Here is a 230,686-nt window from a genome sequence, read left to right as displayed (position 1 = left end):
ACTGCAGCATCCGGTGCACTGTTTGCGCGGTATGCCCAGTCGCCTCAGACATGCGCTTGGCTGCTCGACCTGTTGGTGCTGCTTGAAGGATTTTAAGCCCAAGCTCCTTGAGTGTCAGCATGATTGCCTTGGTAATAGTCGTCTTACCTGTTCCAGGCCCACCGGTGATGATAAAGGCCTTGTTGCTACAGGCATCGAAAACCGCTTCTCTCTGCTCATCCGAAAGAGTGAACCCAAGCTTGTCTTCCACACGAGGCAAGGTTTTATCGATCTTTTTACGGCTGACAGACGAAGGATGGCTGACAAGCTGGTAGAGGCGCTGCGTGATCTCGTTTTCGTAGTGAAAGAAATGCATCAGATACACGGCATCGGAAAGATGCTGTTCCGGCAAATCCTCTATTCGGACCCGCTTCTTTTCTTCAAGTGAATACAGAGCAAGTTCCAACTTGTTGAAATCATGGGCGTCCAGCATACGAGCGACTTCGGCCAACAGTTTATCCTTGAGGATGAACATGTGCCCGCCTCGCTCACAATATGTGAACATATAATACACGATGGAAGCTTCCAACCGCTGGGCGCAATCAGGCTCAAACCCGAGCTTCATAGCCATCTGGTCAGCAGTTTTGAACCCAACTCCACGGATTTCATATGCCAGATCATAGGGATTATCGCGGAGCTTTTTCTCAGCCTGCGCGCCATATAAGTGGAAAATTTTACCAGCGAAAGTAGTCGGAACGTTGTGTGTCTGAAGAAACACAAGGAGATTCTTAATCTCCCGTTGCTTCGTCCAGGACTCAATAATGTCTTTCAACTTGTTCTTGGAGATGCCTTTGATGGATAGTAACTCTTCCGGGTTGTCATCAAGAACATCAAGAACACCAACACCATACTCCTCGACCATGATCGAAGCGGTCTTCTCTCCCACGCCCTTGATGGAGGATTGGAGGAACTTTATCACCCCATTTTCCGTTGCCGGGCGCGATTCTTCAAAAGATCGCACTTCCATTTGGCGTCCGAATTTCGGATGAACAGTCCACACACCTGCAATATCAAGAGTAGAGCCAGCCGAAAGCTCTCCCATGGTCCCAACAATGGAAACGGTCCCGGGTTCGTCAGGAACGCGCACCCGAGCAATGGTGTATCCATTTTCCTTGTTGTAATAGACAACGGACTGAACTTCCGCACCGGTAAGGCGCGACAACTGATCTTCATTCATGGCAACTGCACCGCAATTTATACTTTCTGGCGATGAACCAGAGACTGCTTCAAGGTTTCCTTGTCCATGAACTTCACCTCACCGCCAATCGGTATACCCTGAGCAAGGCGACTGACGTTGATGTCGGGATAATCGGACTCAACAAGATTCTTGATGTAGGAAGCTGTTGATTCGGCATCAAGAGTTGCCCCAAGCGCCAAAATCAATTCAGAAATATCTCCAGACGCAAGACGCCTGCGAAGGCGCTCGATCTCAAGTTGGCCCGGGTCGATACCTTCGAGCGGCGAGAGCAAACCACCGAGGACGAGGTATTTCCCCTTGAACACGCCCATCTCTTCCATAGCTAGAAGAGCGTCCCATTCAGGGACAAGGCATAACTGATCAGAGTCGCGTCCGGGATCAGAACAAATCGAACATGGGCTGCTTTCGGCCAGACAAGCACACTCGTCGCACAAGCACAGCTTTTCTCTGAGTTCCAGTATGGACTGACCGACTCCCCCCGCCTTCTCCTTGGGCATTTTCAGCAAAGTAAGCGCAATACGAAGTGCGGACTTGGGTCCAATACCTGGCAAAGATGAGAGTTGTTCAACAACCTCTCTCATCGGACCGGGAAGATTATTCAACGAAATCTCCTTGTACCAATGAACAAAAAATAAGGGGCAGAAAACAAGTCCTTGTACTTACGGCTCAACGTACGCACCGGTACCGTTTCATGCCCCACACCTCAACGGCAGGTTCCAATCTAGAACATGCCAGGTATGTTCAATCCACCAGTGATGGAGGACAATTCCTTTTCCATGTGCTCTTTGGACTTCTTGAGGGCTTCGTTGGCGGCCGTCAAAACGAGATCCTGCAACATGTCTTTATCACCGGACTCCATGACGGAATCTTCAATCAGGACCTCGGTGATTTCCTGACCACAGGTAGCCTTGACTGTCACCATACCGCCACCGCTGGTGGCCTCGACGATGGTGGATTTCAACTCTTCCTGCTTCTCGCTCATTTTGCGCTGCATAACCTGCGCCTGGCGAATCATTTCGTTCATACCTTTCATTATTCTCTCCTGGTCGTTATCGTTACTGACTTATTGTTTTCGATGGCTGACGGAAATCAACTGCGCACTGAACGTGTCCATTATCATTTTCACGCCGGGATGCGCTTCCGCCTCCTCTCGAAGCTGCTTGTCCGTCTTGTGGACGGCAATATCACCTGTTTCAACCTTAACTTCAACCAAAGGGCCGAAATATTCTCTCGTCAAAGAATCCAATGCGTTGAATGTCTGTTTTTCAGAAAGCTGGGCGCACTGCATCCTGGTACCGCATGTAATCACCAATTCGTCGCCGCGCAACTCCCCTTTATTCAAACGAAGTTTGGCGGCTTTAACCGGAATTTTGCCATTCTTTTCATTGACGAACTCAAGAAAACCTTCCCAGTTCCTTGGCCCCTTCGGCGCAAATGTTTTCGAGTCAGAAAGCGGTTGGTTCACTCTGTTTGAGTCCACGGGGGAGCTTGCAGGTGCAGTCTTAGTGTGGCTTTCCTGAACTTCGGAGCCATGAGCAACCTGCTTTCTTACAACTTCAGCTTGCTGCTGCACAGGAGCGGCCTGCTGGCGCGATGCAGTTGGCATTGTGGAGTTAGCAACATGGTTCTGCTGCGCATGGGGAGAGGGAGCGGCAGGCTGGGCCGGGACACTCGATTGTTTAGGTGGAGGAGCAAAACGCTGGCCGGACTGTTGTCCGAATCCGCCTCCCTGCTGACCATATCCTCCGCCTTGAGGGCCTTGCTGACCACCTCCGAAATTACCACCTTGTTGCCCTGGAGGCGGTGGTGGAGTTCCACCAGTTGGAGCAGAGCCTACAGACTCAAGATTAATCAAGTCCGGAAGGCTCGTGAGGTTCAGCAGCAACAACTCAAGAGCCAGAGCAGGCTCAAGGCTAGTCATGACTTTTCGCTGCCCATCGAGGGTCATCTGCCAGCAGGCGTGAATATGGGATGGATCAAACTTGCCAGCCCACTCAAGCCAGGCCCGGGCTTCTTCGCCCGACATACCAAGCAACGGCAAAGCTTTTTCACCGGCCTGTCGCAGTAAAAACATGTTTCGCCAGCAGTTTGTCAGTTCGCGCAGGAAAAAGCCCAGGTCAAGTCCCTGATCAAGCACCTGACGCAAGACCATACCCACTGCCACCAGATCACGGGAGTGCATGGCTTCCATCAACTGGAAAAATACATCCTGTCCGGCAAGACCAAGAAAGTTTCGGACTTCTTCTTCCCGCAGAACATCGGATCCCATGGCAAGGGCCTGCCCCAGCAATGACATGGAGTCGCGCACACTACCAGCGCCGCGCTTGGCAATAATTTCCAAAGCCCCCGGCTCGAACGGAAGCTCTTCCATGTTCATGATACTTTCGAGGTGATTGACCAACTCCTGCTGCGTCAGCATTTTATAGATATAATGCTGACAACGACTGATGATGGTCGGGGGAAATTTATGTGGTTCGGTGGTCGCCATGATGAACGTAGCTCGCGGTGGCGGCTCCTCAAGGGTTTTGAGGAGCGCGTTGAACGCCTCTTTCGTCAACATATGGGCTTCATCAATGATGAACACTTTGTACCGGCACTCAACAGGTGCGTAGCCGATATCCTCTTTCAAGCGCCGGGCATCATCAATTCCGCGGTTGGATGCACCATCAATTTCAATGACGTCAACAGCCACACCAGCTGTGATCTGCTTGCAATTGGAGCACTCGTTACACGGCTCTGCCGTTGGTGCATTCACACAGTTGAGCGCTTTGGCAAAGATACGGGCAATGGTCGTTTTACCAACACCACGCGTTCCGGAAAAAAGATATGCCGGGGCAATCTTATCCGATGCTGCCGCTCTTGAGAGAATGGACTTGATGGCTTCCTGTCCGGCGACATCGCCGAAGGTCTGGGGACGGTATTTTGCAGTCAGGTTCGATGTACTCATGAAACTACCCGGAAGTGTGACGCGGTAACAGGTTACATTCTGGCTTTCCCAAAAAAGGGGAAAAACGACTTCTCGCGTCGAGTTTCCCCTTACCTACCAGATCGCGTACTGGTTTTCTAGACTTTCTATCAACTCTCGATGACGGAACCTCTAGATGGAATAGCGATGCAACCAGTGTTCGTAATCAGAGTTTTCACCCTTGACGATTTTGAAGTATTCAGTCTGCAGCAGCTTGGCTACCGGACCAGCAATGCCGGAACCGATCTGTCGACGGTCAATGGAGCTGATGGGAGTCAACTCTGCGGCAGTACCAGTGAAGAAAACCTCATCCGCGACATAGAGCATGTCACGAGTCAGCGGCTCTTCACGTACTTCATATCCAAGATCATTCGCCAGAGTGATGATGGAATTACGGGTCAAACCGCCGAGCACGCCGTCGGCATGCGGGGTGTAGATGACATCATCCTGAACCATGAAGATATTCTCGCCAGAGCCCTCGGAAACATGACCGGTGGTGTCGAGCAGAATCGCTTCATGATACCCGTCGGCGACAGCTTCGGTTTTGGCCAGAACAGAGTTGACGTAGTTGCCGCAAGCCTTGGACTTGGTCATCATGACATTGACATGGTGACGATTGAATGTGGAACACTTGACGGCAATACCCTTTTCAAGGGCTTCCTCGCCGAGGTAAGCGCCCCAGGGCCATGTGGCGATGATGGTGCGAATGGGGTTGTCGCCGGGATGGACACCCATGGCGCCGTCACCGATGAAAACCAGAGGACGGATATAAGCACCTGCCAGCTTATTGAGCTTGAGGGTCTCAACTGCAGCCTCGGTCAACTCTTCTGCTGTATACGGAACGGTGATTCCGAGAATCTTAGCAGAGTTAATCAGACGAACCATGTGCTCTTCGAGGCGAAACACCTCGGACGAACCATCTGCGCATTCGTATGCACGAATACCTTCAAAAACGCCTGCACCATAATGCAGAGTGTGAGTCAGGACGTGAACATTTGCCTCGTCCCAGGGAACCTGTTTGCCGTCGAACCAGATGGTTTCGGATTTCTGGACCATTAATATCTCCTTAAGGAATTTTTCGTCTCGAGGACGTAGAATACAGCATTGAAATAAGGACGCTATGAAAAAGTCTTTCCGAGGTCAAGATACACCTTGCATTATCAGTGCAATTTCATTTTGACAGCTACAGATTTAAGCGAGTATGTAATCTAACTTGCATTAATAAAATTGAGGAGTTTTTCAACATGTCCAAGTTTGCGAGAGTCGACAGACTGCCCCCCTATGTTTTTGCTCAGGTTAATGAATTAAAGATGAAAATGCGCCACGCGGGCGCGGATATCATCGACCTGGGCATGGGCAATCCCGATGTGCCCACACCAAAGCCCATTCTCGACAAGCTGACAGAGGCGGCGTACAAGCCAGGAAACTCCAAGTACTCAGCGTCCAAAGGTATCAAAGGCCTTCGTAAAGCCATCCGTGATTGGTACTACCGTCGTTACGACGTTTCTTTGGATCGCAATCAGGAAGTGTGTGTCACCATGGGCGCCAAGGAAGGTTTGGCCCACTTGGCGCTGGCCATGCTCAGCCCGGGCGATGTCGTGCTGGCACCGGACCCGGCCTACCCTATCCATCCTTATGCTTCGATCATTGCAGGCGCTGATGTACGACGTGTGCCCATCGGACCGGGTCAGGATTTCTTCGAAAACCTTGAAACAGCCGTCACTCATACTTGGCCCAAGCCCAAGTTGCTGATTATCAACTTCCCGCACAACCCGACAACACAGTGTGTGGAAATTGAGTTCTTTCAGCGTATCGTTGATTTTGCCAAAGAGCATGAACTGTTTGTCATTCACGATCTGGCATATGCAGATTTCGTCTTCGACGGTTATCAGGCCCCCAGCTTCATGCAGGCGGATGGAGCCAAGGAAGTCGGCGTCGAGTTCTTCTCCCTGACCAAGAGTTATTCCATGGCCGGTATGCGCGTAGGCTTCTGCGTAGGCAACCCGGACATGGTGCAGGCACTGACCCGCATCAAAAGTTATCTCGACTACGGCATTTATCAGCCAATCCAGATTGCTGCGACATGTGCACTCAACGGCGATCTGGGCGAGAACCCGCAATTCAGCCGCGAAGACATGGACAAGGCCGTAATAGACATTATGGATGTATACAAGGATCGCCGCGACGCCTTGTGTGCAGGATTGAACCGCATCGGTTGGGAAGTCACCCCGCCAAAGGCTACCATGTTCCTCTGGGCACCGATCCCTGAGCAATTCAAGCACATGGGGTCTGTCGAGTTCTCCAAGTTACTGCTCAAAGAAGCAGAAGTCGCAGTATCTCCAGGTCTCGGATTTGGCCAATATGGCGATGACCACGTACGTTTCAGCTTCGTTGAAAACCGTCATCGCACGAATCAGGCTGTTCGCAACCTGCGTAAATTTTTCTCTAAGGGGTAAATAATGGAAAGTATTAAACTTGGTTTGGGCGGTTTTGGAACCGTAGGTTCCGGCTTGGCCAAAATTCTTGATATGAACGCCGAGCGCATTGAAAAACGCCTGGGCAAACGTATAGAAATCAAAAAGGTTCTTGTTCGCGATCTCAACAAAAAACGCGCCTTTGATCCAGGTCCAGGGGTCTCTTTTACGGATGATCCGCATGCACTGGTCAGTGATCCTGATATCGACATTGTCGTCGAACTCATGGGCGGACTGGATACTGCCAAGAACCTCATCCTTGATGCATTTGAACAAAAGAAACATGTTGTGACAGCCAACAAGCACCTGCTGGCTGAACATGGACTGGAACTTTTTCAGGCAGCCATTGATAACAATGTCGGCCTGATGTTCGAATCCAGTTGCGCTGGCGGTATTCCCATCGTTCAAACTTTGAAAGAAAGCCTCGCCGGTGACGAAATCAACAAGATGCTCGGCATCATGAATGGCACAGCCAACTATATTTTATCTGAAATGACCACCAAGGGTATGGATTTCGAGACTGCCCTTGCCGAGGCCCAGGATCTTGGATACGCCGAAGCAGACCCGTCCTTTGACATCGAAGGATTCGATACTGCTCACAAGCTTTGCGTGCTCATACGCATGGCATACGGCGTGGACTACCCTCTCAATGAAATCCCGGTACAGGGAATCACCAGCGTCACCCCGATGGATATCCAGTTTGCTCGCGAATTCGGTTATCGCATCAAGCTGCTGGCCCATGTAATGGATGTGGAAGGTAAACTGGAGGCAGGCGTACACCCTGCCCTGGTTCCGTACACCTATCTGCTGGCCCGTGTAGGCGGTAATTACAACGCTGTCCGTATCGAAGGCAATGCCGTTGGCCCTGTGATGCTCCACGGTCAGGGAGCTGGCGACCTGCCCACCGGAAGCGCCGTATTGGCAGACATTATGAACCTGACCCGCCAGATGAAGGGCTCCTGCGAGTTGCCTGACAACACCGGGTTCGACAACAAGCCTATTGAGCGTGCAACCATTCTGCCGCCGGAACAGTCCGTATCCAAATACTATTTCCGCTTCACAGTGGCGGACAAGACTGGTGTCATGGCGGCCATAACTCAATCTATGGCGCAACATGGTGTTTCTATTGCGCAGGCCGTTCAGAAAGGTGAAGCAGGAATGGAAGGCGTTCCGCTGGTCATCATCAGCCACGAAACGGCTGCTAAAAACGTAGACGCCGTAATCAATGAAATCGATGCAATGGACTTCACGGTAGAACCGTGTGTGAAGTTCCGAATCCTCTAGTAGGAAGTTATAATGAAAGTACTCTACCTCATCGCCGATGGCATGGGAGGTTGGCCTCTGGAGGAGCTAGGCGGCAAGACGACCATGGAAGCTGCCGATACTCCCAATATGGATGAACTGGCAAAAGACGGTATAGTCGGTGTTGCCCAGACCGTTCCTGAAGGAATGCAGCCTGGATCCGATGTTGCCAACATGGCTCTGCTCGGCTTTGATCCTGCCCGCTACCATACTGGACGCGGCCCCATCGAAGCCGCGGCTCAAGGGCTTGAACTGAGTGAAGACGACCTTGTATGGCGCCTGAACCTCGTGACCGTTTCGCAGCTCAATATTGACGGGTACATGCGTGATTACTCTTCCGGTCACATTGATACGGAAGTTTCGCGCCCTGTAGTTGAAGCGCTTCAGGAAAAGCTTGGTAACGAGACCTATACCTTTATCCCAGGCATTCAGTATCGACATCTGCTGGTTCAGAAAGATGGCGCGAAGAGTGATGATGCTCAGATAGCAATCAATCCCCCGCACGACATCACAGATAAACCAATTAAGCTTGACCTACGGGCTTTTTCCAAGAGCCCACATCTTTGGGACCTTGTTTTTGAGGCTAAGGAAATCCTCGAAAACAGAGATATCAATATGTCGATGGCCAACTCCATTTGGCCGTGGGGACAAGGGCGCCCTCTTTCCCTTCCGAACTTCACTGAAACCTTCGGACTTAAAGGTGGCGTCATCTCAGCAGTTGATCTCATCAAGGGCCTCGGTTTTGCTTCCGGCATGGATGTGATTGAAGTTGAAGGGGCTACAGGACTCCTTGATACCAATTACCAAGGTAAAGTTGATGCAGCACTTGAGTTTCTGAAGGAGAACGATTTTGTTTTCGTTCATCTGGAAGGACCTGATGAATGCGGCCATGGCGGCAATGCACAGGACAAAGTCGAAGCCATCAACCGTTTTGATGCTCAAGTTGTTGCTCCGCTGAGGGAAGCGCTTAAGGATGAAGACGTTGCCTGGATCGTCACATGTGATCACTTCACCCCGATTGCCGAACGGACACACACAATGGATGCTGTGCCCTTCCTCATAAACGGTTCAGGGTGCGCTCCATCCAACGTGCCAAGCTTCTCCGAAGCACAGGCCAACCAGACAGGGGTAAAACTTGAAGAGGGCCACACATTGCTCTCTTACGCACTTGACCAGTTGGGGCTCAAATAATGGCTACGCCGGATTTCCCATCAAATCATAGCTGGTATAAGCACTTTGTTTCTTATGGCGAAACAGACACCATGGGCGTTCTCTATTATGCAGAATATCTGCATATATATGAACGAGCTCGAAGCTTCTTCATACGGGAGCACGGAATGAGTTACGCCGAAGTTGAAAGGCGAGGCATTATCCTTCCGGTACGTGAAGCGCAGAGCCGCTACCGTGCGCCTGTGCGCTTCGATGATGAAATTCATGTTCGGGTCGGTATCAGTCTGTGGAAACGTGCATCCATGAAATTCGCATATGAAGTTTGGGATAAAGACAGGGAAACTTTACACGCTACAGGATTCACGGAGCATGCAGCTGTCAACAAGGAAGGAAAACCCACCAGGGTACCGGAATGGTTGAAATCCTTGTTCGGTTAAAAAATATCCCATAGCACTAAAACAGCCGTTTACATGGCCGCGTTGATCTGGCATCTTCGCGGCCATGCTTATTGATTTCCATACTCACGTATTCCATCCGAAAATTGCCGATAAAGTTCTGCACCAACTGGAAAATCACTATTCAATTCATCCGGTCGGAACGGGCACAGCTGACGATCTACTTCAGCGCATGTCCACTTCAGGCATCGATAAATCCGTGGTCCTGACAGCCGCTACAGCTCCAGCACAAGTCATTCCGGCCAACAACTGGGCCATACAGACCAGCAAGGAATATGATCAATTCATTCCTTTCGGGACTGTACACCCCAGATTCGACCAGATGGAAAGAGAATTGGATCGTCTGGAAAGCAATGGGATAAAAGGATTGAAATTTCACCCGGACTTCCAAGGGTTTCGGATGGATGATCCTGCCTTATTTGATGTCATGGAAATGATTCAGGACAGATTCATCTGTCTTTTTCACGTAGGAGACACACTCCCGCCGGATGAGAATCCATCATGCCCTCGCAAGCTTGCCGCAATCAAAGCAGCTTTCCCTGAAACGACTATTGTTGCTGCTCATATGGGCGGATACCGTCACTGGAAAGAGGCCATAGAACACCTGGCTGGAAAAGGCATCTTAGTTGATACATCGAGTTCGCTCGACTTCATTGATGACAGTATGCTGAAGGAACTATTCGATGCTTTTAGTATCGAGAGCCTGCTTTTCGGCAGCGATTATCCCCTATTTGACGCAGGTATTGAACTTAACCAACTCAAAAAACGCCTCTCGCTCAATGAAGCCGCAATAGACCAAATCATGAGCAATGCATCTACCCTACTCAATTTATAGGAAATCGATACATTGTTGAATGCCATCAAATAAGTGTTGAAATCCGGAATCAATGCGATATAACGTATGGCAACTCTTGATCACAGGGGAGATTCAATGAGACAGCTTTTTTTTCTATTTATTTTCACCAGCACCCTTCTTCTTGCCGGGTGCGGTTCCAAGCAATACGAAGTAACCACCAAAGGTGGAGACATATATACAGCCAAGGGCGCTCTCAATTACGATGTTCAATCAGAGACATACTCTTTTGAGAACGAACAAGGTCTGGGAGTACGCTTGAATCAGGAAGACATAGAAGTCATCCAGGAAAAAAAATAAGGGGCTGTACCAGATAACTAGCCCATATGTCTTCTAACCCACTGTTTCAGTTGTTTAAACTGGCTTCGCGGATTGCTGTTATTAAAACGCCACTCGCATTCCTTTAAAAACAGAGAAAAATGCTTGGTTGGAATGCCGTTGAATTTCCTCATATGGCGTTTGGCCTGGTTCCAAAAATTCTCGATTCCATTGATGTGGTTGTGGCTATCTGCAAACAGCTTCGAGTGGTTGATTCGGAAGTGTTTGAACGCTGACACATCAAGGACATTGTAGCCATACCAGCAGTCCGAGTAAACCACACTGTCTGGCTGGATTCTTTCCTGAATAATGGGAAGCAAGGTTTTACCTTTCGCATCAGGAATCACCTGTGTATAGACCTTCCCGCCCCTTTTAAGGATTCCAAAAACAGGAACCTTACCAGCCGCCCCACGTCCTCTTTTGCCCTTTCGCTTGCCACCGAAGTAGCTCTCATCGACCTCAAATTCGCCAAAATCCATCCCTTCACAGGACTCTTCTACCGCTATGATTTCCCGGAGCCGGTGAAAGTAATAGGCGGCTGTTTTGACGTTCACACCAACCAGATCGGCAGCGCAACGAGCTGTCGTGCCAGCCACAAAATGTTCGATTAAACGAAGCTGCTTGTCCTTGCTCAAACGACTTTTTCGCATTGCCATACCGATAACCCAAAGGAGTTATCTGGTACAGCCCCAAAAATAAAACTTAATTCCCATCTAGATCAGATCGATAATCGATCCAAAATCAGGATCGAACATACGCTTGTATGTTCTGACGACAAATCCATCAGTCATTCCTGAAAGATAATCACACAACAATCTACGCCTATGATGGACATCACCATTGTTCATTGCATTGTGATAATGTGCCGGTAGCAGGTTGTAATTAGCCCTGCCATTCAAATACTCCTGCTCCATCACTTCAAATAATCCCTTCAGGATTCGCCCACCCTTGAACTCCAACTGGTGCACCTGCGGGGTATGAAAAACGAGCGAGATGGCAAGTCGCTTGAGCAGTGTGCATAGCTCAAGGCAATCTTCTGAAATATGTATATCGTAATTATAGCGGTTGGTACTCTCTGAAAGAGGAGTTTCTCTTTCAACCAAAGTCGTGCCATGAATGAAAGTACCTATTAGCCTGGCAAGAAAAGAGCTGAAGGAATCATCAGCAATAGCCAGACATAAGTCATCCAAAAAACCGTGCTGATCCTTCGATAAATCGTCGTTGTGTTCATCCATCCAGTTGCGGATGTTTTTCATTGAGATAAAACCAGCTCGGATTCCATCATCAATATCATGAATGGAATAAGCGATGTCATCCGCCCAATCCATGATCCGACACTCCAGCGACTTGAAACTGTTGCGTTCCTTTTCAGTATCAAAAAGACTGGTAAAGAGCTGATCAGGACTCACGAATTCCAAAATGTCAGATTGAAAATCGTAAATGAAATGGTGCTTTTTCTTCTCTGATTCAGAAAACAAGGTCTTATACTTGAGCATCCCATCAAGAAATGCCCGCGTAGGCTTCATCCCAGACCAACAGGTTTTATCTCGGTAAAACAGGTCCACAAGAATTCGTAAATTTTGCGCGTTTCCCTCAAAACCACCAGACTCCTGCATCATGGTATTCAATACCTGTTCGCCTGCGTGGCCAAAGGAAGGATGCCCAATGTCATGAGCCAAACATATGGATTCAACCAAATCCTGATCGATATGATGGTCATCAGATAGTGCTGTCGAGGTCCGATTCAGGTGGTTCACTATGGAACGCCCGATTTGTGACACCTCCATGGAATGAGTGAGGCGTGTGCGATAGAAATCAAATTCACCGGACAAAAACACCTGGGTTTTATTCTGCAAGCGACGAAATGCTGGAGAATAGATAATGCGATCGCGGTCCTGCTCAAAAGGCGTCCGCCCTTTATCATTCTTAGACTGCCCCCGGCCAATGCATTCCGTATCAAAACTGGTATAAAAACTATTCTTCACAGCAAATCCTTTGGTGAAATCCAATCTATTCCGCCTGCTCTGCTTCGCCAATTTCTGATGAGCGAACTCATTGTAAGCTAATGAATTCCAGAATAAATAGCCAGTAGCTCAACACAGCGATAATATTTATCAGACATAAAAAAGCCCCCTGCAATGAGCAGGAGGCTTTTTTGATTTTTCGGTGTGTTATCCGAGGTCGGGAACAGCTCCAGAGTTTTCTCTGGACCCGCTACCTGCTGATAGCTTTCGCTCCATGAGATTGAAAATACGCGAGAACGTAAACGTCAATATCAGGTAGATACAACCGGCTCCAACAAGGAACGGGACGTACGTGTAGTATTTTGCTCCAAGTACTTTTGCAGAATACATCAATTCAGCAACACCAATAGTTGAGATCAACGATGAATCCTTAAGCAGCACGATCAATTCGTTACCCAGGGGCGGAATCATACGTTTCAAGGCCTGGGGTAGTATGATGTAAATCATGGCCTGTGTGTGACCAAGACCAGTACTGCGAGCAGCTTCCATTTGTCCTCTGTTGATGGACTGGATACCGGCTCGAATGATCTCCGCATTATAGGCGCCACTATTGATTCCAAGGGCAACAATACCAGTAATCAATGGGTCAGGAGATATTCCTTGCCCTGTCACCATCATGTAAATCTGAGGAAAACCGAGGTAGAAGAAGAATATCTGCAACAGCATCGGTGTTCCACGAATAACCTGAATGTAGGTATCCGCAATTATTCTGACGTAGAAACGGCGACTGATACGACAGGTACCTGCGATTACGCCAAGCACAAGGCCCATTGCCAATGCGCCAAAGGTAACCTGTATGGTGGCAGCCGCTCCATTCAGGAGCATGTCAAAATGTTTGAAAACGAGAGAGAAATCCATAGCCAACTCCTGAAATTAATGCCGGAAGGGGTTACTCCCCTTCCGGCTAATCAATGCTAGAGATTCCACTTTTTGACGATAGCGTCGTATGTACCGTCAGCTTTTACAGCTTCAAGGGCTTTGTTCAGGGCGTCCAGAAGCGGCTCGTTGCCTTTCTTGGAGATGATAGCAAACTCCTCAAAAGAAAGCGGCTCGCCGGCGCGCTTGAAGGTACCCTGCTTCATGTACTCATCTGCAACGGACAGATCAGCGATGACAGCATCGGCTGCGCGGTTGTGCAGCATCATGAAAGCGATGTTGTAGCTCTCGGGCTTGACGACTTCAGCACCTTCGATCTTGTCAGCCTGCTGTTCACCGGTGGTGCCCAACTGGACGGCAATCTTTTTGCCTTTCAGGTCAGCAACAGATGCAATGTCGGAATCAGGACGAGTAACGATGACCTGACCGCTTGCAATGTACGGAGCGGAAAAGCTCACCTGCTCTGCGCGCTCGGGAGTGATGCTGAAACCGGACATGCCAACATTGACCTGACCGCTCTGAACAGCAGTTACGATTGCAGCAAATTCCATGGTGACCCATTTGATTTCAAGGTCCATTTTTTTGGCCATTGCGTTAAGCAGGTCAATGTCGAAGCCAATACGCTCACCATTGTCACCAATGGACTCGAACGGAGGATAGTCAGGGCTGTTGCCAACAGTGATAACACCGGCCTTTTTCACATCGTCCAACACGGCACCAGCAAAAGCAGGAACAGCAAGAGCGACAGTCAGTATAGCTGCCACGACAATAGTAAACATCTTATTGCTTTTCATGGTAAACTCCTTTGAGCAGTAAGTATTAATTCAAGCCAGATGACTTGACGTTATCTCAATACAGCGATTCAGGGGAATTATTCTACGACACCGGCCATCAATGGTCCGATCTTACTTGTGGTTTCAGGATCGGAGGTCGGCAAAATACCCAATATTTCACCCCGATAAATAACAGCGATTTTATCAGCAAGCTGGAGGGCTTCATTCAAGTCACCGGTAACCAGCATAATACCAGCCATATCACGAGCCTGAAGCAAACGTCCCCAAACTTCTTCTGTGGCTGAGACATCAAGCCCCTGCGTTGGCTGCTCGGCAACAATCAGCCGTGGCTGCCTGTAAAGTTCACGGGCAAGCACTGCTTTTTGTAGATTGCCACCGGACAACTGCCATGCAAGTGCATGGATTCTTCCGGGCCTGATATCAAATTTTTCTATGAGATCGATGGTATCTTTTTCTGCCTGCTTTTTATCAAGCCACCACCCTTTGGCAAACCCTTTGCGAGTAGTCAGCAACAGGTTGTCCACCAGGTTCTGGTTACGCAAAGTAGCAAGGCCCAGTCGGTCTTCAGGGATGTAGCACATGGATCTGTTCCATGTGGACTCAGCAAAAAACTTGCGCCAGGGCTGTCCCATGATGAACACGGTATCGATGGGCGGTTTGACAAGGCCGGTTACAGCTTCGACGAGGGCTTTTTGTCCATTACCGGCAACGCCGACAATAGCTACAACCTCACCTTTTTTGACCTCAAGATCGATGTTGCGCAGGCCCAGGCCATTCATGTTCCTGATTTCCAGAACCGGCTCACCTATCTCGACTTCACTTCTGTCGACTTCCAGCAGAACATCCTTGCCAACCATTTTTGAAGCGAGGTCGGCTTTCGACTCGATCGCTGCCGGGTCCAACTCGCCCTCAATGCGGCCACGACGGAGAATTGCTATCTCGTCGGCCAAGGCGATGACTTCTTCCAGCTTGTGACTGATGAAAATAATTGATTTTCCCTGCTCAGTCATTCGCCAGAGTGCCTCAAAAAGACTGTTGGTCTCTTCGGGGGTAAGAACGGCTGTCGGCTCATCAAAAATGAGAATCTGGCTCTCGCGATACAGCAGCTTCAAAATCTCGACAACCTGACGCTCTCCCATCGACAAATCAGTGATGTGCGCCGCTGGATCAATAGCCAAACCGTACTGTTTGGCCAACTCTCCAACACGTTTTTCCATCTCGCGTGGATTGACGATAAAGCTGCCTTCCTGACCAAGGAGGACATTTTCGGCAACAGTCATCGAATCAACCAACATGAAATTCTGGTACACCATACCAATGCCAGCAGCGATGGCATCCTTGGAGGTCTGAAAACGAACAGGTTTGCCTTTGACCTCGATATGCCCTTCATCCGGTTGGTAACGCCCAGCAAGCATGGACATCATGGTCGACTTGCCTGCTCCGTTCTCACCGAGCAACGCCTTGATGCGTCCGGGGTATATATCGAGAATGATACCGTCATTCGCGACAACCTTTCCGAAGCGCTTGGTCAATCCCTTAAGACTGACAACAGGTTTGGTGTCTTCGGGTAATTGCCTGAAACCAGCAGGTCGGACGAAATTAAAACCGCTCATACGTCTAGCCTTCCGGTTCGATGTTAGTTCCAAGCGCTGCAGGAGCATCGATACGACGCCCGCGAGCAGCAGAAATGATCAGAACTATAATGGTAAGAAGATATGGGAGCATCAGAAGCAGTGAAGAAGGAAGATTGGTTCCCATTGCCTGAAGACGAAGCTGGAACGCCATGACACCACCGAAAAGATACGCTCCGATAACAGCCCTTCCAGGACGCCAGAAGGCGAAAATGACAAGAGCTACCGCGATCCAACCACGACCGCCTGACAGACCGTTAGTCCACAGGTGGGTATAAGCGAGAGAAAGATAGGCCCCGCCAAGGCCGATCAGGAAGCCACCGACAACAACGGCAAGATACCGTAACTTGATGGGTTTCAAACCAACTGCAGCTGCAGCAGCAGGCATTTCTCCAGTAGCTGACACATGCATTCCGAGGCTGGTTCTTTTCAGGAAAAACCAAAAAATGACAGGGACGACAAAAGAAACATACACCAGCGCGTCATGCTTGAAAAAGATATCTCCGATGATCGGAATCTGGGAAAGGACAGGGAACGGGAACGGATCAAAGCCTGGTGCAGGAAGCCCTACATAGGGAACGCCAATGAAATCGGCAAGGCCAAGTCCGAGTATGGTAATTGCGAGCCCTGACACAACCTGATTGCCCAAGCAGGTAATACACACAAACCCATGAAGAGCAGCCATGGCGAAACCGGCAAATCCGCCAGCAAAGAAAGCCAGCCAAGGCGACCCTGTGTACATGCTCGTAACAAAAGCAGCCAGTGCGGAAACAGCCAGCATGCCTTCCACGCCCAGATTGAGCACACCACCCTTCTCGGTCATCATCTCACCAAGTGTGGCAAAAAGAATAGGAGTGCCAGATTGAACCGTGGCCGCCAAAAGGGGTATCATTAATTCCCACATACTTTTACCCCTGCGAAGATTTCTTACGTTCCAGTTTATACAAAATGAAGAACTGTCCAGCCAAAACCATCAGCAAGATCATACCTTCCATAATCACGCCAAAGGCTGCTGGAATCTGTAACTCCAACTGCATATTTTCAACACCCACACGAAGAGCGGCGAGAAGGAAGGAGGCGAAAGCAATGTTGAGGGGTTCAAGGCGTGCAAGCCAGGCAACTACAATGGCTGTATATCCGTAGCCAACCATCAGGCTGGGCTGCAGCCTGTTAAGGACTGCGGAAGTTTCTATGCAGCCGGCCCATCCAGCAAAACCACCGGAAAGAGCCATTACGAAAACAACCAAAAAGCCATATCGAATCTTGGCATACTTGGCCACGCGAGCACCTTGCCCACTTGCCTTGAGTTCGTAACCAAGACGAGTGAAACTCATGAACGCCCACAATCCAATGCCGACGATCATGCAAAATAAAAGACCCCAGTGCACCCGGCTGTCCCCTATTCCAGAGATAACAGCACCAGAGGTGAATTCCGGGGTCATCGGAAAGCCGAAGCTGGTCGGATCTTTCCAAACGCCGAAAACAAGGTAATCCAATAAGAGGATCGCAATATAGTTCAGCATCAGAGTCGAAATGATTTCATTGACTCTGAGCTTCATTTTAAGAAGAGCCGGAATAACCGCCCACAGACCTCCCAGGATGAATGCCATAATAAACATCATGGGGAGCAGAAGGTAACCTGGCAGATTCGGAAATCCGAGCGCAACCCAAGTGGCTCCAATAGCTCCCAATGCAAACTGACCTTCTGCGCCGATATTCCAGATTTGCATCCGAAAAGCGACGGCAACGCCCAGTGAGCAGAGGAAAAGCGGTATGGCCTTGAGCAGCGCCCCTTCCAGGGCCCACAGATTACCAAAACTGCCCTGCCACAGAATATCCATTCCATAGACGGGGTCTTTGCCCTGCCATGCGAGCAGCAAAGCGCTCACGACAAGGGAAAAGAGCAGGGCGCCCAGGAATACAACCAGGGCGCCCCACTTCCAGGGTTCTTCTCTTTTTCTTACTTTCAGCACGTATTGTCCACGTAGTTACTCGGTAGTACCGACAACACCCTCAACGAACCAGGTCATGCCGAGCAAATCGCCGTCAGCAGCAACTGTGCCTTCGGGAATAGCCACTTCACCCTTCTGGTTCTTGATAGGACCAGCGAAGATGGTGTCATTGCCAGCAACCAGTTCAGCCTTGGCAGCCAGAACTTTGGTCTTCACGTCTTCAGGAACCATCGGTCCCATCGGGGCGATATCAACAACACCGTCAGCCATGGACCACCACATGGACTGGTTGCCCTGCCAGGTGCCGTTCTTCACAGCTTCAACAGTCTTGATGTAAGCCGGACCCCAGTTCCACACAGCAGAAGTGAGGTGCGCCTTGGGAGCGAAAGAGGACATGTCGGAGTTGTAACCGACAGAGTAAACGCCAGCTTCCTGAGCAGCTTCCTGCGGAGCCGGAGAATCCTGATGCTGGGCGATTACGTCGCAACCTGCATCCAGAAGGGACTTGGCAGCGTCTTTTTCCAGAGCCGGATCGTACCAGGTCTTGGTCCAAACAACGCGTACTTCAACCTCGGGGTTCATCAAACGTGCACCCAGGGTGTAGGCGTTGATGCCGCGAATAACTTCAGGAATCGGGAAAGCAGCAACATAGCCGAGCTTGTTGGTCTTGCTCATGGCACCAGCAACCATACCGGTCAGGTAACGGGACTGGTAGATGCGACCGAAGTAGTTGGAAACGTTCTCGGACTTCTTGAAGCCGGAGCAATGCATGAATGCGATTTCGGGGAACTCTTTACCAACCTTGATGGTGGGGTCCATGTATCCGAAGCTGGTGGTGAAAATCAGATCGAAGTCCTTGCGGGCCATGTTGCGGATGACGCGCTCGGAGTCAGCACCTTCAGGAACGGACTCAACATACTTGGTATCAACGTAACCAAGCTCAACAACAGCCTGACGGCCGAGGTCGTGGGAATAGGAGTAACCGGCATCACCGACGGGAGAAACGTAGACGAAACCTACTTTCATCTTTTCGTTCTCAGCAGTCGCTTCAGCCTTTTCCTCTACCTGAGGAGCAGCTTCAGGCTCAGCTTTCTTTTCCTGCGGGGCTTCGCCACAGGCAAACAGGGTAAGCATCATGGCCATAGCAGCCATGACTACAAACATTCTCATTACTTTTTTCATGGGACTTCTCCGTTAGCGTTAAGATCAGAATCCATTATCCCAGCACGCGTTTCAGGGCAAGGCCCTTTGAACTGCGACCACATCCATTACTATTATCAATATATTAATGGATCGACTAATCCACTGTCTGAATGATCGGCTCGACAAACTGTGATCCTGCGTCCCATGGGAACAGAATCCACGTATCCTGACTGACTTCGGTAATGTATGTTTCTACCATTGGGCGTCCCTCTGGCTTGGCATACACTGTAGCAAAGTGAGCGTTTGGAACCATGTCACGAGCTATTTTGGCGGTTTTGCCTGTGTCAACGAGATCATCAATAAGAATCCAGCCTTCTCCATCGTTCTCAATGGGCTTCAGGACTGTGGCATCTCCTTGCTCTTTCCAGTTGTAACTGGACAGACAAATCGTATCAATAAGATGAATATCGAGTTCACGAGCGAGGATGGCAGCAGGGACCAAGCCTCCACGGGTAATTGCGATAATTCCTTTCCAGGGCCCCTTGTCCATCAAGCGCCATGAAAGTGCGCGGCAATCACGCTGCAGTTGTTCCCACGATACCGGAAACATTTTGCGATAACGGCTCTTATCACCCATATGTGCATCTCCTCAATTTAATCTCGCGAAATGAAAGAAGGTGGTCACTTACCCATGTTTGACCGATTAATCAAGAGTACAAGCCCTCCCCTTGTAATCAAAAATGAAACTAAGCGTCTTTCGCACCTTGTCCGAGAAGAGCTTGGAGGACAGAACCTTTCCAGCTACCCGTTTGTTTATCTCGCTTACGGTGGGATATGCATGCATGGCAGAAGCAACTGTTGTAAGATTGGTTTTCGAATTGAGAACAGCCACCCATTCGGCTGCGAGTTCTCCGGCATGAACACCTACCATTTGCACGCCTAGCGGCTTCCCTTTTTTATCAAGTAAGAGTTTAATTTTCCCTTCAGGGTACCCTTCAGCCTGAGCACGGTCGTTAACGGAAAAGGATTCCTCCCAAACAGTATACTCGATTCCCGCGTCTGTGGCTGCCATCTCGTTGAGGCCCAAGCTCGCCAGTTCCGGTTCAGTGTAAGTACACCAGGGCATCCACGTATAATCCACTTTACGAGGGAGCTTGAAGACAGCATTGGAAATAACAATACCGCCTTCATATCCGGCGGCATGAGTGAATTGGTATTTTCCAATGACATCTCCGGCTGCAAAGATATGCTTTTGCGAAGTACGCAAACGGTCATCAACCTTCACTCCTCTAGCGTCATACTCCACACCTGCGTTTTCAAGCTGTAGCGTACTGATACTGGGCTGTCTTCCAACGGCCACCAGTATCTTGTCCGCACTGATTGTGTGCGTTTCGCCGTGAGCTTCATAGGTCAATTCAACACCAGCAGCAGTCTTTCTGACCTCCTGAGTCTCAGCGCACAGGTCCAATCCGATCCCTTCCCGTCGGAAAGCATCCTGAACCATCTCAGCCATATCCTGATCATCGGCGGCTAAAATCTGACAGTTTCGCTGCAGTATCCTGACATCAGTCCCCAAACGAGAAAAAGCCTGAGCCAATTCGCATCCTATAGGCCCACCACCGATGACGATCATTGATTTGGGTAAATCCCGCAGGGAGAAAATATCCATGTTGGTCCAGTACCCAGCCTCTGCAAGCCCGGGGATGGGCAACTCGACCGGTTCCGAGCCTGTTGCCAACACCCAGTATTTGGCAGAGACCCGTTTTCCGTCATACTCAACCTGATGATCATCAACAAAAGAAGCATCGCCAAACACAACCTTGGCGCCCAGTTGGCAAAAACGCTCTTCGGAATCATGAACCTGAATTTTATCGATAATGCCTTGAATCCTGTCGTTGACTTTCCCAAGGTCAACTGGTGGCAAATCTACCGGGGGCAATCCATAGTGCTCTGCTGTTCGCATTTTTTGGTAGACTGATGCTGATTTAATCAGCGCTTTACTTGGCACACACCCATAGTGCAGGCAGTCACCACCCAACTTCGAATCTTTTTCAATCAGAATGGTTTTAACACCAAGCTGGGCAGCACCAGCGGCAACAGTAAGTCCGGCCGCTCCTCCACCGATTATCCCTATGTCATAATCATACTTTGCCATCTGCCCGCCTTTTGCTCTTGTACAAACTCAGAAGTTTTTTCATGACCAGTGGAAAAACACCAATGACTGCAAACGATAGTATCAAACTTGGAGAAAGCAGTCCCGACAATGATTCCAGTTGCCCAAGTTCTTTCCCTGCGTTGATGTAAACAACTGTCGCAGGGAACATGCCAAGCTGTGAAACCCAGTAGAAAGTCCGCAAACGCATTGGGGTCAAAGCAATCACTGTATTGATAACGAAAAATGGGAAGATGGGGATGAGTCGAAGCGTAAACAGATAGAAAGCCCCTTCTTTCTCAATCCCTTCATTAACTTTAGCCAACTTATCGCCAAATCGATCCTGAACCCAGTCCCGCAGGACGTATCTGGAAATCACAAAGGCGACAGCAGCACCTATACTGCTTGCAAAGGATACAACGATAACACCGGTGACCAAGCCAAACATCGCACCACCAGCTAGCGAAATAATAGTCGCTGCGGGAAGAGCGAGCGCTGTGACTGCTACATAAATGCAAAAATATACAGCTATGAAGGTGAACGTGTGCTGATTGTATAGTTCAATAAAACGCTCTTTGGATTCCTTGAAATATTCCAATGAAAAGAAATGCCCCAAATCGAAAACGAAATAAGACGCAATCAGCGCACCAATGACACACAACACCAAAAGACGTTTTGTTGAAGACTGCACAGCTATCACCTGCTCTTACGCAACTGCGAGGCGTAAAAAGCTGCTCCATACAGCCCACTTTCCTCGTTAACATTCAATATCACCGGAACAGTATGGAGAAAGGATTCATAGACATGAGAATTATGAAATTCAGCAAGGAAATCCGGAGAATCGACAAACAGTTTATTCTTTGAAGCAATTCCTCCGGCAATGTAGATTCCCCCATAGCACATGGTGGATAAAGCCCAGTCGCGACAGGCTCTGCCATAAAAACGAGCGTACCATTTGGTGGTCTCGCTTTCCGGGGTTACTACCTCTGAGATTTCTTTGGGAGAAAGGTCGTTGCCCGTCAGGTACTTATGAAGAAGCCGCAACCCAAGGCCGGTTACAACACTGTCGCCCTCGGGCCAGTTCCGCTTACTTTCCCGCCTGTTGAACTCTGCATAGGCGAACTCTTCCTGCCCATTGAACGGGAAAGCCATATGACCGCCTTCTGATGCAAGAGCGGTCCATTCCGACTTGCTCGGCAACAAAGCTGAATACCCCAGACCGGTCCCAGCGCCGATTACTGCAATAACAGAGTCTGGCTCTGCCTCCCCTTTCTGAATTGTGTGGGAATCATTAATGGCTGAAGTTCTGCATGCATACGCCTGCGCTGCGAAATCATTTATCAAGGCAGCATTGGATGTACCAAAATCGACTTCATCCAAATCTATCTCCCATGGAATGTTTGGGAGGTAGCGACTTTTCCTTTCGTGTGAGACTGCTCCCGCAACAGCCAGAGTGATACTGTCAAAAGAGCCTGGAGTCCCAGAGAAGTCACTATCCCAAAGCTGCTCAAGCAACAGGGGAAACGATTCGACGTCATGTGTTTGGAGCCAGATGGAATCTTCCATCTTCAACTCTCCGTCAGTGCTTTCAAATACTGCGAACCGGCTGTTAGTTCCGCCTATATCCGCAGCCAATATTTTTACCATCGTTACGCATCCTCCGTGGGCGGAACGATAGCATATATCATCAAAAAAAAAAGGAGTCATAGGACTCCTTTTTCTCATCAAACTAGATACTAGGCAGCATCTGGAGCCTTTATCTGTGGCTCCTTGTCGACCAAATCGACCGGCTCAACAGGTGCTTTCTTTTTTTCTACATATTTTCGAGTGATTCTACGGAGCGTTTCCGTCTTACCAGCTCGCTCACTGGGGCTCAGGAATGATGCTAGTTTCCGCTCAAGTTTGTAGGAATTCTGCTCCTTACCAATGGCAATAACCCCTTCCAATACCAACTTCTGGTTGAGCAATTCTTCTCGGGTAGAATAATTGATGTTCTCTGCAATCGGGGAAAAAACAAGATTACTTAGTACAAGCCCGTACAGTGTGGAAATAAATGCTACCGGGATGTTCTTCAAGATAACCGCTGTATCATTTATACCCATCAACAATCCGATGAGGCCAATTACACTGCCTGCGACACCAAAAGCAGGAGACATTCTGGCCATGGTTTGGAAAAAACGCTCACTTTGCTGACGGCGAAGGTTGAAGAAAGCCATTTCAGTGTTCAAGGTATCCCTGATTTCATCCTCCTTGTAATTATCAACAAGCAAGGCCAGGGCAGTCTTCAAGAATGAACAGGTATCCTTAGCTTCAGCACGTTCAAGGGAAAGAACGCCATCTACTTTTGACTTCACTGACAGATCAAGCAGTGTCGTTACGATCTCGCCTGATGTGGCTCGACCATTGCGATACGCATTTCTGGCTACCATGAACGCATTTTTGACATGCTCAACCGGATAGCTGATCAACATGGCAGCCGTCAGTCCTGAGACAACCACCAGTAGCGCGGCGAGGTTCCAATATGCAGCCGCTGCGCCAGTCAGCAAAAAGCTTCCAACAAATATCAACAGGCTCACAATGACGCCAAGCAGATTTTTTTTATTCATAACAACCTCGTATAATCATTTGGCGTTGGTAATGACGATTTCAACACGTCTGTTCAGCGAGTTATTGGTCGCGGATGTTTCCGGCAATTCGGGCTGGTAAGGTCCACGGCCCGTAATGACCATTCGTTTTTCTGAAACATCAAAACGTGTCATGAGTAACTCGGCAACCTCGGCGGCACGATCTGTGGAAAGAGTGAATGCACCTTTTCCTGTAGCCTCATCTTCAGATGAAAAGCCTATTACGTGCACGGTACCAATTCGAAGCTGCACGATTTCGGCTATTTCTCGGATATACTGACCTGCATCAGGGTTCAGAGCGGCACTGCCCGGCTGAAAGAACAAAGCTCCACGCAATGTGATTCGTATTTGATCACCATTTTCGCGGACAACGGTTACGCCATCTGCCCGAGAGCGATACAGCACATCCTTGTCTCCCACTTGAACGACATCGCCATTACCATTGATATCCGCCCTACTGGAAAGCTGACCAATAAGACCAATGAGTGGATCGAGCGTACTTGTCGATCGTGCTTCATCTGCGCTCTGCTGGCTAAACAGAATCTTAACATCCTGGTGAGTGCTGGCGTAAATAAACAGAACAACAAACAGGACAAACATCACCATCATCAAATCTGCCCAGGGTACAGCCCAGTCATTCATGCCACGAGCAGGCGAGCTGCTTTCAAATTGATTGAAAGAAGTAAAGTTCATATTTGGTCCTTGCCTATTATCCTGCATTATCGCTCCATGAGATTTCGATACTTCGTTCGAAGCAATAACTCTGCCAACACGACAAGAATCTGTAATAATTGAGTATTTTAATCATAAAACATAGATATAGATCAATGCGACAAAAAACCGTCACCATTTGACGCTTCATTACTTTTGAGCCATGAATCGAAACCATGAACAATACAGCTACCGGACCATTTCAATCAGAAAAAGAAATCGTTTTGGCCTCTGGGTCACCCAGACGAAAAGAACTGCTCCAAGGGCTTGGGCTGGATTTAACAATTCAGCCAAGCACATTGGATGAGCCATTGCCTGAAGATGATGAGTCCCCACAAGAATATGCTTTGCGTATGGCGGAGATGAAAACCCGTGATGTGGCAAACCAGCATCCAGATGCAACAGTAATTGGTGCCGATACCATCGTTGTTTTGAATGACAGGATAATGGGCAAGCCACACAATGAAGAAGATGCGTTGAACATGCTCAAGGCATTAGCGGGTGAAAAACATCAGGTAATTACAGCATTCTGCATTATTCTCGACAACAGCAAGGCCGTAACACAGGCTGTGGTGACAGATGTTTACATGCGGGAATCAAGTGATAAGGAGTTGCTCGGATATATCGCCACAGGGGAACCCGTGGATAAAGCCGGAGCATATGCCATTCAGGGGATTGGAACCTTTCTCGTTAAGGATATCAAAGGATCCTATACGAATGTTGTTGGATTACCTCTTACAGAGGTGATTGAGACCCTGGTTCAGTGGAGAGTGATTGCAGCCAGATAGCTCCCGGCTTCTATTATACGTATTCCAAAGGTAGTGACATGACTCTTGATGACCCAATCCTCGAAACCTGGTCATCCGTAACAGACACCGATCAAGTTTTTCCCATCATGCCTGATGGTTGCCGAGACTTGATCATCAAGCAGGCTCCCGGAAAACCACAGCACCTATTCATCTCAAGCCTCATGTCCTCACCCAAGAAAGTATTTGCGCAAGAAGGTACGACATTCATTGGGGTTCGACTCAAGCCTGGAGCGACGATTTGTCCTCAGGTACTCGAAAGTCACCCCTTGCCTGACTCCATGGATGCCCTGACCCAATTGACATATAATGCTGCCTCGTTGTCATCAAGAGTCTCGGACATGATGCACTGCTTGGCATTTGCAGCGTCCCCCTCTGAGGCAGCCAACAATTTGGGCGTAAGTCTGCGAACGCTCCAGCGCCATACCCTGAAAACCACAGGGAGAAATCCAGGCTTTTGGCGCCGATTGGCCAGAGCGAGAAAGGCTGTCCGCTGTATCTTGTCTGGATGCAAACTACATGAAGCAGCCCATGAATGTAATTTTTCTGACCAAGCCCATATGACACGAGAGTTAAAAAACTGGTTCGCCATGACTCCCGGAGAACTCGCCTCCAGCCGGATAGATTCTCACCATCCGGCATGGAGTATTTGCGACAGTGGCTATGACGCGCCTTGGACCGGCGAACATATTTCGACCAGATAACCGTTGTTGTCGAGAACATAGGCTGTGGTCTGCCCCCACTCTTCCTCACGCACTTCTTGCACCACCTTAGCTCCAGCAGATCGAGCCTTCTCAAGGGCGGCAGGCACATCATCCGTTTCAAAAGCGATTTCAAAAATGGGAGATGTCGGGTCGGGAACTCCAGGTGACTTACCGAGCTCAGTCATTAGGCGACGTGATGAAAAAGACAGTGTCGTGGCCCCGGTATCCAACTCACCATAGTCACCAGACTCATGGATCATGGTACGTTTCAGACCAAAGACCTGCTCATAAAACTCAATACTCCGGGCGACATCTTCAACGTAGAAAATGGCATATTTTAAATGCACAACTTGCTCCTTTGATGTTTTTTAGAATGTAATAGCACCCTAAGAGCCAGTCTTGAATAATCACGACAAGATCAAAACAACATACTCTTATGACACTTGATGACTCACCGGGACGCGTCTAAGAGTAGCTCCAACCCATCATCATTCATACACTAATCAGACTGGTAGCCGATACCCAAATCAACCCTCAACCTGTTTTATTTCTTCATGTACTTAATCAGATAAGTAAACTCTCCCAAATCCACGACGTTCTTTTTCGTAAATCCGTGAGGAAGAACTAGTTCATCTGCATCTGATTCTCCAATGCGCTCATCTATGTCCGGGCCAGGGCCATAATTGACCTTTTTGAACTCGATCAGAATAAAAAAGCCACCAGGAGAGATAACTCGTGATACTTCTTCAACAACCCCACTTCTCGTTGATTCTGGCAAATCGTGTAGAGCAGTTGCCATCAGGCACACATCAATAGTTGAGTCCTGCAAAGGGAGTTGTGCCGTTATATCGACAAGCTTGGCCTTTATCGATTTCAAATCATGCTGCTTTGCATAATTCGTCAATTCAGCAATGCCTTCTTCCCATAAATCAAAGGCATGTACCGTGGCATCGGCATTGAGTTGCCCTGCAAGCTCCACAGTATACCTACCGACACCACAAGCCATATCCAAATATGTTCCGTCAGGATCGACAATGACTTCACTAAAAACCAAATCGTTATCAACGAGGTCCAGGCTGCTCTTCCCGGCGGCAACAGGCTTTTCATTCATACGTTCCCCTAAAATTATTATTTGGAATTTATGTGTCCAACTACACTGGCAAAACCAAACCAACTGCAAGCCAACCGTACGCAATCATGGACAACGTAAACAAGATTTTTTCACCAATTGATTTTGATCCGTGATCCATATGATCGTGTCCGCCCATTCTTTTCCAAATGACGAATACGCCTGAAAGAATGATGAAAACAAGATTAAGGCCAAACGTATGATCCACCGCAAAAAAGCTTCTATCCGTGAGCACCCGTGCCGATTCGCTTGTGGGCAGCATGTCGAGTGCGGCAAATCCATAATGCATGGCTACTGCTGCAGCTACGAGTACGGTCAACAATATGCCCAACAAATAGAAGGCCATTTTCCTGCCGTAGTATTGAGCCTGAATCCTTAGAACCGGGAAGACGACCAAGTCACTGAAAATAAAGGCCATGACTCCAGCAAAACTGACCCCGTTACTAAAGAGAACAGCAGCCAACGGGATATTGCCCATCGAGCCTATGAAGGTGAAAAAAGCGGCAACCGGGCCGATGACAGCCTGCGACAAGACCTGCCAAAAAGTCGGATCCGCAACATCCGAACTGATGAAGAGCGCCTGAAAAAATGACCGGGGTACAAAGGCTGCAATAATACCAGCAACGGTGAAACCGATGGTCACATCTTTCCAGACCATCGACCACTCCATTGCATAGCGTTGCGCTACTTTGAACCATCCCTCTCGTGAAACAATCAATTCCCGCCAGTCTTGGCTGCCGTCACCATCATTGTCATCTGTTTGCTCTCTCGCATGTTTGAGGGCTTCTTTCTCCAGACCGGCAGGAAGAGTTACTCGGACCAGAGCCCACATGAAGAGGATCAGAAGAATACCTCCAACATACTCACCTACTACAAACTGCCATGACAAGAACACGGCAATGATAATTCCAAGCTCAACAACAAGGTTGGTCGAGGCGAGCATAAAGGCCAAGGCTGGAATCAGCCCCGCCCCTTTTGCAAACAGAGACCGAGTGGTAGAAAGTGCCGCAAAGCTGCACGAGCTAGAAATAAAGCCGAAAAATGTAGCTAGAAAGACACTCCGGCCAGAGCTGCCTCCCATCCCTTTTTTCATTCGTTCTCGAGTAACGAAAACCTGGATCATGCTGCTGATAAGATATCCCAAGCCAAAGGCCCAGAAAGCCATCCAAAACAATCCAACAGTCGTTATTGCCGCTTCGTTCCAAAGTTGAAAGAATGATTGCATGCTACTCCTGTAAATCAGGTTACTCAAAAATCATCAAATACAACCTCAAACTGTACCTGAAAAACATGTTGAGAACAACTCAACGAACTAATTATGCATATGGTATGGTGTAGGAAATAAGAAAGGACCATCTCTGGACGAGTCTAAAAATAAAGATGGTTCAATAAATTGGGCAGATAAAAAGCACACCGACAGCCATCTATGGATTATCCCGCGAACCATGCACCAGAGGCTTTGACATAGTCACGGTGCGAAGCGTATCAAGTGCATCCAATATCTATTAAGTGAGACATGATTGCATATGAAAACGACCTTACCTTCTGACAAGCTGGCCCTAGCAGTAGCAACACTTGGCCCTGTTGGTCACTTCCCCAAAGCACCGGGGACATGGGGATCACTGGCTGCAACCGTTGCCGCTCCATGGCTCTTTCTCCCTTTTCCATTGTGGGGACGAATCGCCATTCTCGCCTTTGTGTTCTTTGTCGGCGTCTGGGCATGTAATCGTGCAGAAGCCGTTATGGGCCGTAAAGACCCCGGTTGCGTCATCGTGGATGAACTGTTCGGCCAATGGCTTGCCCTTCTCTTCTTTACGGCAATGCCGCTGTGGAGCCTTGGCCTCGCTTTCCTGTTCTTTCGCCTGTTCGACATTGCCAAGCCATGGCCCGTCAAATGGGCTGAGACAGCTTTTCCCGGCGGTTACGGTGTAATGATAGATGATGGTGTTGCAGGAATTTACGCATTAATCTGCTTACATCTGCTCATGGCGCTATTGTAAAAACTGGCACGCCAACCAATAGAATAACCAACAACTTCTGCACCCAAAAAAACGCCGTTTCCAATTTGGGAACGGCGTTTTTTTATTCTCTGGAAGATACCTTATTGAACAACAAACTCGGCGCGTCGATTCTTGGCCCACGCTGTTTCATTGTGCCCGGGATCGACCGGCTGTTCTTCACCGAAGCTCACCAGAGACATACGCTCCGGAGCAACGCCAAGAATGACGAGATGCTCGTAAGCTGCACGAGCACGTCGTTCGCCAAGAGCCAGGTTGTATTCTTCTGTGCCGCGTTCGTCGCAATGCCCTTCGATTACAACACGAACGTCATCATACTGACGCATGATGTTAGCTTTCAGGGCAAGCATTGAACGAGCTTCTTCGCTCAATTCATACGAATCAAAATCGAAAAGGATCGTCACACTGGTCAATTCTTCAACAGCTTCAGCCTTTGCACGGGCTTCACGCTCTGCGGCCTCTGCTGCAAGAGCAGCCTCATCCACCTTTTTTTCTTCAGGAGCAGGAGGTGGTGTCCAGGATGAATCATCTGTCACCTCAACCTGAGAATCAGGCGGTGTGCTTGAGGTTGTTTTCTTGGCACAACCAGCGCCTACCATCAGCGCCATTGCCAGAACGACCAATACAGCAAGGTTCCATCTCGATTTCATGCCAACTCCTTAGCTAGAGCCGTTGCCCGGCCTTCATGTTTCATGCTTTTCACGCACTTAGTCCGACTACCCATTACGTGTACCCTTTCTCAAACAAAAATCAACCCTATAAACGTAACAAATCACCACTGTAACGAAGTATCCCAAGCAGGAGCGTACGCCTGTCCGTTCCCGGTCAGAATCTTACGCGGCATGTCTCCATGCCGTGTCGTCAGGTATAACTGATAGTTACCTGTACGACTTGAAGCAAAGGCAATGAAATACCCATCCGGTCCAAAAGCAGGATATTCATCATTGCCCGGACCAAACGTCAATTGCTTTTCACGACCTGTGGTCAGGTCATGCAGGAATATACGGTGTCCGTTCGCAGTCCGATGGGTGTATGCGACATACCGTCCATCAGGACTGAGACATGGATGTGTATTGTATTTACCCGCAACAGTTACCCGTCGTACCTGCCCACTCTTCATATCCATCAAGAAAATATGCGGATTACCAGCACGCCCGGAGGTAAAAACCATCTTTGATCCAGTACGGTCAAAGCTGGGAGAAACATCAATATACGCGCTTCGAGCCAACGTCTTTGTCGGTTTGAACGAAGGATCAAGCTCGTGGATATTGGTAGCACCATTACGGTTCAAGGACAAAATGAGCTGCCCATTAGGCCCAAACACCGGACTGATAACAGTGTTACCCAATCCTTTGGTGTACATTCTGATATTCCCAGCCTTACCATCATATATACCCAACTCGTGACGCGTCTTTCCAATGTGGGTAAATGCTATCTTTTCACCGTTCTCCGACCATGCGGGGCTCAGATTGTACCCGCCCAGTTTGGTGATCTGCTTCAAATTCCGGCCCTGAGGCAAAACCGTAAAGATTTCTTTTGCTTCACCAGTCTGCTTGACGAAAGCAATCGGAGAATCAAAGAACCCCTTCTTGCCAGTCAACGCTTCAAGAAATGCGGAGCAGAACCGGTCTGCAGCTTGAGCAAGGGTGTCTTCATCCACATCCTTGTAAAGCTTGCCCACGACTCGTCTTCCGCTGAACGTTTCAAAGACACGCGCCTCAATATAATTTCCATTCCAGCCAGTGGTCATGCACAGGTCAATCCTGGCAAGCTGCATGGGTTTGAAGTCGACTTCACTTCCCTTCACCCCTGTGCTCGGGTCGCCGCCCAGAATACTGTTCACAGGGATGATCTTTAAAAATGGAATGTAGCTCAGGTTATTAACGACCAAGTCCTGAAAAGCCTTGGAAGCTGCCTCAGGAACAGGCTTGCCATCCAAACCCTTTGGCGGCAACAGCGTGATATTGACCAAGCGCTGCCCTGGACCATGGATATCAACGGTGAGGGGGCCTGCCGCCTCAGCTTGTGGGGTGAAGGACAATGCGAAAACTAAGCAAATACAAATGAATAATAATCTTTTCATACCGTTACTCTGAGAGTTCCTGGCTGTTGAAATTGATCCGTAATAATTGGTCTCGCTCCGTTCGGGGACGTTCCACATATTCTGTTTCCTTGATAGCTCTAAGCGTCGAATTGTCAAACTCTGGATTTCCAGACGTCACCAGTATTTTCGATGACAAAATTTTACCTTGCATATCCAGTGTGATCTCAACAGTTGCCATCAGATTGGCTTCTCCAGCAAAGCTGGGATAACGCCAGTTTTTCTTGATGGCAGTCCCAACAATCAGCGCATACACTTCAGACAGACCGGACCCGACACCACCACGCGTTCCTCCGGCAACACCGCCCTCTTCGCCGCCTTCCTGTCCACCATGGGCATAAACCTGCTCACCCTCACGCTTCTTGAGTGCGGCCAATTCGTCTTTAAGCGCCTGCACCTTCTTGGCTTCCTGTTTTTTGACAGAAGCCTTGGCTGCAGCCAATGCTTCGGAGCGAAGTTGCGCAGCAGTTTTCTTGGGTTTTGGTTTGGGCTTAGGTTGAGGTTTGGGTTTCGGTTCTGGTTTTTTCTTTTTTACAACGGTCTTTTTTTCAACCTTTTTAGGGCTGATCTCTTCCGGTTTTGGCTCTGGTTCCGGTTTTGGTTTAGGTGTTGGCTTAACCTCGGGCTTCGCCTCAACAACAGGTGCAGCCTCAACCTCAACAGCCGGTTCCTGAGCAGCCTCTACGACAGGCACCTCAGGCTCAGGAGTGGACGCAGCCTCTACTTCCACCACCGGCTTTGGAGCAGGCGGCGGAGGCGGCGCTAATGAGAGCAGATCAACGGTATACACCGGACGATCCATATTCACACGCACATCAGTGCCCCCTGTCCAAAACAAAGCGTAGGCAAGGAAACCAACGTGGAATATAACGGATAAGGCTAGGCCCAGACTCAGTCGCATATTGTATTAATCCTTACGGATTACTTCTTATCATCTTTTGTTTGCTCGGCAACGATACCAAGCCGATCAATTCCGGCACTCTTGATTTCCCCCATCACCTGCACAACCTTTCCGTATGCGACTTCTTTGTCTGCGCGGAGGAAAAGCTGCTTTTTCTGTTTGGAAACAAGTCGCTTCAAGTGATCTTCAAGCTCTTCAATTCCGACCTCATACTCATCCAAAAATAATTTCCCATCTTTCTTGATGGAAAGCACAAGATGCTCGGAATCCTGAGGAAGATTCGTGACGGTCTTCGTCGTGGGAAGATCAACCTCAACTCCCTGAGTCATGAGTGGTGCCGTGACCATAAAAATGATCAGCAACACCAACATGACATCAACAAAGGGCGTCACGTTGATTTCGTTTAGGAAACCGCCTCCGGTTTTAATAGCCATACCTGACTCCTAGTTGGACTTTTCGCCCTTGGAGGACCATGCGATTTCCCGTTCTGCACGGTTGAGGAATGCACCGGCAAAATCGACCATTCCAGATTCAACCTCGTTCAATTTCCCAAGAAAATAGTTGTAGAAAATAGTTGCCGGGATAGCCACGAGGAGCCCAATAGCTGTAGCAATCAAGGCTTCTGAAATACCAGGAGCGACAGTTGCCAGCGCGGCAGACTGTGCCAGCCCAATTGAATGGAACGAGTGCATGATTCCCCATACCGTCCCGAAAAGGCCGATGAACGGTGCTGCATTGGCGCATGTGGCGAGGAAAGGCAGGTTGCGGGTCATGAGGCGCATTTCCTTGGAAATACCTTGCTTGAGAACACGTCGCAGGGTGTCTTTCACCAATAACCGCTTGCGTTCGCGATTGACATCAGCCTTTTCCAGAAGGCGGAATTCCTTGACTGCCAGATTGGACACTCTCCCCAGGGGCGAATCATCTTTTCTACCCAAAGCTTTCAGCCCGTTGGTCAAATCTTCGGCTTCAACAAAGGCTTCGTATCCCTTTATGACTTTCTTTCGAGCCGCACCGATGGTGATGAATTTATAGAATATGATTGTCCAACTCCAAATGGACATGAGAGCGAGAAAAATCATGACCATCTTTACGGCCAACGTGGCTCCCATCAACAACGTGAGGATATCGCTTTCCGGCATAACACCCATACTGCCACCTATTCTTTATTTGAACTCATTCGAGTCCGCTTCATGCGAAGAAAGCCGTGCCATACAGGGCTACGGCTTTCTGATTCAACTTAGTAATATAACGAAAAACCATTAATTATTTCATACATCGCTGTACGATCTCCCAGGCGTTGGATTCCGTTTGACGATATTCATCCAAAGTCAAACCAGCACCAAGCGCGATGGTTTTGCGAAGAGCTTCATCAACCAGATCTCGGGGAGCATGTGCATCATTATTGATAACCAGCTTGGCCCCATGCTTTCTGGCCATGGCAGCCACGTGCCCGTTTGTGTAGCTATGTCCCCCGCGGGTGGTAATCTCCAAGGCAACACCGTTTTCGGCAGCGAGCTCAACTTCCTGATCAGTGATCAATCCCGGGTGAGCCAGTACATCGACTTTCGCCTCGATCGCAGCCAGGTTCGTACCCTGAGCCACCGGCTCGACCGGTGTCTCCCCGTGCATAACGACAATCTGTGCGCCTGCGGCACGGGCTTTCTCCACCATCTCGCTGATCAGCGCAGGTGGGATGTGGGTCAACTCAACTCCGGCCATCACATTGATATCGTAGAAATGCCCATGCTTCTTTACGAAACGGAGAACATTTTCCAAGGTGGCATACATATTGGACTCATCGGCATGATCGGTCATGCACAATGCTTTGTAGCCTGCCACCTCGGCTCGTCGAACCAGCTCTGCCGGGATAAGCTCTCCATCACTGAAAACCGTATGGGTATGTAAATCGATCACAACAACCTACATCTTGTATTTTGTTTCATCTTCGGAAAATTGTTCCAACTCATCCAGCCACTTATCTGAATCCTGAGTGCGTAACACCTTGTCGCTCCCCTCTTCAGGAATGGGGGCGCCAGCTGTTGTGATAACTTCTTCATCAACGTAAATATTGCACTCGGCCCGAACTGCAAGGGCGATGGCATCAGAGGGGCGGCTGTCGATTTTCACCAAACCATCAGCAGTATCGACAATGATATCAGCGTAAAAGGTGCCCTCTTCAACTTTCGTCACCTCTATCCGGTTAATGGTTCCTTTCAGTTCGGTAATGACGTTCAGTAACAGGTCGTGAGTCATTGGACGGGGAAATGGAACTTTGTTCAACGCCATGGAGATGGCCATGGCTTCCATGGCACCGATCCAAATAGGTACTGCAAGCCCTTCCTCATTCTTCAGGACAAGAATGGGAGACTTGCTGTGCTCATCAAGCGCTAAACCGAAAATTTCCATTTTTACCATGGATCGCCAATCCTTTCGCCAACCAGAGAATGCTTCTTGGCCTCGATCAAACGTACCGGGACCATCTTCCCAATGAGACCTTCTGATACAGGCATGGGGAAATTTACAATCCTGCCAGCAGGATCACGTCCTTTCCACCATGTTTGTGAACCGTCTTGCATGCGGCTTTTGCCTTCGACAAAAGCCACGGTCTCTTGAGACTCCAGTTTCTTTAGACAATTTCTAGTAATATTATTTTGCAATGTCTGCAACCGCATCAACCGCTCTGAAGCTTCTACCGGATCAACTTTCGGCTCCATATTAACGGCAGCAACTCCCGGCCTATCGGAATATTTGAACGAAAAACTGGATTCAAAGCCGACTCTTTCGACCATTTCCAATGTCTGCTGGAAGTCTTCCTCGGTTTCGCCGGGGAAACCGACAATTAAATCTGTAGTCAATGCGATGTCAGGACGGGCTGCTTTCAATTGCTCGACAATAGACAAATACCGCTCTCGATCATACTTGCGCTTCATAGCCTTCAGCACAGAGTCAGAGCCAGCCTGTAAGGGCAAATGAAGCGACGGACAAAGATTCTCAAGTTCTCCAAATGCTTGAATAACCTCTGGCGCGATATCTTTGGGATGTGAGGTGGTAAAGCGGAGTCGCTCCAAGCCTTCCAATGCAGAGACACGGTACAGCAAATCGGCAAAGCTGACACCGACGCCACCTTTGTCCATTCCAAAGCTGTTCACGTTCTGACCGAGCAGAGTTACTTCTCGAACACCGGACTCGGTCAGAGCGAGACATTCCTCCAAAACAGCGTCGGGGTGGCGAGATTTTTGCCTGCCACGAGTGTAGGGAACAATGCAATACGAGCAGAAATTGTCGCACCCCTGCATGATGTTGACGAAGGCCTGCCTGTTTTCGGGCAACGTCACGGTCCGCTCTTCGGCATTCTCGCGCTCTTCGTATATTGAAACGAAGTCCAGCAGAGCCACACGCTCTTCGTTACCTTCAGCAATTCTCTCCAGCGCATTGGGCGCATTGGCGATGCCGTCAGAGCCAAACACCAGCTTGACGAATGGGAAGCGCTCAAAGAAACCTCTGCCCACCTGCTGAGCGACACAGCCTCCGACCGCAGCAAAAACGGATTCATCACGCTTCAAATGGCTGGCAATACGCCCCAGCTCGCTATATACCTTCTGTTCAGGCTTATCTCGCACGCTGCAAGTGTTGAGTATGTAGACCTGCGCTTCATCCTCGTCAGCGGCAACCCAGCCGCGACTCTCCAAAGCACGAGTCAACCACTCGGAATCATGGACGTTCATCTGACAGCCAAACGTAGTGATATGAAATTTCATGTATGTATCCTACCCTATCACAGGTAGTTTGAAGTTATCTGCAAATAATTAATCGCTGTTGCCATGTAAGTATTATCAACACAGGTGTCCAGATTGTGCAACGCGCTTTCACAAATCCCCAAAAAAAGCCGCACCACCAACCAGGATGGTACGGCTATCAACACTTTGTAGAGCCGGGATTAGCTGTTCAAATCACCGAAGCTGGACTCGAAGCGCTGCGTGAACTCTTCCATGGTGAAGCTGTGCTCCTGCGTTCCGCTATGTTCAACAGCGTATGCTGCACAGACAGAGCCCAGTTTGCATGCATCAACAACGGTCTTGTCCATGGACAGTCCTTTCAGCAAACCGGAACGGAAAGCATCACCGGCACCAGTCGGATCGACAACCTTTTCTACCGGAACAGCATCAACGCGAGTTTCCTCGCCCTTGCAGTTCACGACCGAGCCTTTCTCACCAAGCGTGGTGATAAGGTAGGAGACTTTATCCACAACCTGCTCTTTCGTCAGGCCGGTTGAGTTCAGAATCATCTCCAACTCATAGTCATTGGTGATCAGGATTTCTGCACCATCAAAAGCATCCACGAGCTGCTCACCGGAAAAAGCAGGAATCTGCTGGCCCGGATCAAAAATGAACGGGATATTATTTTCGCGGTAGTATTTCGGATGATCCATCATGTCATTCAGGTTGCCGGGAGAAATAATTCCAAGCGCTTCCTTGGGATCGATGGTTTTCATATCGAACTGAGAAGGATGCTTCATTGCCCCGGGATTGAAACCGGTAATCTGGTTATCCGACATGTCAGTGGTGATGTAGGCACCCGCTGTAAATTCCGAATCAATAGTGCAAATGCCTTCAATCGAGATTCCATACTTTTGCAACCATTCGGCGTACTTGTCGAAGTCTTTACCCACCTGACTGAGAATCGTGGGCTTCTCACCCAACAGAGCGAGGCTGTACGCAATGTTTCCACCGGTACCGCCGAAACGTTCATCAAGTCCATCAACGAGGAAGCAAACGTTCAAGATATGGATCTTGTCGGGTAAAATATGATTGGAAAATTTGTCTGGGAAGGTCATAATCCTGTCAAAGGCAAGTGACCCGGTGATATAAATCTGCATTCTTCCTCCTGAAGTTCCGTTTGAATGGGCGGAAGAGTAAAGAGTTGTTGAAGAGGAGTCAAATCACCCTTCAGACTGTGTCTCCTCATGAATCCATCGAAGGAAATCCGTATTTCCGCCAGTTATAGGTAAAGTGACGACACATGGGACATCGTATTCGTGCAGACGCTTGACTTCTTCAGTCAGTTCTTCCACCAAATTCGCTGTCGTTTTCGCAAGCAGAACGACTTCACTCCCTTGCTCCACCTTGCCTTCCCACCAATACAGGGAGCGCATCCCGTCAAACATATTTATACAGGCAGCCAGCCGCTTCTCAACCAAAGCCCGTCCAATTTTTTCGGCTTCTTCAGTGGAGCCGCAGGTCATGTACACCAATGTTTCCGACATAAATCCTCCAGATAAATTTATGGTCACATTACACGCTTCATATTCCAATGCAACCGCCACTACATTTCTTGCTTGAGCCGATGTAAGACTGGTGCTAACCAATGACGCTCAACATCTATGGAGATTATCAATGAGAAAGGCAGAACGCGCCAAAGTAATATATGACCGACTGGCCAAACGTTACCCTTCGCCGGAACCGGCACTGGACTGGACCAATCCATGGGAACTGCTGGTAGCCACAGCGCTTTCCGCCCAGTGTACCGATGAACGGGTCAACAAGGTTACCCCGGTCTTTTTTGAACGCTGGCCTGAAATCAAGGACGCGGCAGCAGCCGACGTTACTGAAATCGAAGCAGTGGTACGATCCACAGGTTTTTTTCGAAACAAGGCGAAGAACATCAAAGCAGCGGCCAACCGCATCCTTGATGTCTATAACGGCGAAGTGCCCAAAAGCATGGCTGAGCTTATCACCCTTGGTGGTGTTGCCAGAAAGACGGCCAGCATCGTCTTGTCCAACGCATTTGGAATCAACGAAGGCATCGCGGTGGACACCCATGTCAAACGACTTGCCTTTCGGCTGGGCCTGACAACCAAAACAGATCCTAACCAAGTCGAAAAAGACCTCATGCCGCTGTACCCCAAAGATCAATGGGGTGAAATCAATCATTTTCTGGTCTTTTTCGGTCGGGAAGTCTGCCCTGCCAGAAAGCCCAAGTGTGACATTTGCGAACTAAACGATATCTGCCCGAAAAAGGGAGTTAAATAATGAGTACCCCCGGTGATTTCAAAGTACACGCCACAGACGGAGAAGCTCGCAGAGCAACCCTTTCCACCGCACATGGCGAGATCCAGACACCCATTTTCATGCCTGTCGGCACTCAGGGAACAGTCAAATCGCTGACCCCGCTTGATTTGGAAGAGATGGACGCCCAGATTATCCTTGGCAATACCTATCACCTCTATCTCAGGCCCGGAGATGATCTCGTCGCCCGCAGAGGCGGATTGCATAAATTTGCGAACTGGAAGCGTCCCATCCTGACGGATAGTGGCGGCTTTCAGGTTTTCAGCTTGCAGGAAATACGCAAACTGACCGAGGAAGGAGTCGAGTTCCGCTCGTACATTGATGGCTCCAAACACTTCTTCTCCCCAGAAAAAGCCATCGACATTCAAAAGAACCTTGGCTCCGATATCATGATGGTTCTGGATGAATGTGTCGGGTACGGCGAAGACAAGGACTACACCAACAAATCTCTTGAGATGACCACCCGTTGGGCCAAACGCTGCCGTGAACATTACCCCAAGGGAAGCGGTGACCAACTCATGTTCGGCATTGTCCAGGGTGGATTCTTCAAGGACTTGCGCGAAAAGAGCCTGGAGCAGCTTCGCAAAATCGACTTTGAAGGCTTCGCCATTGGCGGTTTGTCTGTGGGTGAATCAACAGAAGAAATGTACGACATTCTTCACCACATCGCTCCATTGATGCCCAAGGAAAAGCCGCGCTATCTCATGGGAGTAGGCACTCCGCTGGATATTCTTGAGGGAGTCGCTTCTGGTGTGGATATGTTCGATTGTGTTTTGCCATCGCGCAATGCGCGAAACGGCACCCTGTTCACCTCACAGGGCAAGGTCAACATCAAACGGGCTGAGTATGCGGAAGATGACTCTCCGCTTGATCCTGAGTGCGGTTGCTACACCTGCCGCAACTTCACAAAGGCATATCTTCGTCATTTGTACCAGGCCAAGGAGCTTCTGTCCTACCGCCTCAACACCTATCATAACCTGTACTTCTATTTGGACATGATGAAGCAAGTCAGAGCAGCTATTGAAAATGGAACTTTCCAGGAACTCAAGCAGCGCTACGAAGCGGCATATGCCCCGAAATAGCAAGTTTACCAATCCCAAGAAAGAACAGGAAAAGGGGGGCGCCATCACAATGGCACCCCCCTTTCGTTCATTCTCTGCTTATTTATCGTCAGAATCCGAGTGACATACATGTTGTTCGAGTGTTTCACCGAGGTCCAGAACGTACGATGGATACTTCTCGGCACATTCCAACAACGTCATATTGGCATCACTTGCCTTGGTTGCTTCACCAAGCTGAACAAACAACGTATCAAGAAAACTGAATTTCTTTGCAAAATCCTGATAAATCCGATTCTGCCCATCCATGTTGATGACTTTAATAACATCAAGCACACGCACGTTATCCAGCGCTCGGGCCGGCGCATACACCTCACATCCTTCCATATCAACCAGGACAGTATAACCGGCATCCTGCAGCCGTTTGAACAAATCCGAGATCAGGTCCACTGGCGCCATAAGCGAGTCGGATAGAGCATTCACTGAAGGCAACGGTTGACCATCATGAAATCGCTTAGCCAGGAAGATCATGATCAACACTGCCAGTTTTTGTCGCTCAAAAGGCGTAGCATCACCAAAAAAACGTTGCTTGAGAAATGAATTCATATTCTGCCATGCATAACTCACTTCTCCGCCAATAAGCACGATGATCCAGCTAATGTAAATCCATATAAGCAAAACGGGAAACTGAGCAAAGCTGCCATAAATGGCATTGTATTTCGATGCCCCGATTTGCCAATTGATGTAACCCCATTGAGCCAACTGCCATAGGATTCCTCCCATGACACCACCGGCCACGGCCGCACTCGTCTTCACCCGAATGTTGGGAATAAATGCATACATCATCGTGAAGGCGATAATAATGAGCATGTACGGGGTCATTTTCAGAAAGACGCTTTCCAGCCACCCAATAGCTTGCAGACTCAACAACGTTGTCACAATTTCCTGTTTTTGCAGGCTGACATTAAAGCTGGATGCGACAAGCAGAATTATCGGACCGAAAACAATCACCGGGAAGAAGTCTGTCACCTTTCGCCATGTGGTCCGCCCTTTTCGGACATTCCATATGGTATTGAAGGCCTTCTCAATGGTTCCAACCAAAGACAAAACCGTTATCAGCAAGGTAGCGACACCGACCCAACCAAGAGCCTGGACGTTTGTCCGGTCAATATACTCAATGATTTTATCTGCAACCTCTGGCCTCCCCGTAGTCAGGCGAAGAACCCAATCTCGCATGACTTCCGAGTTCTGAAGCCCGAAACCTTTGGAAATGGAAAATGCTACTGCCAGGAATGGCACAAAAGAAAGGATCGTGGTGAAGGTCAATGCTGCTGCACGGATAATGCATTGATCCTTAATAACTCCTTGCCCAATAAGATACATCAATCGGGAAAAGGATCTCCAAAGCCGTATGTAGGAAGGGGTGTCAGGAGAATTGCGAACCCAAATCGACTGAGAGAAATGGTTCTTAACCCTTTTAGACGTTCGCTCAATACGCGGTGTCATATTAACTCCAGGCGAATCTCGTCCTTCATGAGGACGGTAGCCGTTTGTTATTCAACAGAGTAACTATTTAAAAATATCAAGCAAAAAATTGAAAGACTTTTCAGGTAACCCCAGTACGTTGCGGACTGTATCGTTGACAATATTTCCCTTGGGAAAACTTATCTGGGGATTGGACAACGCACCTTTAATGCTAACAGTAACACTTGGAACAGCCACAAAGTCGTTACGAATGGAAACATCAATTTTGTTCGAAGCCAGACTGATCCACCCCTGCCCGTATGCCTGAAGAATGGGAGGCGCTTCCATCCGGAACCGGTCCAGGTTGATAACACCTTTTTTAATGGTCATCTCTGAAGTCGTTTTACTAAATGATGTTCTCTGATCGTTTTTATTGTTTTTATAAAAATCAAAATCCGAGGACTTGGTCTTTTGCTTGCTCGCGCTATCATCATAGCCAATGAACTTGTACGAACCATTGGTCATTCGAATCCATGCAGTACCTGCAAGATTATCAACGATATCCTCATCTGTCTTACCCGTACTGGTCAAATCGAACATGGCATCTGTCTGGCCTCTCAAGTATTGACGCTGGAATTGATTATCCATGAATCCGCCCATGTCCATACCACTCAACCGTACCTTCAAACGTGTCAACAGTTCAGATTGACCTATTTTCCCGCTCCAGTGACCTGTGGCAGTCCCTTTGTTTACGACAGCCTCCAGGCTGGAAATCAAAATTTTGCCTTTATCAGCTTCAATGGAACCATTCAGATTTTCCAAATACACATCAAACATTTTAAATAAATCAAAATGGGCTTTACCACTGACATTCAGCATTCGAAGGAATGTCAAAGGCAAGTCCACAGCATCATCTGCACCGGATGATGCTGTTTCATCATCAGAGGGAGGGAGGTATCTATCCAAATCAAACTCACCAGCAGAGAGAGAAAAATTGATCTTTGGATCTACATAGCTGTTACCGGAAGCCTCTCCTTTGATAGGCATACCATCAAGATTTCCTTTCAAAGCCCTCAAGGTAAATCCTTTGGAGTTGAAAGTTATGTTCCCTTGCAGGCTGGCTTTGGTCAACGCTTCAGGATCTTCAGATTGGTAGGAAAATTTGGTTAGCTCATAGATGATATGCCGAACGTTTGCATTTGGAATATTGAATGAGCCCTTGCCCGAAAAAGACTTATTGAGGTCCTTGATATTCAAGTCAGCATTCAATGTAGTCCCAAGAGTACGAAGACTGAGTTTTCTTACGTTGAGGGTTCCTTTGTTTGAATCAAATGCGATAGTGCCAGACGATTGTACCCGTGCGGCTACATCTTGGATCGTGCCATTGGCTCCAACCTTCACATTAAGTCCCGGACTCTTCACAGCCCCCTCTTTCAAATTCAGACCAACCTCACCAGCAGCGGCTAATGACATTGAATGAATAGTCCCAATCTTTTTTAGGTGGAGATTGCCATCAATGCCAAATCGATAATCATCATTGGCCACCTCGTTAAACTGGAGGCTGGATTGCAATTGTGCTTCAGCAAAAGCAAAGGCTTGCTTGTCTTTGGACTGGCTAATTCGTAATTGTCCCTCACGCGCCTTCCAAAAAATATTTCCCTTTATCGCACTCAGCAATGAGGTGATAGGATCCACAGGATTACAAACGAATGGCCCACCATCAAAAGAGATGGATATGGTCTGTTGGCCGGTGACCCCGGCATCAGCAGTCTGAATAAAGCTGAATCCGTCTGATGAACTGGATGCATCTACTTTCCCATTCAACGATAAAACCGGGAGCCGTGTATCATTTTCATTAATCAACACCTTGGCACTTGCTGCGAAGCTACTCTCATTAACCACAGTCGAAGTAGCCAGAGTCAAAGCTCCTTTATCCGCGTTCAACCCAATACTTACTTTGGAAAAAGAATGCCCCTCAATCTGGGCGCTTCCAACATTGAGCGTCAAGTCTCCAGAGAGCTTTCCAAACAGCTCCAGAGGGATATCACCCCACTTAACGATGTCATGACTCTTTGAGCCTGAAGAAATGATATAATTATCCAAAACAATTGAATCGACATCAAGCGCCGCAGAAACAACCGGTGAGGAGAAGCCGGTTATGGACCCACGGCCGGAGAATTGAGTTTGATCAATACGGCCAATCAAATTCGAAAAAGCGAAACCAGACTGGTCAACGTTGAACGAAGTAGACAGTTGCCCACTATGCAGTGCATTTTCTCCAGAGTCATATTCCGGATTAAACCGACGGATGATTTTGAGGGGAGAGAAAGGCTTTATTGTTATTTTACCGGTTGCGGCAGTGGACTCAGTCAAGTTCCCACTTTTCAGGTGGCCTTCTGCCCGCAATCCGAGAAATCCCAAACGTAAATTATCTAAAGATATTGATTTACCTTCCCAATCCAATGAAATTGCAGAAGTCAACTCACCCGGCGCTGCACCTTCAGGCAAAAAGGAGCCGCCAACAGAGGCGTTCAAAGAAGCATCATGAACTTGGAGTGCCCCTGATTCGGCATTGAATTGCACCATCCCTTTAAAGACGATACTTGACTCCACTTCTCCTTCATTCCAGGCAAAAGCACTGTCTGCGGTAAATGACACCGGTTTTCCTGACTGTATTGCTCCAGTCCTGATGTCTATGCCATCAAAACTCATCGAATTACCACCTGCAAGATCATTGTATGTGATGTTTGCATTGGATATTTCAATTCCGTTCAATGTCATGATCTGAAAAGCATCAGAAACAGCAGGTTCCGAGGATGCAGAGTCATCAGAAAAGGATGAAAACCTTTGGATGAGTTGGGTCAGGTTGTTCTCATCACTGGTGCGCTGAATGATATTGACACGCATTCCTTCGACATCGATACGATGCAGCTCTACTCGTTTAGAATATAATGGCAACAGCCGAACACCAACGCCAACGGTCTCGAATGAAACCAATACGTCGTTCTCGTACTCAGGAGGGTTGTGTAAAATAAGGCCAACGACCTCAAGCGATGGATTGGGGAATAAGGCAATATTCAGTTCACCCTCAAGTGAGACAGGCAAACCAACAAATTGTTCAAGAGTATGAGTAAAATCGTGACGAAATTCATCGGTATCGACATAAAACGATGCCCATAGCAAAACACCAGTCACTATTACGATAATAGCAAACAGTATCTCCACTACTATGACCGTTGAACGCCTAATCATATCTTCCTTTTACAATTGTCACCGTATTCTAATCAGACATTTTGGTAATGACAAACGCTGAACTTCCCAAAGGGAGTCCTGAATCACGAGCGACTCGTTTGCATTTAACCTTAAAAGCACAGAAAACTCCTGCTTTCCGCCCTTCAAGTGATTCAAAATTTCCTTGCCCTTTACTGAGAATAACATCAGCCCTCTCGAGTTGCCCAATAAAATCAGCAGAACATCTCTCAAGCACGGTTCCTGGCGTATCGACCCCGCTTTCAACTACACGACAAAGCTGTGTCATGCCCACATACTCTGCATCGTCCATGGTGGCATCATTAATAACAGGGAACGATCGGACTGCATACGTCACATCCTTCCCCAAACGCTGCAACTCTTTGACCAACAAAGTATCAAGGACGATTTCTCCCGTATTATCGCCAAGAACGAGGATTTGAGTTGTGTCCCTGATCTGCTGACGGAACACATCGAGGACAGCTTCATCGATTCCAAGTGAAACATTGTGCAGTTCGGTTTCCCAATCCACTTCAATATCTACACCCCGATCTATATAATTACCGATGATGGCCAACTCCAATGCAAGTGCTAAAGGATCTCCATGCTTTTTGGCACGCTCTTCCTCCAGCATATCCTGAAGTCTGGGCAGGATCTGCATTACTTTATCATTGGCTTGTCGCTTATCCGCTGCATACAGATCACCACACCCTGTTTTAGCACGGATTAACTCGGCAAGATGTCTTGCTATTTCTGGTGGGGGAACTTGTAAATCGAGATTGCCAATTTTATGGCCCCAAGCCATTACAATTTCATTTTGCAAGGCTTCATTATCCGGGCATGCCAAGCGCGCCTCACGAATAACCATTTTCATGAAACACGGCATACAATCCAAAGAAGTATTCATTTCTTACACCTTAGAGCAAGATAAATGTCAGGTTATTATGGATATTACCACAATCAAATGACACATAGCCCCTCTTAAAGCAAGGCGCTGAAAAGGAACATTTAGAAAAAAATATCTTTATGATGTGAACTGATCGGAAGAAAGACCTACTATGGCGATATTATGCTTATCAGCCAAGGCGATGGCGGTATCCCTGTCAAAAAAAAGACTTTTCCCAGCTTCGACTCCAAGACAGGAAGCTTTGCCATCAATCATCTTCTGGATGGTTTCAGCGCCCAAACTGGGTAGGTCAATCTGTTCTTGTTGACCAGGCTTGAATATCTTCACGACGACACACCCTTCGCCGCCCAGCTGACAACCGCGTTCGATGGCGACATCTGTCCCTTCCAACGCTTCGACTGCTGAGACAATGCCTTCTCTCACTACAAGGCATTGTCCGATGTCCATTCGGCCTAATTCCTTGGCTATATTCCAACCAAAACGGAGGTCGCTCCACTCTCGTTCGTCTGGCTCGCGACGAGTAAGCACACCTGTAGGAGTTACAAGATCAGGAAGATAGGAATGAGCAGGGATTACGGGCATCCCCTCTTTCTCAAGTTCTTTCGCAAGAATACCGAGAATCGCGGAGTCACCTTTATTCTTCTGTGTGAACAACAACTTGACGGCACGCATATCGAGATGTCTGAGGTCCATGGCTTTGGGCTTGTTGATCGTGCCAGCCATGATGATTTTCTCAACACCATTCGACTTGAAAAAACTGATAAGCTTATTGAGCTTACCAAGTTTCAACTCGGCCCAAACATCGGCATACGGGACAACATCCATATTGGTGTGCCCCGTAAAACCGGCTACAACTAGTTTATCCCCTTTCTCTTTAGCGCCTTTTGCCACGAGAACGGGAAACTGCATGCCGCCTGAAATCAGGCCGATAGTAGTTGGTGTATCAGACATTATTGAAGATTAGGATTCGGAGTTGCCGTTACGCTGCTTATGATCGGGAGTAACTCCGTTTTTACTTTCACGTATGAAACGGACCAGATTATCTACTTCAGGAATTCCTTGAATTTCCTGTTCGACCTGATCAAGTCCAGCTTCCCGCTTCAAGCCGGAACGGAAAATGATTTTATAGGCTTTCTTCAGTCCTTTGCAGGCCTCAGTAGTAAAGCCATTTCTGCGCAATCCGATGAGATTCGGACCAAACAGCATCCCTCGTACGCCATGGGCCAACATATACGGAGGAACATCAAGCTTGTAACCGCTCGCTCCTCCCAGGAAAGCATAGTCACCAATACGGATGAACTGCTGGACAGCAGAAAGCCCGCTAATGATGACATTACGACCGATCTCGACATGACCAGCAAGCTGCACTGCATTGGCAAGTATTACATTATCTGAAACGCGACAATCGTGGGCTACGTGCGCATATGCCATCAGCATACAGTTCGAGCCAAGAACAGTCTCCCCTTCCCCTTGAATGGTCCCTCTGTGAATAGTGACACATTCACGAATATGATTATTGTCGCCGAGTCGGGTAAAGGTTTTTTCACCTTTGTATGCGAGGTGCTGAGGTTCTCCACCAATAACTGCCTGGGGATGTATATGGTTGTTGCATCCCAGTTCAGTATAGTCCTTCAGGACAACATGGGATTCAAGAATGGTCCCATCACCGACTTTACATTCGGCACCGACAACCACAAATGGTCCAACTGTGACGTTATCACCCAATTCTGCTGTCGGATCAATAACAGCACTGGGATGAATCATATTTGCCACTACATATCCCCTTTATTCGCTACAGCAGCGGAAAACTCACCCTGCGCAGTGACCTGTCCATCGACTTCGGCAACACCGCGCATTTTATAAATATTCAACTTACTTTTCTCAAAGAAAACATTGAGTACCAACTGGTCTCCGGGAACTACCGGACGACGAAATTTGACTTTATTCAAGCCGGTGAAAAGAAACACCTTATCACCTAACGGCTCTTTGAGAGAGTTCATGACCATGATCCCGCCAGCTTGAGCAAGAGCCTCCAATTGGAGCACTCCGGGCATAACAGGCAATCCCGGGAAGTGACCCTGGAAAAAGTTCTCATTCATGGTCACGTTTTTCATGGCTTTGAGTCGTTGTCCAGGTTCAAACTCAAGGACACGATCCACGAGAAGGAAAGGGTACCTATGCGGTAACATTTCCATTATTCGGCGAATGTCGAGGATTTGATCATCATGCATCATTGTCACCATTCTCAGCGGCCAACTTCACAGCCGCGAGTTCTTTCTCTAATTTTTTAACCCGCTTGAACAAATCCGGAAGTTTGGGCAAGCAGACAGACGAAGCACGCAGGAACGTTCCCGCAGGCATGGCAGGGCTACCGGCAAGCTTGCTTCCAGGCTCGACATTGCCAGCAATACCACTTTGCGCGCCGATCATTGCACCGTCACCAATTTCGGCATTGTCAGCTACGCCAACCTGCCCGGCAAGAACAACACCATTGCCAACCTTGGTGCTTCCACCAATGCCGACCTGCCCAATGATAAGGCAATGTTCTCCAACCTCAACATTATGGCCAATCTGTACCAAGTTGTCGATTTTGGTACCATTTCCAATCTTGGTTGTATCAAGAGCCGCTCTATCAATCGCGGTATTTGATCCAATTTCGACATTATCGCCTATTGCCACATTACCGATCTGAGGGATTTTTTGATGTCCCATGGGAGTTTGAGCATAGCCGTAGCCATCCCCACCAATTACGGCACCAGGCTGGAGAATGGCGTTATCTCCAATTGAAAGGCCCCCCATTACGACTGCATTGGGATAAAAAAGGCAATTGGAGCCAATGGAAGTCTTTTCTCCGATATAAACACCCGGGAAAAGAACAGTACCTTCGCCTATTGTTGCATTGGCACCAATAAAAACGAACGGATACACGGTGACGGAATCTGGTACAACGGCTTCAGGATGAACAAAAGCCATGTCACTGATGCCGGTGAGACACCCTTGTGGCTCAGCAAACATCTCAACGATCTTTGCCAGGTCCATGTACACATTGGAGCTGATCAAGGCCCGTTTGGTCTTATCGGCGTGCGGGCCGGAAGTGAGAACACATCCGGCCCGGGTCGATTCCATTAAATCTGCGTACTTGGGGTTTACAAGAAAGGAAATTTGATCATTTCCGGCCTTCTCCAGAGTGTTGACGCCAGTAATTTCAATATCATCACCGGTGTACTCCAGCCCAAGCTTCTCGGCCAAAGCCGATAACAGAATTTTCATTTGTCTTACTTGCCTGCTTTCTTCATCTTGTTCAATTCAGCAATGATTGCATCAGTCAAATCGATTTTCTCACCAACATACACAGCGATATTGGTACCTTCGAGGATGAGAGAATAGCCATTCTTTTTGCCGTATTCACCGAGCACAACAGAAACTTTTTCAATGATGGGCTTCTGCAGCTTTTGAGTTTCACTCTGCAGCTTCTGACGGTAAGCAGCTACGCTATCCTGGTGATCACGAACTTTACGACGAAAATCGCGCTGGCGATCCTGTTGAGCCTCGAGCTTCAATGCGAGATCCTGATTCTTGATCTCACTTTCCAGCTGTCTGATCTCTTCGGCTTCCCGTTCGATGTCATTCTGCAAGGGCTCGAATTTGGCCTTTAACTTAGTCGCCACCTCTTTACCGTAATCACATGTCTTTACAATGCGCTGAAGGCTAACGACTCCAATTTTGGTCTCAGCAAAAGCTGATACCTGAAAAGCCAAAGAGAAAACCAGAACAAGAAACAATACTTTCTTCATATCAAAACTCCTTGAGATTGCTTCGCTAAACATTAGAACTGTTGGCCCATGGTGAACTCAAACTTATGACGTCCACTGGAGCCGATCTGGTCGAGACCGTATCCGTAAACGAGAGCAAGTGGTCCCATGGGGGAATACCAGTTGATACCGGCGCCAACACTTTTGTACAAGCCCCCTACAGGACTTTCACCGTGTCTGGTCGGAGATGAGAACATTGTTTCTTCCTCTTTCCAGACGTTACCAGCATCGAAGAAAACGAGTCCGCTGATCCCGTATTCCTTATTGATTACCCTCGTCAACTCAAGGTTGGTGTAAAAAGCCTTGGTACCACCAAGTTCATCACCAGAACTGTCAAGCGGAGTAATCTTGTCTCGGGAGTAGCCGCGCACATCTCCGATGCCACCCAAATCAAAACGCTGGTCAGTGGGAATTTCATCCCCGTTGAAGTTCTTGTGAACAAATCCTGCCCAGAATTTTGAATGGAAAACCACCTCTTCGAATACCGGAGTCCACCAGTTATACTCGCCCATGTACTTTACAAAGTTATCTGTACCACCAATGGCACCACCACCGTAAAGAACGGTCAGAGCGGTCCTGGTGCCTGTGCGAGTGGCCCTGTTTGAATCTCGGGTATCACGGACAAATCGACCGTTCAGCTGACTGAGGAAGTGAGAACCTTCATCTTCCTTAACGTCATCTGAGGCTTCAGAGTCAACGTTTTTGATTTCATAAGATTCTGCCAGATATCCCCAGGAAAGATTGGTGTATTCGCCTATGGGATAAGAGAAGTTGATACTTCCACCGGTCGAATCCTTGTCATAACGGTTATATTCATCTTCTCGATTATGGATTTCAGCGGTAAAACCAACATCCGTATCGTTAATATGCGGGTTGCGGAAAGTTAAAGCATACTTGGTACTTACTCCACTGAATGAAGCATTTAAAGCCAGGTGATACCCTTTACCAAACAAGTTGGTCTCCGTGATATTACCGCCAATATATACATTCTCGTATGTGGAATAACCGATACCACCACCGATGTTGCCGGTTGGTTTATCCTTAACCTTAACAATAAGGTCCATTTCTTCAGGATTACCTGTCGGTGCGGGGGTGATGTCAACCTTTTCGAAATAGTTCAAATTCCCCAGACGAGCGTAAGAGCGTTTGAGCTTCTTACCGCTGAAAAGGTCACCATCAGCAAGTCGCATCTCACGAAGAATAACGTTGTCACGGGTTCGAGTATTACCTTCGATCAGTACGCGGCGAATATGCACACGCTGGTGCTTGCTGATCGTATAAACGACCCCAACCGATTTGGTTGCAGCATCGTCTTGGAGATGCACTTTTACATCGGCGTAGGCGTAGCCATAATCATTATAATAAGAAGTGAGTTTCGCCACGTCGCCCTGAATCACGGAACGGTCAAAGTACTCGTCTTCCGTCTGCAACTCATCAATGGAAACAACTTCAAGCAATTTGGAAGTATCTTCAATCAGATCGCCCTTGAAGGCAGTCGCCCCCATTTTGTAGCGATCACCTTCCCAGACTCGGTAGATGACTGTAATTCCGTCTTCTTTGATCTCTACTTCAGGACGGCCAACCTTGATATTCAGGAAGCCTTTACTCTGATAGAAAGCCTGAATGGCAGAAGTATCACGCTCAAGCAGCTCTTCTTTCAAGACGCCAGTATCAGTAATGAAAGAGAACATGCCTCTTTCCTGCAAAGCAAGAACGTCCTTTACGTCATCCGGGTCGACCTGCTCTGCACCGTCAATGACAACATTTTCAATATAAAGCTTGCGTCCTTCATCGACAATCAGTGTCAATCTGGCCGTACCGTTTCCGGCATCCTCAATCTCATGAGTGACTTTGGCTTTATAGTATCCGTCTTTCCTGTACATCTCGCGGATCACGCGAATATCTTCAGCCAAGACTTTCGGGTTAACTACACCACCCTTCTTGGTGGACATGGCTTCAACAATATCTTCCGAATCGATATTGTCTGAGCCTGTTACTCCGACTGCAAGAATTCGTGGCTTTTCTTCGACTACAAACGTAACACGTTTGCCTTCGTCAGCAGGTGTAACCTTGACGCGAACATCGTCAAAGTACCCCAAATCATAAATATTCTTCAACGCCGTGTTGACGGTTTTCGCAGTCAGCAGATCACCTTTCTGCAAAGTCAACCGCATCAGCACAACATCTTTATCCAGAACTTTGGTGCCTTCTACATCGACTTCGCCAATGACGTCCAAACGCAACAAATCCATGCGCATGCGTTCAACAAGAGCATCTACGGCAGGCAGAAGGTTGATTAACCCTTCTTTTGTAACAGATATCTTTTTTGCCGGATCATCGGAATAAGCATCGATCAAGCGTGCATCAAGTGACAGGTTTTCACCGATTTGGTTGAGGTCACCATAAATTGAAAATGCGGCTCCAGATTGCAAGGCCAACTCCTTTGCAATGCCGGAATCAATACTGGTAATTCCTTTGTCGGCGATGAGCTTGTCAACAACATCACTGCTCACGACTTGAAAGCCAGCTTCACCGAGCCGATCAGCTATCAGCTCCGGCAGACTGTCCTGAAGATAAGCTAAATCTTCACCTGCATTAATAGTAAAAGGCAGGACAGCAACCTTGACGTCCTGGGAGACATTTTGAGCAGCTTGCGAAGTACTGGCAGTAAACAGTAATACAGCGGCTAAGAATCCGATCAAATAGCTGCGAAAAAGACTAAAGCGCATAGAGTTCTCCTAAACGCAATTCAACCCGACGGTGCATCATACCCGCGAGTTCAGGATTATGCGTAACAACGACAAATGTCATTCCCAATTCTTTATTCAAGGAAACCAAAAGATTACCAATCATAGCACCGTTTTCCTCATCAAGGTTTCCTGTCGGCTCATCAGCGAGAAGCACTTTTGGCTTCAACAATATCGCCCTGGCAATAGCTGCTCTTTGTCGCTCACCACCGGACAACGTGGTGACTTTATGGTCCAGCCTGTGTCCTAGCCCGACCATTTCCAGGGCTTCTTTGGCTAAACGAATCCCTTCAGAGCGCCCCATCTTTCCAATGAAAGCAGGCATGGCAACATTCTCCAGCGTGGAGAATTCAGGCAAAAGGTGGTGAAATTGAAATACAAAACCAATATCTCGGTTTCGTAACCGAGCCTTTTGCCTATTGTCCAACGTGGTTAAATCAACCCCATCCAAAAAAACCTGCCCACTTGAGGCTGTATCCAATGTGCCAAGCAAGTGCAATAGGGTTGTCTTACCTGAGCCGGAAGCACCAACAACCGCCAAGGACTCTCCTTGCGGTATATCCAAATCGATTTTGCGCAAAATTCGAAGGGTTTCAGAAGGCCCTTCAAATTCCTTTTCGACGGCAACCAAGCGATATAATAGTTCTCTACTCATAACGCAAGGCATCGCTCGGACTTAGTGCGGCAGCACGTCGAGCCGGATATATGGTTGCCAAAAAACACAACATGAACGCTGCAACACCAATAGCAGCCATATCCATGAATTCAAGCCTGACCGGCAGGTAGTCAACTGGGTACACGTTGCTTGGTAATTTTATAAACTGATACTTCTTCAAAAGCAGACTCAAAGGAACCCCTATGAGGAATCCGATGGCTGTACCCGTCGCACCAATAAAGGTTCCCTGGAGCATGAATATTCTGCGAATACTGGCAGTATCTGCTCCAACCGACATCAGCACAGCGATATCTTTCGTCTTCTGAATCACCAGCATCACCAGGGTCGTCACGATGGAAAAGGAACCAACAAGGACTATCATCGCCAGGATGATAAACATGGCTGTTTTTTCCAGCTCCAATGCAGCGAAAAGATTCGCATTCATTTCCTGCCAATGGCGAACATAGACAGTAAAAGAACCGACCTTTTGCTTTATCGCCTCAGAAATAGCGCTAACATTGTAGACATCATCAACACTTATTTCCAACCCGGAAACAATGTCGCCCTTGAATCCCAACAACTTCCTTGCAGCGGGTATGGTCACGTATCCTAACGTCGAGTCATACTCGAACATACCTGTTCGGAATACGCCTGCCACAACGAAGCGACGAATTTTAGGAGTAAATCCCGCAGAACCGGATCGCCCTGAAGGTGAAAGCAGATTTACCTCTGATCCTTGCGAGAGACCAAGCCGTCGTGCGAGCTCAGCTCCAACAATAATACCCGGCACATCGCCATTAACCTCAAGATTCGCGACATCCCCGCTGATCATGTCTTTCGAAAGACTTAAAACGGAATCAGATGTTCCAGGGTCGATCCCTCTCAGAACAACGCCTTTCACCCCATTTCGAGTGGAAAGCATGACCTCGGAATAAATGAAGGGAGTAACACCAGTTACTCCTTTCACACTACTGGCAGCGCCAGCCATTTCTCTGTAATCGTTGATTCCACCACGAATGGAGGTCACAAGTATATGGGAGTTCACACCAAGAATCTTTTCTCGAAGATCATGGGAAAAACCATTCATTACGCCAATGACGACAATGAGTGCTCCGACTCCAATTGCAACGCCGCAAATTGCGAATAAGGAAATGATAGAGATGAACGACTGCTTTCGCAGTGCGAACAAATACCTTAATGCTACAAAAGTCTCGAATCGCATATACGGATTCTACCTGGGTGACCCCGTGGCCTTACCCAACCTCCGGCCTGAGCAGCGGAAACAGAATGACTTCCCTGATGGAAGCACTATCTGTTAACAGCATAACCAGGCGATCAATTCCGACACCCTGCCCTGCAGCCGGTGGCATTCCGTATTCCAGGGCACGTACATAGTCATCATCCATGAAGTGGGCTTCTTCGTCGCCAGCTTCCTTTTCCGCAACCTGATCTTCAAATCGACCACGCTGATCCACTGGATCGTTCAACTCGGAAAAGGCATTTGCCATCTCGCGCCCCGTCATGAACAGCTCAAAGCGGTCAGTGATATCAGGATTATCCTCATTGCGACGAGAAAGCGGAGAGATATCTGTCGGGTAATGATAGATGAAGTGCGGCTGAACCAACTTAGGCTCTACGAGAACGTCAAACAGCTTGGCCTGAAGCTTACCGAGTTTTTCTCCCTCGATAACCTTTTCGCCCTTCTCCTTAACGAAGTCTCTACACTTATCATAATCAGCATAAATTTCGGGAGGCACACCACCGATCTTTTCCAGAGACTCATGGAATGCCATGCGAGTCCAGGCACCGACGGAAAGATCGACATCCACGCCCTGATAAGGGACTACGGAAGAGCCGGTGACCTTTTTGGCGATACGAGAAAACATCTCTTCAGTAAGATCCATGAGATCTTCGAAGTTTGCATACGCCCAGTAGAACTCCAGCATGGTGAACTCTGGATTGTGCTGTGTTGAAATACCTTCGTTTCGGAAATTTCGGTTGATTTCGTATACTCGCTCAAAGCCACCAACCAGCAGACGCTTGAGGTAAAGCTCGGGAGCAATACGCATGTACAACTTCATGTCGAGAGCGTTATGATGCGTTTCAAAAGGCTTGGCAGTAGCTCCACCTGGAATGGCCTGCATCATAGGGGTTTCAACTTCCATGAACCCTTTCTCGTCAAGAAAATCACGCAATTCACGAACAATTGCAGTTCGCATTTCAAAGATTTCCTTGGTCCGAGGAGTAACGATAAGATCGACATATCGTTGACGATACCGTGTCTCAACATCTTTAAGCCCATGGTATTTCTCCGGTAACGGACGCATGGACTTGCTGACAAGCTGGAACGATTTGGTTTTGAGGGTGAGTTCACCAGTTTTAGTGCGGAACAACCCACCGACGACGCCTACTATATCTCCGACATCTGTCTTCTTGAAGAGCTTGTACGGATCGGCGCCGAGTTCATCACGGGCAGCATAAACCTGAATCTTCGAGCTGCGGTCCTGCACATGAAAGAATGTCACCTTACCAAAGGAACGATAGGAAACGACGCGACCCGCGATAGCGAATTCACGGTCGACGGCTTCCAACTCCTCTCCTTCAACTTCAATATACTGATCCCAGATTTCCTGAATCTCAGTATCACGCTTGAAGTCATTAGGATAAAGATGAACATTTTCATCCAACAGGCCACATGCCTTCTCGACACGGGTCTTGATAACAGGATTGAGCTCGTCCCTGGACTGCAGGGCTTCGAGCATGGGCATAAACCGTTCCGCGTGAGCGGACTTGGTCGCAAGCTTGATTTTCTTTGCTTTTTTCTTATTCTTTGACAATTTATTTATCCCTAACTCTTGCTAAGTCTAGAAAAATACAAGAGACGTCAAATGCGTATGCCAAATAACGCTTCCCGTCAAGAAAATGGACCCTTTAACATGTAACTGGACATTTAAACTTTTTTTAAAAAAATTTAAATTTATGCTTGACGCCCTGCGCTGATTTATTTAAACCCTCTTTCGCTTCGACGGCAAATGTTCCCCAGTAGCTCAATCGGCAGAGCGGGTGACTGTTAATCACTAGGTTCGCGGTTCAAGTCCGTGCTGGGGAGCCACCGAAAGACCAAGCCCTTACGAGAAATCGTAAGGGCTTTTTTTTTTATTAAATAAAACAGTACGATTGGTAGCGGCTTGCTCCACCTACGATCTAATTTTTATAAAAAAAGGGAGCAGCAAGCTCTACTCCCCACACACCAGTAACAATCAATTGGCTTGTGCCAAAGTTGGTTACTAACTTTTTATAATTACCTAAACATACCTACAAGTCCTTCCAAAAATCCCTAATTCACAAAAAAAGAAGGGCAAGAGTTGGCATAGGAGGTGCCTTCGGAATACTTAACTCCTCAACAATTTCTAAGACAACTTTGTCGATGTGGCATCCTGACGCTGGATAGCCCGCTAGTAATGTTAATTCAACAAAGCTCGACAGGCATAGCATAGTGGGAAGTCAATGTTGTCCGCTTCTATTAGCCCACAAGTGGATGTGAGAGCCTATGTGTCCAAGAGAAAGTCCAACCAATAACATTTCGCAGAATCGAAAGCCAACTCGCCCTGCAAACACCTTTTATCTCCGGCATATTAAGTGCCTACTTGGAGTACAGCACAATAATAGGACTACCCCTTCCGTATACTTTCTCAATCCTTTGAACGTGCTTACGAATGATTGGAGAGTGCTCGCGCTGATTCTTAGCTCACAACACCAAACACAATTGATTAAGTGGGTAACAATTTATATTCAATAAGTAATCTTACCGCCCCCTCCACCGCTTGCACACTCTATCTTAATGTTTTTTATGGAATAAACATACTAAGATATAATAATTACTGGCATCATTCATACGTTTAACCATTTCATGATTTAGCCCCCCTTGCTTACAGTTAAATCTTAACGGACAATCAAGACTCCATTTGACAAGAACATTATTCACCCTTAATTAAATTATTAAAGGTGCTTATAAAGATAAAGCTCCGTCCTAAAAACTATCAAGCCTACTAATTGAGGAAGCAATGGGGAAAAGTTCTGATTTAGATTTTGAAGAATTCTTTTCAAGAATCCAAGAAACTTCAGGCATTACTCAACAAACTGAGTTAGCTGATCTACTTGGACTGTCGAGGGCAGCTGTTTCTTATGTCAAGAGAACTGGCAAAGTCCCTCACTCATGGCTTCGCACCCTTGAGGAGCAACATAAAATTAGCAAGGAGTTCCTTAAGACAGGTAAGGGGGCTATCTACCCAAGGCTTGTGAGGAAAAACTCAAAAACGTCACCACGTTCACGAATAGGTATTGAATTGCCGGTTGTATCTCATGAGGATAATGAGATAGTTGATTACATTGTCTTAAGTCCTGACTGGTTGGAAAGGTACGGGAAGCTTGAAAACTTAGTAGGTATGTATGCTCCTGACAACTCAATATACAAGTCTATAAGACAGGGTGATCTAGTCATTTTTAATAAGCAAGACAGGCCCCCTGTTCCTGATAAGATTTATGCTATTGAACTTGGTGGATGTATATGTTTTAAACGCTGCAGTTATGGCCCCCATGGATTAATATTTATGGACAATCAAAGCTGGCAAAGTCCTGCTAAACTTATAAAGGTCATTGGACAGGCGGTATGGGTAAGCCGAGACTTATAGACTCACCAAACACTGTATAACAAAAGACTGAAATTGTATAATTTTGGTTTTTTATACCGCTGAGTTAGATGGGGCCTAAGCTCTCTTCCTGGCAAAATATCAGACATATTTGCTTTAATTGTAAGACTTTACCTTGCCATACCTAATGCTGTTTGGGAGTGCAGCTATCCTTAACAGGCATCCTCTTTGACTACTTAACCAAGCTGGTTGTCTCCATCTCGATTGTCACGTTTGGGGATATCCGTCCCCTTTCGTAAATCTGGTCCATGTAGACACAGCCCAGAGGAAACGACATAGACTTTAGTATCGCTAGACTGAATGGATGGTTATTTTCAAATGCGCTATATTTTCTCCTTCTGCTGCTCCTATTAACTTCTAACTTCGCCGACACTCTCACCTCCTGTAGCAATCACTTGACGTAGTACATTCCTTAGAGATTTCCGTAATAGGGATATAAATTTACTAAGGGGCTGTACCAGATAACTAGCCCATATGTCTTCTAACCCACTGTTTCAGTTGTTTAAACTGGCTTCGCGGATTGCTGTTATTAAAACGCCACTCGCATTCCTTTAAAAACAGAGAAAAATGCTTGGTTGGAATGCCGTTGAATTTCCTCATATGGCGTTTGGCCTGGTTCCAAAAATTCTCGATTCCATTGATGTGGTTGTGGCTATCTGCAAACAGCTTCGAGTGGTTGATTCGGAAGTGTTTGAACGCTGACACATCAAGGACATTGTAGCCATACCAGCAGTCCGAGTAAACCACACTGTCTGGCTGGATTCTTTCCTGAATAATGGGAAGCAAGGTTTTACCTTTCGCATCAGGAATCACCTGTGTATAGACCTTCCCGCCCCTTTTAAGGATTCCAAAAACAGGAACCTTACCAGCCGCCCCACGTCCTCTTTTGCCCTTTCGCTTGCCACCGAAGTAGCTCTCATCGACCTCAAATTCGCCAAAATCCATCCCTTCACAGGACTCTTCTACCGCTATGATTTCCCGGAGCCGGTGAAAGTAATAGGCGGCTGTTTTGACGTTCACACCAACCAGATCGGCAGCGCAACGAGCTGTCGTGCCAGCCACAAAATGTTCGATTAAACGAAGCTGCTTGTCCTTGCTCAAACGACTTTTTCGCATTGCCATACCGATAACCCAAAGGAGTTATCTGGTACAGCCCCTTTACTAAAACAATATCTCGGGTTGACCTATTGTAGAAATACTCAAGCGCCATGCCGTATTTGAAAACCCACTAAGGTAAATTTATACATGTACAACCATTGATATTGAGCCACGTTCACATCCCCCAAGTAGTGCGCTTTTTAACATCTTAACTTATGATATCCACAGCCTGCGATTGCCCCCCCAAATCGTCCACCACGGTGGATTGTTAGTAATACAGACTCTATCACTTAATATGCCCCCCTCCACATACATCTTAAATCATCAATATATCTTGACAAAGCTGCCCTATGACGCCGCATTCTGACCGCATTTGCTCTTGAACTTTAAGCTCGAGCAATCCTCATAAGCTATTGTTAGGCTCCAAATTAATTTGTAACGCTTCCAGATGAGGAACCCATTTAAATCAGACTTCTACGAGTGACAATCGCCCTGTCCCAATTGATAAAAATAATCCTATGAAAGCATTCATAGATGGTCAAAGCCAACAAAAGGCACAAGATCATGACTGTTAATCACTAGGTTCGCGGTTCAAGTCCGTGCTGGGGAGCCACCGAATGACCAAGCCCTTACGAGAAATCGTAAGGGCTTTTTCTTTACCCGTTCATTTTTTTGATTTATCGAAGCCGCAGTTGATGGTTCAGGAACATTCAATCTACCAACAAATACAACAGAGGCCAGCTCAAAACCGCTTGCCTGAGAGTAGTGATTGGGATAAAAGTGATCATATGGAAACAATTCTCATTTCATCGATTATCGTTGGAGCAGTAGCTGTTTTCGGCGTAATACTCTATGCAGTAAAAGCCAAAAACAAGCCAAATGAACGTCCTGGGATTAATATTGATTTTGATACAGCAAAAGAACGCGAGGACAAAAATCGCTACTTTAGTTAGCATGAACTCTTTACCGCCAAAAGACCGCGCCCAAGCGCGGTTTTTTTTTTGCTGAATACGGCGCCTGCTCCGCGCTGTCGCTATGCTTTCCAAGAACGTATGACATATGATTCATTTTCCATGATAATTACTTTTTTCGAATCATATATTATTGTGTTAACAGTAAAAGCAAAGACTAACGATTAACGTAAACTCCTTTGAAATGTGTTTACTTTGTAATTCTGGCTCCTTACAGTGAATACAAATAAAACAAGGAAACACTGTAGAAATGACTGTTGAACTTATATCCGGATTAATTGGAGGCGTGGGCCTCTTTCTATTGGGCATGCGCCTGATGACGAACGGCCTCCGAAATGCCGCAGGCCCTGCACTGAGAAGTATACTGGGAAAGTGGACAAAAACGCCTATTCGCGGGCTGTTTTCCGGCTTCATGATAACAGCACTGGTTCAGTCTTCCAGCGCCATCACTGTCGCAGTCATTGGATTTGTAAATGCCGGGCTGATGTCCCTTGCGCAATCAATTGGTGTCATTTACGGCAGTAACGTAGGAACCACAGTAACAGGTTGGATTGTTGCTGCCGTCGGCATGAGTGTAAAAGTCAAGGCTCTTGCTCTCCCACTCATCGGACTAGGTGCGGCACTCCGATTAACAACCGGAACTTCGCGCCGAAAGCATCTTGGCGATGCTTTTGCCGGATTCGGTATCTTTTTCCTTGGAATTGAAACGCTGCAATCATCTTTTCACATTATTCAGGGCAGTATAGACCTATCCACTTTCAATGTTGCGGGTATCCCCGGGATACTTTTGTTCGTTGGTATTGGAACAATGCTTACGCTCGTCATGCAAAGCTCCAGCGCAGCCATGGCCCTTGTCCTAACGGCAGCGATGTCCAATGTCATCACCCTTGAAAGCGCAGCGGCAGCCGTCATTGGAACCAACATCGGCACTACTACCACAGCCGCCCTCTCAGTTATTGGCGCCACCTATAATGCCAAAAAGGTTGCTGCGGCACATATTGTTTTCAACTTTGCGACAGGGGTTGTCGCATTGATGCTGATCCCTTTTTTCATACATGCAATTTCACTCATCCCCATTGCAGGCCAAGCAGCCAACGTCGCAGCGACGCTTGCTGTTTTTCATACGTTTTTCAACGTATTGGGTGTAATACTCTTTCTCCCCTTCACAAAACGATTTGTCACACTTCTTAACAAACACATCGGGAAAGAATTCGCCGATCTTGGTAAACCCAAGTACATTGACAGCAACGTCCTATCCACACCTTCCTTGGCTATGGATGCACTTTTCATGGAGCTTGGGCGGCTGGGGGAACTGACACGATCCATGGGACAGAAGGCACTGACCTCGAAATTTCGAGATAAAGACTTCATCAAAGACCGGGCTCAATTCGACGGGCTTGTCAGAGCCATCAGAAAGTTCTGCGTAAAACTCCAACATGTGAATCTACCGGAGACAGTCGCCTCAAGACTCCCACTGAGCTTACGCGTAATTCAATATTTTAGAAAATCCGTAAACATCATTGATGAAGTTTCACAGGAACACGCCCTGTTGAACCACCAACTGCCAGACTACTCGCATGAGTGTGCCAGAAACTTTCAACACGAAGTCAAAAACATTTTGAATATTGCGCACACTCCATGCTCATCGGAGTTCAACCAATTAAAGCAGTCCGTTCACGAACTGCATGATCAGTATCAAGAATTAAAAGAAGCACTTCTTGAAGATGGGGCCAACGGAAAGATCGAACTCGACCGTATGGTTGCCCTGCTCGATTATTACTCGCACATGCGCATGATGTGCGATCAAGCCATCAAGGGGACAGATTACTGGGCAGACTTGCGAAACAGGGATATCACCTGCGCAAACGCTGACAAGGAAAATGATTTCACCTGGAAACCATCAGAATAACCTGATATTCAATGCCCAATGGAGGCATACTTATGAACCGTCAGAAACTTGCGATTATATTGATTGGGTGCGCGTTGGTTCTGGCCCTCGGCGCTTATCTGCTGATTCCCAAGCAGGAAGAAAACAGTACATCACTACGTCAGGAAGTTTCCCCTCCTGAAGAGACTGCTCAGGCTCCTGCCTGGGTTGAAAAAGGTCAGGAGGCTGAACCTGACTACACTCCTCCCCAAAAAAAAGAACAGGAAGAAGAGTCTCCGTCTGAACAAACGGATACAACTGCGAAAGTTGAAAAGGAAGACAAACAGCCTGCCCCTCAAGTAACTGAAGTGGAAGAAGACAGCATCGTCACTTTCAGCTTTGTCGAATCCCTTGCAGAGTATCTTCTTAAAAATTTCCAACCTCAGGATGTAAACGGCAAGCCTGCAACAAAGGTTTCTCCGAAATCCCTGAATATGTATTTCGGTTTGGAACTCAAGGGATTTGCTGTTCAAGTTCAAAATATCAGGACTGCTCGTTCGAGTGTTCTCGACTATGCGTTCACTCCCGATATGGTGAGAACACTTCATCAAATCTACGCACCGGCCTTTTTAGCGCACCTCAAAGAGACTGCGACCAATGAACAGCGAGAGTATTTGGTTTCCGGCGAAAAACAGCTTCGGATTCTGGAAAACATTGAAGTGGCTTCGATGCTCCGACTCAATGCTGTTCGACTGGACCAGACCGCCAGTGTCTTTCGCACTCTTGCAAGCGACCCTTCATTGATGGATGACGCAGCTTCTTACTTACAGGCAGCTAAAGCGGTTGAGCGCTATAACAGCCAACTGCAGATGGCCATTGCTGACAACAAGGACGTTTCCAATGCAAGCGATCGCTTGAAGTCTGCCATCATTCAGCGCGAAAGGATCAAAAACTCCATTATTACCAAGCTTGGTAATACATGCGGAGGCTGTTCTCCCTCCGACCTTTTCTACCTTGCTCAGTGGAGTTACCGACGCACACTGCCGCAACAGTCTGACAAAACAGCAACCTTTGATGCTGTGGCAGAGACACTTGAAGACATGGCAGAAAGATTTCGCCAGGAGGCCAAAAAACTGGCTGCAAGTTAAATGCTGACGGACGATTGAAACATACATGATTGCATCGTACCCTGAACGGTAATTTGTTCTACTCATTTCATTAGGAGTTACTATGTATTTTAAGCAAATAACGACCCCGGGACTTGGCTGCTTTTCATATATTATCGGCTGTCCAGCCGCTCGGGAGATGATAGTTATCGACCCTAAACGAGATGTTCAGGATTATCTTGATATCTCTCGTGAAGAAGGCATGAAGATCGTGCACACCATCGATACGCACGTACATGCAGATCACATCTCCGGCACCCAGGAGCTTAAATCCCACACAGGGTGCGATATCATGATGTACGAGAGTTCACCGGTTAATTATGATTTTACTCCCCTTATCGAGAACCAGGAACTGACTGTCGGCGATACGGTTCTGAAAGTCATTCACAGCCCGGGACATACACCTGATGCTCTCTCCCTACTGGTCACCGACCGATCACGAGGTGATGAGCCTTGGATGCTTCTTACCGGAGATGTGCTTTTCGTCGGCGATATAGGCAGACCAGACCTGGTTGGAGACGCTAAACTGGATGAGCAGATAGACAACCTCTACAACACGCTCTACGTCAAATTCAAAGAAAACCCCGACAGCCTGGAAGTTTTCCCGGCACATGGAGCTGGTTCATTGTGCGGTCGCGGCATGAGTTCCAAACCGAACTCCACTCTGGGGTTTGAAAGACGGCATAATCCGATGCTCGGCTTTGATTCCTATGAATCATTTCATCTAGCCATGAGCCAGGACTTCCCTGCTCGACCGAAGAGTTTTACTCATATCATCTCGACAAACGCCAACGGCACCCCGCTACTGGAACGGTGCCCGGTGGACCTGGCTATGGAGCCCATGCGCTTTGAAGAAAAAATGATCGACGGCGCAACAGTCATCGACGTCAGAGATGCAGCATCCTACGCCGGATACCATGTCCCGGGATCGCTCAACATCGGGTTTGAACCCAGCTTGGCCAACTGGGTAGGTATGGTGGTTGAACCGAATGCCGATCTCCTGCTTATTGTGGATTCCAAAAACGACTATGACCGGATGCGGACCGAACTGCACCGAATCGGTTACGACAATATTCTCGGCTACCTTTCCGGTGGGATCCAATCCTGGGTCTACAGTGGCAAACCTGTGGACAAACTCTCCATCGAGTCTGCTCAGGACATCCAGCATAACCTTGAAAGCAATACTCCGCTCAGCCTTATCGACGTGCGAACACCTGGTGAGGTCGGCAAAGGCATCATCCCCGGTGCCAAAACCATTCCGCTGGCCGATATCCTTGATGGCAAATTCGGACTGGCAGAAGATGAACACCATATCCTCTACTGCGCCTCGGGATATCGCTCCAATATCGCAGCATCCTATCTGCAACGACACGGATACTGGGATGTAAAAGCGCTTGCAGGCGGCTTTCTGGCCTGGTCACGAGCAGGATACAACATCGAAAAATAGCACACACATGCAGGGCCTTGAATTTCAAGGCCCTGTCTTTTTGGACTCCACCAAGAGTTTGCCCCCTTCTTTCCTCCGCCGTCTTTACTGTCTAACTGTTGAAACGATCATCAGTTATTATACGGCTATAAAAGTATTACGCACAAAGTTATCCCCATGCGGAAGTGCAGCTTGTGCAACCTCTCTCTCCCGTCCTTAACAGAACATCAAATTGCCTAAAATTCGGCCAGCGGCACACATCGCTCGGCCAACGGTATTCAAACCGCTTGACCCTCTTTCTTGAAAAAGGGACAAATTCATACAGGAATGAATAGCCTCCTCATGCGGTCCAACCGACGATAGCCAACAATGATTTCATTCAAAGGCTTTTTCGAGAGGGAGAGGAGGCGTTCATTCCGTTGCTGAATACGGAACCGGAAATTATTTCTAGTTCAAGATCTAATCCGTAACTCTTGGAGTATCAGACATGCCCAAAAAGATGAAAACCATGGACGGCAACACCGCCGCAGCTCACGTGGCTTACGCCATGTCGGAAACTGCCGCCATCTACCCCATCACACCTTCAACTCCCATGGGTGAAATAGCAGATGAATGGGCGGCCCAGGGACGAAAGAACATTTTCGGCCAAACCGTACAAATCCGCCAGATGCAATCCGAAGCGGGCGCAGCCGGAGCTGTGCACGGCTCTTTGGCCGGTGGCGCCTTGACCACGACCTTCACGGCATCCCAAGGCCTGCTGTTGATGATCCCGAACATGTACAAGATTTCCGGAGAACTTCTCCCCGGGGTATTCCATGTATCTGCGCGTGCAGTGGCAGCTCACGCCCTTTCCATTTTTGGCGACCATCAGGATGTCATGGCCTGTCGCCAAACCGGATTCGCCATGCTGTTTTCCAACTCCGTACAGGAAGTCATGGACCTATCGCTGGTTGCCCACCTAGCCAGCATAGAATCCTCCATACCGTTTGTATCCTCTTTTGACGGTTTCAGGACATCCCATGAAATCCAGAAAATCGAAGTGATCGACTACGATGACATGAAGCCTCTCTTGAATAAAGAGAAGCTGGCACAGTTCAGAGCCAAGGCGATGAACCCGGAGCACCCGGACATTCGTGGCACAGCACAAAACCCTGATATCTACTTCCAGGGAAGAGAGACAATCAACAAGTACTACGATGCCATTCCCGACATCGTTGAACAGTACATGAAGAAGGTAAGTGATCTCACAGGCCGTCAGTACAACCTTTTCGACTACGTTGGTCATCCAGAAGCGGAACGCTTGATCATCGCCATGGGTTCCTCCTGCGAATGCATCGAGGAAACAGTCAACTATCTCAACACTACCGGCGAGAAGGTCGGCCTGCTGAAAGTCCGGCTTTACCGCCCGTTTTCCGTCAAGCACATGGTCCAGGCCATCCCCAAAACAGTTCAGTCCATAGCCGTTCTTGATCGAACCAAAGAGCCAGGGTCACTAGGAGAACCTCTGTATCTGGATGTGTGCGCTGCGTATTCCGGTGTGGATAATGCTCCTGTCATAGTTGGCGGCCGATACGGCCTCGGTTCCAAGGAGTTTACACCGGCCATGACAAAATCGGTGTTCGACTCACTGAACAATCCCAAGCACAACTTCACGGTCGGCATCACTGATGATGTATCCAACCTGTCTCTGTTTGATTGTGACTGTGTCGACACGACACCGGAAGGCACTGTGCAGTGTAAATTCTGGGGACTCGGCTCAGATGGCACGGTCGGAGCCAACAAACAGGCCATTAAGATTATCGGCGACAATACAGATATGTATGCTCAGGGCTATTTTGCCTACGACTCGAAAAAATCGGGTGGTATCACCATCTCCCACCTTCGTTTCGGCAACAAGCCATTGCAGTCGACCTATCTTGTCAAAGACGCCGACTACATTGCCTGTCACAACCCAAGCTACGTCAATCTCTATGACGTTCTGGAAGGTATCAAAGAAGGCGGCACGTTTGTCCTGAACAGCCCGTGGACAGCTGAAGAAATGGATGAAAAACTCCCAGCGGAGATGAGACAGACGCTGGCAGAGAAAAACATCAAATTCTACACGGTGGATGCCGTGAAGATTGCCAGTGAAGTTGGCCTTGGTGGTCGTATCAATATGGTGATGCAGACTGCATTCTTCAAACTTGCCGATGTCATTCCCTTTGACCAGGCAGTTTCTCTTCTCAAGGAAGGCATCGAAGCTGCGTATGGCAAGAAAGGACCCAAGATTGTCGAAATGAACAATGCTGCGGTGGACCAAGCCACTGATGCCATTGTTGAAATCCCTGTTCTGGAAGCATGGAAAGACCTAGAGCCGACCTCTGCCGACCAATCTGATGAACCGGACTACGTTAAAAATGTCATGCGCCCGGTACTCGCTCAAAAAGGCGACACGCTTCCTGTTTCTGCATTCACTCCAGACGGAACCATGCCGGCAGCCACCTCAAAATATGAAAAACGCGGTGTGGCGATACTGGTCCCTCAATGGATCAAGGACAACTGCATCCAATGCAACCAATGCGCCTTCGTGTGCCCCCACTCGGCCTTGCGCCCGGTACTCGCAACCGAAGAGGAGCTTTCAGGCGCTCCTGATACATTTGAAATGCTTGATGCGATCGGTAAAGACGTCAAGGGCATGAAGTACAGAATGCAGGTGAACAGCTTGGACTGTCTCGGATGTGGCAACTGCGCCGACATTTGTCCTGCCAAGGAAAAAGCACTCGTCATGCATCCCATCGCGACACAAAAGCCCGAGCAGATTCCCAACTTCAACTTCTCGGACACCATCAGCTACAAAGACGCCTTTGGCCGTGACACCCTCAAGGGCAGCCAGTTCCGTCAATCTCTGATGGAATTCTCCGGTGCGTGTGCCGGTTGCGGTGAAACGCCCTATGTAAAGGTCATTACCCAACTCTTTGGCGAGCGCATGGTCATAGCCAATGCGACCGGTTGTTCATCAATCTGGGGGGCCTCGGCACCAACTACACCTTATACTGTCAACAAGGATGGTCATGGGCCAGCCTGGGGCAACTCTCTCTTTGAAGATGCTGCCGAGTTCGGCTTCGGCATTGAGATGGCTACTGACCAACGCAGAGCCCATTTGACGCAGTTGATCACAGATTACGCACAATCAGCCACGGGAGAACTCAAGGAAAGCATGCAACAATGGTTGGATGTTAAAGATGACGCCGAAGCATCCAAACCAGCAGGCAATGCACTGAAGGCACAACTTGCTGGTGCAACAGATGAAACACTGCAGGAAATAGCATCCATGTCCGACCTGTTAACCAAGCAATCCATATGGGTGTTTGGTGGCGATGGATGGGCCTATGATATTGGTTTCGGTGGCTTGGATCACGTCATCGCCTCGGGCAAGGATATCAACCTGCTCGTAATGGATACTGAAGTGTATTCCAACACAGGCGGACAATCCTCGAAGGCAACACCTCTGGGGTCGATCGCCAAGTTCGCTGCGGCTGGTAAAGGAACCGGCAAAAAGGACCTTGGCCGAATCGCCATGACCTACGGATATGTGTACGTCGCATCTGTAGCCATGGGAGCCAACAAGCAGCAGTTCCTCAAGGCCATCAAAGAAGCTGAAGCATACGATGGCCCTTCTGTGATTATTGCCTATGCTCCTTGCATCAACCAGGGAATTAAAAAAGGCATGGGCAAAACACAGTATGAGCAAAAACTCGCAGTGGAATCAGGATACTGGCCGCTTTACCGCTATAACCCGTCCCTGATTGATGAAGGGAAGAATCCCCTGACCCTGGACTCCAAGGCACCAGATGGTACTTTGCAGGACTTCCTTTCAGGTGAAAACCGCTATGCAATGCTCGAAAGATTCCATCCGGAACTCTCCAAGGCGTTCAGAGAGAGTATCGAAAAAGACTACCAGCGCCGCTACGACATTCTTGAGCGTATGGCCTCCGATGCCTGTGGCGACAAATAAAACACCCTAACTCGCAATAAAAAAGCCCGCATTCAATGCGGGCTTTTTTAGGGGCTGTACCAGATAACTAGCCCATATGTCTTCTAACCCACTGTTTCAGTTGTTTAAACTGGCTTCGCGGATTGCTGTTATTAAAACGCCACTCGCATTCCTTTAAAAACAGAGAAAAATGCTTGGTTGGAATGCCGTTGAATTTCCTCATATGGCGTTTGGCCTGGTTCCAAAAATTCTCGATTCCATTGATGTGGTTGTGGCTATCTGCAAACAGCTTCGAGTGGTTGATTCGGAAGTGTTTGAACGCTGACACATCAAGGACATTGTAGCCATACCAGCAGTCCGAGTAAACCACACTGTCTGGCTGGATTCTTTCCTGAATAATGGGAAGCAAGGTTTTACCTTTCGCATCAGGAATCACCTGTGTATAGACCTTCCCGCCCCTTTTAAGGATTCCAAAAACAGGAACCTTACCAGCCGCCCCACGTCCTCTTTTGCCCTTTCGCTTGCCACCGAAGTAGCTCTCATCGACCTCAAATTCGCCAAAATCCATCCCTTCACAGGACTCTTCTACCGCTATGATTTCCCGGAGCCGGTGAAAGTAATAGGCGGCTGTTTTGACGTTCACACCAACCAGATCGGCAGCGCAACGAGCTGTCGTGCCAGCCACAAAATGTTCGATTAAACGAAGCTGCTTGTCCTTGCTCAAACGACTTTTTCGCATTGCCATACCGATAACCCAAAGGAGTTATCTGGTACAGCCCCCTTTTTTATTGCTGATCAATCTTGTGCCAAATCAAACTATACTCTTTAACGACATTAGATGAGAGTAAACTACATTTTACTCCCACATGACACTACCTCTGTCCCAGGCTATAAACAGTAACGACCTGCGTCTAATGCAACAGGACTAGTGTTATATCATGGAATAGCAGACTTTAGATTTACCATTGAATTACCCTCTGCTAATATCCCTGATGCGAGCTTTTTCTCAGCAGAGAAAAGCCATCTTTAATGAACTCAATGGAGAGATAAGAATGAATAATTGGAATGCACAAAAAGAAAAAGCCCGGCTTGAACCGGGCTTTGAGTTTCAGAGTGGTGGGTCACCAAGGAATCGAACCTTGAACCTCCGGATTAAGAGTCCGCTGCTCTGCCAATTGAGCTAGTGACCCACTCAGTGCCGCGGGTTGCCCTCGCGACGGAGTGAATAACTATAAGTAAGGCTTTCATTTGTCAACAAACTTTTTCATTTTTTTTCTCGTAAGGATGACATGCAGCTAAACAAATCGATTCGCACGCTGTTTCTCGCTTTTTTATTCCTGACACTTACTACCTTTGCATATGCTCAGGATGCAGCCGCCCCTGCCCAACTGGAAACGTCCATTGAGGCTTACGAAACCGAGAATGGAAAACTTGTACTGACTCTTACCATCGACATGGATGAAGAGTGGTACACGTATGGAAATGACCCTGGAGGCATGGGAAAACCCACACAATTGATAGCGACAGCTGCTGACGGCACTGTAGCGACAGTGTTCTATCCCAAAGGGGTAAGCAAGCCTGACGCTTTTGACCCAACCGTCATGGTCAACAAGTACTTTGGCGGCACCAAAATCTATGCTGTCTTCCCTAAAGGAACACCGCTCCCCATACAACTCAGATTGGACTTGCTGCTTTGCCATCCAACCAAATGCGTACCGGCTAGAAAGGACCTCAGCTACACGAGCGATACACCTTTCCCATCCGCTGAAGCGCAGGAGTGGTGGAAGTCCTTTTCAGCGCTTGCCCCAGGAGAAAAAGGTGCAGAGAAATCTCTCAGTGCCTCTAACGATTTTTCTGAGTGGGACTTTTCCCCCAGATACCTTCAGCCATCACTGGAAGTCACCAGTCTGTTCAAAGCCATTGCCATGGGACTGTTGGCAGGTCTCATTCTCAACATCATGCCTTGTGTGCTCCCTGTGGTCAGTCTGAAACTGACTGCGCTGCTCAACTCATCCCACATGAAAGACGAGAAGGAACGTATTTCGGCATTTCGAGAGCACAATATTTATTTCGCACTTGGCGCCATTTGCTTTTTCGTTTTTCTCGCGATCATTCTTGGTGCAACAGGTCAAGCCTGGGGAGCGTTGTTCCAAAAGCAATGGCTTGTCATGGGCATTGCCATGGTAATCCTTGCCTTATCGCTCAGCCTGTTTGGATTTTTCCATCTCCCCATAGTTGATCTCAAGTTCGGCTCGGAAAGCGACAGCCCGCGTGTACAGGCATTTTTTACAGGTAACCTAACCACATTACTGGCAACGCCATGTAGTGGGCCATTCCTTGGCGGAGTTCTAAGCTGGGCACTGGTACAAGGGCCTGTGGTTATTGCTACCGTGTTCATATCAATTGGCGTGGGCATGTCATCGCCTTACCTGCTTATGGCTATCAATCCCCGCCTGTCCCGCTTTCTGCCCAAATCCGGCCCATGGATCGCATACGTGGAAAAAGGGATTGCCTTCTTCCTTGTCGCTACTTCATTTTATCTTATCTCAATCGCGCTGGGGAGTGAAACGCTGCGCATACTCGCACCCCTGTGGGCGATCCTTTTCGGCGTATGGGTATGGAAGCAGACCAAAACATCAATCTTCATTCGACAGTGGTCAGCGCGACTTGTTTGCATACTCATACTAATAGGCGCGATCATCTGGACTACCCCACCCAAGGTAGATGAACAGCTGTGGGTGGAATTCTCCCCCGCAGTATTTAATCAGCGCGTGGGTAAGGAAGCACTGCTTCTCGATTTCACTGCTGACTGGTGTCCGACATGCAAAGTACTTGAAGCAACAGTTCTTACTCCTGAAAATATTACTCGTTGGAAAAATGACTACAATGTGACATTCGTTCGTGTCGATATGACTGAACGGAATGTAGAAGCAGAAACACTGCTCAAAAAGCTCGGTTCAGTTTCTCTGCCAACCGCTGCATTCTTCATCCCCGGAGATGAAGCGTCACGACCATGGGTATTGCGTGATTTATTCACGGAATCTCAGCTTGAAAACTTACTGCAATCATGGAAAAAGTAGCAAAAAATAAGGAGCCGACATGTTGAATTTCCAATATTTCATGCCCACCAGAGTCCTATTCGGTCCTGATATGATCGACCAACTGGGCGAGACATCACACCTTCCCAAAGGAAGCAAAGCCATGATCGTCATTGGCGAATCAGGAGCTATGATAAAGCACGGGTACCTTTCCAAAGTACAAAGCCAGCTCGCCAAACAGGATGTTCAAAGCATCGTATTTGATAAAGTCATGCCCAACCCTGAGTCAGCTCAGGTTGACGAAGCTGCTGCCATATGCCGCGAAAAAGAAGTCGAATTCATTGTCGGTCTTGGCGGAGGATCAACTATTGATTCTGCAAAGGCCATCGCTTTGATGGCAACCAACAGTGGCAACTACTGGGATTATATGCAGTCCGGCTCTGGCGGCGGTGTAGAACCTGAAAATGACGCCTTGCCCATTGTGGCAATTCCCACAACTGCAGGAACCGGGACCGAAGCTGACCCGTGGACGGTCATCACCAAGAGTGATTCTGCTGAGAAGATCGGCTGGGGCAACGACTCCACTTTCCCAGTGCTTTCCATCGTTGATCCCAAACTCATGCTTTCCGTTCCTCCCAAACAGACGGCTTACACCGGCATGGATGCCTTTTTCCACGCAGTTGAAGCATATCTGGCAACATGCAGGCAGCCGGCCAGTGACATGCTCGCATTGGAAGCTGTCCACCTCATTGCGCACACGCTGCCTGAGGCCGTAGCCAATGGTGACGACCTTGAAGCACGGACCGTGATGGCCTGGGCAAGTACCGCTGCCGGGATGTGCGAGTCATATTCCTCATGCATCTCCCACCACTCGCTTGAGCATGCCCTTTCAGCATTCCATCCGGACCTGCCCCACGGCGCTGGACTGGTAATGCTATCCAAGGCCTATTTCGGATTTCTTGCCTCTCGCGGTGAGGAGCGACTCGGAGACCTCGCCCTTGCAATGGGTGACACATTGCAAGAGGACCTTGAAGAAGAAGTCCCGGGAGTTGCCTTCCTTGATGCTCTTGACCGGCTTATTACCCAAGTCGGCCTAGCCGATGAAAAGCTGTCCGACTACGGGGTCACGCGAGAAGAAATTCCCGATTTGGCAGAAAACGCCCTGACCACCATGGGAGCACTCTTCGACATTACTCCCGTGCCCATGTCTCAAGACGATGTTATTGCCATCTTTGAGGCGGCATACGAATAAAAAAAGAAAAGGCGCACGATGGATCGTGCGCCTTTTTTCATAGCTATGAATCAAACTAAAATAAAAGATCATCCTGAACTTTTAAATCTGTATACTGGTGCTGACTACACCGAAAGCAAATCAACCGAATCAACGAATACTCTTCGTCGGTTCATGGTCGGTTTTCTCTTCTACTCTCCCCGCTGGTTGACCTATCTCTTCAGGCTACGCTCCGTTGTAGCCAAGGTGTTGCGCATCGATGACGTCAAATTCGACACAAAACCACAGGATGAAGAATCCATCTGCTTTGCTCCGGGAGACAAATGCTCCGTCTTCACCGTATTACATGGCAAGGAAGACGACTACCTAGCCCTGAGATATGAAGCAAACCATCTTCGAGCCGACATACTTACCATGATGACACCGCTCCCCAATGGCATGAACCACTTTGAAATAGACACAATAGTCAATTACAAACACTGGACCGGCCGTTTCTACTTCTTCCTGGTCAGACCGTTTCACCATCTGATTTTTTCCCGAATGATCCATGCCGGGAAAACGAGATAGCTACTCAACCGGCACCATTTCGTAAGAATCGCCAGTAATACACCGGCAACCATCTGCGGTGATCTCAAAGGTGTTTTCAACGCCAACCATACCAACACCACGAATCCCTTGCTTTGGTTCGATGGCGATGACCATTCCCTGTTGAAGCGGCGAATCAAACCCTTTGGCAATGGGAGGGAATTCATCGATGGTCAACCCGATTCCATGACCTATGAAGGGTACCTGATTCTCATCAAGTCCCATGAACCCTTCTGCATATCCACGCTTTTCGGCCTGCTCTATGCAATACGCATACAAGTCGCTGGGCAGCACGCCGGGTGCAGCATTTTCACAGACCCAATCCTGCATTTCGATACAGAAATCATGCGCCTGTCTGACTTCATCCGGTATGGATGATTCCTCTCCTGCGAAATATGCCTGCGTTTTATCTGTATGGTACCCTTCAATCTGGAAACCAATATCAAGCATGAGCGGTTCACCCGGCTCCCATACCTTGCTTGCGCTCCCCATGAGCGCCGACCCCGGATGCTCTCCGCGCAAACCAAGTGGGCCATTGAAAGAACTGGGGTAATTGCCCGAGTCACCTGCGGCCACATGTCCTAAAAAGGCTTCTTCGCCGTGGGCCTGCATCCGTAGTATGCCCATGTGTCCTTCAGCAAAGAACACCTCCCACGCCAAATGGGATATCTCGCGTTCCGTCATGCCAGGCTGAATTTTTTCAGGCAGGATGTCGTACAAACACTTGTGATGAATGGCGCCGCATCGGCGCATGATGTCCAGTTCGTATTCGGACTTTACCATTTTAGCCAATGCTATTGCATGGTCACCAGAGACAATTGTATGCTCTTTCAGCTTTGAGGCGAGCATATTTCCAAGCTGCCATGTCAACCCACTCATCACGGCCGCAACCACCTTGGTCAGCGGGCTGTTTACATTGGCGCAAAGAGGACCAAGCTCAGAGTAGGACTTGAACTGATAGATGTGTTTCAGAGGTGATTCGAGTCGGGCCCTGTTGACACCCTTGCGAATCATCAGTACCGGTTCGCCTTCCATGGGAAGCCACAGGACGCCCTGGCCAAATGTTCCTGTTAAATAATAGATATTGAGACGCGAAAAAACCAGAATCCCGCCAGCCTTTTCTGCTACGGTTTTCAAATGAGAACGAACACTGTCGTGTCGCAACCTGAGTTCATCTGCCGAAATATGTCGAGTGGGTTCAAACAAAACCTTCTCCTTGCTATATAAGGCCTAGGCAACCAAAATGGATTCCTGTAAGAGAATCCCCTTAATTAACGAGGTGAATAATGCTGTACAACGATAAAGAGCTAGCTGCCATGCTGGCTGAGGTCAAGACAATAGCCGTAATCGGTGCTGTCGATAAGCCAGGACGCCCTGTAGATGGTGTTGGCAGGGAAATGATTGATATGGGTTTTGATGTCATTCCCGTCCACCCTATTCGCAAAGACGTATGGGGACTGGAAACGTATGCTTCCGTAAAAGATATCGACCGCCCTGTTGACGTTGTTGATCTGTTTCGAAACGCCCAGTTTTGTCCGGATCATGCCCGTGAAGTGCTTGCCATGGAACACAAGCCCAAGTGTTTTTGGATGCAGTCCGGTATTATCAGCCCGGAAGCACGTGAAATCCTGGCTGACAGCGGTATCGTCGTCATTGAAGACCGCTGCCTGAAGGTTGAACTCCAGCGCTTTGGAATCACTCGATGACCGTATCCGCATTTGATTGCCGCATGTGCGGTCACTGTTGCCATGGCGAAGGCGGTATTGTCATGACCGCCAAGGACAGACAACGCCTTTCCGCCTTTCTAGGAATCACCGAAGCTGAGCTTGTAGAAAAGTATACGGAAGAACGAGGTGGAAAACTGCACCTCATCACTAAAGAAGACGGATACTGCTTCTTTTTCAAAGAAGGCTGTGGTGTTCATCCCGGCAGGCCCGATATATGTCGTGCCTGGCCGTACTTCCGCGGCAACCTTATTGATTCAATGAGTTGGGAGATGATTCAGGAGTACTGTCCGGGAGTTAATCCAGAGGCGGGACATGCTGAATTTGTGAAACAGGGAAAGCAGTATTTGCGCGACGAAGACCTTTTGCGCTATGATCCCGACTCTCCCAATGCCCTGATTTCAGACGACTAAACAAATAAAGGACAATGATATGACCCTCCAAGAGTGCTACCGGATACTACAGCTTGATTCTGGAGCTAGTCTGGATGAGGTCAAATCCGCCTTTCGCAAGCTCGCTTTCAAATATCACCCGGATCTGAATTCAGATCCGGGTGCCAGTTCCCGATTTCGGGAAGTGAATGAAGCGTATGTCTTTGCCAAAGAACAGTTGCAAGACACCCAGGGCAAGCAAAAGCAATCTCCACGGGCAGACAAAGGGCCCAAGGCCAGCCGAAACGAGGGAGCAAAGGCGTATCAACGTCAACAACCCGGCCCCGGCGCCCAAAAGAAAGCTCAACGCAAAGCGCACAGCACAGCCCGTTCCCGCCAGCAAAATTTCTACTACAAAGAAGAAGAGGTTCTCAAAACCATCCTTGGGGACCCGTTCGCCAAAAAGGTTTTTGAAGACATATACAGCCAGATTCGTAAAGAGCAACCGGGCTACAAAGGTCCGCTTGAACTGAAAAAACGAAGTCTGCAACTGCACTGGGGTGAGCGCACACTCAACCTTGATTTCTCCAAGGGTATTCGCGGCTCAATCAAATCATGGTTGAAACATCAGATGGACCATGAACAGACTGTTTACTTTCCCGCGATACATCTGGTTCCCGGACGCAAGATACGAATCTCGGTTGAGCAAAAATTCACGGACGGACCCAAGTCTATCGAAGTCACACTCCCCAGAGACTTTGTAGTTGGAAGACCTATCCGACTGAAAGGACTAGGAAAAAAACTTGGCCCTATCAAAGGGGATCTGCTGCTGAAGATCTTGGCAAAGTGACAAATTTCTCTGCTTCCCATACTCACGGAATACAATAGACCTTTGCAGTCAAGGAGCGAGCAAACGCAATTCTGAAAGTACTACAGAGAGGCGTTTTTCGTCCCATGTCTCACCCAAACGGCACTCAACCATGCTCATTTTAATTCAAGAACGGATCAGTCAAAAATGAACTAGTTACATTATGGTTCAGACCCGTTCTGGATTTAACCATTTTTGACAAATCAAAAAAACCCCTTGTTTTCCCCCATTTTTTTTACTAGTTGGCTAATTATAAAGAAATCCATAGCGGAGGGACCATGCTCGCCATATTCGATTACAAAGCGGGAAATCAGACAAGTGTTCACAGAGCATTGGAGCACTTAGGTGTTCCAAATAAAATAACTAATGCTCCAGAAGACCTGGACAATGCCGTCGGTATCATCTTTCCCGGTGTCGGCGCAGCCGGTCAAGCCATGGAAGAGCTCCATTCAGCCGGCCTCGACGATGTCATTAAAGAACTCATCAAAAAGAAAAAACCCGTCCTGGGCATCTGTGTAGGGTGTCAAATACTACTGGACTATAGTGAAGAAAACGACACCAAGGCACTGGAAGTCATCCCTGGAGAATGTCGACTCTTCAATCCTTCATGGGTCGATTACGAGAACATTCCAATTCGTGTCCCTCACATGGGCTGGAATCAGGTTGCAGTCAAAAAAGAATGCGAACTTTTCAAGAATATTGATGAAAAAGCCGACTTCTATTTTGTGCACAGTTACTACCCTGCCCCCTCGGACGAATTTGTAATCGCCACGACCCGATATGGAATCGACTTTTGCTCCGTGCATGGAAAGCAAGGTTTGTGGGCTGTACAGTTCCACCCGGAAAAAAGCGGCAGGCCTGGACTTCAACTTCTTCAAAATTTCTACAACTACTGTCAGGAGGCCGCCGATGCTGAGTAAGCGCATTATCCCCTGCCTCGACGTGCGGAATGGACGTCTGACCAAGGGGATCAAGTTCAAAGGCAACGTGGATATCGGCGACCCGGTTGAAACGGCTAAAAAATACTATGAAGAAGGTGCAGACGAGATCGTCTTTTACGACATCACCGCCTCGCATGAAGATCGTGGTATTTTCCTTGATGTCGTAGAACAGGTTGCCTCACAAATATTCATCCCATTCTCTGTTGGTGGCGGAATCAATTCCGTAGACGACATGCGAGATGTTCTCCTTGCCGGAGCCGAAAAAGTTTCAGTCAACTCCGGAGCAGTTAAAAATCCCGACATCATCAGCGAGGGAGCTGCCCGTTTTGGCTCACAATGTGTCGTCCTCGGCATGGACGTCAAACGTGTAGACAAGTCTGAAGACATTCCCTCCGGATTTGAAATCGTCATTCACGGCGGTCGAAAATACATGGGTCTAGATGCCTTGGAGTGGGCAAAGACTGGCGAAGCCCTTGGCGCAGGTGAAATTTGCCTGAACTCAATTGACGCGGACGGCGTTAAAAATGGATATGATATCGAGTTAACCCGTCTTGTTTCTGAGTCCGTCACCATTCCAGTAATTGCATCTGGTGGTGCAGGAAACCCGCAGCACATGGTAGAAGCCGTAACCGATGGTCGGGCAACAGCAGCGCTTATCGCATCTATTGTCCATTATGGAGAGTATACGATACCGGAGCTGAAAAAATACATGAAGGATGCAGGAGTGCAGATACGATCTGTTTGGTAGCAGTCTTCCTTGTTAGCAATAAAGAAGGCCACAATCGATTGTGGCCTTCTTTATTGCCTTGCAGACAGTCCTGTTTTGTTTGAGACTCCATAGACCAACTGGTTTATAAGCCTTCAGTACCAGAATAAGAACTCGAGCTTCTTTGACAAAGCCTCTTTTTCATGTACCCTTACAGTAATGTTATCGAATGCTGGAAATTGATAATAGCAAACATGAAGGAGTACACTCATGTCGAACCGTGAAGAAATTGTACAGAAGATAAAAGCTAAGGTGGACGAACTCAATGCCGAGGTCTCTCGCCTGGAAGCCAAAGCAAAAGGAACTGAAGCCGATCTTCGAATCAAGTACAAAGACGAAATTGCCAAGTTGAAAGAGCGTCGGGAAGAGGCCAAAGCCAAAATCGAAGAGTTCCAACAGGCTGGAGATAGCGCTTGGCAAGATTTGAAAGTTGGACTCCAGGGAGCTTGGGACTACCTTGATGAGGCCATCAAATCAGCCAAATCTCGTTTCTAACAAACGCGATACAAGCAGAACCATAACAAAACAAGACCAGTACCCATGATCATGGGTACTGGTCTTTCATTCTCTTCGCGGAGTACCAAAGCACCCCAGCAAGAATCAGACAGTGGCAGGCAGTCTATTCGCTAACGAATGTACCGCTTTTACCGCCACTTTTGTATACTAGGCGACAAGCATCAATAACAATGTCCTTTTGAACGGCTTTGCACATATCGTAGATGGTTGCAGCAGCCATCTGGGCAGCAACCAAAGCCTCCATTTCTACACCCGTCTTGTAACTGGTGCGAACCTCGGCCTCCAACTCAATGACAGACTCGCTATCAACCACATTAAAGCGAATATCTACATAAGAGATTGGCAACGGATGGCACATGGGAATCAAATCAGACGTGCGTTTCGCAGCCTGAATCCCGGCAATTTTGGCAGTTGTCAATACATCACCTTTGGGCAATGCATTTTCCTTGAGCAATTGCAAAGTTTCTGGAGCAAGACGTATCAAACACCGGACAATGGCAGTACGTGCGCTGTCCTTTTTGCTTGAAACGTCAACCATCCTGGCATTGCCATCATCATCCATGTGCGAAAAGCCGTCAGACACGTTATTCACCCATTACCTTGTCTTTCGCTTTCTTGAAAAAGCCTTTGGCCTTGTTGGTCAGTTTACCGGCCTCGATCTCCGCAAACTCTTTGAGCAACTCTTCCTGACGACTATTGATGCTCGTCGGGGTCTTAACCGTGACCTCTACAAGCAGATCGCCTTTATGCGTGCTCCCCAAGTGTGGCAGCCCAAGACCGCGCAAACGGAAAACCTCACCGCTTTGCGTTCCCTTGGGAATATCGAGATCAACAGGCTCTTCCAACGTGGGAACTTCCAATCGATGCCCAAGGGCTGCTTCAACAAAAGTTATTTCGCGGCTGATAATAAGGTTCTGGCCTTGTCGCTGAAACACCTTATCCGGTTCAACATGTATCACAACATAAAGATCACCGGGAGGGCCACCATTGAAGCCAGCCTCACCTTCGCCTCGAAGACGAAGTCGGGAATTGTTATCCACACCAGCCGGAATACGAACTTTGAGGTCCTTTTCCCGTATAACCGAGCCACGTCCCATACAATCGTCACATGGATCAGTTATGATCTGACCTGCTCCACGACAGTTGGGACAGGTTACAGAAATACGGAAGAAACCTTGAGCCTGCTGAACACTACCTGCCCCACCACATTGCGGGCATGTATCAGGCTGTGTACCCGGTGAAGAACCTGAGCCATCACAGGTGTCACATTTCTGCTCGACAGGAAGCTGGATATCAACTTCAGCACCCTGTGCAGCTTCGCGGAAAGTAATGTCCAGATTGTACCGCAAATCCGCCCCGGGACGCGGCCTGTTTGCACCACCTCGTCCACCTGCAGCGGAAAACCCAAACATTTCCCCAAAGATGTCACTGAAAGCACCGAAAACATCTTCATTACTGGAAAATCCGGAGAAACCGTTGCCACTGACCCCTTCATGTCCGAAGCGGTCGTATGTCTGACGCTTTTCCGCATTCCCCAAGACTTCATATGCTTCCGCAGCTTCTTTGAACTTGGCTTCAGCCTCGGGATCATCCTGATTGCGATCAGGGTGATATTTAAAGGCAAGCTTACGGTACGCTGTCTTTATTTCAGACTCTGAAGCATCCTGAGAAACACCGAGAAGCTCGTAGTAATCGCGTTTTGCCATGACTACTTGTCAGCATCCTCAGAAGGAATATCAATGTTGGCCTCAGCAATGGGACGATCCGGAAGGATTTTGCCCGCAGCAATTTCACGCAAGGAGCTTACGATCTCCTTGTTCTTGCTTTCAACAAGAGGCTCGTAACCTTCGCGATACTGCTTGACGCGTTTAATGCCCATCTGCGTAATGAGAAAGCGGTTGCTGACCTGAGCCAGACAATCTTCAACTGTAATGCGTGCCATAATTATTCTCCTTAAGAATAGATCCTTTACAGGCGTTTCTCAACCGTCGGCCGATGAAACGTTGGCAGGAAACATTCCCTGCAAATCCTTGAGTAGTCTACTTGAGACAGGATAATACATCCCGTCACCGTTTTTCATCCAACATTGCCCCTGGGGCAACTTGGGGTCAGCATAAAACGTAATCTCCGCCAATGCTCCACCCTTTTCGTCAACCAGCTTGCAGTAAAGCAAGGGCATGGCTGTAGCGGGAAGATTGTTGAGCGGTAATGCTTCAAACTGTAACTCTGTAAATCGCCAGAGGAACATGTCAATGCCGGGTATATCTTTTTCTACCCCGAGAAGCCGCCAACTCTTTTCACCACGCTGCATTTCATATTCAGCTCTACCATGCATGACAATAAAACGTGCGACCTTTCCGATATCCAGCTTGAGAACGGAACGTCCCTGAATATCAAAAGCACTACGGGTTAACTGTGCAACACTTTGTCCGTCCAAGATAAACGGCACCGTTAGCCATGAGGATTTCCCCATGTAAATATCAGGTGCTCCTTCAACGGCATAAAAAGCAACCGTCGAAGGCGCTTCTTTTTCGCCGGACCATACACGAAGGGTCAGCGACGGTATTTTATTATCAAAACTAACCGGCTCCATCACAAGACTATTTGCCCTGAGCAAAGCCAGCGAGTGAATATAAAGATTCAATTGGGAGTTTGATGCAGGCTCGTCTTTCAGGTAGCCCGGCAAATTGAAAAAGTATCCATCTTTGCGCTTTTCTACCAACCAACTGGAACCAAAAGGCTGAAGAAGTTGCAACCGTGTTATTGCCTTCTCGTCAAACTGGAAAACACGCTTATCTAAAAACCAACCAGTTTCAACATCCAACAATCCCAAAACGTCTTTATCGAACTCATACACAAGTGAGGGGCTTCGAGAACTCCAAGCATATACGCTGCCGTTATCCGCCGGAGCCATTTTAATAGTCAGATTCTCGCTATTGGCCTTGGCAAAAGACAACGTCACAACCAACTGTGGCGACTCCAGCCCATACGCTTCAGGGCCACCTCGATCAAAGCCAACAACGGAACGATATGGTGCGATCTCCGTTATACGCTGCACATATTCAGCAACCCTGTCCGGCAGGGCGTGAGCAGTAATATCATCCGAGGTACTTGGGACTCGCGCCTTCCACCCGCCCTTGACAGTTTCAAGCAGAATTGAACCCTTTGCGCCTTGGACTTGAATTGAACGCACATCATCGCCAGGACTCGACAACCAGGAAGAATTGTCAAAATCCCTTTTTTCTATTGTATTGAACCAATACCCCACACCGGCGACAACCGCCAGGATGACTATACTGACCACAAACGAAATCCGTTTCAAATCATCCCTCCGACGGAAAAGCAGAAACTCTTTGGCCTATTAGCCAAGTGACGTTGAGGAAGCTTGATAAAATGCCTCAAAGAGCGCTTGCAAGTCAAGCGGGAATAATCTATCTGGCTCCACTGGCGGGTATCACAGACGACAAGCACCATCGGGGAGGAAGAAAACTAATGGCATCTTGGGGCAAACTTACCTTTGCGCAGAAGAAGTGTGTTTCGGCAACCGGCAAACTCATGCAACAAACCGAAATGGTTAATCATGGGGCGAGAATTGGCGTAGCCGCGTCCGGAGGTGTCGACAGCTTTCTCATGCTCAAGGTCTTAACTATTCGTAAAGCCATAATGCCGTTCCCGGTAGAGTTGATGGCGCTGCACATCAATGCAGGCTTTGACAACGAATCACATGCTCCATTGGTGGATTGGTGCGCTGACCACGGTGTATCGCTCCACGTAGAGCTTACGGATTATGGCCCCCGTGCTCACTCTGAAGAGAATCGCAAGAACTCCCCCTGCTTTTACTGCAGCATGCTTCGAAGGAAGCGACTGTTCGAACTATGCAGAGACTATGGCCTTACCCACTTGGCCTTCGGTCACAATGCCGACGACAATGTTGTCACGTTCTTCATGAATATCCTGCAAAATGGACGGGCCGACGGCATGTCGGCAAGTGAATCGTTCTTTGGCGGCAACCTGCAGGTCATTCGCCCCACCATGCTTCTGGATAAAAAAACGGTAATCAAAGCTGCCAATCAGTGGGAACTTCCCGTCTGGGAAAACACCTGCCCTTCCAATGGCGTTACAAAACGCGACGAAGTACATGACTGGCTCCGGTCAGCGTGGAAAAACGACAAGCGAATAAAGAACAATATCTTCAATGCCATAACGCGACAACAGGTTGACTTGACACGTGAAAAACCCTAGATTAGGTTTGTTTCAGCCTTGCTCCTGGCTGGCCACAACTCTATAACCAACTGCAAAGGCTATGCTTTTCAGAAAATACCAAATAGTTGTCTTCAAAGACAAACAGGGTACTTGTAAGAAATTTCAAGTGCGTGGATGGTTTATTGCCTCCTTATTCCTCCTCATGATTGGGCTTACCGCAGGCAATGTTTTGCTGTGGGAGAAGTACTCCAACCATGCAAGACTGGAGAAAGGACTCACTCTGGCCGAAAAGACTGTACAAGAACAAAAGACACAACTTCTCAGCCTGTCACAAAAAATATCTTCCCTCCAAAGCAACCTGGACAGAATCAGAGACTTTGATTCCAAGTTGCGTGTCATGATCAACTTGGATCAGGACGGCAGCCAGGCCACCGCTCCTCAGGGCGGCCCAGCCAATGAAAACTTTTCCAAAGGATATCTGCCTCTGTACAGACAAGAACTGCTTGCCCGAAAGATGCATGAATTCCTTCGTCAACTAAATGTTGAAGCTCGACTGGAAGAAGTAAAGCAACAAGAAATCATGCACACCTTGAGGAGCAACCAGAACATCCTTGAGGCGACTCCTTCCATCTGGCCAACATCCGGCTGGGTTACTTCCGGCTTTGCATGGAGAACCTCACCTTTCACCGGCAAACGTGAGTTCCACAAAGGCATAGACATTTCCTCCCCACGCGGAACACCCGTCTATGCTCCAGCCCGGGGTAGCGTCAGCTTCACCGGTCGGGATGGTGCTTACGGCTTGAGTATCCGACTCAAGCACAACACAAGCCTCACAACCCGTTTTGCTCACCTGCATAGAATTGCCGTAAAATCCGGAAAAACAGTGACTCGTGGCGAGCTCATTGGCTACGTCGGCAATACAGGACGAAGCACTGGACCTCACCTGCACTATGAAGTCCGACTTAACGGCGTTCCGGTGAACCCCAAACGATACATACTGAACTAACCTGTTTATACATGTTCAATACAGTAACCCTCTTGGATTACATCCTTCCAAGAGGGTTATTTATTTGACGAGAGATTATTTCCTGTTACGCTTCGACCAACCGAAACGGTAAGAGTACCAGGCTCTGGTTCAGCTTTTGCAGAGATCGACACTATGGACATATTTGGATTTAGCCCCGGGGATATGCTCAGCTACATGCTAACCCTATTCAGAATTAGCATCGTGCTTTTTCTGATGCCTTTTTTTGGTGGTAAATCCATTCCAAAGCCAGTTAAGGCGGCACTTGTCCTTGTGTTGTCTGCCGCACTTTGGCCTCAATTATCTTTCCCTGGTGAAATGTTCCCTTCTACGGGGCTCGGCATCCTGCTCATGGTACTTGGAGAATTCATCCTTGGCTTGATGCTTGGCATGCTGGTTCATTTTCTTTTCTCTGCCGTTCAGTTTGGTGGCCAGATAATCGGTTTCCAAATGGGATTTGCCATGGTCAACGTTGTTGATCCAATTACAGGTGTATCCAATGCGATCACTGCTCATTTTCTGTATATGTGCACCATGCTCACCTTCCTGGTGCTCAACGGCCATCTGGCATTATTGAATGCCCTGGGTCTCAGCTTTGAGTACATTCCCCCAGGTGGCCTATTGCTTACGCCTGCTGTCTCAAACAGCGTTCTGGAATTCTCAAACCTCATGTTTGTTCTTGCCATTAAGATCGCAGCCCCCATTATGGCCGCCTTATTTCTGGTTGACCTTTCGCTGGCCTTAATATCAAGAGCAGCTCCTCAAATGCATGTTTTGGTACTTGGATTTCCTATCAAAATTTCTGTCGGATTCTTTTTTCTCGCGTTCATTTTCACGATCATGTCTATCTATGTAACGGACTTCCTCAGGGAGATCGAACTCCTCTTCCGCACAATCATGAAAGCCGGATCCCCTGGAGACTTTTAGGAACTCGTCATGGCGCAAAAAGATCCGAGTAAAACAGAAAAAGCCACTGACAAAAGGCGAAACAAACAGCGCAAGGAAGGCAGTGTTCCCAAAAGTCAGGAGCTTTCAAAAACGATCATCCTGCTGGCAGGAATATTGGCACTACGCTTTCTGATTGGCTTTTATTACGAACAGTTTACTGAAATCTATGAGTGGACATTCCGAGAAGCCATCGATCTGGAAGTCAACAAACAGGTTGCCTACAACCTCTTTACGTGGGGACTACAGAAGATATCCATCATGACTCTTCCATTCCTGTTGGTCCTCTTTGTTGTCTCCTTCGTTACAATGCGCATGCAGGTCGGAAAACTTTGGACCCTGAAACCCCTGAAACCTAAATTTAGCAAACTCTTCAATATTATCGGAGGGCTTAAACGCCTGTTCCTCAGCCCGAAAACGTTGGTCAATCTAGGAAAAAGCCTCGGGCAGGCGATTGCCGTTGGCATTGCTCCATATATTGTAATCAAGCAGGAGCTTCCGAACCTCCTTCCGCTATTTTATGCTAACGCTCATGGCATAGCCACCTACCTGCTGGCTGTCGGTTATAAAATGGCCTACTACGCCCTCATTCCCATGATGATTATCGCATTGTTTGACCTGTGGTATACGCGCTGGAATTACGAGGAAGAGTTGAAAATGACCAAAGATGAGATCAAGGACGAACGCAAACAGGCAGAAGGTAACCCAGAAATAAAGCAACGCCAAAAGCAGAAAATGATGGAGATGATGACAAGCAGGATGTTCCAGGACATCCCCAAGGCCGACGTTGTTATCACCAACCCCACTCACTTTGCAGTTGCCTTGCAATACGATGCCATGGTTGCTCCTGCCCCGTTGATTCTCGCCAAAGGTGTAAACCGAGTTGCTGAGCGAATTAAAGAAGTTGCAAAAGAAAACAACATTCCAATTGAAGCCAACCCACCCTTGGCACGCGCTTTGTATAAACAAGTGGAAATCGGGGAAACAATCCCGGAGGAACTCTTTCAGGCAGTAGCCGCCATCCTAGCGAAACTGGAAAAATTCAAAAGACGCTAAGGACTTACAGACAAGACACTTCCTCCAGGCAACGATAATCTACAGTGCCCAAGAGGTGTCAAAAACATGTCTCAATCTTCCAACGCTCCTCTGTCATCAAAAATCGACTACTCCAAGTTCGCCAAGCAAGGCGACTTACTTCTCGCTGGCGGTGTTGTGGTCATCCTGTTTGTGATGCTCATTCCACTACCAACGTTTTTTATCGATTTCATGCTGACTGTCAGTATTTCGCTGGGACTCGTTGTTCTGGTCACATCAATGTTCATGGAATCCCCTCTTGAGTTCTCGATTTTCCCCACACTCCTCTTGGTCACCACCTTGCTGAGACTGGCTTTGAACGTTGCAACGACACGAGCTATCCTGCTCCATGGTGACGAAGGTACTGACGCAGCCGGTTCCGTCATTCAAAGTTTCGGTGAATTTGTTGTTGGTGGTAACTATGTCATCGGTATCGTCATTTTCCTGATCCTTTTTCTGTTGAATAAGCAGGTCATTGTTACTGGTACGACACGAATCGCAGAGGTCGCAGCCCGATTCACCTTGGATGCCATGCCCGGTAAGCAGATGGCCGTTGAGGCCGATCTTAACGCAGGGCTGATCACTGAGGAAGAGGCCAACGAGAAGCGCCAGTACATGCGCAGAGAAGCAGACTTCTACGGTGCAATGGACGGTGCTGGTAAGTTCGTTTCTGGAGATGTTAATGCCGGCTTCATGATTACCTGCATCAATATCATTGGTGGATTCCTTATTGGAATTATCCAAAAAGACATGGAGTGGATGGATGCAGCGCAAACATACACATTGCTGACTATCGGTGATGGTCTTGTTGCCACGATCCCTTCACTGATCATTTCCACATCAGCAGGTATCATCGTATCTCGCGCTGCTGCCGAAGCAAAGATGGGTGAGGAATTCATCGGGCAGCTGTCCTTCCACTACCGCGCACTCAAGCTTGTCTCCGGCATCCTTCTTATTTTCGCAATAGTACCTGGAATGCCCACTCTGCCTTTCTTGTTGCTTGCTGCTATCACCTTCGGTGTTGGACATCTTTCTCAAAAGCGATTTGCTCACCTTGAAGTCCAGGCAGATGACTCAGCTTCATCCGGGTCAGAACAGGCAACTCTCGACACTCCTGAAGAAGTACAGGCTCTCCTGCCTCTGGATCAGCTGGAACTGGAAGTCGGATATGGACTTATTCCCCTCGTCGACGAAGAACAAAGCGGCAACCTGCTGTCTCGCATTCGCTCCATACGCCGTCAGTTCGCTCTGGACATGGGTGTGGTCGTTCCTTCTCTCCACCTCAGAGACAATCTTCAGCTCAAGCCCGGAGAGTACCGGGTGGTCATCAAGGGCAACCCTGTAGCCCAGGCCGAACTGCTGATCGATCACTATCTCGCCATGGATCCGGGCGATGCCAAACACCGTATCGAAGGTGTGGAAACCGTGGAGCCTGCATTCAACCTTCCTGCAGTCTGGATTCCAGAAGCGCAAAAGGAAGAAGCGATGCTGGCCGGATATACTGTGGTTGATCCTTCCACAGTTATCGCGACTCACCTTACCGAAGTCTTTCGCCGCAATCTGCATGAGTTCCTCGGTCGTCAGGAAGTCCAGGAACTGCTGGATAACCTCTCCAAGCGTGCTCCAAAGGCCGTGGAAAGCCTCGTACCGGGCGTACTCAGCCTTGGTGGAGTCCAAAAGGTTCTTCAATCACTGGTTGAAGAGAACGTTTCGATTCGCGACCTGCTGACCATTGTCGAAACTCTGGCTGACTACGGTGTTGCGACACAAGATCCGCCTCAGTTGACAGAGTTTGTCCGTGCCAAGATGGGTAGAACCATCATCAAGCCGTATGTTGGTGAAGATGGTACTCTTTCCATCATCACGATGAGCCCGCAAATTGATGAAATTCTTGCTGGAGCCATGCGTCCCGCTGAACAAGGTGGTTATCTTGCCCTCGAACCCGGCGTCGCCCAGCAGATCATCCAGGCAATCAACAGATCTACGGAGGATGCAATGGTTGCTGATGGCACACCGGTTCTCCTGGTTTCACCTCAAATCAGAAGCCAATTTGCACAACTTCTGACTCGTTTCATACCGACACTTCCAGTCATCTCCCAGGCCGAAATACCTGCGGATGTGAAGATTCAATCAGCAGCAACCGTTGAACTGTAGGATTTAACTCATGAGAATGAAAACGTACCGTGCCGCCAACTCCACTGCGGCATTCGCAAAAGTTAAGGCCGACCTGGGTGAAGATGCTGTCATTTTGTCCAACACGACTGTGACAGACAATGGCACCAAGTGCTGCGAAATTGTTGCTGCAGTGGACTCCACGCCGACCGTATCCTCTTCATCCCAACAGACAGGCCTTCAAACCAAGGCTGAAGTCGTTGAAGATGCGCTGCAAAACACCGTTGGGTGGCAACAGGAATGGAGCCAGATCAAAGGTCAGATAATGCAGCTCATGAAGCCGCAGATGGACCCGGCCCAACTGACTCCCAAGCAGAATCTGGCGATGCAGTACATGGAACGGGAAGAGGTCAACGATAAGGTCCTCGCAAAGATCTTTTGTGACCTGCGGAGTGACAAGAATCGATCCATTGTCACGGTTCTGGACACCCTCCTTGGCACCAAGAAGTTCAGCGCCAAAAACATGACGAAAACTTTCCATGCTTTTGCCGGTCCCGGTGGCTCCGGAAAAACCTCCACCTTAGTACGGCTCGCCCTGAAGGAAAAAAAGGAAAACCCCAAGGCTCGAATCTGTCTTGCAACAGCAGACGGAGGAAGAGGCAAAGGTCGACTGATTCTGAAGCATTATGCCGAGTTGTCCGGGCTCGCTTTTCGCGAAATCATAACTCGCGAAGATTTCCTTCATCTCAAGAAAGAGGCCAACCAATTTGATCGTATATTCATAGATCTTCCTGGCTTGTCGGGCACTACGACCCTTGAGGAATGGGGCGCATTATACGGCTTTTCCGGCTCTGAAGATCTCGAATATCACCTGGTCCTGAATCCATACTATTCACAGGTTCAGTTCGAAAAGTTCCTTGAAAAGTACAAAAGTGAACAACTTGCAAGCGTTATCTGGACGAAACTCGATGAAGCCTGTACATTTGGCTCAATATTGAACATGGCGTTCGCAAGCGGGCTGCCTGTATCCGCACTGTCCTATGGATCCGGATTGAAAAACAGCTTGGCTCCGGCAACAAATGAAATGATTTGGCGGCTGTTGTTTATGCGTAAACTGCCCGGTGGCGACATTCAACAATAAGGAGAAGACTCTACGCCATGACGACAAATTTCCCAATGGTGCTTTCGGTCACTTCAGGTAAAGGGGGTGTTGGAAAAACCAACATGTCCGTCAACCTGGCCTACTCCCTCAGCATGGCAGGCAAGAATGTTGTCCTGCTTGATGCCGACCTGGGTCTTGCCAATGTCGATGTTATTCTCGGTCTTGCGCCGGAACACAACCTGTTCCACCTTTTCCATGAGGATGTGACACTGGACAAAATCCTGTACGAAACCCCATACGGTTTCCGCATTCTTCCGGCATCATCCGGTGTGAGCGATATGGTCGACCTTGACAAGGGGCAGAAGCTTGATTTGCTGGATGCCATGGACACCCTCGACGACAATGTCGACTACCTCATTGTTGATACCGGGGCCGGGATCAATGACAACGTTCTGTATTTCAACCTTGCGGTTCAGGAACGTCTGCTTGTCATAACTCCCGAACCCACCTCCCTAACGGATGCTTACGCGCTGATTAAAGTTCTCAAGCTCCAGCACGGCGTTGAACGCTTCAGGGTTGTGGTGAACATGGTCAAAGACCAGAAATCGGCAAAAGATGTTTATATAAAGCTACTTCAGGCTTGCGACCATTTCTTGGACGGTATATCTCTGGATCTTGTCGGCTTCATACCCTTTGATCCGAATGTACGAAACTCGGTCATTGCGCAAACGCCGTTTTGTCATAAATACCCAAAATCTCCGGCCAGCATTGCTGTTCGGCAAACTGCTAAGACAATTAACAATTGGAATGTAACACCCAATACTGATGGCAATATTAAATTCTTCTGGAAAAAACTCCTCTTCCAGGAACGATCCGTGGCGTAAGCTGGAACAGGGAGATAAAAGCTGGAACGATTTCTCGGCTCGAGACCGTGAGGAAATCGTTCGCTTCTACTCGCCCAAAATCCGGATTCTAGCGCTGCGACTCAAAGCCAAGCTCCCCCAAAGCGTTGAACTCAACGAGTTGATCAGCGCAGGCAGCCTGGGACTTCTTGATGCACTCGGAAAGTTCAATCCCGAACTTGGAATCAAGTTTGACACATACTCCGAGAACCGCATCAAAGGGGCAATGCTTGATGAATTGCGTCGGATGGATTGGTTTTCCAGAGGGTTACGTCAAAAGGTCAAAGTCATCGAAGATGCGCAACGACATATTGAGCATGAAACAGGCGCCCCGGCCACGACAGAACAGCTACAAGAGCACACCGGAATGTCTGAAAAAGAGGTCCAGCAGGGACTGGAAGCCTTGCACAATCAAATATGCCTTAGCCTGGACAGTTTTCATGAAAACGTGATTGGCCGAAAACACATGACCGAAGATGAGCCATTTCAGTCTACAGCCTTTCAAGAGATTGTTGACAAAGTAGCGAATCTCATTGAGGAATTGACGCCACGGGAAAAATTGGTCATATCTTTATACTACGGCGAGGAACTGAATATGAAAGAGACTGCTGAGGTTATGGACATAACCGAAGGACGAGTCTCACAACTTCACTCCCAAGCCCTTAAAAAATTAAGAAAAACATTCAGAGCTCGCTATGAAAGCGAGTAAGCAATGAAAGGAGACCCTGATGAGCTACGATAAAAACATGCGCGTCCTTGTTGTTGACGACTTTTCCACCATGCGCAAGATCGTTAAGAACATTTTGCGCCAGCTCGGTTTCACCAACATAGTTGAAGCCGATGACGGCTCCACAGCCTGGGAAACTCTCAACAAGGACAACATTGATTTCATCGTTTCTGACTGGAACATGCCCACCATGTCCGGTATTGAACTGCTCCGCAAGGTCCGCGCCAGCGAAGAGTATGCAGACATCCCCTTCCTGATGGTTACTGCTGAAGCACAGCAGGAAAACATCATTGAGGCCGTGCAGGCCAAGGTGTCTAACTACATCGTCAAGCCGTTCACTCCGGAAACACTGGGCCAGAAGATCGACAAAATCTTTGGCTAAAGACAGCCTTTCAGGCGTAGAATATGGTCTTGCTTGTACCTGACGACTCAGATGCTTTAGAGGCAACAGAAAAGCCCAAAGCACAGCTTGACGACAGCGAAGCTGGCAAGGCAACGCAAAAGGTTGATCTTGACCTCGACGATGCGCCTTTCCTCGAAGATGAAGACGAGGAAGAGGAAGATGTCGTTTTTGAAGAGGAAGAAACTCCTCTACTGGCAGAAGAAGAAAAAAAGGGCTTTGACCTCAAAGCCCTTTTCAAAAATAAACTTGTCATAATTTTTATTGGCATAATACTGCTTCTGATTGGCGTAATCGGTTTTCTCATTATGCGAGAACCAGAAACGCTGCCCCCTCCCCCGCCTCAACAGGAACAGGAAATTGTTGAAGAAGCTGTTCCAGCTGAACCAATCGTGGAAGAGATACCTGAGACTCTCATCAGACTTGAACCTTTCCTCATAGAGCAAAGAGACAAAGAGAATACCATCCGCTTTTTGGAGGTACGAATTGTCATCAGCACTCCTGATGAAGGATTGGCAAAGCAATTCAAGCAGGAAACTTTCACGGTACGAAATGCACTTTATTATTACATGAAGAATAAGGATCTTCAGTTTTTGTCCGATAAAGAGAATAGTGATAAGCTCAAAAAAGAATTACTGGCCATTATCAATCAGTATATGGGTTTTGGCCAATTTGAGACACTGCTCTTCGAACAATACCTTGTGAGGTAGGCTATGAGCTCTACTCCGCTGGATCTTCCGGTCTTGATATCGCAAATGCATCATGTTGCGAAGATTGCCCATGCAGAACGTGCAAAGCCTGAAGCTGAAAAGCAGCTTTTTGGCCCCCTGCTACAGCAGCGCTTACGTGATAAGGAAGGCAAGGTTCAACAGGTCAACAAGAAGGAACAGACTTCAGCGGTTGATCGTGATGGTAGACACGCCTCACAACACGATGCACCGCAAAAGGAACGCACAAAGAAGCAAGAAGAATCCGACAAGGAAACCACTTCAGCTAACCCTTCCCCTTGGTCGGGCAATATAGTTAACGTAAAGATTTGAATTTCAAAATCATTACCGTTATGCTTCCTATAGGCTTAAACTTTTTTTCAACATATTAATCCCTAGCAAACCATGTCTGATCTTCTTCTTATTCTCTTTACTGTCAGCGAAGTAATCCTTCTCGGCATTGTCATTGTCTTCTTTCTTCGTCTGAAAAAATCAGAGACCCTGCTCTCCGGACTTCAGGTAAAACAGGAAGAGTTCATCAAAAGACTGCAATTCAATACGCAATTGGAAAATGAACTGGTTTCCACCTTTGAGCAGCGACAGATGGAACTCATCACTCTAAACAATGACCTGGAGAAGAAAGCTGCCGAATTGAAAAAACTCATCGACCTGGCCAATGATTATTGCAAATCGCCCCAATTCATGCGCGAAATCATTTTGAATGGTCGAAAAAGTGGTAAAAGCCCTGTTCAATTGGCAAAGTCCACAGGATTGAGCCTCGAAGAAGTTGAGTTAATACTCGATCAGGCATAGGCATGGGGTTCCACAACTCAGGTCCAGGCTTCTTTGGCTTGTTCAGCCGTGGAGGCAGTCGCTCGGATACGTTCAAGAAAGGTCGAAAAGTTGATGATAAAGTCAGAGGAACCCTACTGAAATGGGTCTCAGGCGATATGGCATGGGTCAATATTGAAGGCCATAAACTATTGGCTCAACTCAACTCCAAGCCGCTTGTTGGCGCAACACTCACCTTTGTCATCAAGCAACTCAACCCCGATATTGTCTTGAAAGAGCTCTTCGCCCCAACGGGTGGAAATTCTGGAGCACTCTCTCTTGCGAGGAACTTTGAAACCGCTCGCACCCTATTTCAAACAAGATTTCATCAGCAAAAGCCTACGGTTGGCTTCGGTCAATCTGCTGATAAAAGACACTTCCTGGATGCGCTTTCATCAAACGATCAATTGTTCGCCGCATATGTCGATACAATCAATTGTATAAAAACTATCAATTCAACAATTGATCAGCATAAAAATGGTATACTGTTTTATACTCCTTGGATCGTCGCAGGAGCACGCAACCACATCGGATTGATGAAACTAGACCCAGTAGGGATCTCAGAGGTACGTTACGAACTAGAGCTACCGAGTCTTGGACTCATCCGAGCAGACTTTTTGTACAAGCCATCAGCGGTCAGCTACCGCTTACGCCTTGAACACCCCAGCTACGCCAACCAAATCAAGAGAGTACTTGGTACTTGCCATATTGAAGGGTTTGACAACTTTCACTGCTTGGGTGTTGGCCCTCTTCCCAAACATCAGCATGGTGGCATTTTAGCTGAAATACTATTCAAGCAATAAGCCGTTACCAGCCCAAAAAAGAAACCCCGCTTTTGGCGGGGTTTCTTTTGAAATCTAAAAATGCTGATCTATGCTGGGACCGGAGCAGCCTCAACAACACCCTCATGTACGGTTTCCTCAACACGAAGAGAGTCAGCCAATGTTTTCGTTTCAAGATACATCTCTCTATTTTCATCGATATGACGCAGGAAAGCATTGTTCATTGCATGTCCAGAAGCAAAGACAGTGAAATGTCCTTGAAGCGGAGCACCCAGAACTGCCATATCTCCAACAAAGTCTAAGATCTTGTGGCGAACAAACTCATCCTGGAAACGGAGTCCCTCCGCATTCAGGACACCATATTCATCAAGGACGATTGCGTTATCCAAAGAGCCGCCAAGAGCAAGCCCATTGGCATGGAGATAGTCTACTTCCTTGAGAAAACCGAAAGTTCTTGCTTTTGCGATTTCAGCCACAAAATTCTCAGGAGTCACCTCAAGAGACATATTTTGGACACCAATGAGAGGGTGTGCAAACTCGATGGTGTAATCAACTCGGAAACCATCATATGGGCGAGCCTTGATGGACTTGCCATCCTGCTCAAATTCAATAGCTTTTTTGATTGCCATCACGGTACGTGGCTTGCCCAGTTCACGAACGCCAGCCTGCTTCAGCAGATAAACAAAAGAAGCAGCACTTCCATCCATAATGGGAAGCTCACGTCCAGTCACTTCGATATGTATATTGTCGATACCCATTCCCGACACGGCTGCGAGCAAGTGCTCTACCGTTGCAACGGTCTCGCGCCCATTGCCCAACACAGTCGCCAAGCCAGTTTCAACAACAAGGTTTGGGGCTGGTGTAAGGAAAGTGGAACCATCCCCATTGTGCAATGAGAAAAGAATTCCTGTATCTTCAGCTGCGGGACGCAAAACCATCTCCACCTGCTTTCCGCTGTGGAGTCCGACTCCGGTACACCGAACTGTTTTATGTATAGTGGTTTGTAGCATTATTCCTCCGGTTGATAACCACACATAATAAAGCAATTAATGTGCCACAAACCCTGATTCATATAAAACACTGAAGAAACTGACTTTATCTTAACTATCGATGATTTTCAGCATGTGGTGATTTAGCGACTTCTTGTATTTTTACAACAACATTGGTGAAAAACTGTTGTTTTTTTGAGATTAGCGTCGCTGTGAAATTATAATACGATCATGTCCAGAAAGGTCTTTTCTAATTAATACATCATAAAATTCAGGCCAGTTATCAGTAAACATTCTCACCAACTGATCGCCGTGCTGGTATCCGATTTCTGACAGGAAAGAACCATTTGAGCGCAGCGCCTTCTCGACATGAGGTAACAGCAGTCGCATATGATCAAGCCCATCAATTCCACTCACCAAAGCGGTACGAGGCTCAAAGGATACAACCTCATGGCTCGCGCTTTCATATTCGTAAAGCGGAACATAGGGCGGATTGGTAACGATGAGATCAAAAGACTGAGGCTGAAACAAAGGGCAGGTAAAATCTGCCTGAACAAATGAAACCCTATCGCTTACACCGTGTGTAACACTGTTGCGAGAAGCAATCTTCAAAGCTTCAGGACTCAAATCAACAGCGACTCCTTTTGCGTTGGGAAACAAGGTCGCAATCGTTACGGCCAGTATTCCAGATCCAGTCCCCAAATCCGCAAAAAGGAATTCAGCATCTGGGCTGAATCGCTCCTGAACGGCCTCAACTAGATGTTCGGTTTCTGGACGGGGAATAAGCACTCCCTGGGCAACTTCAAAATCCAGCCCAAAGAATTCTTTACTCCCCAAAATATAGGCAATTGGTTCCCCACCTTCACGTCGTGCAACCAGCTCTTCAATCTGACTCAATTCAGCAGATGCAAGCATCCGATCCTTGTTCAGAACAAGGTCCAAACGAGAACACTCAAGTACATGAGCAATCAACAACTCAGCACTCAATCGTGGTGAATCGACAGCAAACAACCGCTGTTCGCAGACTTGCAGCAGTTCAATTATGGATTGCGACATCAATCGACGGGGGCTAACGAGCTACTGCCCCTGCCCTTTCATGGCTTCGGCCTGGAAATGACTGATCAACGCATCGGTCATTTCATCAATCTCGCCTTCCATTACTTTATGAAGCGAATGTAGAGTCAAGTTGATTCGATGATCCGATACGCGTCCCTGCGGGAAGTTGTATGTCCGAATACGCTCGGAACGATCACCGCTACCGACTTGGCTACGGCGCGTAGCATCTTCTTCGGCTTTTGCCTTCTCCTGCTCCAGCTGCAACAATCTTGAACGCAGGACCTTGAGGGCTTTGGCTTTATTCTTATGCTGGGACTTTTCATCCTGGCAAATAACGACCAACCCAGTAGGTACATGAGTTACACGAATAGCCGAGTCAGTGGTATTAACAGACTGTCCGCCTGGCCCGGAAGCTCTGAAAACATCGATTCGCAAATCCTCGTTGCGAAGATCCACGTCAACCTCTTCAGCTTCAGGCATAATGGCAACAGTTACAGCGGAAGTGTGAATACGTCCCTGCGATTCTGTCGCCGGCACACGTTGGACACGATGGGTACCGGATTCAAATTTCAGTTTACTGTAAACCATGTCACCGGAAATGGTGGCAATGACTTCTTTCAGGCCCCCTGATCCAGTAGAGTTGGAGCTCATCTCCTCGACTTTCCAGCCGTTGTTCTCAGCATACCGACTATACATTCTGTAAAGATCAGCAGCGAACAAAGCAGCCTCATCGCCGCCGGTACCAGCTCGGATTTCAAGAATGATATTCTTCTCATCCATGGGGTCTTTGGGCAGAAGCAAAACCTTGAGTCGGTCTTCAAGGGAAGGGATCTGTGGCTCAAGCTCGTCGATCTCCATTTTAGCCATTTCCTGAATGTCAGGATCTGAGTCATGGAGCATCTCGCGATTATCCTGCAAATCCTGAACAACTTGCCGATAATCACGAAAAACAGCTACGATTTCACCAAGATCAGCGTGCGCTTTAGAAACCTTCTTGTAGCGCTCCTGGTCATTAAAGATATCCGGCTGGGCAAGCTCCTGCTCCAGTTCCTCGTATTTCGCTTCAATTTCTTCAAGCTTGCCAAACATGGTCTATGACTCCTTGGTATTGACGGCGCACTCCAAAGCGGCAATAGCCACTTCAATCTGACTGTCATCAGGTTCTTTGGTGGTAAGCATCTGCATCATCATGCCAGGCCAACACATGATCTTGCACAACATGGACTTGCTGTATTTGCCCGAAAATTTGATCATCTCATACGCAATATTGCTGACAGGGATCATGAGAAACAACTTCAGGCCTACAATGTACAGATGTTTGAAAACAAAATATTCAGGAGAATAAAAGGTCAAAAGATACGGCACAAGCACTGCATAGAGTAAAATAGAAATAACAAGAACAAAAAGAAGAAAAGCAGTGCCGCAACGTGGATGAAGGCGACTGTAAAGACGAGTGGAGACAGGCGACAATTCCTTGCCCTCTTCCCAGGTCCATATCACTTTATGCTCGGCTCCGTGGTACTGAAAGACTCTCTTGATGTCGGGGATGTACGAAATGGCAAGGATGTACCCGACAAAGACGACCATTTTAATGATACCATCCCAGATGTGAAAACTCAAAGAATCGACATCACCAGCAAGGCCAAGATACTCCATGCCAACAGAAAGAAAGTGCGGAAGAACAACGAAAAGTCCGAGCGCTGCACCCAGAGCAAGTACCATTGTTAAAATCAGATGCCAGCTAGTCAGCTCTGTATCATCGTCATCATCTTCTGCCGCTTGGACAGCTGAATAATTGAGGGCTTTGATGCCATTTACCATGGTTTCCATGAGAATTGGAAATCCGCGGAGAAACGGTTTTTTCAACCAAGGATGAATGGAAAGAGAGAACCAGGGACGAACCTCGGTAACAATTTCTCCGTCAGCCTTACGAATGGCAATGGCAAGTGTATCCTTGGCGCGCATCATGACACCTTCGATTACAGCCTGCCCGCCAACAGACTGCGGTGCGGCCAAAGCAAACAATCCTCTCAAATTCAACCAGTCACCCTCCGATAAGAAGAAAAGGTATGTGGCACGTCGTGCGCAAACCTCTTGCGCTGTGCACTGTACAAACCACAATTATGAATTAATCGTCGTTTGTAAAGATCGACTGACAGTATTTTTCAATTGCCAGATAAAGCAATATGCCTCCGAAGGGCGAGCTCTAAAGCTACCCCAACGAAGGCATATACAGCGGCTTTACGCCGTGAAAAGAAGTTACTTGGAATCTTTGTTTTTGCCGAAGGCTGCGTACTTCTTACGGAAGCGATCAATACGACCGGCAGTATCAACAAAACGCTGCTTTCCAGTGTAGAAAGGATGGCAGTTGGAGCAGATTTCGACTTCAAGCTGCTCGCCTTTGGTGGTCAGCAATTCGGCTTCGTAGCCACAGTGGCAACGGAAGTTAGCCTTGTAGGTCTTCGGATGAATATCGGCTTTCATGACGTACTCCTGTCATTAATTTCGTTCGGAACTCGGTCTTATACGCACTGTACCATCGCTTGGCAAGAAAAAAAATACTTCAAAAACACTAGCCCATGAAACCGGCATGAGCAACATAGTTTCGAGAAAATAGCTTACAGCCAAAAGCCTGCGATAGCGTCGACACCAAGACAACCGACGTAGGGAAAAATGAAAAAGGGTGGAAGGTTAACTTCCACCCTTTGAATATCAAGCTCGATTGCGAACTATACGCAGCCGGTGGGCTTGGGCAGGCCAGCCATCTTACAGGCTCCCTTACCAGGTCCGGAGGGGAACAGCTCGTAGATCTGCTTCAGTTTGAAGCCAGTGACCTTGGAGAGGATACGGACCATCGGTGCGATGCCGTTCTTCTTGTAGTAGTCCTGCAGGAAGTCGATGACTTTCTGGTGATCTTCGGTGATTTCCTTGATGCCTTCAGACTCTTTTACGTACTCAACCCAATCAGGGGTCCAGTCTTCGAATTTCTGCAGGAAACCGTCCTCATCAACCTCAAAAGAAGTACCCTGGTATTCAACAACAGCCATTTTATCCTCCTAAGTGGATAGTTTTTCAAGATGGACTCCGACACAATTCGGAGCAACCATATCCATGTAAACAGCGATCCGCTGTTTGATACCTATATAAAGATACGGCCAAAACCGTGGGGGGACATTACTTCTCCCCTTTTGTCTTGTCAAGCATCCTTAGCATTTCAAAACAACAATCACGGGGCCTGGAAACACGATCCAACCCACTAGGATTGCTTTATTTCATCATAGTGAGCCCGAGCATATTCCAACTCTGGGTCCAACTTAAGCGCTGCTCCAAGATAGTCAAGAGCTTCAGACTCATTTCCCATGAATTTATGACAAAGACCGAGATTGGCAAGATCATGAGCCGTGCCACTGTCGATAGTCAGTGAAGCTTGGAAATCCTGTGCAGCCTCCGCGTATCGCTCGGCCTTGAAGTGTGCAACCCCTCGAAGATTGAAGAATTCCTTACAATCGTTGTCCAACTGAATGGCTCGATCAAGAGGCTTGACGGTCTCTTCCCAACGTTCCAACTGAGACAGCGCATAAGCCTGATAGAAAGCTGCAAGTGCTCGTTCCTCGTTGGCTGGCTGGAGGGGCTCGGCAGCGTCAAACTGCTCGATTGCGTATTCTACATCTCCCATCCGCAAAGCCAACAGACCTCTGAAGAACGGAAGGAAGTATGAATCAGGATATATATCTTCTATTACATCAAGCCCTTCCAAGGCATCTCCAAAGTCTGCGTCTTCAGCCAGAATACGACCGACAAAAAGACCTATGCTGCGATTTGGTGTCCTTTCACGAAAATCAAACCCTGGAACAAAATTGTAGTTCGTTGTTACCATCAGGTCCGGATGACGGGTGTCTACCGAATAAAGCGGGGTACCGCCCGACTCAAGGCCCTTGGCCAGGGTCATCAATTCCACGTAGATATTGCCGTCTTCTACGGAAGGAAGCGAATCTAGAGGGACAATCTCCCCTTCCTGAAGCCATTTCACCTGCTCAAGATCAGTGAACTTGGGCAACCCGGAAGCTTCGTAAACGCGACTGGTTTCAAAATCACCGGCCAACTGAGCAACCTCGGTAATTGCACGCACGGCTGCCTTCAGAGGCGATGCAGCAGTACCAGCAGTGAAAACAATTTCACTCAATGCAGGAAACGTTTTGCCATCCCATGCAATGGCGCCAACTGTCGGCACCGGGTAATCCATGGAAAAGTCCTTGAGGATCAGCGTAATACCATTCTTCTCAAAGCACTGGACAAGGCGTTTGAAGACTGGATCATCCGAAGAATTCAAATCAATGGTCGGCAGTGTCGGACGCGTCCGATCAATGACAGCACAAACATGCCGTTCAACCAGCTCGCAACCACCTTGGGATATCGACTCTTCAAACGTGTTACCCGCAGAGGAACCGTTGAATTCATTTAATTTCTTGAACCAATCCAAAGGAACGTACTCGTGTTCACCGGTCGCAATATTCATTGCAGGATGGAAACGCCACTTATGCAGGTCCATCAGCCGGACGGCATCATCGTCAGCGATGTCTTCGTCCACAGAACAAGAAATCCTGGAAATATCCATCACCTGGCCAGGCCACTTCTCAATAGCTTCAGACCACGTCAACTTAACGAAATTCTCTTCGTTGGACCAAAAGCTGAAATACGAAAAGCGTTCAACAAGTTCCATGAGAGCGGAAGCTTCCGCCTGTTCCGGTGAAGCCCCTTTACCCATCTGCTTTCGAGTCGGCATGACAGCTTTTGCAGCCGGCCCACATTTGGAGACAAAGACAGGAATACCCAAACGTCCGGTGTCCACCTGATCGGTTTCAGCCAACACACCTTCACATTTCTTTGCCAACAGGTCTCTGACCCGGGCTACAGTTTCCTGCGGGGAGCAAGCCTTGTCCTGATCGGTTGTATACTGCTTATTGCAGTCCTTAAGAACGATCACGTCTATTTCCTTTTGAAACGGAACAGATTTACAGGTTTGGCTTCACCTGTATCTTGCTCCTTGAACGTTGCAGTCGATTTCATGATTTTGAAAACCTCGCTGCTCTCTTTAAAGAAATTCTGAGCAACGCGCTTAAGATCCAAAGAAAGAAATACTTCTCCGGACTCAGCTTGAACGAGGTTCTTATCAATAAATGAAGCCAGCAGATCGAACTGCTTTTCTTCATAAAGCAACTCGCAAGCAACTATACAGTCATAGTGTTTGCCCAAGCCATTCTGGAAATCACTGCTGACAACCGTAAAGCGCTCTCCCACATCATTCTTCAAGGCATTGATGCGGCTGAACAGCAACGCGTCCTGGTCTATATCTGTCACGGTGACCGAGAACCCTCTGCGCGCCAGCACAAGAGCTGAAAGCGCTGCGCCGCCGCCAATTTCCAAAACCTCTGCATCATCGCTTAAAGAGAATTTGGAAAGAGAGTGTCCCATCACCATGCTGGCAGGCCACAGTTTTGCCCAAAGCGGCAAAACCACACTCTTTCCAGCACGAGTTTTATCCATGAGTTTGTCAATATACTGCTGCATATTTTTAATCTGCAACACCTTGAAAGACTCTCCCCCCACGGCCACATCCTGAAATTCAACATCACCGAATTTATTCACGGCAATATCGATCAGCTTGTCCATGGGCAGAGTCAGATCGTATGACTTTTCAGCCATCGTACCTCCCCAAAGCCTAACGCTATTGGTCTACTTTATTGATTTTTTCCAGAGTCCACAGACCGTTATCCACGGAATCATCACGAGAAAATTCCCAAACGCTCCGCAAATGTTGCGACTGACCGCCGGGCCCGCCTTTACGAACCTGAGCGTCATAAAAAACTGTAGCAAACGTTTTGTTGTCTTCCTGCTTCATCTCCATCATGCGAGCATTGAGCAACATGATTTCGGTAACATCCCCTGGATTGTTTTGAGCATTCAGAACAGCGTCTGCGTACACTTCATCAGACAAAAATACTTTCAATTGTTCGAAATCGCGATCGTCTGCCGCCTGCTGGAAACGAGAAAAGAACAGCTTAGCTCCTTCCAGAAACTCAGCTTCATTGAATCCCCCCGTTTCGACAGGTGAACTGACATGAGAATCGACATCTGCTGAATCACTGTCAGAACGCAAGTGGTCCCATGCGCTTCGGGCAGCTTCATGGCGGTCCATTGGACGAATGACCCGCCCTTTCTTTTCTTCAGAATCGTTTTGTGTCCAATTCCCGGGGCGGGAATCATCACCGCCGGATCGGCGACGAAACATGCGTACGAGAAAATACGCAATAAGCGCAAGCAACAAAATATTGAGCACACTGCCACCCGTCGCCGGGGCCTGTTGATTGGCAAGGGCAGGAGTCGCAGCTACAAGCAGCATCAGGACAGATGCTACGGTAGCAGAGAAGACTTGCGTACCGATACTCCGCAACAAAAATATAGTTTTAATCATATGATGTGTGTAAACTGGTCCCGTTTATCAGTCAATAAATCCCAGATCTCTGAGAATGGCGCGTAAGCTTTCCACTTCGATGGGTTTTGGCAGATAAGCTGCCGCCCCCCCTTTGTAGTACGCCTTGACCACGGTTTGAGGGTCGTTGAGCGCGGTGACCATCATCACCTTTACGTCGTCCGGCGAGAAAATCCCTCGCTCAAACTCAATTGCTCGAATCTCCTTGAGTGCCTGGTGTCCGTCCTTGTTGGGCATCATTATGTCAAGACACAACAAGTCATATGGTCGACCTTCATCCAATGCTTTTTTAAACATGTCGACGCACTCGACACCATCGGCGGCAGTATCACACTCGCCGACATCCTTTAAAAAAGCCGTCAACAACTTGCGACTTGTAAATTCATCTTCCACAATCAGGATACGCATCACACCTCCCGGAGCCATTGAACTCCTACACCAAGCCGAATGCAAACTCAACGGAAAGATAATCACAACCGAGAGCAAGCACAAGCTGATGATAATCTGACTTGCACAACCGCGCTAAAAGTCTTGCAAGGCAGCGTATAGCAACGTAGAAACCCCTCTGTACAGAACATGTTTGATTAGCGGAGAATTCAATGCTTTCTTATAAGTTGCCTCAGATGGTCACCGAGTTTTTTGATTTTCTGGATAGCCCCATATGGCGAGCCTGGCCCTTTAATGCAGGCTATGGCGAACATATAGGCCCTGCAATCGCCAGAATGGTCTTTGTTGCACTCATTTTTGCTGTTATTATAGGATTTTTACGCGTTCTTTTTGGACCAAACGGCTATTTCCGGGATGAGGAAATGGACAGAGAAGCAGAAGAAGAACGTCGTCAGGAAAGAGCCGAACTGGAAGCCCTGCTCGAACGCGGCGAGATTTCCGAAATTGAATTCAAAATCAAAATGAAAGCACTCAGAGATTGATGTGTCACTTGCCGAACATGTAGAAACACTCACCGCCTTCGCAGAGTCTCACTACACCGGCACGGACGAGCAGGATGCGATGCTGCGGCTCAAACTCGGCCATTCCATGAGGGTGTTGGAATGCGCAGAGAGTATTATGGCCGGAGAATGTATTGATGGTCATTTAAATCAGCTTTGCCAACTGGCGGCCCTGTATCATGATATAGGCCGATTCCCTCAGTTTGTTGAATATGGGACATTCAACGACAGGATCTCCACCAATCATGCACGACTCGGTGTACAAACTCTCCGCAACCTTCCTCTTCCGGGCGAACTCTCTTCGAGAGACTGGCGCACCATCCGACTCGCCATCGCCCAGCATAACCTGAAAGAACTCTCCAAAACTCTGCCTACCAAGTACGAAACCATTGTGAAGCTGGTCCGAGATGCGGATAAGCTCGACATCCTGAACGTCATGGTCGATCACTTTACCAGCGATTCACCAGACCCGGATGTAGTCCACGGCTATGAAGATATTCCAGGCCAGTATTCCGCTACAATATATAATGATGTGATGAATGGCAGGACTGCCGACTACCGCAACATAAACTGCACCAATGACTTCAAACTCCTGATCCTTGGATGGATCTATGACTTCAACTTCACCACTTCGCTCAATCTGGTCACCTCCCGTAACTACCTGAAAATCATTATCTCTCTCCTGCCATCCACGCCAGAGATTCAAACACTGGAATCATCCATTTTCAAATTCATGCATTATAAAGGCATCGCTCCCTCTTGATCTAATCCCTGCAACATATTAGAAAAAGATCAGGGAGATACCATCTGCATGGTCCAAAAGAAAAACAGCAAAGCCTTCGGTAGATACCAAAAAGTCGTCATCATCAGTGACGTTGAAGTGCATGCCAAACGGGACTTGGCTACCATAAAAACATTCGGCACCCAGAAGGTCGAATTGTTTTCTTCTGGAGCCAAAGCCATTGATTACCTGTGCGACAACGACGTCGATCTTGTTTTGTGCGATTCCACCTTGAAAGACATGACCGGCATTAAATTCGCCCAGATCATCAACAAAAACATGTCAGGGCGTCCTCTCCCCATTATCATGGTGACTTTGGAGAACAGAAAGGAATATGTCCTGGATTCCATTGCTGCCGGATGCATAGGGTACATTCTCAGACCCTACTCCTTAGAAACCTTTGAAAAGTACCTCATCCTTGCGGACCAGCTCGACAGCTACCCTGAAATCGAAGAAATGGAACTGCAGGAAGCCAAGGCAATGGTGGAGCGCGGCGACTTCGACGATGCCATCGAGGCGTTCGAAGAACTCATCTCCTATCAGGATGAAGCGCAAAAGTATTACGACATGGGTTGTCAATTTCTTGTACAGAGCAAGTATGGCAAAGCAATCGTATCTTTCAAGAAAGCCGTCAAAATCAACGATCTTTTTGCCGAGGCATACAAAGGGCTGGCTGATGCTTATAAAGGGAAAAAAGATCTTGAAGCATACAAGAAGTTCCTCAAAAAAGCTGCCGAAGTACATGCACAGTTTGATCGCCTTGAGGAGACCAAAGAACTTTTCATCGAGATTCTCAAATATGAAGCTGACACCCCCAACCCATTCAACACGTTGGGTGTCAATCTCCGCAAACAAGGCGACTATCCCGGGGCCATCCATGCCTACCGACAGGCACTGGAACTAACGCCCAATGATGAGAATATTTATTTCAACATGGCCAAGGCTCTCTATTTCATGGGGCAATTGGAACAGGCATCCAAAGATGTCATCATGTCATTGAAAATGAACCCCGAGTTCAGGGAAGCCAACAAGTTGTATCAGCGAATCCACGGCAAACCATGGGTTCCGGTCAAAGGGAAAGTCGGCAGAGCACGCCCCATACCCGAAGGAACCCGAGAGTCTGCCAAGGACCTCGACCCTTAATAAGCGCTACAGCTCCATGGCATACGAACCATACATTCGCCTCGGCGCGTTTTTCATTATTCTGATCGCCATGGGTGTCGCTGAAACACTGTGGCCCCGGCGCGTACTTGATGCGCCCAAGGCAAAACGGTGGTTTTCCAATGTCGGCATCTCATTCGTATCAGCAGGTCTTGTTCGCCTTCTGCTTCCCTTGGTTCCCACAGTATTGGCCCTGTACTGCACCGAGCAGGGCTGGGGACTCCTCAATATACTAGAAGTACCTTATTGGTTCGCATTTATTCTGTCCGTACTGATTCTGGACATGCTGATTTATGGGCAACACGTAGCGTTCCATTATTACCCGATTCTTTGGCGACTTCACCGCATGCACCATGCTGATATTAATATAGATGCCAGTACGGGCATACGCTTTCACCCTATCGAAATCTTCTTGTCCATGGTCATTAAACTGGTGTCCATCCTCGTCCTCGGGCCGCCTGCCAGTGCGGTTCTGACATTCGAGGTACTGCTGAATGGATCTGCAATGTTTAACCATGCAAATGTATTCATTCCCATAAGAACTGATGCAACCTTGAGACAGTTCCTGGTTACTCCCGACATGCACCGTGTTCACCACTCAACGCACAGACGGGAGTACAACACCAATTACGGTTTCTGCTTTCCATGGTGGGACAGGATGTTCAAAACCTACACAGCCCAGCCCGCAGAAGGTCATACGGGTATGAAGATTGGATTGAATATTTTCAGGGACTCTCGATACCACGGTCTCTTCTCAATGCTACGCATCCCCTTCCTCTAGTTTTCGTCTGTACTTTGGTTAAGTAATGGTTATACTTTTATCATTACTAACTCACCAGCGAATCGGAGGATTACATGTTCCAATCTGATCCATATGACGTCATAATTCTTGGAGCCGGCCCCGGCGGATTACAGGCGGCCATTCATGCAGCCAGAAAGAAAGCCAAAACGCTCATGCTTGGACGCATGGACAACAGCAGCCTCTATTGGGCTCATGTTGAAAACTACTGCTGCCAGTTCAAGATCTCAGGAGAAGATATTCTCAATACAGGACGCGAGCAGGCTATTAGCTTTGGAGCAGAGTTTCGGGATGAAGACGTTCTGTCCATTAACCCCGATGGAAAGCTCTTCAAGCTCGACCTGGAATCCGGCGAATCAGTCCTTGCCAAGACGGTCATTCTTGCTACAGGCTCCAGCCGAAACAAGCTGAAAGTGCCTGGTGAAAAGGAGTTGCTGGGTAAAGGCGTCAGCTACTGCGTCGATTGTGACGCAGGATTCTACCGAGATGAAGTGGTAGCTGTTGCCGGATGCCGTAGCGCGGCCGCAGGAGGAGCTGTTTCCCTCACCAACTTCGCCAGTGAGGTTCACCTCTACTGCGAAGAGCTGGACATTGCCGACGGCCTGTCGGAACAGCTCAAAACCTCGGGAGTTAACGTCCATGAAGGAGTTACGATAGAATCCATTGAAGGAACCGACGCTGTTGAAGCGGTCAAACTCAGCGACGGAACGACACAAAGTGTCTCCGGTGTCTTCATTGAACTGGGGGCCAAGGGCGTTCTCGAATTAACCGCAAGCCTCGGTGTTCAACTGGATGAATCGATGAAGTATATTGAAACCGACAAAAAGCAACGAACAAACGTCGAAGGCATATACGCTGCGGGCGACATTTGCGGCCCTCCCCTGCAGATGGCCAAAGCGGTGGGAGAAGGTTGTGTGGCAGGCATCGAAGCTGCCGGATTCGCAAAAAAGCTTGAACTGTAAACAGATGCTAAATGCGGGGGATGCCACAGCAGACTTGGGCTTCAACAAATTCCATGATGCTTCTGTGTGCGTCCCCCTCTTCATTTTTGAATTCCAGTACCGCATATTCAAATCCAAGCTTCATAAAGGTCTGAACCACGCGGCAACGAATTTCATACCCCTTTGAGCCAAAAGGGAAAAATCGGAGCAAGACTTCGTTTTCAGCTCCTGGAACAAATGGAATCCCGCCACCTGTCATCAAACGAATCTTAGTGCAGCTCGCCGACACATCTTCCATGACTCCATCAAGTTGTTTGTCACCATCAATCACTATGGCCGGAAAAGAACACTTGCACCGAGGTTCTCGACGCTCTTCGGCATCAAATGTTTTTCGGGGCTTCTGCAACTCCATAAGCATTGTAGCGGAAGACACTTTGTTGAGCACACGAGTCTTGAACCCGCGCAACCGCCCTTCGAATGCATACCTGACGAGAACATTCGGATCGGTTTTCAAACGCTCTAAAACCACCTCGGGAACCGGCGAGTACACCATATAGTTTTCATCCTTCGTAATATCGGCCACAACACTCACGAACCGATCCCCGAAGGTCGAAAACTCCATCAACACCTTGTCCCCAACACAGATGGTTTCCAAAGCAGTTTCTCCTTTTTTTCGTAAAATATCCCATGGTCATGGTACCAGCAATTATATATGGTCCTTCGCGATACACATGGAGTAAACATGCTTGCAACATTGAGAACACTCGGCATCGGGGCTTGGCTCGCCTGCATTTTGACACTGGTCTACCAGGGCCTCTCGTGGGCCTTGAATGCCTCCTGGCCATCGCTGACACTTATGTCAGTATCCAATAATCTTCTGGGATTCGACCTACTGTCCATTCTTCAAAACCTCCCAGTCGATCTGGCCGTCAAAACCATTTACATACTTTCCACGACAGAACTTTCAATTGCCCTATGGTGGCTTGGTGTTTTCTTCTTTGGAACGGCACTCGGCTGGAAAGTTGTCTTCGGAAAATAATCCCGGCATCGGGATATTGTTTTGTCTTCAAAGCAAGCAATAGACCAAGGCTTCTTGTAAGAATTTCCCTCGATAGCAGCAATCGAGAAGTCTCCACTGACTCGCCATCATCCTTCCTAGCCGTCACTCACCTCTCTCATTTCGACTATCTATCACACCATATTTTCTACCAGCAAAAAGGTGAGGGGCGCAGCCCCGACATACCTATCCAACATTACACGTTTCAACCTCTCTCAGACGTTATTCTCGTGAAGAAGCAGGCAATTGTACTTTGATATGGACGAAACCCTGTTTTTTCAGCTACAAGACAACAATACCAAAAAAATATGAGGTTTGATAATTGCACAGACGTTACTTTCCCATTGCCATACTGACTGGAATATTGCTGATCACTGCGATTGCCGGATACCTGATTCCTCTGGAGAGTTCTGCGCAACCCGTGCGTATCCTCCTTCCCAATAAAGGAGGAAATGTAATATTCACCCACGAAACCCATATTTCCATTCAAGATGACCAATGTGTCACATGTCATCATACGACCTTAAAAGATGACGATCCGATTGCTTGTAAAAGCTGCCACGTAAAAACGTTTGACGAGACTTTCATCATCGAACACCCCACGCAGTTCGATGACAAACAGTGTGCAAGTTGCCACCATGCAGATTCCAACATCGACAGATTTACTCATGACGACCACGCCCTCGATTATGCAGACAGTGACTGTCAATCATGCCATCACGATGAATCCATTGAGCCAGAGCCACAGGCATGCTCAAACTGCCACCAGAAAGAAGGGAAAGACGACATCCCCAGCCTGAAGGTTGCAAACCACACACGTTGCGCAAGTTGTCACGATGACATGTTCGATCAGGGCGTCGAAGGATGTGGCTACTGCCATGTTCGCAACGAGCAAAAAGAACAGAAAACTGCCGATCAAGAAGCGTGCTCAAGCTGTCATGAGGAAAGCATCGACCAACTTATCCCCACCACGACAGTTGCTTTCCACGGTCAGTGCAGAGGATGTCACGAAACCATGGATGCTGGCCCCTACGGTGACGAAAACTGCGACAAATGCCACATGAACTAGGGATTGATAACCCATGACAACATTTAGCTTCAGCCTGCTTACCGGAGAAACCGGTCCATTAGTCACATTAAATGCTCCGGAGACTTTCAGCATTCCTACGCCGACACATAAATCCATTGTGTCTGAAGGAGATGAAGTACTCGCGGATGAAAAAATTGCAGAGGCAACGCGACCCGGAGTCGGAGATGTTCACTCCCCTGCTGCCGGGAAAATAGAGGATATAACAGTTGACGCCATCGTAGTTCGCCGATCGGGTACCGGGCAAAACACCCCGGACTCTGCTCCTCCAAGCGGAGGGAAAGCCCTCAGAGAATGGCTTCGTGGACTTGGCATCAACACGTATCAGTTGGTTCGCGCCTCGCAGTTAATCATTAATGCCGTCCCGCCAGAGCCAGGAATTTCCATTTATGAACCCCTTATTCAGGACTATAGACATATCGTCGAACTGGGACTCGACGCAGTGCAGCGGATCGTCAACCCTTCCAAGCTCCACCTGGTGGTAGCCAAGGGCAACAGGACCAATGCTTTTCCCAATTGTTCCATTCTTCAAGTTCCACCAGTGTACCCTAATGGCATAGATCAACTTGTCATCAAGGCCACCACCGGAGAAGAGACACTCTTGGGGACACGCCCGAAAGACGCCACAATTCTTTCTATTCGCGATCTCTACTACATCGGGAAAGTGATGGAAACGAAGCGCCCTCTCACTGAAACAATCATGACAATCGGCAAGGACAACCATTTGATCAAGATCGGCACTCAGATTCGGCACCTGGCCCAAGAAGCAGGGGTAACTGTCCAGCCTGGGGATCGCGTCATATTCGGAGGCCTGATGCGCGGCGTAGCAGCGCTCAACATAGATCAGGGGGTCGATAAATATACGACCGGCATGATTATCCTTCGACATGACGAGGGGCTATCCCCCACTGACAACTTCTGCCTCGGTTGTGGAGAATGCGAACGCCATTGTCCGGCCCGCATCATGCCCGGCCTCATAAGCAGATGTGCGGAATTCAAGCACTTTGAACGAGCGGAGGATTATCACATTCACTCATGTATTGAATGTGGCATTTGCGGATATTGGTGCAAAGCCCAACGTCCGTTGCTGCAGTATATAAAGCTGGCAAAGTATGAAATTGCCCTTCTCAGAACCGCCTCAAGCACGCTGGAAGGAGAAGGCCAATGAAAATAATCCTACCATTTCAGCCAATACTGACGGTTACCGTTGCCCCGTACGCTCACTGTGGGCGAACCATTAACGGCTACATAAGAGAAACACTAATCGCCATGCTGCCTGCGGCTATCATGGCAATGGTCGGCTTTGGCGTTGGGGCCATGCGAGTCATGGCTTTATCCTGTGCGGTTGCGGTTCTCTGTGAAGCGATGTGCAACAAATTCACCAAGACAGAACAATCCATAGACAATCTCAGTGCCGTCCATACAGGCTTGCTTTTTGCCTTTTTACTGCCAGCATCGGCACCGTGGTGGCTGGTCACACTCGGATCGGCATCATCAATCATTCTGGGGAAAATGATTTTTGGCGGACTCGGAGCCAACCCATTGTGCGCTCCACTTGTCGGTTGGGCAACTTGCCGTATCTCATGGGGAAGTTTCATGGACACCAATGCAACCATGCTTATGTCCAACCTCCCTGCCCCTCTTCAGGATTTGAAATACTTCGGTTTGGAATCCATTCAATCAATCGACTACATGGCTATGCTTTCAGGTAAGCAACTGGGAGGGCTTGGCGAGGTTCAGCTTGCTGCCTTACTTCTTGGTGCAGCATTCCTGCTGGTCAGGCGTCACATAGGTTGGGAAATCCCCATGGCCTTCCTCGGTGGTGTCGCCCTGACAGCATGGATTTTCCAGATGATAGATCCGGTTACCTATGCCTCCCCACTCTTCCACTTGATGACTGGCGGAACGCTGTTCGGTGCATTCTTCCTCATGACCGAACCGGCCTCCTCACCAACAGGAAGAATCCCGTCACTGATTTATGGGCTGATGGGCGGCGCGATGGTTATCATCATTCGAGTATACGGCATTTACCCCGACGGTGTTCCGTTTGCCATTCTTTTTGCCAACCTGTTTACACCGCTGCTTGATCGTATCCGTCCCAAACCATTTGGCGGACCTTACCAACTGACACAAGAGCCGGAGGATGATGAAATATGCGAGAAATGCTGAAGATGGTTCTCGTACTGTCGCTCATTTGCGGCTTGTCTGGCCTGACCCTTGCGACGGTTCGAGAGGCAACCAAGGAAAAGATCGAAGAACAGGTGCTGACCTATGTTCAAGGGCCGGCAATCAGCCAGGTTTTCACGGAATATGACAATAATCCGGTAAAAGACCGTAAAACCTTTGATCTGGCAGATGGCCCAATCACGGTTTTCCCGGCCATGAGCAATGGCAAGTTGACCGGTGTCGCCTTTGAGCGTTTCGGTACAGGGTACGGCGGCCCCGTCGGCGTCATGGTGGGCATATCAATAGATGGTTCACGCATATCAGGGATAGGCATTACAACCATGAAGGAAACCCCTGGCCTGGGCGCTCGTGCATCTGAAGCAGAATTTCGTGACCAGTTCCAGCAACACTCCACTGACTCTATCGCATTGGCTCGAAATGGTGGTCAGATACAAGCTATTGCCGGAGCCACGATTACATCGACTGCAACAATCTCCGCAGTCAATGAAGCCATAACGATTTTCAATCAATTGAAGGAAGATATTCCCACAGCCTGGGGATCTTGAGGGTAAGATATGAGTTTATTGTGGAAAGAGTTCTCCAAAGGATTGTGGACCGATCTGCCGCCATTCAAGGTAGTACTTGGCCTGTGTCCGGTACTGGCTGTAACGAAAACCGCGTATAATGGTTTTGGCATGGGGATGGCCGTCATTTTCGTCCTGACATTTTCCAATCTACTGGTCTCGCTGCTACGTAATCTCATCCCGGCAAAAGTCCGTATCGCCTGCTTTATCGTTGTAGCAGCCTCCCTTGTCGTTTGCGTCGAACTCCTTATGCAAGCTTACGCCTATCCGCTGTATCAACAGCTCGGTATTTTCGTTCCGCTGATTGTCGTTAACTGCATCATACTTGGTCGAGCCGAGGCTTTTGCCTCTAAAAACCCTGTCTACCTGGCGGTAGCCGATGGACTGGGTATGGGCATAGGTTTCACCATTTCTCTGACACTGCTCGGCTCCATTCGTGAACTCTTCGGATATGGAACATGGTTTGGCCTTGAAGTCATGGGAGGATGGTTCGAGCCGTTCTCCTTCATGGTTGAAGCGCCCGGGGCTTTTGTCTGTCTTGGTTTGATGCTGGCGGGTATGAATGCATTCACAAACTGGCAACGTAAAACACGCGGCCTTGATGCAGTAGAAGGCCCTGTTCACGATTGTAAAACCTGCGGCTTGTGCGCCAAAAAACCGGCTATATAAGGAACTGCCATGGATTATTTCGTCCTCGTTATCGCCGCCATATTTGTCAATAATATTGTCCTTGCGCAGTATCTCGGCAACTGCCCGTTCATTGGCACATCAAAAGAGTCCGGGGTGGCCATCGGCATGGGACTGGCCGTCGTATTTGTCGCGACAATGGCGGCAAGCATCACCTGGTGTGTGCAGAAGTATCTGCTCGGCCCCAATGACCTGGCCTATCTCCAGACCATTTGCTTCATCCTTGTTATTGCGGCACTTGTACAATTTGTTGAAATGTTTCTCAAAAAAGTTATCCCGCCGCTCTACAAATCACTTGGCATTTTTCTCCCTCTCATCACAACGAACTGTGCCGTGCTGGGTATAGCCATCATCTGTCAACGCGAAGAGTACACGCTTCTCGAAACCATCATATTCTCCATTGCATCCGGAGCAGGTTTCATGCTGGCCCTTGTTGTACTCGCCGGGATACGCGAGCGTCTTGATCTATCCAGAGTTCCCGTCAGTCTCAAGGGGACCCCGCTCGCTCTCATCATGGCAGGACTCATGTCGTTAACTTTCTTTGCATTCAAAGGTATGGCCTCTTAGGAGATTCCATGATTGTTTCATCCGTTCTCGTATTATTGGGCATAGGATTCACAGCCGCGGTTGTTCTCGCTGTCGCTTCCAAGGTCCTGTACGTATATGAAGACCCACGTATCGCCCAGGTCGAATCCGTCCTCGCCGGTGCCAACTGTGGAGGTTGTGGGTTCCCCGGATGCGCGGCCGCGGCACAAGGAGTCATTGACGGCAAGGCAGGAGCAACAGTTTGCGTCATCGGCGGTGATGAGATCGCAGTCAAAGTGGCAGAAATCATGGGACTTGAGTTCTCCTCCATGGAACGTCAAATCGCCTTTGTCGACTGCACTGGCGGCATACGCGCCGAAGATATTTACGACTATGAAGGTGTTCCCGACTGCCGTGCGCAGAATCTGCTGTATCGAGGCAACAAGATGTGTCCCGAGGGATGCCTGGGGTATGGCACCTGTGTGGATGCATGTCAGTTCGGCGCCATTGAAATGGGCCCACAAGGATACCCCATTGTTGACCCCGAGCTTTGTACTGCCTGCAACGGTTGTGCTGTTGTATGCCCTCGCGGAGTCATAACCATCTGGGGACAGTCAGCCCGCATCACTCATCTGAATCGAAATACGGACTGCCTTGCACCGTGCAGACAAAAGTGCCCGGGCCAGATCAATATCCCCCGCTACATTGAACAGGTTTCGCGTGGTGATTATGCCGGAGCGCTGGAAACAATTCGTGAACGCATCCCCATGCCTCTGTCCATTGGACGAGTCTGCCCGCACCCTTGTGAAGGAGTTTGTCGACGAAAGCATGTTGAAGAAGCAATTGGCATCAACATGATCAAACGCTTTGTCGCCGATTGGGAAATGAACTCTGGAAGACGCCTTCCAATCCCCTGTGCGTCGGATACAGGACGAAAGGTCGCCATCGTTGGTGGTGGGCCCGCAGGAATTGCCTGTGCTTTCTATTTGCGACGCCTTGGTCATAGCCCGACCATTTATGAATCAATGCCTAAACTCGGCGGCCAGCTTCGCTACGGCATTCCTGAATACCGACTGCCCAAAGATGTTCTAGATTGGGAAATACAAGGCATTCTTGACCTTGGTATCGAAACTAAATGCAGCCAGAAATTTGGGACAGACTTTTCACTAAACACACTTCAGGAAGAAGGATTCGAAGCAGTCTTCCTCGGAATCGGTGCTTGGATGAATCTCACCCTCCGCATTGAGGGAGAAGAGGCTGAGGGGGTAGAAACTGGCACTGAGTTCCTGACTAAAGTCGGCCTGGGAATGGAAACCGGGATCGGTAAGAAAGTTGTTGTCATTGGAGGTGGTAACACCGCTATTGATACAGCTCGATCCAGTGTCAGGCTTGGTGCAGATGTCACTCTCATGTACCGCCGTACAAGAGATGAAATGCCCGCCAATATCGAAGAAATCGTTGGAGCGGAAGAAGAGACTGTGCACTATCTCCTACTTGCTGCCCCCAAGCGAATTCTGACGGACGACGATGGTCATGTGACCCACGTGGAATACATCAAGATGGAACTGGGTGAACCCGACGACTCTGGCAGACGTCGCCCAATCCCCATCGAAGGGTCTGAAACGCTCATCGAGTGTGACACGGTTTATACGGCAATCGGCCAAAAGCCTGAACTATCATGCCTGTATGACGAATCCGGGACATGTAAACTGAACGAAACCAAGTGGAGGACCCTGGACGCCCATCCAGACACCCTGCAAACAGCCATGCCACATGTGTTCACAGGTGGCGATATGCACACAGGTCCAGCCCTTGTCATCACAGCCCTGGGTGAAGGCAGAAAGGCGGCGCGATCCATCCATCAGTATTTGACAGAAGGCTCCCTTCACTATCCTACAGACATACAACGCGAATTGATCCCGTATACCATGTTCACTAATGTCCCAGATGTTGGGCTCCGCAAACGAGCTGAAATGCCCCATTTGATCGAATGCGACGAGCGGACATGCTCATTTGAGGAAATTGAAGGAACGCTGACAGAAGAAGAAACCAAACACGAAACATGCAGATGCCTGCGATGCGGACTCACCTGCTACAATCGAGACATGGGTGAAGATGAAGTGTGCACAGGCGATGACTGCGTGAAGCTGGCATAAAAAACAACTTGCAAACCAAAAAGGTTGCAGATATATGAAATATCCTCTTTAAAAAGAGGTAAAAAAGATAAATGGGCGATTAACTCAGTTGGTCAGAGTGCCATCTTCACACGGTGGAAGTCGGCAGTTCAAATCTGCCATCGCCCACCAGCTATTTCAAAAATGTCAGGTGCCATGATAAATGGACCTGACATTTTTTGTTTCAATGGATCATACCCCAGTGAATCACTCCGTTGTCATGTTCCCTAATCAACCCATATCGGTTAAGTTCAGTAAAACCCATGAGTGGAGGAATTATGAATAAGAAGCTTCTACTGTCTTGTTTACTTGCAATGTTTTGCTTGGGCGCATCATCAGCCCTGGCATCCGATAATATCGGACGCTCATTACGGTATCAGGCAGAATCAAATTATCGCATTGCCAAAAAGGCCTACATTTCGACTATGGATAGCTATGGCGATAATTTGGAAAGCATGCCGCAACAAGAAAAAGATTCAGTGTGTACCAAAATTCGACGCGGCTTACACGATAATCGGACTCAAATTATTCGTGAAGACATCTGGAACCAAAAACGGTTTGAAAAATACTCCGATGAACTGGAATCCTATTCTGGCACCATTGGTTGTCAGTAATTTTTTAGTTTTTAAATTCAACTGTAAAGCGAATGGGTGCATCGTCTGTTGAATCCAGAGAAGTAAGAACTTCAGGGTTCAACAGATGCACTTTCTGTTTTTCAAGAAAATCTCTCAAAGTTTCAGCCTTCAATTCAAGACCTTTCGTTAAAATATCTGTTCCTGTTGCTACTGCAAGTGTACTGAAAATTTTCAGAAAAACACGAACTTGCTGGGAGCTTCCCCCGGCCCCTTCAGTTTCCTTGCATGAGATACCACTACGAAATTCCTTGTAGGGATTATCTCTGCCCATAACAATTCCGACCAATCCGGGCATGGCTCCCCCCAAAGCCAACTTGGCGCCTTCTTCGACGTAGACTCCATCAATGGAGTCAACGGGGCTGTTGTTCAAAAATATTGTCCTGACCTGCTCATCAAGTATGTCATCATCATATCCAAGAGTTTTTTTCACAAAATCACGCACACTATTCCCGGCCGGACCAACAATCCAAAACCCTTTCTGTAAAATGTAGTTCCAAGCTGCACGGGACTCGGATTTCATCTTCAGTGAGAGACAGTCAATGTTTTTCATGCGTTACTCTCTTGATGTTGTGCCCATTATGCTCACGTAGGCACAATTCTTTGTTTTCTTTGACATTTTTCCTCAAAAGCGCTTATCAAATGGTAAGAGTTAGTACAGATAAAAACAAGTGTTTATACAAGCATTAAACATCAAACTAATAGAGGTGTGTTATGCCTAGAATTCTTAGGATCAATACGAAAACCAAAGAGTATTCGTTTGAAGACGTAGGCCCTTATGTCAACTTGGGTGGCCGCGCGCTGACCTCGCGTGTCATCAACAAGGAAGTGCCTGCAGACTGTCATCCGCTGTCTGCCGAAAACAAACTCGTTTTCGCTACTGGTCTTCTTGGTGGCTCCACGGCAGCCAACTCCGGACGTCTTTCCGTAGGTACCAAGTCTCCTTTGACTGGCGGCATCAAAGAATCCAACTCCGGCGGCCTGTTTGCACACAAGATGCCCAAAATGGATCTGCTTGCCATCATCCTTGAGGATAAGCCTGCCGAAGACGCACCCTTCTCCACTATTTTTATTTCTGAAGACAAAGTAGAGTTTAAGGATGCTTCCGATATCACCGGAATGGACAACTACCCGGCCCACGACAAGCTGCTCGAAGAGTACGGTGACAAACTGTGCGCAGCGATGATCGGCCCCGCTGGTGAAACTGTTCGCCAAACTGCTACCATCCAGTTCACCGATCCATACAAGCGCCCTGCTCGTTCGGCAGGTCGTGGCGGCACCGGTGCTGTCATGGGCTCCAAAAAAGTCAAAGCGATCATCCTTGATCCCGCTGTGAACAACAAGGTTGCAGCTGCCGACGTTGACGCTTTCAAGACCGCTCGTAAAGAATGGGTCGGAATCCTCCAGGGCCATCCGGTCACTTCCGAGGGCCTTCCTGCATTCGGAACTTGCGTGCTCGTTAACGTTATCAACGAAGCCGGCGCTCTTCCTGCAAAGAACTTCCGCCTCGGCCAAATTGACCATGCTGCCGATATCTCCGGTGAAAAAATCGCCGAAGTCATTGAATCCCGCAAAGGTAAAACCACTGAAGGTTGCCACGCAGGTTGTGTTATCCAGTGCTCCCAGCAGTACAACAACGCCAAGGGCGAATACGTCACTTCCGGCTTTGAGTACGAGACTGTCTGGGCATTTGGCGCTAACGCCATGATCAAAGATATTGATGATATCGCCGAACTCGATCGCATTTGTGATGACAAGGGCATGGACACCATTGAAATCGGTAACACGATTGCAATCGCCATGGACGGCGGCATCATCCCCTGGGGTGACGGCAAAGCTGCCATCGAACTGCTCAAGAAAGTCGGCACTGGCGATCCCATGGGCATGATCATCGGTAACGGTGTAACCTTTGCCGGCCACGCTTTCGGTGTTGACCGTCTTCCGGTCGTGAAAAATCAGTCCATGCCTGCCTACGATCCTCGTGCAGTCAAGGGTGTTGGCGTAACCTATGCCACCTCTGCAATGGGCGCAGACCACACCGCCGGTTACGGTGTCACCGCCAACGTTCTCGGTGTCGGTGGAACTGTCGACGGCCACAAGAAAGACGGAAACGTTGAACTTTCCAAGAACCTTCAGGTCGCAACTGCCGCCATCGACTCCATGGGCTTCTGCCTGTTCGTAGCATTCGCTGTGCTTGATGCTGAAAACGGCGTTCAGACCATGGCTGATCTGGTTCAGTCCTACACGGGTAACACCTTCACTGCTGACGATCTCGTCAACCTCGGTGTTAACTGCATGAAGGATGAGCAGGAATTCAACGAACGTGCCGGATTCACCAAGATGGACGACAAATTGCCCCGGTTCTTTGAGACCGAAGCACTGCCCCCTCACAATGTCACTTGGGACATTGATGAAAATGAGCTGCAGGGCGCAAAAGCGTAACGCTCAGTTCATATCAATAATTAAGGCCGGGTTTTTCCCGGCCTTTTTTTATGTCATTTGTTGACCCACATCAGTTCAATGGCTAAATTGTAGTCATGGGTATTGAAATTAAATTATTCGCGACGTTGACCAAATATCTCCCTGAGAATGGTGATGACTATCCCATTGAAAAAGGAGAAACCATCAGGTCCATTGTAGAGAAACTCGACATTCCAGTTGAGGACATCTCGCTTATGTTTGTGAACTCATGTCGTTCCAATCTGGAAACGGAACTTAAAGATAAGGACAGGGTCGGTATATTTCCTCCCGTAGGAGGAGGGTAAACCTTGTCTTCCGACATGGCTGAAGCCATCCGAGGCAAAGCAGAGCCTACGGAGTTGCCCGCGGGAAGTCCTGGACTCTTCATCAGCTTGAACCACATCGCTTCCATTGCGTTGGCCCACGACGTGCCTGGATGGAAGGTTGAGCGTGAAGCGTTGATTAATGGGATCATACCCAAGCGATATCTTCGCAGTATGAATTCCATCACTGCCAATGATCAACTCAAGTTATTGGATTCTTCGATTGCCCAAGTCGGCCTTGGCGGACTTGGAGGAACTCTACTGGAAATTCTGCTGCGAACCGGAATCGGAAGAATCCGCACCGCTGACGGCGACAGCTTTGAAGAATCCAATCTCAATCGGCAGGCATTGTCCACGGTTCACTCTCTTGGGGCGCACAAGGCGAGCGCCGCCATAAACAGAGCTGCCGAAATCAACCCCTCAGTCGAATGCGAGATAGCAACACAATTTCTGGACGCTACCTCGCTACCCACCTTTGTTAAAGGGGCTGATCTGGTTATCGACGCTCTAGGGGGACTCGAGACTCGCCTTACTCTCCAACGCAGTGCAGCCGAAGCCAACATTCCAATGGTTACCGGCGCCCTTGCGGGATGGACCGGCTATGTTGGAGTAGTCCAACCAGGGCAGACCGGCCCGGCAGATATCATGGGAAGCGATAATGCGGCTGAAGTAATCCTGGGTTGTCCTGCCCCCGCCGTTTCACTTTTTGCATCGCTGATGGCTTGCGAAGCCATAAAGATTCTCACAGGTCATACCTCATCACTGGAGTCGTCTATGCTCATAGTCGACCTCCACTCCCATACTTTCGAAAAAGTACAGCTTTAATTGAAACATTTGTGTCAAAACATGACTATTATGTCATTGTTGACTTAATTGTTTGATTCCTGCATATATTCATCCGAACATGCTTTGGATGGCGTTCACTATTATTGATAACGCTAAAACTATATTGGGAAATTATGTCAAAATCTAACAAGGCAACACTCAGATTACGCGTTTGGATCGAGCAAAAAGATCAGATCTATATCGGCATAGGCAGCACTCTTCTTCTTCAACATATCGAGAAACTCGGTTCGCTGCGTAAAGCAGCCGAGGCCCTCGGCATGTCCTACAGGCGCGCCTGGGGCAAATTAAAGAATGCTGAAGAGAGAATCGGTCAACCGCTTGTCGAAAAGACCAAAGGAAAAGGGCAACGTTTCAACCTGTCACCTTTTGGAAAAGAGTTGATGGAAAAGTTCCTTCATTTCTATCTTGATGTTGAACAATATGCGGCTCAAAAAGCTGAAGAAGTCCTAAAAATGGATGTTGAGAAATCCGGTGAATTCTATCGGGATGACACAGAATAAGCATAAGCCTTTATTGTAAAGGAATTAAAAAACCAAATATGGGAGTATTTATGAAACGCATTGTCACATTTACATTGTCTCTTGTTCTCACTCTGGCACTTACAGTGCCGGCAATGGCCTCCAAAACTCTTATGATGGCTACCACCACAAGTACTGCCAACACCGGCCTGCTTGATGAGCTTATTGTTCCCCTGTTCCAGAAAGATGCTGGCGTGGAAATCAAGTTTGTTGCTGTCGGCACCGGTAAAGCCCTCAAAATGGCTGAAAACTGCGACGTTGATGTCGTACTTGTTCACGCTCCCGGCGCTGAAAAGAAGTACATGGACAAAGGTGTCCTGATTGATCGCAAAGAACTCATGTACAACGACTTTGTCATCATCGGCCCTGCTGCTGATCCCGCAGGCGTCAAAGGCATGAATGTCACCAAGGCTTTGACCACCATCAAGGAAAAAGGCGCAGCCTTCGCCAGCCGCGGCGACAACTCCGGCACCAACAAAAAAGAGATTTCTCTTTGGAAGTCCGCCGGTATGGCTGTCCCTGAAAAGGAATCCTGGTACGTCCAGACCGGTCAGGGCATGCTCCCCACCATCAACATTGCCAACGAGAAGTCCGGTTACACCATGACTGACCGTGGTACCTTCATCAAATATGCTGACAACCACGACGGCAACCCGCCGCTGGTAGTTCTGGTCGAAGGCGACAAAGTCCTGTTCAACCAGTACAGCGCCCTTGCTGTTAACCCCAAGCATTGCAAGGATGCCCAGTACGACCTGGCCAAGCAGTTCATCGCTTGGATGGCCACTCCTGAGACCCAGAAGGCTATTGGCGAGTTCAAACTCCTTGGCAAGAAGCTTTTTATTCCCAACGCAAAGTAATCCAAGTATGAGTACCCCCGGGGGAACGGATCATCGTTCCCCCGGTATTTAAGGATTATTAATGGATTACTTACTTCAAGGTTTTTTTCAGGGTTTTGCTCTTCTATTCACTGGGGACCCTGAGACCTACTCTGCAATTCTTGCCACTGTCGGCGCTTCCAGTCTTTCCATGTTTTTCAGCTTGACCTTGGGCGTTCCCCTCGGGTTCATGCTTGGACACAACAATTTTTTTGGCAAACGGGTAATCAAGACACTCGTTGACACCTTACTGTCATTCCCAACCGTTGTTATCGGCCTGCTTGTTTATGCTTTTTTGACACGACATGGTCCACTGGGTGGGACAGGCCTCCTGTTTTCTCTGCCAGGCATAGCCATCGGTCAAACCCTGCTGGGACTGCCTATTATCATCGCCATGACCGCCAACGCCGTTGAAACACTGGACAAGCGTCTTCCCATGACCCTGACCACTCTTGGGGCAAACCCAAGACAGATACTGTGGGCCACGGTCATGGAAGCCCGGTTCTCCATCATGCTTGCAGCCATGGCTGCCTATGGTCGCATAGTATCGGAAGTGGGCATTTCGATGCTGGTTGGTGGTAATATCAAATGGCACACGCGTACCATCACAACAGCCATTGCGCTTGAAACTGGCAAGGGCGAGTTCGCTGTCGGCATTGCCCTCGGCATCGTTCTTCTTTCCGTGGCTCTCATAGTGAATATTTCCGCATCTGGTCTCAAGAAAAGAGCAGTTCAATGAGTTCCCCAATCATCAAACTCGACAATGTTCAGCAGGTTTTTTCCAATCGTACAGTTCTGAGCATAGAAACGCTTGAGCTCGGCGAAGGAGAGATCGTAGGGTTGGCCGGCCCTAATGGATCTGGCAAAAGTACTTTGCTCAAACTCCTAGCCTTCATAGATTCTCCGACGTCCGGCGTCATTGAGTTCTGCGGCATTCCAACAAGCAATAAACCCGGCGCTGTACACCGACAGGCAACCCTGCTTGTTCAGGAACCTTACCTGCTGAAAAGGACCGTATACGCGAACATCGCGTATGGTTTGCGAGTCAGAAAGAAAAACGATATTTCAACCAAGGTACACAACGCATTAGTTGAAGTCGGACTCGACCCAAATTCATTTTCTCAGCGACAATGGTTTGAACTATCCGGCGGAGAGGCGCAACGAGTTGCCTTGGCGGCCAGACTTGTTCTCAAACCCAAGGTGCTGTTGATGGATGAACCGACTGCCAGCCTCGACACAAAAAGCGCACAACTCATACGAACGGCTGCGCTCAACGCAAGAGATCAATATGGCACCAGTCTCGTCATCGCCAGCCACGATTTGCCCTGGCTTGGAGAAGTCAGCGATCGGACTATCCACCTCGAACATGGTAAAATAGTTGAAATAACATAGACTCTCGGAGTTCAAAGATGAAAGCAGTCTCCATAGTTGGTCCCAAGAAATCCGGCAAAACGACCCTTGGACTCAAACTGGCCAAGTACTTTAAAGACAAAGGACTCACAGTTGCTGCCGCTAAGTTCTCCCACCACGACTTTGATTGGCAGGAAGCAGACACGACCAAATATGCTGAACACTGCAATGCCGTAGCAGGACTTGGACCAAGTGAAACCTTTGTTCACTGGACAGACAACCGCTTTCTGCCTGACATACTCCCCTTGCTTACGGCCGATGTGCTTATCGTTGAAGGCGGAAAAACCCAAACCTACCTTCCACGAATTCTCTGCTTGTCTGGCGATATGTCCGACGGCACTGACTGGCTCCTTCCCGAGCTGGCTATAGCGTCACATGGCAACGAATCAATCGATGGAATCCCATCCATGGACTCTGTTGAAGAGCTCGCGGAAATCGTCCTTGAAAAAGGCTTCTTCCTTCCCGGCATGGACTGCGAAACATGTGGCCGTCCCGACTGCAAAACCCTGGCTGCCGAAATCATTCGAGGCGCAACGACAACGAAAGCATGTCTTGCCTTGCACAACTCCATTTCTATAGATATCAACGGTGCACCCGTCGGCATGAAGCCCTTTGTAGAAGACATCGTTTCTGCTTCCATTCGGGAAATGATCCGCACCCTGAAAGGATATTCCCCAGGTAAAGCCACCATCAAACTGGACGTATAATGCGCATAGTACTCTTCGAGCCGGAAATTCCACCCAATACCGGCAATATTGCGCGGCTTTGCGCCGCGACAGAAACCCCACTGCATCTCATCGAACCACTTGGTTTCTCGGTTGACGACAAACACCTAAAACGCGCAGGACTCGACTACTGGCCTCACGTCAATGTGGTAGTGCACCCCAACTTCGAGCACTTCATTACCTCCATTCAGCCATCGCGACTTGTCATGGCGACCACTAAAGCCAGCACCGCTCACCACGTATTTCAATTTGAACCAGACGACGCTATCGTCATGGGACCTGAAACGAGAGGACTTTCCGACTCCATGCTCGAAAAGTCTGACCACCGTGTGCGCATTCCCATCTGGGGGCAAGTGCGAAGCCTCAACCTTTCCACAGCAACCGGCATCCTTCTCTATGAAGCGCTGCGCCAAACTGACTTGATCCCGTCTTAGCCTGTCTTGCCTTTTGTGTTAGGCACCTGTATTATTCTTCACTAGTGTAATAATTTATCAAAAAAACAACTCTTTACTACAATAGTCATATGAAAATTCTTGTCACCGGCGGCTGCGGTTTTATTGGGACCAATTTTATACGCCTGATGCTGCAAAAGCACCAGGACTGGTCAATTATCAACCTCGACCAACTGACCTACGCAGGCAACAGGCTCAATCTGCTGGACCTTGAAGAAAATGAGCCTCGCTACACCTTTGTTCAAGGTGACATTGGGGATCGTGAATTGGTGATGGACCTTCTCTCCGACCACTCCATTGATGCCGTTATCAACTTTGCAGCAGAATCACACGTGGATCGTTCCATCAACGATCCGTCGCCCTTCGTCAAAACTAATGTTCTTGGTGCGCAGAATCTTTTTGAATGCGCCCGTCAGCGCAACATCAGCCGATTCGTTCATATTTCCACTGATGAAGTATACGGTTCCCTTGGACCGGAAGGGCAATTTGTCGAAACGACACCACTTGCTCCCAACTCGCCCTACTCTGCGAGCAAGGCCGGTGCGGACATGATGGCACGTGCCTATTTTGAGACCTATGGATTTCCCATTCTCGTAACACGCTGCTCCAATAACTACGGTCCCTACCAGTTTCCCGAAAAACTGATTCCGCTCATGTACATGAATGCCATGGCCGACAAGTCACTGCCTGTATATGGTGATGGTCAGAATGTTCGCGACTGGATATATGTTGATGACCATTGCCTTGGCGTAGAACTGACCCTCCTAAAAGGAAAGGAAGGCCAGGCTTACAACTTTGGCGGCAACGCTGAGGAAACCAACCTTGATGTTGTGAAAACGCTGCTGAGCGTAGTAGGCAAACCCGAGTCCCTCATCACATATGTTGCTGATCGTCCAGGACATGACCTTCGCTACGCCATGGATTACTCACTGGCAGCCGAAGAGCTTGGTTTCGCCCCAACAGTCGACTTTGAAACCGGCTTGAAAAAGACCATCCAGTGGTACAAAGAGAATCAGCTTTGGTTGGACCAGGTACAGAGTGGGGAATATCGTCAGTTCATGGACACATGGTACGAGGAGCGTTCTTAAATGAACTTGCGCGGCAAAACTGTTCTGATTTTCGGCGGCAAGACCGGACTACTCGGACAATCCTTAACGGCAGCACTGAAAGCAGCAAAGGCCAAGCCCAAACCGCTTTCCAGCCGTGACTGCGATATCCTGGATGTTTCCGCTGTCTCGTCTGTGTTGGATAAGTATGATGCAGACATAGTGATCAATGCGGCAGCATATACTCAGGTCGACCTGGCGGAAGAAGAACAGGAGCTTGCATTTGCCCTCAATGCGACAGCACCAGCGCTCATGGCTGCCGAAGCTGCAAAACGCGGTATTCCATTTGTACACTTCAGTACAGATTTCGTTTTCCGAGGTGATAAGACCGAGCCTTACTCCGTATATGACGAGCCGAGCGCCTATTCTGTTTACGGCATAAGCAAGGCCGAGGGAGAGAAGAATCTTTTATCGCTTGGCTACGACAACACGTTGATTATTCGTACATCATGGCTATTTGGCCCAGGGAAGATCAATTTTGTCGCCAAGATACTCAGCCTTTGTGAGCAACGAGATACCCTGACTGTCGTTAGCGATCAGATTGGCTCCCCTTCCTATACTCCTGACGTATCCATTCACACGCTTCAGCTCATGGAGGCGGACGCGACTGGAATTTACCATATCGCCAATTCAGGCATTACATCGTGGTTTGGACTCGCATCTGCCTCTGTCTCTTTGGCAGCCAAGGGGTGCTCGGTGAATCCAGTCTCCAGCAGTGCCTACCCTACGGCAGCCACACGCCCCAAATACTCTGCACTTGACCTTTCGCGTTTCATCAAAACGACAGGAGTCACTCCCCGTCACTGGGAAGAAGCTCTGAAAGAGTATATCTCCGACACGATCCTTGACGCTTCCTAGTGCATCAAGTCCCTGACTTTAAAGCTGGCATTAGCCAAACGATTGGCAAGGGTATTGATGATATATCGATGCAAGCATGAAACCAGCATAGGCGCTCGCTTTTCAACAGCTTTGAGCTTTTCATTGTTGATCATGTAAAGAACGCACTTTTCCGAAGCTCGTACTGTGGCTGACCGTGCCGCCAGATTGTAGATACCCATTTCGCCAAAAACAGCCCCTGGACCAACTTTTTTCAGCCGAATTCGTTTACTGTTTTCGGTCTCAAGCATGATTTCCAGCCTACCGGATTCAACAAAATACATGGCATCAGAAGCTTCACCTTGAAGAAAAACAGCTTCCTCTTTCTGCACAACCACTCGCTTAAAGACTTTCATCAAAGCAGGTATGTAGCTTGGTTCCGGGAAAACGGGAGCAAGCATTTCCGGCAGTTTCATTTCTTTCAATTCCAGAATATTCTCTGATTCCAGCAGTCGATTCTCGCACCACTCCATCGCATAATCAAGATCAAGGAAGAGTCTAAAATTGCCTCCAGCCTCGTGCAGATATCCGCCGCTTTCCATATGTTCTTGCAACTCAAGAGGCGCACTGGCTATGACCAAATGCACTTCATACTCTTCGACAAGTTGGCTCAGCTTATCAAAAACGACCCCACCAGCAGAAGCCAGGCCACTGACATTTCGGAAATCAAGAATAATATACTCAACTGGAAGCAGTTGCTTATCAGCAAGACGCCGATGAATATCACGCAAAAGCGTCGTCATTGATCCTAAAGAGATAAAACCCTGAAGTCGCATAATGTGAATATGATCTCCATATTCAACCAAAACACGATCCTGCGCCGGAGCCCGATCCACATTGCTTCGATGAGTAGCCCCTGAAAGAATGTTTGAGACAGGACCCAAGAGGCTATTCCTGCGAACAGTTACGGCGAGAGCGAGAGAAACACAGAAGCCCACTCCAAGAAGAATCCCAAAGATGGCTGTAACCAGGAAGGTTATCCAGAGCATCCAGACATCTTCGCGTCGGGTAAACGGTGTTCGCGATTTGAACATCCAACCTCGAATCAACGTCAACCCGGCGAAGAGCAGCAAGGCTTCCGGGATGAAACGGGGTATGAGCGGAATAATGAGTTCGGCATAATACAATCCGGCAAAGCAGACCAGACCGGCAATAACGCCTGACACTGCACCCCTGGCTCCACATCGATAATTCCCCACACTGCGCCCAAAGGAAATCCCCAGGGGCATTCCACCCACAAGGCCGGAAGCAATATTGGTCAACCCCAGCGCCCGGTATTCGACATTCAGGTCAACGTCCGCCCCCTGCACCAATTCCAACCTCGTAATTCTGTACATCGAGGTTAGAGCGATCAACGCACCCAGCGCACCTATGTAAAGGGCATTGGATTTGAGCACGCTCCATTGAATATTTTCGTATCCTGCGCGGATGGCATCCCAGGAAAGGGTGATACCGGCATCAACGAAATCCGGAACAGGATGGGCAAGAGAAGTGACGAGATCATTGGAATACCATGCGCCTGCACCATACCCCAACGCAGAAGTCACAAGCAGAACGAAAAGAAGGAATAACGAGTTTTTGCTGTTGGCTAACCCCAGGAATAACGCCAATCCCAATCCGAGGCTGGGTGCCATGGCGGAAATCCCCCCTCCCTGCTGAAGGTCCTCCACAAACTCACCAAAGGAGAAGAAAAGAATTCGCCAGTCAAAATCAAATCGGCCCATCCATGAAATGGACGCTAGAACGACAAACACACCGACGCCACCGATGACACCGCCCACAATTTGGACTGGTATATGTCGAACAAGTTCAGCAGCTTTCAGTTTTCCAATGATCCAAAGCCCCAGTCCCGCGATGACCGAGGTCAAGGCAATGGTCACCAAAATCGTTGCCAGCACTCCTTCAGTATGTGTTGTCCCGGCTAGATCACGATAAACTGACCCGAGGAAGAAGAACATCATCGCCGTTACAACAGTTCCAGGCCCAGCCAGAGCAAAAGGCACTCTGCCCTGCAAGGAATAGAAAATACAACCGACCGACATCCCAACTACGGTAACAGTCAACATATGGGGCATGTACTCACTCACACCAATCTGCGTGGATGCAAGCATGGCCATGGCTACAGCGAAATAGAAAGCAACAACTCCTGAGACCAACCCGGAAAAGATATTAAGAGGTAGACTGCCCGTAAAAATAGAACCTCGTCTCGGAGCAAGCTCTTCAACCAACGCTCCACTGTTGGCAGAATCGTCTGCGGCGAAGTCGGTATCCCACACCTGAGGGGCTGGTTCATCTCCGGTCAGGTCGCTCACATCGACATCTCTCTCATCGACATGGGAAGTCTGGATAGCATTGGGAAAAAGAACGCCACACTCCGGACAATGAGTCCCAGCTTTATCGTGAGGGACGACAGCGCCACATTTTTCGCACAAGACGTCTTCCGACGAGTAATCAACATCGCTCTCAGTTCGATCAATGTCGATAGACTCAGCCCCTTGCTCCCCCTGAGCTGCAAGCCGCTCTTCTTCTGTCTCGGCAAGTTCTTCATCGAGACCCTCGAAGGCTTCCTCGAATGGCGTACTGCTTGGGGTCGGGTCTTCAACAATGACTACACTTTTAATGCAATCTGGGCACTTGGCCTTTTTGCCCACCAGGACATCGGGAACGACTCGCTCATATCCACAGGAATCACACTTGAAAACTGCCACAATGCACCACCGGATCGTTTATTTTCATTGCTCGGACAAATCGCCGAGCATGCTAATTCTATCAGCCTTTTATAGTACATACGTTAACAAAAGCAGCGGCGCAAGCTATCAAACCGGACAGCTTTGCAAGTATATTTCAAAAAAATGCCATGCCCCCCTAAAGATATTGATTATCGTGTCGATAAAACTAGCACGAAGACGGATAATTGCGCACAAGGAGTGTGCGCACCGTCCAATGATAGACTATCCCAAGGAAGGGTTGGCCATGCAGACAAGACCAGTTGTCTCCATACTCGTTTCCGACTTGGAAGCACACCCCAGCATGCCACGGCTGTTGCAATCCATTGCTCGCCAGTCCACCGGACTCAGCAAGGTAGAGATATTGATTGCAGGCTGTGACGCCCCTGGCACTCCTTCACTTGACATATGGTCAGCAATAACTGGCTCCACCAACATTTCCTTCATTCCCATTGGGGAGGAAGCATCCCCTGCCCAAGCTCGCAATCATGCAGCTTCTAATGCCAACGGAGATTTTCTCCTCTTTCTCAGACCAGATTATCGACTGGACCCAAAGTACATGACAACGGCACTGTCCGTTTTTGATGATTACCCGGAAGCAGATGTGATGTACCCGGACTATATCCGGCTTGCTCCCGCCAACGACAGGTCCATCACACCGGGTATGGTCCAACTTCCGGAATTTGACCAGTCGCTTCTGCAGACAAACAACATTCTCGGGCCAGCCGTGATCATGCGACGGGAAGCATTCGAGCGGACAGAGGGATTTCGAGATAATACGCTGTATCGAGACTGGGACATGTGGGTACAGGCGGCCAACACAGGAAGCTCTTTCCTCCACGTGGATTACCCGCTCGCTTCGTGCGAACATGCCAAGATTTCTTTCAGAGACAGAGCGGAAGACGGCAGAAACAAGGCAATGATAGTAATCAACAACCAGTCTTACTTCCACATGCATACAGTTCGTTGGGCATTGGGCTATTTACGCGGAGATGCATGGGCGCTCGCACACAACTTCATGACGCTCCCTTCGGCAATGGAAGTCACCCGAATGATGCACGAGTATCACATGAAGGCAATGGGAACGGACAGGCTGGCAGAAAAGGCAATCCGACAATTCGACATATCACCGTCATCGGTTGAAGCCGCGCGATAAAAAAGGCCGCCCAAAATGGACGGCCTTTTCTTATTTCATAAGCACACCCAATTAAATAGGTGTTCCGAAAGCGTGTAAGTCTTCAATGAGCAACGCTCTGATGCGCTTGGCCACAGGGCCGGGCCTGACATCATGAATGGGCTTGCCATTGAATCGCACGACAGGAATGGCATCGCCGGTAGTCCCAACGATTATGACTTCTTTGGCTTCAAGGATTTCATTTTCCCTGATGCCGCGAAACACAATGGACATTTCCTTCTTCAGCAGATCAAGGGCCCTCATCAGCGTTGTACCGGCCAATGCATTCGTGAACTCAGGAATGACGAGCTTTCCTTCGGCGTTAACAATGCAGACGTTTTCAGTCGCCCCTTCAGCCAGAAAATCATGATCATCAAAACAGAAGGGATAATCGAATCCCTTTGCCTGCGCCTCGCGCTTCATGAGCACATTAGGCAGATAGTCGATGGATTTAATGGTTGCCAGATACGACTGCTTGGCCGGTATCGACGTTTTGAAAGCAGTAACGCCCTTTTCATACACCGACTCTTTCGGCTTATGGAGATCAGTGGCGACAATATAAAGGCTTGTTTCAGGACACTCTGAAGGGTACACACCGAATCCACCCGGGCCTCGGCCCAAGAAGATACGGAGCATGCCACTATCCTTTCCACCGGCACGGCAGACCTCCAGAGCCAATTCTCTGATGGTTTCCCAGGAGCACGGAGGATCAAGGAATATGGAAGCAGAGGAGCGCTTCATGCGATCAATGTGCGGATCAAGCTGGTATAACTTACCATCCACAAATTTCATCGCTTCAAACACACCATCTCCGCGATGGACGAGATGGTCGTCCCACGGCATGAGCATCACGGTGGGATCTGTACAGATCATACCGACGCGATGCTCATAGAAGGCATGAACCTCATGCGCTCCCGGTCTTTCGACAGAGAGCATAGCCTCCAAATACTCGTTCTTGTCTGCCACTTTCGCCATTGTTTTTCCTTTTAGGGTACGCGAAGCAGATCGCGCTCAATCAGCGTTTCGGCGATCTGGACGGTGTTGAGTGCGGCACCTTTGCGAATGTTGTCGGAAACAATCCACATGTTGATACCATTCTCAATGGTTTCGTCTTCACGAATTCGTCCAACGTAAGTGGCATCATCCCCAGCCGCGTTCACGGGCATCGGGTACGCCTTCTTTTCGGGATAATCTTCAACAATGATTCCCGGGGACTTGGCCAGCAGAGACCGGACATCATCGGCAGAGAACTTCTCTTCGGTTTCAATATTCACCGACTCGCTATGTCCGTAGAAGACAGGGACGCGGACACAGGTGGCGGTCACCTTGATATTCGGATCACCCATGATCTTGACGGTCTCATGGACCATCTTCATCTCTTCCTTGGTGTACCCGTTGTCCATGAATACATCGATATGCGGCAGGCAGTTGAATGCAATCTGATGCGGATACACATCAGCAACAACAGGCTGTCCAGCCATCAAACGGCGAACCTGATTCTCCAGTTCCTCAATTGCCTTCTGCCCGGTACCGGAAACAGCCTGATAAGTGGAAACCACCACGCGCTTGATGCGAGCTTCATCATGAATCGGCTTGAGAGCAACCATCATCTGAATCGTCGAGCAGTTGGGATTGGCGATAATACCTTTGTGCCAATCCAGGTCGTGAGGGTTCACCTCAGGAACAACGAGCGGGCAATCATCATTCATTCTCCAGACAGAAGAGTTGTCCACCACGACACAGCCGGATTTGGCTGCAATTGGGGCAAACTTCTCCGAGGTGGATCCCCCGGCGGAAAACAATGCGAGATCAACACCCTTGAACGACTCTTCGGTCAGCTCGACAACGGTCAGCTCTTCCCCTTTGAAATTCAACTTCTTGCCAGCGCTACGAGCGGAGGCCATGGGGATGATTTCCGAATACGGAAAATCACGCTGCTCAAGAACCTTCAACATTTCCTGGCCAACGGCACCCGTGGCGCCGCAGACCGCTACTACGGGCTTCTTGTTCATTACTCTCTCTCCAATCTCTCTTCTATCTTCAAATTCCTGCCAATATCGAGACATGCCTTGGCGCGGTTCAACGTATAAAGGTGAACACCTGGGGCACCGCCATCAAGAAGCTCTTGAGACTGTTTGATGGCGTACTCCATGCCAAGGCTGTACACGGCTTCATCGCCGCCTTCTTCATGTGCTTTTTCCAATGCGCTCAGGAATTTCCCGGGGATGGCAGCACCGCAAAGGCTGAGAATAAATTTAGCGGACTTCAAGCTCATAATAGGCAGGATGCCAGGAATAACAGGCACTTCTGAACCCATCTGCTTGAGTCTCTCAACGTAGTCAAAGTAAAGGCGGTTGTCGAAAAACAACTGCGTTACCAGAAATTTCGCGCCCTTTTGAACCTTGAGATTGACCATTTCCAGATCAGACTGAATGGAGGGTGACTCAAAGTGCGGTTCAGGATAAGCAGCTCCGCCAACACACATTTCCGGGTAGCGTTTGGAGATGAACTCGATCACATCGGTTGCGTGACGAAACTCCTGCTTATCAAAATCGAAGTCCTCGACACCACGGGGCGGATCACCACGAAGAGCCAGAACGTTTTCAATATTAGCCTCGCGAAGCTTCAGCAGAAAATCATCCAATCGCTTGGCAGATGCACCAACACTGGTCAAATGCGTGATGGGCTCAATACCATGATCGCGTTTCATACGAGTTGCGATTTCCAAGGTATTGTCCTGTGTACCGCCACCTGCGCCATAGGTCACGGAAGCGAACAAGGGGGCCAATTCCTTGAGCTTTTCGACTACATCGAAAAAGCCTGGCCAGGCATCCTTTTCTTTTGGCGGGAAAAACTCCAGGGAGATAAACGGAGATTTTTTGTCAATAAGATCACATACTCGCAAACCAAAACTCCTTCATTTTCGAAATTCGTAATAGCCATCCCTGGTCATCGGGTAAGAGAAGTAACATACGCATTCTTTGCGCAACCTTCAACGCCAATTAGTGGAAGGCCCAAAATGACAAAACATTTAAAGGTGCAGAGCTTCAACAATCGGAATATCTGCAGGTAAGAACGGAAGCGATACTGTGTGGTTAGGGTCGATCCATTCCATTTTTTGCTGTTCCAAGGCCTGCACTTCACCACTGAATTCTCGCACGTGGTAGAAATGCAACTGGACAGTAAAATCATCGTAAATATGGCTGACTTCCTGCCAAAAGGAGAATTTCTGGGGGGTAATGCCCAGTTCCTCCTGCAGTTCTCTCACCAGCGCCTGTTCAGCAGTTTCACTTTCTTCAATTTTACCGCCGGGGAATTCCCACCACCCAGCCATATTTGCGCCTTCGGGGCGCTCAACAGCCAGATAATGTTCATTTCGCCAAATTATTCCAGCGACTACATTGAGGGTTGGCTTCACAAGTCATCCCCTACACTGCCGGAAATTTCCTCTATCTTCTCTTCGATCTCTCCCATTTTGAGCATCAAAGAGTCTGCCCACTCCGACACATCCTTATAGGCAGAATTGATCTTCAATGCCTCTTCGGGCTTTTCATACGTTGCCGGGTCATTCATTTTTTCTTCCAGATCAGCCTGCTCGTCCAGAACTTTCTCCAAATCCACTTCAAGTTTTTCATATTCTTTCTTGAGCGGCTTGAGTTGGCGATACATCTTGTTTCGCTCTTCAGCTTGACGACGCTTCTCTTCTTTGGTCAGCTTTCGCTTTGCCCTGGCCGCAACATTTTTGCATTCCGAAGGATCAGCCTTACATGCAAGCTCTTCCTTTCTCTTTGCATGAAATTCTTCAAAGCCTCCAAGATATTGTGTGATGCCGTCACTTTCCAATGACCACACTTCTTCGGCAACTTCATTCAGCAAATATCTATCGTGAGCAACAAAGAGCAAGGTCCCTTCGTAATCCTTCAGAGCGCGAATCAACCCTTCACGTGTTTCGATATCCAGGTGGTTGGTTGGCTCATCAAGGATAAGACAGTTTGCTCTGGCAAGAAACAGTGTAGCCAGCAGCAAACGACTCTTTTCTCCACCAGACAAGCCGCTGACCTTGCGATCGAAAAAGGGTTCGCCAAGCAAAAACAGACCGAGCACGCTCATGACCTGCTCTTCCGTAAGGTTCGGATCAGAAAGCCGACGAATCTCACCAATGACACTGTTATCCAGGTTCAAAATCTCATGCTGATGCTGACTAAAATACCCGATTACAGTCCCGCTACCAATTTTAACGTGGCCGGATGCAGGCTTCAAATCGCCCATTATCAACTTCAAAAGAGTCGATTTACCAGCTCCGTTGGGCGCAACCAAAGCAACTTTCTTTCCGCGAAAAAGTTGAAAATCAAGCGAAGGCCAAATGGGAGCTTCGCCCTCGTAGCCAAAAGAAAGATCAACTGCCGCAATGGGAACCTTATCCCCTCGCTTGGGCTCAGGGAGTCGGAAGTTCAAACTTTTACCGCGATGCGCTCCGGCCTGGACTTCCTTGATCTGGTCAAGCTCCTGCTCCAGTTTTTCCACTTTCTTGAGCTTGGACTGAGCCTGAGCCGCCTTACGCGCCTTCACACGAAACTTGTTGATGTATTTGTATTCGTTTTCGATTCGAGCAGACAGCTTGGCCGCCTCTTTAGCCCGCTGCTCGGCATTCTCGGCATCCCAGGCAAGAAAATCATCGAAGTTGCCCTTTCGCATAACAGGCTTTCCACCACCAAGAAATACGACATGGGTTGCTACTCGATTCAGAAAGATACGATCGTGAACAACAAAAGCCAACGCCCCGCGGAAGTTGAGCAGATACTCTTCAAGCCACTCTACAGCTTCAAGATCCAAGTGGTTGGTAGGCTCATCAAGAAGCAGCACATCCGCACCCTGCAGCAGAACTCTCGCCAGCTTGGCGCGCTCACGCCAACCACCGGAAAGTTCTTCTATCTTTTTGAGCAGTTCATCATCAGAGAATCCAAGGCCAGTCAGAATGGCTCTTGCCTTATGGTCCGGGTTGTAGCCATACAACTCTTCAAATTCAGCCTGCTTGTGGGCCAACTGCTCGATTCGGTAGTCATCACCGGCTGCAATAGCTTCTTCCCACTCCTCCCAGAACTCATTCCAGGAAGGCAGTGCGGACAAGACCCAATTCAACAGCCCCTGCTGCAAAACTTCATCGGTCATCTCCTGTTGGACATATCCAACACGGGCCATCTTCGAAACAGTGACCTGCCCCTGATCCGATTCTATTTCTCCTGCAAGCACCTTGAGCAGCGTACTTTTTCCGCAACCATTCGGGCCGGTGAGAGCCAAGCGCATTCCAGGGGCCACCTCAAAGGAGACATCTGCAAAAACAGCTTCGCCCCCATAGGATTTCCCAAGATTTTGAACAGTGATTCGTGACATGTGTATATGGTTCCTTTAAGTTGGCTGTGAAATATAATGGGCGGGACCAATATGCAAGTCTGTTTTGACCACTAAAACAGTTCCGGTTACATTTTCGCCATGTCCAAATGGTTTGTTTACCTACTTCGTTGTGCCGATGACACGTTATATTGCGGTATAACTAATGATCTTAAACGCCGACTGACTCAACACAATACAGGGAAGGCGTCCAAATACACTCGTCCCCGACGCCCTGTCAGCATCGAAACATACACCGAAGTGAGTACGAAAAGCGCTGCTCTCAAATTGGAGATACAGGTCAAAAAACGCAAGAAAAATGAAAAGGTCTTTTTTCTTGATTCATTTAAAAAACCAACAACATCATGAAGTTATATCGACGAAACAGGGAGAGACTTGCCAAAACCATTACTTCAATGTAAGGAAATCTCTGTAGTAATTGCCAAATCTACCACACAAGAAAATCAGGACTAGATAAGACTTTATGCTGGACGCTAACACACTATACCTTCTTCTTATCATGTTGGCATTCATATGCATTGCCATCGTCCTGGTTCATTACCACAAAAGTACCGATGAGATTCAGCGCAAGAAAAGCGAAGTAAGTAACTATTCATACCAACTGCAACGAAAAATCGATGCAGTGGAGAACGAGATTGTTGATTTGCGCCTGAAGATTGACGAGCTAGACACCGAAATTGGCGAGTATAGAGGTTAATATCATGATAGGCCCTATGACCATACTCATACTCATCGGAGTCATTCTTTTCTATATAATCAACAAGATTTCCACTATACGCCTGGAAGAAATCAACGCACTGGAAGACAAACGTAAAACACTCATCAATAAGTATGAATACATGGTCAACCAGCGCAATGACCTGCAAAATCAGCTAATAAAAAAAGAACAAGCATTAACGACGTTACGCAACAACGAAACAGGCCTGAAAACCATTTCAGCCAAAGACCTTGATATGAGTGAGATTGATGAAAACGAAAAAATCAGTCGTTACCTCATTCAGGAAGGCAAGATAACTCTTGAGCAAAATGAAAACACCCTCAAGAAAATGAATGTTCTTCAGATGGATTACCTCGGTGCCTGCCTCGCACTTGGATACATAGACCTTGAAACGGCCAAAAGAACAATGAAGATCAATAAAATATCGATCAAAACCAAGCCTATGAACTGATTTTCAGTTGTTGAGACCAAAACATCAAAACGGCCACACCTTATAAAAAGGTATGGCCGTTCTTTATTCTTTAATCTCAAACGATCTACATATTTGCCAGAACAGCATCCGTCATTTCTACGCAACCGACCGACTTGCCGCCCTCCTGCCAGATATCTCCGGTGCGATAACCCTGCTCAAGGGTTTTCTCTACAGCACTTTCAATGCAATCCGCTTCTTCCGTCATATCGAAAGAGTGACGCAGCATCATGGAAACCGAAAGGATGGTGGCCAAAGGATTGGCCTTGTCCTGTCCGGCAATATCAGGAGCAGAACCATGGATAGGCTCGTACAGCCCAGGATTGGACTCACCAAGGGACGCTGAAGGCAGCATACCGATGGAACCGGTAATTGCGGCAGCTTCATCCGAAAGGATATCGCCAAACAGGTTACCGGTTACCACGACATCAAACTGTGACGGATCGCGAACCAACTGCATGGCAGCGTTGTCCACATACATATGGGACAACTCCACATCCTGATAGTTCTTATGCTCATCAATAACGATCTCACGCCAAACACGGGAAACATCGAGAACATTGGCTTTGTCTACAGAGCAAACGCGGCCAGAGCGCTTACGGGCAGCCTCAAATGCAACACGTGCGATACGACGAATTTCATGCTCGTAATACGTCATCGTGTTATAGCCGAAACGCTCTCCATCCTTTTCGCCATCGAATCGAGGCTCACCAAAATAGATGCCACCAGTCAGTTCACGCACGACCATGACATCCAGGCCCTTGGCAACGATGTCAGGGCGAAGATAGCAGGCATCGGCAAGCTGCTTGAACAAGGTGGCCGGGCGCAAGTTGGCAAACAGGCCCAACTCTTTACGAATACCAAGCAACCCTTTTTCAGGACGAATAGCAGGATCAATGGTGTCCCATTTAGGGCCACCAACGGCTCCCAGCAGCACGGCGTCAGCATCCTTGCACTTGGCAATGGTATCAGCAGGAAGCGGCACACCTTCGGCATCAATGGCACAGCCGCCAATGAGCGCTTCTGTTGTTTCAAAGGTGCGTCCGTATTTCTCGCCCACCTTCTTCAATACTCGCAAGGCTTGCGCCACAATCTCCTGACCTATGCCATCACCAGGCAAAACACATATTTTCATTTCTCTCTCCAGCGTCAATGCTTATGTAAACAAGACTCGCAAAAACCGACTAAGCGAGTTTCTTTTTGGCGTAATCCACCAGACCGCCAGCATTCAGGATTTCCTGCATGAACGGAGGTACAGGTGCAGCCTGAACAGAGGCTCCGGTGCTCAGATTCTTGATGAGACCGGTCTCTGTATCAACTTCAATCTCATCCTTATCGCTGAACTTGTCGATGTCATCGCCAATCTCAAGAAGCACCAGGCCCATGTTGAAACCGTTGCGATAAAAGATTCGCGCAAACGACTTGGCGATGACGACCGGGATTCCGGCCCCAAGGATGGAAATGGGAGCGTGCTCACGAGAAGAGCCGCAGCCAAAGTTTTCGCCGCCAACCATAACGTCATTAGCCTTTACCCGCTTGACCCAACCTTCTTCCAGCCCTTCCATGCAGTTGGCACCAAGCTCTTCAGCATCGGTCGTAACCAAGAAGCGGGCAGGAATGATGGCATCGGTATCGATGTGATCGCCTACTTTATGTGCTGTTCCAGAAACTTTCATTGAATCCCCCTCCTACAGTTTTGCCGGGTTGATGATTTCACCAGCCACAGCGGACGCTGCAGCAACCGAGGGATTGGACAGAAATACTTCTGCTTCAAGTGATCCCATGCGACCTTTGAAATTGCGGTTTGTCGTAGCGATACAGCGCTCGCCACCAGCCAGAATACCCATGTGACCGCCCAGGCAGGGACCACAGGTCGGCGGACCGACAATACAACCGGCATCCATGAAGATCTCCATGAGCCCTTCCTTCATGCACGCTTTCCAGATGGAGGGAGTTGCAGGAAGAACGATACAACGAACGCGTTGATCAACCTTGCGCCCTTTCAGGATTGCTGCGGCCTCGCGCATATCTTCAATGCGTCCGTTAGTACAGGAACCTATGACAGCCTGATGAATCTTCAAACCGGAAGTTTCATCAACCGGCTTCACATTGTCGGGAAGATGCGGACAGGCAACCTGTGGCTCCATATTGGTAACATCAATATTCAGCACGCGCTCGTACTCGGCATCATCATCGGCAACCATGGTTTCGGCACCGCTGAACCCGGCAGCTTCGGCATAATCCAGCGTCTTCTGATCCACAGGGAACAGCCCGACCTTGCCTCCAGCTTCAATAGCCATGTTGGCAATGGTCATACGGCCTTCAATAGAAAGATCGTCTACTGCATCGCCGGAGTATTCGAGCGCCTTGTACAAAGCACCGGAAACGCCCAGTTGACCGATCTGATTCAAGACATAGTCTTTAGCGCCAACAAATTTCTTGGGCTTGCCTGTGATGTTGACCTTGATGGTCGGCGGAACCTTGAACCAAGTCTCGCCCAGCGCCATGGCTGCACCGACATCAGTAGAACCCATGCCGGTAGCAAATGCGCCCAATCCACCATAGGTACAGGTGTGGGAATCTGCGCCAATGACGACATCGCCGGGACCAACGATACCCTTTTCCGGCAACAGCGCGTGCTCGACGCCGACGTCACCGCACTCGTAGTAGTGGGTTACACCCATCTCTTCAGCAAACTCGCGAACAACCTTGACCTGCTCAGCGGAATCAATGTCTTTATTAGGGGTGAAGTGATCACACACCAAGGAGACTTTATCCTGGTCAAAGACCTTGGTAGCTCCCATCGCTTTGAATGATTTGATTGCCAAAGGTGCGGTGATGTCGTTTGCCAACACCATGGACACCTTGCACTGAACAATCTGTCCCGCCTCAGTTATTTGCTGATCCGTATGCTTTTGCAAGATCTTTTCTGCTAATGTATGCCCCATCGGTTACTTCTCCTCTTTCGTTTTTTCCAAACGGTTCAATGCGTTAATCATGGCCAACGCGCTTGCTTTCACCACGTCACCATCGTTGGCTCGGCCCACAGCCTTCACTCCATCGTGCTCAATGCGAACAGCGACACCGGCCAGGGCGTCGGAACCTTCAGTGACCGCATTAACCGAGTAAACTTCCAATTTGGGAGCGACTCCCACCAATGAATAAATGGACTGGAATACAGCGTCAATGGAACCTTCACCAAAGGAGCTGTTCTTCCTCACCTCAACATCCTCGCCTTCCTCTCCAAACTCCATGACAGTCGCTGCATGGGCAGGAACATCCCCTGTACCGCAGAAAACAGACATGTCGATCAAACGGAACTTGTCGCGACGACGATAGACACTCTCCAAAATAAGTGCTTCCACATCCTCATCAAAGACCTGCTCCTTGCGATCGGCCAAGTCCTTAACAGCCTGGAACAATGTTTTGACCTGATCAGGATCAAGCACGTAACCCAACTCTTCGGCCTTATTCTTGACCGCATGCGAACCGGAATGCTTTCCAATGACGATATCATTGGAAGTCCTTCCGATTGAATCAGGCGTCATGATTTCGTAGGTCAAACGATTCTTGATCACACCATCCTGATGAATACCGGATTCATGGGCGAACGCATTGGCGCCGACAATAGCCTTGTTAGGCGGAATCGGCATGCCGATAATTTGCGACAGACGACGGCAGGAAGGATACAATTGCTCGGTTACGACATTGGTCTCAACGTCATAGAGTTCCTTGCGCGTATTGATGGCCATGACGAGATCTTCCAGTGCAGCATTACCTGCACGCTCACCAATTCCCAACACGGTGCATTCCACCTGACGAGCACCGGCCTTGATGGCGGCGAGACTGTTGGCTACCGCTGACCCAAGATCATTATGACAATGAACGGATATGATCGCATCATCAATGTTGCGTACATTATCCATCAGGTACTTGATCATATCGTAGTATTCGAAGGGCTGGGTGTAGCCGACAGTGTCAGGGATGTTAACAACCGTTGCTCCCGCTTCAATTGCGGTCTCTGTCACCCTGACGAGGAAATCCCAATCCGAACGTGAGGCATCCTCAGCCGAGAACTCTACATTCTGGGTGTAGGATTTAGCATGTCGAACGGCTTTGTCGATCATCTCGACCACCTGCTCAGGCTCCTTACCCAGTTTATATTTCATATGAATGTCGCTGGTAGCCAGGAACGTGTGAATTCTGGGGTTACGAGCCTCTTTGATGGCCTCCCAGCAACGGTCGATGTCACCGGTAACGGCACGGCACAAACCTGCCACCTGCACCGATTCCACAGCCCGTGCAATCGCCTGAACAGCCTCGAAATCCCCTTGACTGGCAATGGGAAATCCAGCCTCGATCACATCAACACCAAGGGTTTCCAACTGGCGGGCCATCCGGATTTTCTCATCCAGGTTCATGGTTGCACCAGGAGACTGTTCACCATCACGCAACGTGGTATCAAAAACATACACTCTATCAGCCATGAGATCCTCCAATCTTGCCCCAATTTATAAGGGGAGTAGTCCAAATTGTATACAGAATATAGTTGTGCAAACACCATACGCATTGCGTATGGCGATTACCTGTCAGTACGACGTACTAATATGGGATGAGTGAGAGCTAACCTAGCTCTTCGCTGGAGCTATCCCTTAGTAGTCGCTTGCCACGGCGGGATAGTAGGAAAATGGTGTAGATCGGGCCGGAAAGAATGTAGCCCAGGAAAATGATGAAGCCCAGAACCTTCGGGCGGGATGCGACGAGAGAAAAGACCAAAATCGCAGTAACCATCCAGCTGAAGGGATGGGCCTTGAAGGCGCTGAATTCCTTGAAGGAATAAAAGCGGACGGTGCTAACCATGAAGAAGGAAAGCATATAGACGAGTACAAGCGTACCAATAGGCAATACGGTTTCTACGTACTGCTCAGGAACGTACTCCATGAAAAGGACCAATGTAGCCAGGGTGCAGGCTGCCGCTGGAATGGGAAGCCCGACAAAATGTTTTTTGGAACTGGTGGCAGCTTCGACATTGAAGCGAGCCAAACGCAGGGCTCCGCATGCAATGAAGAGGAATGCAGCCATCAATCCGAGGCGTCCGAAGCCGTCCAGCATCCACAAGTAGGTCATGGTTGCTGGAACAACGCCGAAAGCGACAAGGTCAGCAAGTGAGTCCAGTTGGACACCAAACTCACTAGTCGTACCGGTCAGGCGAGCCACCTTGCCGTCCAAGCCATCAAAGATGCAGCTTGAAAGGATACACAATGCGCAGGACGCATAGTCACCCTTGATCGCCCACGTGAGCCCCAAAAAGCCAATGAACAAGCTGGCAGTAGTCAGCATGTTAGGCAGAAGGTATACGCTCTTGTGTCGCGGCAGTTTATTTGGTGTCGCCATATTCAACCTTGTAACAGATTATCCGACAGTTAAGCCTTACGCTTCTCCGCCAGAGGAGTCTCGCCAGCGATGACCTTTTGTCCGACGCTGACAGTTGGTACATAACCATCAGGCATGTAAAGGTCAACTCTCGATCCAAACTTGATCAAACCGAATCGTTCTCCTCGCTTCAGTTTGTCCATGGGCTCGGCCCAGCAGACAATACGACGGGCGATAAGGCCTGCAATCTGAACCATGGTGAAGCGCTGGTTCCCCTTTCCTGTGACAACAACAATGTTACGTTCGTTGTCTTTGTGCGCCTTATCAAAAGAAGCATTGATAAACTTGCCGGGGACATAGCGAACCTGTTCGATTTTTCCCGAAACAGGCATGCGGTTGACGTGAACATTGAAGACGTTCATGAAGATCGCGATGACCTGGCGTTTTTCGCCGGTGATCGGATCTTCTTCACGTGTCACTTTGATGACTTTACCGTCGGCAGGAGAGCAAACGGCATCGGCATCTTCAGGAGCTACGCGTTCGGGATCGCGGAAAAAGTGTCCAACAAAACAAGTGACGCCCAGCATGAGCATGGTCATGAACCAGCAACCAAGAACCGCAAACAGCAATGTGGTGAAAGCGGATATAACAATATATGGGATGCCCTCAAGGGCGACGCCAACAGATGGTTTCAACATTTTTTCTCTAGCTCCTTCGCTGCAGATTGATCGCTATCTACCTTTAGTGAGAGCAAATCGCAAGTTTGTTTTTACAATACAGGGCGGTAAACGTATATTTTGAATTATGGACCCGATTACACATCTCTCATCCGGCTTAATGGGCGCCCTTGCCGCTCGCCCCTACTTCCCTAAATCCAGGTATTTCATACCTCTTTGTCTTCTTGCATCCTGGATTCCCGATGGGGATATCTTCTTTGGGAACGGCGACCCCGAGTTCTCCTTGTTACACCACAGAGGCATTACGACATCCTTTTTCGGAGGCGCGATCCTCGCTTTTGCCATGGCTTGGCTCATCAAACGCGCGATGCCAACAACCAGTTTTGGCCGGTCTTTTGTGTTATCATACTTTCTCATATGCACCCATATCTGGCTCGACCTGATCACCACGTACGGCACTCAAATTCTCGCACCATTCTCCAATCATCGATTTGCTCTGGATGGAGCGTTCATCATCGACCCTCTTTTTACGGGAATTGCATTACTTATTATAGTTGGTGCTCTCATTTATAAAAAGTCTCGCTCGCGAATAGCCTTGCTGGGGATGCTTTGGTTCTTCCTGTATCCTTTGACCAACATGGGGATTAGTGCGCATTTGGCAACGAAATACGCAGAGCGCCTCAATCAGCAAGGTATTCCGTACGAACATGTCCATGTCACTCCCGATGCACTCGCACCCAAGTACTGGAAGGTCGTCACCACCACCGGCCATATGTATATGCAAGACACCATTGTGCTCTTTGGAGACAAGGGGAATATCCAGCCGGAGCGGTACCGCCGAGCCGATGAGGGAATGTTGAAGACACTGGGCGAGCAGGATTCAATGTTCAGGACATATGCGTGGTTTGCCAAATGGCCGCACATGACCCAAAAGACCACGCCTGAAGGGAAGGAAATCACCTTTGGCGACCTTCGGTTTCAATCTACGAACCCTGTTTTAAAGAGGATATTCCAAGACAGACAGCCCCCGTTCACACTGACGGCCTATCTGGATGAAGATGGAGTTCTTACCGGCTGGAAGTTCATCAAGGGAGCCAGTTCTATCGGCGAAACCACGGAACGCTAATCCATGATCTGGTTCACACTCTCGCTGGCCGCAGCCTTTCTCATGGCTTCCAACTCGGCTTACATGAAACGATTCTTCTCCCATGTCTCTTCCTGGGAGATGTGTGTGATTCCATTTCTCTACTCAATCCCCTTTTGCGGAACCGGCTTATTGCTGGTTGACAAGCCTCCGATTGGACCTGGGTTGTCCCCGTTACCATGGTCGCAATCGTACTCCACTTCCGTGCCATCCACCTCTCCCCTCTTTCGCTGACGCTTCCATTTTTGAGCTTTACCCCGGTATTTGTGCTGCTGACCGGTGACATCATTTTAGATGAGCACATCAGCATGGCAGGAACAGCAGGAATGCTGCTTGTCGTCGTTGGTGGGTATGTAGTGAATCTGGACAGCGCCAGATATGGCGTGCTCGAACCGATACGCGCAATATTCAGGGAGCCAGGTTCCGGGCTCATGCTGATTGTGGCAGGTCTTTACGCGTTCGCATCGGTCGGCGGGAAAGTCATCATCATCAACTCGTCGCCGCTTTATGCAGGACTGTTGATTTTCTGCCTGCTCGGTCTGCTTGTCCCACTCATCCTGATCGGTGTGGGCAAGGCGTCTTTCAGGACGGTCACAGCGAAACCTCTATTGGGAATAGGATCCGGCCTGATACTCTTTCTGGAGGTCATCACGCACAACCTTGCCATGTCCATGGTGGCTGCGGCTTATATGATCACCATCAAACGAATGGCCGGGCTTTTTTCGGTCCTGTACGGATGGCTGCTTTTTAATGAAACAGGGATACGATACCGACTCATCGGCACTGGCATCATGACAGTCGGCGCAGCACTGATCGTTACTCTCGGATAATCCTTTCCTCAATCAGAAAGGAGTAGAAATCCTGCCCGATCTTGTGCATGGGCAACACAGCTCCTTCAATGATGAGCCCCTGCGGGGTGAAAACCGCATCTGCATACTCCTGCGGAACCATATATCCATTCTCGCGCACAAGGATGAGCGAGGAGCCATCAGCCCCGCTATGGGCGATAATACCATCTGGAAAAAACACTGTTTTCTCCGAAGTTGGCACTACCGACAAAAAGGTTTTGTATTTGTCAAAGAAATTTTCTGAGCAAAGGGACTGCTGAATGCCCGCTACCATTTCGTTTGCAACATGGCTAACCTTCCGACCCCGAAGGATTCCATAGGCGTTCTTGCGGGTCGCATCCGCCAGCATGACGCTGCCCATTCCCAGTGAATGGATGAGATCATGGGTTCTCTCGCCGGAGATCGGGTCGGTCTGATATCCATACGTTTGAATATCATCAAATCCACTTCTGTACGCCTGCACCTGCTGAGCAAGCAGCATGATCCCGGTTCCAGCTCCAATATCCACGCCGACAAAAGGCCCTTCCCATGATTTGTGCAGCCCCGCCTGCCCGATGACGGCACGCATCACATGCGCTGCTCTAGGAGCGTCAGCCAGCACTCGCAGAACAGAAGACCACTGCCGCATACTATTCATGACCTCAATATCGTCCGTCGGCTCATTGAGACTTTGATGTCGGGAGAACTGCTCATACAGGAACGATATGTCTTTGTATGCCACCTTTTCCTGGTGAGCCCCGTCATGAACGTAAGCAAAGAAGTACTTTACTGCGATGTTCAGATACAAGGCATCATCCAACACCACATCAGGATCGCACATCTTCTCGATATCTGATGCCAGACTCGATGAGGAATAAAATTCCGGAGCAATGGCGCTTTCGAAAACAGGAAGAGCGGAGGCGAAATTTCGAGCCTGCATTCCCACGGAGAAGAGTGAATATCCGCCAGGAGCGATGTCCTTTTCTTGGCGCGTGATGTTATGGTGGCTGTTTTTCATATCTCATCCAGGAAGTTTAAGTTGGGAAAAGATTTCCGATCACCACCGGTTTTGCACGGACTGTACCGAACAGACCACATGACAGAGAAAAACAAGAATCGATCTTGTTTTCTTATCATCCCACCACATCGGAGGAGACACTAACAATATGTTTTTATTGGAAGAGAGCGATAATAAAACACAAAAAAAGCCGACCCATACGGATCGGCTTGAAATTTCTGGAGCGGGAAACGAGATTTGAACTCGCGACTTCAACCTTGGCAAGGTTGCACTCTACCACTGAGTTATTCCCGCTTTGGGAAAGGCCGGTCCTGTTGGACCGGCCGGTATGTCTGGAGCGGGAAACGAGATTTGAACTCGCGACTTCAACCTTGGCAAGGTTGCACTCTACCACTGAGTTATTCCCGCAAACTGGAGGCGACATCCGGATTTGAACCGGAGAATGGAGGTTTTGCAGACCTCTGCCTTACCACTTGGCTATGTCGCCTTTTTTGGAGCGGGAAACGAGATTTGAACTCGCGACTTCAACCTTGGCAAGGTTGCACTCTACCACTGAGTTATTCCCGCCCTCAAAAGCGAATCACTGTTTAACCGTGTGACCGTCAGGTGTCAAGCGTCTTTTTAATTTTTTCTTTTCTATTACATAGAAAGAAGTAACTGTTTTTTATCATTTTATGGAAACGCTTTACATTTGCTGGCTTTTGAGTATACCTACGCGCTTTAATTTGGTATTTTTATAGGATACAACTCCCAATTGACTTTTTGACTCCAAGGGAGAGAATTATGGACGCTAAAGACCTTCAGTTCTTCAAAGACATGCTCAACGGTATGCTGGATGACACGCTGCGCAAGAGCGAAGCAACCATCGAGGACATGACCGAATCTGGTGAGGTTTACGCCGATCCGGCTGATCGAGCTACTGCAGAATCAGACCGCGCCTTCACTTTGCGTCTCCGTGATCGTGAACGTAAGCTCGTCAAGAAGATTCAGAAAGCTGTCGATCGCATTGATGATGGTGATTTTGGTATTTGCCAGGAGTGCGGAGATGATATCTCTATCCCGCGTCTCAAGGCTCGTCCCATGACCACCTTGTGCATCAACTGCAAGAGCAAACAGGAAGAAGACGAAGCAGTTCGCGGCGACTAAGCTGTTTTTGCTTTGCTTTTTCTTTACAGCCCGTAAGCCATGGAAGCCAACTTCTTTCGCTTCCTCGCAGCCGAAATCGGGGTCTTCTTAGTTGGCCGTCGAATAGACAAAGTATTCGGACCGGCCCCAGGAGTGTGGACGCTTAAGATTCAGAACTCAGGCGCCCCCCTTCATCTTCTTTTCAGGCCTGCTAAAACAGCAGGACACTTATTTCTGTCTCCTATAAAACCCGTTAATCCTGCCAATGCACCAGCTATGGCCATGTGGTTTCGCAAGCGACTTCGCAACAGAAAGGTGCTTGACTGGCATCTGGACTGGCCCAATTTACGGCTGGCACTGCATCTTTCACCTCGCAACCACCCTCCGTGTGACGACTATCTCATTTTCGACATCCGCAATGGAATGGAATTTGTTGAAGAACTGGATTCAGACTTCGACAAACAACCGGAATGGCCCACACTGGAAGAAGCGATCGAGGATTCCGAAATTTGGCGGGAATACCCACACCTTTCTCCTCCGCTCAGGAAAGCGCTCTCATCTCTCCCGGAAGAAGACGCTCATCTTTTTTACCTGAGCATTGCCAGCGGCACTTCCACTAATTTCCATCTATGCAAAACCGCTCAAGGCTGGCAGTCCCCCACAGTATGGGGCTGTCACGGTGACGGAGAGCTGTTCAATTCAGCTTTGGACGCCTCCAACGCTTTTGGTGAACGCACTCTCTTCACCATGATGGAGATGGAAGAGGAAAAGCCCACGCAAACACTCCTGAAACGCGCCCGCAAGAAGGTTAATCGAAACCTGGCTCGCCTCGACCAGGAGGAAGAGCGCCTTAAACGGTTAGCGGCGGAAAAAATCAAGGCTGAAGCCATGCAGGCGGAGCTATATCGATTCAAAAACGAGGAAGGACTGGAAGAGGTAACTGTTGAGCACCCGAAACACGGTGTGATGACCGTTCCACTCAATCCCTACCTGTCGCCGACGGAAAACATGGAGCTGTATTTCAAGAAAGCCGACAAGGCTGACCGTGGTTTCCCTCATGTACGCCGAAGGAGAAAAGAGCTGGAGGCTGAACTGGAACGTTTGACCAACGGCACACTGCCGGACAACCACCAACCTGCCCCGGAGAAGGAACAGGTTACCGGCCCACCGTCACTGCCCAAGCGGTACAAAGGGCTTGCCGTATCGCTATTCAAATCGAGTGACGGATTCACCATCGTGCGCGGGAAAAATAAAAAAGCCAATCACGACATCATCAGCAAGGCAGCCAGTCCGTTTGACTACTGGTTTCATATTGCTGATGGACCTAGCTCACACGTTATTCTTCGCAGGGACCACCCAGGACATGAAGTACCCGATGCCACACTTGAGGAAGCTGCAATTCTTTGCGCGCTGAAAAGCTACCGTAAGGAAGACGGCAAAGCTGACGTCATGTATGCTCTGGTCAAGGATGTGCGAAAGGTAAAAGGCTTTGCCCACGGCCAGGTCGTGGTTGATCAAAAGCTTGGGACAATTCGCGTGGATATCGACCCAGACCTAGAGCAAAAACTTAGCTAGGCATTACGATTTTATACGATCCGGCTCAGCCCAGATCCCAACATGTTCATGGCGATCGTTTTCTCAGAATCAAATCTGTTGGCAACAGCTTCCTGAACCCGCTTGGTGGATGAACCGAACTGCCCTTTACGGACATCGTAGACCCCTTCGATCAATTGCGCATTGAAATCTCCGCTTTCGAGACCACCAACAAATCGATCAATGACCTTCTCGAAAATTCGAGCAGCTCCTGTAGGCCCGTGCTGCACGGATGTCGACCAGAGTACTTCCTGAAGAGCATTCGGGGCTTTCTCGAAATCAAGTCCCGTCTTTTGCATAATCATCCGTCTTGCCGGATCATAGGTCTCTGATTCAATAAAATCGTGCTGTAAACGCTCGAATCGCTCAGGAATTCCCTCTGCCAACTGGCGCCACACCGTAGGCATTTGACCTTCTTTCGAGCCAGTATTGGCAGGTCCTGCTTCTCGCAACCGCTCGGCTACATCCGGCGCATTGGCATCGAGGTAATTCAGGAAACGGTCCATGGTCCCGGGCCGGGAAGCAATCTGATACTTTCCATAGGATGTTCCGCCAACCCTGTCATAGCCTATGGTAGCAATGCCGCTGGTTCCAGACTCAAACTGAGCAGACAGTCCGCCGAGAAACTTGTTTGATTCAACCGCTGACTTCTCAACAACAGGTGGTTGAACAGATGGCAGAGAATTAGAAGGCTGTGCTTTGTTAGCAACAGGGCGTGCAAGAGCGCCGGATTCTGAACGCATCAATCGAGTGATAGTAGTCAGCGCCTCCATCATCATCGCATCATTAATGAATGAGGTGTCAAATCCGCCAAGAGAACTCCCCTCCCCTCGCTCTACTGACCCTTCTCCAAAAAGATTGCGCGTCATCTGCATTTGCATGTCGAAGGCTTTCTTCAACCCCGCATTGCGAACACTGTTATCGCCACCCTTGCCTGACTGGTCGGATAATTTTGCTGCTATTGCATGGTAATCGTTTATGGACCCCAAAGACATGTCACTTCTCCTGCGTCAAATATTTGGCCCCAGAGAGGCCTCCGCAAAGGAGTAAGCAAACAGTGTGCCTTAGAGTGTAACAATCTGTAATAGAAGAGGTTACTTCAAGTTGTCGAACCATGCTTCATCGAGCATGCATTCGATAAGACGCCTGTGGCCGGCTGGGAAAGCATAACTTGATAAGGACTCAGGGGATACGAACTGCCCGGTTACCGCTTCGTTAAAAACAGGTTTGAGCTGCCCGTTATTGGCCGAATGGCACAGATAACAATGCATGGTGACTCGATACTTTGTATAGGAGTAGGATACGACAGTTATTTTTTCTGCTGGATAAATTTCCAGCTCAACCTCTTCCATATACTCCCTGACCAGAGCCTCCCGAGGGGTTTCGCCTTTTTCAACACATCCGCCAGGGAATTCCCACAAGCCCGGCCAGACATCATCTGGCTTTCGCTTTTGAATCAATACCTTATCATTATACACCAGTACACCGGTCGCCATTTCGATATGAATGGCCTTACGCTTCCGGGGGAGAACAGGACGTTCACCAGTTGTTCCATTGGCAAAAGCTGCGCAATGCTGACTCATCGGACACTGATCACAGTCAGGTCGTTTAGAGCAAATCATCGCGCCGAACTCCATCAGGGCCTGATTGAAATCACCGGGACGTTTCTCAGGAATCAGAGGTAACACAGCCTGCTCGACTTCTTGCTTAACCTTAGCCGCCTTGACCGGCTCTGCAATATCCAGCAAGCGCGCAAAGACGCGCAACACATTGGCATCCACGGCTGGTGCGACCTTGTTGAATGCAATACTGGCTATAGCTCCGGCTGTGTATGCACCAATACCCGGCAACGCCTGAATCTGTTTGATTTCATCAGGAAAAACACCAGCATGATCCGTAAGAATCAACTCAGCAGCTTTACGGATATTTTTGGCCCGGCTATAGTATCCTAGCCCTTCCCAAACCTTAAGAACCTCTTCTTCAGAAGCCGCTGCCAACGATCCCAGATCGGGGTATCGCTCCATCCAGCGCCGCCAATAGGCAACCACACGCTCCATCTGGGTTTGCTGGGCCATAATTTCGGATATCCAGACACCGTAAGGCTCAGGATTGCTACGCCATGGGAGATCCCGGCGATTCGCATCATACCACTGCAATAAATGTTCTGTGAATGTTCGGTCCATGACCGGATGGGTTTACCCACCCTTGGCTTGATTGGCAACAGCTTCCGCGGCCTTGGCTGCGGCCTCCTGGTCGCCAAGATAGTACCGGCGAATAGCCTTCAGGTCAGCGTCGAGATCATACACCAATGGCAACCCAGTGGGGATGTTGAGTTTGGTGATATCCTCGTCATTCATTCCATCCAGGTATTTAACCAACCCTCTTAGCGAGTTGCCGTGCGCAACAATCAAAACACGTTTACCAGAACGGATGGCAGGCTCCATCGTCTGGAACCAGTATGGCATGGTCCGGTCAATCGTCATTTTCAACGATTCACACACAGGCAACTCTTCTGATGAGAGCGAGGCATATCGAGGTTCATTGGCCGGATGTCTCTCATCGTCCTGCTCCAACGCCGGAGGAGGCGTATCGAAGCTGCGACGCCAGACAAAGACTTGATCATCTCCATACTTTGCAGCGGTTTCAGTCTTGTTCAAGCCTTGCAAGGCACCATAGTGTCGCTCATTCAAGCGCCATGTTTTGAACACGGGAATCCAGAACAGGTCCATTTCTTCCTGAACCAGCCACAATGTACGAACAGCCCTTTTCAAATAGGATGTATAGGCGAGATCAAAGGTAAAACCTTCCTCAAGGAGAAGCTTGGCCCCTGCTATAGCCTCATTCACTCCCTGCGCGGTCAGATCAACGTCAGTCCAGCCGGTAAACCTGTTAGACAGGTTCCATTCACTCTGACCATGACGAATCAACACGAGTTTATGCATAATACCTCCATGATTTTCTCAGGACTAGAGTATTACGCACTTCGCGTCTTTATGAGAAGTAGTGAAATAAAATTATCAATAGCGACGAGGGGCAGCCTTTCGTAGCTCATCATCAAGCTGCTCAAACAGTTCACGCTTCCTTTTATCAAAGGAAAAAGCGCTTTTGATTGCGGCCACAGCCAGACAGACGATACTGAGGATAATGACCAGCCCTTTAGTAACTTCCCACTGTTGCTGACGAATGGAGTCTAGTATCCAGTTCCCCTGCACATCCTGAGTAAAGTAAAGCGTTGCAGGGATAGCCACCAGAGCCAGACCCAACCCAATGAGCTCCAGCCAAATAAAGTTTCGCCCCAGCATAAGCACGAATAACGTGCTGTCACGAATGATCCGCAAGGTAACCAGGCGTTTTTGCAGTTGCGCTATGCGCTCCTCAATCTCTTCAAGCAACATGGTGGCTCGCCTGAATGTTTCTGCATTAGAAAGATGCTGCGTTTTAATCCAGTTGATCTTGTCCACGCAGAAATTGAAATCTTTGTTGAAATCAAGCAACAACCGCGGAAAAGGAAACCATGCCGCTTCCTTTTGAATGTTTCGAACGACATCCGATTGGTATTCGAGTTCAGAGTCTATTCGTTTAGTTTCCCGCTTGATTTCCGAGTCCAGATTACTTTTGAAGCGGTCTGCTCCACGCATGAACATCCGATAGGCAACATAGTTGTTGGTTTGACCAAGTTTGGCCAGCCTATCCAGTTCTTCGATTGCAGGTTCATAAAATGAATGATTTGCGTCAAAGCGACTTGCTATATCCTTCTTCAATGCCTCGACACGTTCACGGACACTCTTCACTTCTCTATCCGCTTCTGCCCATCGCTCCCAAAGAGTGCTCATTAATTGCACTCGGCCACGATCAAGCTCAGGATCCACCAGAATTCTATTGAAGATGTGAGGATCACGATCAACAAGGTCCATGAAAAGATCCATGGCCTGACCAGTAAAGCCCATCTTCACCATACACACACCCTGGCGATAAACTGGATCGATCCAGGTGGGAGCTTTGGTGTTGACATTCTTATAGGTGTTGATTGCTTCCTTGAGATTCCCTTCAATCTCCATAAGACGTCCTTGAAGATAGGCCAAATAGGACTGCTGCATCGGCGTGTAGCTCATCCGTTCGGCTTCCTGCCAATGGAACATGGCCTGAGTAGGATCACCCTTCTCCATATACCAGAAGCCCCACAAACAATGAGGCTGATAGCTTCTGGGATACTTGACCTGTGCCTCCCGAATGAGGCCTTCCATTTCCTCCAGTTCGCCCTGCTCCAAGAGGTCTACGGCCTCCCACACATAGTCCCCTTCCTGAGGGGCCAACTGCTTAAGTCCGTCAGCCCACTCCTTGCTTCGACTTCGCCAAACGATCTTCATCGTACGAACCTGGGACGGCACGTTGATCTCGAAAACCGCCTTGGCCATTAGGGACTCCAATCCCTCCGAAGAAGACAAAGTCGCAGACATGGACTCAGAATAATTATCCAAAGAGACCGCTGTATCCATTTCCGCAAATCCCTTGGAAAAATCTTTCATGTCTATTTTTGCCAAAGAACTCCAAACACCGGGCCGAGGTTTCTGAATACTCTTTGACGGACAGTTCGCTGCCTTATGATTGAATTGTCCGCAGTAGTAACAACTCTCTCCTTCACGCCCCAGCAGCACACTCGGCAAAACAACCTGAATAGTGCCATGGTCCAGCCTCTCTGTCCCATCCCGCAGCGCTATGGTGCACCACGAATCGAGAGAAAGGGCCTCAGTCCCATACGTGGCCTCATTCATGCGAAACCACTCAGAAAGCATGAGTCCTTCCATGAAATGGACATGCGGATAGTCGGGGGCCAGCCGATTCCAATCCAAGCCAATCTTTTTTGGAAGATCGACGGAAAATGAAAGATTCTTCTGGCCGACAGCCACCATGATAATGGGCCAGTACATGCGTTCGGGATCATCTTTCACTCGTTTTATGAGTGTTAGAATCTCGGTGCAGAAAGAGCGCAATAAATTAAATGAATCCAGTGGGAAGAATAAGAACCCTTCCTCTACATCGGATATGTACTTGAGCCCCATTCGTTGCAGCAGTTCCACAATTTCCGTGGAAAAATCTCGCCACCCCAAAATGGCTTCCTTGTCAGCCTTGTTTCCTAGCGGCTTGATGACAAAATACCACCTGCGACTGGACTCGTAGTCCATCCCCTGGTCCGCATGCATGAAGAGCCATTCGACCGGAGCCAACCCATCGACTCCACCGAGCACCTGTGTACGCAAGCCAGCTACGGATTCAATTTCTGTCTTCAGTTTGGGATGAATCAGCAATTCAAATTCATGTGGAAAATTGGCGTCCTGTCTGTCCAGCTCTGGAGAAATGGAAATGGCGTGCTGACTTTCATAGTCGACAAGGAATGTCATCGGTATGAGCTGACACATGACAGGCATAGGGTTGACTCTCGCCCAAACCTGAAGTCGCGCCAAAGCTCGAACTATCTCGGAGGTATTGCAAAACCAAAGCGCCTGATTCGCTTCCTCTGCAATGCACAACGCACCATATTCCCGCAGTGTGTTGGGAACCGCCTTGTTGAGCTTTTCCTTCCAGACAATCCAAACACCAAATCCCGATGCAACCAACCGGGACTGGCTAATCTCTGGCAAAGAATCCAATAAACTGGCTATGGACGGCACTGGCACCTCTCGTATGTCACGCTACAGACTGTCAAAGGGTCACATCTCAATAGAAGGTTTCGCAGGAAATCTTATCCACTTAACACAAAGTATTAAGTGGAACTTTCTTCCCTTCTTTCACACTGCAAAACAGGTTCCAAACCTGTTCACCTTCGTCCGTTTTACCCCTTTTTTCGCACCCTTGCATGTATATCCTAGCTTTGTTTTCGAGCTCCGCCAAAGCAACCGTTTTCTGTTCAGCGTCAAGATCCCAACATTGAACTATTTTGATTAATGCCTGAATTCTATACTTGTCTGGACATGGAATGCAGTTTGACAACTGATCATCTCGCCCCCCATGTTTTATCGTCAATGGTTTCGGAACGAGTCCAACAGGGTACAGCAAACATGCTCTGAGCCACATGTCATAATCTTCGCAGGACAGCATTCCGGTATCAAAAGGCCCGATTTTTTCCCAGACCTGACGAGTAAACATGGTACATGACGGACTGATCAGACACATATTAAGGGATTTTTCAAAGAACCACCCTTCAAGCTTCGCGTATTTTGCCGGCTGATTAACACGCTTGCCATTACGAACCCATATTTCATCAGTCTGACAGATTTCAAAACCCTTTTCAGACATGTAGCGCAATTGTGTTTCAAGTTTATCCGGGAACCACTCGTCATCGGAATCAAGCAACGCCAGAACTTCCCCTCTACTCTCTGCGATCCCGGTATTTCTGGCAGCAGAAACACCTTGATTTTTTTGGTAAAGGTAGACGATACGGCTGTCGTCGTAGCTGGCGATCAATTCTTTAGTGCCATCGATCGAACCATCATCAACCACGATCAGTTCCCAACTTTCGTATGTTTGTGCCAATACGGAATCAATGGCTTTGGGCAAAAATGATTCACGATTATAAGTAGGCATTATGATTGATATCAGCGTATCTTTCATGCGTGTAATTTCCTTGCGTTAACGAAAATGAACTGTCATGTTGGCATTTAGTAAAACTGGAATTAACAAAACCATAATATATGAAAATATTTCAAGTAATCAATGTTCGCTGGTTCAACGCCACCTCATGGTATGCGCTTACTTTGAGCCGCCTTCTTGCTGACGCTGGCCATGAAGTAACCGTACTGACCCAAGGCAACACAGACACCGAGAGAAAGGCTAAGGAACTCGGTCTGCCCACTGTTGCCGTGGATTTGAATACGTCCAATCCCGTCCGCCTCGCCAGTGCAACACGTCATATCATACAACTTCTCAAGAAGCACCGCCCGGAAATCGTCAATTGTCACCGGGGAGAAGGCTTTTTCCTCTGGGCTCTTCTGAAGCATTTCGGCTACCCGTACAAGCTTGTCCGTACACGTGGCGACCAGCGCCCCCCCCGAGGAGATGGTATTAACCGCTGGCTTCATGCCCATGTTGCCGATGCAGTGGTCGTCACCAACAGACGCATGTCTGACTATTTCCTGAACACCATGAAAACACCAAGCAAGCAGCTTTGGCTCATTCATGGCGGCGTAGACACCAAGCGGTTCGCATTCAACGAAAAAGAGCGCGCTCGCATTCGAGATGAGTTCCAATATGCTGATGACGAAATAGTCCTGGGTCTGCTTGGCCGTTTTGATAGAGTCAAAGGGCATCGGGAAACAATCGAGGCTGCCGCCCTTCTTCGCAAGAAAGGACTCAATATCAAGTTGATGCTCATTGGTTTTGAATCAGCCACGAAGCAGAAAGAGATTCAGAATCTGATAGAGACCAATGGCGTAGAAGATATCACCAGCATCACCGGCAAAAGGGACGACGTTGAAGCCTGCATTTCAGCCATCGATATCGGCGTTCTTTCTTCACTCTGGTCGGAAGCCATTGCCCGTTCAGCCCTGGAAATCATGGCTGCGGATCGACCACTGGTTTCTACAACAGTCGGTGTTATGCCAGACCTCGTTCCAGAATCAATGCAGGTGCCTCCAGGCGACTTTCACGCCCTTGCCAACACAATAGCCAATGTCATTGAAGACGAGAAACTGCGGGAAAATGTCTTGGCAGCGCAAAAAGTGACAATGTCGCAATTGACTTTTGAGGAATTCTTCAAACGCAGCCTGAGTTTGTATAAAAGCTTGGTCGACGGGGATTAGTTCTCAAAAAATTCTTTTGTTTTTCTGATCTTTTCAGAAACAGCAAGGATAGTCATCGCGTAACTTTCCGAATGGTTGTAGCGATATATGACCTTGAGTTGTTCTTTATAACTGAGGTCTTCTTTCCAGCCATGGAGTTTCACGTAGTTCGCCATACTGTAAAGGGCATCGGTCGTATCGAACAGATCGACCACTCCATCCCCTGTTCCATCCACCCCATAATGAAGTGCGCTTGAAGGAATAAACTGACACTTGCCAATCGCACCATACATGGAACTCGGTATTGTTTGCACAGGCCTGCTACTCTGGAGTGCGTAAGTCAGTAACGATTTCAATTCACGATAGCCCCAGTCGGCTTTTTCACCAGTCCGCTTAACAAGCCAATCCATCATTTCCGGAGACAAATCCTTCCGGGCTACATGTGGTCTAACCAACTCGAAGTCACTGGAAAGAGCCATACTTGCCAAGATCAATACGCCTTTGTGACGCCCGACTTGTTTGCCAAGCTTGGTCTCGACCAGCATCAATGCTGTGAGAATTTCCCCTGGCACACCGAAATCCGTTTCGACACGTTCCAAAATGGCTCTATTGTCACGATAAAAAGCGTACGCCCCTGCAATAAGGATTGGATTTAGATACCGATCCATCACTTCCGGCTGACGGGCTTTGGATGGTTTTCGAGCTGACAACTTGATCTCAACAAGGGAGTTCATTTTGCGAGCCATTATTTCCGGCGAATAAACGACTTCCTCATCAGAAAAAACACTTTCGATATATGCCTGCTCAAACCCGTCATCCACCAAACGCTTAACAAGTGGCTGCCAATCATTCTCTGCGGCGTGGGCCCCTGCCACACAAACTGCAAGAAAAAGGAACGCGGCCATCGAAAAAACGGTGGCCGCGCTTATTGTACGCATTGAGAGCGAGAGATCAGATCCTGTCCATTGGAACAAAACCCATTTCCTCCTCAAACTCATCATCCATTTGTTGGGCAAATGTATTCAAATCATACTCTTTGCCACACTGAGGACAACGTAAGGTGACTTCCTGGCATCCTCTGTACGCAGTCAAATCAAGACCGCACGCTTCGCATTCCATGCCTTGCGCTTTCCAGGAACGTTTTCTATTCGAGAACATCTGAATGGCTAGTCGGCAATAAGGCCGAGATTTTTTTCACCCATGGCAACGTACAAACCGGATACGGCGGTACCATAGTCAGCCAGGGCCTGCGAGAGCTGCGCTTCACTTGTCGTGAGGCGAGACTGAGCATTCAACACATCGGTGTTGGTTCCTACCTGAGCCTGATAACGGGCAACGGCCATACGGTAGGCTTCTTCAGCTGCGGCAACAGACTTCCGAGCAACAGTAATACGGTCGGCTGCTTCCTGAATATCCAGCAAGGAGGTCTTAACCTCAAAGCCTGCATTCAGTCTCGTGTCTTCGAGTTCAGCTTCAACCTTTTTCACAGTCTCTTCTGTCTTCTTGTAGTCGTAGTAGTCAGCACCCCACTCGAACAGAGTCATGCTGGCATTGACACCTGCAGTCCAGTATTCACTGCTGCTATGGCTGTATCCACCCCTATCAAGTCCGGCATCAACGCCTCGATTCACGTAATCGACATCAGCATCCACTTTCGGGTAGAAGCTGCTTGCAGCGATGGTCGAGTCTTTTTCAGCAATCTCTACGCTTTTTTGACCAATCACAAGGTCGGGGCGTCCATCATATGCGCGTCGCAAGCACTCTTGCAGAGTCAGGTCAAAATCAATCTTCTTGAGTTCACCAACGTAATTTACATTCATTTCCATTGGAATGTTCAACAAGGTATTGAGCTGTGTTTCCTGGATGGACACGTTATTGCGAGCAGTGAGCAAATCCTGCTGCGCGTTTGCAAGGTCAACTTCAGCATCAAGGACTTCTGCCTTGGGACGCAGACCGACATCATAAAAAGCGGTGATCACTTTCAGCTGGGATTCAAGTCGAGCAACTGAATCTTCGGCACTTTTCACATCCTCACGAGCTTTGAGCAAAGAGAGGAAGCTCGACTGCACGCTTGAGATGAGCGACAGTTCGACATTGAGAAGGCTTGCTTCAGTAGACTCTTCCGCCAACTTGGCACGCTGCCATGTAGCGAGCAAGTTGAACCCTTGGAAAACAGGCTGGCTCACGTTAACGGTGGCAGCCCAGTCATTGTGATCGTCGGAATACTGGCTCTTGCGTCCGCTGTATGTGTAGCCATAGCTACCGCTGACCGAAGGGAGAAAATTACCGAAGGAAGAGCGAGTTCCAAATTCGGAACCAGTCAGTTCAGCACGAATGGCCTTCATTCTGGGATTGAATTCCAATGCCCGCTGAACACACCGTTCCAAATCAAATGGACCGGATATGTTTTCCGATTTTTCCGTTTCGCTTCCTGGCATGGGATCAGCATCCTGTGCCAAAGCCATTCCGCTGAAAACCAACAGCATGATAAGGGCAACCGGAAGAACCAGGATTCGTTTACTGTGCATGATAGAGCAACCTGCTTAGCGTATGTTGTAAATGTAGTTGAACTTGCAACCAATCAATTCCATTTTTTTAGCAAGTCTAGATTTTTTCTGCAACCCTCAAAATCAGGACTTAGGCACGTAATTCAGCGCAATCAGAAGGATCGCCCTGCAATTTTTCCAACGTATGTTTCAATGTAGGCAACAACGGTTCCAGGCACTCGGCAACAGCCTTTGGGCTTCCCGGCATATTAATGATGACAGAACGCCCCATTGTACCTGCAACAGCTCGGGATATGGCCCCGTGTGGAGTCTTACTCAGGCTTGCCATGGTCATGGCCCGCTCATAGCCGGGGAGCCTTTTTTCGATAACGGCCAACGTTGCTTCTGGTGTAATGTCGCGAGGCCCCACACCGGTTCCGCCGGTTGTCATGATCAAATCAAACTTCTGCGTGAGAGCGAGGTCAGTCAGCAATGCTTTCAACTGATCGGCCTCATCTGGGATGATAAAACCCTGTACACATTCCAGATCAAGTTTCTCAGCAACCATCTCGCCAATCAGCGGGCCAGATTCGTCTGCTCTTTTCCCCGCAGCACCCTTGTCACTCAAAGTAACCCAGGCCAATGTGTATCGCTTGGAAGACAAGGAAAAATTCCATTCACCCGCCTGACAATCCTCAAGGGCTTCCATCAGAAAGGAACGAGTTCCAGCGATACCGGCTTCACCCGGCATCCACTGAACAGCGAGGACACGACAACATCCCTCACCAGCCTGGAGCACGTCACCTACTTTCAAAGGGGGCGCCGGAGAAGTAATCACGGCTTGCACATTACCGGCCTGAGTGGTGCTGCAATCAAACCTGTCTCCACGTTGCACATCCTCTCCAAAACTCAAAACAATGGCAGCCATATGTATTCTCCCTGGTGATGTTTAAGCTAGCAGAACGGCAAGAATCCCGGCAACAAATACGCCGCCGAAAGTCCCAGCTCCACCAATGACAACGTTAGGAACTCCAACTGCATTACGAATGCGCGGCGTAAGAAGTGGAATGAGATTTCCACCTATGAGTGTACCTATTGTACCGGCAACATACGCGGCAACAGGTCGAAATTCCTGCGGAACAAAAAAATAAACGGAAGCAAACGTCATAAGGCCGGGCATGAACATCGGCACACGCAATCCGGTATACGGATCCGCCTTTGCCATGGCATAGCAGCCTCCGGCCACCATAACCAAAGCGAAAGCGATCCAACCATATGCACTGGAATCCATACCATTGAATTGAAGGCTGATCAGAAACGTCAAACTTAAAAGGATCGGCATGATACAACCGCCCAGGTTAAGCAAAAAGGCTTGCTTCTTCACTTCGTTTCCCGGCTCATCGTCAAGCTGAACAGGGCGTCCATATTCATCAAGAGTGAATTGCAGGGATCGAGGTTTGGGAACAACGACCAGCCTTTTACTCGTATACACAGGCACATTCACGCCCCTGCCGATGAGAATGGCGATGAAGATAAGCACACCCTGAGCAGGCGTCAGTCCAAGCTTTGAAAACGCTTCGGCAACGATAGATACGGGCAGGAAGACAAAAAGAAACAGCAGCACAAACATGAACAGCAGTGCAGCAAAAATTCCACCGGTGAATTGAAATTGAGGATATCGCATAATAGTATTTGCCTGCGCGCATAAAAGCGGGTTGCTTTTTCATTTATCACAGAACTATACTGCGCGCTTGCGGGGTATTGTTACCTCCCCCCTTGAAAATGGGGTGTATACCAAGTGAACCGTGAAGTAAATTACAGGACAGCGAGACCTATATGAAAGGCATTATCCTTGCCGGAGGTTCCGGCACCCGACTCCATCCGTTGACCCGCGTCGTATCCAAGCAACTGCTCCCGGTTTATGACAAGCCCATGATTTACTATCCCCTTTCGACACTGATGCTGGCTGGTATCACCGACATCCTGATCATATCCACCCCTCATGATATGCCCAACTTCAATGAACTGCTTGGTGATGGTTCTCACCTTGGTTTGAACATTGAATATCGGGTCCAACCCTCACCCGACGGATTGGCACAAGCATTCATCATTGGTGAGGACTTTATCGGTAACGACCCTGTATGCCTCGTACTTGGTGACAATATTTTTTATGGACATGGTTTGGGCTCTCTTCTCAAACAGGCCGGAGAGCTTACGGATGGCGGGCTGGTTTTTGCCTACATGGTCAAAGATCCCGAGCGATATGGCGTTGTGGAGTTTGATCAGGAATACAAGGCTCTGTCCATCGAAGAAAAACCGGAAAAGCCTAAATCCAAATACGCTGTCACAGGACTCTATTTCTACGACAGTGAAGTAATTGATATCGCCAAGTCCCTGAAGCCGTCAGCCAGAGGCGAGCTGGAGATCACCGACGTCAACAAAGTATACCTGGATAAAGAAAAGCTGACTGTCGAGACATTGGGGCGCGGCTATGCTTGGCTCGACATGGGAACGCATGAATCACTCCATGGCGCCGGTAGCTTTGTCCGAGCCGTTCAGGAAAGACAGGGCTACGTCATCTCAAGCCCTGAAGAGATCGCGTACCGCAAGGGACTCATAAGTGCCGAGCAGCTTGAGCGTTTAGGCAACCAAATGAGCAACAACAGCTACGGACAGTACCTGCTGGATGTCGTACTGGAAGACACTCTGGGTAGCAGGACCATTCGATAGAGCGAGAGTCCAGAACAATCGTGCATGCGCAAAATGCATAATAAAACCCCGCCTTCCGAAAATACGGAAGGCGGGGTTTTATTGATAAAAACTGATGTGACCTAGTGGTGGTCTTCTTCCATGGCTTCACGGACGCGAATAACGCCAATAGCCAGAATCCATGCAAGATAAATAAAAATCAAAGAAACACCGACAAAACCAGGGCCAGTGCTATGAGCCATTCCGGAAAGCAGTTCACCAATCATTCTAGTCCTCCTCGATCAACCCTCTTAAGCTTGAAAAGATTTATATTCTTTGTCTGCTAAATGCAAAAATGTCAAGCCCCTGTTGCCATGAAAAGGAACGGATAAAACTAAAAGCCATAAGCATCCTTTGACTTGCACGGAGCACATGTATTAACGATGCTATAGCTAATCAAACTATTGTCGAACAAGGGTGGACGATGACTGTTTCCGATTTCATAACCGACTTTTTTTGTGGCATAGACCACAATGGAAAATCTGGCGATAATCAGGATGCAGAAGAGAAAGCCTGTTTCCTCATCAATTCCAAGTACTCCTCCGAGCAGAAGGCTGTTTGCGTAAACAGCCAGCCTGAACACTCACCAGAAGCCAGCTTCAGTGTCTCTATTGGAGATCACACAAGAAAGTCAGTCAAAAGAAGTGCTCCCAGAAAGGTCATTCCAGGTCTACAGATTCATCTCAAACGGTTGAATAAACGATTCCCCGCAACGGACATCAGCGCAAGTGGTGTCGGCTTCGCTTTCAGTACACCTCGAGTGAAGCGCGGCGTGGATATAATTGTCGACCTTTATTTCGGCAATGCGCTACATGCAGCCGACCTCACGTGCAAAGTGGTCAGACACGAAAACAACGTGGTCGGATGCAGATTCATTACCAGTGGACAGCCGCATGACAACTCACTTCAGGAAATTCTCAACATGGGACAGGCGTAATACGCATCTGCCAACAGCAAAGTGCTACATTCTTCCTTTCAAATCGATAATGAATGATTGCAAATCGTTTGGCTCGCCCGGCTTGTGGTCCTCGGGGTAGAGCAATGCGGACATAAAAAAGACACTTCCAATACGAAGCGATGTGCTCGCACTCATGGAAAATTGCTCCAGTTTGCGAGCGATTTCATCCCCTAAAGTGCCACCAACCGCTTCTGTCTTCTTCCAGGCTTTCTCACCAAGTGCCGCTAAAATTTCTGCCTTTTCCTCAAGCTTCGCCTGAAAAGCGAGTTGCCCTTCCTGCTTGAGAGCGATATCCGCTTCTTTCTCAATCTCGAGGACTCGTGAGCTTTTCTCTTCCAAAAACGATATCAAATCTGCAAGTGCTTGTTTTTGCATGGGGTCTCCTTGTGCGTACACCTTAATGTTCTTCAGCGTTAAAAACAAGGTTCCCACAAACAACCACTCTTTCATAGTCCCATGACGGCTTTTAACTGGACAAGAGACTAAAGAGATTTTACCTCAGTGACTCCACTAAAACCGCACAGAAGCGAGGAGCCGGAATTGAGTATACTATCCGCCAGTCTTGGCCTTACACGCTACAGAATTATTGAAGATGTCCCCAAGGAACTCTTAAGTGAAGTTCCGGAAAAATTACAAAAATTCTGTTTTGTGGATATTGATGCGACCGCTGACGAGCGCTCTTTTGGATGGACCAACATTGATGATATGCTGGACATGAACTGGACCCAGTCTCCACCCGAAAAAGCTGAATACTTCACTTTCAGTCTGCGACTGGACACTCGTAGGATTCCGCCTGCCGTGCTGAAAAAGCACAACACCATCGCATTGAACAAGGAGCTCGCCCACAACAAGGAACAGGGTAAAAACTTTGTCTCCCGTGATCGCAAAAAAGAGATCAAGGAGCAGGTCACCCTGAGACTTCGCGCGCGAACTTTCCCCATTCCAGCTTCGTTTGATATCATTTGGAACCCATCAGCCAACAGAATATATCTCACAACTACGAACTCCAAAGTTCGGGCACTTTTTGAAGACTATTTTGCACTGACATTCGAGCTACACCTGGAACCACTGACGCCCTTCTTTCAGGCCATGGAAGTCATGGGTGAAGATGCGGCCCCCAAACTCGAAAACCTCGAACCGACAATTTTCGTGTAAGGAGTCGTCATGGATCTTTCTCTCGTAGAACGCGAAAACACCCTGCTTGGTCAGGATTTTCTGACCTGGCTCTGGTATAAAACTGATAATGACAATGTCCTTTTCCAACTGGAAGATAAAAGGACTTTTTCTCTGCAGATGGAGCAGAAGGTTTCTGTTCAGGGTGGCGAAGGTGAAACCAAATCTACTGCAACAGTCTCCAGCCCGGGCGGTGAACTGGATGAAGCCAAGGCCGGTCTGCTGACAGGCAAAAAGGTCAACAAGGCTCAGCTTCTCTTTACTATGGATCAGGACGATTGGCTGCTGACGGTCAATGCCGCTGACTTCGGCCTCTCTGGACTGAAAACACCAAAGGTTGCCACTAAAGATGAAGATGGTGACGATCCGGATTCCAAGTTTCTTGAAAAAATGTTTCTGGTGGAACGCTGCCTTGAAATGTTCGACATCGTCTTCAATGAGTTCCTCAGGCTCCGTATGAGCCGCGACTGGAATGAAGAGGCAGCTAAAGTCAAACTTTGGATCGGCGGGCAATAGTGAAGACACCGCTTCACATAGCCTGTTTTGGAGACAGCCTGACCGAAGGGTATGGCCTTGCACCAGATGCAGCCCTACCCTCGGTTCTTCAGGCAATGTTGCAAGCGGAAGGAATTGGCGCGACCTGTCTCAATTTCGGCATTTCCGGGGAGACCGCTGAAGACGGTCTCCATAGAATACAGGATGTCATCAGCGCCAACCCCGATGCTGTCATTGTTGCATTTGGAGCGAACGACTGTTTTGTCGGGGATTCGCCCCAAGCCGTGAAAGCCAACCTTTCTACGATAATTGAACAGTTTAAACGCCGCGAAATTGCAGTACTTCTTGTTGGCATCTCCGCACTGACAAATGACGATGAGAACTATCGCCTGGCTTTTAATCAAATTTTCGAAGAACTGGCCAACCACTACTCCATTCCGCTTATGCCGGATATCCTAGCCAGCTATTTCCATTCCTCTTCTCTCAAGCTCATGGATGAAATGCACCCCAACGAGCAAGGCGTCGAAAGAATCGCACAAGACATGTTCCCTCATGTTGTACGGCTCATCTCGCAAATCAATTCATAATACATAGGCCTTCATACTTAATTCGACTCAGGCCTTGTTTTTATCCTTTTTCTTTCATAGCGTGCGCTGTAGAAAGTGGTAAAATCCCTTTACCGCTCTTCAGCTCTCTACACACTTGCAATCCGAGGGATACTGCATGCGCTACAAGCTCCAAATGATGGATACAGATTTCGGTGTCGGCAAATTCGCCGCCATGCCAGCCGTTAATCTCAGCTTCAATGAGATGATCGACCACCTACGTGAAAACCCTTTTGATGACTACATGCATGAATTTGTACTTCAACGATTCAAGGACTTTCGCACCCGAAAACTCAAGAAACTCATAGTTCAGGTCATGAAAGATAAAGGGGCTTCAGATCCCGTTCTTGCGGCAATCATGTATGAAGCCTGCATCTGCCATGAACGGCAACATCAACTCCTCCCACTCTTTGACGGAATCGACCCCACATTTTTCTTGGACCACACTCCAGCCATCCACATCCGCAATTACCTACTTGAAGACCAAGCCCTGCACACACAATGGATACGAATGTTCGGCAACAATATCTTCAATCTTACCCCGCTCCCACGCCCGGAAGAACATGGCCTCGCATCGCCAATCCCAGAGGACGATTTACCCAAAAAGCCAATCACAACAATCAGTGATACCCTTGAATTACTGAAGAATGATCTTCCCGCCCCTAATCCCCGCAAGCCACTAACCGAGACAATTGATTTCGCACTGAAAGCCTTGGAAAAAGCTGATGCGTTTTTGGGTCCGGCAATGGAGCACAAGGCTTCGCTCTCTCCCATAGCGAGACTGCGGCACTGGATGCCCAAGATTCGATGCAAAAACGGGCGTATGTCCAACTCACTCGAAGGAATCCAAACCTGCTACGGGCGAGGTCTTTCCACTGAACAGGCTGACGCATCATACTCAATGGAAATGGCAGAGCGTTTTTCCTCATATGCTTCATTCGGTTCAGAAGGTGTATTGAAGTACGCAAGAAAGTATCCGCTTCTTCGCGGAAGCTATGAGGAATTAACAGTTCCGGCCATCAACCCTTCCAACCTGAGGCTGGAAGTCCCATACGCAGGGCAACCATTGCACTGGCTTGAAGGATGTATTCCCGATGGCAAGGGAGGGACAACTCCCATGTGGGTTCCAGCTCAACTGGTATTCCTCTTCTGCAATCTGGATGAGCAAAGTCTCTTCTCAGCGTTCGGTTCTACGGGGCTTGCCTCCGGCAACACCCAGGCAGAAGCGAAAGTTGCCGCGCTCACTGAGGTCATAGAGAGAGACAGTGATGCGACTGTACCATTTAGCCTTGAGAAGTGTTTTCGCATCAAAACTCAAGACCCGGATATAAACCATCTTCTCAACGCATATAAAGAAGATGGAATTGATGTTTGGTTCATGGATGCAACATCTGAGTTTGGCGTTCCCTGCTACAAATCCATTGTAGTGGGCAAACGAGGTGACATGAACAAAGGCACAGGCTCAGGCCTGAACGGTAAGTCCGCACTGGTTTCCGCCATGACGGAGACCCCCTATCCCTACCCTGGCCCCCAAAGCGCTCCAGCCCCGAGCAACCTGCCAATCCGGGAACTGGAATCGCTGCCCAATTATTCTACAGGTAGTGCGGAAGGCGATTTACTTGTACTTGAAAACACCCTGATTTCAAATGGTTATACGCCAGCATATGTGGATTTGACCCGCAAAGACTTGAATATCCCTGTCACGCGTGCAGTCATTCCCGGCTTGGAGTTCATATCCGATTTTGACCACTACTCCAGAGTCAGCCCACGACTCTATCAAAACTATTTAAAATTAGGGGCTGTACCAGATAACTAGCCCATATGTCTTCTAACCCACTGTTTCAGTTGTTTAAACTGGCTTCGCGGATTGCTGTTATTAAAACGCCACTCGCATTCCTTTAAAAACAGAGAAAAATGCTTGGTTGGAATGCCGTTGAATTTCCTCATATGGCGTTTGGCCTGGTTCCAAAAATTCTCGATTCCATTGATGTGGTTGTGGCTATCTGCAAACAGCTTCGAGTGGTTGATTCGGAAGTGTTTGAACGCTGACACATCAAGGACATTGTAGCCATACCAGCAGTCCGAGTAAACCACACTGTCTGGCTGGATTCTTTCCTGAATAATGGGAAGCAAGGTTTTACCTTTCGCATCAGGAATCACCTGTGTATAGACCTTCCCGCCCCTTTTAAGGATTCCAAAAACAGGAACCTTACCAGCCGCCCCACGTCCTCTTTTGCCCTTTCGCTTGCCACCGAAGTAGCTCTCATCGACCTCAAATTCGCCAAAATCCATCCCTTCACAGGACTCTTCTACCGCTATGATTTCCCGGAGCCGGTGAAAGTAATAGGCGGCTGTTTTGACGTTCACACCAACCAGATCGGCAGCGCAACGAGCTGTCGTGCCAGCCACAAAATGTTCGATTAAACGAAGCTGCTTGTCCTTGCTCAAACGACTTTTTCGCATTGCCATACCGATAACCCAAAGGAGTTATCTGGTACAGCCCCTAAAATTATAATACTGTGTGAGAACAGGCTGTCATATAATTGAACAATTAGTTTTGACAGCTCTACAAATGCACATTTTCTACTGGAATTGCGGAGAATTGATATTCATACCTAAGTTCGATGTGTAATCTTATGCATACGTCAAACACACAAAACAATTGTTTAATGAGCGCTGAATACGCAAGGCCACCACTGTCAAATGCCGTGTTCCATCCCCTGCGCTCATTTTACATAAGGGCATATTCACCTCCCCGGATATGCCCTTTCTCTTGTCAAAGAAAAATTCATTGACGCGCCGCACTCTTGCGCGATAATGACACAACCCACGCTTGGGTGGTGGAATTGGTAGACACCAGGGACTTAAAAATTAAGAAGTGACGCTAACACCCTGGCAAGACTTGAAAAAATGGAAAAGAAACACCCGTGACATTTCGGGTGTTTCTAATTTAATCCAGATATTCCAAGGTGTAAGCCTTGCCTTCATGGATTTTACGATTTCTTGCTTGTCACGCGAGTTGTCACGTATAAGCCCTTTTTGAGGGGTAATTGGCGGTGTTCTTTTACAATGTGCCGGAGTGGTGGAATGGCAGACACAGAGGATTTAAAATCCTCAGACCTAACGGTCGTGCGGGTTCAAGTCCCGCCTCCGGTACCAAAAGACCAAGAATAGCTTCTTGGTCTTTTTATTGCAAAACGGAAATACACACGCTAAAAACATTCTTTAATATAGCATTACAACTCTTCACAGCGGCCATTTATAGCCCTAGCTAGGGAAGTTCAAAAAAAAGAAGGAATGTATGACCTCTCCTGCCACTGAAAAATTAAGTGTAACTTGCCCACATTGTCACCATCGAGTCAATACCGACCCAGTTGGTGCCTACGATGTGTTCATCGATGAGATTGGCGAACCCATCAAATACTCCCTCCTGAAATGCCCTGTTTGTAAACACCCAATGTTAACATATCAATGGTATAATGAGATGGCTAATTTTGATGGGTGGACTGGATCCCAGTGGCAAGAGCCATCAGTACAATATCCAGAATTATATAGACAATTTGGATCTGAAGTTCCTTTGGGCGTTCGTAATTGCTTTGGTGAAGCTAACACCTGTTTCCAGAGCAAGGCATATACAGCTTGCGCGATCATGTGTCGAAAGACATTAGAAGGAGTAGGCAAAGAATTTATGCCTGAAGGAAGAAACCTTTATGGCATCATTGAACAGTTAAAAGACGATGGTACAATCGATACAAAAATCTATGAATGGGCGACGGCACTTCGCGAATCAGGCAATACCGCAGTACACGATATCGAGAGCAACATCACAAAAGAAGACGCTCAAGACATTTTGGGATTTACTGAGGCATTTATTGATTACACGCTGGTTTTGTCAAAGCGCTTTGATGAATTCATGAACAGAAGGAGCCAGTAGATTTGCGTCGACAATAAACTACCAGACACACCAAGTCACATTGTTTGTCACGCGGGAAGCGATTGTCACACCAAACCACACCCCTAACATGCTGTAATAATTATACACATACTTAGGGAAAAGAGACTTAAAATCCCTTGATCTTCGGGTCGTGCGGGTTCAAATCCCGCCCCAGGCACCAGATATTAAAGGACTTTTGCTTATAAACAGCAAAAGTCCTTTTCTCTCTTGGGCCAAATTGACACCTCGGTGACACTGTGGTTTAAAATGACACTCGAAAGGAGTCACTATGGCCACCATCTGGAAAAAAGAGTTCAAGAACAGCAAAGGCAAGGATGAAGTCCGCTACCTCGCCCGCGTCAGACGCAAGGGCCACAAGCCTGTGAGCAAAACCTTCAAACGCAAAGGTGATGCAGACAAGTGGGCGCGCGATATTGAATCCGAAATGGACAAAGGCGTCTTCGTCTCAAGAGAAGAGGCTGAAGGAACCACTCTTACCGAAGCGATTGATCGCTACATAAAGGAATACATCCAGACCCGCTTAAAACACCCCAAGCGCGAAACTGATCGCGCCAATGCAATTAGATCCAGAGACATTAGCAAACTGTTCCTAGCACGCATCAGAGGCAAGGAGATTGCTGCCTTCATCAAAGAGCGTGAGAAGGAGGGAGTATCTGGCAATACAATCCGGCTTGACCTCGCCTTACTCTCAAAGTTGTTTGAAGTAGCCAGACGTGATTGGGGCATGGAATCCCTCGTCAATCCGACCAAGCTCGTCCATAAGCCCAAAGCTGGCCAAGGTCGCACCAGAAGGCTAGAAAAGGGAGAGGAAGAAAGTCTCTTGGAAAAGGCCGCCGACAGATTCAAGCCGGTTGTACTTTTTGCTCTAGAAACCGCTATGAGGCGAGCCGAAATAGCTGGCCTAGATTGGGGCGATGTCGACTTAAAGGGCTCCTCGATCTACCTTGGCGAGACAAAAAACTACGAAGAGAGAACGATTCCACTCTCCCCGCGAGCGAAAGACATATTAAAAGGCCTCCCCCGAAATATATCTGGCTCTGTCTTTGGCCTATCAGCAGATCAAATTACTGGCTACATGCGACGGACTGTCAAGACTGCAAAGCTCCACGATTTACGCTTTCATGATCTCCGACATGAAGCAACATCCCGCCTATTTGAAAATACCGATTTGGACACCATGGAAATCAAAATGATCTCTGGTCATAAGTCGATGCAGATGCTGGCACGGTATAGCCACTTAAGGGCAAATAGACTGGCAGAACGGCTGGCAGGAGCTAAAAGATAAGGGGCTGTACCAGATAACTCCTTTGGGTTATCGGTATGGCAATGCGAAAAAGTCGTTTGAGCAAGGACAAGCAGCTTCGTTTAATCGAACATTTTGTGGCTGGCACGACAGCTCGTTGCGCTGCCGATCTGGTTGGTGTGAACGTCAAAACAGCCGCCTATTACTTTCACCGGCTCCGGGAAATCATAGCGGTAGAAGAGTCCTGTGAAGGGATGGATTTTGGCGAATTTGAGGTCGATGAGAGCTACTTCGGTGGCAAGCGAAAGGGCAAAAGAGGACGTGGGGCGGCTGGTAAGGTTCCTGTTTTTGGAATCCTTAAAAGGGGCGGGAAGGTCTATACACAGGTGATTCCTGATGCGAAAGGTAAAACCTTGCTTCCCATTATTCAGGAAAGAATCCAGCCAGACAGTGTGGTTTACTCGGACTGCTGGTATGGCTACAATGTCCTTGATGTGTCAGCGTTCAAACACTTCCGAATCAACCACTCGAAGCTGTTTGCAGATAGCCACAACCACATCAATGGAATCGAGAATTTTTGGAACCAGGCCAAACGCCATATGAGGAAATTCAACGGCATTCCAACCAAGCATTTTTCTCTGTTTTTAAAGGAATGCGAGTGGCGTTTTAATAACAGCAATCCGCGAAGCCAGTTTAAACAACTGAAACAGTGGGTTAGAAGACATATGGGCTAGTTATCTGGTACAGCCCCAAAGATAAGATTTGCAATCTGACTCAGCTTGCATTCTTTTTTATTGCAGACAAGACATAACGGGCCCCAAACAGCAGAAGAATGACAACAAGGGCAATACGATTTACCACGCCTAGTCCATTAAATTGGGTTACAACAAGATGACAATCGATCCTATTTAAGAACAGTATAGCAATCATGATAGGGAGCCCACAGCATATGGAAATATCCACCCATCTCAGCCATAAATTTGAACATTTCCAATTACATGAATCGATTAAATACAAAAAAAGAGTAAACGTTGTAATCAGTCCGCAAACTAAAATAGAAGAAGCTACAACACTAAAAAGCGGTTCATCCGGCTAAAGCGTACTTTTGACAAAATGAAAGGACATGGCGTCCAACCGTTGGAAGCATCACCAACCAGCGGGAGGAGTAATCACCATGTCCACGAGTTTCATCTACCACGCGTTCGGCCTGCGAGGCTACGACTACGTTCGGCAGGATTTCATCGCAGGCAACATCATCCTGAAAGTGCAGCCCAAGGATGACTTGATTCGTTGTCCTTGCTGCCATTCCAGAAACATCATTCGCCACGGCTTTGCCGAAAGATGGGTTCAGACTGTGCCCATCGGTTTCAAGCCCGTCTGGCTGGTCATTCCCGTCCAACGGGTAGGATGTCGCAATTGCGGCGTCATTCGTTTGATCGACATTCAGATCGCCGAGTCCAGGCGCTGGTATACGAAAGCCTTTGAGCGATATGCTCTCGCCTTGGCAAAAAAGATGACGATTCAGGATGTTGCCGATCTGCTGGGCGTCGGTTGGGACACCATCAAATCAATCTTCAAGCGCTATCTGTTTCGCCGTTTCTCAAGTCCCAGCCTGGGAAAGATCAAGTATATCGCCATCGACGAAATCAGCGTCCGTAAAGGGCAAAAGTACCTCACGCTGGTCATGGACCTCGAAAGTGGCGCAGTCGTCTTTGTTGGTGAAGGACGAAGTCGAGAAACGCTTACCCCGTTTTGGGAACGTCTCAAGAAGACAAAAGCCAAGATTGCGGCTGTGGCGACGGACATGAACGCAGGCTACATCAGCGCTGTCATGGAGAACTTGCCGAATGCGGCTATCGTGTTTGACCGGTTTCATGTGGTCAAGCTGATGAACGAGAAAATCACGCAGATCCGCCGCCAGCTCTTTCGGGAACTCACCTCGCCACTTGAAAGGAAAGCGGTCAAAGGAACTCGATGGATTCTTCTGAAAAACCCCGAAAATCTGGATGAAAGCCGTGATGAAAAGGAGCGCTTGGATGAAGCGTTGCGGCTGAACAAACCTCTGGCGACAGCCTACTATCTGAAAGAGGATTTGCGGCAACTCTGGTCCCAGCCGAACAAGGCGACGGCAGAGAAAGTCATCAACGACTGGATCGCCAGAGCCGAAGCCTCGGAGATACGCCCTTTGCAGATCATGGCGAGGACGCTTGCCTCGTATCGTTTCGGCATTCTTGCCTATTACGACCATCCCATCTCATCAGGCCCAATCGAGGGAACCAACAACAAGATCAAGACGCTGAAACGACAAGCCTACGGATATCGGGATACCGAGTTCTTCAAGCTCAGGATCATGGGAATTCACGAAGCGAAGTACGCTTTAGCCGGATGAACCTAAAAAGCCCCCCCCATTCAACATCAATCAGCAATCGCTCAGAACAAATATATATAAAGGCCACTGGAAACACTCTTCGAAAGAGCAATGAAACATGCTCTGATGAAAACGGATGCTTTGAGAAGTATGACTTACCTTCTCGCGTAAAAAATATGTCGTCATTAAAATGAGATTGGAGCTTATCTTCAAGAGCCTGTATATACTTGTACTGGCGTTCTAAATGCACATGCGTCTGACAGTATTTAACCGTCAAAAGAGTCAATCCAAACCAAAGAAAAGATGTAAAATACTGAAAAACTACCAAGTCAGATAGGTCAGACTTCTTTGAGATAAAAAGCACTGCAATGTCTTTTGCTAACTGGGAGCTTTCAAACTGCGAAGCAAACACTGTTACGATCAGAATCAAAAATATGAAATACTTATCGCGTGATGCCTGGGTCTTTTTCATATACGCACATGTCTCAGAATAATGTGCGACTTGATCAGATACTCTCATTGAAATAACTTTCCGAATTTATTTTCTAACCTTTCAACAAATTCAGGCTCAACACTTCGAGCAAAAGCAATCACCCCTCTTAAATGTTGAATTTGGTCTTGATTGAACTTGCCATTTACAAAGTGATGAACCTTCGCCCGTATTGCTCTCTTTTTATCACGTCCTAGTGAAATTTTATCTTCATTTGAGAGATAGAGCCCTGTCACAAACCGTCGAAATGGCTTCATTGCAAAAACGGTTTTGTCATTGTTAAGGCTTAATCTTGGGGAATTCATTTCTTCCAAAAGTTCGGCAATTTTCCTCTTCGCTTCTGCCAATGACTCTTTAGAATCGCCTGACAATGAAATATCATCAGCATAACGGGTATAATTTATCTTTGTCTCATCACACCACCGCCTGACTACTGAATCAAAATCGTATAGCATAATATTGGTCAACATAGGCGATGAGGGTGCACCAATAGCAACAACTCGTTCTGCAGTACGAGTACGAGCCCAACTCAATATTGACGCCAAGGCATTTACCTCTTCCTCGTCAAACTCAAGGGACCCTTTCTCAAAAAAATGAACTATGTCGGTAGCCAAGATAGATGGGAAAAAATCTTCAAAATCCAGCTTGAGAAGACACCTGCTATCCAAATGAATTTCGGCATTCTGTAAGATACTACTTTCTTTTTTATATGCTGTAGCCGCTGGGTGCACCGGATATTTGGAAAGCACATTCTTAATAACCCAATACTGTAACTTCTTTACTTCTTTAGCAGGCTGAGCAATAGACCTTACCCCTCGCCCCCTCCTCTTAGGGATACTATATTTCTTATACCTATAAGGGCTTGTCCTAATAATGTATCTAAGATTCTCAACAGGTATCAATAGATCTGAGGAGATCTTGCTTATCAATGAAAATGACACAGACTTACTCCCCATTTTTAGCCAGGTATTTTTTATAGGCTTTGGTGCGGTATTTATCATTATTCTGATAATACTCCCCGAACTCCGTACTCCACCTCATTGCATCAAAGACTTCTTCATCATCAATATTCACGAACCTGACATACCTATAGTCAGACTTCTTAAGAACATAAAACGTTCTATTTTGATAGTGCTGAACATCAACAAAACCAAGATGCTTCAACAACATCATCCGAGATTTAAGTTCCTTTTTATCCGTATAAATATCAAAATTTTCAAGTAACTTTACTAGATCCTTATCTGTTGCCAGCAGAACCAGTCTAAGCAACTCAAGTATTATGAACAGATGGTGACTAGCTGCTTTAACATCAAAATTCTGAGTTTTCCCTCTTTCCCGAGAAACAACATCCAGATACTCCACCAAATCAGGCAACTCATCGAAGCTCTCAAAATCACCTTTTTCACTCAAAACCCATGAATGAACAACTATGGATTCATTGTTCAATTCTTTTAGATACTTGATGGGGCCATCAGAGATAAAGGTGCGCCTCCCCCCATCCTTTGGACCACTGATCGGCCATTTTAAGGTGGAGTCCTGCGTCCGAGTTTGTGCCTCCGTGGAGGCGGTTCGCCGCAGCCGTTGTGGAGCGTAGCCCGTCCCCGCAGGGGCGGCCCGAAGGGCCGAGGGCGGAGCGGAGCAACGGCTGCGAGCCAAGTCAATGAACATTCAGGTTGCCTCTGTATACGGCAGCGGGAGTTCTTTTGTCCAACGACGAATGTCCGCGCTCTTCGTTGTAATACCGAAAATAGCGCGTAAGCCCATGGTATAGCTCGATTCCATCAGAATACGCCTTGGGGTAAACATCCTCGTATTTCACCGTCCACCACAACCGCTCGATAAATACGTTGTCGATTGCACGGCCTTTGCCGTCCATGCTGATTGCAATGCCCTTGCTCTGCAAAACGCCGGTAAATTCACGGCTCGTGAATTGCGCTCCCTGGTCCGTATTGAACATCTCTGGCGTGGAGATGCGCAATGCCTTGCTCAGTGCGTCCACGCAAAACGAACTGTCCATGGAATTTGACAGTTCCCAAGCCAATACGAATCGGCTCCACCAGTCAATCACTGCCACCAGATACAGAAAGCCGCGCTGCATGGGGATGTAGGTGATGTCAGCACTCCAGACTTGATTCTTTCGCTCAATGGCAACTCCTTTCAGCAGATAAGGAAACACGGGATGCTCCGGGTTGGGGACACTCGTATGCGGCCCTGGAGTAATCGCTTGCAAGCCCATCAGCTGCATCAGTCGCTCAACTCGCTTGTGGTTGATCTGATGGCCTTGTGTCTTCAGCCAATCCGTCATGCGCGGCGAGCCGTAATCCGGCTGACGCAGATACTGCTCGTCGATGAGACGCATCAAGGCCAAGTTCTCATCGGACTCGGCTGCAGGTTTGTAGTAAAACCCCGAGCGGGAAATGCCTGCCAACTTGCATTGCCGCCGGATGGAATACTCCCGATCCGGTTTGATCCACTGGCGGCGTACCTCAAGCGGCAGGCTTACAACTTTTTTTCAAGCCACTTGATATCCATCTTGAGCCGACCGATCTCCTCGAACAAAGGTGCGGTGACCTCCTCCTGGCTCTTGGCTTTCTTGCCACCGGAAAAGATTCCTTCGGCATTTTCAAGGAGCTGCCTTTTCCAGGTGGATATCTGGTTGGGATGCACTTTGTACTCCGCAGCCAACTGCGCCAACGTTTTCACGCCACGGATAGCTTCCAGCGCGACCTTGGCCTTGAACTTATCCGAATGCTTCCGTCTTTTGTTGCTCTTTGTCATACGTCCTTCCTTATCGGTTTAAGGACGCAGATTCCACTTTAACCGGTGGTCCGAATTTCGGGGGAAAGCGCAAGGATCCAGCTTCAACATGATCTTCATGGACGACAACTACTAGTTTTTTGTTAATTTCATTCAACACAGAAAATGCCCCCAATTCAGCGATAGAACCAGGACCTTCTGGAATAACAATTGTTAAAGTAGATAATTCAGCCAGATCTCTTTCGAACCTCAAAAGATCGGTATATCCAGAGGATTGATAGAATTTAAAAATATTCTCAGGAAGCAATATGTGTTCATAATACCCTTTTCCTTTGATCTCTGCCGATCGATAAAGGGCATCTCGAACAGACACTCGCTGCTCACCATTCGTGACATCATGTTTACCCCCGCACAGAACTATGCGAGGAGGAGGAGGGTAAATTTTGGTTTTCGACAGGTCTATTGAGCTAGTCAAGCGTTCAAACAGATCATCCATCTAGTAAATCTCACTCTTTCACTCAATAATAAGTGCCCTTTACTTGAGCGAGGCAAATAAGGCCGCGCTTTTCTACGTAGGAGCTAGCGACGGAGGAGAAAAGCGCGTCCTTATTTGCCGCTAAATGCTCACAATAACAATTGGTCTGGCGGAGCGCCCGACACGACGGCTTAAACCTTTCGGCAATTGACCGACAATTCCGCTAAAGAGCAAAGCAAATATGATGGATATAAATAATCTTGTCAAGAAAACAGCTTATCGCATTTTCTTCTTTTTATTACTCTTCTTCTTATTTAAAAAACTCACTCCTAGCTCGAGAGCCTGACACCTTCTACATCTTCTCGATTGAAACTCATTGCGAATAACAACAAGCCGAGTCCAATGAGGGTAAGCGCTCAGCAACCAACTCATGCCATAGATTTCCTTATTGCCACACAGCGAGCAAGCGACTTCCAAAGCTCGAACCCGATGTCGGACCTCATATATCTTTTTTGACAACATGCCGAATCTTTGGCCACGCACCCCATTTTGAGCAGGCGCTGACAAAAGATCCCCCGTGATGACAAAGTCTGACTTCCCATTACAAATCGACAAGTCGTAACTTCCAGGTGTTTGAACTTTTGCCATCCAAAGGCACTCGTTCAACATATTTTTGCTATAATCTTTTAACTTGTTAGACTTGAACTTCAACTCTAATTTTCTTCTTTTATACAGCCCCGTAACAACATACGCCTCCTCCCAGCGACGACATTTAATGTCAACATACGGCTCCCAACCATCTAGCCCCCACGAATAATCAGCCGCAGACACTTCACGCCCAACATCAGAAGGACAAATGCCTTTAGCTGCCGTTTTGTATTTTACAGTACATGGATGCTTTGGCCAAGGAGGTCCGAGTTCATCAAAAAAAACCCTACCACCATTGGGTGACTGATAATAAAAAACCAATTCTCCACAAACAGGACATTTTGCATTTGGACGGACGAAAGTTTCATAATATCTTGTGTAGATGGGGGGGATCTGCCACGACTGGTCATCGCAATCGCTAGAATCTCTCCGTCCTAAGTGCCCTTCTCCTCCCCAACCGCACCTACAACTGGGGTGATGATTCCAAGCATTGCACACTGAACATCGACCTCCATTCAATACTACTTCAAAGTAAACAGGGTACTCATTAAATTCTTAATGTTTATCCACATACAGTCCTTCCTGAAACCCAACGAACACATCCCAAATCAATGGGCGCGCCCCATAGACCAACGGTGCTTTCCGTCAATAATGTAGCTATATTCCTTGCCCACCAGCTCGCCTTCTATGACCCGTACCGGTTTCAGATCACCCAGATATCTCAAAAGGAGCAGCCACGAAGTCTGCTCGGTATAGTCAAGTTCCGACGAATATCCGGCTTCTTTCCAGAGTACGTCATCGATATTCTTATAAGTCTGTTCAAACGTGGGTATCCTTGTATGTTTGCCCACTCATACATCCAAGGAAACGGGATGTCTACGAATTGGCGGTATTTATTAATGATTACAGGTTGGCGCTACCAGCAAGATTTTTTTATCCCAACACATTTTAATCACCTCTCATCATGAGCCATTATGAACAAGCACTATCAATCACCATTCATCATACTGATTTAGTTAGACAAATTGACACATTTGATTCTGTGATCTAACTTTTCGGCATTAATACTCGGCTCGATCAATAAATGCATCGACCCGTTTTAGATTATGGACGCGCTAAAGCCGACACATTGGTCGATTGGCAAAGCTGGAGCATGCTCCTGAAGCGTCGAAGAACCTCGATCTCGATCGACGGCTACTGGTTGCCTAGTCGTAAACCCACGCAACCAGCCCATGAAAAAGGGTCATGAGAACCATGGATTGGCGGAGTTGCACTGCAACTCGACAGGAACTGACCACCCTTTTGGCTGATGCTTTTCCCACATCTTTCCAGGTGCGAAGAAGTGGGAACGATGACCAGCAGTCCGTCTCTTTCTACCAAAAAGGAGAAAGAGACGGACTGCAGCACACCACACCACCACTGTTTCTCAACGAGAAAGAGAAAACTACGGCCGAACTATGGTGGGCGGCCCGCGCCTCCTCCTAGATAAGTCTAGGTTGTAGACCGCCTCTGCTCTCCGCTCGGAGACTATCTCTAAGGAGGTAGCTGGATGCAGAGGTAGCATCATTCAGATTTAAGCTGCGGCTTACAATTCTGGGATGCGATGGTTTTTACACTTAACGAACCTAGGAGCGATTAGAAATGGATCTAAAATATCAAGTTGAGAAAATACTCGGTAAAAACAGACGGGCTAGTAAGCTGACTCAGTATAAAAACAAAGGGCAGATCCGCCGTTTCTGCGACCTTGTCCAAAAGAAGTACGGCTTACAAAAGATAAACCACCTCAAGACAAAACATACCCGAGGAGTCTTTGAAGACTTAAAAGAGGAAGGGCTTAGTCCCTCGACGCTTGCTAGCTATGGGACCGCAGCACGGGCAATAGCGCAGGCCATTAGCAAACAAAACATAGTACCTCGCTCAAACCGAGAACTCGGAATATCAAGGGCAGGAGACCGATTAAAACCAGTCATGGCCGACATGGAGAAAATCCACGATCTCACCGCCCAACTTTATAAAAAAGATGAATGGCTCGGACTTGCTGCTGAACTGCGTGAAAATTTTGGTCTTAGAGCCAAAGAATCGCTGCTTTCGACTGGAGTGGCTAATGGCAAACTAATCGTACGTGGCAGTAAGGGTGGAAGACCACGAGAAATCCCGATTCGAAATAAATCCCAGCGAGAATTACTTAATCGGGTTCAAGATCACCTAAAACGCGAGGGAAAGACATCCCTAATCCCCTCTAACATGAACTTAATGCAGGGCCTTAAATGTCAAAGCAACGCTATACACAGATTGGGTGGAACGAAGGATAACAACGCCCACCCTCACTCCTCAAGACATGCATATGCCCAAGACTTGTATAGACAAGGTAATGCGCCTCAAAACATCGCCGAAGAGCTAGGGCATGGCCGTACGGAAATCGTATCCCACTATATCCCCAAATAAAAAGGCCAGCACTTGCTGGGCTTTTTATTTGGGGATTGCCTACCTATTCAATTCTCTTACCCTCTTTTCCGATTCATCGATCTCAAAACCGCCCAGGTTTTGAATCAATTCGACAATTGATTGGCACTTCGTTCGTCTTCTCCAGTCAGGTTGAAATCTATAGATGAAGCTCTCCACTTGTGCTAGTGAACACTTGTCCTTTCTAACTACTTGGCGCACTACGAGCAAGATTTCAAGCCGCTCCCTTGTTGCCCAACAACTCTGATTAGGCTCAAATTCACTCGTCAACAAATCATAGCAAGCATCATACTTACCTCTATGATACTTTGATACCTTACCAGAGACCTCTGCACGGCAAATCCCACACTTTTACTCTTTAACTATTTGATTTATTATGCTATTATTTCTCCATCCAAAGGAGGAAGGCATGGCTATTCGGCAGAAAGGACCTCGGTTGGGTGATTACTTCCTGGGGCACCGCAGAACCAAGACCACATTTCTGGATGAGATCAACGAACTCATCGACTGGCAGCCCATCAACGCCTTTCTGTGCAAGAAGATCAGGCGCAAGGCCAACGCCGTGGGCAATCCCGCCTATCCGCCTCTGGCGATGTTCAAGATTCTGCTCTTGCAGCGTTGGTACAACCTGAGTGATCCGGGCGTGGAGCAGGCGCTGCTCGACCGGCTCTCCTTTGTCAGATTTACCGGTTTTTCCATCGAGGACGACGTGCCGGACGAGACCACCATATGCCGTTTCCGTAACGGTTTGATCCGCCTGAAGGTGCTGGACTCCTTGCTCGACATGCTTAACCGCCAGCTTGAAGGACAAGGGCTTCTTGTCCGTGAGGGAGCCGTGGTGGACGCCTCGGTAGTCGAGTCGCAGCGGCGGCCGCGCAAGGTTATCGACGTGATGCCTGAGGACCGTTCCGAGGACGCCGAAGAACAGGATGGGCCGGTGGACTGCCGGGTCAGCTATTCGGATGACGAGGAGGCGGCCTGGCTCCGCAAGAGAAATCGGGCCTATTACGGCTACAAGCTCCATGCCGCGACGGACAGTCGAGACGGGTTTCTGCTCTGTGGTCACATCACTCCCGCGAACCATTCGGACACGGGCGAATTCGAGCGGCTCGTGAATGGCGTCGGCCTTGATCCCGGCGCACGGGTTTATGCGGACAAGGGCTATTGCAGCGGGAAGAACCGGGACATTCTGTTTGATCGCGATTTGGAGGACGGAACCATGGACAAGACGCCTCGTGGCGGCAGGCTGACAGACTTCGAAAAGACCCGCAACCGTGACATCAGCAGCATTCGGCAAATAGTCGAGCGGGCCTTCGGCACACTCAAACGTGGCTACGCATTCTTTCGGTCCCGATACGTGGGTCGTGAGAAGGTGGAGGGAGAGTTCCACATCCTCGCCATGGCGTTCAATTTGAAAAAAGCTGTTCGACTGGCGCGAGCCTGAAGGGAGAGGTGCGTCCAAAATCCGGCATTTCGGCCAGAAATGGCAGGAAAAGGCCGGGAATGAGCCCAAGCTGGGGTGCGGTCAGAACATCAAATTGGGTGCGGAGCGCAAGGCACGGACGCGAAAAGGGGATGCGCAGAGGTCTCTACCAATACGAAAAATGACGAAAGCCCTATTGCTTAACCGAACGACCTCCCTCAACTTTAGATATCCTTTATCCGATGCCACCACGCATATCACATTGGCGTCTTGAGGTACTTTCCCCTTATTGATCCACTCTTTAATTTCATCGTCTACAGATTGGTCCCCCGCCTCTTTAACTTCAACATATACGATCTTAATATTAAACTCTTTGGCAGCCTCTTCGAGGGCTTTATTACGTTTACCTTTGGTCCAAAAAGCAAAGGCATATACTTTCACACCAAGCCATTTTGCTATAGCCATAACATTTTTAATGTATTCAGCTGACACATTCTCGACATCAATCAAAAGCACCAGAACCAACTGCAAGCCCAACATGGTAACATCTAGGCGATATCTTTGCATGATTTCGCCCCTTACCCTTTCTGCTTGGGATTCTTGCAAAGCTGCTTTTGGCTGCTATCAAACCCGACAGCTTCCAATTCCTTCTTCTCCAAAAAAGCCATGATCATATCAGTGGTCCAGGCCAGCTTACGCCCCAGCTTAAAAGGCTTGGGCAGAACACCAATCCCATCGGATTGGAGGCTAGACCTCTGCAAATGGGAGCGAACCGAATGTTCTGTCAGCCCCATAATCTCACAAAATTCCTTAATAAATACGACACGCTTCTTCATTATGCCCTCCTGGACACTCTAGAATGAGAAGCGCGGTGCACCGCGCCAATTGATTAACTCTGACACACGCTAGCTATGTACACTTTGACACGATTGCGCCTGATCAAAGATATGGTTACAATTATTCGGCAATTGACCTAACCATCTAACTTTATACATATTATGAGAGAAAAGAACTGGACCGAATTAGCCAATGAGATATGCAAAGAGGCTAGTTTGGCTGCACACAAGCCAAACTTAGAAAGCAATTCCGACAATCTATACTTTGGGGAAGATGGAAAGCTGTGGAAAGGCAATGACTTCAATGAAGGCCACCATCAACTGCACGTTAACGTTGCATATTACGTACAGGCAGCAAACCGCGTGTTAAGTGAAGAAGAAGAAATTAGATATCGCATACGTCAAAACCAAGCTCTAGAGCAAAACAGATTCGACGAGAACAACTCGTTAACACAGTACCTTGGCATAGCCGCAAGTTATCTATCTGACATCGGTAAATCATGGAATGATGTGGAACGTATTTACAAAGAGATGCACTCAACTAGCCAAAGTTATGATTCTGGCCATAATCGAATGATTCTTGGTGACCTAGCTGACTATGCCAATGCTCTAAAAATGGCAGCTGACACATTAAAAACCTATAAAACAAAAATGCCATCAAAAAATTCAGCAACTAGAAATATAACTTACTATGATTTTTGCCCATTTTGCTGGAGAATTGTTTTCTATGAACCATGCAAAATTCATAATAAAGAGAAAAGATGCTCAGTACATAAAGACAGCCAATCAAAGGAAACCAAAAGAGACCGCAATCTAAGAGACTTCACCCCGGCAGGAGATCAAGATACCGCTTATGACAAATTCAAAACCGCATTTTGGATTGAGCTAAAAAGAATTAGAAAGGAAACAATCATTTTTAGGCGAACACTAGCCTCAATCCCTTCAGAATATGAAAATTATGTATTATACCAGACTGATAGCTTTGACCCGACACGAATTCCAATCCAAAGCATCGACCTAAGCAAACTCTGGTCTCAGTTCCCCAACACAGCTGCCTACGCAAAATTTCATCTTGCCAATTTGAATGATATGCTTTCAGTTCTTAAAACTCTTGATGATCCACTTGATCCAACAGGGCTTAGAGAAAAAATTCATATTGCTTACTCTAGAGCACCTATTTTAGCGATTGACTTTTTAATGAATGTAGAACTGTGGCGAAACCTGGACATACAAAGCAAACAAAAGAAGAATGGTTAAGCTGACACATTGCAGTCAACAAGAACGGCATATTGGCCCTTTTAAAATGACAACTGAGTGACAATCACAATGATTTATCGTGATTAATCACGACAAATCATGATTTCAATTGAACAATTATTTTAAATAGTTAAATAGATATACTGTTTCATTTTAACTACTTAGAAAAGGACTTAAAATCCCTTGGAGCTTGCTCCGTGCGGGTTCAAATCCCGCCCCAGGTGTAAAGTCCCCGTAAAGTAGGTCCATTGCCAAGTAGAGACTTCTGGCCCAAAATGGGACAGGAGTTTTGCATGCGTAAATCGAAGTTCAGCGAGTACCAGATCGTCAAGATCCTGAAGGCAGTGGAAGGCGGACGAACTGTCGTCGATGTCTGCCGCGAGCACGGCGTGAGCAGCGCCACGTACTACAAGTGGAAGTCAAAGTATGGCGGCATGGAGGCATCCGATATCCAACGGATGAAGGATCTCGAAACGGAGAACCGTAAGCTCAAGCAGATGTTCGCCGACCTCAGCCTGGAAAACATGGCGCTCAAGGATGTGATCGAAAAAAAACTCTGAGGCCAGTTCAACGCAAGGAATTTGTCATGCACATGGTCAACGCGTTTGAGTTGAGCTTGCGCAAGGCATGCGCGGCCATGGGCATCAGTAGGAGCTACTACGCCTACAAGCCGCATCCGCGGGACGACAGCGATGTCATCGCAGCCTTGACTGAACTGGCCGAGAAAAAGCCTACATGGGGCTTCAGTAAGCTTTTCAACGTCCTTCGACAGCAGGACAAGCCCTGGAACCACAAGAAGGTCTGGAGGGTTTACTGCCTCTTGAAAATGAACCTGAAGCGCAAGGCCAAGAAGCGGCTTCCGCAAGCCTCTCGGACGGCAGTGGCCCAACCGCTTGCGCCAAACTATTGCTGGTCGATAGATTTCATGCGGGACACGCTTTACAGCGGTCGCGTCTTCAGGACTTTCAACGCTGTAGATGATTACAACCGTGAGGCCTTGGCCGTGGAGATCGATACCAATATGCCAGCAGGACGAGTGGTAAGGGTGCTGGATCGGGTAGCCGAAGAGCGTGGCGGCTATCCCGAGAGGTTGCGAATGGACAATGGTCCAGAGTTCTCGGGGACTGTCATGGCGGCCTGGGCCGAATCGCATGGCGTGAATCTGGAGTTCATTCAGCCTGGCAAACCCACCCAGAACTCATACATCGAGCGGTTCAACCGAACCTACAGAGAAGAAGTGCTTGATTTGTACGTGTTCAACAGCCTGAGCGAAGTTCGGGCCATTACGGAGGACTTTATCCGTGAGTACAACGAGGAACGTCCTCATGAATCCCTGGGGAATATGTCGCCGATAAATTTTGCTGCCCAAAGGGCAGGGGGTACCCCCTACCCTCTGGGCAACCCCCCGAAAACTGCCGGGAGTCTCTACCGTTAACTGGCCCTATGAAAGGGGACTTTACACAGGTACCAATGATTAAAAGCAGTTAGGACAGCCGTCTGACCTAACTGCTTTTTAGTTGGCAAAGACAAAACCCGTTTTAGACCTGTTTCGTCCTTCTACTTATCAAAAAATAGAATTCTTCTCTTTTGAAAATCGAGATTACAAAGGCTTCCACATTTAAAACATAGGGGCTGTACCAGATAACTAGCCCATATGTCTTCTAACCCACTGTTTCAGTTGTTTAAACTGGCTTCGCGGATTGCTGTTATTAAAACGCCACTCGCATTCCTTTAAAAACAGAGAAAAATGCTTGGTTGGAATGCCGTTGAATTTCCTCATATGGCGTTTGGCCTGGTTCCAAAAATTCTCGATTCCATTGATGTGGTTGTGGCTATCTGCAAACAGCTTCGAGTGGTTGATTCGGAAGTGTTTGAACGCTGACACATCAAGGACATTGTAGCCATACCAGCAGTCCGAGTAAACCACACTGTCTGGCTGGATTCTTTCCTGAATAATGGGAAGCAAGGTTTTACCTTTCGCATCAGGAATCACCTGTGTATAGACCTTCCCGCCCCTTTTAAGGATTCCAAAAACAGGAACCTTACCAGCCGCCCCACGTCCTCTTTTGCCCTTTCGCTTGCCACCGAAGTAGCTCTCATCGACCTCAAATTCGCCAAAATCCATCCCTTCACAGGACTCTTCTACCGCTATGATTTCCCGGAGCCGGTGAAAGTAATAGGCGGCTGTTTTGACGTTCACACCAACCAGATCGGCAGCGCAACGAGCTGTCGTGCCAGCCACAAAATGTTCGATTAAACGAAGCTGCTTGTCCTTGCTCAAACGACTTTTTCGCATTGCCATACCGATAACCCAAAGGAGTTATCTGGTACAGCCCCAAAACATATTGTACAAGCTCAGCAGTCGAGAGAACCAAAGACAAGCGACAGAGGTGCCCTGAATCGACTAGTTCGATTGCTGTAAAAGATCGTAAACAATCTCTGCGATCTGCCTAGCCAAATACGGCGGCACAGCATTACCGACCTGTGTGTACTGACTAGTTCTTGGGCCTGAAAAAAAGTAGTCGTCAGGGAAAGTCTGAATCCTGGCAGCCTCCCGAACGGTCAAACTGCGACACTGTGAAGGATCGGGGTGGATATAGTAATGCCCATCCTTTGCAATATGGCTCGTGATGGTCGTGGCCGTTCGCCCCTCCTGTTGTACTCTAAACCTGTCCGCAAACTTCCCAGTCGTCCAGTTCTCATGTGCAGGAGCCAAGCCCGGTAACGAAAAATCATCAACTCCCTTCGGGTATCGGCCATATGTTCTCGCGAACACGGCAGCATAGGCGTATCTTCTCAAGTCTGATGCCATATGAGTTCTTGTTTCATGGTTGAAACACGCTTCCGGCCATATACCCGTAAGCCATTCATTCAGAAGAGGAGGCAAGTCCGTAGACAGGCCTCCTGCCCTCTTTTCCTGAGCATCACGGTCTAAGCTATTCGACTGGACCATGAACCCATATTCATCCAAATCTTCTGCAAGTTCAGGCATTCCGGCTTCACGTGCACAACTAGCCAAATCCCATAATTGAGTTGCAACATGAGAATGCCATTTATCGCAATCGTCACCTTCCCTGCTGAATCCACTTCGCAACAAAGGCAAATCCGATATTACTTCCTCAACAAAAGGCCCACCCCTCCGGGAAAGCCGCCCAGGCCGGACATCTATATCGTTCCTGACTCCAAGCAAAATCACTCGATGCCTGGCCTGAGGGACGCCGTACTCTTCCGACTTGACCACGAACTCCTTCGTGTCAACCTTGCTTACATCCTTGCCGTGTTCAAAATATGTAGATGATACGAGAGAGTAGATTCGGTATCCTTGCCCACTCTTCAGACTGCACCGGTCTCCGGCACATGCAAGATCTTCCAGTATCTGATGGGCAATAAGCTTTCCGTCTATCTTGCACGAAAGCATCCCGCGCACATTCTCCATCACGAAGACAGAAGGCCGATATTCGCTGATAATACGAAGATATTCTTGGTATAAGAAGTGTCTCGAATCATTCGATGGGACATAGTCCGCATTGCCCTTGTTCCGAACACGACCAGCAATTGAATACGCTTGACATGGGGGGCCGCCAATCAAAACCCATGGCTTGCTCGCATCTAGACGGCTCTCCAGCTCTTTATATAAGCGCTTATCACCATTGGTAGACCCCAACTCCAAGCAAAGAGCTTCTTGGGAGGCCTCTTCCCATATTCCTTTGGTGTCCTGAGTATACGGTTCGTCATGATTGCCTTGGTAATATCCAAGCAAATGAGAAAGATCTCTGCCGGAAGTCAGCAGAGCCCGTTGGAATGCCCTCAGGCGCAAGGTGGAGTGCGCATCATGGTTGGCTTCTGCTGACAACAGAATTTTGAAAGGAAAGCCTTTGGAAGCTTGGAAGCCAGCAAATCCTTCCCCGAGGCCCCCCGGACCTGCGAAAACATCAATAATCGGTATTGTGGACATTACGTGGAACAAGTATCTCCATTTTGGTATCAAAGCAACGGATAGTGCACGTTCATGGTTCAAAATGCAATCGCGAGAGTCAAACAAAATGGTAGACATAGTTGACCGAAAAACCAGAAGCAGAATGATGTCCAAAATAAAAGGCAAAAACACCAAGCCTGAAGTTGCGGTACGTCAATACCTCCACCGCAAGGGTTATCGGTTCCGTCTTCACAGAAAGGATCTTCCCGGCAATCCGGATATAGTTCTACCAAGCCGCATGATCGCGATTTTTGTTCACGGCTGCTTTTGGCATCGTCATCGTGGCTGCAAAAAAACGACAACACCTTCCACCAACCGGGCATTTTGGGAACGAAAATTCAAAGACAATGTGAATAGAGACGAGCGCAACACACAAGCACTGCAAAAACTTGGTTGGGCAGTCATGGTGATCTGGGAGTGCGAAGTCAATGATCAAGGTCTTGAAACAATAGCTGCCAAAGTTGAAAGTATCCCCCAAAAGATGAAAATGTCCTCAACAAAACGCACGTAACACTTTTTAAATATTTCACCTTGCAACATTCACTTTTATTTGAGAGTCTTCAGAAATATATTATTCATTATTCTAGCCTCCTCAAGGATGATTCTTGCGCCTCCCCCCATCCTTTGGACCACTGATCGGTCTTTTTAAGGTGGAGCCCGGCGTCCGAGTTTGTGCCTCCGAGGAGGCGGGTCGCCATAGCCGTTGTGGAGCGTAGCCCGTCCCCGTAGGGGCGGCCCGAAGGGCCGAGGGCGGAGCGGAGCAACGGCTACGAGCCAAGTCAATGAACATTCAAGTTGCCCCTGTATACGTCAGCGGGAGTTCTTTTGTCCAACGACGAATGACCGCGCTCCTCGTTGTAGTACCGAAAATAGCGCGTAAGCCCATGGTATAGCTCGATCCCATCACAGTACGCCCTGGGGTAAATATCCTCATATTTCACCGTCCACCACAGCCGCTCAATGAAGACGTTGTCGATTGCGCGACCTTTGCCGTCCATGCTGATTGCAATTCCCTTGCTCTGCAGAACTCCGGTAAATTCACGACTCGTGAACTGCGCTCCCTGGTCCGTGTTGAACACCTCCGGCGTAGAGATGCGCAAAGCCTTGTTGAGCGCATCCACGCAGAAAGAACTATCCATCGAGTTCGATAGCTCCCAAGCCAGCACGAAGCGGCTCCACCAGTCTATCACTGCCACCAGGTACAGAAAGCCGCGCTGCATGGGGATGTAGGTGATATCAGCGCTCCAGACTTGATTTTTTCGTTCAATGGCAACTCCTTTCAGCAGATAAGGAAACACGGGATGCTCCGGGTTGGGGACACTCGTATGCGGCCCTGGAGTAATGGCCTGCAAGCCCATCATCTGCATCAGTCGCTCAACCCGCTTGTGGTTGACCTGATGCCCTTGTGTCCTCAGCCAATCTGTCATGCGCGGCGAGCCGTAATCAGGCTGACGCAGGTACTGCTCGTCGATCAGACGCATCAGGGCCAAATTTTCATCGGATTCGGCTACAGGCTTGTAGTAAAATCCCGAACGGGAAATGCCTGCCAACTTGCATTGCCGCCGGATGGAATACTCCCGATCTGGTTTGATCCACTGGCGGCGCACCTCAAGCGGCAGGCTTACAACTTTTTTTCAAGCCACTTGATGTCCATCTTGAGCCGACCGATCTCCTCAAATAACGGTGCGGTTATCTCCTCCTGGCTTTTGGCTTTCTTGCCACTGGAAAAGATGTCATCGACATTCTCAAGGAGCTGCCGCTTCCACGTGGAAATCTGATTGGGGTGCACTTTGTACTCCGCAGCCAGTTGCGCAAGCGTCTTCACGCCACGAATCGCCTCAAGTGCGACCTTGGCCTTAAACTTGTCCGAATGTTTCCGTCTTTTGCTGCTCTTTGTCATGCGTCCTTCCTTATCGGTTTAAGGACGCTGACTCCACCTTAACCGGTGGTCCGAATTTCGGGGGAAAGCGCATCTCATAATTCTAATATCCTAATTCTCACACTTCGTTGACATGAATTTCACTGCCGCCGTCAATACATGGAAAGAAGCTGCTCCCAACTTGCGATTCCTTGGACAAATTGTCCTCTCGGAGTCGGACACCTTCGAGTATCTGGAAATCCTGGGACGCCATCTCAGGACAAGGAGTGACTGTTTCGCAAATAAGACAGCACTGGCCGTGCTGGCGGTCAATTGTGCTTATTACACCTACGACGATGAAGGCTTTTGGAAGCATTTCTGCAACAAACTCAACTGCAATTCAAGTATGCAGTCGGATTTGGGAGAAGCTATCGAAGCATACATGGAAAAAATCGATACGAATTTCCAACCGCGCGTCGGGACCAACCGATACGTAGGTCGAATCATGGAACAATGCGGGATAAGTCGATATTTTCTGAAGGATTTTGTTTGGTTCATTAAGCACTTGAAACAACGAGCCAAATGGGATGCAACGGCAGAACTTCAATTCGATGACTACGAACTCTGTGTACCTGAAGATCTACCGCTATGGCTGGGAAAATTCTTGAGAGACAAGGGGGGCTGGACCTTTACCACGAGCGTTGCGAAAAACATGTCACAACTCAACCGTGGACTTCTCACACACGAGCAATTGGCATCGCTACCAAGCTACAGACCAAGCTTCTGGAGCGACTTTTTCAAAGTGTATGGGGGGCACTCCATCCTGCCGCCCCGCCCATCCAGTGATGAGGGCCAGATTCACCCCACTCCACTCTTTGCTCCTCCGTCCATGCGTTGGGAGTCCCCTCTCAAATGCCCGGATCATATAGTTACCGAGTATGTTGGCACACTCCCTCTTCCAAAGTTGATAATTGAAAACCCTCAATCAATTATCTCTATGGAGTACCTCCTGATATACGATGCAGGCCAAGGACCACGAAGTATCCAGGCAACCACTCTGGAAAAACTGTCGGATTATCACTCGTCTCTTGATCTGAACAAGTTGGGATTGGGTTTCCCATGTCGGCTCAGACTGTGGTTCGAAGCAACTGGCAGAACCGTGATCAGTGGTGGCCAAAGGGTCATGAACGAGTTGGTTGTAAACATCGTAGATGACCTGTCAATTACAGCCTCATCCAATCTGGTAGCCCCTGAAGACCATCTGCCCATCTGCTTGAATGCCCCCAAAGATTACACACTTTCTTTCTCGACCGAAGCAACACATGTTACTGATTCCCCCAACACATGGGTGGCCTCCTGCCGAACAACACCCGCTCAAGGCTTCCTGAAGAATGGATCCTTTTCGCTTCAGTTTTCTATCCCCATATACCGAGACATACTTCGGCTTGAGGACGACACGGGAACCCTCTTGAAAAGCGAGCTTGATGGCGGTCAATTCATTTATCTTGAAGGCAGCCCTGGCAGTGACCTGGCTCTGGAAATCAGAAACGACGAAGATAAATCTACCATTTTTTCTGGCGGACGATTCGGAAAAGATGGCACTTTGAAAGTCAACTCCCGGAGCTTGGCACAAGGCCTGTACAACTGGGCTGGCCCTTGGGGAATCGTGACTCAGGGAACAGGCTCACCATCGGGTGGTTTACTGTTTTTGGACCTACTGACTTTCCTGGAAACTTTCCCTGAACCCAATCAATACCCTGAACAATTCTTTAAAGCACTGCCAACAGGCAGCCGCACATCTTTGAAAGAGTTTTCGAAAGTATTGCGAGGAGAAGGAACAACATCATTCGATGTCAATGATATCCAGGCTTTCCCGACGAAACTACAGACCGCTATATGGATACTCGCAGCATGCTCCGTGGCATTCGACGACACCGCAATCGAAGGAGTCGATTGTGATGATTCCGAGCAACCCATTCCACCCAAAACTCGTTTCGCCATACAATGGTATCGACAGGCAAAATCCATCCTCACGAACGGCGATATGGATGCTATCGAAAATCTGTTGAACGGCAAGCCCGATTTCGTGGCCGTCTGCTCACCTCGGTGGAAGACCATCCTGGAAGACGAGATAGGACGTCTCGAGGACTTGAAACACATGGACGCGGACTTGAGTGAAGCCATTAACGAGTGGAGCTTCCATGTTACTGCCCCCCTGCCAGGAACCACAGGGATGATTGCCTGTCTGCCCAAGGGGCAAGAACTGATATCGGCATGGAGAAAACATTACAAAAAGTTGGCAAAACCTGAAATCCCATACGCTGAAGCAAAGAAATGCTCAGGCGAACCAGGACTGGTTGGCGACTTGGCCAAGCTTCTTCAACTTGCAATCCTCAAAAACACCGATCGTCAAAACCTGATGGCCCCTATCGACGCCACTAACATGTCTCCAGGATTGCAAACGTATGCAAATGCATTGAAAAACAACGAAGAACTGCCTACAGAACTGGAAGGACTTAAAAGGCTTTTGGAAGGCCAACACATATCTGCCGAGGAATAATATGGAAAATACGAATCGCGCCACACTGAAAACATTGGCTGCGGAACTCAAAGACATCGACCAAGGAACACTGAAGCCAGCCAAACTGGCCGAATACGTTTCGCGTTTTTTCGACACAAGCATCAAGGACAACAAGTTTGCTCTCGAATCTATCGAGGAATTGCCTACCTGGTTCTTAATCCATGCTTTCGTATCGGTTTGGCCAAAAACCGAAAAAGATCGACGGAGCTTCCTTCTCAACCTGCTCAATGCCAAGCTGAAAGGTGCCAACTACCGTGACATGAAAATCGAACTGGCTGCCCAATTGTCTGCCTGTGATCCCCCCTCAGGACTCATGCTGCTTACGGCTGTCGAGAGCAACGAATCCAAAAAAGGTGGCGAATTACCAAAAATATACATGGAAACGGTCGAGAAACACTTTTTCCCCGGCAAAGCTGAACCAATTGCTTCGATCTTGAACCATGAATTCAAGAGCGCCAAGAATCTGAAAAATGTGTCGCTCCAATTCTTCGAAATCCTATTCGAATGCAAGACACCTTATGGCGAGGCCAACAAACTAGACCTTCAGGCAAAACTGATTGAATGGCTCATCGTAAATGGCACTTTGGAACATTGTACACAAAAATATCCTAACACGTTGACCGCGGCTGTTTCGGGTTGGACGATCGGGATGCTTCCTGCCGTGAAAGCCATTATGAGCAAAGCGCAACAATCCGGAGTCCAATTGAAACTGCCACTTGCCGGAGATGAACAAACCGACTCAATACCAAAACAAGCACCTTCGGAGCCTAAAAGATCAGAAGCACTGACTGCGGATCAGCTGCTCGATCAACTAGGCAAGCACCTGGCAGCGAATAGCGAAACCATCAGAAGCCAAAATAACAACATATCCAGATTAAAAAAGAAACTGAGCAAGGCCAAGAAGGATTCTTCTCGAAGAGCAGACAAGCTACAGCAACTTGAAGAAGAACTTTTACAATCGCGACAGGCACTCAGAAAGGAAAGAGAGTCTCACCAATCGCAACTTAATGAGGAAAGGACAAAGCTTGGTCGACTTCAAACCGAAGTAACTGAGAAAAACACCGACATCGATGGATTGAAAAACAAGATTCGATCACTTGATGAAAAGATTGTCGCCATGAAGAATGACCATTCCGTTCAAATCCAAAAGACATCAGACAGGTTCGGAATTGAAACTGAGCATGCTTGCAAAGAATTCAAGGAAAAACTCAAAGACTCTTTGCGCCCTGAATACAGGGACATGAACAGACTTGGCGATTCTAAAGAAGAAGAAATCGCAAAGATCATGCTTGAAGGCCTTTTCAAGAAACTGAACAAACTCGGCATCAACTTTTCATAGGCATTCAGGGAATATCATGGGTTATTTCGGTATAGATTTCGGCACGACGAATAGTGCGACCATGGAACTTTTCAACAACCAGGCAATCCTCCACAGCGAAAAAGGTCAAAAGCCCTTTCCCTCGCTTGTCGCCATTGACAAGGTGACAGGTGAAGTCGTCGCAAGAGGGTTGGAAGTTCGTGAAAACCGCAACAGCTATCAGGAGAAATACGAAATAATCTCGTCTCCCAAAAGCTATCTGGGGACTAACCACAAATGGTCCATCGCGAACAAGGACTGGACCCCGACCGATATAGCGAGGGAAATATTCACCGGCCTCAAAAAAATGGCTTGGCAAAGTAGAAGCGTAGACATGAATGAGGCCGTTGTCGCCATCCCTGTAGGGTTCGCTCCCGAAAAACGTAGAGCATTGCGGAAAGCGGCAAAAGAGGCAGGAATTGAGATCAACAGTTTCGTCTCAGAACCGACAGCAGCAATCTTCAAGAACTATGAACAAGTCCGTCGATGGAGGAATTGTGTGGTTTTCGATTGGGGTGGAGGGACGCTGGACATTTCAGTTGTCGAAATGAACGGCGAGAACATCAAGGAAATCGACGCCGTTGGCATCCAGTTGGGGGGAGACAATCTGGATCGCAAGATTGCTGAATGGGTCTACGAAGATCATATCAGAAAGACGGGAGATACACTCCCATTCCACGAACTGGACTCTGAATCAATGGACATCTTGCTGGTACGCTCCGAAGAGGCCAAATGCGATTTGGGAGAAGAGGAAGAGCGTACCATAATCATTCCCGGCTTCAACAAAGGGGAACTTCTTCGGTCAACGATCACACGTTCTCAACTTCTCGACCTGCTGAAAGATGAATACAACAAGGCTTTGGACGAGCTGCATAAAGTTGTTTCGCTCAAGGCCAGAATGAGCTTTGAAGAAATCGGTTGTATTCTCATGGTGGGAGGCTCAAGCAAACTGGTGGGACTTCAAGAACGTATTCAGGAAAAAACGAAGAACTGCCAGATCATCCCTCCAAGCAGCTCCGCAGATTGGGATGTCGCGCATGGAGCTTCGATTCTGTCGTCTACCCCAGGCAATTACCTTATAGCGGACAACATTGGAGTTGAACTCTCCGACGGCACCTACTTCCCTCTCGTTAACTCCGGTGACACAACCAAAGCATGTGAGGGGTCACTCAATTTCGGGGTGGTAGATGATGTCGAAACCGCATGCTTCAACTTCATCAAATCGGAAAATGGACGACCAGACTCGACCATGTCCAGATCTGCAAGGACCATCGGCACTCTACTCGCTCCCTGTAACGGATTTGTAAATGAATCCATTGAACTGAAGTACTCGATAGACGACAATTTATTCTTAAACATTACTGCTAGGAGCAACTTCAGAGACAAAGAGAAGTACAAGCACTGGGAATATGGCGAATTGCTGTTCACTTACGATCTTCCGCCCAGAGGAGAGTATTTCGACAATGAGTAATCCAAACGTCAACATCAAAAGTAATGTATATCCGATCGAGTCGGATAAACCTTTCTCCGACAAGTCATTCCTTTCCAACGTGGTGTCAATCACTGCACTCTGCGCTTTCCCCCGAAATTCGGACCACCGGTTAAAGTGGAATCTGCGTCCTTAAACCGATAAGGAAGGACGTATGACAAAGAGCAACAAAAGACGGAAGCATTCGGATAAGTTCAAGGCCAAGGTCGCGCTGGAAGCTATCCGTGGCGTGAAAACGTTGGCGCAGTTGGCTGCGGAGTACAAAGTGCATCCCAACCAGATATCCACCTGGAAAAGGCAGCTCCTTGAAAATGCCGAAGGAATCTTTTCCGGTGGCAAGAAAGCCAAGAGCCAGGAGGAGGTCACCGCACCTTTGTTCGAGGAGATCGGTCGGCTCAAGATGGATATCAAGTGGCTTGAAAAAAAGTTGTAAGCCTGCCGCTTGAGGTACGCCGCCAGTGGATCAAACCGGATCGGGAGTATTCCATCCGGCGGCAATGCAAGTTGGCAGGCATTTCCCGCTCGGGGTTTTACTACAAACCTGCAGCCGAGTCCGATGAGAACTTGGCCTTGATGCGTCTCATCGACGAGCAGTATCTGCGTCAGCCGGATTACGGCTCGCCGCGCATGACGGATTGGCTGAAGACACAAGGCCATCAGATCAACCACAAGCGAGTTGAGCGACTGATGCAGCTGATGGGCTTGCAAGCGATTACTCCAGGGCCGCATACGAGTGTCCCCAACCCGGAGCATCCCGTGTTTCCTTATCTGCTGAAAGGAGTTGCCATTGAGCGAAAGAATCAAGTCTGGAGTGCTGACATCACCTACATCCCCATGCAGCGCGGCTTTCTGTATCTGGTGGCAGTGATTGACTGGTGGAGCCGATTCGTATTGGCTTGGGAACTGTCAAATTCCATGGACAGTTCGTTTTGCGTGGACGCACTGAGCAAGGCATTGCGCATCTCCACGCCAGAGATGTTCAATACGGACCAGGGAGCGCAATTCACGAGCCGTGAATTTACCGGCGTTTTGCAGAGCAAGGGCATTGCAATCAGCATGGACGGCAAAGGCCGTGCAATCGACAACGTATTTATCGAGCGGTTGTGGTGGACGGTGAAATACGAGGATGTTTACCCCAAGGCGTATTCTGATGGAATCGAGCTATACCATGGGCTTACGCGCTATTTTCGGTATTACAACGAAGAGCGCGGACATTCGTCGTTGGACAAAAGAACTCCCGCTGCCGTATACAGAGGCAACCTGAATGTTCATTGACTTGGCTCGCAGCCGTTGCTCCGCTCCGCCCTCGGCCCTTCGGGCCGCCCCTGCGGGGACGGGCTACGCTCCACAACGGCTGCGGCGAACCGCCTCCACGGAGGCACAAACTCGGACGCAGGACTCCACCTTAAAATGGCCGATCAGTGGTCCAAAGGATGGGGGGAGGCGCACTCCAAAAGATGAAGGACTCATTCAAACTAACATTCAACACAATCCAAGACAGAATTTGGAGACAAAACAGATACTGTCCTAGTCATCCACAAAAAAGCAGAGTTACCGGTGTCATAAAAAGAGATGGTAAATACTTTCTAAAAACCAAGGGGCTGTACCAGATAACTAGCCCATATGTCTTCTAACCCACTGTTTCAGTTGTTTAAACTGGCTTCGCGGATTGCTGTTATTAAAACGCCACTCGCATTCCTTTAAAAACAGAGAAAAATGCTTGGTTGGAATGCCGTTGAATTTCCTCATATGGCGTTTGGCCTGGTTCCAAAAATTCTCGATTCCATTGATGTGGTTGTGGCTATCTGCAAACAGCTTCGAGTGGTTGATTCGGAAGTGTTTGAACGCTGACACATCAAGGACATTGTAGCCATACCAGCAGTCCGAGTAAACCACACTGTCTGGCTGGATTCTTTCCTGAATAATGGGAAGCAAGGTTTTACCTTTCGCATCAGGAATCACCTGTGTATAGACCTTCCCGCCCCTTTTAAGGATTCCAAAAACAGGAACCTTACCAGCCGCCCCACGTCCTCTTTTGCCCTTTCGCTTGCCACCGAAGTAGCTCTCATCGACCTCAAATTCGCCAAAATCCATCCCTTCACAGGACTCTTCTACCGCTATGATTTCCCGGAGCCGGTGAAAGTAATAGGCGGCTGTTTTGACGTTCACACCAACCAGATCGGCAGCGCAACGAGCTGTCGTGCCAGCCACAAAATGTTCGATTAAACGAAGCTGCTTGTCCTTGCTCAAACGACTTTTTCGCATTGCCATACCGATAACCCAAAGGAGTTATCTGGTACAGCCCCAAAACCAAATGCGATCATATATACCAGTGTAAAGACGCTGAACGCGGACAGTGCCGTAACGTCAAAGAAATCGACTACGATAAATAACCATTGATCTGGTCAGGAAGACATGAAAATTACCGTTTGGGATGGTGATAAAAAGAAGTTCAAAGGCAAGCTTCGAACGCGCACGGAAGCTTCCGCCACCTATGCCAAATGGGAAGGAGAATCTTACCTCGTAAGGAACAATAACGAGATATGGCTGACAGGCTCCCCACCGAATAGTCCTAATGAGCAATCACAAAACAATAATCCGGACGACACTCCGCCATCTTCCTCTGCCCAGCCCGCTCCTGAGTACTCCCCCCCAACAGAGCCTCCTGCTGACGACTTTTTTGCAGGCTTGTCTCCGACTGACGGAACGGACGTAGACACCCCAGCCCCATTGCCTAGCGAGGGAATCAATTGGGATCCTTCTCAGGAAGCCGTTATCCAAGCATCACAAGACGCCAAATTGCTCGTAAGCGCTGGACCTGGGACAGGAAAGACGGCTGTAGCATGTAAAAGAGTTGCGCACCTGATTGAAAAGCATGGATGCAACCCAAACAGAATATGGTTGATAAGCTTCACAAGGACGGCTGTCGCTGAAATACGAGCTAGGATAGCCTCACACCTCACGAGCAAGTACGATGCGTATTCCGTAAGAATTGCGACGCTCGATTCATTTGCCTGGAAGATCAATTCCGGATTCGATGAAGAAGCCTGCCTCGACGGCTCCTTTGAAAACAATATCGATGCAACAATTGATCTTGTCAGGCGGGATGAGGACGTTTTCTACCACTTGAGCAAGGCCGACCACCTGATAGTTGATGAAGCACAGGATTTCATAGGGAACAGAGCGACTCTTGTTCTCGAAATCATCAACAAGCTTCAGGAAAATGCGGGCGTGACTGTCTTTGCCGATGAGGCGCAAGCCATTTACGGTTTCTCGATAGGGGACTCCGAAGCCGATTCCCCGGATGCCAGCCGGACCTTGCCCCAAAGAATACGTGTGCAAAACAGATTTGAAGAAACCGAGTTGACGACAATCCACAGAACCTCTTCGCTTGGCTTGAAATCCATCTTTCAGGGAACACGCCACGAAGTCCTGGAAGAAAGTAGCCATACTCTCTCCAAATATCACAATATTTGTGACCAGATTCGGAACAAGGCAGACTTCATGGACGATGACGAATTCGACCCATTACGTTTGCCTCAAGAGGACAGCTGCTTTGCCCTCTTCCGATCCAAGAAGGAAGTTCTGAAAGCATCGTCGACAATGAAGGCCAGCCCGCACCGCATTCGAATGGGAAACATCTCGGCTGGTATCGTGCCATGGATAGGAGCCCTCCTCAGCGGCATTGATCAAAGCCATTTGAAAAGCCGTGACTTCAAGACCCTTTGGGTTGAGCGTGAAATCGAACCTATTGCGCAAGGAGCGGATCCCGATTCAGCTTGGAAATCGCTGAAGAAACTTGGGGGAGGCATCAAAAAACCGAAGGTGGATTTGGCCAAACTGCGGAAGAACTTGGCCAACCAGAACCTACCTCCGGAACTGGTGCTGCCTGAATTGGGCATGAATGGTCCGATCTTGGGTACCATCCATGCAGCAAAAGGCCGAGAAGCCGAACATGTTTATCTCTGCCTCCCTCCCAACGTAGGAGGACGGCAGGCCGATTACGATGAAGAAACCCGAGTGATGTTTGTGGGTGCCACTCGAGCAAAGAGCTGCTTGCACGTATACAAAGGGTTCAAGACATCCTTCGGGAATCGTGCAGGAGAAGAAAGGGTATGGGAAAAGGCTTGGGGGCAGGGCCAAGGGCCTGTTGCACGAGTTCAAATCGGCTGTCCTTCCGATATCGAGACCTCTGCGCATCCCCTTTTCGCGTCCGTGCCTTGCGCTCCGCACCCAATTTGATGTTCTGACCGCACCCCAGCTTGGGCTCATTCCCGGCCTTTTCCTGCCATTTCTGGCCGAAATGCCGGATTTTGGACGCACCTCTCCCTTCAGGCTCGCGCCAGTCGAACAGCTTTTTTCAAATTGAACGCCATGGCGAGGATGTGGAACTCTCCCTCCACCTTCTCACGACCCACGTATCGGGACCGAAAGAATGCGTAGCCACGTTTGAGTGTGCCGAAGGCCCGCTCGACTATTTGCCGAATGCTGCTGATGTCACGGTTGCGGGTCTTTTCGAAGTCTGTCAGCCTGCCGCCACGAGGCGTCTTGTCCATGGTTCCGTCCTCCAAATCGCGATCAAACAGAATGTCCCGGTTCTTCCCGCTGCAATAGCCCTTGTCCGCATAAACCCGTGCGCCGGGATCAAGGCCGACGCCATTCACGAGCCGCTCGAATTCGCCCGTGTCCGAATGGTTCGCGGGAGTGATGTGACCACAGAGCAGAAACCCGTCTCGACTGTCCGTCGCGGCATGGAGCTTGTAGCCGTAATAGGCCCGATTTCTCTTGCGGAGCCAGGCCGCCTCCTCGTCATCCGAATAGCTGACCCGGCAGTCCACCGGCCCATCCTGTTCTTCGGCGTCCTCGGAACGGTCCTCAGGCATCACGTCGATAACCTTGCGCGGCCGCCGCTGCGACTCGACTACCGAGGCGTCCACCACGGCTCCCTCACGGACAAGAAGCCCTTGTCCTTCAAGCTGGCGGTTAAGCATGTCGAGCAAGGAGTCCAGCACCTTCAGGCGGATCAAACCGTTACGGAAACGGCATATGGTGGTCTCGTCCGGCACGTCGTCCTCGATGGAAAAACCGGTAAATCTGACAAAGGAGAGCCGGTCGAGCAGCGCCTGCTCCACGCCCGGATCACTCAGGTTGTACCAACGCTGCAAGAGCAGAATCTTGAACATCGCCAGAGGCGGATAGGCGGGATTGCCCACGGCGTTGGCCTTGCGCCTGATCTTCTTGCACAGAAAGGCGTTGATGGGCTGCCAGTCGATGAGTTCGTTGATCTCATCCAGAAATGTGGTCTTGGTTCTGCGGTGCCCCAGGAAGTAATCACCCAACCGAGGTCCTTTCTGCCGAATAGCCATGCCTTCCTCCTTTGGATGGAGAAATAATAGCATAATAAATCAAATAGTTAAAGAGTAAAAGTGTGGGATTTGCCGTGCAGAGGTCTCATATCGATTTCAATTGCTTGGCAGGACAGGCCCTGTACGGCTCCGAAGAAGACGTCGAGACCGTGCAAAATTCGCTGAGAACCGTAGCTGCACGCGTGGCAGAAACTGGCCCAATGGACTTGATTGCATCGAAAAACAACAAAGGACTCTATGAACTCCGGACCGATGATGGAAATGTCATATCCATGCTGTCCAAAAAAGTCACAGACTCCTTGTTTGCTATAGGCAAAAGACTCAACAACGACAGTCCGGGACTGTACCCTCCACGCACGTTCAAAGGTATCAAACTGATGGATTTTTGCACAATGGTTGTCGGTGAAGATGCCTCCATCTGCCACATGTTGCATAGCCCTTGGGATGACCAGGGGATCATACTTGCGCCCAGGATCATTGGCTATCCTTGGGTCAATTTCAACTGATAAGGATTTTCACAAATGGGAATGCGAAGCAACATAATGGACCGCCTTGCCGAAGACCTTGTCGGCCCATATTCCGAAGACGAACTGCTCGAACCTCGGCTGTCCCCCCAAAACCTCATTCTCCAAAGTCGCCCTGGTGATGTCTATCTCAGTGGAATCCTTTGGCCACAAAAGACCAAGGTGGACCCTTCTGAAGATGAAAGTTTGGGAGCAGAAGGCGTTGGTGATGACAGCGATACCGGATCATCTTCGGAGGCGGAACAAACACCATTTTCCAATATGATGCGGCCAAGTTCTGCCGGGTTATCCTTTGCAGCCAAATGTGATGGAGAATTCCCGGAACTGGCCATCAAGGTGTCTTTTGGAGTTTATGTCCCGGAACGGTTTCCCATGAAAATAGGTGACAAGGATGTGGATGCAAAGGCCTGGAGACGCAGACATGTCAACATCGAAAAAACTGTTCTCGTAAAGAGCACCAAGAATTTGAATCCGTACAAATTGAAAATCGAAAATCTACCCGACGGTATCTATTTGTATTTCAAAAAGACTCCAAGCCCGGTCGGAGAGCTGATAAGTGTATCGCTTGTCAATGGAATGGAACTGGAAAAAGCCAATAGGGAAGACATCGAGAAATACACCCTCTTCCAAGTCGAGATCAAGGTTTCGCCCGGAAAAAACACACGCTTCGTGGCCCGTCCATCCAGGCGCTCAGGACTCGAGGTAGAAGACCAATCCGCCAATCTCCTTTACCGATCGAAACTCGAATTTGCCACAGGTCATACCTGCTCGGCGACATGGACTAAGGCTGATGACGGAATTCATGCGACTGAAGTCGCTACCACATGGCTACCAAGCTCAAAAATCCTGGACACCAACCCTGACGGGCACACTCTTTTCCACAAACTGAAAGAGAGTGCTCCTCATCCGACTCTTTCCGTACCGTGGCTTTCAACTGCTACGGATGATGAGTTGAACAAAGCTCTCGCGTTGCTTCCACGAGCGTATGAAGAGTGGATTGAACTCCAGGAGCAGCGAATTCCAAGCTTGTCTGCAGAGCACATTGAAGCTGCTCGAAACAATCTGCAAGCATGCAAAGACATCAATAACAGAATGATGTCCGGTGCCAATACGATTGCTCAATCTCCCGAAATAGCCGAGGCCTTCCGACTGGCCAACCAGGCAATGCTCACACAGTTCAGGTGGAGCAAGGGGGAAGACGCTGAATTGTTCTGGCGTCCCTTCCAGCTGGGTTTCATTCTTCTTGCTGTGAAATCCACTCTTTTGGACATCACAGATGATGCAGCTCTCGACGAACGACAGACCATGGATTTGCTGTGGTTCCCGACAGGTGGTGGCAAGACGGAAGCATATCTCGGACTGATAGCAATACTTGTCTTCTATCGCCGCCTGAAACACGGGAAAGCACCGAATGAAGGACGAGGTATCGCTGCAATAATGCGGTACACCCTTCGCCTCTTGACGACACAACAGTTTGCAAGGGCAAGCTCTCTGATCTTTGCTTGTGAGGTCATCCGGCGTAACAATGAAAACCGCTTGGGGACGATTCCCTTCTCCATCGGACTTTGGGTCGGGGACAGTGCCTCACCGAACAGGATCAAGGATGCCGTCAAGGCATTGGCTGGTGACAAAGAGCTTTCATCCCCGAAGCAATTATCCTCCTGCCCGGCATGCAAAGGGAAGCTGGAGTGGAGAATTGATCGCAGCGTTAGTGAAATACATGCACGTTGCACAGGCAAGAAACCATGCCCTCTGAGATCTGATGCACCTCTGCCCATATGGACTGTTGACGAGGACATCTACAAAAAACATCCGACGCTATTGATAGGGACTGTCGACAAATTTGCCCAGATATTAAGAAGGCCGGAGACCAACGCCCTTTTCGGCATAAACAGAAATACTCCCCCTGATCTGATCATTCAGGACGAACTTCATTTGATTGGCGGCCCTCTGGGGTCCATGACAGGACTCTACGAAGCCTTGGTAGATAAACTTTTCGAGTGCAATGGCATTCCCCCCAAAATTATAGGCTCGACGGCTACGATCAAAAGAGCGGACGAACAGGTACGAGGTCTGTTCAACCGAAACACCGAACAATTCCCTCCTCCATGCATCGATGCAGACGACTCCGGCTTTGCCGTAACCAAAGAGGGGTCAACTGGTCGAATCTATCAAGGTGCGACGACCGCTGGCCGATCGGCAAAATTTGCTCTTCAAGCAGTTTCAGCCTCCCTACTGCAGTCAGCACAAGCCCTTTCCGATCAAACGGACAAGTTGACTTTGGACGAATGGTGGACGCTTGTGGCCTACTTCAATTCCTTGCGAGAGCTAGGGGGCGCATTAGTTTTGATGCAGGATGATGTTCATGATGCAATTGATACGATTTCACATAGGAGAAAAGAGAACTCCAGGATGTCAGAAGTCGTTGAAGAGCTTACTTCTCGGCTTACCCAAACCAAGGTCGGCGAAATGTTGGTGGACCTCGAAACCACTGCCGATGAAGACGGAGTCCTCGATGTAGTTCTTGCCTCCAACATGTTGAGTGTCGGCGTCGACATTTCTCGTTTGGGGCTGATGGTGGTCAATGGACAACCCAAGGGAATGTCGGAGTATATTCAGGCTACAAGCCGCGTAGGCCGAAGCAATGTCCCGGGTCTGGTCGTCTCGATACTAAACAACGCCAAGGCCAGAGACCGTTCTCATTTCGAAAGTTTCAGAACCTGGCATCAGTCACTCTATCGTGATGTGGAACCTGCCAGCGTGACCCCCTTTGCCCCAAGGGCAAGGGACAAGGCTCTTCACGCCGTCCTCGTGGGGCTGGTCCGGCATTTGGATCCGGCCATGCTTAACTCTCCTGACTTGAAAAATGCCGATCCCAAGAAACTAGATAAGTTCATTGACTACATCATAGCCAGAGCCAATGAAGTGGACCCGGAAGAGACCGACATACTCATGGAACTGAAAAACCTGATTCACAAATGGCAATCCAGAGGTGCTTCCGAATACTGGCATCCCTTCAAATCTCGCATATCCTTGTTGCAAAGTGCGGAAGATGCCGCTGCCAAGAGAGCATCAGGAAACACTATAGGCGAAGCATGGCCCACCCCGAACAGCATGCGAACCGTCGAGCCATCAGTGCGCTTCAAACTCATTCCGCAAGCTTTCATGAAAAAGAAAGAGGAGGGCCAAGATGGCCAAGTATGAATTGGGCGACCTGCGTCGCAGCATGGTGATCATGAATGCCGCACCTGGAGCTGTGGTCGACTTCAGAGCTGATGGAGCTCCGATATCTGCCGTGGTCGCTGGCCAAGATGCTTGGGATCGTTTTTTCCCACCTGTGGGATTGGCTAATCCCCAAGTCGTCTATGAAGAAAGGCTTCAAAAGAAACTGAAAGTTGAAGGCTTCAGGCTCCCTCCGGTCCGCCCTTCAGACGAAGTGAAAAGAAGCAAGGAAAAGGGATGGAATCCGAGAGCATTGACCGCTGTCCGCTTCCCGGACTGGCTCCAGTGTCCTCAATGCAACAGAATCGCCCAAGCAAAATACTGGGGAGACGAGCCTGGCCGCCCTTGGAAAAAGTGTTCACCTTGTTCTGTAGAAGCAGGAGAGACAATATTTGTCGTCCCGGTTCGTTTTGTCATGGCTTGCGCCAATGGCCACTTGGATGAATTCCCATGGCACAGCTGGGTTGGACACAACAAGAACGACTGTTATGGGGAAAATGGATTTCTCAAATTGAAATCTGAAGGCCCCGGTCTTGCTGGTCTTGTTCTCAGCTGCACCAAATGCAAAGCAAGCAAACCGCTGGAAGGAATATTCAGTTCTACAACCTGGGAGCAGAAAAAACTCAAATGCAAAGGCAAAAGACCTTGGCTTGGAGACCTAGATCCCACGCCATGCGAATTGGTTCCAAGGGTCATGCAACGTGGTGCTTCAAACATGTACTTCCCTGTCATGGAAACCGCACTGAGCATCCCGCCATGGTCCAACCGCCTACCGGAGGAAGTTGGACAATTTTGGGGAGCGCTCGAAAACGTTGAGGACATGAATGGCCGAATCAAACTCATCAAACAACTGGAAGTTGCAGGGCTGAAGGATGTGATGGAAGCCCTAGATCTCACCAGAGAAAGCTTGGCTCAACAGGTCGAAGAGTACAAACGCCTAGTAGCTTCTTCCAACAAGGAGAATCTACGTGTGGATGAGCACCGTCAATTCTCTTGCCGATCGTCCAATCCCGGAGATGAATCCCAGAACTTCGAAATGCGGCATGAAAATGTTCCAGCAACCATGGCAAAGTTTTTTGATCGCATCGTCCGTCTCGTTCGGCTCAGGGAAGTTAGGGCCTTGAAAGGATTTACTCGCATATTCCCGGCTGGAGAAGAAGGCCAGAATATTGCCCCCATATACTCGGAAAAAAAACAATGGCTTCCGGCTGTCGAAGTAAAAGGAGAAGGAATATACATTTCCTTCAGCCCCCAAGCTCTTCAAAAGTGGGAAAAAGAGGTAACCGCTATCAAGCGTGCCCAGGAAATTCAATCAATGTACGTCCGCCAATGGAAGGAAATGCATGATGAAGAAGCCCCAGACAGGACCATTACTCCACGATTTCTGCTGATACACACGTTTGCCCATGTCCTCATGAAGCAACTGACCATGGAATGTGGATATTCGAGTGCGGCATTGCGGGAACGGTTGTATGTGGATCAGGAAGACATGGCTGGTGTACTTATCTACACTTCCACCTCCGATGCCGATGGAACGCTTGGGGGGCTGCAAAGGCAAGGTAAGTCGAACAAGATCGGCAACATCGTCGAAAGTGCCATCCAATCGATAGAGTGGTGTTCCTCCGATCCTCTTTGCATTGAAGGTCTCATGTGCGGTGTTGACAGCTTATCCTTGTCGGCATGCCACTCTTGCGTACTGGCCCCGGAAACGTCCTGTGAAGAATTCAACCGATTTCTGGACAGGGCACTATTGATTGGCCTCCCTGACGAACCGGAGCTCGGTTTCTTTTCAAACATGATGAGGAATAGTTGATGGTTAAGATGTGGCCCCGGACCATACCTCCGGATATCCGGAATTTTCCAATGCGTAATGCCGAGTGCAAGGTGTTCGACAAACTCGAATCCGAGCTTGGCCCGGGGTATGTGGTCTTTTATTCTCGACCTTGGCATGGCTTGACCCCCCAAGGAAATGAAATAGATGGCGAGTGCGACTTCATTGTTGCCCATCCGCAATACGGTGTACTTTTCATAGAAGTTAAAGGCGGAGTCATCTCACATGACCCAGCCTCTTCCAAATGGACCTCTACAGATAGATACCAGATTGTCCACACAATAAAAAATCCTGTTGAACAAGCGCGGTCTTCAAAACACAACCTGTTAAGAAAACTCAAAGACACCAATTCATGGCCAACCCACTGGGTTCACCTCTGCCATGGTGTCATTTTTCCCGACTGCGAAGTCCCGGCGCATGACCTCGGTGCAGATATGCCAAGAGAAATCTTCTGCGACGGCAACCAGTTCAACAATTCATTCAAGACTTGGATCAAAGACAGACTTTGCCCGAACGCTGCTGCAAACAATTGCAACCCCATAGGAAGTCATGGAATCGCGGCCTTAGAGGAACTGCTTGCTCAGCCCATAAGTTTGCACAGACCGCTCATTTTCGATGTTGATGACAACGACAGAGTCATTACGGCTTTGACACAGAATCAATTCATCATTCTCAACAGTATTCAAAACATTAGACGGGCAGCCATTTCAGGAGGAGCCGGCACCGGCAAGACCGTCTTGGCGCAAGAAGAAGCCATTCGATGTTCGAAGGAAGAACTGTCGACACTATTTGTTTGCTATAACAGCGCCCTAGCCAAACAGATTCAGAAAGACCTAGCCGACTATCCAGATATCCCCGTTCACACCTTCCATTCATTATGCGGCTACTTGGCAAGGGAGTCAGGCCAACCGCTAGAAAAGATACCTGGGAAGGATTTTTATGATGAGATATTGCCAGAAGCTTTGATCAACGCCACCGAAATCTTGTCCCACATGAAATATGATGTGATCATTGTAGATGAAGGCCAAGATTTCAGGGAACACTGGTGGGTCGCTTTGGATGGCCTGCTGAAAGAAAATGCAAAGTTGAGAGTTTTCTGGGACTGCAATCAAGCTGTTTACGGTGAACCGTCTCTTCCGCAAGATACGAACTCGATTGATATCCCACTGAACAAGAACCTGAGAAATTCCAAACATATTTTTGACATCATCAAAACTAGGTACAAAGGGACGCCACTTCATCCGACCGGCCCGGACGGATATCCCGTCGAGTGGCTGAAAACAGCAGATATCACACCCCCAATTGATGTCACATCGATAACAATCAAGCGACTCATTGAAAAAGAAAAGATACCGCCAAAGGATATCGCTATCCTAATAGCAACAGAGGCAGAACAACTTAAGCAAGAATTGATTGTCAGGTTGCCAGACATTTCGTTCGACAACAGTCATACCGATCAGTCTGATTGTGTAGTGGTTGACACTATTCGACGATTTAAAGGATTAGAAAGACCAATTGTAGTTATTGTCGCAACGGAGCAACTTACGACTAATCAACAACTCCAATATATTGGCTTTTCAAGAGCAAGGACACACCTAGTCATAGTCGGCTCTAATAATGACCTAAGCCAGCTATCAACAACACAGATTGTATAGTTAATTCAAAAAAAATCCCCCGAAGCAAGGTATAATCATCCATGAAAGAAAACAAATTACTGATGGCTAAATTTTACGTTGTTGATGGCGTATCTTACCCTGCCGCAGAAACCGCTTGTGGGCATTTCGGAAAAAATGGTTATGCCAGCATGAAAGTATGTAGGGATTTGGGTTTTATGGATGACCAAGCTAAGGGATCAATGAATTTAAACAGCTTTTTGGATTATGTCAGATCGAAAGGACATAGCGCCCAAGAAAGCCTCTTCGAAGTATCACCCACACACAATTTCATGCAGAACAACGGATACGGAGTAAAATTCACGCAGGAAGAAATCGATTTGAGCAGACTGTATTTGGTCGACGGCATTTCATACACCAAAGCCGAAGAAATGCTCGATATTCACAACCGCAAAGGTTTTGCAACAATGTATGCCGTTTGCAAGGTGGGAGCGTTCAAAGGCAAATCCGAACGAAACTCTATGAGCCAAGACGAATTCACAGCAAGATTGGCTAAACTCGGTGTAAGTGTAGCCTAGCGGAAATATCACCACTCCAAATTCTATCGATTTGGCCGAAGACCGTTTAGGTAGCCGCGATCGAACACATACCTACGACCACCACCGAAACACTCATAGATAGCCCGAGGACAGCAATTATGTGCACATTACTGTGCTTTGATGCACCGTCATCATTAAACACGACGTCTGCCTTCTCTATTTTCTCCACGTTCTGATTCTTTCCTCTTCCATAAGGACAAAACGATCATCAAAACAGGCCCCCAAACAGGCTTCTTACTATGTGTGATACCAGTCTATTAGCAATTTCTAGCTGTTAAGATGATCACTAGGATGATTGTTAATCCCTTGCTCTTGCTCAAGAGCCTCGCACGCGCGCGTTAAGAGGTCAGATTCATGCTCCGGGTAAATTTCTAAAAACCATCCCTCCTCTAGAGGGAATTAACATGTCCATTTGATCAAATATTGCCCTCGGAAGAGATTGGAGCCCACATATATAAATCAATTCTACGAGGTCTTGCCGGAACGAACGAGGGCAATCGGTCTCCATGACACCGTAAGACAATGAGAACTGATACGTTTGCCCTCCGACCTCAGCTACGCCGGCAAACGAATTGACCTCTATCAGAAGACTCGTGATTTCAGCCTTACCATTCTCCAACTCTTTGCAAAACGAAGTATCTAAAACATATCGCATGCGCATCTCCTGGTTTCGATGTTGTAACCGTTCCAGTTCAATGCATATCGCGTTGTCCTACACTCGTAAGCGGGGTAAAATGCCTACACGACGTTCTACACACATGTTTCGTCAGTTTTGTCAGCAAGTTCATCAACTAAGCACATAAATCATATGGCATTACAATAATACAATAATATCATTATATTATAAAACATAAAGAAGGCTTTTATAAATCGTGACAGATCATCCATGTTGCGCACAATCTTTAAAAAACAACTGACAAAACCGACGAAACCATCAAAGCCCGGACGCTACTTCAGATGATAAACAATTGAAGGACGTCCACCGTTGCTTCCAGCCTTCCTCTCTTCCTGATTTGCCATCCCTTTTGCGAGAATCTCTTTGAGGAACCTGTCAACCAAGTCTCCCTTAAGCTCCCCCCATCCCAACCTAGTAAGCTCTCTTCGAGTAAAGCTCTTGAGATCTTTTGCTCTAAGCCGATGACACACTCCAGTCAGCCACTCTCCCCGCGGCTCAAAGACAACTCTGCGCCACATGTAAGAGAAATAGTCGTCTATCAGCCGAATTGCCCCTCTAAGGATTTCGACGGATACTTTTCGAACATTCGACACATCACCTAAAGCCCATGAAGTCAGATGTAAAACAAGAGCAAGGCTGCACATCAACCCCTCAGCCTTACTTACAAACCCCAGCACAGGACTGTTGGCAAGGCTTCTCAGTGATTCCGTATGATTTTCAAGCCATTCATTGTATAGCTTTTGTGCGTCAGAATCAAAACGGATAGGATTACAAACAGATTCTTCGATGTGTTTTGGATCAACCCCAAGCTCTTTGGACCAATCAGCACTGAAAAGCTTGTTACAAACCTCATGATACTTAATGCGCAGCATCTCATCAGGATAACGATCTACCCCCTTAAACACAGAGATGTCTGGATATGCAATCAATCCAAACCGCTCCAGCATGCCATCATCAATTCCTTGCTTTCCAAAAAAAAGTTCTTTCAGTACTGCTGGCTGGATTCCTCCGATGAGGCTGATGCGAGCTTCTTTGACATAGACATCCCCTCCCCCCTTTCTATTACTGCTATAAGGCCCACCACTGTGGGCCTGAAGCCAAAAATGCCTATCATTTCCACGACTGTACCTCCCCATATTTCTGAGAAGTCCCGAGATCTCATCAGCCACGTAAGTCAATCTTGGGTTGTTCACCATAATCATTGCCAAGGCCTCAATAGTCACATCATTTACAACAGGCTGAATACGGACAGGCTCTGATTCAGGATATTCAATATCAAAATATTCATCGTCAATTGATTGGGTTCCATTCATATTCTTGGCCGCCATACTGCGAGCCTTTTCAGCACGCTCCCACTCAGCCACTTCCTCCTTATAGCGCTTCAGGCTCTTCGCCTGAATATCAAACAGGGGTCTTAAAGCTACCTTTTGTGCAGGAGACTTCTTGCTGCCTTTCTGGGCTACAACAAGCCCCCAAAGGCAAGCAGCTACCTCCCATTCAAAATTGTATTTCTTCGGAATGAGTCGAGGCTGGCTGCCAATGCACCCAGAAAGATCAACTAATAAAGGAACGCCAATCAGTTCAGGAGGACATCCCATACGCTCGGAGTTATCCTTGATGAAACCGGTAATATCTTTTGGCAATGCATCAAGAGGAAACTCTGGTGCATATGTATACCCTTCAGAAAAATCGCCACCTTCACACACAGGGGGATTGTCATCAAAATCATCCTCAGGAGATAACTGAGGACCAAAGACTGACTTACAGGAACTAATAGCCTTTGAAATGGTACGATCTCGATAGTCTCGCCTGTTTACCCATTTCGACCGACACAATTCAGAAGAGTTAAAAAGGCGTTCCATCTGGTCCGGATCTCTTCCCGAATAGAAGGCGAGCATATTGCAAAGAGCAAGATCAGCTTCTGACCCTGAGCCATACGATTCGGTATTACCTTCATCATACAACCTCGAAAAAGCCTCGCCCTTCTTGCCTTCACGTGCAAATCGGACCACATCTGCATCAGAAATGTTTGAGAGCCCCCTCAAATCATCAAGATCAAACTGCCAATCGCCCTCCTCCTTCATCTCCGAACCAAAGACCTCACTATAGAGAGAGTCAAGAGCATCCTGAAACTTACGAATTAAATATGGTTCTCCTAAAATCTGATCGACATACACATCGCCAGTCACAGTCAGAAACCGCTTCTCCTCATACATTTCAATGGTTCCCTTCCGCCTAGGACCAGGAGGAAGCTTTCCATAACCGAAAATCCGAAGCCCCTTTCCGCTGGGACTGAACTCGGTATACGTGGCAAGGGCGTCTACAATCTCCTGAGCCCAAGGTTCGACCACCCCATCGGCAGACACGCAGTTATCGAGATCAATACCAACAAGATTCTTAACCACGCCCATGACGATTCCCAAACCAGCATACTTACCATTACGATATGCCTTGCTAGCTTCTTCAAACGAACAACCAGAGGCAGGGATAGTTGCATTCACTCGCTTTTCTGTGCGCGGAGAGTAAGGAATCTTGCCAATCTTCCCTTCGCCATTTGGCTTCGCCTTCCAAACAATCCACGAGTCAGCACTCCTCAGCTCATCGGGAATTGAGCCAAAATCAGGGGAGGTACAATTAAATGAAACATTCATACTCTTCTCCCCCTAAACATTACGCTTCAGGTAGTTGATAATCCTTGAGTTTACTTTTGCAGAATGACCACCAGCAGTCAAAATGGAATAACAATCACCACATGTCGGGAGATCAAAAGTAGCAACCTTCTGCTGAGGAAACCAATTGTTTGCGTCAGTATATCCGACAATAGTCGTCATGGTAGTCGTATTTTCTCCACAATAAAAACAAGCCTCACGATAACCACGGATAGGAAGCTTTGCTAACGGGTCCAAATACCAAAACATTACTTTTCCTCCCCATTGTTAATCTGATAACGATCCATATGATTAATCAGATCGTCCAAAGCATAGCGGACAACCCTATCAAGCTTGATATAACGAGGCCCTTCGGCATTATGTCGCCAAGCTTCAAGAGTCTGGGGAGACAGGCTGAGAAATTCAGCAGCCTGCGGGGTGGTTAAGTAGCCTGAATGATGAGAAGAGGAATCTAATCTTTCCTCAAGGGAGGCAAGACGGCCATCAATGATTTCAATAGCGTCAAGTACGGGACGGAATAAATCTTTTAAATCCATAACAAATCTCCTTTGTTGAGATACCCGCCATCCCGTGGGACGACGGGCATCGTTTTCTCGGGTCCTCCATCACTAGAGAACCACCATGGACTCTCTTTCGAGACCGCGCATAGCGTCGGTGGCCAGGTACAAAAACAAATCTCATTTCTTTCTCCTCTCTAAAAAATTGGTTCTTGATTTTCATCTAACCAAGGGATTACCTCAAAATTAACAGCCCCAATTTTTTTTTGTCAACCAACGTTTGACCTGCACTCTCACATCAGTACTCATGAACAATATTAGTCAATTTTTCCCATATGTTCTCTATCGCATCACGCATTGCGCCTTGCAGGTGATCGCGGGAAATGTAGCTGAAAGACACATGAGGGACCTTGTGATTCATAACCAATGCGGTAGTGGTAAAATCGACCCCAGCCTCAACTGCCAAATTCCTGAAAGTATGCCGAGCTTGATGCGGAGAGTAAGGCAAAGACTCTTCGCGGCGGATATTTACAAAGCCGTGCTTCGAATTCGGCGAAGGGAAAATAAAAGGGGAAGCCAATGGAGCGCAGAGGGATTTCAGACTCATCAACCTCTCATACATTCCTTTCGGTATTGGGAGGTCATAGGCCCTATCAGCTCCACCTTTTGGCGTGGGCACATGGAGAACACCTTCATCGGAAAGATGCTCCCACCTCGCAGAACGAGCACTCATGGATCGCAGTCCCGTCGAGAGCATCAGCGCCCAGCACTCAGCACGAATTCGATCATCATTATTTTCAATGCGCTCCCACAGGTCTCTAATTTCATCATGTGAAAGAGCCCAATCTCGAGCCTTTTCCTTATTCATCCTGACAGCTCTGGATACAGGATTCGGCGGCAGGTCTTCGACAGCGGAAGCGTGGTTGTAGAGAAGCTTGAGAACCCTCATTGCGCCATTCGCCCCATAAGGCCCAGTTGTCTCAGTCATCTTCTGGTGTAAAGCTCTGACCTCAGAACGCCCAATTTCTGAGAGAGGTCGATTCATTAAAGACTTTAATGGCCCAAGAAGCTTCCTTTCATACCATGTGAGAGTTTCTGGACTGAGTTCCTTTCCCCGCGACTGTCGATAGTCCTCCCAAGAATCCTTGAGAGTCATCCGAGCTACAGGTTTGAGGTTGGGATTCTCCCCTCGTCTGACGGCAAGCTTATTTTCGACAGCTCGATGACGAGCTTCTTTGAGACTGAGTTCATCTGAGCGGCCAAGGGTTACGGAGATGGCCCTTACCTTGCGCCCGTTGACCCATTGGTCTGTGACCAGCTTAAACGAAGCTGACTTCTTTCCAATAACCAACCTGAGACCACTAACCTCACTGTCGTAAAGCTGCTTGCCAGGTGGGTATGTACCTCTAGGGCGTGTCGACAATCATTCTGAGATTTGCTATACTTATTGGCAGGAGGTTGGCAGTGCAAAAAAGACACGCTCTACGCGACGATCAGTGGGATAAAATCAAAGAATATCTTCCAGGAAAACAAAGTGACTGCGGTGTAACTGCAAAAGATAACAGGCTATTCATTGATGCAGTCATGTGGATTGGCAAGACAGGGGCGCCTTGGCGAGATTTGCCAGAAAGCTATGGCAAGTGGTCTTCGGTCCATAAGAGATTTATCCGCTGGGCCAAGAAAGGTGTATGGCAAATGATCTTCAACACGCTTGCGGTAGACGCTGATACTGAATGGCTCATGATTGACAGCACAATAGTGCGAGCTCATCAGCATTCGGCTGGCGGAAAGGGGGCACCTCCAGCAGTCGGTGGGGAAATCTAGAGGAGGGTTTTCAACGAAAGTCCATGCTGCCACAGATGCTCTCGGATGTCCAACTAAATTCATATTAACACCTGGAAATACAGCGGATTGCAGTATGGCGATTCCGCTTATTGAAGGACAGGCTGCCGAGCATGTCCTTGCTGATAAGGGCTATGATTCAGATGAAATTGTAATGGCAATTGAAGCCATGAATGCCAATCCGGTTGTCCCTCCTCGCTCTCACAGAAAGACAAGGCGAACATATGACAAACATCTCTATAAGGAGCGAAGTGCTATAGAGTGTATGTTTGGAAATTTAAAACAGTTTCGAAGGATTGCAACACGATACGACAAGCTGGCGACGTCCTATCTTGCTTTCGTGTACGTAGGAGCAATGTGGCTGTGGCTGAAGTGATTGTCGACACACCCTAGCCTTGTTAACGATACCCTGAGTAAGTTTCGTTGGCATATTCGACTACTCCTTTCCCGGCCTGTTCTCAGGCCCGTTGCTACGCAAGGCCACTCAAAGCCGGATAAAGAGAGTATATCGTCTAAAGCACTGGTCGCGAACCATTATTGTCAGTTATTATGCCTTATTAAAGTCCATCGCGCGTAGCTTAAAATCCCTTGTTCTTCGGGACGTGCGGGTTCAAATCCCGCCCCAGGTACCAGAAGTATTGAGCGGACACAGTTTACGGACTGTGTCCGTTTGTTTTTTGAAGATCTAGATTTCACAATACCCCTCTTTTTTTGTTCCTCCAAATGCACACTTTTCCCATTGACAGAACTCATCATGCAAACTAAGCACAAAAAGTTTTTGTCTACCTTTATACTATAAAAATACAACATGTTGATATTAAAGAAATAAAATGAAAAAAGTTTTTGAAAAAATCTGGAACATGGCTTTGCCGCACCAGGATAAACGTGATGATGCCGGTCATGCCTTCATTACCCTTGAGTATGCCAAGCAGTTGGTTGACCTTGAAGCCGGGGATCCTGAAGTGGTCATCCCAGCCATTATATTGCACGATACTGGCTGGAGTCGTTTGACCCGTGATGAATGGATGGTTGTCTTTTCGCCTGATGCAACTGCAGCAGACGAGATGGTTGTCCGACTTCGGCATCAAGAAGAAGGTGTTAATATCGCCAAAGAAATCCTTGAGTCCATCGACTATCCTGCCAACTGGACGGAAGAAATAGTGGAGATAATTTCTCAGCACGACACCCGCAAGGGCTTCATTTCCAATAACGAAGGTCTCATGCGTGATGCTGACAAATTATGGCGTTTCTCGAAAACAGGTTTTGATGCGGACGTTGATCGCTTTGAAATAGCCCCACAAGTTCTTCACGACAGGATCATCAAGCAAATCCCGAGTGATGGATTCTTCTATAGCCAGACATCCAGAGAGTTGGCATACGAAGAACTCGAACGCCGACGCAGAGAGTTTGAACGAGTAGCCAACATGAAGCCTCTCACTGAAACACATTCATCAGTTACTTCACAAAAATCGCTTTAACCCAAATGACAAACAGAAGGCTGCATCCAAGGATGCAGCCTTCTTTCTTGATGCCCAGTGACACTTATGGTGTAGTATAGGCACAAGGACAATAACCAAATGAAGCTTATATACACGATCATAACCACGCTCTTCCTGAGTGTTCCGGCATGGGCCGAGGTCATCATTATCGAACAGGATGACTTCTACTCGGTGAATGGCGTTGGCAAGAGAGAAATCCTTCAGGATATGGAGCGTCGTGCTCCCTATAAGAAGGGGAACGACACCTACCCGGCCTATACGCAGACAGACATCAAATACAACTATAGCTGGGAAAACCGTGCAGGGAGATGCAACGTAACAGACGTTAAGGTATATCTAACCCTGACATACGTTTACCCCAAGCTGGTTAGACTACAAAGCGGCAGCGTAAAATGGTGGTGGAAAGACACCATGAAAAAGTATGTCACCCATGAGAAAATCCATGGGAACATATCAAAGCGTTGGGCCCATGAGCTTGATAGAGAATTGCGCGCTCTCAAGGATTTGAATTGCGGAACAGCCAAGCAAACCATAACCACCCGAGCACAATACATTATCCGACAGATGCGCGAAAAGCAGGAAGAATATGACAGAGTCACCAAGCACGGGCGACTCCAACACAAATACCGCGGGCCACAATAAGATAAAGGGCGACAAGATCATCTTGTCGCCCTTTAATATTACAATCGATTAAGCCAGTGGCGCCGGGTCTTTCATATCCCATATCCCGCATGGGCAGGAATTGGCACAGAAGCCACAAGCAATACACTTTTCCGGGTCCACGACACGCTCGAAACCGCCTTCGGGCAACTCTTTGCGGGAAATGGCCGACTGCGGACACAGCGAATCGCAGATGTAGCAATCCCGGCATGAGCCACACGAAGAACACTCGGAGCCACAGTGGTTGGCGTCGCTGAACTCAATGACGCGCGGATCAAAGTATTCCAAGGTCATGCGTGTATAATCTATCATGTCGCTCGTATCGGATTTGGGACGACGGTTATTAAAAAGGTCATCAATAACCTCTGCCGTTCTTCGACCATGACCAATGGCATGGGTCAGCAAACCGGGCCGCACGATATCACCGATGGCGAACACCTGTGAATCCGTGGTCTGAAAGTCGTCATTCACGACGACATGCCCGCGATCCAACGCGATATTGTCAGGCAGGAAGTCAATGTCGGGAGCATCTCCAATGGACATGATGACCGTGTCGGCCTCCAGCAACTCACCAGACTGGAGCAACACTCCCTCTTCCGTGACCTCTTTGGTGAAGCAAGGCCACTTGAAGCGAGCACCAACCGCCTCAGCCTCTTTCCGCTCCTTGCCGAAAGATGCTGGTTCCTGAATATCGATCAACGTGATGTCTGTGGCACCTTCAGCGGCAGCCACGGTCGCGACATCACAACCAACGTTACCAGCGCCGATGATAACGACACGCTTGCCAATCTTGGCCTGATTCTTTTTGGCGTCTTTCAGGAAGGTCAACGCTGGGTAAATGCGCTCGTGCCCGGGAACAGGGATGACACGCGGTTTTTGCGCCCCCACTGCCAGGACCACGTAATCGTATTCATCCTTGAGTTCTTCAAACTCCGGAGCCTTCAGTTCCTGTTGCAGGTGAACATGCGGCAATACCTTTGCAGCACGATCCACCTCAGCTTGAACCACTTCTTTAGGCACGCGACTGTTAGGGATTGATGAAGTAATTTTTCCGCCCAGAGTTTCCGCCATGTCAAAAACCACAGCTTCATGCCCCTTCATCCGGATCTGCCATGCCACGGAGATACCGGCAGGTCCGCCACCGATGACGGCGACACGTTTGCCGGAAAGTGGAGGCAACTCAGGAGCGGCACTTTTATGCCCTTCTCTACCAAGTTTGGTAATATCGACAGGCGCCATGCCCTGCTGCGTAGAGCGTGTACACCCTTCCATACACAGATTGGGGCAAAGGTAGCCACAAACCGTCGCGGGGAATGGAGTATACGCCAAGGCCAGATCAACAGCTTCGTCCATCAAGCCGTCGCGCACCAATTGCCAACGCTTCTGAACAGGCATACCGGTAGGACAGTTGGACTGACAGGGAGCCATGTACTTTCTGTTCTCCCATACAGGTACAGAGCGACGCAGATCGCCGTGCGCGATGAGCGGAATAGGAGACCGGTCCAAAGAGGTCAAATCACCGATCAAACCACCCTGCCCCAATTCGGCGTCCCAAACCTTAGACCGGAAGTCGGCCATGGAGCGACGGGTTTTCCCTTTCTTTTCAAAGGGAGTCTTGGCACGGATCAACTGCCAATCCTCACGCTTGGTAAGCCGCTTGAGCAAACGGGAGCGTTTGATCTTCTTGAGGTAAGTAGCCAACCCTGCGCTTAACCACTCCCATGATGCATCATCTATGGGCTCCATAAGCGCATCAGCCTGAGAAAAGCCATCGATGGGACCACGGACAAATATCCGTCCCCCAACCATGCCGACACAGGGACGATACCCGAGAATATTCTCTGCGTTCTGTGGCTCATGGCCACATATAACAGCGGTTCCACCAGCCATGAACTCGGCGAAATAATCGCCCACAGAGCCGAGGACCCACAACTCCGGCGGATCAAAACGGGGGTTGGTTTTGGTCATGGTCATACCACGTGCGCCGATGTTTCCAGCGACCATCACCTTGCCCTGGGCCATGGCGTTACATGCACCGTTGCTTGCGTTACCGTGAACGACAATTTCAGCCCCGGCATTCAGCCAGCCCACATCATCTGAGATGGGACCCATGACTTCAATGCTTGTCCCAGGGAACCCTTTTGATCCAATTCGCTGACCGGCTGAGCCAGTGATGGTGATCGAGACCGGTTCTTCCTTGGAAACCCACAAGCGTCCGCCGATTCCATGTTGGCCCATGGCCTCGATTTCCATCTTGCGGGCACCATTTCGCACGGCTGCCTGTATACGTTCTTCCAGGATACGTGATTCGACACGTACGCCGTCATCATGTCCCTGGATGCGTTCTATTTTCTTTGCCATTCTTATCTCCGTCTACCTGCGCTCATTATATGACGTACTTGATGCCAAGTCGTTCCGCTGCCGCTTTGTCGCTGACTCCGAGCCCATCGGACATGCCGACAGGAAGGGAGGTAGAGCGACCAAGAGGAGCGAAAACCTTGCGCAGTTCCGTGTCAAAACTCAGATAGAAATCGACAACGCGTTCTGCCACTTTTTCAGGATCAAGACGACGATAGACTCTCGGGTCCTGCGAGGTGATGCCCTTGGGGCAGACGCCGATATTGCATACGTTGCAACGATCTTTCTCGCTGCCGACACAGCCTGCAGCAGCCTGCATGACGTATTTTCCGACCTGGACGACCGACGCGCCCAGCATGATGAGTGCTGCGGCATTGGCGGCAAGGTTGCCGTTCTTACCGATACCACCACCGGCAATAAGAGGAATCTCATTCTGTGCGCCGGATACGCAAAGAGCGTTGTAACAGTCGCGCAAGTTGGAAGCGATGGGATGCCCCATGTGATTCATGGAAACATTGTACGCAGCCCCGGTTCCTCCATCCTCTCCGTCGATAGCAAGTCCTGCGGCATACGGGTTGCGGACGAGGTTGTTCAATACAGCCAACGAAGTCGAAGAAGCCGAAATCTTGGGATAGACAGGCACACGGAATCCCCAGGCCATGGACATGGACTGGATCATTTTGGCCACGGATTCTTCAATGGAATACTGCGTCTGGTGCGTCGGCGGGCTGGGCAGGCTGACCCCTTTGGGAACACCTCGAATGGCAGCGATCAGTTCATTGACCTTGTACCACATCAATAATCCGCCATCACCAGGCTTGGCCCCCTGACCATATTTGATTTCAATGGCACACGGGTCTTCTTTCATCTCCGGGATGGCATGGATGATTTCATCCCAACCAAAATATCCCGAAGCGATTTGCAAGATAGTGTATTTGAGGAATCTGGAGCGTAACAACCGAGGTGGGCAACCGCCTTCACCGGTACACATGCGAACCGGCATCCCGAGTTCCTCGTTCAGGTAGGCGACACCCATCTGCAACCCTTCCCACATGTTGGGAGACAGAGCGCCGAAAGACATACCACCGATAATCAACGGATAGATTTCACGAACCGGCGGCTTCCAGCCATTATCACGATAGCAAGCAATTTCATCCTCAGGAGACAGCACCCTGCCAAGCAGTGTCCTGACATCGAATTCATGTCTCCCAGCATCAAGGGCCGGGTCGGTGAGCATGGAGATACGAATGAACTTCAATTGATCCAACAGCGAATCATTGGAGTTGCGTCGCCCTCCTCTCGTGCGCGATTGCCCGCCACGATTGTTGTGAAATTGCAGCGTGGTCGAATCATACTGGCGCGAAGGCTCAATGGCATTATTCGGGCATACCATATTGCACATGGAACAGCCGATGCAGGCGTAAGCCGGATCGGTTCGCTGTCGTATGCCATAGAATGTGGAAAAGGTCGTGGTCGGTTTTGCTGCAAGCCCCATTGGGGGAGTGACGTCTCGCTTGCGAAAAACACCAAGTTCGATGGCGTTGACTGGACAGACCGAAGTACAACGACCACATTTTGTACAAGTATTGATATCCCACTTAATCTGCCAGGGCAGATCTTTGACGCCTAGCGTGGAAGGAGTAACGGGTCTTTCTGAGAGCATTGGACAACCTCCCGGCAATCTGATCTTACGATCGCCGTGTCGAGATGCATTGGTTGAAAATCCTGACTTTTATCACGTTCAGGAATAGCCGCGTTCAGGCCGCATATTTCTGAAGAAAAGGCAAATATACCGGTATCCGCATCACCGCCAACGACGCCCGGGCGCAACTTCTTGCGGTCCTGAACCATGAACATCGTTCCGTCCTCAAGACAACCAATGACACAATTGGGACCATCGATGATGAGTTTTCGGCACGCCTTCTTCAGGTTTGAGAGCAGTTCCCTATCTTGATGGCTCTTCATTTCATCATCACTCATGGGTGTAATGATGTGCTTGTAGGCAGAGATATCAAGCCCAAGCTTTTTGGTGGTGTAATGTGCGATATGGGTGAAAACTTCGGAATCCGACTGGTACCCTTCGTATCCGGTCACTCCTCGCGACTGCAAGTAGTCACGGATGGGGACGAATGCCGTGTTCTCGCCGTTTGTCATGGTGCATACACCCTCGATGAAAAACGGATGGCACGCATACAGATTGATCGCATAGTTGGTATTCTGACGACCCTGCGCAAGAATATGTCGGGCGTACAGTTCGTTACGATCCAACTGTAGGTACTCGCCTATGGCAAGCGGATCACCGACTTCCTTGATCATGATGGTGTCGGGCCAAAACGAGAACACCATCATGTCGCCGGTGGACTCCCCTTCGCTCCGCAGATCAAGGCGAATGCGAACTAGGCGTTGACCGACTTCATCCTTAGATAGATTAACCCAATCCCTAGGCAGACCAAAGGCGATTGAGGCGTAGGTTCCCCTTTTCGGCGTATCGCTGGGTGGGGCAACTTCTGGAGTGTATGCAAGGGTATATTTTGTTTCAAACCCTAAACCCGCCATATAATCCTGTACCCGTAACAGCCCGGCTTCGGTAAAAATACCGGACAATATGGGACATTCCTTCAACTTTTCAAACGGTCCGCCAAGTCCGCTCAGATAGAGCCCTACGCCAGAACCATCGTGTCCTTCCTTCATGACATTCAAGGCATTGACGGCTCGCATAGGCGAAACCGGATCACGACTTGTGAGTGCAAATAATCGGCACATGCTCTTAAGTCACCCCGTTATTATACGTTACCGACACAAAGGCTGAGAGCCTGAGGTCAAACCAAACGATCATTCTCCATTTCCTGCAAGGTAAAAACGATACTAGTCAAAAAAGGGGAACAATCGAAATAAATTCCGCCCGGACAGCGTTTCAACCTTCAACAATTCACATTTTTGAAACAAGCGAAAAAGCAAACAGACTATTTCAACCGCCAAAAGTGCTCATGCTCAGGTCCTAGAACGTAGATCAAAACCCGCAAACCCGCAACCTATCTACACCAGGCATCATTTACAAATATGTAAGCCAACAAAGAAACGAGACACAAAAAAACCGGATCAAGCGTGATATCGCTTGAAATCCGGTTTTTTTGAAAACAAAAGGCAGGAAAGAATGCCAGCTACAAAATGGTCATTTGCCTATTCTGCAAAAACATCATCCTTGAGGGCTTTTCGGGCGGCTACGGAGATAAAGTCTGCGGGAGAAACACCGTATTCTCGGCAATATTTCTCAATTCTTTCCAAAAGACGGGTATGCAGGGTAACTTCAACTTCCTCAAAGTCTTCCCCATTGCCCAAGACATCTATATTGATAACCTTAGCATTGTTTTTATCAATTGAAGCGAGCACTTTTTTCTTTTCAGAAGGTTCTGGTAGCGTTTTATTTTCTTCCAGAAAGAAATCGAGATACAAAGCCAGAGCCTCATGAGCCTGATCAACCGCTTCATCCATATCTTCCCCAAAGGTCGTACAACCGGGAAAATCTGGAAACGTCACACTGACTCCACGTTTCTCTTTATTAAAAACTGCGACATATCGCATAAATACACCTCTTTGTTGTTTTAGAACATACAAACCGCATACTAGTATGAAAAAGTAGGAGCTGCAAATCCAACAAGTCTTGACGAGTATCATCATTCGTCATAACCATATTGACCTAGTTATAATAAACACATCAGCACTATGAAATTATCAGCACGATCCCGCTACGCTACTCGACTATTGCTCGCTCTGGCAGACAACACCTCTGATGCACCGGTCCGTACTGTGACCCTTTCAGAAATCACAGGTGTGACTGTTCAATTCATTGAGCAAATCATCCGCCCCCTGAAAAAAGCCGGACTGGTCACATCTGTCCGAGGAGCCGCCGGTGGATACTATCTGGCGCGCCCGCCTGAAAAAATCACGCTCCACGATATTGTTCGCCACACCGAAGGATCGATCAACATAGCTGAATGTCTGGACTGTGAAGAAAGCTGTAACAAAATCGACTCCTGCCAAACACGTTCTGCGTGGGAAAGAGTCTCCCGAGCCATCGAACAAGAGCTTGAGTCAATGACACTTGCCGAACTGATGGAGCCCTCCGAGTCATCTGAAGCAAACTAACGCCACAAAGCCCGATCGGCACCTCTTGTGGAAGTGCGGAGTTCAGCTCCACTTGCCAGCCAATACAGACCGTCCACCGGATAGTTGCTGCAAGCACAGCAGAACCTCACCATAGTGGCTACATGATCACAAAACAACAGACGGAGGACGTCATGTACAAACATTACTGCAAAGATTCGCAATGCCCCGGACACACGAAGAACTGGGAACGATGCTGTGATATGCGTGCGTTCAATTCAGTCGACAACCCAACACCCAATCGCAAGAACAAACAGACTAAAAAGGCCCCAAAAGCGACCTTACCTCGCATTGTTTTTGCGTAAGTCTATCTCCACCTCAGCATGTTGGCTCTTTCAAACTGAACGGAATCACCACCTGATCAGTCAGCAGTCTTAGTTGTCAGTATCCGCTTACTGACCAAAAAGAACACTTCGGAATCTTCCTGAAGGTGCCCCGCCAGGAACTCCGCCTCCTCACCTGATCCGCAGAACAGATCCATGCGGGTTCCCTTGATGGCGCCACCTGTATCCTGCGCCAGCACCAGGGAAAAGAACGGCTCCACTCCACCATTCTCATAATCCAACAATCCGGTCTTGAGCGCCAAGACACTGCCGAGAGGAATCATCGTCCGATCCACGGCAACACTCACCCGTGGTGTAAGGATTGAACTGATCGAGCCATATGGACCTTCATCTGACAACCGGAAAAACACATAGCTGGGATTTTCAAACATCAGCTTTTGAGCAGTGTAAGGATTCTTATCCATGAACTGCTTGATACGCTGCATGGACATTTCCTCACGCGGCACATGTCCCCGATTGATAAGGAGTTTGCCGAGCGAAACATACTGATGCCCATTTTTCCCGCCATACAGGATATGCTTCACCGAACCGTCTGGATAGACAAGACGGCCGGACCCCTGAATCTGAAGGAAAAAGATATCAACAGGATCTTTAGCCCACGCGATCTCCTTTCCCTTACCAACAAGAGCACGCTCCCCATCGATGGCCTCGCGGTCATAGTATGGTTCGATGCCATCCTCACCCTCACGGTAGACAAGGGATTGTCCTTTCCAGCGCGGATGGAACTGATCCAGTCGGATCATCTTCAAATCATCAGGAACGCCATACAGTGGGTATTGATAACGCCCACCACGTTCGTGAGAAGCTTCAAGCCATGGCTCATAATAGCCGGTCAGCAATGTCTTGGGAGAAACTTTAAGCCAGTCAAACCGTTCTGCAAGATACTCCGGATTGCTATCGAGCTTAGGCAATATGGCGATCAGTTCGGCCACACTATCGCCCAGCTCTTTCCAGGTCAGAGTCAACCCCGGCCGTTTGACCGCAACAGCATTTTGGTTACGGCGAAGGATATATTTCAGGCTTTCTTCCAACCCGGGACGAAGCTCTGTCCACGAAGCCAATCCCTGAGGCTTCAGGGAGAGACCTGATGCCAACTCTTCTGTCTTTGAATCTGACACGAGTTCATAATGAGGAGCCTCACTTTTCGGAGGCACGGAAGGTTGTTGCTTGGAAGCACATCCAGCTATCATCAACAGTAAACCAATAAGAACCAATGGGACATTGCGCCCGATAGGCATCATGAGAAACCCTCTTTGTTTTTCAGGTCGTCAGCATATTCTTCCATATAGATCTGCAGCATGACCATTACGAAACTCAAGATCAAGGGGCCATAGAAAATACCCAGCATACCGAATGAATAGACACCACCAAGGATCGCAAGGAAGATATAGAAAGTGGAAACCCGGGAAGCTTCACGCATGAAAATGGGTCGTAATACAGTATCAATACCAACAACGAACACGCCACACCAGATAGAAAGGAAAGCAGCCATTTTCCACTCCCCGGTCAGTACCAGATATGCGGTGGCCGGGACCCATACCAAGCCGGTCCCAAGGACGGGGATAAGGGATGCGAGGGCCATCATGGCTCCCCAGAAGAATGCCGGAATTCCGACAATGGCCAGCCCGATGCCGCCTGCAATCCCCTGCAGGAAAGCCACAAGCAGGCACCCCATCAGCACACCGCGCGCAACACGCTTCAGGGACTCGATGATATAGTCCTCTTGACGGCTTCTCAATGGAGAAAGCTGCTTGAGGTATTCAACCATCTTGCTGCCATCCCGCAGGAAATAGAACAAAATGAAGACCATCAGCAAAAAGTGCAAAATCAGCCCTGCTGCGTTTTTGACCAGCGTCGAGCCAGTTGTCAGCATTATCTGTGCGAAATCTTTTGAATATTGGACAAGACTACTTTGAATATCCAATTCATTAAGACGCAGAAATGGCAACTCTCGGTGCAGCCACGCCTCGTACTCGGCCAGGAAGCCAAGATTGACCATCGCATCAGGGTCAGCCTGTGCCACCCAGGCGTTGAGGGCAATGAGGGATGTTACGCCTTGATTTATGAGAGCCATTACAAGAAACGTCATCGGCAAGAGCAGGCAGAAAACTATTATGGCAACAGTAATGGCTGACGCAGCGGCGCGGCGGCCTTTTACCCTGTTGAGCGCCCACTGATAAACTGGCGCGAACAAAACCGCCAGCAACGTCGAGAAGATGAGGGTATGGATAAAGGGTGCTATGAGGGAAAAGCCAAGATACAGCGAGAACAGCAACAACAAGATGAAGAACACCTTGTAAATGCCGCCCGACAGTTTTGGCGCTGGCTGGTTATTATCATTCATGACTTAATTTCACTCCGTAGTTTCATCAATATTACCAGAATGATGATCAAGTCAATGACGGAAGGGTAAAACCTCTTACAGATTAAGGGTAACGCGGATGATGGATGCCACAGTATCTATATCGACCGGCTTGGTAATATATCCATCCATTCCGGCATGCATACAACGCTGTTCATCCCCCCACATTGCATGTGCAGTCAGAGCGATAATCGGAACGTTGGAGTTCCTGCATCGAGACATGGGATTACGCACAGTTCTTGTCGCCTCAATGCCATTCATGACAGGCATCTCTATGTCCATCAGAACAATATCATATGAATCTTCCTGAAGCATGGTTACAGCCGCTCCACCATCATCGGCAAGCGCCACCGTACAGCCCATTTTCTCTAGCAAGCGCATGATATATCGCTGGCTAACAAGGTCATCCTCTGCAACCAGCACCCTGATACCGTGCAGTGGCCGCTTGTCCGCCTTGATAGCAGCCATCGGGGTTTCCTGAACAAAGCTGCTCTCTTTCAATGGAACGACGACCGTGAACACGCTGCCCTCACCTTCAACACTGGTACAGTTTATCGTCGCCTTCAGTACGGCGACCAGTCGACTGACCACAGCCAACCCCAGCCCCAGACTGCCGGTCGTATGCAAAAGGTGATCGGTTGCCTGCGTGAAGCTTTCAAACATTTGGTCCATTTTCTCGACGGGAATACCAATCCCTGTGTCCTCAATAACTATTTTGACGAAATACTTCTCGGGTAAAATACGATCGTCGGCAAGCATCCGTTTCGCTAATGAAATATCGACAGAGACATGCCCTTTGCCCGTGAATTTGACTGCATTGCTGAGCAGATTGCCCAAAACCTGTCGAATTTTGGAAGAGTCACCCAGTACCCACTCGGGAATGTCGTCTGAAATACCGTATTTGAGGTCAACGCCTTTGCTTTCAGCCGTCCTTCGATATTGCGACAAAATACCTGTGACAATATCTTCCAGCCGAAAATCCACCTCGCTGAGCTTCATGTAGGATGATTCAAGTCTGGAGTAATCGATCAACTGATTCAGCACGGAGAGCAGGGAAAGAGCCGACTCTTTTATCAATTGAACATTTTCGCGATAGGGTGCCTCAAGCTCGGAAAGCAGCAACAACTCAGCCATTCCCAGGACGCCATTCATTGGCGTTCTCAACTCATGACTCACCGTAGCCAGAAAAGAAGTTTTTGCTCTGGTAGCCGCTTCTGCCACCTGCTTTGCGTCACGAAGCTCTACCTCAAGCTTATGCTTGTAAAGAGCTATTTCAATGGCTGACTGAAGCTCTATGTGATCCACGGGTTTGAGCAGATACCCGCACGGACCAGAGACCCGGGTCCAACGCAACATCTCCGCATCCGCATACACCGTGAGGAAAACAATCGGGATATCGAAGCGCCTGGTAATCTCTGCGGCCGCCTCCGGTCCATCCATTTCACCTTCCAACTGAATATCCATAATGACCAGATCCGGGCGCAGCGATCCTGCGATTTCGACGGCCTCTTTTCCAGTCGACACCATTTGGGCAACTTCATACCCAGCCCTTCCCAGTGCCGCCCGAATATCCATACGAGAAACAGGATTATCTTCAACAACCAGAATCTTTTCGTGCAACGCAATCCCCTTTGGCCTTTTGCAAATGTTCTTTGAGAGCTAACGAGAATGTAGAGTAGCTATTAAAGAAAAGACAACCAATTTTATAATCTTATAAGATTAACACAGAAGTGGCCTCGGTTCTTCGGACCACTGAGCGACGATTTTAAGGTGGACACGTTTACGAGCTACGCCGCTCTTTCGTTCCAGGCCAGAGGGGGTACCCCCTCTGGCCTGGAACGGTTCTGATATATCTCCATCGGCTTCTTGCCGTCAAAAGCAAAATGCGGACGTCGATTGTTGTAGAAATCGAACCACCAAGCCAAGGCTTGCCGCAGTTCGCTTCCGGTTCCCATCTCACGCAGGTAAGCACATTCATATTTCAACGAACGCCACAGACGCTCGATCATCACATTATCCATCCATCGGCCTCGACCGTCCATGGAGATACGAATTCCAGCCTCTCTGAGCGTCCGTGTGAACTCGTAGCTGGTGAACTGTGATCCCTGGTCGGTGTTGAAGATTTCCGGCACCCCATAACGATTCAGGGCTTCTTCCAAGGCAGACACGCAGAAATCAGCATCCATCGTGTTTGAGAGCCTCCACGACAGGACGGCCCGACTGTGCCAGTCCATGACCGCCACAAGGTATAAGAAGCCGCGTGTCATGGGGATATACGTGATGTCGGCACACCAAACCTGATTGGGCTTCGTAATCGCCTTGTGCCGCAGCAAATACGGATACGTCTTATGTTGCGGATGCGGATGGCTTGTCTTTGGCTTTTGGTAAATCGCCATCAGGCCCATTTTACGCATCAGACGTCGTACCCGTTCACGACCGACCCTTTGCCCTTCGTCTCGTAGGGTATTACGCATCTGTCTGGAACCGAAAAACGGCAGCTCCATAAACAACTCATCGATTCGGCGCATAAGGGCCAGGTTGGCCGGAGATTCGCCGATCGGTTCGTAGTAGTACGTCGATCGGTACAGCTTGAGAATTCGGCATTGCCGCCGGATACTGAGCTCGGGGTGAGTCTTGTCGACCACCTCTCGCCTTCGCTCACAGCTCAAATTTTGGCGAAGGCTTGTTGCAAAAAATCCTTCTCCACCGTGAGCTGGCCAATCTTGGCGTGAAGCTCCTTGATCTGGGCCCCGTTATCCTGACGGCCGACGGCCTTGCCTGAAAAGGACGCCACGATCCCTTCCTTGGCCTGCTTCTTCCACTGGGAAACCTGATTGGGGTGTACGCCGTACTTGCTGGCGAGTTCCGACAGGGTGTGTTCCCCGGACAGGGCATCCAGGGCGACTCGGGCTTTGAATTCCGCGCTGAAACGTTTTCTCGTCTTGGACATGAATTGCCTCCTTCGGGCAGTTTATGTCCACCTTATCGAGTGGTCCAGTTTTCCGAGGCCACTTCTCACCAACAGACTGGACCGGTATTGATTACATTCATTTGCTCGCCTCCCCCCTTTTCGACCACAGTGATATTACGCAATTGTATCAACACTCTCCTCCCATTTACCAAATTGTAAACTCTATCGTTTTTTCACTGTTCACCTTGTTTTTTATACGATTTACAGCTAGGAAATAATGTCGCACAAGGCCCAGCTACCCGATGGGTCTGCGATGAGAGTGAGGAACCAACGCTGAAAGCCGTTTACCCGGACGGCGCAACGGCGCGGTATACCATCAACAACGTTCCATTTGGAGGAAAGGATGAAACGTATTATCACCATTTTGGCCATGGTGTCTGTGCTTCTTTGCGCAGCCATGTCCGCGAACGCGGCCGACATCGAACTCGCACGTAAATCCACACTGGAAAGCGTCATTCAAAGCGGCACCCTGCGCGTCGGTCTTGAAGCCGGCTACATGCCTTTTGAAATGACAGACCAGAAAGGTAACATTGTCGGTTTTGACGTCGACATGGTCAAAGAAATGGCAAAAGCCATGGGCGTCAAGCTCGAAATTATCAACACTGCCTGGGACGGCATTATCCCCGGCCTGCTCTCCAACAAGTACGACCTCATCGCCTCCGGCATGACCGTCAACCAGGAGCGCAACCTGAAGGTCAACTTCGCTGATCCGTACATCATCGTCGGTCAGACTGCACTCATCTCCAAAAAATATGCTGATGAGATCAAATCCTGGCGCGACCTGAACGATCCCAAGTACACCATTACATCCAAGCTCGGCACCACCGGCGAACAGGCTGCCAAACGCCTCTTCCCCAAAGCCACCTACAAGTCTTTTGAAATGGAAGATCAGGCAATGCTGGAAGCCATGAACGGAAAGGCTACCGCTACCGTTTACGACCTGCCCATGACCTCTATTTTCTATGCTCAGCACGGCGAAAAAGCCGGCATGAAGTTCCTGAACAAGCCCTTCACCTACGAGCCTCTTGGCTGGGCCATCAACAAGGGTGACCCGGACTTCCTGAACTGGTTGAACAACTTCCTGCGTCAGATGAAGAACGACGGCCGCTACGATCGAATCTACAACAAGTGGTTCGGTTCCGATAAGTGGTACCAGGAAATCCAGTAATCACGCATCATTTCCGAGGACTGCTCCATGGAGCGGTCCTCGGCCTTTTTCACTACCATCATAGAGCATTTTAATGACCGATACGGAAAAAACTGTCACTCCAAAAGAGTTTGACAAAAACCTGTTTTGGAAAATCGTTTACGTAGTCCTGCTCATCGGTACCTGTGCCGGTTTTTACTGGGCTACAACCCAAACCGATTACATATGGCGATGGAATCGACTCCCCAGATATTTCTATTATATGGAAACGGTAGAAGTCCGGGCAGAGATAGAAGGTGAGGTCACCTCCATCACCCAGAAAGGTGACGATTCTGTCATCATTATTGGTGGCGCCGGAGATTCCGAATACTACACAGTACCAGGCTCCAACCTGCTGGTCTCCGAAGGGGACTTCATCTACATGGGAGACACAGTCGGCTCCTACGATGAATGGAGAATGGGCTTATTACTGGAAGGACTTCTCATAACCATCGAAGTCAGTCTGGTCTCGATCTTTTTTGGTATTCTGCTAGGACTCTTCACAGGGCTGGCCAGGATATCAACCAACCCATGCCTCAAATGGTCAGCCATAACATATATTGAGCTCATTCGAGGTACCCCGCTGCTTGTTCAGATTATGATCTGGTACTTTGTACTGGGAACGATCATAAACAACCTCCTACTGCAGATGGGACTATTCCAGATTCCTGAACTGTGGTTCGGCATCGCTTCTTTGGCAATCTTCGCTGGAGCGTATGTTGCGGAAATTGTCCGTGCAGGCATTCAGTCCATTCACAAGGGACAGATGGAAGCAGCACGTTCGCTGGGAATGACCAAAGCCAAGGCAATGGTAAAGATCATTTTGCCGCAGGCTTTCAAGCGCATTCTTCCACCTTTGGCAGGACAGTTCATCAGCCTGATCAAAGACTCTTCCCTGCTTGGCATGATCGCCATCAGAGAATTGACGAAAGCGACACGCGAAGCCGTTACCACAAGCCTTATGCCATATGAGCTGTGGTTCCTCTGTGGCGTCATGTACCTTGTTCTTACATTCTCGCTGTCCATGTTTGTTCAGTACCTGGAAAAACGGACGGCGGAGGCCTAGCAATGATTGACATTCAAAACGTATATAAAACCTTCTTCGTACCGCATGAGATTCAGGCGCTTCATGATGTTTCCTACCATGTGGATTCCGGTGAAGTCGTCGTTGTCATCGGTCCTTCGGGGTCAGGTAAATCAACGTTCCTGCGTTGCATTAACCGTTTGGAACACGCCAATTCCGGTCATATCATGATTGATGGCGTGGATGTCCTTGACCCGAAAACCGATATCAACAAGATTCGCATGGAAGTCGGCATGGTCTTTCAGTCCTTCAACCTCTTTCCACATTTGACTGTTCTGGAGAATGTGACAGTCGGACAGACTTCTGTCCGCGGAAGAGGCAAGAAAGAAGCGAAAGAAAACGCCATGAACCTGCTGAACAAAGTGGGCATCCATGCCAAAGCAGACAACTTCCCTGCCCAACTGTCCGGTGGTCAGCAACAGAGAGTCGCCATTGCACGAGCGTTGGCTATGGACCCGAAGGTCATGCTCTTTGACGAACCGACTTCTGCACTTGATCCTGAAATGGTTGGTGAAGTTCTTGAGGTCATGAAAACACTGGCCAAAGAAGGCATGACCATGGTCGTTGTCACCCATGAAATGGGCTTTGCCCGAGAGGTTGCCGACCAGGTCGTCTTCATGGATGAAGGCAAGATTGTCGAAGTCGGGACGCCTGAACACTTCTTCATGAACCCGCAACACGACAGGACTAAGCTCTTCCTGAGTCAAATCCTATAAAAAGCAAAAGGCTGCCGATGATTCGGCAGCCTTTTTTTATAACTTATCACATCTCCATCCTGAGATGGCTGTTACTTATCGCCCTTCCCCTTGCTATCATCCTGTCTGTTCTTGAAGGTAATGGAAGCCAGACAGCCTGCCAATCCTCCCATAACGACAGCTCTTCCTGCGGGGAGCAGATCGGTAAGACTGAACAGATAACCTATGGCGCAACCCGCAATAATACCTTTCGCCAAAGCATCGATCCACGCCATAAAGTCTTTAGAATCTTTATCCATTTATAACATCCTCTTAATAGAATCAGATGAAGGAGTGAAGCTGTGCATACTGGTGTGCTGTCATCGATTCAAAACTGGTACCGATACCAGGCATGCTCATATTGCTTCCCCATTGTCCTCGCCATCGAACCTTCAGTTCAACAGGCGTCTTGTCTTCGAATTCGTTAACGATCATCCAGGCTGGCCGTAAAAGTTCCCATGTATTTATCGTATAAATAAAACAGCCATGTTCGGAAACATTGATGGTGACAGTCCGCTCTGCATCAAGATGTTCCTCATCACGCTCATTCATAAGCAATACGTTGAATACGATATCCTTGCGTTCGGAAACTCGAACAGACCTGGCGGGAAAAGGAATACAGTCGTTGATGATAAAATCAGCAAGGTCACGATTGTCTTTAATGGTTCCACCGTGAGCCAGTCCTCGTATCCCCCCGAATTCAGGATTGTACATTAGTCGCAATACCGGAAAACGCTCCATTATGTGCGTAATCCGATTCTTGTCGACACACTCACAGCGAATCATCGTTGGCACGTCGACCAGCACACCATTATACCGAGCAGAAGTCAGACGCGTATTCATTTCATCCGGTGACGAAATACAATCAAAATCCACGTCAAGATTTCTGAGCACCTCAGTATATGCGGAACGCGCTAGCCCTTCTTCGGCCACCAACAAGATTCGTGTCTGCACTTTCATGAACTCCATATACAAGTTCAATATCTGAGCACAAAACAAACGAGTTGACAAGGAAAGCCGAGATCATCCATTGATTCCTACTCAGAAATATCCGTATTAATTGATTTAAAATTCAATTGAAAACCCCCCTTTTTTACGAACATGGTACAAATAAATGGCTTGACATTGATTCTCAACATCACTACTTAAAGCACGTCCGGCCTAAAAGTTTCGGCCTAACGAGGCATTGGGGGAGAAATGATGGAAAACATTATCGTCGGAGTCATTGTGCTGGCAGCCGTCGTTTATGTAGGAAACAGATTTTACAAGCAGTTTTTCAGCAAATCGCCTAGCTGCGGATGCGCAGGGTGCGGCAAGTCAAGTTCATGCGGTAGCATCAAAGATTCGCCTGATAACAATTCGAATTGCAATTCAAACTAATTTTACGCCAAGAGGTTGATAACCATTTTCAACCACAGAAGGACAGAAGCGATGGGAAATACAATTTGCTTACGAAAAGCGAAAGTTAATCAGCATTTGAAAATAGTCACAGTCTCAGCCAGTGGCGAGCTTGGACGTCGAATCAGAGATATGGGCCTGATACCCGGGACAGAATGCCGTGTCATTGGACGAGCGCCACTCAAGGATCCCGTTGCCCTGCGACTCAGAGATTTCACACTCACCCTTCGCAACAGTGAAGCCGACCACATAACCGTAGCCCCTTTGGAGGACTAGCAAATGGGCAAATATACAATCGGCATAGCCGGAAACCCGAACTGCGGAAAAACCACCACTTTCAATGCTCTTACCGGCTCACGGCAACATGTGGCTAACTGGCCTGGAGTCACCGTTGATAAAAAGATCGGTATAGTCAATCGCGATGATACGACATTGGAACTTGTGGACCTGCCCGGCACATACTCGCTGACTGCCTACACGCAGGAAGAAATCGTTGCTCGCAACTTTCTTGTGGAAGACCGGCCCGAGGCGGTTATCGATGTCTTGAATGCCGACGCTCTCGAACGCAACATGTATCTGGCCGTTCAGATCATGGAACTCGGTGTACCCCTTACCTTATCTCTCAATATGATGGATGAGGTTCGAGCAAGCGGTAAAGAAATCAATAGTGCAAAATTATCCGAATTAACGGGATGCGAAGTCGTCGAAACCGTCGCTCGTAACAACAAAGGCACACAAGAACTACTCGATGCCTCAATCATGCTTGCCGAAGAACGCAAGGGTGAGTGGACACCTCTGAACATATCCTACGGTCCGGACCTCGACCCGGTTCTTTCTGAAATGGAAAAAGCCATTGAGGAAGCCCAGTTTCTGACAGACAAGGTCCCGGCTCGCTGGACAGGAATCAAGTACCTGGAAAGAGATGAAGATGTCATAGTCAAAGGTCGACTTGCCAACACTCCTCTCTCCAACAAGCTCGAAGAGATGTCCAAGAAAATTGGCGAGCATACACAAACTACGCTCAACGCCGCTCCGGATGCCATCATTGCCGACTACCGCTACGGTTACATCGCCGGTATCATCAAGCAGGTAGTCTCCTACCCCGTACTTGATGAAGATCGCATCAGCCGTTCTGACAACATGGATAAGGTTCTGACCCACACGTTCTTCGGGCCTTTGATCATGTTGGGCATCATCTACGCCATTTACCATGTCACATTTGCTATCGGTGAAATCCCCATGGGATGGGTGGAAGCATTCTTCGGTTGGCTCAATGAAGCAGCCTACAATGCCCTGCCTGACGGCTTGCTCCGATCGCTGATCGTATCCGGCATAATCGACGGTGTAGGTGGCGTACTTGGTTTTGTTCCGCTCATCATCTGCATGTTTCTC

General features: G+C 48.5%; 225 protein-coding genes and 8 tRNA genes (2 of these 233 only partly in view). 111 read left to right on the top strand and 122 right to left on the bottom strand.

Going from position 1 to position 230,686, the window contains the following annotated elements; translation table 11 throughout:
* The 5 genes from recD2 to DPRO_RS01420 all read right to left on the bottom strand — a co-directional run.
* Positions 1-1,216, bottom strand: the 5' portion of a protein-coding gene (recD2, locus tag DPRO_RS01440; protein WP_097010474.1) for an SF1B family DNA helicase RecD2. 995 nt of this gene lie to the left of the window's left edge; the window shows 1,216 of its 2,211 coding nt (coding positions 1-1,216); it begins with the start codon at positions 1,214-1,216; its stop codon lies beyond the left edge, outside the window.
* Between the two features lie 17 nt (positions 1,217-1,233).
* On the bottom strand, positions 1,234-1,839 hold the full coding sequence (recR, locus tag DPRO_RS01435; RefSeq protein WP_173806726.1) for a recombination mediator RecR: 606 nt from the start codon (positions 1,837-1,839) through the stop codon (positions 1,234-1,236).
* Between the two features lie 119 nt (positions 1,840-1,958).
* Positions 1,959-2,270: a YbaB/EbfC family nucleoid-associated protein gene (locus tag DPRO_RS01430; protein ID WP_097010472.1), complete on the bottom strand. Its 312-nt coding sequence runs from the start codon at positions 2,268-2,270 to the stop codon at positions 1,959-1,961.
* Positions 2,271-2,300: 30 nt separating this feature from the next.
* Positions 2,301-4,184, bottom strand: coding sequence for a DNA polymerase III subunit gamma/tau (gene dnaX / locus DPRO_RS01425; protein ID WP_097010471.1), 1,884 nt, complete (start codon positions 4,182-4,184; stop codon positions 2,301-2,303).
* Between the two features lie 150 nt (positions 4,185-4,334).
* Positions 4,335-5,258 (bottom strand): branched-chain amino acid transaminase, encoded by a 924-nt coding sequence (locus tag DPRO_RS01420; protein WP_097010470.1) that lies wholly within the window; start codon positions 5,256-5,258, stop codon positions 4,335-4,337.
* A gap of 188 nt (positions 5,259-5,446) precedes the next feature.
* Between DPRO_RS01420 and DPRO_RS01415 the strand changes: the two genes are divergently transcribed.
* The 6 genes from DPRO_RS01415 (at position 5,447) to DPRO_RS01390 (ending at position 10,756) form a co-directional block, all read left to right on the top strand.
* The gene (locus tag DPRO_RS01415; RefSeq protein ID WP_097010469.1) at positions 5,447-6,658 is read left to right on the top strand and encodes an aminotransferase class I/II-fold pyridoxal phosphate-dependent enzyme; all 1,212 of its coding nucleotides are present in this window, start codon (positions 5,447-5,449) and stop codon (positions 6,656-6,658) included.
* A 3-nt stretch (positions 6,659-6,661) separates the two neighbouring features.
* On the top strand, positions 6,662-7,960 hold the full coding sequence (locus DPRO_RS01410) for a homoserine dehydrogenase (protein WP_097010468.1): 1,299 nt from the start codon (positions 6,662-6,664) through the stop codon (positions 7,958-7,960).
* Positions 7,961-7,972: 12 nt separating this feature from the next.
* A complete protein-coding gene (locus DPRO_RS01405; protein ID WP_097010467.1) occupies positions 7,973-9,169 on the top strand; it encodes a cofactor-independent phosphoglycerate mutase in 1,197 nt (398 codons plus the stop codon).
* Positions 9,169-9,585, top strand: a complete 417-nt coding sequence (locus tag DPRO_RS01400; protein ID WP_097010466.1) for an acyl-CoA thioesterase — start codon at positions 9,169-9,171, stop codon at positions 9,583-9,585. Before DPRO_RS01405 ends, DPRO_RS01400 begins: the two co-directional genes overlap by 1 nt.
* A gap of 64 nt (positions 9,586-9,649) precedes the next feature.
* Entirely contained in the window at positions 9,650-10,438 is a 789-nt protein-coding gene (locus DPRO_RS01395; protein WP_097010465.1) for an amidohydrolase family protein, read from the top strand.
* A gap of 96 nt (positions 10,439-10,534) precedes the next feature.
* Positions 10,535-10,756 (top strand): YgdI/YgdR family lipoprotein, encoded by a 222-nt coding sequence (locus DPRO_RS01390; RefSeq protein WP_097010464.1) that lies wholly within the window; start codon positions 10,535-10,537, stop codon positions 10,754-10,756.
* Between the two features lie 17 nt (positions 10,757-10,773).
* Here the strand turns inward: DPRO_RS01390 and DPRO_RS01385 are convergent, their stop codons facing one another.
* The 14 genes from DPRO_RS01385 to DPRO_RS01320 all read right to left on the bottom strand — a co-directional run bounded on the left by DPRO_RS01385 (position 10,774) and on the right by DPRO_RS01320 (position 24,690).
* On the bottom strand, positions 10,774-11,424 hold the full coding sequence (locus DPRO_RS01385) for an IS1595 family transposase (protein ID WP_097012874.1): 651 nt from the start codon (positions 11,422-11,424) through the stop codon (positions 10,774-10,776).
* 63 nt (positions 11,425-11,487) lie between these two features.
* Positions 11,488-12,783: a dGTP triphosphohydrolase gene (gene dgt / locus DPRO_RS01380; RefSeq protein WP_232005666.1), complete on the bottom strand. Its 1,296-nt coding sequence runs from the start codon at positions 12,781-12,783 to the stop codon at positions 11,488-11,490.
* A gap of 162 nt (positions 12,784-12,945) precedes the next feature.
* Complete coding sequence (locus DPRO_RS01375; RefSeq protein ID WP_097010463.1) at positions 12,946-13,656, bottom strand: amino acid ABC transporter permease; 711 nt, start codon at positions 13,654-13,656, stop codon at positions 12,946-12,948.
* Positions 13,657-13,712: 56 nt separating this feature from the next.
* Complete coding sequence (locus DPRO_RS01370; RefSeq protein ID WP_097010462.1) at positions 13,713-14,468, bottom strand: basic amino acid ABC transporter substrate-binding protein; 756 nt, start codon at positions 14,466-14,468, stop codon at positions 13,713-13,715.
* A gap of 77 nt (positions 14,469-14,545) precedes the next feature.
* Complete coding sequence (locus DPRO_RS01365) at positions 14,546-16,081, bottom strand: ABC transporter ATP-binding protein (protein ID WP_097010461.1); 1,536 nt, start codon at positions 16,079-16,081, stop codon at positions 14,546-14,548.
* 4 nt (positions 16,082-16,085) lie between these two features.
* Positions 16,086-17,003 (bottom strand): ABC transporter permease, encoded by a 918-nt coding sequence (locus tag DPRO_RS01360; RefSeq protein ID WP_097010460.1) that lies wholly within the window; start codon positions 17,001-17,003, stop codon positions 16,086-16,088.
* Positions 17,004-17,007: 4 nt separating this feature from the next.
* Positions 17,008-18,072 carry an ABC transporter permease gene (locus tag DPRO_RS01355; RefSeq protein ID WP_097010459.1) on the bottom strand — a complete coding sequence of 355 codons (1,065 nt, stop codon included), beginning with the start codon at positions 18,070-18,072 and terminating at the stop codon, positions 17,008-17,010.
* A 15-nt stretch (positions 18,073-18,087) separates the two neighbouring features.
* Positions 18,088-19,233, bottom strand: a complete 1,146-nt coding sequence (locus DPRO_RS01350) for a BMP family ABC transporter substrate-binding protein (protein WP_097010458.1) — start codon at positions 19,231-19,233, stop codon at positions 18,088-18,090.
* Between the two features lie 115 nt (positions 19,234-19,348).
* A complete protein-coding gene (gene gpt / locus DPRO_RS01345; protein ID WP_097010457.1) occupies positions 19,349-19,831 on the bottom strand; it encodes a xanthine phosphoribosyltransferase in 483 nt (160 codons plus the stop codon).
* A 66-nt stretch (positions 19,832-19,897) separates the two neighbouring features.
* The gene (locus tag DPRO_RS01340) at positions 19,898-21,349 is read right to left on the bottom strand and encodes a dihydrolipoyl dehydrogenase family protein (RefSeq protein ID WP_097010456.1); all 1,452 of its coding nucleotides are present in this window, start codon (positions 21,347-21,349) and stop codon (positions 19,898-19,900) included.
* Complete coding sequence (locus DPRO_RS01335) at positions 21,336-22,037, bottom strand: TVP38/TMEM64 family protein (RefSeq protein ID WP_097013618.1); 702 nt, start codon at positions 22,035-22,037, stop codon at positions 21,336-21,338. Before DPRO_RS01335 ends, DPRO_RS01340 begins: the two co-directional genes overlap by 14 nt.
* A 5-nt stretch (positions 22,038-22,042) precedes the next feature.
* On the bottom strand, positions 22,043-22,993 hold the full coding sequence (locus tag DPRO_RS01330; RefSeq protein WP_097010455.1) for a glucokinase: 951 nt from the start codon (positions 22,991-22,993) through the stop codon (positions 22,043-22,045).
* An 89-nt stretch (positions 22,994-23,082) separates the two neighbouring features.
* Positions 23,083-23,952 (bottom strand): motility protein A, encoded by an 870-nt coding sequence (locus tag DPRO_RS01325; RefSeq protein WP_097010454.1) that lies wholly within the window; start codon positions 23,950-23,952, stop codon positions 23,083-23,085.
* A 15-nt stretch (positions 23,953-23,967) separates the two neighbouring features.
* Positions 23,968-24,690, bottom strand: coding sequence for an OmpA/MotB family protein (locus DPRO_RS01320; protein WP_097010453.1), 723 nt, complete (start codon positions 24,688-24,690; stop codon positions 23,968-23,970).
* A gap of 167 nt (positions 24,691-24,857) precedes the next feature.
* Here DPRO_RS01320 and DPRO_RS01315 point away from each other — a divergent pair, with 167 nt between their 5' ends.
* Complete coding sequence (locus DPRO_RS01315) at positions 24,858-25,469, top strand: Maf family protein (RefSeq protein WP_097010452.1); 612 nt, start codon at positions 24,858-24,860, stop codon at positions 25,467-25,469.
* Positions 25,470-25,507: 38 nt separating this feature from the next.
* Entirely contained in the window at positions 25,508-26,191 is a 684-nt protein-coding gene (locus DPRO_RS20685) for a helix-turn-helix domain-containing protein (protein WP_097010451.1), read from the top strand.
* Here DPRO_RS20685 and DPRO_RS01305 read toward each other — a convergent pair.
* From DPRO_RS01305 to DPRO_RS01295, 3 genes are all read right to left on the bottom strand, one after another.
* Entirely contained in the window at positions 26,149-26,538 is a 390-nt protein-coding gene (locus DPRO_RS01305; RefSeq protein ID WP_097010450.1) for a VOC family protein, read from the bottom strand. The two genes, DPRO_RS20685 and DPRO_RS01305, sit on opposite strands and share 43 nt — an antisense overlap.
* A 197-nt stretch (positions 26,539-26,735) precedes the next feature.
* A complete protein-coding gene (locus tag DPRO_RS01300) occupies positions 26,736-27,302 on the bottom strand; it encodes a class I SAM-dependent methyltransferase (protein ID WP_097010449.1) in 567 nt (188 codons plus the stop codon).
* A 40-nt stretch (positions 27,303-27,342) separates the two neighbouring features.
* Entirely contained in the window at positions 27,343-28,545 is a 1,203-nt protein-coding gene (locus DPRO_RS01295) for a permease (RefSeq protein ID WP_097010448.1), read from the bottom strand.
* Positions 28,546-28,846: 301 nt separating this feature from the next.
* Here DPRO_RS01295 and DPRO_RS01290 point away from each other — a divergent pair, with 301 nt between their 5' ends.
* Positions 28,847-29,320 carry a phosphatidylglycerophosphatase A family protein gene (locus DPRO_RS01290; protein WP_097010447.1) on the top strand — a complete coding sequence of 158 codons (474 nt, stop codon included), beginning with the start codon at positions 28,847-28,849 and terminating at the stop codon, positions 29,318-29,320.
* Between the two features lie 101 nt (positions 29,321-29,421).
* Here the strand turns inward: DPRO_RS01290 and pal are convergent, their stop codons facing one another.
* The 10 genes from pal to cutA form a co-directional block, all read right to left on the bottom strand.
* Positions 29,422-29,988, bottom strand: a complete 567-nt coding sequence (pal, locus tag DPRO_RS01285) for a peptidoglycan-associated lipoprotein Pal (protein WP_097010446.1) — start codon at positions 29,986-29,988, stop codon at positions 29,422-29,424.
* Between the two features lie 122 nt (positions 29,989-30,110).
* A complete protein-coding gene (locus DPRO_RS01280) occupies positions 30,111-31,421 on the bottom strand; it encodes a PD40 domain-containing protein (RefSeq protein WP_097010445.1) in 1,311 nt (436 codons plus the stop codon).
* Between the two features lie 4 nt (positions 31,422-31,425).
* Entirely contained in the window at positions 31,426-32,241 is an 816-nt protein-coding gene (locus tag DPRO_RS01275) for a TonB family protein (RefSeq protein ID WP_232005807.1), read from the bottom strand.
* Between the two features lie 119 nt (positions 32,242-32,360).
* Positions 32,361-32,774, bottom strand: coding sequence for a protein TolR (gene tolR / locus DPRO_RS01270; protein ID WP_097010443.1), 414 nt, complete (start codon positions 32,772-32,774; stop codon positions 32,361-32,363).
* Positions 32,775-32,783: 9 nt separating this feature from the next.
* The gene (gene tolQ, locus DPRO_RS01265; RefSeq protein ID WP_097010442.1) at positions 32,784-33,491 is read right to left on the bottom strand and encodes a protein TolQ; all 708 of its coding nucleotides are present in this window, start codon (positions 33,489-33,491) and stop codon (positions 32,784-32,786) included.
* Between the two features lie 115 nt (positions 33,492-33,606).
* Entirely contained in the window at positions 33,607-34,257 is a 651-nt protein-coding gene (locus DPRO_RS01260) for a histidinol phosphate phosphatase domain-containing protein (RefSeq protein ID WP_097010441.1), read from the bottom strand.
* A gap of 6 nt (positions 34,258-34,263) precedes the next feature.
* Positions 34,264-34,758, bottom strand: coding sequence for a bifunctional nuclease family protein (locus DPRO_RS01255; RefSeq protein ID WP_097010440.1), 495 nt, complete (start codon positions 34,756-34,758; stop codon positions 34,264-34,266).
* A complete protein-coding gene (gene miaB / locus DPRO_RS01250; RefSeq protein WP_097010439.1) occupies positions 34,752-36,101 on the bottom strand; it encodes a tRNA (N6-isopentenyl adenosine(37)-C2)-methylthiotransferase MiaB in 1,350 nt (449 codons plus the stop codon). The genes DPRO_RS01255 and miaB overlap by 7 nt, the downstream gene beginning before the upstream one ends.
* A gap of 179 nt (positions 36,102-36,280) precedes the next feature.
* A complete protein-coding gene (locus DPRO_RS01245; protein WP_097010438.1) occupies positions 36,281-37,219 on the bottom strand; it encodes a carbohydrate kinase family protein in 939 nt (312 codons plus the stop codon).
* A 63-nt stretch (positions 37,220-37,282) separates the two neighbouring features.
* On the bottom strand, positions 37,283-37,606 hold the full coding sequence (gene cutA / locus DPRO_RS01240) for a divalent-cation tolerance protein CutA (RefSeq protein WP_097010437.1): 324 nt from the start codon (positions 37,604-37,606) through the stop codon (positions 37,283-37,285).
* Positions 37,607-37,736: 130 nt separating this feature from the next.
* Between cutA and nth the strand changes: the two genes are divergently transcribed.
* Both nth and tgt read left to right on the top strand, forming a co-directional pair.
* Positions 37,737-38,372, top strand: a complete 636-nt coding sequence (gene nth / locus DPRO_RS01235; RefSeq protein WP_097010436.1) for an endonuclease III — start codon at positions 37,737-37,739, stop codon at positions 38,370-38,372.
* Positions 38,372-39,490 (top strand): tRNA guanosine(34) transglycosylase Tgt, encoded by a 1,119-nt coding sequence (tgt, locus tag DPRO_RS01230; RefSeq protein ID WP_097010435.1) that lies wholly within the window; start codon positions 38,372-38,374, stop codon positions 39,488-39,490. The genes nth and tgt overlap by 1 nt, the downstream gene beginning before the upstream one ends.
* 78 nt (positions 39,491-39,568) lie before the next feature.
* Here the strand turns inward: tgt and DPRO_RS01225 are convergent, their stop codons facing one another.
* The 12 genes from DPRO_RS01225 to lysS form a co-directional block, all read right to left on the bottom strand.
* Positions 39,569-40,972, bottom strand: a complete 1,404-nt coding sequence (locus DPRO_RS01225) for a YihY/virulence factor BrkB family protein (protein ID WP_097010434.1) — start codon at positions 40,970-40,972, stop codon at positions 39,569-39,571.
* A gap of 63 nt (positions 40,973-41,035) precedes the next feature.
* On the bottom strand, positions 41,036-44,182 hold the full coding sequence (locus DPRO_RS01220) for an AsmA family protein (protein WP_097010433.1): 3,147 nt from the start codon (positions 44,180-44,182) through the stop codon (positions 41,036-41,038).
* Between the two features lie 28 nt (positions 44,183-44,210).
* Positions 44,211-45,065 (bottom strand): damage-control phosphatase ARMT1 family protein, encoded by an 855-nt coding sequence (locus tag DPRO_RS01215; protein ID WP_269459720.1) that lies wholly within the window; start codon positions 45,063-45,065, stop codon positions 44,211-44,213.
* Positions 45,066-45,203: 138 nt separating this feature from the next.
* A complete protein-coding gene (locus DPRO_RS01210) occupies positions 45,204-46,037 on the bottom strand; it encodes an LpxI family protein (protein ID WP_097010431.1) in 834 nt (277 codons plus the stop codon).
* A 9-nt stretch (positions 46,038-46,046) separates the two neighbouring features.
* Complete coding sequence (lpxA, locus tag DPRO_RS01205) at positions 46,047-46,859, bottom strand: acyl-ACP--UDP-N-acetylglucosamine O-acyltransferase (RefSeq protein WP_097010430.1); 813 nt, start codon at positions 46,857-46,859, stop codon at positions 46,047-46,049.
* Positions 46,859-47,320 carry a 3-hydroxyacyl-ACP dehydratase FabZ gene (gene fabZ, locus DPRO_RS01200; RefSeq protein WP_407681393.1) on the bottom strand — a complete coding sequence of 154 codons (462 nt, stop codon included), beginning with the start codon at positions 47,318-47,320 and terminating at the stop codon, positions 46,859-46,861. Before fabZ ends, lpxA begins: the two co-directional genes overlap by 1 nt.
* Positions 47,310-48,356 carry a UDP-3-O-(3-hydroxymyristoyl)glucosamine N-acyltransferase gene (gene lpxD, locus DPRO_RS01195; RefSeq protein WP_097010429.1) on the bottom strand — a complete coding sequence of 349 codons (1,047 nt, stop codon included), beginning with the start codon at positions 48,354-48,356 and terminating at the stop codon, positions 47,310-47,312. Before lpxD ends, fabZ begins: the two co-directional genes overlap by 11 nt.
* 5 nt (positions 48,357-48,361) lie before the next feature.
* Positions 48,362-48,880: an OmpH family outer membrane protein gene (locus DPRO_RS01190; RefSeq protein WP_097010428.1), complete on the bottom strand. Its 519-nt coding sequence runs from the start codon at positions 48,878-48,880 to the stop codon at positions 48,362-48,364.
* A gap of 32 nt (positions 48,881-48,912) precedes the next feature.
* Positions 48,913-51,627 carry an outer membrane protein assembly factor BamA gene (gene bamA / locus DPRO_RS01185; RefSeq protein ID WP_097010427.1) on the bottom strand — a complete coding sequence of 905 codons (2,715 nt, stop codon included), beginning with the start codon at positions 51,625-51,627 and terminating at the stop codon, positions 48,913-48,915.
* Positions 51,617-52,300 carry an ABC transporter ATP-binding protein gene (locus DPRO_RS01180; RefSeq protein WP_097010426.1) on the bottom strand — a complete coding sequence of 228 codons (684 nt, stop codon included), beginning with the start codon at positions 52,298-52,300 and terminating at the stop codon, positions 51,617-51,619. Before DPRO_RS01180 ends, bamA begins: the two co-directional genes overlap by 11 nt.
* Complete coding sequence (locus DPRO_RS01175; protein ID WP_097010425.1) at positions 52,293-53,522, bottom strand: lipoprotein-releasing ABC transporter permease subunit; 1,230 nt, start codon at positions 53,520-53,522, stop codon at positions 52,293-52,295. The genes DPRO_RS01180 and DPRO_RS01175 overlap by 8 nt, the downstream gene beginning before the upstream one ends.
* A 31-nt stretch (positions 53,523-53,553) precedes the next feature.
* Positions 53,554-55,062, bottom strand: a complete 1,509-nt coding sequence (gene lysS / locus DPRO_RS01170; RefSeq protein ID WP_097013616.1) for a lysine--tRNA ligase — start codon at positions 55,060-55,062, stop codon at positions 53,554-53,556.
* A gap of 274 nt (positions 55,063-55,336) precedes the next feature.
* Between lysS and DPRO_RS01165 the strand changes: the two genes are divergently transcribed.
* Positions 55,337-55,412 (top strand) — tRNA-Asn (locus DPRO_RS01165).
* A 952-nt stretch (positions 55,413-56,364) separates the two neighbouring features.
* Positions 56,365-56,991 carry a LexA family transcriptional regulator gene (locus DPRO_RS01160; RefSeq protein WP_097010424.1) on the top strand — a complete coding sequence of 209 codons (627 nt, stop codon included), beginning with the start codon at positions 56,365-56,367 and terminating at the stop codon, positions 56,989-56,991.
* Positions 56,992-57,474: 483 nt separating this feature from the next.
* Here the strand turns inward: DPRO_RS01160 and DPRO_RS01150 are convergent, their stop codons facing one another.
* Complete coding sequence (locus DPRO_RS01150) at positions 57,475-58,125, bottom strand: IS1595 family transposase (protein ID WP_097012874.1); 651 nt, start codon at positions 58,123-58,125, stop codon at positions 57,475-57,477.
* Between the two features lie 599 nt (positions 58,126-58,724).
* Here DPRO_RS01150 and DPRO_RS01145 point away from each other — a divergent pair.
* From DPRO_RS01145 to nifJ, 5 genes are all read left to right on the top strand, one after another.
* Positions 58,725-59,060, top strand: coding sequence for a hypothetical protein (locus tag DPRO_RS01145; RefSeq protein WP_097010422.1), 336 nt, complete (start codon positions 58,725-58,727; stop codon positions 59,058-59,060).
* A gap of 268 nt (positions 59,061-59,328) precedes the next feature.
* Complete coding sequence (locus tag DPRO_RS01140) at positions 59,329-60,987, top strand: Na/Pi cotransporter family protein (RefSeq protein ID WP_097010421.1); 1,659 nt, start codon at positions 59,329-59,331, stop codon at positions 60,985-60,987.
* A gap of 32 nt (positions 60,988-61,019) precedes the next feature.
* Positions 61,020-62,093, top strand: a complete 1,074-nt coding sequence (locus DPRO_RS01135; protein ID WP_097010420.1) for a hypothetical protein — start codon at positions 61,020-61,022, stop codon at positions 62,091-62,093.
* An 82-nt stretch (positions 62,094-62,175) separates the two neighbouring features.
* Positions 62,176-63,558: an MBL fold metallo-hydrolase gene (locus tag DPRO_RS01130; RefSeq protein ID WP_097010419.1), complete on the top strand. Its 1,383-nt coding sequence runs from the start codon at positions 62,176-62,178 to the stop codon at positions 63,556-63,558.
* Between the two features lie 466 nt (positions 63,559-64,024).
* Positions 64,025-67,531 carry a pyruvate:ferredoxin (flavodoxin) oxidoreductase gene (gene nifJ, locus DPRO_RS01125; protein ID WP_097010418.1) on the top strand — a complete coding sequence of 1,169 codons (3,507 nt, stop codon included), beginning with the start codon at positions 64,025-64,027 and terminating at the stop codon, positions 67,529-67,531.
* A gap of 67 nt (positions 67,532-67,598) precedes the next feature.
* On the opposite strand, the gene DPRO_RS01120 is transcribed toward nifJ, so the two are convergent.
* Positions 67,599-68,249 (bottom strand): IS1595 family transposase, encoded by a 651-nt coding sequence (locus DPRO_RS01120; protein WP_097012874.1) that lies wholly within the window; start codon positions 68,247-68,249, stop codon positions 67,599-67,601.
* Between the two features lie 375 nt (positions 68,250-68,624).
* Positions 68,625-68,700 (bottom strand) — tRNA-Lys (locus DPRO_RS01115).
* A gap of 99 nt (positions 68,701-68,799) precedes the next feature.
* Between DPRO_RS01115 and DPRO_RS01110 the strand changes: the two genes are divergently transcribed.
* The 3 genes from DPRO_RS01110 to DPRO_RS01100 are packed head-to-tail and all read left to right on the top strand — an operon-like array spanning position 68,800 to position 72,346.
* Positions 68,800-70,590: a protein-disulfide reductase DsbD family protein gene (locus tag DPRO_RS01110; protein ID WP_097010417.1), complete on the top strand. Its 1,791-nt coding sequence runs from the start codon at positions 68,800-68,802 to the stop codon at positions 70,588-70,590.
* Between the two features lie 19 nt (positions 70,591-70,609).
* Entirely contained in the window at positions 70,610-71,800 is a 1,191-nt protein-coding gene (locus DPRO_RS01105) for an iron-containing alcohol dehydrogenase (RefSeq protein WP_097010416.1), read from the top strand.
* A gap of 45 nt (positions 71,801-71,845) precedes the next feature.
* Entirely contained in the window at positions 71,846-72,346 is a 501-nt protein-coding gene (locus DPRO_RS01100) for a DUF2867 domain-containing protein (protein WP_157917334.1), read from the top strand.
* Here DPRO_RS01100 and DPRO_RS01095 read toward each other — a convergent pair whose 3' ends face one another.
* Entirely contained in the window at positions 72,347-73,570 is a 1,224-nt protein-coding gene (locus DPRO_RS01095) for a M24 family metallopeptidase (RefSeq protein WP_097010414.1), read from the bottom strand. It abuts the gene before it with no gap.
* 80 nt (positions 73,571-73,650) lie between these two features.
* Here DPRO_RS01095 and DPRO_RS01090 point away from each other — a divergent pair, with 80 nt between their 5' ends.
* The 6 genes from DPRO_RS01090 to DPRO_RS01065 all read left to right on the top strand — a co-directional run bounded on the left by DPRO_RS01090 (position 73,651) and on the right by DPRO_RS01065 (position 77,529).
* Positions 73,651-74,070: a CoA-binding protein gene (locus DPRO_RS01090; protein WP_097010413.1), complete on the top strand. Its 420-nt coding sequence runs from the start codon at positions 73,651-73,653 to the stop codon at positions 74,068-74,070.
* A complete protein-coding gene (locus DPRO_RS01085) occupies positions 74,067-74,501 on the top strand; it encodes a YkgJ family cysteine cluster protein (protein ID WP_097010412.1) in 435 nt (144 codons plus the stop codon). The genes DPRO_RS01090 and DPRO_RS01085 overlap by 4 nt, the downstream gene beginning before the upstream one ends.
* A 19-nt stretch (positions 74,502-74,520) precedes the next feature.
* Positions 74,521-75,309, top strand: coding sequence for a J domain-containing protein (locus DPRO_RS01080; RefSeq protein ID WP_097010411.1), 789 nt, complete (start codon positions 74,521-74,523; stop codon positions 75,307-75,309).
* 296 nt (positions 75,310-75,605) lie between these two features.
* Positions 75,606-76,247, top strand: a complete 642-nt coding sequence (gene hisH, locus DPRO_RS01075; RefSeq protein WP_097010410.1) for an imidazole glycerol phosphate synthase subunit HisH — start codon at positions 75,606-75,608, stop codon at positions 76,245-76,247.
* The gene (hisF, locus tag DPRO_RS01070) at positions 76,237-77,016 is read left to right on the top strand and encodes an imidazole glycerol phosphate synthase subunit HisF (protein ID WP_097010409.1); all 780 of its coding nucleotides are present in this window, start codon (positions 76,237-76,239) and stop codon (positions 77,014-77,016) included. The genes hisH and hisF overlap by 11 nt, the downstream gene beginning before the upstream one ends.
* A gap of 228 nt (positions 77,017-77,244) precedes the next feature.
* Entirely contained in the window at positions 77,245-77,529 is a 285-nt protein-coding gene (locus tag DPRO_RS01065; protein ID WP_097010408.1) for a sll1863 family stress response protein, read from the top strand.
* 124 nt (positions 77,530-77,653) lie between these two features.
* Here DPRO_RS01065 and moaC read toward each other — a convergent pair whose 3' ends face one another.
* Genes moaC through DPRO_RS01045 form a run of 4 tightly spaced genes read right to left on the bottom strand, consistent with a single transcriptional unit; the run spans position 77,654 to position 80,872 of the window.
* A complete protein-coding gene (gene moaC, locus DPRO_RS01060; RefSeq protein ID WP_097010407.1) occupies positions 77,654-78,133 on the bottom strand; it encodes a cyclic pyranopterin monophosphate synthase MoaC in 480 nt (159 codons plus the stop codon).
* Between the two features lies 1 nt (position 78,134).
* Positions 78,135-79,256 carry a molecular chaperone DnaJ gene (dnaJ, locus tag DPRO_RS01055; protein ID WP_097010406.1) on the bottom strand — a complete coding sequence of 374 codons (1,122 nt, stop codon included), beginning with the start codon at positions 79,254-79,256 and terminating at the stop codon, positions 78,135-78,137.
* A gap of 2 nt (positions 79,257-79,258) precedes the next feature.
* On the bottom strand, positions 79,259-79,492 hold the full coding sequence (rpoZ, locus tag DPRO_RS01050; protein WP_097010405.1) for a DNA-directed RNA polymerase subunit omega: 234 nt from the start codon (positions 79,490-79,492) through the stop codon (positions 79,259-79,261).
* A gap of 39 nt (positions 79,493-79,531) precedes the next feature.
* Positions 79,532-80,872: a DUF4340 domain-containing protein gene (locus DPRO_RS01045; RefSeq protein ID WP_097010404.1), complete on the bottom strand. Its 1,341-nt coding sequence runs from the start codon at positions 80,870-80,872 to the stop codon at positions 79,532-79,534.
* A gap of 170 nt (positions 80,873-81,042) precedes the next feature.
* Between DPRO_RS01045 and DPRO_RS01040 the strand changes: the two genes are divergently transcribed.
* The 13 genes from DPRO_RS01040 to DPRO_RS00980 all read left to right on the top strand — a co-directional run bounded on the left by DPRO_RS01040 (position 81,043) and on the right by DPRO_RS00980 (position 92,380).
* Entirely contained in the window at positions 81,043-81,792 is a 750-nt protein-coding gene (locus DPRO_RS01040; protein ID WP_097010403.1) for a tRNA lysidine(34) synthetase, read from the top strand.
* A 61-nt stretch (positions 81,793-81,853) separates the two neighbouring features.
* Positions 81,854-82,759 carry a M23 family metallopeptidase gene (locus DPRO_RS01035; protein WP_097010402.1) on the top strand — a complete coding sequence of 302 codons (906 nt, stop codon included), beginning with the start codon at positions 81,854-81,856 and terminating at the stop codon, positions 82,757-82,759.
* A 153-nt stretch (positions 82,760-82,912) separates the two neighbouring features.
* Complete coding sequence (gene fliR / locus DPRO_RS01030) at positions 82,913-83,704, top strand: flagellar biosynthetic protein FliR (protein ID WP_097010401.1); 792 nt, start codon at positions 82,913-82,915, stop codon at positions 83,702-83,704.
* 9 nt (positions 83,705-83,713) lie between these two features.
* Positions 83,714-84,778, top strand: coding sequence for a flagellar biosynthesis protein FlhB (gene flhB / locus DPRO_RS01025; RefSeq protein ID WP_097010400.1), 1,065 nt, complete (start codon positions 83,714-83,716; stop codon positions 84,776-84,778).
* A 66-nt stretch (positions 84,779-84,844) separates the two neighbouring features.
* Positions 84,845-86,950 (top strand): flagellar biosynthesis protein FlhA, encoded by a 2,106-nt coding sequence (gene flhA / locus DPRO_RS01020; protein WP_097010399.1) that lies wholly within the window; start codon positions 84,845-84,847, stop codon positions 86,948-86,950.
* Positions 86,951-86,960: 10 nt separating this feature from the next.
* Positions 86,961-88,049, top strand: a complete 1,089-nt coding sequence (locus DPRO_RS01015) for a flagellar biosynthesis protein FlhF (RefSeq protein ID WP_097010398.1) — start codon at positions 86,961-86,963, stop codon at positions 88,047-88,049.
* Between the two features lie 17 nt (positions 88,050-88,066).
* A complete protein-coding gene (locus DPRO_RS01010) occupies positions 88,067-88,894 on the top strand; it encodes a MinD/ParA family protein (RefSeq protein WP_097010397.1) in 828 nt (275 codons plus the stop codon).
* Complete coding sequence (locus DPRO_RS01005) at positions 88,836-89,621, top strand: FliA/WhiG family RNA polymerase sigma factor (protein WP_097010396.1); 786 nt, start codon at positions 88,836-88,838, stop codon at positions 89,619-89,621. Before DPRO_RS01010 ends, DPRO_RS01005 begins: the two co-directional genes overlap by 59 nt.
* A gap of 19 nt (positions 89,622-89,640) precedes the next feature.
* The gene (locus DPRO_RS01000) at positions 89,641-90,021 is read left to right on the top strand and encodes a chemotaxis response regulator CheY (protein ID WP_097010395.1); all 381 of its coding nucleotides are present in this window, start codon (positions 89,641-89,643) and stop codon (positions 90,019-90,021) included.
* Positions 90,022-90,044: 23 nt separating this feature from the next.
* Positions 90,045-90,749: a flagellar basal body-associated FliL family protein gene (locus tag DPRO_RS00995; RefSeq protein WP_097010394.1), complete on the top strand. Its 705-nt coding sequence runs from the start codon at positions 90,045-90,047 to the stop codon at positions 90,747-90,749.
* Positions 90,750-90,752: 3 nt separating this feature from the next.
* Entirely contained in the window at positions 90,753-91,079 is a 327-nt protein-coding gene (locus tag DPRO_RS00990) for a hypothetical protein (protein ID WP_097010393.1), read from the top strand.
* Positions 91,080-91,151: 72 nt separating this feature from the next.
* On the top strand, positions 91,152-91,559 hold the full coding sequence (locus tag DPRO_RS00985; protein WP_097010392.1) for a hypothetical protein: 408 nt from the start codon (positions 91,152-91,154) through the stop codon (positions 91,557-91,559).
* A 2-nt stretch (positions 91,560-91,561) separates the two neighbouring features.
* A complete protein-coding gene (locus DPRO_RS00980; protein WP_097010391.1) occupies positions 91,562-92,380 on the top strand; it encodes a hypothetical protein in 819 nt (272 codons plus the stop codon).
* A gap of 68 nt (positions 92,381-92,448) precedes the next feature.
* Here DPRO_RS00980 and lpxC read toward each other — a convergent pair whose 3' ends face one another.
* The 10 genes from lpxC to DPRO_RS00930 all read right to left on the bottom strand — a co-directional run bounded on the left by lpxC (position 92,449) and on the right by DPRO_RS00930 (position 101,302).
* Positions 92,449-93,369, bottom strand: a complete 921-nt coding sequence (gene lpxC, locus DPRO_RS00975; protein WP_097010390.1) for a UDP-3-O-acyl-N-acetylglucosamine deacetylase — start codon at positions 93,367-93,369, stop codon at positions 92,449-92,451.
* A gap of 180 nt (positions 93,370-93,549) precedes the next feature.
* Entirely contained in the window at positions 93,550-94,404 is an 855-nt protein-coding gene (gene prmC, locus DPRO_RS00970; RefSeq protein ID WP_097010389.1) for a peptide chain release factor N(5)-glutamine methyltransferase, read from the bottom strand.
* 21 nt (positions 94,405-94,425) lie between these two features.
* Positions 94,426-95,493 (bottom strand): peptide chain release factor 1, encoded by a 1,068-nt coding sequence (gene prfA / locus DPRO_RS00965; RefSeq protein ID WP_097010388.1) that lies wholly within the window; start codon positions 95,491-95,493, stop codon positions 94,426-94,428.
* A gap of 3 nt (positions 95,494-95,496) precedes the next feature.
* The gene (locus DPRO_RS00960) at positions 95,497-96,444 is read right to left on the bottom strand and encodes a DUF1385 domain-containing protein (protein WP_173806722.1); all 948 of its coding nucleotides are present in this window, start codon (positions 96,442-96,444) and stop codon (positions 95,497-95,499) included.
* 219 nt (positions 96,445-96,663) lie between these two features.
* Entirely contained in the window at positions 96,664-96,888 is a 225-nt protein-coding gene (rpmE, locus tag DPRO_RS00955) for a 50S ribosomal protein L31 (RefSeq protein WP_097010387.1), read from the bottom strand.
* A gap of 245 nt (positions 96,889-97,133) precedes the next feature.
* Positions 97,134-97,451: a TusE/DsrC/DsvC family sulfur relay protein gene (locus tag DPRO_RS00950; RefSeq protein ID WP_097010386.1), complete on the bottom strand. Its 318-nt coding sequence runs from the start codon at positions 97,449-97,451 to the stop codon at positions 97,134-97,136.
* A gap of 209 nt (positions 97,452-97,660) precedes the next feature.
* Entirely contained in the window at positions 97,661-99,388 is a 1,728-nt protein-coding gene (locus DPRO_RS00945; protein WP_097010385.1) for a YcaO-like family protein, read from the bottom strand.
* Between the two features lie 2 nt (positions 99,389-99,390).
* The gene (locus tag DPRO_RS00940; protein ID WP_097010384.1) at positions 99,391-100,107 is read right to left on the bottom strand and encodes a class I SAM-dependent methyltransferase; all 717 of its coding nucleotides are present in this window, start codon (positions 100,105-100,107) and stop codon (positions 99,391-99,393) included.
* A gap of 22 nt (positions 100,108-100,129) precedes the next feature.
* Positions 100,130-100,876 (bottom strand): TIM44-like domain-containing protein, encoded by a 747-nt coding sequence (locus DPRO_RS00935; protein WP_157917333.1) that lies wholly within the window; start codon positions 100,874-100,876, stop codon positions 100,130-100,132.
* A gap of 27 nt (positions 100,877-100,903) precedes the next feature.
* Entirely contained in the window at positions 100,904-101,302 is a 399-nt protein-coding gene (locus DPRO_RS00930) for a response regulator (protein ID WP_097013614.1), read from the bottom strand.
* A 191-nt stretch (positions 101,303-101,493) separates the two neighbouring features.
* Here DPRO_RS00930 and DPRO_RS00925 point away from each other — a divergent pair, with 191 nt between their 5' ends.
* The 5 genes from DPRO_RS00925 to DPRO_RS00905 all read left to right on the top strand — a co-directional run bounded on the left by DPRO_RS00925 (position 101,494) and on the right by DPRO_RS00905 (position 105,544).
* On the top strand, positions 101,494-101,823 hold the full coding sequence (locus tag DPRO_RS00925) for a hypothetical protein (RefSeq protein ID WP_097010382.1): 330 nt from the start codon (positions 101,494-101,496) through the stop codon (positions 101,821-101,823).
* 1 nt (position 101,824) lies between these two features.
* Complete coding sequence (locus DPRO_RS00920; protein WP_097010381.1) at positions 101,825-102,604, top strand: HD domain-containing protein; 780 nt, start codon at positions 101,825-101,827, stop codon at positions 102,602-102,604.
* A gap of 48 nt (positions 102,605-102,652) precedes the next feature.
* Positions 102,653-103,765, top strand: a complete 1,113-nt coding sequence (locus tag DPRO_RS00915; protein ID WP_097010380.1) for a tetratricopeptide repeat protein — start codon at positions 102,653-102,655, stop codon at positions 103,763-103,765.
* 16 nt (positions 103,766-103,781) lie between these two features.
* Entirely contained in the window at positions 103,782-104,564 is a 783-nt protein-coding gene (locus tag DPRO_RS00910; RefSeq protein ID WP_097010379.1) for a sterol desaturase family protein, read from the top strand.
* A gap of 74 nt (positions 104,565-104,638) precedes the next feature.
* A complete protein-coding gene (locus tag DPRO_RS00905) occupies positions 104,639-105,544 on the top strand; it encodes an NAD(P)/FAD-dependent oxidoreductase (RefSeq protein ID WP_097010378.1) in 906 nt (301 codons plus the stop codon).
* 7 nt (positions 105,545-105,551) lie between these two features.
* Here the strand turns inward: DPRO_RS00905 and DPRO_RS00900 are convergent, their stop codons facing one another.
* Positions 105,552-106,178, bottom strand: a complete 627-nt coding sequence (locus tag DPRO_RS00900) for a PilZ domain-containing protein (RefSeq protein ID WP_097010377.1) — start codon at positions 106,176-106,178, stop codon at positions 105,552-105,554.
* A gap of 87 nt (positions 106,179-106,265) precedes the next feature.
* Here DPRO_RS00900 and DPRO_RS00895 point away from each other — a divergent pair, with 87 nt between their 5' ends.
* The 10 genes from DPRO_RS00895 to DPRO_RS00850 all read left to right on the top strand — a co-directional run bounded on the left by DPRO_RS00895 (position 106,266) and on the right by DPRO_RS00850 (position 114,417).
* Complete coding sequence (locus DPRO_RS00895; protein ID WP_097010376.1) at positions 106,266-106,562, top strand: potassium:proton antiporter; 297 nt, start codon at positions 106,266-106,268, stop codon at positions 106,560-106,562.
* A gap of 340 nt (positions 106,563-106,902) precedes the next feature.
* Positions 106,903-107,649, top strand: a complete 747-nt coding sequence (locus tag DPRO_RS00890; protein ID WP_097010375.1) for a cytochrome c3 family protein — start codon at positions 106,903-106,905, stop codon at positions 107,647-107,649.
* 13 nt (positions 107,650-107,662) lie between these two features.
* Positions 107,663-108,835: an electron transporter RnfC gene (locus tag DPRO_RS00885; RefSeq protein WP_097010374.1), complete on the top strand. Its 1,173-nt coding sequence runs from the start codon at positions 107,663-107,665 to the stop codon at positions 108,833-108,835.
* The gene (locus DPRO_RS00880; RefSeq protein ID WP_097010373.1) at positions 108,832-109,836 is read left to right on the top strand and encodes an RnfABCDGE type electron transport complex subunit D; all 1,005 of its coding nucleotides are present in this window, start codon (positions 108,832-108,834) and stop codon (positions 109,834-109,836) included. Before DPRO_RS00885 ends, DPRO_RS00880 begins: the two co-directional genes overlap by 4 nt.
* A complete protein-coding gene (gene rnfG / locus DPRO_RS00875; protein WP_097010372.1) occupies positions 109,821-110,399 on the top strand; it encodes an RnfABCDGE type electron transport complex subunit G in 579 nt (192 codons plus the stop codon). Before DPRO_RS00880 ends, rnfG begins: the two co-directional genes overlap by 16 nt.
* A 9-nt stretch (positions 110,400-110,408) precedes the next feature.
* A complete protein-coding gene (rsxE, locus tag DPRO_RS00870; RefSeq protein WP_097010371.1) occupies positions 110,409-111,086 on the top strand; it encodes an electron transport complex subunit RsxE in 678 nt (225 codons plus the stop codon).
* Positions 111,087-111,095: 9 nt separating this feature from the next.
* Entirely contained in the window at positions 111,096-111,671 is a 576-nt protein-coding gene (locus tag DPRO_RS00865; protein WP_097010370.1) for an electron transport complex protein RnfA, read from the top strand.
* Positions 111,672-111,679: 8 nt separating this feature from the next.
* Positions 111,680-113,785 (top strand): FAD-dependent oxidoreductase, encoded by a 2,106-nt coding sequence (locus tag DPRO_RS00860; RefSeq protein ID WP_097010369.1) that lies wholly within the window; start codon positions 111,680-111,682, stop codon positions 113,783-113,785.
* A 73-nt stretch (positions 113,786-113,858) separates the two neighbouring features.
* Positions 113,859-113,935: transfer RNA gene (locus DPRO_RS00855), tRNA-Val, on the top strand.
* 146 nt (positions 113,936-114,081) lie between these two features.
* Positions 114,082-114,417, top strand: a complete 336-nt coding sequence (locus tag DPRO_RS00850; protein ID WP_097010368.1) for a hypothetical protein — start codon at positions 114,082-114,084, stop codon at positions 114,415-114,417.
* A 4-nt stretch (positions 114,418-114,421) separates the two neighbouring features.
* Here DPRO_RS00850 and DPRO_RS00845 read toward each other — a convergent pair whose 3' ends face one another.
* Positions 114,422-114,988 carry a hypothetical protein gene (locus tag DPRO_RS00845; protein ID WP_097010367.1) on the bottom strand — a complete coding sequence of 189 codons (567 nt, stop codon included), beginning with the start codon at positions 114,986-114,988 and terminating at the stop codon, positions 114,422-114,424.
* A 161-nt stretch (positions 114,989-115,149) separates the two neighbouring features.
* On the opposite strand from DPRO_RS00845, the gene DPRO_RS00840 reads away from it, so the two are divergent.
* The 11 genes from DPRO_RS00840 (at position 115,150) to rfbD (ending at position 124,008) form a co-directional block, all read left to right on the top strand.
* On the top strand, positions 115,150-116,877 hold the full coding sequence (locus DPRO_RS00840) for an aldehyde ferredoxin oxidoreductase family protein (RefSeq protein WP_097010366.1): 1,728 nt from the start codon (positions 115,150-115,152) through the stop codon (positions 116,875-116,877).
* A 95-nt stretch (positions 116,878-116,972) separates the two neighbouring features.
* The gene (locus DPRO_RS00835) at positions 116,973-117,200 is read left to right on the top strand and encodes a MoaD/ThiS family protein (protein WP_097010365.1); all 228 of its coding nucleotides are present in this window, start codon (positions 116,973-116,975) and stop codon (positions 117,198-117,200) included.
* Positions 117,201-117,203: 3 nt separating this feature from the next.
* Positions 117,204-118,043: a HesA/MoeB/ThiF family protein gene (locus DPRO_RS00830; protein ID WP_232005663.1), complete on the top strand. Its 840-nt coding sequence runs from the start codon at positions 117,204-117,206 to the stop codon at positions 118,041-118,043.
* A 134-nt stretch (positions 118,044-118,177) separates the two neighbouring features.
* Entirely contained in the window at positions 118,178-118,564 is a 387-nt protein-coding gene (locus DPRO_RS00825; protein WP_097010363.1) for a winged helix-turn-helix domain-containing protein, read from the top strand.
* A gap of 50 nt (positions 118,565-118,614) precedes the next feature.
* Positions 118,615-119,439 carry an extracellular solute-binding protein gene (locus DPRO_RS00820; RefSeq protein WP_097010362.1) on the top strand — a complete coding sequence of 275 codons (825 nt, stop codon included), beginning with the start codon at positions 118,615-118,617 and terminating at the stop codon, positions 119,437-119,439.
* 61 nt (positions 119,440-119,500) lie between these two features.
* A complete protein-coding gene (locus DPRO_RS00815; protein WP_097010361.1) occupies positions 119,501-120,196 on the top strand; it encodes an ABC transporter permease in 696 nt (231 codons plus the stop codon).
* Positions 120,193-120,849, top strand: a complete 657-nt coding sequence (locus DPRO_RS00810) for an energy-coupling factor ABC transporter ATP-binding protein (protein ID WP_097010360.1) — start codon at positions 120,193-120,195, stop codon at positions 120,847-120,849. Before DPRO_RS00815 ends, DPRO_RS00810 begins: the two co-directional genes overlap by 4 nt.
* A gap of 17 nt (positions 120,850-120,866) precedes the next feature.
* Positions 120,867-121,574 carry a molybdopterin-guanine dinucleotide biosynthesis protein MobB gene (locus tag DPRO_RS00805; RefSeq protein WP_097010359.1) on the top strand — a complete coding sequence of 236 codons (708 nt, stop codon included), beginning with the start codon at positions 120,867-120,869 and terminating at the stop codon, positions 121,572-121,574.
* A complete protein-coding gene (locus DPRO_RS00800) occupies positions 121,574-122,026 on the top strand; it encodes a tRNA (cytidine(34)-2'-O)-methyltransferase (RefSeq protein ID WP_097010358.1) in 453 nt (150 codons plus the stop codon). Before DPRO_RS00805 ends, DPRO_RS00800 begins: the two co-directional genes overlap by 1 nt.
* Positions 122,027-122,115: 89 nt before the next feature.
* On the top strand, positions 122,116-123,132 hold the full coding sequence (gene rfbB / locus DPRO_RS00795) for a dTDP-glucose 4,6-dehydratase (RefSeq protein WP_097010357.1): 1,017 nt from the start codon (positions 122,116-122,118) through the stop codon (positions 123,130-123,132).
* Positions 123,133-124,008 carry a dTDP-4-dehydrorhamnose reductase gene (gene rfbD, locus DPRO_RS00790; RefSeq protein ID WP_097010356.1) on the top strand — a complete coding sequence of 292 codons (876 nt, stop codon included), beginning with the start codon at positions 123,133-123,135 and terminating at the stop codon, positions 124,006-124,008. It begins immediately after the preceding gene.
* On the opposite strand, the gene DPRO_RS00785 is transcribed toward rfbD, so the two are convergent.
* Complete coding sequence (locus DPRO_RS00785; protein WP_232005662.1) at positions 124,005-126,677, bottom strand: cyclic nucleotide-binding domain-containing protein; 2,673 nt, start codon at positions 126,675-126,677, stop codon at positions 124,005-124,007. The genes rfbD and DPRO_RS00785 overlap by 4 nt on opposite strands.
* A gap of 322 nt (positions 126,678-126,999) precedes the next feature.
* Here DPRO_RS00785 and DPRO_RS00780 point away from each other — a divergent pair, with 322 nt between their 5' ends.
* The gene (locus tag DPRO_RS00780) at positions 127,000-127,908 is read left to right on the top strand and encodes a glycosyltransferase family 2 protein (protein ID WP_097013613.1); all 909 of its coding nucleotides are present in this window, start codon (positions 127,000-127,002) and stop codon (positions 127,906-127,908) included.
* Between the two features lie 51 nt (positions 127,909-127,959).
* On the opposite strand, the gene DPRO_RS00775 is transcribed toward DPRO_RS00780, so the two are convergent.
* The 5 genes from DPRO_RS00775 to DPRO_RS00755 form a co-directional block, all read right to left on the bottom strand.
* Positions 127,960-128,901: an aminotransferase class IV gene (locus DPRO_RS00775; RefSeq protein ID WP_097010354.1), complete on the bottom strand. Its 942-nt coding sequence runs from the start codon at positions 128,899-128,901 to the stop codon at positions 127,960-127,962.
* A gap of 11 nt (positions 128,902-128,912) precedes the next feature.
* Positions 128,913-129,938 (bottom strand): aspartate-semialdehyde dehydrogenase, encoded by a 1,026-nt coding sequence (locus tag DPRO_RS00770; protein WP_097010353.1) that lies wholly within the window; start codon positions 129,936-129,938, stop codon positions 128,913-128,915.
* The gene (locus tag DPRO_RS00765) at positions 129,938-130,831 is read right to left on the bottom strand and encodes a methylenetetrahydrofolate reductase (protein ID WP_097010352.1); all 894 of its coding nucleotides are present in this window, start codon (positions 130,829-130,831) and stop codon (positions 129,938-129,940) included. The genes DPRO_RS00770 and DPRO_RS00765 overlap by 1 nt, the downstream gene beginning before the upstream one ends.
* Before the next feature lie 126 nt (positions 130,832-130,957).
* Positions 130,958-131,344 (bottom strand): 8-oxo-dGTP diphosphatase MutT, encoded by a 387-nt coding sequence (gene mutT, locus DPRO_RS00760; protein ID WP_097010351.1) that lies wholly within the window; start codon positions 131,342-131,344, stop codon positions 130,958-130,960.
* Positions 131,341-133,317, bottom strand: a complete 1,977-nt coding sequence (locus DPRO_RS00755) for an ABC-F family ATP-binding cassette domain-containing protein (protein ID WP_097010350.1) — start codon at positions 133,315-133,317, stop codon at positions 131,341-131,343. Before DPRO_RS00755 ends, mutT begins: the two co-directional genes overlap by 4 nt.
* Before the next feature lie 99 nt (positions 133,318-133,416).
* Between DPRO_RS00755 and DPRO_RS00750 the strand changes: the two genes are divergently transcribed.
* From DPRO_RS00750 to DPRO_RS00740, 3 genes are all read left to right on the top strand, one after another.
* Entirely contained in the window at positions 133,417-133,683 is a 267-nt protein-coding gene (locus DPRO_RS00750; RefSeq protein ID WP_097010349.1) for a GIY-YIG nuclease family protein, read from the top strand.
* 151 nt (positions 133,684-133,834) lie between these two features.
* Positions 133,835-134,032, top strand: coding sequence for a hypothetical protein (locus tag DPRO_RS00745; protein WP_157917332.1), 198 nt, complete (start codon positions 133,835-133,837; stop codon positions 134,030-134,032).
* Between the two features lie 16 nt (positions 134,033-134,048).
* Positions 134,049-134,504, top strand: coding sequence for a hypothetical protein (locus DPRO_RS00740; RefSeq protein ID WP_097010347.1), 456 nt, complete (start codon positions 134,049-134,051; stop codon positions 134,502-134,504).
* Positions 134,505-134,589: 85 nt separating this feature from the next.
* Here the strand turns inward: DPRO_RS00740 and leuB are convergent, their stop codons facing one another.
* From leuB to DPRO_RS00710, 6 genes are all read right to left on the bottom strand, one after another.
* Entirely contained in the window at positions 134,590-135,657 is a 1,068-nt protein-coding gene (gene leuB, locus DPRO_RS00735) for a 3-isopropylmalate dehydrogenase (RefSeq protein WP_097010346.1), read from the bottom strand.
* Between the two features lie 49 nt (positions 135,658-135,706).
* Positions 135,707-136,198 carry a 3-isopropylmalate dehydratase small subunit gene (locus DPRO_RS00730; RefSeq protein ID WP_097010345.1) on the bottom strand — a complete coding sequence of 164 codons (492 nt, stop codon included), beginning with the start codon at positions 136,196-136,198 and terminating at the stop codon, positions 135,707-135,709.
* Between the two features lie 12 nt (positions 136,199-136,210).
* On the bottom strand, positions 136,211-137,470 hold the full coding sequence (gene leuC, locus DPRO_RS00725) for a 3-isopropylmalate dehydratase large subunit (protein ID WP_097010344.1): 1,260 nt from the start codon (positions 137,468-137,470) through the stop codon (positions 136,211-136,213).
* A gap of 3 nt (positions 137,471-137,473) precedes the next feature.
* Positions 137,474-139,009, bottom strand: coding sequence for a 2-isopropylmalate synthase (locus tag DPRO_RS00720; RefSeq protein WP_097010343.1), 1,536 nt, complete (start codon positions 139,007-139,009; stop codon positions 137,474-137,476).
* Positions 139,010-139,145: 136 nt separating this feature from the next.
* Entirely contained in the window at positions 139,146-139,916 is a 771-nt protein-coding gene (pssA, locus tag DPRO_RS00715) for a CDP-diacylglycerol--serine O-phosphatidyltransferase (RefSeq protein WP_097010342.1), read from the bottom strand.
* Between the two features lie 29 nt (positions 139,917-139,945).
* Complete coding sequence (locus DPRO_RS00710; RefSeq protein ID WP_097010341.1) at positions 139,946-140,593, bottom strand: phosphatidylserine decarboxylase family protein; 648 nt, start codon at positions 140,591-140,593, stop codon at positions 139,946-139,948.
* Positions 140,594-140,699: 106 nt separating this feature from the next.
* Between DPRO_RS00710 and DPRO_RS00705 the strand changes: the two genes are divergently transcribed.
* A complete protein-coding gene (locus DPRO_RS00705) occupies positions 140,700-141,698 on the top strand; it encodes a metal-dependent hydrolase (protein ID WP_097010340.1) in 999 nt (332 codons plus the stop codon).
* Positions 141,699-141,895: 197 nt separating this feature from the next.
* The gene (locus DPRO_RS00700) at positions 141,896-142,546 is read left to right on the top strand and encodes a hypothetical protein (protein ID WP_097010339.1); all 651 of its coding nucleotides are present in this window, start codon (positions 141,896-141,898) and stop codon (positions 142,544-142,546) included.
* Here DPRO_RS00700 and DPRO_RS00695 read toward each other — a convergent pair.
* The 5 genes from DPRO_RS00695 to DPRO_RS00675 all read right to left on the bottom strand — a co-directional run bounded on the left by DPRO_RS00695 (position 142,533) and on the right by DPRO_RS00675 (position 144,128).
* Positions 142,533-143,561, bottom strand: a complete 1,029-nt coding sequence (locus tag DPRO_RS00695) for a hypothetical protein (protein WP_097010338.1) — start codon at positions 143,559-143,561, stop codon at positions 142,533-142,535. The genes DPRO_RS00700 and DPRO_RS00695 overlap by 14 nt on opposite strands.
* A gap of 219 nt (positions 143,562-143,780) precedes the next feature.
* Positions 143,781-143,855, bottom strand: a tRNA-Gly gene (locus DPRO_RS00690).
* Between the two features lie 39 nt (positions 143,856-143,894).
* A tRNA-Gly gene (locus DPRO_RS00685) sits at positions 143,895-143,969 on the bottom strand.
* A gap of 4 nt (positions 143,970-143,973) precedes the next feature.
* Positions 143,974-144,048: transfer RNA gene (locus tag DPRO_RS00680), tRNA-Cys, on the bottom strand.
* Between the two features lie 5 nt (positions 144,049-144,053).
* Positions 144,054-144,128 (bottom strand) — tRNA-Gly (locus tag DPRO_RS00675).
* A 216-nt stretch (positions 144,129-144,344) separates the two neighbouring features.
* On the opposite strand from DPRO_RS00675, the gene dksA reads away from it, so the two are divergent.
* A complete protein-coding gene (gene dksA / locus DPRO_RS00670; RefSeq protein WP_097010337.1) occupies positions 144,345-144,707 on the top strand; it encodes an RNA polymerase-binding protein DksA in 363 nt (120 codons plus the stop codon).
* A 255-nt stretch (positions 144,708-144,962) separates the two neighbouring features.
* Positions 144,963-146,261 (top strand): NFACT RNA binding domain-containing protein, encoded by a 1,299-nt coding sequence (locus tag DPRO_RS00665; protein ID WP_322788581.1) that lies wholly within the window; start codon positions 144,963-144,965, stop codon positions 146,259-146,261.
* 11 nt (positions 146,262-146,272) lie between these two features.
* On the opposite strand, the gene DPRO_RS00660 is transcribed toward DPRO_RS00665, so the two are convergent.
* From DPRO_RS00660 to DPRO_RS00640, 5 genes are all read right to left on the bottom strand, one after another.
* Complete coding sequence (locus tag DPRO_RS00660) at positions 146,273-147,274, bottom strand: VgrG-related protein (RefSeq protein ID WP_097010335.1); 1,002 nt, start codon at positions 147,272-147,274, stop codon at positions 146,273-146,275.
* 99 nt (positions 147,275-147,373) lie between these two features.
* Positions 147,374-148,462, bottom strand: a complete 1,089-nt coding sequence (mutY, locus tag DPRO_RS00655) for an A/G-specific adenine glycosylase (protein WP_097010334.1) — start codon at positions 148,460-148,462, stop codon at positions 147,374-147,376.
* Between the two features lie 12 nt (positions 148,463-148,474).
* Positions 148,475-149,221 (bottom strand): 2,3-diphosphoglycerate-dependent phosphoglycerate mutase, encoded by a 747-nt coding sequence (gene gpmA, locus DPRO_RS00650; RefSeq protein ID WP_097010333.1) that lies wholly within the window; start codon positions 149,219-149,221, stop codon positions 148,475-148,477.
* Between the two features lie 75 nt (positions 149,222-149,296).
* A complete protein-coding gene (locus DPRO_RS00645; RefSeq protein WP_232005661.1) occupies positions 149,297-151,918 on the bottom strand; it encodes a tetratricopeptide repeat protein in 2,622 nt (873 codons plus the stop codon).
* 109 nt (positions 151,919-152,027) lie between these two features.
* Complete coding sequence (locus tag DPRO_RS00640) at positions 152,028-152,888, bottom strand: glycosyltransferase family 2 protein (RefSeq protein WP_097010331.1); 861 nt, start codon at positions 152,886-152,888, stop codon at positions 152,028-152,030.
* Between the two features lie 80 nt (positions 152,889-152,968).
* Here DPRO_RS00640 and DPRO_RS00635 point away from each other — a divergent pair, with 80 nt between their 5' ends.
* Positions 152,969-154,075, top strand: a complete 1,107-nt coding sequence (locus DPRO_RS00635) for a glycosyltransferase family 4 protein (RefSeq protein WP_097010330.1) — start codon at positions 152,969-152,971, stop codon at positions 154,073-154,075.
* Here DPRO_RS00635 and DPRO_RS00630 read toward each other — a convergent pair.
* The 5 genes from DPRO_RS00630 to DPRO_RS00610 form a co-directional block, all read right to left on the bottom strand.
* Positions 154,072-155,070, bottom strand: a complete 999-nt coding sequence (locus tag DPRO_RS00630; RefSeq protein WP_232005660.1) for a lytic murein transglycosylase — start codon at positions 155,068-155,070, stop codon at positions 154,072-154,074. The genes DPRO_RS00635 and DPRO_RS00630 overlap by 4 nt on opposite strands.
* The gene (locus DPRO_RS20595) at positions 155,006-155,212 is read right to left on the bottom strand and encodes a dual CXXC motif small (seleno)protein (protein WP_097010328.1); all 207 of its coding nucleotides are present in this window, start codon (positions 155,210-155,212) and stop codon (positions 155,006-155,008) included. Before DPRO_RS20595 ends, DPRO_RS00630 begins: the two co-directional genes overlap by 65 nt.
* Before the next feature lie 8 nt (positions 155,213-155,220).
* The gene (locus DPRO_RS00620; protein ID WP_097010327.1) at positions 155,221-156,582 is read right to left on the bottom strand and encodes a TolC family protein; all 1,362 of its coding nucleotides are present in this window, start codon (positions 156,580-156,582) and stop codon (positions 155,221-155,223) included.
* 109 nt (positions 156,583-156,691) lie between these two features.
* Positions 156,692-157,468 (bottom strand): MogA/MoaB family molybdenum cofactor biosynthesis protein, encoded by a 777-nt coding sequence (locus tag DPRO_RS00615; RefSeq protein ID WP_097010326.1) that lies wholly within the window; start codon positions 157,466-157,468, stop codon positions 156,692-156,694.
* A 21-nt stretch (positions 157,469-157,489) separates the two neighbouring features.
* On the bottom strand, positions 157,490-158,224 hold the full coding sequence (locus DPRO_RS00610; RefSeq protein ID WP_097010325.1) for a DUF1614 domain-containing protein: 735 nt from the start codon (positions 158,222-158,224) through the stop codon (positions 157,490-157,492).
* Between the two features lie 152 nt (positions 158,225-158,376).
* Here DPRO_RS00610 and rfbA point away from each other — a divergent pair, with 152 nt between their 5' ends.
* On the top strand, positions 158,377-159,270 hold the full coding sequence (gene rfbA / locus DPRO_RS00605; protein WP_097010324.1) for a glucose-1-phosphate thymidylyltransferase RfbA: 894 nt from the start codon (positions 158,377-158,379) through the stop codon (positions 159,268-159,270).
* Positions 159,271-159,371: 101 nt separating this feature from the next.
* On the opposite strand, the gene DPRO_RS20290 is transcribed toward rfbA, so the two are convergent.
* On the bottom strand, positions 159,372-159,515 hold the full coding sequence (locus tag DPRO_RS20290) for a hypothetical protein (protein WP_173806719.1): 144 nt from the start codon (positions 159,513-159,515) through the stop codon (positions 159,372-159,374).
* A 197-nt stretch (positions 159,516-159,712) separates the two neighbouring features.
* Between DPRO_RS20290 and DPRO_RS00600 the strand changes: the two genes are divergently transcribed.
* On the top strand, positions 159,713-160,225 hold the full coding sequence (locus DPRO_RS00600) for a PilZ domain-containing protein (protein ID WP_097010323.1): 513 nt from the start codon (positions 159,713-159,715) through the stop codon (positions 160,223-160,225).
* Between the two features lie 24 nt (positions 160,226-160,249).
* Here DPRO_RS00600 and DPRO_RS00595 read toward each other — a convergent pair whose 3' ends face one another.
* Complete coding sequence (locus DPRO_RS00595) at positions 160,250-160,696, bottom strand: hypothetical protein (protein WP_232005659.1); 447 nt, start codon at positions 160,694-160,696, stop codon at positions 160,250-160,252.
* Between the two features lie 90 nt (positions 160,697-160,786).
* Between DPRO_RS00595 and rdgC the strand changes: the two genes are divergently transcribed.
* The 4 genes from rdgC (at position 160,787) to DPRO_RS00575 (ending at position 164,335) form a co-directional block, all read left to right on the top strand.
* On the top strand, positions 160,787-161,401 hold the full coding sequence (gene rdgC / locus DPRO_RS00590) for a recombination-associated protein RdgC (protein WP_097010322.1): 615 nt from the start codon (positions 160,787-160,789) through the stop codon (positions 161,399-161,401).
* 9 nt (positions 161,402-161,410) lie between these two features.
* Complete coding sequence (locus DPRO_RS00585) at positions 161,411-161,935, top strand: hypothetical protein (RefSeq protein ID WP_097010321.1); 525 nt, start codon at positions 161,411-161,413, stop codon at positions 161,933-161,935.
* On the top strand, positions 161,935-162,501 hold the full coding sequence (locus tag DPRO_RS00580; protein WP_097010320.1) for an arylesterase: 567 nt from the start codon (positions 161,935-161,937) through the stop codon (positions 162,499-162,501). Before DPRO_RS00585 ends, DPRO_RS00580 begins: the two co-directional genes overlap by 1 nt.
* A gap of 136 nt (positions 162,502-162,637) precedes the next feature.
* Positions 162,638-164,335: a YcaO-like family protein gene (locus tag DPRO_RS00575; protein WP_097010319.1), complete on the top strand. Its 1,698-nt coding sequence runs from the start codon at positions 162,638-162,640 to the stop codon at positions 164,333-164,335.
* Here the strand turns inward: DPRO_RS00575 and DPRO_RS00570 are convergent.
* A complete protein-coding gene (locus tag DPRO_RS00570) occupies positions 164,332-164,982 on the bottom strand; it encodes an IS1595 family transposase (protein ID WP_097012874.1) in 651 nt (216 codons plus the stop codon). The genes DPRO_RS00575 and DPRO_RS00570 overlap by 4 nt on opposite strands.
* Positions 164,983-165,592: 610 nt before the next feature.
* Between DPRO_RS00570 and DPRO_RS00565 the strand changes: the two genes are divergently transcribed.
* From DPRO_RS00565 to DPRO_RS00545, 5 genes are all read left to right on the top strand, one after another.
* A tRNA-Leu gene (locus DPRO_RS00565) sits at positions 165,593-165,678 on the top strand.
* A 142-nt stretch (positions 165,679-165,820) separates the two neighbouring features.
* Complete coding sequence (locus DPRO_RS00560) at positions 165,821-166,453, top strand: DUF4145 domain-containing protein (protein WP_097010318.1); 633 nt, start codon at positions 165,821-165,823, stop codon at positions 166,451-166,453.
* Between the two features lie 289 nt (positions 166,454-166,742).
* Positions 166,743-167,759 (top strand): tyrosine-type recombinase/integrase, encoded by a 1,017-nt coding sequence (locus DPRO_RS00555; RefSeq protein ID WP_097010317.1) that lies wholly within the window; start codon positions 166,743-166,745, stop codon positions 167,757-167,759.
* Positions 167,760-167,800: 41 nt separating this feature from the next.
* On the top strand, positions 167,801-168,451 hold the full coding sequence (locus DPRO_RS00550) for an IS1595 family transposase (RefSeq protein WP_097012874.1): 651 nt from the start codon (positions 167,801-167,803) through the stop codon (positions 168,449-168,451).
* Between the two features lie 440 nt (positions 168,452-168,891).
* Entirely contained in the window at positions 168,892-170,106 is a 1,215-nt protein-coding gene (locus tag DPRO_RS00545; protein WP_097010316.1) for an ISL3 family transposase, read from the top strand.
* Here DPRO_RS00545 and DPRO_RS00540 read toward each other — a convergent pair.
* The 7 genes from DPRO_RS00540 to DPRO_RS00510 all read right to left on the bottom strand — a co-directional run bounded on the left by DPRO_RS00540 (position 170,066) and on the right by DPRO_RS00510 (position 175,306).
* Entirely contained in the window at positions 170,066-170,557 is a 492-nt protein-coding gene (locus DPRO_RS00540; RefSeq protein WP_157917331.1) for a hypothetical protein, read from the bottom strand. The genes DPRO_RS00545 and DPRO_RS00540 overlap by 41 nt on opposite strands.
* Before the next feature lie 44 nt (positions 170,558-170,601).
* The gene (locus DPRO_RS00535; RefSeq protein WP_232005805.1) at positions 170,602-171,531 is read right to left on the bottom strand and encodes a retron St85 family RNA-directed DNA polymerase; all 930 of its coding nucleotides are present in this window, start codon (positions 171,529-171,531) and stop codon (positions 170,602-170,604) included.
* Positions 171,521-172,243 carry a hypothetical protein gene (locus tag DPRO_RS00530; RefSeq protein ID WP_097010313.1) on the bottom strand — a complete coding sequence of 241 codons (723 nt, stop codon included), beginning with the start codon at positions 172,241-172,243 and terminating at the stop codon, positions 171,521-171,523. The genes DPRO_RS00535 and DPRO_RS00530 overlap by 11 nt, the downstream gene beginning before the upstream one ends.
* Positions 172,233-173,353 (bottom strand): IS3 family transposase gene (locus DPRO_RS00525; RefSeq protein WP_097010299.1). Its coding sequence is split into 2 segments (ribosomal slippage): positions 172,233-173,077 and positions 173,077-173,353, totalling 1,122 coding nucleotides; the frame shifts between segments, so codons are not numbered across the junction. The genes DPRO_RS00530 and DPRO_RS00525 overlap by 11 nt, the downstream gene beginning before the upstream one ends.
* Before the next feature lie 10 nt (positions 173,354-173,363).
* Positions 173,364-173,828: a retron St85 family effector protein gene (locus DPRO_RS00520; RefSeq protein ID WP_097010312.1), complete on the bottom strand. Its 465-nt coding sequence runs from the start codon at positions 173,826-173,828 to the stop codon at positions 173,364-173,366.
* Between the two features lie 255 nt (positions 173,829-174,083).
* The gene (locus DPRO_RS00515) at positions 174,084-174,776 is read right to left on the bottom strand and encodes a hypothetical protein (protein ID WP_097010311.1); all 693 of its coding nucleotides are present in this window, start codon (positions 174,774-174,776) and stop codon (positions 174,084-174,086) included.
* A 287-nt stretch (positions 174,777-175,063) separates the two neighbouring features.
* Positions 175,064-175,306, bottom strand: coding sequence for a hypothetical protein (locus tag DPRO_RS00510; RefSeq protein ID WP_197706489.1), 243 nt, complete (start codon positions 175,304-175,306; stop codon positions 175,064-175,066).
* A gap of 790 nt (positions 175,307-176,096) precedes the next feature.
* On the opposite strand from DPRO_RS00510, the gene DPRO_RS00500 reads away from it, so the two are divergent.
* Positions 176,097-176,900, top strand: a complete 804-nt coding sequence (locus tag DPRO_RS00500) for a site-specific integrase (protein WP_097010309.1) — start codon at positions 176,097-176,099, stop codon at positions 176,898-176,900.
* A gap of 394 nt (positions 176,901-177,294) precedes the next feature.
* Positions 177,295-178,362, top strand: coding sequence for an IS5 family transposase (locus DPRO_RS00495; RefSeq protein ID WP_097010253.1), 1,068 nt, complete (start codon positions 177,295-177,297; stop codon positions 178,360-178,362).
* Between the two features lie 81 nt (positions 178,363-178,443).
* Here the strand turns inward: DPRO_RS00495 and DPRO_RS00490 are convergent, their stop codons facing one another.
* Entirely contained in the window at positions 178,444-178,908 is a 465-nt protein-coding gene (locus tag DPRO_RS00490) for a PIN domain-containing protein (RefSeq protein WP_097010308.1), read from the bottom strand.
* 11 nt (positions 178,909-178,919) lie between these two features.
* Positions 178,920-179,177: a helix-turn-helix transcriptional regulator gene (locus tag DPRO_RS00485; RefSeq protein WP_097010307.1), complete on the bottom strand. Its 258-nt coding sequence runs from the start codon at positions 179,175-179,177 to the stop codon at positions 178,920-178,922.
* A gap of 162 nt (positions 179,178-179,339) precedes the next feature.
* Between DPRO_RS00485 and DPRO_RS00480 the strand changes: the two genes are divergently transcribed.
* Positions 179,340-180,434 carry a hypothetical protein gene (locus tag DPRO_RS00480; RefSeq protein WP_097010306.1) on the top strand — a complete coding sequence of 365 codons (1,095 nt, stop codon included), beginning with the start codon at positions 179,340-179,342 and terminating at the stop codon, positions 180,432-180,434.
* A gap of 293 nt (positions 180,435-180,727) precedes the next feature.
* Positions 180,728-181,869, top strand: a protein-coding gene (locus DPRO_RS00475) for an IS3 family transposase (RefSeq protein ID WP_097010305.1) whose coding sequence is annotated in 2 segments (ribosomal slippage) — positions 180,728-180,989 and positions 180,989-181,869 — 1,143 coding nt in all. Because the reading frame shifts where the segments join, the coding sequence is not laid out codon by codon here.
* A gap of 210 nt (positions 181,870-182,079) precedes the next feature.
* On the opposite strand, the gene DPRO_RS00470 is transcribed toward DPRO_RS00475, so the two are convergent.
* Positions 182,080-182,730, bottom strand: coding sequence for an IS1595 family transposase (locus DPRO_RS00470; protein WP_097012874.1), 651 nt, complete (start codon positions 182,728-182,730; stop codon positions 182,080-182,082).
* 108 nt (positions 182,731-182,838) lie between these two features.
* Positions 182,839-184,389, bottom strand: coding sequence for a DNA cytosine methyltransferase (locus tag DPRO_RS00465; protein WP_097010304.1), 1,551 nt, complete (start codon positions 184,387-184,389; stop codon positions 182,839-182,841).
* A 64-nt stretch (positions 184,390-184,453) separates the two neighbouring features.
* Here DPRO_RS00465 and DPRO_RS00460 point away from each other — a divergent pair, with 64 nt between their 5' ends.
* Positions 184,454-184,921: a very short patch repair endonuclease gene (locus DPRO_RS00460; protein WP_322788596.1), complete on the top strand. Its 468-nt coding sequence runs from the start codon at positions 184,454-184,456 to the stop codon at positions 184,919-184,921.
* 268 nt (positions 184,922-185,189) lie between these two features.
* Here DPRO_RS00460 and DPRO_RS00455 read toward each other — a convergent pair.
* Positions 185,190-186,310, bottom strand: a protein-coding gene (locus tag DPRO_RS00455; protein ID WP_407681385.1) for an IS3 family transposase whose coding sequence is annotated in 2 segments (ribosomal slippage) — positions 185,190-186,032 and positions 186,035-186,310 — 1,119 coding nt in all. Because the reading frame shifts where the segments join, the coding sequence is not laid out codon by codon here.
* Positions 186,311-186,587: 277 nt separating this feature from the next.
* Between DPRO_RS00455 and DPRO_RS00450 the strand changes: the two genes are divergently transcribed.
* The 4 genes from DPRO_RS00450 (at position 186,588) to DPRO_RS00435 (ending at position 192,970) form a co-directional block, all read left to right on the top strand.
* Positions 186,588-188,828 carry a hypothetical protein gene (locus DPRO_RS00450; RefSeq protein WP_157917328.1) on the top strand — a complete coding sequence of 747 codons (2,241 nt, stop codon included), beginning with the start codon at positions 186,588-186,590 and terminating at the stop codon, positions 188,826-188,828.
* 1 nt (position 188,829) lies between these two features.
* Positions 188,830-190,188, top strand: coding sequence for a hypothetical protein (locus DPRO_RS00445; protein WP_097010301.1), 1,359 nt, complete (start codon positions 188,830-188,832; stop codon positions 190,186-190,188).
* Positions 190,189-190,204: 16 nt separating this feature from the next.
* Positions 190,205-191,677 (top strand): Hsp70 family protein, encoded by a 1,473-nt coding sequence (locus DPRO_RS00440; protein WP_097010300.1) that lies wholly within the window; start codon positions 190,205-190,207, stop codon positions 191,675-191,677.
* 172 nt (positions 191,678-191,849) lie between these two features.
* A protein-coding gene (locus DPRO_RS00435; protein WP_097010299.1) for an IS3 family transposase occupies positions 191,850-192,970 on the top strand; the annotation gives its coding sequence in 2 pieces (ribosomal slippage) (positions 191,850-192,126 and positions 192,126-192,970; 1,122 coding nt in all).
* 339 nt (positions 192,971-193,309) lie between these two features.
* On the opposite strand, the gene DPRO_RS00430 is transcribed toward DPRO_RS00435, so the two are convergent.
* Entirely contained in the window at positions 193,310-193,960 is a 651-nt protein-coding gene (locus DPRO_RS00430; protein ID WP_097012874.1) for an IS1595 family transposase, read from the bottom strand.
* Between the two features lie 150 nt (positions 193,961-194,110).
* Between DPRO_RS00430 and DPRO_RS00425 the strand changes: the two genes are divergently transcribed.
* Positions 194,111-195,937, top strand: coding sequence for a UvrD-helicase domain-containing protein (locus DPRO_RS00425; RefSeq protein ID WP_097010298.1), 1,827 nt, complete (start codon positions 194,111-194,113; stop codon positions 195,935-195,937).
* A gap of 89 nt (positions 195,938-196,026) precedes the next feature.
* Here the strand turns inward: DPRO_RS00425 and DPRO_RS00420 are convergent, their stop codons facing one another.
* Positions 196,027-197,094 carry an IS5 family transposase gene (locus DPRO_RS00420; protein ID WP_097010253.1) on the bottom strand — a complete coding sequence of 356 codons (1,068 nt, stop codon included), beginning with the start codon at positions 197,092-197,094 and terminating at the stop codon, positions 196,027-196,029.
* A 41-nt stretch (positions 197,095-197,135) separates the two neighbouring features.
* On the opposite strand from DPRO_RS00420, the gene DPRO_RS00415 reads away from it, so the two are divergent.
* The 5 genes from DPRO_RS00415 to DPRO_RS00395 are packed head-to-tail and all read left to right on the top strand — an operon-like array spanning position 197,136 to position 204,829.
* A complete protein-coding gene (locus DPRO_RS00415) occupies positions 197,136-197,567 on the top strand; it encodes a hypothetical protein (RefSeq protein WP_157917327.1) in 432 nt (143 codons plus the stop codon).
* A 15-nt stretch (positions 197,568-197,582) separates the two neighbouring features.
* Positions 197,583-200,789 (top strand): helicase-related protein, encoded by a 3,207-nt coding sequence (locus tag DPRO_RS00410; protein WP_197706488.1) that lies wholly within the window; start codon positions 197,583-197,585, stop codon positions 200,787-200,789.
* Positions 200,776-202,620, top strand: a complete 1,845-nt coding sequence (drmB, locus tag DPRO_RS00405) for a DUF1998 domain-containing protein (RefSeq protein ID WP_097010296.1) — start codon at positions 200,776-200,778, stop codon at positions 202,618-202,620. The genes DPRO_RS00410 and drmB overlap by 14 nt, the downstream gene beginning before the upstream one ends.
* 50 nt (positions 202,621-202,670) lie before the next feature.
* Entirely contained in the window at positions 202,671-204,293 is a 1,623-nt protein-coding gene (locus tag DPRO_RS00400) for an NERD domain-containing protein (RefSeq protein WP_162291137.1), read from the top strand.
* Positions 204,294-204,334: 41 nt separating this feature from the next.
* Positions 204,335-204,829, top strand: a complete 495-nt coding sequence (locus DPRO_RS00395) for a hypothetical protein (protein ID WP_097010294.1) — start codon at positions 204,335-204,337, stop codon at positions 204,827-204,829.
* A gap of 969 nt (positions 204,830-205,798) precedes the next feature.
* Here DPRO_RS00395 and DPRO_RS00385 read toward each other — a convergent pair.
* The 4 genes from DPRO_RS00385 to DPRO_RS00375 form a co-directional block, all read right to left on the bottom strand.
* Positions 205,799-208,177 carry a phage NrS-1 polymerase family protein gene (locus DPRO_RS00385; protein ID WP_097010292.1) on the bottom strand — a complete coding sequence of 793 codons (2,379 nt, stop codon included), beginning with the start codon at positions 208,175-208,177 and terminating at the stop codon, positions 205,799-205,801.
* 12 nt (positions 208,178-208,189) lie between these two features.
* A complete protein-coding gene (locus DPRO_RS19875) occupies positions 208,190-208,444 on the bottom strand; it encodes a hypothetical protein (protein ID WP_157917326.1) in 255 nt (84 codons plus the stop codon).
* Positions 208,444-208,731 carry a helix-turn-helix transcriptional regulator gene (locus DPRO_RS00380; RefSeq protein ID WP_197706487.1) on the bottom strand — a complete coding sequence of 96 codons (288 nt, stop codon included), beginning with the start codon at positions 208,729-208,731 and terminating at the stop codon, positions 208,444-208,446. Before DPRO_RS00380 ends, DPRO_RS19875 begins: the two co-directional genes overlap by 1 nt.
* 259 nt (positions 208,732-208,990) lie before the next feature.
* Positions 208,991-209,641 carry a tyrosine-type recombinase/integrase gene (locus DPRO_RS00375; protein ID WP_157917325.1) on the bottom strand — a complete coding sequence of 217 codons (651 nt, stop codon included), beginning with the start codon at positions 209,639-209,641 and terminating at the stop codon, positions 208,991-208,993.
* Between the two features lie 515 nt (positions 209,642-210,156).
* On the opposite strand from DPRO_RS00375, the gene DPRO_RS00370 reads away from it, so the two are divergent.
* The 3 genes from DPRO_RS00370 to DPRO_RS00360 all read left to right on the top strand — a co-directional run bounded on the left by DPRO_RS00370 (position 210,157) and on the right by DPRO_RS00360 (position 212,675).
* A protein-coding gene (locus tag DPRO_RS00370; protein ID WP_097010290.1) for an IS5 family transposase occupies positions 210,157-210,910 on the top strand; the annotation gives its coding sequence in 2 pieces (ribosomal slippage) (positions 210,157-210,494 and positions 210,493-210,910; 756 coding nt in all).
* Between the two features lie 454 nt (positions 210,911-211,364).
* Entirely contained in the window at positions 211,365-212,012 is a 648-nt protein-coding gene (locus DPRO_RS00365) for an HD domain-containing protein (protein WP_097010289.1), read from the top strand.
* A gap of 99 nt (positions 212,013-212,111) precedes the next feature.
* Positions 212,112-212,675 (top strand): DUF922 domain-containing protein, encoded by a 564-nt coding sequence (locus DPRO_RS00360; protein ID WP_097010288.1) that lies wholly within the window; start codon positions 212,112-212,114, stop codon positions 212,673-212,675.
* Between the two features lie 48 nt (positions 212,676-212,723).
* Here DPRO_RS00360 and DPRO_RS00355 read toward each other — a convergent pair whose 3' ends face one another.
* The 4 genes from DPRO_RS00355 to DPRO_RS00340 all read right to left on the bottom strand — a co-directional run bounded on the left by DPRO_RS00355 (position 212,724) and on the right by DPRO_RS00340 (position 218,633).
* Positions 212,724-215,054, bottom strand: coding sequence for an FAD-dependent oxidoreductase (locus tag DPRO_RS00355; RefSeq protein WP_097010287.1), 2,331 nt, complete (start codon positions 215,052-215,054; stop codon positions 212,724-212,726).
* 25 nt (positions 215,055-215,079) lie between these two features.
* Positions 215,080-216,714, bottom strand: coding sequence for a glutamate synthase-related protein (locus tag DPRO_RS00350; protein WP_097010286.1), 1,635 nt, complete (start codon positions 216,712-216,714; stop codon positions 215,080-215,082).
* The gene (locus DPRO_RS00345; RefSeq protein WP_097010285.1) at positions 216,678-217,814 is read right to left on the bottom strand and encodes a class II glutamine amidotransferase domain-containing protein; all 1,137 of its coding nucleotides are present in this window, start codon (positions 217,812-217,814) and stop codon (positions 216,678-216,680) included. The genes DPRO_RS00350 and DPRO_RS00345 overlap by 37 nt, the downstream gene beginning before the upstream one ends.
* Positions 217,815-218,231: 417 nt before the next feature.
* A complete protein-coding gene (locus tag DPRO_RS00340) occupies positions 218,232-218,633 on the bottom strand; it encodes a type II toxin-antitoxin system HicB family antitoxin (protein WP_097010284.1) in 402 nt (133 codons plus the stop codon).
* 141 nt (positions 218,634-218,774) lie between these two features.
* On the opposite strand from DPRO_RS00340, the gene DPRO_RS00335 reads away from it, so the two are divergent.
* Positions 218,775-219,197, top strand: coding sequence for an RrF2 family transcriptional regulator (locus tag DPRO_RS00335; RefSeq protein ID WP_097010283.1), 423 nt, complete (start codon positions 218,775-218,777; stop codon positions 219,195-219,197).
* A gap of 379 nt (positions 219,198-219,576) precedes the next feature.
* Here the strand turns inward: DPRO_RS00335 and mltA are convergent, their stop codons facing one another.
* From mltA to DPRO_RS00315, 4 genes are all read right to left on the bottom strand, one after another.
* Positions 219,577-220,677: a murein transglycosylase A gene (mltA, locus tag DPRO_RS00330; RefSeq protein WP_232005657.1), complete on the bottom strand. Its 1,101-nt coding sequence runs from the start codon at positions 220,675-220,677 to the stop codon at positions 219,577-219,579.
* Positions 220,678-220,796: 119 nt separating this feature from the next.
* Entirely contained in the window at positions 220,797-221,903 is a 1,107-nt protein-coding gene (locus tag DPRO_RS00325; protein ID WP_097010281.1) for an AI-2E family transporter, read from the bottom strand.
* A 75-nt stretch (positions 221,904-221,978) separates the two neighbouring features.
* The gene (locus tag DPRO_RS00320; protein WP_097010280.1) at positions 221,979-223,541 is read right to left on the bottom strand and encodes a hybrid sensor histidine kinase/response regulator; all 1,563 of its coding nucleotides are present in this window, start codon (positions 223,539-223,541) and stop codon (positions 221,979-221,981) included.
* Positions 223,542-223,708: 167 nt separating this feature from the next.
* Positions 223,709-224,871 (bottom strand): IS3 family transposase gene (locus tag DPRO_RS00315; protein ID WP_097010279.1). Its coding sequence is split into 2 segments (ribosomal slippage): positions 223,709-224,596 and positions 224,599-224,871, totalling 1,161 coding nucleotides; the frame shifts between segments, so codons are not numbered across the junction.
* Positions 224,872-225,235: 364 nt separating this feature from the next.
* Between DPRO_RS00315 and DPRO_RS00310 the strand changes: the two genes are divergently transcribed.
* From DPRO_RS00310 to DPRO_RS00300, 3 genes are all read left to right on the top strand, one after another.
* Positions 225,236-226,060, top strand: a complete 825-nt coding sequence (locus tag DPRO_RS00310) for a transporter substrate-binding domain-containing protein (RefSeq protein ID WP_097010278.1) — start codon at positions 225,236-225,238, stop codon at positions 226,058-226,060.
* A 73-nt stretch (positions 226,061-226,133) separates the two neighbouring features.
* Positions 226,134-227,144, top strand: coding sequence for an amino acid ABC transporter permease (locus DPRO_RS00305; protein WP_097010277.1), 1,011 nt, complete (start codon positions 226,134-226,136; stop codon positions 227,142-227,144).
* Between the two features lie 2 nt (positions 227,145-227,146).
* Complete coding sequence (locus tag DPRO_RS00300) at positions 227,147-227,878, top strand: amino acid ABC transporter ATP-binding protein (protein WP_097010276.1); 732 nt, start codon at positions 227,147-227,149, stop codon at positions 227,876-227,878.
* 71 nt (positions 227,879-227,949) lie between these two features.
* Here DPRO_RS00300 and DPRO_RS00295 read toward each other — a convergent pair whose 3' ends face one another.
* Positions 227,950-228,156, bottom strand: a complete 207-nt coding sequence (locus DPRO_RS00295; RefSeq protein ID WP_097010275.1) for a hypothetical protein — start codon at positions 228,154-228,156, stop codon at positions 227,950-227,952.
* A gap of 22 nt (positions 228,157-228,178) precedes the next feature.
* Positions 228,179-228,856 carry a PilZ domain-containing protein gene (locus DPRO_RS00290; RefSeq protein ID WP_232005656.1) on the bottom strand — a complete coding sequence of 226 codons (678 nt, stop codon included), beginning with the start codon at positions 228,854-228,856 and terminating at the stop codon, positions 228,179-228,181.
* A 237-nt stretch (positions 228,857-229,093) separates the two neighbouring features.
* On the opposite strand from DPRO_RS00290, the gene DPRO_RS20590 reads away from it, so the two are divergent.
* The 3 genes in view from DPRO_RS20590 to feoB are tightly spaced (at most 51 nt apart) and all read left to right on the top strand, a layout consistent with a single transcriptional unit that may run on beyond the window.
* Positions 229,094-229,276, top strand: coding sequence for a FeoB-associated Cys-rich membrane protein (locus DPRO_RS20590; RefSeq protein ID WP_097010274.1), 183 nt, complete (start codon positions 229,094-229,096; stop codon positions 229,274-229,276).
* 51 nt (positions 229,277-229,327) lie between these two features.
* Positions 229,328-229,570 (top strand): FeoA family protein, encoded by a 243-nt coding sequence (locus tag DPRO_RS00280; RefSeq protein ID WP_097010273.1) that lies wholly within the window; start codon positions 229,328-229,330, stop codon positions 229,568-229,570.
* Positions 229,571-229,573: 3 nt separating this feature from the next.
* Positions 229,574-230,686, top strand: the 5' portion of a protein-coding gene (gene feoB / locus DPRO_RS00275) for a ferrous iron transport protein B (RefSeq protein ID WP_097010272.1). 1,074 nt of this gene lie beyond the right edge of the window; 1,113 of the gene's 2,187 nt are visible here — the first part of the coding sequence; its start codon is at positions 229,574-229,576; the stop codon falls past the right edge of the window.

Source organism: Pseudodesulfovibrio profundus, assembly GCF_900217235.1.
Taxonomy (GTDB): Bacteria; Desulfobacterota; Desulfovibrionia; order Desulfovibrionales; family Desulfovibrionaceae; genus Pseudodesulfovibrio; species Pseudodesulfovibrio profundus.
This window is presented reverse-complemented; position numbering and strand designations above follow the sequence as displayed.

Coding starts and splice junctions, on each gene's coding strand:
- DPRO_RS00615 (WP_097010326.1), bottom strand. CDS start 157,468: ATGGCTGCCATTGTTTTGAGTTTTGGAGAGGATGTGCAACGTGGAGAC.
- DPRO_RS00720 (WP_097010343.1), bottom strand. CDS start 139,009: ATGGCTGATAGAGTGTATGTTTTTGATACCACGTTGCGTGATGGTGAA.
- DPRO_RS01190 (WP_097010428.1), bottom strand. CDS start 48,880: ATGAAGAAAGTATTGTTTCTTGTTCTGGTTTTCTCTTTGGCTTTTCAG.
- DPRO_RS01275 (WP_232005807.1), bottom strand. CDS start 32,241: ATGGATCGTCCGGTGTATACCGTTGATCTGCTCTCATTAGCGCCGCCT.
- lpxC (WP_097010390.1), bottom strand. CDS start 93,369: ATGCTACAAACCACTATACATAAAACAGTTCGGTGTACCGGAGTCGGA.
- DPRO_RS00595 (WP_232005659.1), bottom strand. CDS start 160,696: ATGAAAGAGTGGTTGTTTGTGGGAACCTTGTTTTTAACGCTGAAGAAC.
- bamA (WP_097010427.1), bottom strand. CDS start 51,627: ATGCGCTTTAGTCTTTTTCGCAGCTATTTGATCGGATTCTTAGCCGCT.
- DPRO_RS00560 (WP_097010318.1), top strand. CDS start 165,821: ATGACCTCTCCTGCCACTGAAAAATTAAGTGTAACTTGCCCACATTGT.
- DPRO_RS00395 (WP_097010294.1), top strand. CDS start 204,335: ATGAAAGAAAACAAATTACTGATGGCTAAATTTTACGTTGTTGATGGC.
- DPRO_RS00800 (WP_097010358.1), top strand. CDS start 121,574: ATGCGCATAGTACTCTTCGAGCCGGAAATTCCACCCAATACCGGCAAT.
- DPRO_RS00610 (WP_097010325.1), bottom strand. CDS start 158,224: ATGCGATATCCTCAATTTCAATTCACCGGTGGAATTTTTGCTGCACTG.
- DPRO_RS00555 (WP_097010317.1), top strand. CDS start 166,743: ATGGCCACCATCTGGAAAAAAGAGTTCAAGAACAGCAAAGGCAAGGAT.
- DPRO_RS00380 (WP_197706487.1), bottom strand. CDS start 208,731: ATGGATTTAAAAGATTTATTCCGTCCCGTACTTGACGCTATTGAAATC.
- DPRO_RS00660 (WP_097010335.1), bottom strand. CDS start 147,274: ATGTCTTTGGGGTCCATAAACGATTACCATGCAATAGCAGCAAAATTA.
- DPRO_RS01120 (WP_097012874.1), bottom strand. CDS start 68,249: ATGCGAAAAAGTCGTTTGAGCAAGGACAAGCAGCTTCGTTTAATCGAA.
- DPRO_RS00840 (WP_097010366.1), top strand. CDS start 115,150: ATGCCTAGAATTCTTAGGATCAATACGAAAACCAAAGAGTATTCGTTT.
- DPRO_RS01370 (WP_097010462.1), bottom strand. CDS start 14,468: ATGAAAAGCAATAAGATGTTTACTATTGTCGTGGCAGCTATACTGACT.
- flhB (WP_097010400.1), top strand. CDS start 83,714: ATGGCGCAAAAAGATCCGAGTAAAACAGAAAAAGCCACTGACAAAAGG.
- DPRO_RS00540 (WP_157917331.1), bottom strand. CDS start 170,557: ATGAAAAAGACCCAGGCATCACGCGATAAGTATTTCATATTTTTGATT.
- DPRO_RS00430 (WP_097012874.1), bottom strand. CDS start 193,960: ATGCGAAAAAGTCGTTTGAGCAAGGACAAGCAGCTTCGTTTAATCGAA.
- DPRO_RS01215 (WP_269459720.1), bottom strand. CDS start 45,065: ATGCCGTGTTTCATGAAAATGGTTATTCGTGAGGCGCGCTTGGCATGC.
- DPRO_RS01320 (WP_097010453.1), bottom strand. CDS start 24,690: ATGCAGGATAATAGGCAAGGACCAAATATGAACTTTACTTCTTTCAAT.
- DPRO_RS01090 (WP_097010413.1), top strand. CDS start 73,651: ATGCTGTACAACGATAAAGAGCTAGCTGCCATGCTGGCTGAGGTCAAG.
- DPRO_RS00495 (WP_097010253.1), top strand. CDS start 177,295: ATGCTATTATTTCTCCATCCAAAGGAGGAAGGCATGGCTATTCGGCAG.
- DPRO_RS01360 (WP_097010460.1), bottom strand. CDS start 17,003: ATGTGGGAATTAATGATACCCCTTTTGGCGGCCACGGTTCAATCTGGC.
- DPRO_RS00990 (WP_097010393.1), top strand. CDS start 90,753: ATGAGCTCTACTCCGCTGGATCTTCCGGTCTTGATATCGCAAATGCAT.
- DPRO_RS00325 (WP_097010281.1), bottom strand. CDS start 221,903: ATGAATGATAATAACCAGCCAGCGCCAAAACTGTCGGGCGGCATTTAC.
- pssA (WP_097010342.1), bottom strand. CDS start 139,916: ATGGCGACACCAAATAAACTGCCGCGACACAAGAGCGTATACCTTCTG.
- DPRO_RS00480 (WP_097010306.1), top strand. CDS start 179,340: ATGAGAGAAAAGAACTGGACCGAATTAGCCAATGAGATATGCAAAGAG.
- DPRO_RS00740 (WP_097010347.1), top strand. CDS start 134,049: ATGACCATACTCATACTCATCGGAGTCATTCTTTTCTATATAATCAAC.
- DPRO_RS01375 (WP_097010463.1), bottom strand. CDS start 13,656: ATGGATTTCTCTCTCGTTTTCAAACATTTTGACATGCTCCTGAATGGA.
- DPRO_RS00345 (WP_097010285.1), bottom strand. CDS start 217,814: ATGTGCCGATTATTTGCACTCACAAGTCGTGATCCGGTTTCGCCTATG.
- DPRO_RS01105 (WP_097010416.1), top strand. CDS start 70,610: ATGTTGAATTTCCAATATTTCATGCCCACCAGAGTCCTATTCGGTCCT.
- DPRO_RS01150 (WP_097012874.1), bottom strand. CDS start 58,125: ATGCGAAAAAGTCGTTTGAGCAAGGACAAGCAGCTTCGTTTAATCGAA.
- DPRO_RS00860 (WP_097010369.1), top strand. CDS start 111,680: ATGATTGTTTCATCCGTTCTCGTATTATTGGGCATAGGATTCACAGCC.
- DPRO_RS01175 (WP_097010425.1), bottom strand. CDS start 53,522: ATGCGATTCGAGACTTTTGTAGCATTAAGGTATTTGTTCGCACTGCGA.
- hisH (WP_097010410.1), top strand. CDS start 75,606: ATGCTCGCCATATTCGATTACAAAGCGGGAAATCAGACAAGTGTTCAC.
- DPRO_RS01220 (WP_097010433.1), bottom strand. CDS start 44,182: ATGATTAGGCGTTCAACGGTCATAGTAGTGGAGATACTGTTTGCTATT.
- rnfG (WP_097010372.1), top strand. CDS start 109,821: ATGCGAGAAATGCTGAAGATGGTTCTCGTACTGTCGCTCATTTGCGGC.
- DPRO_RS00445 (WP_097010301.1), top strand. CDS start 188,830: ATGGAAAATACGAATCGCGCCACACTGAAAACATTGGCTGCGGAACTC.
- DPRO_RS00845 (WP_097010367.1), bottom strand. CDS start 114,988: ATGAAAAACATTGACTGTCTCTCACTGAAGATGAAATCCGAGTCCCGT.
- DPRO_RS01365 (WP_097010461.1), bottom strand. CDS start 16,081: ATGAGCGGTTTTAATTTCGTCCGACCTGCTGGTTTCAGGCAATTACCC.
- DPRO_RS00705 (WP_097010340.1), top strand. CDS start 140,700: ATGGACCCGATTACACATCTCTCATCCGGCTTAATGGGCGCCCTTGCC.
- DPRO_RS00570 (WP_097012874.1), bottom strand. CDS start 164,982: ATGCGAAAAAGTCGTTTGAGCAAGGACAAGCAGCTTCGTTTAATCGAA.
- DPRO_RS00295 (WP_097010275.1), bottom strand. CDS start 228,156: ATGGATAAAGATTCTAAAGACTTTATGGCGTGGATCGATGCTTTGGCG.
- DPRO_RS00980 (WP_097010391.1), top strand. CDS start 91,562: ATGGGGTTCCACAACTCAGGTCCAGGCTTCTTTGGCTTGTTCAGCCGT.
- lpxD (WP_097010429.1), bottom strand. CDS start 48,356: ATGAAAATTCTGTTATCGGCTTTGGCCGAGAAGCTTGGGCTGGAGTAC.
- DPRO_RS01405 (WP_097010467.1), top strand. CDS start 7,973: ATGAAAGTACTCTACCTCATCGCCGATGGCATGGGAGGTTGGCCTCTG.
- DPRO_RS01010 (WP_097010397.1), top strand. CDS start 88,067: ATGACGACAAATTTCCCAATGGTGCTTTCGGTCACTTCAGGTAAAGGG.
- DPRO_RS00925 (WP_097010382.1), top strand. CDS start 101,494: ATGCTTTCTTATAAGTTGCCTCAGATGGTCACCGAGTTTTTTGATTTT.
- DPRO_RS01245 (WP_097010438.1), bottom strand. CDS start 37,219: ATGCAGATTTATATCACCGGGTCACTTGCCTTTGACAGGATTATGACC.
- miaB (WP_097010439.1), bottom strand. CDS start 36,101: ATGAAATTTCATATCACTACGTTTGGCTGTCAGATGAACGTCCATGAT.
- DPRO_RS01140 (WP_097010421.1), top strand. CDS start 59,329: ATGACTGTTGAACTTATATCCGGATTAATTGGAGGCGTGGGCCTCTTT.
- DPRO_RS01315 (WP_097010452.1), top strand. CDS start 24,858: ATGAACAATACAGCTACCGGACCATTTCAATCAGAAAAAGAAATCGTT.
- DPRO_RS01005 (WP_097010396.1), top strand. CDS start 88,836: ATGGCAATATTAAATTCTTCTGGAAAAAACTCCTCTTCCAGGAACGAT.
- DPRO_RS01330 (WP_097010455.1), bottom strand. CDS start 22,993: ATGGTAAAAATATTGGCTGCGGATATAGGCGGAACTAACAGCCGGTTC.
- DPRO_RS00335 (WP_097010283.1), top strand. CDS start 218,775: ATGAAATTATCAGCACGATCCCGCTACGCTACTCGACTATTGCTCGCT.
- DPRO_RS01420 (WP_097010470.1), bottom strand. CDS start 5,258: ATGGTCCAGAAATCCGAAACCATCTGGTTCGACGGCAAACAGGTTCCC.
- DPRO_RS00360 (WP_097010288.1), top strand. CDS start 212,112: ATGAAGCTTATATACACGATCATAACCACGCTCTTCCTGAGTGTTCCG.
- DPRO_RS01280 (WP_097010445.1), bottom strand. CDS start 31,421: ATGAAAAGATTATTATTCATTTGTATTTGCTTAGTTTTCGCATTGTCC.
- DPRO_RS00300 (WP_097010276.1), top strand. CDS start 227,147: ATGATTGACATTCAAAACGTATATAAAACCTTCTTCGTACCGCATGAG.
- nifJ (WP_097010418.1), top strand. CDS start 64,025: ATGCCCAAAAAGATGAAAACCATGGACGGCAACACCGCCGCAGCTCAC.
- DPRO_RS00905 (WP_097010378.1), top strand. CDS start 104,639: ATGTTCCAATCTGATCCATATGACGTCATAATTCTTGGAGCCGGCCCC.
- DPRO_RS00815 (WP_097010361.1), top strand. CDS start 119,501: ATGGATTACTTACTTCAAGGTTTTTTTCAGGGTTTTGCTCTTCTATTC.
- gpmA (WP_097010333.1), bottom strand. CDS start 149,221: ATGCATAAACTCGTGTTGATTCGTCATGGTCAGAGTGAATGGAACCTG.
- prfA (WP_097010388.1), bottom strand. CDS start 95,493: ATGTTTGGCAAGCTTGAAGAAATTGAAGCGAAATACGAGGAACTGGAG.
- dnaX (WP_097010471.1), bottom strand. CDS start 4,184: ATGAGTACATCGAACCTGACTGCAAAATACCGTCCCCAGACCTTCGGC.
- DPRO_RS00350 (WP_097010286.1), bottom strand. CDS start 216,714: ATGCTCTCAGAAAGACCCGTTACTCCTTCCACGCTAGGCGTCAAAGAT.
- DPRO_RS01400 (WP_097010466.1), top strand. CDS start 9,169: ATGGCTACGCCGGATTTCCCATCAAATCATAGCTGGTATAAGCACTTT.
- DPRO_RS00665 (WP_322788581.1), top strand. CDS start 144,963: ATGGCCATGTGGTTTCGCAAGCGACTTCGCAACAGAAAGGTGCTTGAC.
- DPRO_RS00910 (WP_097010379.1), top strand. CDS start 103,782: ATGGCATACGAACCATACATTCGCCTCGGCGCGTTTTTCATTATTCTG.
- DPRO_RS00520 (WP_097010312.1), bottom strand. CDS start 173,828: ATGGATGATCTGTTTGAACGCTTGACTAGCTCAATAGACCTGTCGAAA.
- DPRO_RS00820 (WP_097010362.1), top strand. CDS start 118,615: ATGAAACGCATTGTCACATTTACATTGTCTCTTGTTCTCACTCTGGCA.
- DPRO_RS01340 (WP_097010456.1), bottom strand. CDS start 21,349: ATGGCAAAGTATGATTATGACATAGGGATAATCGGTGGAGGAGCGGCC.
- DPRO_RS01300 (WP_097010449.1), bottom strand. CDS start 27,302: ATGAATGAAAAGCCTGTTGCCGCCGGGAAGAGCAGCCTGGACCTCGTT.
- DPRO_RS00950 (WP_097010386.1), bottom strand. CDS start 97,451: ATGGCTGTTGTTGAATACCAGGGTACTTCTTTTGAGGTTGATGAGGAC.
- DPRO_RS00460 (WP_322788596.1), top strand. CDS start 184,454: ATGCAATCGCGAGAGTCAAACAAAATGGTAGACATAGTTGACCGAAAA.
- DPRO_RS01290 (WP_097010447.1), top strand. CDS start 28,847: ATGAAAACGACCTTACCTTCTGACAAGCTGGCCCTAGCAGTAGCAACA.
- DPRO_RS01430 (WP_097010472.1), bottom strand. CDS start 2,270: ATGAAAGGTATGAACGAAATGATTCGCCAGGCGCAGGTTATGCAGCGC.
- nth (WP_097010436.1), top strand. CDS start 37,737: ATGAGAAAGGCAGAACGCGCCAAAGTAATATATGACCGACTGGCCAAA.
- DPRO_RS00355 (WP_097010287.1), bottom strand. CDS start 215,054: ATGGCAAAGAAAATAGAACGCATCCAGGGACATGATGACGGCGTACGT.
- DPRO_RS01395 (WP_097010465.1), top strand. CDS start 9,650: ATGCTTATTGATTTCCATACTCACGTATTCCATCCGAAAATTGCCGAT.
- hisF (WP_097010409.1), top strand. CDS start 76,237: ATGCTGAGTAAGCGCATTATCCCCTGCCTCGACGTGCGGAATGGACGT.
- DPRO_RS20590 (WP_097010274.1), top strand. CDS start 229,094: ATGATGGAAAACATTATCGTCGGAGTCATTGTGCTGGCAGCCGTCGTT.
- DPRO_RS00375 (WP_157917325.1), bottom strand. CDS start 209,641: ATGAGGGTTCTCAAGCTTCTCTACAACCACGCTTCCGCTGTCGAAGAC.
- DPRO_RS01085 (WP_097010412.1), top strand. CDS start 74,067: ATGACCGTATCCGCATTTGATTGCCGCATGTGCGGTCACTGTTGCCAT.
- DPRO_RS00750 (WP_097010349.1), top strand. CDS start 133,417: ATGTCCAAATGGTTTGTTTACCTACTTCGTTGTGCCGATGACACGTTA.
- DPRO_RS00310 (WP_097010278.1), top strand. CDS start 225,236: ATGAAACGTATTATCACCATTTTGGCCATGGTGTCTGTGCTTCTTTGC.
- DPRO_RS01225 (WP_097010434.1), bottom strand. CDS start 40,972: ATGACACCGCGTATTGAGCGAACGTCTAAAAGGGTTAAGAACCATTTC.
- DPRO_RS01080 (WP_097010411.1), top strand. CDS start 74,521: ATGACCCTCCAAGAGTGCTACCGGATACTACAGCTTGATTCTGGAGCT.
- DPRO_RS00600 (WP_097010323.1), top strand. CDS start 159,713: ATGACTGTTTCCGATTTCATAACCGACTTTTTTTGTGGCATAGACCAC.
- DPRO_RS01065 (WP_097010408.1), top strand. CDS start 77,245: ATGTCGAACCGTGAAGAAATTGTACAGAAGATAAAAGCTAAGGTGGAC.
- DPRO_RS00410 (WP_197706488.1), top strand. CDS start 197,583: ATGGGAATGCGAAGCAACATAATGGACCGCCTTGCCGAAGACCTTGTC.
- DPRO_RS00985 (WP_097010392.1), top strand. CDS start 91,152: ATGTCTGATCTTCTTCTTATTCTCTTTACTGTCAGCGAAGTAATCCTT.
- DPRO_RS00640 (WP_097010331.1), bottom strand. CDS start 152,888: ATGAAAGATACGCTGATATCAATCATAATGCCTACTTATAATCGTGAA.
- DPRO_RS00575 (WP_097010319.1), top strand. CDS start 162,638: ATGCGCTACAAGCTCCAAATGATGGATACAGATTTCGGTGTCGGCAAA.
- tolR (WP_097010443.1), bottom strand. CDS start 32,774: ATGGCTATTAAAACCGGAGGCGGTTTCCTAAACGAAATCAACGTGACG.
- gpt (WP_097010457.1), bottom strand. CDS start 19,831: ATGGGTGATAAGAGCCGTTATCGCAAAATGTTTCCGGTATCGTGGGAA.
- DPRO_RS01325 (WP_097010454.1), bottom strand. CDS start 23,952: ATGAATAAAAAAAATCTGCTTGGCGTCATTGTGAGCCTGTTGATATTT.
- DPRO_RS01350 (WP_097010458.1), bottom strand. CDS start 19,233: ATGAAAAAAGTAATGAGAATGTTTGTAGTCATGGCTGCTATGGCCATG.
- DPRO_RS00805 (WP_097010359.1), top strand. CDS start 120,867: ATGAAAGCAGTCTCCATAGTTGGTCCCAAGAAATCCGGCAAAACGACC.
- mutY (WP_097010334.1), bottom strand. CDS start 148,462: ATGGACCGAACATTCACAGAACATTTATTGCAGTGGTATGATGCGAAT.
- DPRO_RS00425 (WP_097010298.1), top strand. CDS start 194,111: ATGAAAATTACCGTTTGGGATGGTGATAAAAAGAAGTTCAAAGGCAAG.
- DPRO_RS20685 (WP_097010451.1), top strand. CDS start 25,508: ATGACTCTTGATGACCCAATCCTCGAAACCTGGTCATCCGTAACAGAC.
- DPRO_RS00465 (WP_097010304.1), bottom strand. CDS start 184,389: ATGTCCACAATACCGATTATTGATGTTTTCGCAGGTCCGGGGGGCCTC.
- DPRO_RS00500 (WP_097010309.1), top strand. CDS start 176,097: ATGGATCTAAAATATCAAGTTGAGAAAATACTCGGTAAAAACAGACGG.
- DPRO_RS00530 (WP_097010313.1), bottom strand. CDS start 172,243: ATGTTCATTGACTTGGCTCGCAGCCGTTGCTCCGCTCCGCCCTCGGCC.
- DPRO_RS00775 (WP_097010354.1), bottom strand. CDS start 128,901: ATGGCGAAAGTGGCAGACAAGAACGAGTATTTGGAGGCTATGCTCTCT.
- cutA (WP_097010437.1), bottom strand. CDS start 37,606: ATGTCGGAAACATTGGTGTACATGACCTGCGGCTCCACTGAAGAAGCC.
- DPRO_RS01015 (WP_097010398.1), top strand. CDS start 86,961: ATGAGAATGAAAACGTACCGTGCCGCCAACTCCACTGCGGCATTCGCA.
- tgt (WP_097010435.1), top strand. CDS start 38,372: ATGAGTACCCCCGGTGATTTCAAAGTACACGCCACAGACGGAGAAGCT.
- leuC (WP_097010344.1), bottom strand. CDS start 137,470: ATGGGGCATACATTAGCAGAAAAGATCTTGCAAAAGCATACGGATCAG.
- rfbD (WP_097010356.1), top strand. CDS start 123,133: ATGAACTTGCGCGGCAAAACTGTTCTGATTTTCGGCGGCAAGACCGGA.
- DPRO_RS00825 (WP_097010363.1), top strand. CDS start 118,178: ATGTCAAAATCTAACAAGGCAACACTCAGATTACGCGTTTGGATCGAG.
- fabZ (WP_407681393.1), bottom strand. CDS start 47,320: ATGATGCATGATGATCAAATCCTCGACATTCGCCGAATAATGGAAATG.
- DPRO_RS00940 (WP_097010384.1), bottom strand. CDS start 100,107: ATGGCTGAAAAGTCATACGATCTGACTCTGCCCATGGACAAGCTGATC.
- rpoZ (WP_097010405.1), bottom strand. CDS start 79,492: ATGGCACGCATTACAGTTGAAGATTGTCTGGCTCAGGTCAGCAACCGC.
- DPRO_RS01035 (WP_097010402.1), top strand. CDS start 81,854: ATGCTTTTCAGAAAATACCAAATAGTTGTCTTCAAAGACAAACAGGGT.
- DPRO_RS00620 (WP_097010327.1), bottom strand. CDS start 156,582: ATGCACAGTAAACGAATCCTGGTTCTTCCGGTTGCCCTTATCATGCTG.
- DPRO_RS00635 (WP_097010330.1), top strand. CDS start 152,969: ATGAAAATATTTCAAGTAATCAATGTTCGCTGGTTCAACGCCACCTCA.
- tolQ (WP_097010442.1), bottom strand. CDS start 33,491: ATGGGTGTTATGCCGGAAAGCGATATCCTCACGTTGTTGATGGGAGCC.
- DPRO_RS01130 (WP_097010419.1), top strand. CDS start 62,176: ATGTATTTTAAGCAAATAACGACCCCGGGACTTGGCTGCTTTTCATAT.
- DPRO_RS01410 (WP_097010468.1), top strand. CDS start 6,662: ATGGAAAGTATTAAACTTGGTTTGGGCGGTTTTGGAACCGTAGGTTCC.
- DPRO_RS00930 (WP_097013614.1), bottom strand. CDS start 101,302: ATGCGTATCCTGATTGTGGAAGATGAATTTACAAGTCGCAAGTTGTTG.
- pal (WP_097010446.1), bottom strand. CDS start 29,988: ATGAAATCGAGATGGAACCTTGCTGTATTGGTCGTTCTGGCAATGGCG.
- DPRO_RS01210 (WP_097010431.1), bottom strand. CDS start 46,037: ATGTCTGATACACCAACTACTATCGGCCTGATTTCAGGCGGCATGCAG.
- DPRO_RS00305 (WP_097010277.1), top strand. CDS start 226,134: ATGACCGATACGGAAAAAACTGTCACTCCAAAAGAGTTTGACAAAAAC.
- DPRO_RS01135 (WP_097010420.1), top strand. CDS start 61,020: ATGAACCGTCAGAAACTTGCGATTATATTGATTGGGTGCGCGTTGGTT.
- leuB (WP_097010346.1), bottom strand. CDS start 135,657: ATGAAAATATGTGTTTTGCCTGGTGATGGCATAGGTCAGGAGATTGTG.
- DPRO_RS01255 (WP_097010440.1), bottom strand. CDS start 34,758: ATGGTAAAAATGGAAATTTTCGGTTTAGCGCTTGATGAGCACAGCAAG.
- DPRO_RS01390 (WP_097010464.1), top strand. CDS start 10,535: ATGAGACAGCTTTTTTTTCTATTTATTTTCACCAGCACCCTTCTTCTT.
- DPRO_RS00490 (WP_097010308.1), bottom strand. CDS start 178,908: ATGCAAAGATATCGCCTAGATGTTACCATGTTGGGCTTGCAGTTGGTT.
- DPRO_RS00780 (WP_097013613.1), top strand. CDS start 127,000: ATGCAGACAAGACCAGTTGTCTCCATACTCGTTTCCGACTTGGAAGCA.
- DPRO_RS00695 (WP_097010338.1), bottom strand. CDS start 143,561: ATGAAAAACAGCCACCATAACATCACGCGCCAAGAAAAGGACATCGCT.
- DPRO_RS20595 (WP_097010328.1), bottom strand. CDS start 155,212: ATGTTCTCGAATAGAAAACGTTCCTGGAAAGCGCAAGGCATGGAATGC.
- dksA (WP_097010337.1), top strand. CDS start 144,345: ATGGACGCTAAAGACCTTCAGTTCTTCAAAGACATGCTCAACGGTATG.
- flhA (WP_097010399.1), top strand. CDS start 84,845: ATGTCTCAATCTTCCAACGCTCCTCTGTCATCAAAAATCGACTACTCC.
- drmB (WP_097010296.1), top strand. CDS start 200,776: ATGGCCAAGTATGAATTGGGCGACCTGCGTCGCAGCATGGTGATCATG.
- DPRO_RS00915 (WP_097010380.1), top strand. CDS start 102,653: ATGGTCCAAAAGAAAAACAGCAAAGCCTTCGGTAGATACCAAAAAGTC.
- DPRO_RS00290 (WP_232005656.1), bottom strand. CDS start 228,856: ATGAAAGTGCAGACACGAATCTTGTTGGTGGCCGAAGAAGGGCTAGCG.
- dnaJ (WP_097010406.1), bottom strand. CDS start 79,256: ATGGCAAAACGCGATTACTACGAGCTTCTCGGTGTTTCTCAGGATGCT.
- DPRO_RS00745 (WP_157917332.1), top strand. CDS start 133,835: ATGTTGGCATTCATATGCATTGCCATCGTCCTGGTTCATTACCACAAA.
- DPRO_RS00710 (WP_097010341.1), bottom strand. CDS start 140,593: ATGTTGAAACCATCTGTTGGCGTCGCCCTTGAGGGCATCCCATATATT.
- DPRO_RS01180 (WP_097010426.1), bottom strand. CDS start 52,300: ATGAGTAGAGAACTATTATATCGCTTGGTTGCCGTCGAAAAGGAATTT.
- DPRO_RS00895 (WP_097010376.1), top strand. CDS start 106,266: ATGCTTGCAACATTGAGAACACTCGGCATCGGGGCTTGGCTCGCCTGC.
- DPRO_RS00585 (WP_097010321.1), top strand. CDS start 161,411: ATGGATCTTTCTCTCGTAGAACGCGAAAACACCCTGCTTGGTCAGGAT.
- DPRO_RS00995 (WP_097010394.1), top strand. CDS start 90,045: ATGGTCTTGCTTGTACCTGACGACTCAGATGCTTTAGAGGCAACAGAA.
- DPRO_RS01160 (WP_097010424.1), top strand. CDS start 56,365: ATGGGGAAAAGTTCTGATTTAGATTTTGAAGAATTCTTTTCAAGAATC.
- DPRO_RS20290 (WP_173806719.1), bottom strand. CDS start 159,515: ATGATTGGTGAACTGCTTTCCGGAATGGCTCATAGCACTGGCCCTGGT.
- DPRO_RS00420 (WP_097010253.1), bottom strand. CDS start 197,094: ATGCTATTATTTCTCCATCCAAAGGAGGAAGGCATGGCTATTCGGCAG.
- DPRO_RS00365 (WP_097010289.1), top strand. CDS start 211,365: ATGAAAAAAGTTTTTGAAAAAATCTGGAACATGGCTTTGCCGCACCAG.
- rsxE (WP_097010371.1), top strand. CDS start 110,409: ATGAGTTTATTGTGGAAAGAGTTCTCCAAAGGATTGTGGACCGATCTG.
- DPRO_RS01145 (WP_097010422.1), top strand. CDS start 58,725: ATGACCAAGCCCTTACGAGAAATCGTAAGGGCTTTTTCTTTACCCGTT.
- DPRO_RS00385 (WP_097010292.1), bottom strand. CDS start 208,177: ATGAATGTTTCATTTAATTGTACCTCCCCTGATTTTGGCTCAATTCCC.
- rpmE (WP_097010387.1), bottom strand. CDS start 96,888: ATGAAAGCCGATATTCATCCGAAGACCTACAAGGCTAACTTCCGTTGC.
- DPRO_RS00835 (WP_097010365.1), top strand. CDS start 116,973: ATGGGTATTGAAATTAAATTATTCGCGACGTTGACCAAATATCTCCCT.
- DPRO_RS00810 (WP_097010360.1), top strand. CDS start 120,193: ATGAGTTCCCCAATCATCAAACTCGACAATGTTCAGCAGGTTTTTTCC.
- DPRO_RS01040 (WP_097010403.1), top strand. CDS start 81,043: ATGGCATCTTGGGGCAAACTTACCTTTGCGCAGAAGAAGTGTGTTTCG.
- DPRO_RS00400 (WP_162291137.1), top strand. CDS start 202,671: ATGCGTAATGCCGAGTGCAAGGTGTTCGACAAACTCGAATCCGAGCTT.
- DPRO_RS00730 (WP_097010345.1), bottom strand. CDS start 136,198: ATGAAAGTTTCTGGAACAGCACATAAAGTAGGCGATCACATCGATACC.
- DPRO_RS01100 (WP_157917334.1), top strand. CDS start 71,846: ATGAATCAAACTAAAATAAAAGATCATCCTGAACTTTTAAATCTGTAT.
- DPRO_RS00535 (WP_232005805.1), bottom strand. CDS start 171,531: ATGGGGAGTAAGTCTGTGTCATTTTCATTGATAAGCAAGATCTCCTCA.
- DPRO_RS00340 (WP_097010284.1), bottom strand. CDS start 218,633: ATGCGATATGTCGCAGTTTTTAATAAAGAGAAACGTGGAGTCAGTGTG.
- DPRO_RS00700 (WP_097010339.1), top strand. CDS start 141,896: ATGGTCGCAATCGTACTCCACTTCCGTGCCATCCACCTCTCCCCTCTT.
- rfbA (WP_097010324.1), top strand. CDS start 158,377: ATGAAAGGCATTATCCTTGCCGGAGGTTCCGGCACCCGACTCCATCCG.
- DPRO_RS00885 (WP_097010374.1), top strand. CDS start 107,663: ATGACAACATTTAGCTTCAGCCTGCTTACCGGAGAAACCGGTCCATTA.
- DPRO_RS00485 (WP_097010307.1), bottom strand. CDS start 179,177: ATGAAGAAGCGTGTCGTATTTATTAAGGAATTTTGTGAGATTATGGGG.
- DPRO_RS00880 (WP_097010373.1), top strand. CDS start 108,832: ATGAAAATAATCCTACCATTTCAGCCAATACTGACGGTTACCGTTGCC.
- DPRO_RS01385 (WP_097012874.1), bottom strand. CDS start 11,424: ATGCGAAAAAGTCGTTTGAGCAAGGACAAGCAGCTTCGTTTAATCGAA.
- DPRO_RS00755 (WP_097010350.1), bottom strand. CDS start 133,317: ATGTCACGAATCACTGTTCAAAATCTTGGGAAATCCTATGGGGGCGAA.
- DPRO_RS01110 (WP_097010417.1), top strand. CDS start 68,800: ATGCAGCTAAACAAATCGATTCGCACGCTGTTTCTCGCTTTTTTATTC.
- DPRO_RS00850 (WP_097010368.1), top strand. CDS start 114,082: ATGAATAAGAAGCTTCTACTGTCTTGTTTACTTGCAATGTTTTGCTTG.
- lysS (WP_097013616.1), bottom strand. CDS start 55,062: ATGCTCGAAGCCCTGCAGTCCAGGGACGAGCTCAATCCTGTTATCAAG.
- DPRO_RS00470 (WP_097012874.1), bottom strand. CDS start 182,730: ATGCGAAAAAGTCGTTTGAGCAAGGACAAGCAGCTTCGTTTAATCGAA.
- DPRO_RS00935 (WP_157917333.1), bottom strand. CDS start 100,876: ATGATTAAAACTATATTTTTGTTGCGGAGTATCGGTACGCAAGTCTTC.
- DPRO_RS19875 (WP_157917326.1), bottom strand. CDS start 208,444: ATGTTTTGGTATTTGGACCCGTTAGCAAAGCTTCCTATCCGTGGTTAT.
- DPRO_RS01000 (WP_097010395.1), top strand. CDS start 89,641: ATGAGCTACGATAAAAACATGCGCGTCCTTGTTGTTGACGACTTTTCC.
- DPRO_RS00865 (WP_097010370.1), top strand. CDS start 111,096: ATGGATTATTTCGTCCTCGTTATCGCCGCCATATTTGTCAATAATATT.
- DPRO_RS00440 (WP_097010300.1), top strand. CDS start 190,205: ATGGGTTATTTCGGTATAGATTTCGGCACGACGAATAGTGCGACCATG.
- fliR (WP_097010401.1), top strand. CDS start 82,913: ATGGACATATTTGGATTTAGCCCCGGGGATATGCTCAGCTACATGCTA.
- rfbB (WP_097010357.1), top strand. CDS start 122,116: ATGAAAATTCTTGTCACCGGCGGCTGCGGTTTTATTGGGACCAATTTT.
- DPRO_RS00770 (WP_097010353.1), bottom strand. CDS start 129,938: ATGAACAAGAAGCCCGTAGTAGCGGTCTGCGGCGCCACGGGTGCCGTT.
- prmC (WP_097010389.1), bottom strand. CDS start 94,404: ATGTCGCAATCCATAATTGAACTGCTGCAAGTCTGCGAACAGCGGTTG.
- DPRO_RS00545 (WP_097010316.1), top strand. CDS start 168,892: ATGTCCACGAGTTTCATCTACCACGCGTTCGGCCTGCGAGGCTACGAC.
- DPRO_RS00280 (WP_097010273.1), top strand. CDS start 229,328: ATGGGAAATACAATTTGCTTACGAAAAGCGAAAGTTAATCAGCATTTG.
- DPRO_RS01295 (WP_097010448.1), bottom strand. CDS start 28,545: ATGCAATCATTCTTTCAACTTTGGAACGAAGCGGCAATAACGACTGTT.
- DPRO_RS00550 (WP_097012874.1), top strand. CDS start 167,801: ATGCGAAAAAGTCGTTTGAGCAAGGACAAGCAGCTTCGTTTAATCGAA.
- DPRO_RS01415 (WP_097010469.1), top strand. CDS start 5,447: ATGTCCAAGTTTGCGAGAGTCGACAGACTGCCCCCCTATGTTTTTGCT.